The organism is Photobacterium chitinilyticum (assembly GCF_004104355.1).
In the GTDB taxonomy this organism is placed as follows: Bacteria; Pseudomonadota; Gammaproteobacteria; order Enterobacterales; family Vibrionaceae; genus Photobacterium; species Photobacterium chitinilyticum.
Genome location: NZ_RJLM01000004.1, coordinates 57,672 through 288,357, shown reverse-complemented (window position 1 = coordinate 288,357; position 230,686 = coordinate 57,672). Strand labels below are relative to the sequence as shown.

At 47.2% G+C, this 230,686-nt stretch carries 200 protein-coding genes, 3 tRNA genes, 2 pseudogenes, 1 riboswitch and 2 other annotated features (2 of these 208 only partly in view); of the genes and pseudogenes, 87 read left to right on the top strand and 118 right to left on the bottom strand.

Annotated elements, in window-relative coordinates; genetic code table 11:
- The 3 genes from rpsA to aroA all read right to left on the bottom strand — a co-directional run.
- Nucleotides 1-983 carry the 5' portion of a 30S ribosomal protein S1 gene (rpsA, locus tag EDI28_RS12350; protein ID WP_128784183.1) on the bottom strand. The gene continues 688 nt to the left of window position 1, outside the view, so the window shows 983 of its 1,671 coding nt (coding positions 1-983); it begins with the start codon at nucleotides 981-983; its stop codon lies beyond the left edge, outside the window.
- Nucleotides 984-1,082: 99 nt separating this feature from the next.
- A complete protein-coding gene (cmk, locus tag EDI28_RS12345) occupies nucleotides 1,083-1,766 on the bottom strand; it encodes a (d)CMP kinase (RefSeq protein WP_128784182.1) in 684 nt (227 codons plus the stop codon).
- Between the two features lie 261 nt (nucleotides 1,767-2,027).
- The gene (aroA, locus tag EDI28_RS12340) at nucleotides 2,028-3,308 is read right to left on the bottom strand and encodes a 3-phosphoshikimate 1-carboxyvinyltransferase (RefSeq protein ID WP_128784181.1); all 1,281 of its coding nucleotides are present in this window, start codon (nucleotides 3,306-3,308) and stop codon (nucleotides 2,028-2,030) included.
- Between the two features lie 164 nt (nucleotides 3,309-3,472).
- Here aroA and EDI28_RS12335 point away from each other — a divergent pair, with 164 nt between their 5' ends.
- Nucleotides 3,473-3,898: a nucleotide triphosphate diphosphatase NUDT15 gene (locus EDI28_RS12335; protein ID WP_128784180.1), complete on the top strand. Its 426-nt coding sequence runs from the start codon at nucleotides 3,473-3,475 to the stop codon at nucleotides 3,896-3,898.
- Nucleotides 3,899-3,965: 67 nt separating this feature from the next.
- Here the strand turns inward: EDI28_RS12335 and EDI28_RS12330 are convergent, their stop codons facing one another.
- On the bottom strand, nucleotides 3,966-4,649 hold the full coding sequence (locus EDI28_RS12330) for a hypothetical protein (protein WP_128784179.1): 684 nt from the start codon (nucleotides 4,647-4,649) through the stop codon (nucleotides 3,966-3,968).
- Nucleotides 4,650-4,862: 213 nt separating this feature from the next.
- Here EDI28_RS12330 and EDI28_RS12325 point away from each other — a divergent pair, with 213 nt between their 5' ends.
- Entirely contained in the window at nucleotides 4,863-5,384 is a 522-nt protein-coding gene (locus tag EDI28_RS12325) for a lipocalin family protein (RefSeq protein WP_164918541.1), read from the top strand.
- A 55-nt stretch (nucleotides 5,385-5,439) separates the two neighbouring features.
- On the opposite strand, the gene serC is transcribed toward EDI28_RS12325, so the two are convergent.
- Both serC and gyrA read right to left on the bottom strand, forming a co-directional pair.
- On the bottom strand, nucleotides 5,440-6,522 hold the full coding sequence (gene serC, locus EDI28_RS12320; RefSeq protein WP_128784178.1) for a 3-phosphoserine/phosphohydroxythreonine transaminase: 1,083 nt from the start codon (nucleotides 6,520-6,522) through the stop codon (nucleotides 5,440-5,442).
- 263 nt (nucleotides 6,523-6,785) lie between these two features.
- Nucleotides 6,786-9,443, bottom strand: a complete 2,658-nt coding sequence (gyrA, locus tag EDI28_RS12315; protein WP_128784177.1) for a DNA topoisomerase (ATP-hydrolyzing) subunit A — start codon at nucleotides 9,441-9,443, stop codon at nucleotides 6,786-6,788.
- Between the two features lie 432 nt (nucleotides 9,444-9,875).
- Here gyrA and EDI28_RS27550 point away from each other — a divergent pair, with 432 nt between their 5' ends.
- From EDI28_RS27550 to EDI28_RS12290, 6 genes are all read left to right on the top strand, one after another.
- Nucleotides 9,876-10,010 carry a hypothetical protein gene (locus tag EDI28_RS27550; protein WP_267900010.1) on the top strand — a complete coding sequence of 45 codons (135 nt, stop codon included), beginning with the start codon at nucleotides 9,876-9,878 and terminating at the stop codon, nucleotides 10,008-10,010.
- Between the two features lie 225 nt (nucleotides 10,011-10,235).
- Nucleotides 10,236-10,943, top strand: coding sequence for a bifunctional 2-polyprenyl-6-hydroxyphenol methylase/3-demethylubiquinol 3-O-methyltransferase UbiG (gene ubiG / locus EDI28_RS12310; protein ID WP_128784176.1), 708 nt, complete (start codon nucleotides 10,236-10,238; stop codon nucleotides 10,941-10,943).
- Nucleotides 10,944-11,163: 220 nt separating this feature from the next.
- Nucleotides 11,164-11,850 (top strand): HAD family hydrolase, encoded by a 687-nt coding sequence (locus tag EDI28_RS12305; RefSeq protein WP_128784175.1) that lies wholly within the window; start codon nucleotides 11,164-11,166, stop codon nucleotides 11,848-11,850.
- Between the two features lie 381 nt (nucleotides 11,851-12,231).
- Complete coding sequence (nrdA, locus tag EDI28_RS12300) at nucleotides 12,232-14,499, top strand: class 1a ribonucleoside-diphosphate reductase subunit alpha (RefSeq protein ID WP_128784174.1); 2,268 nt, start codon at nucleotides 12,232-12,234, stop codon at nucleotides 14,497-14,499.
- Nucleotides 14,500-14,548: 49 nt separating this feature from the next.
- Entirely contained in the window at nucleotides 14,549-15,682 is a 1,134-nt protein-coding gene (nrdB, locus tag EDI28_RS12295) for a class Ia ribonucleoside-diphosphate reductase subunit beta (RefSeq protein WP_128784334.1), read from the top strand.
- Entirely contained in the window at nucleotides 15,679-15,978 is a 300-nt protein-coding gene (locus EDI28_RS12290) for a 2Fe-2S iron-sulfur cluster-binding protein (RefSeq protein WP_128784173.1), read from the top strand. The genes nrdB and EDI28_RS12290 overlap by 4 nt, the downstream gene beginning before the upstream one ends.
- Nucleotides 15,979-16,024: 46 nt before the next feature.
- Here the strand turns inward: EDI28_RS12290 and EDI28_RS12285 are convergent, their stop codons facing one another.
- Entirely contained in the window at nucleotides 16,025-17,335 is a 1,311-nt protein-coding gene (locus EDI28_RS12285; protein WP_128784172.1) for a CinA family nicotinamide mononucleotide deamidase-related protein, read from the bottom strand.
- Between the two features lie 523 nt (nucleotides 17,336-17,858).
- Here EDI28_RS12285 and EDI28_RS12280 point away from each other — a divergent pair.
- From EDI28_RS12280 to EDI28_RS12270, 3 genes are all read left to right on the top strand, one after another.
- The gene (locus tag EDI28_RS12280; RefSeq protein WP_128784171.1) at nucleotides 17,859-19,250 is read left to right on the top strand and encodes a hypothetical protein; all 1,392 of its coding nucleotides are present in this window, start codon (nucleotides 17,859-17,861) and stop codon (nucleotides 19,248-19,250) included.
- Nucleotides 19,251-19,706: 456 nt separating this feature from the next.
- Nucleotides 19,707-19,982 carry a type II toxin-antitoxin system Phd/YefM family antitoxin gene (locus tag EDI28_RS12275; protein WP_128784170.1) on the top strand — a complete coding sequence of 92 codons (276 nt, stop codon included), beginning with the start codon at nucleotides 19,707-19,709 and terminating at the stop codon, nucleotides 19,980-19,982.
- On the top strand, nucleotides 19,960-20,313 hold the full coding sequence (locus tag EDI28_RS12270) for a type II toxin-antitoxin system RelE/ParE family toxin (protein WP_128784169.1): 354 nt from the start codon (nucleotides 19,960-19,962) through the stop codon (nucleotides 20,311-20,313). The genes EDI28_RS12275 and EDI28_RS12270 overlap by 23 nt, the downstream gene beginning before the upstream one ends.
- A 348-nt stretch (nucleotides 20,314-20,661) precedes the next feature.
- Here the strand turns inward: EDI28_RS12270 and EDI28_RS12265 are convergent, their stop codons facing one another.
- The 4 genes from EDI28_RS12265 to EDI28_RS12255 all read right to left on the bottom strand — a co-directional run bounded on the left by EDI28_RS12265 (nucleotide 20,662) and on the right by EDI28_RS12255 (nucleotide 22,460).
- Nucleotides 20,662-21,030 carry a hypothetical protein gene (locus EDI28_RS12265; protein WP_128784168.1) on the bottom strand — a complete coding sequence of 123 codons (369 nt, stop codon included), beginning with the start codon at nucleotides 21,028-21,030 and terminating at the stop codon, nucleotides 20,662-20,664.
- Nucleotides 21,031-21,353: 323 nt separating this feature from the next.
- Nucleotides 21,354-21,530, bottom strand: coding sequence for a hypothetical protein (locus EDI28_RS26950; protein WP_164918540.1), 177 nt, complete (start codon nucleotides 21,528-21,530; stop codon nucleotides 21,354-21,356).
- Between the two features lie 28 nt (nucleotides 21,531-21,558).
- Nucleotides 21,559-22,077: a hypothetical protein gene (locus EDI28_RS12260; protein WP_128784167.1), complete on the bottom strand. Its 519-nt coding sequence runs from the start codon at nucleotides 22,075-22,077 to the stop codon at nucleotides 21,559-21,561.
- Between the two features lie 32 nt (nucleotides 22,078-22,109).
- The gene (locus tag EDI28_RS12255; protein WP_128784166.1) at nucleotides 22,110-22,460 is read right to left on the bottom strand and encodes a hypothetical protein; all 351 of its coding nucleotides are present in this window, start codon (nucleotides 22,458-22,460) and stop codon (nucleotides 22,110-22,112) included.
- A 215-nt stretch (nucleotides 22,461-22,675) separates the two neighbouring features.
- Between EDI28_RS12255 and EDI28_RS12250 the strand changes: the two genes are divergently transcribed.
- Complete coding sequence (locus EDI28_RS12250; protein WP_128784165.1) at nucleotides 22,676-22,948, top strand: hypothetical protein; 273 nt, start codon at nucleotides 22,676-22,678, stop codon at nucleotides 22,946-22,948.
- Nucleotides 22,949-23,229: 281 nt separating this feature from the next.
- Here the strand turns inward: EDI28_RS12250 and EDI28_RS12245 are convergent, their stop codons facing one another.
- Nucleotides 23,230-25,377 (bottom strand): YecA family protein, encoded by a 2,148-nt coding sequence (locus tag EDI28_RS12245; RefSeq protein ID WP_128784164.1) that lies wholly within the window; start codon nucleotides 25,375-25,377, stop codon nucleotides 23,230-23,232.
- Between the two features lie 359 nt (nucleotides 25,378-25,736).
- On the opposite strand from EDI28_RS12245, the gene EDI28_RS12240 reads away from it, so the two are divergent.
- Nucleotides 25,737-26,948, top strand: a complete 1,212-nt coding sequence (locus EDI28_RS12240; RefSeq protein WP_128784163.1) for a hypothetical protein — start codon at nucleotides 25,737-25,739, stop codon at nucleotides 26,946-26,948.
- 314 nt (nucleotides 26,949-27,262) lie between these two features.
- On the opposite strand, the gene nudC is transcribed toward EDI28_RS12240, so the two are convergent.
- The 5 genes from nudC to EDI28_RS12215 are packed head-to-tail and all read right to left on the bottom strand — an operon-like array spanning nucleotide 27,263 to nucleotide 34,857.
- A complete protein-coding gene (gene nudC, locus EDI28_RS12235) occupies nucleotides 27,263-28,177 on the bottom strand; it encodes an NAD(+) diphosphatase (protein ID WP_128784162.1) in 915 nt (304 codons plus the stop codon).
- A complete protein-coding gene (locus EDI28_RS12230) occupies nucleotides 28,170-29,648 on the bottom strand; it encodes a tyrosine-type recombinase/integrase (protein WP_128784161.1) in 1,479 nt (492 codons plus the stop codon). Before EDI28_RS12230 ends, nudC begins: the two co-directional genes overlap by 8 nt.
- A 12-nt stretch (nucleotides 29,649-29,660) precedes the next feature.
- Nucleotides 29,661-30,239: a hypothetical protein gene (locus tag EDI28_RS12225; protein WP_128784160.1), complete on the bottom strand. Its 579-nt coding sequence runs from the start codon at nucleotides 30,237-30,239 to the stop codon at nucleotides 29,661-29,663.
- Nucleotides 30,239-32,614, bottom strand: coding sequence for a hypothetical protein (locus EDI28_RS12220; RefSeq protein ID WP_128784159.1), 2,376 nt, complete (start codon nucleotides 32,612-32,614; stop codon nucleotides 30,239-30,241). Before EDI28_RS12220 ends, EDI28_RS12225 begins: the two co-directional genes overlap by 1 nt.
- Nucleotides 32,599-34,857 (bottom strand): hypothetical protein, encoded by a 2,259-nt coding sequence (locus EDI28_RS12215; protein WP_128784158.1) that lies wholly within the window; start codon nucleotides 34,855-34,857, stop codon nucleotides 32,599-32,601. Before EDI28_RS12215 ends, EDI28_RS12220 begins: the two co-directional genes overlap by 16 nt.
- Nucleotides 34,858-35,637: 780 nt before the next feature.
- On the opposite strand from EDI28_RS12215, the gene tyrP reads away from it, so the two are divergent.
- The 3 genes from tyrP to EDI28_RS12200 all read left to right on the top strand — a co-directional run bounded on the left by tyrP (nucleotide 35,638) and on the right by EDI28_RS12200 (nucleotide 39,933).
- Nucleotides 35,638-36,846, top strand: coding sequence for a tyrosine transporter TyrP (gene tyrP, locus EDI28_RS12210; protein ID WP_128784157.1), 1,209 nt, complete (start codon nucleotides 35,638-35,640; stop codon nucleotides 36,844-36,846).
- A gap of 366 nt (nucleotides 36,847-37,212) precedes the next feature.
- A complete protein-coding gene (locus EDI28_RS12205; RefSeq protein ID WP_128784156.1) occupies nucleotides 37,213-39,201 on the top strand; it encodes a putative bifunctional diguanylate cyclase/phosphodiesterase in 1,989 nt (662 codons plus the stop codon).
- An 18-nt stretch (nucleotides 39,202-39,219) separates the two neighbouring features.
- Nucleotides 39,220-39,933 (top strand): sulfite exporter TauE/SafE family protein, encoded by a 714-nt coding sequence (locus EDI28_RS12200; RefSeq protein ID WP_128784155.1) that lies wholly within the window; start codon nucleotides 39,220-39,222, stop codon nucleotides 39,931-39,933.
- A gap of 25 nt (nucleotides 39,934-39,958) precedes the next feature.
- Here EDI28_RS12200 and EDI28_RS12195 read toward each other — a convergent pair whose 3' ends face one another.
- Together EDI28_RS12195 and cysB are read right to left on the bottom strand one after the other, a co-directional pair.
- Nucleotides 39,959-41,149, bottom strand: a complete 1,191-nt coding sequence (locus EDI28_RS12195; protein ID WP_128784154.1) for a methyltransferase — start codon at nucleotides 41,147-41,149, stop codon at nucleotides 39,959-39,961.
- A 130-nt stretch (nucleotides 41,150-41,279) separates the two neighbouring features.
- The gene (gene cysB, locus EDI28_RS12190) at nucleotides 41,280-42,254 is read right to left on the bottom strand and encodes an HTH-type transcriptional regulator CysB (protein WP_128784153.1); all 975 of its coding nucleotides are present in this window, start codon (nucleotides 42,252-42,254) and stop codon (nucleotides 41,280-41,282) included.
- 322 nt (nucleotides 42,255-42,576) lie between these two features.
- On the opposite strand from cysB, the gene EDI28_RS12185 reads away from it, so the two are divergent.
- Nucleotides 42,577-43,338, top strand: a complete 762-nt coding sequence (locus tag EDI28_RS12185; protein WP_128784152.1) for a DNA repair protein — start codon at nucleotides 42,577-42,579, stop codon at nucleotides 43,336-43,338.
- 77 nt (nucleotides 43,339-43,415) lie between these two features.
- Here the strand turns inward: EDI28_RS12185 and EDI28_RS12180 are convergent, their stop codons facing one another.
- The 3 genes from EDI28_RS12180 to EDI28_RS12170 are packed head-to-tail and all read right to left on the bottom strand — an operon-like array spanning nucleotide 43,416 to nucleotide 46,624.
- On the bottom strand, nucleotides 43,416-44,675 hold the full coding sequence (locus EDI28_RS12180; protein ID WP_199287421.1) for a quaternary amine ABC transporter ATP-binding protein: 1,260 nt from the start codon (nucleotides 44,673-44,675) through the stop codon (nucleotides 43,416-43,418).
- Nucleotides 44,668-45,567, bottom strand: coding sequence for an ABC transporter permease (locus EDI28_RS12175; protein WP_128784150.1), 900 nt, complete (start codon nucleotides 45,565-45,567; stop codon nucleotides 44,668-44,670). Before EDI28_RS12175 ends, EDI28_RS12180 begins: the two co-directional genes overlap by 8 nt.
- A gap of 58 nt (nucleotides 45,568-45,625) precedes the next feature.
- The gene (locus tag EDI28_RS12170) at nucleotides 45,626-46,624 is read right to left on the bottom strand and encodes an ABC transporter substrate-binding protein (RefSeq protein WP_128784149.1); all 999 of its coding nucleotides are present in this window, start codon (nucleotides 46,622-46,624) and stop codon (nucleotides 45,626-45,628) included.
- 381 nt (nucleotides 46,625-47,005) lie between these two features.
- Between EDI28_RS12170 and miaE the strand changes: the two genes are divergently transcribed.
- Nucleotides 47,006-47,791, top strand: a complete 786-nt coding sequence (gene miaE / locus EDI28_RS12165) for a tRNA isopentenyl-2-thiomethyl-A-37 hydroxylase MiaE (RefSeq protein ID WP_128784148.1) — start codon at nucleotides 47,006-47,008, stop codon at nucleotides 47,789-47,791.
- Between the two features lie 72 nt (nucleotides 47,792-47,863).
- Here the strand turns inward: miaE and topA are convergent, their stop codons facing one another.
- Entirely contained in the window at nucleotides 47,864-50,509 is a 2,646-nt protein-coding gene (topA, locus tag EDI28_RS12160; RefSeq protein WP_128784147.1) for a type I DNA topoisomerase, read from the bottom strand.
- Nucleotides 50,510-51,103: 594 nt separating this feature from the next.
- On the opposite strand from topA, the gene EDI28_RS12155 reads away from it, so the two are divergent.
- Nucleotides 51,104-51,352 carry a YciN family protein gene (locus EDI28_RS12155; RefSeq protein ID WP_128784146.1) on the top strand — a complete coding sequence of 83 codons (249 nt, stop codon included), beginning with the start codon at nucleotides 51,104-51,106 and terminating at the stop codon, nucleotides 51,350-51,352.
- A 71-nt stretch (nucleotides 51,353-51,423) separates the two neighbouring features.
- On the opposite strand, the gene EDI28_RS12150 is transcribed toward EDI28_RS12155, so the two are convergent.
- From EDI28_RS12150 to EDI28_RS12140, 3 genes are all read right to left on the bottom strand, one after another.
- Nucleotides 51,424-51,834 (bottom strand): DUF805 domain-containing protein, encoded by a 411-nt coding sequence (locus EDI28_RS12150; protein WP_128784145.1) that lies wholly within the window; start codon nucleotides 51,832-51,834, stop codon nucleotides 51,424-51,426.
- 8 nt (nucleotides 51,835-51,842) lie between these two features.
- On the bottom strand, nucleotides 51,843-52,904 hold the full coding sequence (gene sohB / locus EDI28_RS12145) for a protease SohB (RefSeq protein WP_128784144.1): 1,062 nt from the start codon (nucleotides 52,902-52,904) through the stop codon (nucleotides 51,843-51,845).
- A 241-nt stretch (nucleotides 52,905-53,145) separates the two neighbouring features.
- A complete protein-coding gene (locus EDI28_RS12140; protein WP_128784143.1) occupies nucleotides 53,146-53,427 on the bottom strand; it encodes a hypothetical protein in 282 nt (93 codons plus the stop codon).
- A gap of 172 nt (nucleotides 53,428-53,599) precedes the next feature.
- Between EDI28_RS12140 and EDI28_RS12135 the strand changes: the two genes are divergently transcribed.
- The gene (locus EDI28_RS12135) at nucleotides 53,600-54,358 is read left to right on the top strand and encodes a YciK family oxidoreductase (protein ID WP_128784142.1); all 759 of its coding nucleotides are present in this window, start codon (nucleotides 53,600-53,602) and stop codon (nucleotides 54,356-54,358) included.
- A gap of 113 nt (nucleotides 54,359-54,471) precedes the next feature.
- On the opposite strand, the gene rluB is transcribed toward EDI28_RS12135, so the two are convergent.
- The 3 genes from rluB to rnm all read right to left on the bottom strand — a co-directional run bounded on the left by rluB (nucleotide 54,472) and on the right by rnm (nucleotide 57,229).
- A complete protein-coding gene (gene rluB / locus EDI28_RS12130) occupies nucleotides 54,472-55,479 on the bottom strand; it encodes a 23S rRNA pseudouridine(2605) synthase RluB (RefSeq protein WP_128784141.1) in 1,008 nt (335 codons plus the stop codon).
- Between the two features lie 239 nt (nucleotides 55,480-55,718).
- Nucleotides 55,719-56,339, bottom strand: coding sequence for an L-threonylcarbamoyladenylate synthase (locus tag EDI28_RS12125; protein ID WP_128784140.1), 621 nt, complete (start codon nucleotides 56,337-56,339; stop codon nucleotides 55,719-55,721).
- Between the two features lie 8 nt (nucleotides 56,340-56,347).
- On the bottom strand, nucleotides 56,348-57,229 hold the full coding sequence (gene rnm, locus EDI28_RS12120) for an RNase RNM (protein WP_128784139.1): 882 nt from the start codon (nucleotides 57,227-57,229) through the stop codon (nucleotides 56,348-56,350).
- 116 nt (nucleotides 57,230-57,345) lie between these two features.
- Nucleotides 57,346-57,440, top strand: a sequence feature (Trp leader region).
- Between the two features lie 85 nt (nucleotides 57,441-57,525).
- Here rnm and EDI28_RS12115 point away from each other — a divergent pair.
- The 12 genes from EDI28_RS12115 (at nucleotide 57,526) to EDI28_RS12060 (ending at nucleotide 68,818) form a co-directional block, all read left to right on the top strand.
- Nucleotides 57,526-58,539: a bifunctional 3-deoxy-7-phosphoheptulonate synthase/chorismate mutase gene (locus EDI28_RS12115; protein ID WP_128784138.1), complete on the top strand. Its 1,014-nt coding sequence runs from the start codon at nucleotides 57,526-57,528 to the stop codon at nucleotides 58,537-58,539.
- Nucleotides 58,536-60,116: an anthranilate synthase component 1 gene (locus tag EDI28_RS12110; RefSeq protein ID WP_128784137.1), complete on the top strand. Its 1,581-nt coding sequence runs from the start codon at nucleotides 58,536-58,538 to the stop codon at nucleotides 60,114-60,116. Before EDI28_RS12115 ends, EDI28_RS12110 begins: the two co-directional genes overlap by 4 nt.
- Before the next feature lie 11 nt (nucleotides 60,117-60,127).
- Nucleotides 60,128-60,745 (top strand): aminodeoxychorismate/anthranilate synthase component II, encoded by a 618-nt coding sequence (locus EDI28_RS12105; RefSeq protein WP_128784136.1) that lies wholly within the window; start codon nucleotides 60,128-60,130, stop codon nucleotides 60,743-60,745.
- A 13-nt stretch (nucleotides 60,746-60,758) separates the two neighbouring features.
- Entirely contained in the window at nucleotides 60,759-61,769 is a 1,011-nt protein-coding gene (gene trpD, locus EDI28_RS12100) for an anthranilate phosphoribosyltransferase (RefSeq protein WP_128784135.1), read from the top strand.
- 2 nt (nucleotides 61,770-61,771) lie between these two features.
- The gene (gene trpCF / locus EDI28_RS12095) at nucleotides 61,772-63,142 is read left to right on the top strand and encodes a bifunctional indole-3-glycerol-phosphate synthase TrpC/phosphoribosylanthranilate isomerase TrpF (RefSeq protein ID WP_128784134.1); all 1,371 of its coding nucleotides are present in this window, start codon (nucleotides 61,772-61,774) and stop codon (nucleotides 63,140-63,142) included.
- 14 nt (nucleotides 63,143-63,156) lie between these two features.
- Complete coding sequence (trpB, locus tag EDI28_RS12090; protein ID WP_128784133.1) at nucleotides 63,157-64,347, top strand: tryptophan synthase subunit beta; 1,191 nt, start codon at nucleotides 63,157-63,159, stop codon at nucleotides 64,345-64,347.
- A complete protein-coding gene (gene trpA / locus EDI28_RS12085; protein ID WP_128784132.1) occupies nucleotides 64,347-65,153 on the top strand; it encodes a tryptophan synthase subunit alpha in 807 nt (268 codons plus the stop codon). Before trpB ends, trpA begins: the two co-directional genes overlap by 1 nt.
- Nucleotides 65,154-65,512: 359 nt before the next feature.
- On the top strand, nucleotides 65,513-66,769 hold the full coding sequence (locus EDI28_RS12080; protein ID WP_128784131.1) for a dicarboxylate/amino acid:cation symporter: 1,257 nt from the start codon (nucleotides 65,513-65,515) through the stop codon (nucleotides 66,767-66,769).
- Between the two features lie 261 nt (nucleotides 66,770-67,030).
- Nucleotides 67,031-67,570 carry a septation protein A gene (locus EDI28_RS12075; RefSeq protein ID WP_128784130.1) on the top strand — a complete coding sequence of 180 codons (540 nt, stop codon included), beginning with the start codon at nucleotides 67,031-67,033 and terminating at the stop codon, nucleotides 67,568-67,570.
- Nucleotides 67,571-67,585: 15 nt separating this feature from the next.
- A complete protein-coding gene (gene yciA, locus EDI28_RS12070) occupies nucleotides 67,586-67,984 on the top strand; it encodes an acyl-CoA thioester hydrolase YciA (protein WP_128784129.1) in 399 nt (132 codons plus the stop codon).
- 101 nt (nucleotides 67,985-68,085) lie between these two features.
- Complete coding sequence (locus EDI28_RS12065; RefSeq protein WP_128784128.1) at nucleotides 68,086-68,385, top strand: YciI family protein; 300 nt, start codon at nucleotides 68,086-68,088, stop codon at nucleotides 68,383-68,385.
- 46 nt (nucleotides 68,386-68,431) lie between these two features.
- Entirely contained in the window at nucleotides 68,432-68,818 is a 387-nt protein-coding gene (locus tag EDI28_RS12060; RefSeq protein WP_128784127.1) for a GspS/AspS pilotin family protein, read from the top strand.
- A 57-nt stretch (nucleotides 68,819-68,875) separates the two neighbouring features.
- Here EDI28_RS12060 and EDI28_RS12055 read toward each other — a convergent pair whose 3' ends face one another.
- The 3 genes from EDI28_RS12055 to EDI28_RS12040 all read right to left on the bottom strand — a co-directional run bounded on the left by EDI28_RS12055 (nucleotide 68,876) and on the right by EDI28_RS12040 (nucleotide 72,510).
- Nucleotides 68,876-69,814, bottom strand: a complete 939-nt coding sequence (locus EDI28_RS12055; protein ID WP_128784126.1) for a class I SAM-dependent methyltransferase — start codon at nucleotides 69,812-69,814, stop codon at nucleotides 68,876-68,878.
- A gap of 528 nt (nucleotides 69,815-70,342) precedes the next feature.
- Entirely contained in the window at nucleotides 70,343-71,029 is a 687-nt protein-coding gene (locus EDI28_RS12045; RefSeq protein ID WP_128784124.1) for a TIGR01621 family pseudouridine synthase, read from the bottom strand.
- Nucleotides 71,030-71,175: 146 nt separating this feature from the next.
- Nucleotides 71,176-72,510 carry a sodium-dependent transporter gene (locus EDI28_RS12040; RefSeq protein WP_128784123.1) on the bottom strand — a complete coding sequence of 445 codons (1,335 nt, stop codon included), beginning with the start codon at nucleotides 72,508-72,510 and terminating at the stop codon, nucleotides 71,176-71,178.
- 353 nt (nucleotides 72,511-72,863) lie between these two features.
- Between EDI28_RS12040 and cls the strand changes: the two genes are divergently transcribed.
- The 5 genes from cls to EDI28_RS12015 all read left to right on the top strand — a co-directional run bounded on the left by cls (nucleotide 72,864) and on the right by EDI28_RS12015 (nucleotide 79,050).
- Nucleotides 72,864-74,321, top strand: coding sequence for a cardiolipin synthase (cls, locus tag EDI28_RS12035; protein ID WP_128784122.1), 1,458 nt, complete (start codon nucleotides 72,864-72,866; stop codon nucleotides 74,319-74,321).
- A gap of 77 nt (nucleotides 74,322-74,398) precedes the next feature.
- Complete coding sequence (locus EDI28_RS12030; RefSeq protein ID WP_128784121.1) at nucleotides 74,399-75,238, top strand: PhnD/SsuA/transferrin family substrate-binding protein; 840 nt, start codon at nucleotides 74,399-74,401, stop codon at nucleotides 75,236-75,238.
- A 9-nt stretch (nucleotides 75,239-75,247) separates the two neighbouring features.
- Nucleotides 75,248-77,119: a response regulator gene (locus tag EDI28_RS12025; protein ID WP_128784120.1), complete on the top strand. Its 1,872-nt coding sequence runs from the start codon at nucleotides 75,248-75,250 to the stop codon at nucleotides 77,117-77,119.
- Between the two features lie 299 nt (nucleotides 77,120-77,418).
- Nucleotides 77,419-77,904 (top strand): putative pterin-binding protein, encoded by a 486-nt coding sequence (locus EDI28_RS12020; protein ID WP_233353360.1) that lies wholly within the window; start codon nucleotides 77,419-77,421, stop codon nucleotides 77,902-77,904.
- Nucleotides 77,905-77,952: 48 nt separating this feature from the next.
- Nucleotides 77,953-79,050 (top strand): GGDEF domain-containing protein, encoded by a 1,098-nt coding sequence (locus EDI28_RS12015; RefSeq protein ID WP_233353359.1) that lies wholly within the window; start codon nucleotides 77,953-77,955, stop codon nucleotides 79,048-79,050.
- Nucleotides 79,051-79,116: 66 nt separating this feature from the next.
- On the opposite strand, the gene yiaY is transcribed toward EDI28_RS12015, so the two are convergent.
- The 7 genes from yiaY to EDI28_RS26945 form a co-directional block, all read right to left on the bottom strand.
- Nucleotides 79,117-80,265 carry an L-threonine dehydrogenase gene (gene yiaY / locus EDI28_RS12010; RefSeq protein WP_128784117.1) on the bottom strand — a complete coding sequence of 383 codons (1,149 nt, stop codon included), beginning with the start codon at nucleotides 80,263-80,265 and terminating at the stop codon, nucleotides 79,117-79,119.
- 370 nt (nucleotides 80,266-80,635) lie between these two features.
- Nucleotides 80,636-82,396 (bottom strand): bifunctional protein-serine/threonine kinase/phosphatase, encoded by a 1,761-nt coding sequence (locus EDI28_RS12005; protein WP_128784116.1) that lies wholly within the window; start codon nucleotides 82,394-82,396, stop codon nucleotides 80,636-80,638.
- An 84-nt stretch (nucleotides 82,397-82,480) separates the two neighbouring features.
- Nucleotides 82,481-83,956, bottom strand: a complete 1,476-nt coding sequence (locus tag EDI28_RS12000; protein ID WP_128784115.1) for a NarK family nitrate/nitrite MFS transporter — start codon at nucleotides 83,954-83,956, stop codon at nucleotides 82,481-82,483.
- Between the two features lie 293 nt (nucleotides 83,957-84,249).
- Nucleotides 84,250-84,576 (bottom strand): nitrite reductase small subunit NirD, encoded by a 327-nt coding sequence (nirD, locus tag EDI28_RS11995; RefSeq protein ID WP_128784114.1) that lies wholly within the window; start codon nucleotides 84,574-84,576, stop codon nucleotides 84,250-84,252.
- Nucleotides 84,577-84,588: 12 nt separating this feature from the next.
- On the bottom strand, nucleotides 84,589-87,141 hold the full coding sequence (gene nirB / locus EDI28_RS11990; protein WP_128784113.1) for a nitrite reductase large subunit NirB: 2,553 nt from the start codon (nucleotides 87,139-87,141) through the stop codon (nucleotides 84,589-84,591).
- A 26-nt stretch (nucleotides 87,142-87,167) separates the two neighbouring features.
- A complete protein-coding gene (cobA, locus tag EDI28_RS11985) occupies nucleotides 87,168-87,998 on the bottom strand; it encodes a uroporphyrinogen-III C-methyltransferase (RefSeq protein ID WP_128784333.1) in 831 nt (276 codons plus the stop codon).
- 184 nt (nucleotides 87,999-88,182) lie between these two features.
- Nucleotides 88,183-88,347: a hypothetical protein gene (locus EDI28_RS26945; RefSeq protein ID WP_164918538.1), complete on the bottom strand. Its 165-nt coding sequence runs from the start codon at nucleotides 88,345-88,347 to the stop codon at nucleotides 88,183-88,185.
- A 122-nt stretch (nucleotides 88,348-88,469) separates the two neighbouring features.
- On the opposite strand from EDI28_RS26945, the gene EDI28_RS11980 reads away from it, so the two are divergent.
- Complete coding sequence (locus tag EDI28_RS11980) at nucleotides 88,470-91,196, top strand: nitrate reductase (protein WP_128784112.1); 2,727 nt, start codon at nucleotides 88,470-88,472, stop codon at nucleotides 91,194-91,196.
- Nucleotides 91,197-91,235: 39 nt separating this feature from the next.
- Here the strand turns inward: EDI28_RS11980 and EDI28_RS11975 are convergent, their stop codons facing one another.
- The 3 genes from EDI28_RS11975 to EDI28_RS11965 are packed head-to-tail and all read right to left on the bottom strand — an operon-like array spanning nucleotide 91,236 to nucleotide 93,248.
- On the bottom strand, nucleotides 91,236-92,522 hold the full coding sequence (locus tag EDI28_RS11975; RefSeq protein ID WP_128784111.1) for a hypothetical protein: 1,287 nt from the start codon (nucleotides 92,520-92,522) through the stop codon (nucleotides 91,236-91,238).
- Nucleotides 92,503-92,781, bottom strand: coding sequence for a DUF2249 domain-containing protein (locus tag EDI28_RS11970; protein ID WP_128784110.1), 279 nt, complete (start codon nucleotides 92,779-92,781; stop codon nucleotides 92,503-92,505). The genes EDI28_RS11975 and EDI28_RS11970 overlap by 20 nt, the downstream gene beginning before the upstream one ends.
- Nucleotides 92,782-92,798: 17 nt before the next feature.
- Nucleotides 92,799-93,248: a hemerythrin domain-containing protein gene (locus tag EDI28_RS11965; RefSeq protein ID WP_128784109.1), complete on the bottom strand. Its 450-nt coding sequence runs from the start codon at nucleotides 93,246-93,248 to the stop codon at nucleotides 92,799-92,801.
- Between the two features lie 276 nt (nucleotides 93,249-93,524).
- Here EDI28_RS11965 and EDI28_RS11960 point away from each other — a divergent pair, with 276 nt between their 5' ends.
- The gene (locus EDI28_RS11960) at nucleotides 93,525-94,895 is read left to right on the top strand and encodes an FAD-binding oxidoreductase (RefSeq protein ID WP_128784108.1); all 1,371 of its coding nucleotides are present in this window, start codon (nucleotides 93,525-93,527) and stop codon (nucleotides 94,893-94,895) included.
- Between the two features lie 88 nt (nucleotides 94,896-94,983).
- On the opposite strand, the gene EDI28_RS11955 is transcribed toward EDI28_RS11960, so the two are convergent.
- From EDI28_RS11955 to EDI28_RS11945, 3 genes are all read right to left on the bottom strand, one after another.
- On the bottom strand, nucleotides 94,984-96,618 hold the full coding sequence (locus EDI28_RS11955; RefSeq protein WP_128784107.1) for a methyl-accepting chemotaxis protein: 1,635 nt from the start codon (nucleotides 96,616-96,618) through the stop codon (nucleotides 94,984-94,986).
- A 506-nt stretch (nucleotides 96,619-97,124) separates the two neighbouring features.
- Nucleotides 97,125-97,215, bottom strand: a tRNA-Ser gene (locus tag EDI28_RS11950).
- Nucleotides 97,216-97,239: 24 nt separating this feature from the next.
- Nucleotides 97,240-97,327: transfer RNA gene (locus EDI28_RS11945), tRNA-Ser, on the bottom strand.
- Nucleotides 97,328-97,548: 221 nt separating this feature from the next.
- On the opposite strand from EDI28_RS11945, the gene mscM reads away from it, so the two are divergent.
- The gene (mscM, locus tag EDI28_RS11940; RefSeq protein WP_128784106.1) at nucleotides 97,549-100,845 is read left to right on the top strand and encodes a miniconductance mechanosensitive channel MscM; all 3,297 of its coding nucleotides are present in this window, start codon (nucleotides 97,549-97,551) and stop codon (nucleotides 100,843-100,845) included.
- 66 nt (nucleotides 100,846-100,911) lie between these two features.
- On the opposite strand, the gene EDI28_RS11935 is transcribed toward mscM, so the two are convergent.
- The 11 genes and pseudogenes from EDI28_RS11935 to EDI28_RS11890 all read right to left on the bottom strand — a co-directional run bounded on the left by EDI28_RS11935 (nucleotide 100,912) and on the right by EDI28_RS11890 (nucleotide 112,420).
- The gene (locus tag EDI28_RS11935) at nucleotides 100,912-101,994 is read right to left on the bottom strand and encodes a protein-glutamate methylesterase/protein-glutamine glutaminase (RefSeq protein WP_128784105.1); all 1,083 of its coding nucleotides are present in this window, start codon (nucleotides 101,992-101,994) and stop codon (nucleotides 100,912-100,914) included.
- A gap of 41 nt (nucleotides 101,995-102,035) precedes the next feature.
- Nucleotides 102,036-102,887 (bottom strand): CheR family methyltransferase, encoded by an 852-nt coding sequence (locus tag EDI28_RS11930; protein ID WP_128784104.1) that lies wholly within the window; start codon nucleotides 102,885-102,887, stop codon nucleotides 102,036-102,038.
- A 130-nt stretch (nucleotides 102,888-103,017) separates the two neighbouring features.
- Nucleotides 103,018-104,082: pseudogene (locus EDI28_RS28100) on the bottom strand (methyl-accepting chemotaxis protein); the annotation flags it as partial.
- Between the two features lie 42 nt (nucleotides 104,083-104,124).
- A pseudogene (locus EDI28_RS28095) lies at nucleotides 104,125-105,789 on the bottom strand (cache domain-containing protein); the annotation flags it as partial.
- Between the two features lie 117 nt (nucleotides 105,790-105,906).
- Nucleotides 105,907-106,437 carry a chemotaxis protein CheW gene (locus EDI28_RS11920; protein WP_128784102.1) on the bottom strand — a complete coding sequence of 177 codons (531 nt, stop codon included), beginning with the start codon at nucleotides 106,435-106,437 and terminating at the stop codon, nucleotides 105,907-105,909.
- 86 nt (nucleotides 106,438-106,523) lie between these two features.
- The gene (locus EDI28_RS11915) at nucleotides 106,524-108,731 is read right to left on the bottom strand and encodes a chemotaxis protein CheA (RefSeq protein ID WP_128784101.1); all 2,208 of its coding nucleotides are present in this window, start codon (nucleotides 108,729-108,731) and stop codon (nucleotides 106,524-106,526) included.
- Between the two features lie 38 nt (nucleotides 108,732-108,769).
- The gene (locus EDI28_RS11910) at nucleotides 108,770-109,081 is read right to left on the bottom strand and encodes an STAS domain-containing protein (protein WP_128784100.1); all 312 of its coding nucleotides are present in this window, start codon (nucleotides 109,079-109,081) and stop codon (nucleotides 108,770-108,772) included.
- 13 nt (nucleotides 109,082-109,094) lie between these two features.
- Entirely contained in the window at nucleotides 109,095-109,463 is a 369-nt protein-coding gene (locus EDI28_RS11905) for a response regulator (RefSeq protein WP_128784099.1), read from the bottom strand.
- Nucleotides 109,464-109,478: 15 nt separating this feature from the next.
- Nucleotides 109,479-110,159 carry a methyl-accepting chemotaxis protein gene (locus EDI28_RS27330; RefSeq protein WP_325062642.1) on the bottom strand — a complete coding sequence of 227 codons (681 nt, stop codon included), beginning with the start codon at nucleotides 110,157-110,159 and terminating at the stop codon, nucleotides 109,479-109,481.
- Nucleotides 110,160-110,996: 837 nt separating this feature from the next.
- Nucleotides 110,997-111,446, bottom strand: coding sequence for an L-alanine exporter AlaE (locus tag EDI28_RS11895; RefSeq protein ID WP_128784097.1), 450 nt, complete (start codon nucleotides 111,444-111,446; stop codon nucleotides 110,997-110,999).
- An 886-nt stretch (nucleotides 111,447-112,332) separates the two neighbouring features.
- Nucleotides 112,333-112,420 (bottom strand) — tRNA-Ser (locus tag EDI28_RS11890).
- A 294-nt stretch (nucleotides 112,421-112,714) separates the two neighbouring features.
- Between EDI28_RS11890 and EDI28_RS11885 the strand changes: the two genes are divergently transcribed.
- On the top strand, nucleotides 112,715-113,290 hold the full coding sequence (locus EDI28_RS11885) for a UPF0149 family protein (protein WP_128784096.1): 576 nt from the start codon (nucleotides 112,715-112,717) through the stop codon (nucleotides 113,288-113,290).
- Nucleotides 113,291-113,450: 160 nt separating this feature from the next.
- Here EDI28_RS11885 and EDI28_RS11880 read toward each other — a convergent pair whose 3' ends face one another.
- The 20 genes from EDI28_RS11880 to aspS form a co-directional block, all read right to left on the bottom strand.
- The gene (locus EDI28_RS11880) at nucleotides 113,451-114,308 is read right to left on the bottom strand and encodes a bile acid:sodium symporter family protein (RefSeq protein WP_128784095.1); all 858 of its coding nucleotides are present in this window, start codon (nucleotides 114,306-114,308) and stop codon (nucleotides 113,451-113,453) included.
- Nucleotides 114,309-114,385: 77 nt separating this feature from the next.
- Entirely contained in the window at nucleotides 114,386-115,447 is a 1,062-nt protein-coding gene (nadA, locus tag EDI28_RS11875; RefSeq protein WP_128784094.1) for a quinolinate synthase NadA, read from the bottom strand.
- Nucleotides 115,448-115,599: 152 nt separating this feature from the next.
- Nucleotides 115,600-116,355, bottom strand: coding sequence for a tol-pal system protein YbgF (gene ybgF, locus EDI28_RS11870; RefSeq protein WP_128784093.1), 756 nt, complete (start codon nucleotides 116,353-116,355; stop codon nucleotides 115,600-115,602).
- Nucleotides 116,356-116,371: 16 nt separating this feature from the next.
- Nucleotides 116,372-116,905: a peptidoglycan-associated lipoprotein Pal gene (gene pal, locus EDI28_RS11865; RefSeq protein ID WP_128784092.1), complete on the bottom strand. Its 534-nt coding sequence runs from the start codon at nucleotides 116,903-116,905 to the stop codon at nucleotides 116,372-116,374.
- 36 nt (nucleotides 116,906-116,941) lie between these two features.
- A complete protein-coding gene (gene tolB, locus EDI28_RS11860) occupies nucleotides 116,942-118,288 on the bottom strand; it encodes a Tol-Pal system beta propeller repeat protein TolB (protein WP_128784091.1) in 1,347 nt (448 codons plus the stop codon).
- A gap of 13 nt (nucleotides 118,289-118,301) precedes the next feature.
- Nucleotides 118,302-119,366: a cell envelope integrity protein TolA gene (gene tolA, locus EDI28_RS11855; protein ID WP_128784090.1), complete on the bottom strand. Its 1,065-nt coding sequence runs from the start codon at nucleotides 119,364-119,366 to the stop codon at nucleotides 118,302-118,304.
- A gap of 13 nt (nucleotides 119,367-119,379) precedes the next feature.
- Nucleotides 119,380-119,826 carry a protein TolR gene (tolR, locus tag EDI28_RS11850; protein WP_128784089.1) on the bottom strand — a complete coding sequence of 149 codons (447 nt, stop codon included), beginning with the start codon at nucleotides 119,824-119,826 and terminating at the stop codon, nucleotides 119,380-119,382.
- A gap of 6 nt (nucleotides 119,827-119,832) precedes the next feature.
- Nucleotides 119,833-120,519 carry a protein TolQ gene (gene tolQ / locus EDI28_RS11845; RefSeq protein WP_128784088.1) on the bottom strand — a complete coding sequence of 229 codons (687 nt, stop codon included), beginning with the start codon at nucleotides 120,517-120,519 and terminating at the stop codon, nucleotides 119,833-119,835.
- Nucleotides 120,516-120,923, bottom strand: a complete 408-nt coding sequence (gene ybgC / locus EDI28_RS11840) for a tol-pal system-associated acyl-CoA thioesterase (protein ID WP_128784087.1) — start codon at nucleotides 120,921-120,923, stop codon at nucleotides 120,516-120,518. The genes tolQ and ybgC overlap by 4 nt, the downstream gene beginning before the upstream one ends.
- A 311-nt stretch (nucleotides 120,924-121,234) precedes the next feature.
- Nucleotides 121,235-121,543, bottom strand: a complete 309-nt coding sequence (locus tag EDI28_RS11835; protein ID WP_128784086.1) for a cyd operon YbgE family protein — start codon at nucleotides 121,541-121,543, stop codon at nucleotides 121,235-121,237.
- Entirely contained in the window at nucleotides 121,536-121,643 is a 108-nt protein-coding gene (gene cydX / locus EDI28_RS11830; RefSeq protein WP_128784085.1) for a cytochrome bd-I oxidase subunit CydX, read from the bottom strand. Before cydX ends, EDI28_RS11835 begins: the two co-directional genes overlap by 8 nt.
- 11 nt (nucleotides 121,644-121,654) lie before the next feature.
- On the bottom strand, nucleotides 121,655-122,791 hold the full coding sequence (gene cydB, locus EDI28_RS11825) for a cytochrome d ubiquinol oxidase subunit II (protein ID WP_128784084.1): 1,137 nt from the start codon (nucleotides 122,789-122,791) through the stop codon (nucleotides 121,655-121,657).
- Nucleotides 122,792-122,807: 16 nt separating this feature from the next.
- Nucleotides 122,808-124,394 carry a cytochrome ubiquinol oxidase subunit I gene (gene cydA, locus EDI28_RS11820; RefSeq protein ID WP_128784083.1) on the bottom strand — a complete coding sequence of 529 codons (1,587 nt, stop codon included), beginning with the start codon at nucleotides 124,392-124,394 and terminating at the stop codon, nucleotides 122,808-122,810.
- 1,031 nt (nucleotides 124,395-125,425) lie between these two features.
- A complete protein-coding gene (locus EDI28_RS11815) occupies nucleotides 125,426-126,244 on the bottom strand; it encodes a MurR/RpiR family transcriptional regulator (RefSeq protein WP_128784082.1) in 819 nt (272 codons plus the stop codon).
- A 154-nt stretch (nucleotides 126,245-126,398) separates the two neighbouring features.
- A complete protein-coding gene (ruvB, locus tag EDI28_RS11810) occupies nucleotides 126,399-127,415 on the bottom strand; it encodes a Holliday junction branch migration DNA helicase RuvB (protein ID WP_128784081.1) in 1,017 nt (338 codons plus the stop codon).
- A gap of 13 nt (nucleotides 127,416-127,428) precedes the next feature.
- A complete protein-coding gene (gene ruvA / locus EDI28_RS11805) occupies nucleotides 127,429-128,049 on the bottom strand; it encodes a Holliday junction branch migration protein RuvA (RefSeq protein WP_128784080.1) in 621 nt (206 codons plus the stop codon).
- A 95-nt stretch (nucleotides 128,050-128,144) separates the two neighbouring features.
- The gene (locus tag EDI28_RS11800) at nucleotides 128,145-129,608 is read right to left on the bottom strand and encodes a methyl-accepting chemotaxis protein (protein WP_128784079.1); all 1,464 of its coding nucleotides are present in this window, start codon (nucleotides 129,606-129,608) and stop codon (nucleotides 128,145-128,147) included.
- Between the two features lie 167 nt (nucleotides 129,609-129,775).
- Nucleotides 129,776-130,297, bottom strand: a complete 522-nt coding sequence (gene ruvC, locus EDI28_RS11795; RefSeq protein WP_128784078.1) for a crossover junction endodeoxyribonuclease RuvC — start codon at nucleotides 130,295-130,297, stop codon at nucleotides 129,776-129,778.
- 52 nt (nucleotides 130,298-130,349) lie between these two features.
- Nucleotides 130,350-131,093 carry a YebC/PmpR family DNA-binding transcriptional regulator gene (locus EDI28_RS11790; protein WP_128784077.1) on the bottom strand — a complete coding sequence of 248 codons (744 nt, stop codon included), beginning with the start codon at nucleotides 131,091-131,093 and terminating at the stop codon, nucleotides 130,350-130,352.
- 94 nt (nucleotides 131,094-131,187) lie between these two features.
- Complete coding sequence (aspS, locus tag EDI28_RS11785) at nucleotides 131,188-132,984, bottom strand: aspartate--tRNA ligase (protein ID WP_128784076.1); 1,797 nt, start codon at nucleotides 132,982-132,984, stop codon at nucleotides 131,188-131,190.
- Nucleotides 132,985-133,315: 331 nt separating this feature from the next.
- Between aspS and EDI28_RS11780 the strand changes: the two genes are divergently transcribed.
- From EDI28_RS11780 to EDI28_RS11740, 9 genes are all read left to right on the top strand, one after another.
- Nucleotides 133,316-134,203 (top strand): DUF72 domain-containing protein, encoded by an 888-nt coding sequence (locus EDI28_RS11780; RefSeq protein ID WP_128784075.1) that lies wholly within the window; start codon nucleotides 133,316-133,318, stop codon nucleotides 134,201-134,203.
- 161 nt (nucleotides 134,204-134,364) lie between these two features.
- On the top strand, nucleotides 134,365-135,093 hold the full coding sequence (gene cmoA / locus EDI28_RS11775) for a carboxy-S-adenosyl-L-methionine synthase CmoA (RefSeq protein WP_128784074.1): 729 nt from the start codon (nucleotides 134,365-134,367) through the stop codon (nucleotides 135,091-135,093).
- A gap of 16 nt (nucleotides 135,094-135,109) precedes the next feature.
- Complete coding sequence (gene cmoB, locus EDI28_RS11770; protein WP_128784073.1) at nucleotides 135,110-136,084, top strand: tRNA 5-methoxyuridine(34)/uridine 5-oxyacetic acid(34) synthase CmoB; 975 nt, start codon at nucleotides 135,110-135,112, stop codon at nucleotides 136,082-136,084.
- 89 nt (nucleotides 136,085-136,173) lie between these two features.
- On the top strand, nucleotides 136,174-136,947 hold the full coding sequence (locus EDI28_RS11765) for an ATP-dependent zinc protease family protein (protein WP_128784072.1): 774 nt from the start codon (nucleotides 136,174-136,176) through the stop codon (nucleotides 136,945-136,947).
- 14 nt (nucleotides 136,948-136,961) lie between these two features.
- Nucleotides 136,962-138,467: an inactive transglutaminase family protein gene (locus EDI28_RS11760; RefSeq protein WP_128784071.1), complete on the top strand. Its 1,506-nt coding sequence runs from the start codon at nucleotides 136,962-136,964 to the stop codon at nucleotides 138,465-138,467.
- Between the two features lie 3 nt (nucleotides 138,468-138,470).
- Nucleotides 138,471-139,445 (top strand): alpha-L-glutamate ligase-like protein, encoded by a 975-nt coding sequence (locus EDI28_RS11755; RefSeq protein WP_128784070.1) that lies wholly within the window; start codon nucleotides 138,471-138,473, stop codon nucleotides 139,443-139,445.
- Between the two features lie 115 nt (nucleotides 139,446-139,560).
- Nucleotides 139,561-140,715, top strand: a complete 1,155-nt coding sequence (locus EDI28_RS11750; protein WP_128784069.1) for a MalY/PatB family protein — start codon at nucleotides 139,561-139,563, stop codon at nucleotides 140,713-140,715.
- An 83-nt stretch (nucleotides 140,716-140,798) separates the two neighbouring features.
- The gene (locus EDI28_RS11745; protein ID WP_128784068.1) at nucleotides 140,799-141,308 is read left to right on the top strand and encodes a VC2046/SO_2500 family protein; all 510 of its coding nucleotides are present in this window, start codon (nucleotides 140,799-140,801) and stop codon (nucleotides 141,306-141,308) included.
- Nucleotides 141,309-141,666: 358 nt separating this feature from the next.
- Nucleotides 141,667-142,356, top strand: coding sequence for an SDR family oxidoreductase (locus tag EDI28_RS11740; protein WP_128784067.1), 690 nt, complete (start codon nucleotides 141,667-141,669; stop codon nucleotides 142,354-142,356).
- 92 nt (nucleotides 142,357-142,448) lie between these two features.
- On the opposite strand, the gene adhE is transcribed toward EDI28_RS11740, so the two are convergent.
- Entirely contained in the window at nucleotides 142,449-145,157 is a 2,709-nt protein-coding gene (gene adhE / locus EDI28_RS11735) for a bifunctional acetaldehyde-CoA/alcohol dehydrogenase (protein ID WP_128784066.1), read from the bottom strand.
- A 724-nt stretch (nucleotides 145,158-145,881) separates the two neighbouring features.
- On the opposite strand from adhE, the gene EDI28_RS11730 reads away from it, so the two are divergent.
- Both EDI28_RS11730 and EDI28_RS11725 read left to right on the top strand, forming a co-directional pair.
- Nucleotides 145,882-146,520 (top strand): YchE family NAAT transporter, encoded by a 639-nt coding sequence (locus tag EDI28_RS11730; protein WP_128784065.1) that lies wholly within the window; start codon nucleotides 145,882-145,884, stop codon nucleotides 146,518-146,520.
- A 130-nt stretch (nucleotides 146,521-146,650) separates the two neighbouring features.
- Nucleotides 146,651-147,469: an ion transporter gene (locus EDI28_RS11725; protein ID WP_128784064.1), complete on the top strand. Its 819-nt coding sequence runs from the start codon at nucleotides 146,651-146,653 to the stop codon at nucleotides 147,467-147,469.
- 92 nt (nucleotides 147,470-147,561) lie between these two features.
- On the opposite strand, the gene glpQ is transcribed toward EDI28_RS11725, so the two are convergent.
- Nucleotides 147,562-148,647, bottom strand: a complete 1,086-nt coding sequence (gene glpQ / locus EDI28_RS11720; protein ID WP_128784063.1) for a glycerophosphodiester phosphodiesterase — start codon at nucleotides 148,645-148,647, stop codon at nucleotides 147,562-147,564.
- Between the two features lie 319 nt (nucleotides 148,648-148,966).
- Nucleotides 148,967-150,349, bottom strand: a complete 1,383-nt coding sequence (cysS, locus tag EDI28_RS11715; RefSeq protein WP_128784062.1) for a cysteine--tRNA ligase — start codon at nucleotides 150,347-150,349, stop codon at nucleotides 148,967-148,969.
- Nucleotides 150,350-150,700: 351 nt separating this feature from the next.
- Here cysS and EDI28_RS11710 point away from each other — a divergent pair, with 351 nt between their 5' ends.
- Together EDI28_RS11710 and lpxH are read left to right on the top strand one after the other, a co-directional pair.
- A complete protein-coding gene (locus EDI28_RS11710) occupies nucleotides 150,701-151,198 on the top strand; it encodes a peptidylprolyl isomerase (RefSeq protein WP_128784061.1) in 498 nt (165 codons plus the stop codon).
- Nucleotides 151,199-151,240: 42 nt separating this feature from the next.
- Nucleotides 151,241-151,966 (top strand): UDP-2,3-diacylglucosamine diphosphatase, encoded by a 726-nt coding sequence (lpxH, locus tag EDI28_RS11705; RefSeq protein WP_128784060.1) that lies wholly within the window; start codon nucleotides 151,241-151,243, stop codon nucleotides 151,964-151,966.
- Nucleotides 151,967-152,018: 52 nt separating this feature from the next.
- Here the strand turns inward: lpxH and EDI28_RS11700 are convergent, their stop codons facing one another.
- Complete coding sequence (locus EDI28_RS11700) at nucleotides 152,019-152,912, bottom strand: sulfite exporter TauE/SafE family protein (protein WP_128784059.1); 894 nt, start codon at nucleotides 152,910-152,912, stop codon at nucleotides 152,019-152,021.
- A gap of 230 nt (nucleotides 152,913-153,142) precedes the next feature.
- Here EDI28_RS11700 and EDI28_RS11695 point away from each other — a divergent pair, with 230 nt between their 5' ends.
- From EDI28_RS11695 to hisIE, 11 genes are all read left to right on the top strand, one after another.
- Complete coding sequence (locus EDI28_RS11695) at nucleotides 153,143-154,369, top strand: EAL and HDOD domain-containing protein (protein WP_128784058.1); 1,227 nt, start codon at nucleotides 153,143-153,145, stop codon at nucleotides 154,367-154,369.
- Between the two features lie 3 nt (nucleotides 154,370-154,372).
- Complete coding sequence (locus tag EDI28_RS11690) at nucleotides 154,373-154,888, top strand: YchJ family metal-binding protein (protein ID WP_128784057.1); 516 nt, start codon at nucleotides 154,373-154,375, stop codon at nucleotides 154,886-154,888.
- A gap of 211 nt (nucleotides 154,889-155,099) precedes the next feature.
- Nucleotides 155,100-155,285 carry a hypothetical protein gene (locus EDI28_RS11685; protein WP_128784056.1) on the top strand — a complete coding sequence of 62 codons (186 nt, stop codon included), beginning with the start codon at nucleotides 155,100-155,102 and terminating at the stop codon, nucleotides 155,283-155,285.
- Between the two features lie 275 nt (nucleotides 155,286-155,560).
- Nucleotides 155,561-155,698: a sequence feature (His leader region), on the top strand.
- A gap of 37 nt (nucleotides 155,699-155,735) precedes the next feature.
- Entirely contained in the window at nucleotides 155,736-156,632 is an 897-nt protein-coding gene (gene hisG / locus EDI28_RS11680; RefSeq protein ID WP_128784055.1) for an ATP phosphoribosyltransferase, read from the top strand.
- Between the two features lie 4 nt (nucleotides 156,633-156,636).
- A complete protein-coding gene (hisD, locus tag EDI28_RS11675; protein ID WP_128784054.1) occupies nucleotides 156,637-157,959 on the top strand; it encodes a histidinol dehydrogenase in 1,323 nt (440 codons plus the stop codon).
- 2 nt (nucleotides 157,960-157,961) lie between these two features.
- Nucleotides 157,962-159,014: a histidinol-phosphate transaminase gene (gene hisC, locus EDI28_RS11670; RefSeq protein WP_128784053.1), complete on the top strand. Its 1,053-nt coding sequence runs from the start codon at nucleotides 157,962-157,964 to the stop codon at nucleotides 159,012-159,014.
- A 19-nt stretch (nucleotides 159,015-159,033) separates the two neighbouring features.
- Nucleotides 159,034-160,119 (top strand): bifunctional histidinol-phosphatase/imidazoleglycerol-phosphate dehydratase HisB, encoded by a 1,086-nt coding sequence (gene hisB / locus EDI28_RS11665; RefSeq protein ID WP_128784052.1) that lies wholly within the window; start codon nucleotides 159,034-159,036, stop codon nucleotides 160,117-160,119.
- On the top strand, nucleotides 160,119-160,760 hold the full coding sequence (gene hisH / locus EDI28_RS11660; RefSeq protein ID WP_128784051.1) for an imidazole glycerol phosphate synthase subunit HisH: 642 nt from the start codon (nucleotides 160,119-160,121) through the stop codon (nucleotides 160,758-160,760). The genes hisB and hisH overlap by 1 nt, the downstream gene beginning before the upstream one ends.
- 42 nt (nucleotides 160,761-160,802) lie before the next feature.
- Nucleotides 160,803-161,537 (top strand): 1-(5-phosphoribosyl)-5-[(5-phosphoribosylamino)methylideneamino]imidazole-4-carboxamide isomerase, encoded by a 735-nt coding sequence (gene hisA / locus EDI28_RS11655; RefSeq protein WP_128784050.1) that lies wholly within the window; start codon nucleotides 160,803-160,805, stop codon nucleotides 161,535-161,537.
- Between the two features lie 18 nt (nucleotides 161,538-161,555).
- On the top strand, nucleotides 161,556-162,329 hold the full coding sequence (gene hisF, locus EDI28_RS11650) for an imidazole glycerol phosphate synthase subunit HisF (RefSeq protein WP_128784049.1): 774 nt from the start codon (nucleotides 161,556-161,558) through the stop codon (nucleotides 162,327-162,329).
- Nucleotides 162,326-162,952, top strand: coding sequence for a bifunctional phosphoribosyl-AMP cyclohydrolase/phosphoribosyl-ATP diphosphatase HisIE (gene hisIE, locus EDI28_RS11645; protein ID WP_128784048.1), 627 nt, complete (start codon nucleotides 162,326-162,328; stop codon nucleotides 162,950-162,952). Before hisF ends, hisIE begins: the two co-directional genes overlap by 4 nt.
- Nucleotides 162,953-163,073: 121 nt before the next feature.
- Here hisIE and EDI28_RS11640 read toward each other — a convergent pair whose 3' ends face one another.
- Together EDI28_RS11640 and EDI28_RS11635 are read right to left on the bottom strand one after the other, a co-directional pair.
- Nucleotides 163,074-163,652, bottom strand: coding sequence for a thymidine kinase (locus EDI28_RS11640; protein WP_128784047.1), 579 nt, complete (start codon nucleotides 163,650-163,652; stop codon nucleotides 163,074-163,076).
- A 174-nt stretch (nucleotides 163,653-163,826) separates the two neighbouring features.
- The gene (locus EDI28_RS11635) at nucleotides 163,827-165,419 is read right to left on the bottom strand and encodes a Na+/H+ antiporter NhaC family protein (protein ID WP_128784046.1); all 1,593 of its coding nucleotides are present in this window, start codon (nucleotides 165,417-165,419) and stop codon (nucleotides 163,827-163,829) included.
- A gap of 94 nt (nucleotides 165,420-165,513) precedes the next feature.
- A riboswitch (Lysine riboswitch) is annotated at nucleotides 165,514-165,697 on the bottom strand.
- A gap of 372 nt (nucleotides 165,698-166,069) precedes the next feature.
- Here EDI28_RS11635 and EDI28_RS11630 point away from each other — a divergent pair.
- Nucleotides 166,070-166,468 (top strand): H-NS family histone-like protein, encoded by a 399-nt coding sequence (locus EDI28_RS11630; protein WP_128784045.1) that lies wholly within the window; start codon nucleotides 166,070-166,072, stop codon nucleotides 166,466-166,468.
- A 415-nt stretch (nucleotides 166,469-166,883) separates the two neighbouring features.
- Here EDI28_RS11630 and EDI28_RS11625 read toward each other — a convergent pair whose 3' ends face one another.
- Nucleotides 166,884-167,855 (bottom strand): lytic murein transglycosylase, encoded by a 972-nt coding sequence (locus EDI28_RS11625; RefSeq protein WP_128784044.1) that lies wholly within the window; start codon nucleotides 167,853-167,855, stop codon nucleotides 166,884-166,886.
- Between the two features lie 9 nt (nucleotides 167,856-167,864).
- Nucleotides 167,865-168,146 carry a YcgL domain-containing protein gene (locus EDI28_RS11620; RefSeq protein ID WP_128784332.1) on the bottom strand — a complete coding sequence of 94 codons (282 nt, stop codon included), beginning with the start codon at nucleotides 168,144-168,146 and terminating at the stop codon, nucleotides 167,865-167,867.
- A 223-nt stretch (nucleotides 168,147-168,369) separates the two neighbouring features.
- On the opposite strand from EDI28_RS11620, the gene minC reads away from it, so the two are divergent.
- From minC to minE, 3 genes are read left to right on the top strand one after another with little or no spacing between them, the layout of a single operon-like run.
- Complete coding sequence (gene minC / locus EDI28_RS11615) at nucleotides 168,370-169,032, top strand: septum site-determining protein MinC (RefSeq protein ID WP_128784043.1); 663 nt, start codon at nucleotides 168,370-168,372, stop codon at nucleotides 169,030-169,032.
- 21 nt (nucleotides 169,033-169,053) lie between these two features.
- Nucleotides 169,054-169,866 (top strand): septum site-determining protein MinD, encoded by an 813-nt coding sequence (minD, locus tag EDI28_RS11610; RefSeq protein WP_128784042.1) that lies wholly within the window; start codon nucleotides 169,054-169,056, stop codon nucleotides 169,864-169,866.
- A gap of 6 nt (nucleotides 169,867-169,872) precedes the next feature.
- The gene (gene minE, locus EDI28_RS11605; RefSeq protein ID WP_128784041.1) at nucleotides 169,873-170,136 is read left to right on the top strand and encodes a cell division topological specificity factor MinE; all 264 of its coding nucleotides are present in this window, start codon (nucleotides 169,873-169,875) and stop codon (nucleotides 170,134-170,136) included.
- 73 nt (nucleotides 170,137-170,209) lie between these two features.
- Here minE and rnd read toward each other — a convergent pair whose 3' ends face one another.
- The 8 genes from rnd to EDI28_RS11565 form a co-directional block, all read right to left on the bottom strand.
- Nucleotides 170,210-171,331, bottom strand: a complete 1,122-nt coding sequence (gene rnd, locus EDI28_RS11600; RefSeq protein ID WP_128784040.1) for a ribonuclease D — start codon at nucleotides 171,329-171,331, stop codon at nucleotides 170,210-170,212.
- A 99-nt stretch (nucleotides 171,332-171,430) separates the two neighbouring features.
- On the bottom strand, nucleotides 171,431-173,116 hold the full coding sequence (gene fadD / locus EDI28_RS11595; RefSeq protein WP_128784039.1) for a long-chain-fatty-acid--CoA ligase FadD: 1,686 nt from the start codon (nucleotides 173,114-173,116) through the stop codon (nucleotides 171,431-171,433).
- A 121-nt stretch (nucleotides 173,117-173,237) separates the two neighbouring features.
- The gene (locus EDI28_RS11590) at nucleotides 173,238-174,167 is read right to left on the bottom strand and encodes an alpha/beta fold hydrolase (RefSeq protein ID WP_233353358.1); all 930 of its coding nucleotides are present in this window, start codon (nucleotides 174,165-174,167) and stop codon (nucleotides 173,238-173,240) included.
- 12 nt (nucleotides 174,168-174,179) lie between these two features.
- Complete coding sequence (locus tag EDI28_RS11585) at nucleotides 174,180-174,734, bottom strand: Slp family lipoprotein (RefSeq protein WP_128784038.1); 555 nt, start codon at nucleotides 174,732-174,734, stop codon at nucleotides 174,180-174,182.
- A 57-nt stretch (nucleotides 174,735-174,791) separates the two neighbouring features.
- Nucleotides 174,792-175,073, bottom strand: coding sequence for a hypothetical protein (locus EDI28_RS11580; RefSeq protein ID WP_128784037.1), 282 nt, complete (start codon nucleotides 175,071-175,073; stop codon nucleotides 174,792-174,794).
- 110 nt (nucleotides 175,074-175,183) lie between these two features.
- Nucleotides 175,184-175,885, bottom strand: coding sequence for a tRNA (adenosine(37)-N6)-threonylcarbamoyltransferase complex dimerization subunit type 1 TsaB (gene tsaB, locus EDI28_RS11575; RefSeq protein ID WP_128784036.1), 702 nt, complete (start codon nucleotides 175,883-175,885; stop codon nucleotides 175,184-175,186).
- Nucleotides 175,886-177,844, bottom strand: coding sequence for a DNA repair helicase YoaA (gene yoaA / locus EDI28_RS11570; protein ID WP_128784035.1), 1,959 nt, complete (start codon nucleotides 177,842-177,844; stop codon nucleotides 175,886-175,888).
- 116 nt (nucleotides 177,845-177,960) lie between these two features.
- Nucleotides 177,961-178,158: a globin family protein gene (locus EDI28_RS11565; protein WP_128784034.1), complete on the bottom strand. Its 198-nt coding sequence runs from the start codon at nucleotides 178,156-178,158 to the stop codon at nucleotides 177,961-177,963.
- Between the two features lie 236 nt (nucleotides 178,159-178,394).
- Here EDI28_RS11565 and purU point away from each other — a divergent pair, with 236 nt between their 5' ends.
- The gene (purU, locus tag EDI28_RS11560; protein WP_128784033.1) at nucleotides 178,395-179,228 is read left to right on the top strand and encodes a formyltetrahydrofolate deformylase; all 834 of its coding nucleotides are present in this window, start codon (nucleotides 178,395-178,397) and stop codon (nucleotides 179,226-179,228) included.
- Between the two features lie 62 nt (nucleotides 179,229-179,290).
- Here purU and EDI28_RS11555 read toward each other — a convergent pair whose 3' ends face one another.
- Entirely contained in the window at nucleotides 179,291-179,875 is a 585-nt protein-coding gene (locus tag EDI28_RS11555) for a VOC family protein (RefSeq protein WP_128784032.1), read from the bottom strand.
- Between the two features lie 434 nt (nucleotides 179,876-180,309).
- Between EDI28_RS11555 and argS the strand changes: the two genes are divergently transcribed.
- Complete coding sequence (gene argS, locus EDI28_RS11550) at nucleotides 180,310-182,040, top strand: arginine--tRNA ligase (RefSeq protein ID WP_128784031.1); 1,731 nt, start codon at nucleotides 180,310-180,312, stop codon at nucleotides 182,038-182,040.
- Nucleotides 182,041-182,183: 143 nt separating this feature from the next.
- Nucleotides 182,184-183,203 (top strand): GGDEF domain-containing protein, encoded by a 1,020-nt coding sequence (locus EDI28_RS11545; RefSeq protein ID WP_128784030.1) that lies wholly within the window; start codon nucleotides 182,184-182,186, stop codon nucleotides 183,201-183,203.
- Between the two features lie 86 nt (nucleotides 183,204-183,289).
- Here EDI28_RS11545 and EDI28_RS11540 read toward each other — a convergent pair whose 3' ends face one another.
- Nucleotides 183,290-183,895 (bottom strand): DUF924 family protein, encoded by a 606-nt coding sequence (locus EDI28_RS11540; RefSeq protein WP_128784029.1) that lies wholly within the window; start codon nucleotides 183,893-183,895, stop codon nucleotides 183,290-183,292.
- 241 nt (nucleotides 183,896-184,136) lie between these two features.
- On the opposite strand from EDI28_RS11540, the gene EDI28_RS11535 reads away from it, so the two are divergent.
- Entirely contained in the window at nucleotides 184,137-184,565 is a 429-nt protein-coding gene (locus tag EDI28_RS11535) for an HIT domain-containing protein (protein WP_128784028.1), read from the top strand.
- Nucleotides 184,566-184,629: 64 nt separating this feature from the next.
- On the opposite strand, the gene EDI28_RS11530 is transcribed toward EDI28_RS11535, so the two are convergent.
- The 6 genes from EDI28_RS11530 to znuA form a co-directional block, all read right to left on the bottom strand.
- Nucleotides 184,630-184,872, bottom strand: coding sequence for a FeoC-like transcriptional regulator (locus tag EDI28_RS11530; RefSeq protein ID WP_128784027.1), 243 nt, complete (start codon nucleotides 184,870-184,872; stop codon nucleotides 184,630-184,632).
- The gene (feoB, locus tag EDI28_RS11525) at nucleotides 184,869-187,145 is read right to left on the bottom strand and encodes a Fe(2+) transporter permease subunit FeoB (protein ID WP_128784026.1); all 2,277 of its coding nucleotides are present in this window, start codon (nucleotides 187,143-187,145) and stop codon (nucleotides 184,869-184,871) included. Before feoB ends, EDI28_RS11530 begins: the two co-directional genes overlap by 4 nt.
- Nucleotides 187,145-187,372 (bottom strand): FeoA family protein, encoded by a 228-nt coding sequence (locus EDI28_RS11520; protein WP_128784025.1) that lies wholly within the window; start codon nucleotides 187,370-187,372, stop codon nucleotides 187,145-187,147. The genes feoB and EDI28_RS11520 overlap by 1 nt, the downstream gene beginning before the upstream one ends.
- Before the next feature lie 243 nt (nucleotides 187,373-187,615).
- Nucleotides 187,616-191,104, bottom strand: a complete 3,489-nt coding sequence (locus tag EDI28_RS11515) for a hybrid sensor histidine kinase/response regulator (protein WP_128784024.1) — start codon at nucleotides 191,102-191,104, stop codon at nucleotides 187,616-187,618.
- Nucleotides 191,105-191,257: 153 nt separating this feature from the next.
- Nucleotides 191,258-192,613 carry a murein DD-endopeptidase MepM gene (gene mepM / locus EDI28_RS11510; RefSeq protein ID WP_128784023.1) on the bottom strand — a complete coding sequence of 452 codons (1,356 nt, stop codon included), beginning with the start codon at nucleotides 192,611-192,613 and terminating at the stop codon, nucleotides 191,258-191,260.
- A 2-nt stretch (nucleotides 192,614-192,615) separates the two neighbouring features.
- Nucleotides 192,616-193,509, bottom strand: coding sequence for a zinc ABC transporter substrate-binding protein ZnuA (znuA, locus tag EDI28_RS11505; RefSeq protein WP_128784022.1), 894 nt, complete (start codon nucleotides 193,507-193,509; stop codon nucleotides 192,616-192,618).
- Nucleotides 193,510-193,600: 91 nt separating this feature from the next.
- Between znuA and znuC the strand changes: the two genes are divergently transcribed.
- Both znuC and znuB read left to right on the top strand, forming a co-directional pair.
- A complete protein-coding gene (znuC, locus tag EDI28_RS11500) occupies nucleotides 193,601-194,377 on the top strand; it encodes a zinc ABC transporter ATP-binding protein ZnuC (RefSeq protein WP_128784021.1) in 777 nt (258 codons plus the stop codon).
- Nucleotides 194,370-195,155, top strand: coding sequence for a zinc ABC transporter permease subunit ZnuB (znuB, locus tag EDI28_RS11495; RefSeq protein WP_128784020.1), 786 nt, complete (start codon nucleotides 194,370-194,372; stop codon nucleotides 195,153-195,155). The genes znuC and znuB overlap by 8 nt, the downstream gene beginning before the upstream one ends.
- Before the next feature lie 106 nt (nucleotides 195,156-195,261).
- Here the strand turns inward: znuB and sucD are convergent, their stop codons facing one another.
- From sucD to sdhC, 8 genes are all read right to left on the bottom strand, one after another.
- Nucleotides 195,262-196,134: a succinate--CoA ligase subunit alpha gene (gene sucD, locus EDI28_RS11490; RefSeq protein WP_128784019.1), complete on the bottom strand. Its 873-nt coding sequence runs from the start codon at nucleotides 196,132-196,134 to the stop codon at nucleotides 195,262-195,264.
- Nucleotides 196,134-197,300 carry an ADP-forming succinate--CoA ligase subunit beta gene (gene sucC, locus EDI28_RS11485; RefSeq protein WP_128784018.1) on the bottom strand — a complete coding sequence of 389 codons (1,167 nt, stop codon included), beginning with the start codon at nucleotides 197,298-197,300 and terminating at the stop codon, nucleotides 196,134-196,136. The genes sucD and sucC overlap by 1 nt, the downstream gene beginning before the upstream one ends.
- Before the next feature lie 133 nt (nucleotides 197,301-197,433).
- Complete coding sequence (gene odhB, locus EDI28_RS11480) at nucleotides 197,434-198,654, bottom strand: 2-oxoglutarate dehydrogenase complex dihydrolipoyllysine-residue succinyltransferase (protein WP_128784017.1); 1,221 nt, start codon at nucleotides 198,652-198,654, stop codon at nucleotides 197,434-197,436.
- 31 nt (nucleotides 198,655-198,685) lie between these two features.
- On the bottom strand, nucleotides 198,686-201,496 hold the full coding sequence (sucA, locus tag EDI28_RS11475) for a 2-oxoglutarate dehydrogenase E1 component (RefSeq protein ID WP_128784016.1): 2,811 nt from the start codon (nucleotides 201,494-201,496) through the stop codon (nucleotides 198,686-198,688).
- A 111-nt stretch (nucleotides 201,497-201,607) separates the two neighbouring features.
- Nucleotides 201,608-202,321 (bottom strand): succinate dehydrogenase iron-sulfur subunit, encoded by a 714-nt coding sequence (locus tag EDI28_RS11470; protein WP_128784015.1) that lies wholly within the window; start codon nucleotides 202,319-202,321, stop codon nucleotides 201,608-201,610.
- Between the two features lie 15 nt (nucleotides 202,322-202,336).
- The gene (sdhA, locus tag EDI28_RS11465) at nucleotides 202,337-204,103 is read right to left on the bottom strand and encodes a succinate dehydrogenase flavoprotein subunit (protein WP_128784014.1); all 1,767 of its coding nucleotides are present in this window, start codon (nucleotides 204,101-204,103) and stop codon (nucleotides 202,337-202,339) included.
- The gene (gene sdhD / locus EDI28_RS11460) at nucleotides 204,104-204,451 is read right to left on the bottom strand and encodes a succinate dehydrogenase, hydrophobic membrane anchor protein (RefSeq protein WP_128784013.1); all 348 of its coding nucleotides are present in this window, start codon (nucleotides 204,449-204,451) and stop codon (nucleotides 204,104-204,106) included.
- Nucleotides 204,445-204,825, bottom strand: a complete 381-nt coding sequence (gene sdhC / locus EDI28_RS11455; RefSeq protein ID WP_128784012.1) for a succinate dehydrogenase cytochrome b556 subunit — start codon at nucleotides 204,823-204,825, stop codon at nucleotides 204,445-204,447. Before sdhC ends, sdhD begins: the two co-directional genes overlap by 7 nt.
- A gap of 409 nt (nucleotides 204,826-205,234) precedes the next feature.
- Between sdhC and EDI28_RS11450 the strand changes: the two genes are divergently transcribed.
- On the top strand, nucleotides 205,235-206,524 hold the full coding sequence (locus EDI28_RS11450; RefSeq protein ID WP_128784011.1) for a citrate synthase: 1,290 nt from the start codon (nucleotides 205,235-205,237) through the stop codon (nucleotides 206,522-206,524).
- Nucleotides 206,525-206,604: 80 nt separating this feature from the next.
- Here the strand turns inward: EDI28_RS11450 and EDI28_RS11445 are convergent, their stop codons facing one another.
- A complete protein-coding gene (locus EDI28_RS11445) occupies nucleotides 206,605-207,363 on the bottom strand; it encodes a Nif3-like dinuclear metal center hexameric protein (protein WP_128784010.1) in 759 nt (252 codons plus the stop codon).
- Nucleotides 207,364-207,579: 216 nt separating this feature from the next.
- Complete coding sequence (locus EDI28_RS11440) at nucleotides 207,580-207,786, bottom strand: DUF2517 family protein (protein WP_128784009.1); 207 nt, start codon at nucleotides 207,784-207,786, stop codon at nucleotides 207,580-207,582.
- 119 nt (nucleotides 207,787-207,905) lie between these two features.
- Here EDI28_RS11440 and EDI28_RS11435 point away from each other — a divergent pair, with 119 nt between their 5' ends.
- Nucleotides 207,906-208,709 carry a DUF1853 family protein gene (locus EDI28_RS11435; protein ID WP_128784008.1) on the top strand — a complete coding sequence of 268 codons (804 nt, stop codon included), beginning with the start codon at nucleotides 207,906-207,908 and terminating at the stop codon, nucleotides 208,707-208,709.
- A 62-nt stretch (nucleotides 208,710-208,771) separates the two neighbouring features.
- On the opposite strand, the gene pgm is transcribed toward EDI28_RS11435, so the two are convergent.
- A complete protein-coding gene (gene pgm, locus EDI28_RS11430; protein WP_128784007.1) occupies nucleotides 208,772-210,418 on the bottom strand; it encodes a phosphoglucomutase (alpha-D-glucose-1,6-bisphosphate-dependent) in 1,647 nt (548 codons plus the stop codon).
- Nucleotides 210,419-210,452: 34 nt separating this feature from the next.
- Nucleotides 210,453-210,995, bottom strand: coding sequence for a replication initiation negative regulator SeqA (gene seqA, locus EDI28_RS11425; RefSeq protein WP_128784330.1), 543 nt, complete (start codon nucleotides 210,993-210,995; stop codon nucleotides 210,453-210,455).
- 102 nt (nucleotides 210,996-211,097) lie between these two features.
- On the opposite strand from seqA, the gene EDI28_RS11420 reads away from it, so the two are divergent.
- The 4 genes from EDI28_RS11420 (at nucleotide 211,098) to fcrX (ending at nucleotide 213,920) form a co-directional block, all read left to right on the top strand.
- Nucleotides 211,098-211,862: an alpha/beta fold hydrolase gene (locus tag EDI28_RS11420; RefSeq protein ID WP_128784006.1), complete on the top strand. Its 765-nt coding sequence runs from the start codon at nucleotides 211,098-211,100 to the stop codon at nucleotides 211,860-211,862.
- A 107-nt stretch (nucleotides 211,863-211,969) separates the two neighbouring features.
- Nucleotides 211,970-212,191, top strand: a complete 222-nt coding sequence (locus EDI28_RS11415; protein WP_128784005.1) for a DUF2788 domain-containing protein — start codon at nucleotides 211,970-211,972, stop codon at nucleotides 212,189-212,191.
- Between the two features lie 233 nt (nucleotides 212,192-212,424).
- Nucleotides 212,425-212,952, top strand: coding sequence for a flavodoxin FldA (fldA, locus tag EDI28_RS11410; RefSeq protein WP_128784004.1), 528 nt, complete (start codon nucleotides 212,425-212,427; stop codon nucleotides 212,950-212,952).
- Between the two features lie 521 nt (nucleotides 212,953-213,473).
- A complete protein-coding gene (fcrX, locus tag EDI28_RS11405; RefSeq protein ID WP_128784003.1) occupies nucleotides 213,474-213,920 on the top strand; it encodes a ferric iron uptake transcriptional regulator FcrX in 447 nt (148 codons plus the stop codon).
- Nucleotides 213,921-214,044: 124 nt separating this feature from the next.
- Here fcrX and glnS read toward each other — a convergent pair whose 3' ends face one another.
- A complete protein-coding gene (gene glnS / locus EDI28_RS11400) occupies nucleotides 214,045-215,709 on the bottom strand; it encodes a glutamine--tRNA ligase (RefSeq protein WP_128784002.1) in 1,665 nt (554 codons plus the stop codon).
- Nucleotides 215,710-216,053: 344 nt separating this feature from the next.
- Nucleotides 216,054-217,547 carry an N-acetylglucosamine-specific PTS transporter subunit IIBC gene (gene nagE, locus EDI28_RS11395; protein WP_128784001.1) on the bottom strand — a complete coding sequence of 498 codons (1,494 nt, stop codon included), beginning with the start codon at nucleotides 217,545-217,547 and terminating at the stop codon, nucleotides 216,054-216,056.
- Between the two features lie 255 nt (nucleotides 217,548-217,802).
- On the opposite strand from nagE, the gene nagB reads away from it, so the two are divergent.
- The 5 genes from nagB (at nucleotide 217,803) to asnB (ending at nucleotide 224,760) form a co-directional block, all read left to right on the top strand.
- Complete coding sequence (gene nagB, locus EDI28_RS11390) at nucleotides 217,803-218,603, top strand: glucosamine-6-phosphate deaminase (protein WP_128784000.1); 801 nt, start codon at nucleotides 217,803-217,805, stop codon at nucleotides 218,601-218,603.
- Nucleotides 218,604-218,616: 13 nt separating this feature from the next.
- Nucleotides 218,617-219,753, top strand: a complete 1,137-nt coding sequence (gene nagA, locus EDI28_RS11385; protein WP_128783999.1) for an N-acetylglucosamine-6-phosphate deacetylase — start codon at nucleotides 218,617-218,619, stop codon at nucleotides 219,751-219,753.
- Between the two features lie 2 nt (nucleotides 219,754-219,755).
- Entirely contained in the window at nucleotides 219,756-220,970 is a 1,215-nt protein-coding gene (gene nagC / locus EDI28_RS11380; protein WP_128783998.1) for a DNA-binding transcriptional regulator NagC, read from the top strand.
- Nucleotides 220,971-221,173: 203 nt separating this feature from the next.
- Nucleotides 221,174-222,760, top strand: coding sequence for a cation:proton antiporter domain-containing protein (locus tag EDI28_RS11375; protein WP_128783997.1), 1,587 nt, complete (start codon nucleotides 221,174-221,176; stop codon nucleotides 222,758-222,760).
- 323 nt (nucleotides 222,761-223,083) lie between these two features.
- The gene (asnB, locus tag EDI28_RS11370) at nucleotides 223,084-224,760 is read left to right on the top strand and encodes an asparagine synthase B (RefSeq protein WP_128783996.1); all 1,677 of its coding nucleotides are present in this window, start codon (nucleotides 223,084-223,086) and stop codon (nucleotides 224,758-224,760) included.
- A gap of 388 nt (nucleotides 224,761-225,148) precedes the next feature.
- On the opposite strand, the gene EDI28_RS11365 is transcribed toward asnB, so the two are convergent.
- The 4 genes from EDI28_RS11365 to htpG form a co-directional block, all read right to left on the bottom strand.
- On the bottom strand, nucleotides 225,149-226,453 hold the full coding sequence (locus EDI28_RS11365) for an inosine/guanosine kinase (protein ID WP_128783995.1): 1,305 nt from the start codon (nucleotides 226,451-226,453) through the stop codon (nucleotides 225,149-225,151).
- 135 nt (nucleotides 226,454-226,588) lie between these two features.
- Nucleotides 226,589-227,563 carry a ferrochelatase gene (hemH, locus tag EDI28_RS11360; RefSeq protein WP_128783994.1) on the bottom strand — a complete coding sequence of 325 codons (975 nt, stop codon included), beginning with the start codon at nucleotides 227,561-227,563 and terminating at the stop codon, nucleotides 226,589-226,591.
- A gap of 130 nt (nucleotides 227,564-227,693) precedes the next feature.
- Complete coding sequence (gene adk, locus EDI28_RS11355) at nucleotides 227,694-228,338, bottom strand: adenylate kinase (protein WP_128783993.1); 645 nt, start codon at nucleotides 228,336-228,338, stop codon at nucleotides 227,694-227,696.
- A gap of 178 nt (nucleotides 228,339-228,516) precedes the next feature.
- Nucleotides 228,517-230,415 carry a molecular chaperone HtpG gene (htpG, locus tag EDI28_RS11350; RefSeq protein ID WP_128783992.1) on the bottom strand — a complete coding sequence of 633 codons (1,899 nt, stop codon included), beginning with the start codon at nucleotides 230,413-230,415 and terminating at the stop codon, nucleotides 228,517-228,519.
- Nucleotides 230,416-230,616: 201 nt separating this feature from the next.
- Between htpG and EDI28_RS11345 the strand changes: the two genes are divergently transcribed.
- Nucleotides 230,617-230,686 carry the start of a winged helix-turn-helix domain-containing protein gene (locus EDI28_RS11345; protein WP_128783991.1) on the top strand. 797 nt of this gene lie beyond the right edge of the window, so the window shows 70 of its 867 coding nt (coding positions 1-70); its start codon is at nucleotides 230,617-230,619; its stop codon lies beyond the right edge, outside the window.

Below are 230,686 nucleotides of genomic sequence, written 5' to 3'. Positions count from 1 at the left end.
ACTTCGTCGCCCACGTTAACAACTTTAGATGGGTGGATGTTTTTGTTAGTCCAATCCATCTCAGAAACGTGTACCAGACCTTCAACGCCTTCTTCGATTTCAACGAAGCAGCCGTAGTCAGTTAGGTTAGTTACGCGACCAGAAAGCTTAGTACCTTCTGGGTAACGCTTAGCGATTGCTACCCATGGATCTTCGCCTAGCTGCTTAAGACCTAGTGATACGCGAGTACGCTCACGGTCGAACTTAAGAACTTTAACGTTGATTTCGTCGCCAACATTAACGATTTCGCTTGGGTGCTTAACGCGTTTCCAAGCCATATCAGTGATGTGTAGAAGACCGTCAACACCGCCAAGATCAACGAATGCACCGTAGTCAGTAAGGTTCTTAACGATACCTTTAACTTCCATGCCTTCTTGTAGAGAAGCAAGTAGCTCGTCACGCTCAACGCTGTTTTCAGATTCGATAACTGCGCGGCGAGAAACAACAACGTTGTTGCGCTTCTGGTCTAGCTTGATTACTTTGAACTCTAGCTCTTTGTTTTCTAGGTGAGCAGTGTCACGAACTGGACGTACGTCAACAAGTGAACCAGGAAGGAACGCACGGATACCGTTAAGTTCAACTGTGAAGCCGCCCTTAACTTTACCGTTGATGATACCAATAACTGTTTCAGCTTCTTCGTAAGCTTTTTCAAGCTGGATCCAAGCTTCATGACGCTTAGCTTTTTCACGAGAAAGTTTAGTCTCACCGAAACCGTCTTCGATTGCGTCAAGTGCTACGTCTACTTCTGCACCAACTTCAATTTCAAGTTCGCCAGCAGCGTTCTTGAATTCTTCAACTGGGATAGAAGACTCAGACTTAAGGCCAGCATCAACAAGAACATAACCGTTCTCGATAGCTACTACAGTACCTTTAACAATCGCACCTGGGCGAGTTTCGATTTCGTTTAGAGACTCTTCAAAGAGTAAAGCAAAAGATTCAGTCATTATTTAATCTTCAATTTGATTAACAACCATGGGTATCCTACCGCATGGGGTTGGTAGTAAAGTCAGTATTCATCCGTGATACCGACGCCATCGTGCTGATTACTCAGCCGATAATTTCTGTTCAATATATACCAATGCCTGGGCCGTAACTTGCTCTATTGACATCTCAGTAGAGTCTAGCACCAAAGCATCAGCTGCGGGACGCAACGGAGCCACCGCACGGTTGCGGTCGCGATCGTCGCGTTCCTGAATTTCGCTTAAAAGGCTGCCAAAGTTAACATCTAAGCCTTTCTGTTGCAACTGATTCATGCGGCGATTTGCACGTTCTTCCGCACTGGCATCAAGGAAGATTTTCACTTCTGCACCTGGGAATACGACAGTGCCCATGTCACGGCCATCAGCCACCAGACCTGGCGTTTCGCTAAATGCGCGTTGGCGACGCAGGAGTGCTTCACGTACGCGCGGAAGGGCTGCTACTTTTGAAGCGGCCATGCCCGTTTCTTCTTTGCGAAGTTCGCCGGACACATCTTCGCCTTCTAAAATAACTTTGACCAGCTCGCCTTCGGCTTTGAACTGGACATCAAGGTGTGCTGCCAGCGGAACCAGTGCTTCTTCAGATTCAAGATCAACACCATGGTGAATCGCTGCCAGCGCCAATACGCGGTAAATCGCACCGGAATCAAGCAGCTTCCAGCCCAGTTTTTCTGCCAATAGCATACATAGCGTCCCCTTGCCGGCGCCGCTTGGCCCATCAACAGTGATAACTGGAGCATGATTAGACATAGGTTTTCTCCGAATATGTTCAAATATAGAGCTTTAATACCAAACATTTGCCCATTTATGTTTCGTATTACAGCTCTCAAACGGGGGCGTATTATACTGGAAAAAAAACGTGAGTACTATCAAATCAGATTGGTGCCAGACCGTAGCCTCCCAATCTGGCATTCCTGCAAGCAACTTAGATCCACAAACCCGCCAGAAGGCGGGTTTCGTTTTGGGAAGAAAGATTTAGCGAGTTAGCTACTTGGTTATTTGGCTACTTAACTAGCTACTTAGCTGGGCCAACTTGTCAAAGTAATCAGGGAATGTCTTCGAGGTACATTTCGGATCATTAATAGTAACGGGTGTATTGCTAAGCGCCACTAACGAGAAACACATTGCCATCCGGTGATCATCATACGTATCAATAGCGGCATGTTTTAACTGCAACGGCGGAGTGATGACAATGTAATCATCCCCTTCCTCGACCTCTGCACCGACTTTGCGCAGTTCTGTGGCCATTGCAGCCAGACGATCAGTTTCCTTGACCCGCCAGTTATAAACGTTGCGAATTGTAGTTACACCATCAGCAAACAGCGCAGCCGTTGCAATTGTCATTGCCGCATCAGGAATATGGTTGAAATCCATATCCACGGCTTTCAGCTCACCACGACGGGCAATCACATAGTGGTCGCCCCACTCTATTTCCGCCCCCATCGCTGCCAGTGCATCGGCAAACTGGACATCGCCCTGAATACTCTTCTTACCAATACCGGTCACCTTGACCTCCCCGCCTCTGATGGCTGCAGCCGCCAGAAAATAGGAAGCCGAAGATGCATCGCCTTCGACCAGAAAATCACCCGGAGCTTGGTAAGTCTGTCCAGCAGGGACAAAAAACTCTTGGTAATCACGATTTTCAACCGTTACACCGAACTGCGCCATGATATGCAGGGTGATATCGATATAAGGCTTAGAAACAAGGTCGCCTTTAATGCGGATCAGGGTATCGGCCTTGGCCATTGGAGCCGACATCAAAAAAGCGGTCAGAAACTGGCTGGAAATAGACCCATCAATTTCAACTTCCCCGCCTTGCAGCCCTGTACCCTTGATTTTCAGTGGTGGGTAGTTGTCGTTTTCGAGATAAGTAATATCGGCTCCGGCCGTTCGAAGAGCCTCGACCAAATGGCCTATCGGGCGCTCCTTCATGCGAGGCTCCCCCGTCAGAACAAACTCCCCGTCGCCAAGACACAATGCCGCGGCTAGTGGACGCATCGCCGTACCGGCATTGCCCAAAAACAGCTCCAGCACCTGCTCGGGTTTAAAAGCCCTACCAAGCCCATTGACTTCACAAACGGTTTTATCTTTCGATAGTCGGTAGCTCACACCCAGCTGTTTTAAAGCATTCAGCATGTGGCGGATATCATCACTGTCCAGCAGGTTAGAGAGTCGCGTGGTTCCTTGAGCTAACGCAGCCAATAGAAGGGCACGATTCGAAACACTCTTCGACCCCGGTAGATTTACTTCGCCATTGATCTGATTTATCGGCTGTAACGTTAAACTTTCCATCTGTTATCTCTTCAATCCTGTATTTTGGGCGTTCAAGCAGATTAGCGAATAATGCCTCAGTTCGCTAGTACTGATTCAACCCAATCAAGATCACAGAAAATGGTAAGATAAGTGGCCCTTCAAATCGAAGGCAGCCTGATTTAGTTCAAAACAAGGAGCAGAGTGTGGCAGCAGAAACACCTAAAGTTGGTATCGGAGTGATCATTGTTAACGCCAAGGGAGAAGTGCTCATTGGCAAGCGGAAAAATAGCCATGCTCCTTACTACTCGATACCCGGTGGCCATATGGAGATAGGAGAAACCTTTACCCAATGTGCTGCCCGCGAGATAGAGGAAGAGACGGGACTGCTGATACAAAACCCAAACGTTATTGCCGTCACCAACAACTTGCAAACCTACCATGAGTCAGGCAAACACTATATCAGTGTTACGTTGCTGGTTACTGAATTCAGAGGTCAAGTCGAGTTACGTGAACCCGACAAATGCGAAGGCTGGCAATGGGTTGATCCTGCGCATCTCCCTTTGCCGCATTTTGATGCCAGTGAACAGTCAATTCGCTGCTACCTGGAGAACCGCTTTTGCCTCGAATAACCTCTAGGCAAACGTAACGGTGTCATTGACACCGTTATTATACCGCTATTGAACTGGCCTCAAAAAACTAGCATTCAAACTTGAGCGAAGCATTGTCTACCCAGTCTTCGCCGAGTACATCTTTCGACAACGCTGAGATGCGTTCCATTGTAGGAAGGGACGACAGTCCGGCGAAAATAAGACCGCAGCTGTCAGCAACAAAGAAACGCTTCAAAAGGTTAGTAAGCAAAATAATATAAGCTTCTTGTTGGTCATCGAGTTTGCCCTCTAGCGACAAGGTAAGATTATCGGCGCCGGCAACGATGCATAGCTTTGCGATATCATTGAGCTCATACTCAGATGTCATTTCCAACAAAGGTAAGCGGAGGTTAAGCGTGTAATGACCACATAATTCCTTGAGTGACAGCAATTGTTCAAACATGCCCTGGCGAGTTGTCGAGCGATACAGAGCAAGAGGAAAATCAACCTCCACCTCCGAGATAACACTGTCACTAACTGCGGCTTTTGCTGGAATAGCGCTTTCGTCGAGAGTCTCTGTACCAGAAAAGTAGCTGACATCTATTCGGTGCTTAATTAGTGAATAGAAGTATGGCTTCTGCTGCTTGAAGACTAGGTAACAGGTTGCGTCTTGCAGCTGCTGAGTTGCCTTGTGCTCGCTAAACAGAGATGTCAAACATTCCTTGTCACGGCCTTGCAAACTCAGTAACTGAAAATCTGATGCTTTCTTTTGGTACACATTTGAGCTCATCATAGTTCTAGCTAATCCCTCGCAATAATTTCGTATATGATACAAGAAAATAGCCTCGAGACTGTTTCTGCTGAGGGAAACTGTGTTTATAGTGGTGATTGATTTTTGTACAATCTTTGTGATTTATATCTGATGCTGTTTGCATAAATATATATAAAATGTTGTGGGATATTTCCATCCGTCCGTAAACCTGCAAGTATTTACCGAGGTAATAAGATGAATATAACCTCCCGGTTGCTAGCTACTGTTACCCTATTCGGCCTAACTGGCTGTACCGGGATGCCGGAACAGGTAACCCCGATCAAACCATTCAGCATAGACCGTTACCTTGGTACCTGGTACGAAATTGCGCGCCTCGATCACAGCTTTGAACGAGGACTGACTAAAGTTTCTGCAACGTATAGCCTTAATAAGGATGGCTCCGTCAAGGTTATTAACCGGGGGTTCTATCAAGAGGCGAGCCAATGGAAGGAAGCTGAAGGTAAGGCTAAATTTGTCGGCCTGTCCGATACCGCCCACCTCAAAGTCTCTTTTTTCGGACCGTTCTACGGCAGTTACGTCGTTTTTCATCTTGAGCCCGACTACTCCACCGCTTTGGTTAGCGGCTATAACACAGATTATTTCTGGATTCTTTCCCGCAACAAGTCAATGCCACAAGACAAGGTGCAATACTATCTGTCGATTGCCGAACAAAAAGGCTTCGATACCAGCAAAATCATATTTCCGGGGTCGTTATAAAAAAGCCTCTCAACAGAGAGGCTTAGATTTATTGAATCAGGGCTATTGTGCGTTTCTACGTGTTTTCTTGCTCAAATTTCGTCATAAAGTCGACCAACGCCTGTACGCCTTCGAGTGGCATGGCATTATAGATAGATGCCCGCATACCGCCAACAACACGGTGCCCTTTCAACGCCTTCAAACCTGCAGCATCAGCCTGCTCTAGGAACAGTGCATCCAGTTCCGGCTTTTTCAACTGGAACGGTACATTCATCAGTGAGCGGTTCACCGGGTGTACCTCGTTGCGATAAAAGTCAGACTGATCAATGAAGCTATACAGCACCTCGGCCTTGGCTTCATTGCGCTTTTGCATCTCTTCAACACCACCAAGATCTTTTAGCCATTTAAACACTTCTCCCGCAAGATACCAGGCGAATGTCGGTGGCGTATTGAACATCGAGTCTTTATCAACCAGAACGGTGTAATCAAGAATACTCGGTAAAATTTGCTGTGCCTTGCCCAACAAATCCTCACGAACAATAACAATGGTTAATCCTGCCGGGCCAACATTTTTCTGTGCTCCAGCATAAATCACACCGTATTTTGAAACGTCAATTTTTCGAGACAAAATTGTCGAAGACATATCAGCAACGATAGGCTTGTCTGTTATAGGCAAGTCTCGAATTTCGATACCATCAATAGTTTCATTTGGACAGAAGTGCACATAGGCCGCATCATCAGACAGCTGCCACTCCGAAGCTGGTAAAATAGCTTTCTTGCCTTCCCGCTTGCAGGTAATGTCCTGCACATTTGGCTGACAATATTTTTTCGCTTCTTCTACGGCACTGTGCGCCCAATATCCACCATCCATATAATCTGCTGTTTGTGCATCACCTAGCAAATTCATCGGTACTGCAGCAAACTGGCCTCTCGCACCACCATGACAAAACAGCACATGGTAGTTATCAGGAATGGATAACAGTTCGCGCAGATTTTTCTCCGACTGTTCAGCCACCGCAATAAACTCTTTGCTTCGGTGACTAATTTCCATCACAGAGGTGCCCAGACCGCTCCAGTTAACCAGTTCTTCCTGTGCTTTCTTTAAGACATCTGCTGGGATCATTGCCGGACCAGCACAAAAATTGTAGACCTTTTCCATGATGTAAGACTCGCTCCTGCTCTGCATAGGGGAAAATATACCTATTCGTCACATATCGTTGCCCGATAGTGCACTGTGACGAAGATCAACTACTTTGTTTTTACACCTTTATGCCAGCTCTGGAAAGACCTGAAGATAACTATTTATAGAAAAAAAAGCGGTTCAAAGGTGTTCAAACAAATCATCCACATATTCATGTTTTTCAGGTATAAAAAAACGCAACCCGTAGGCTGCGTTTTTATTAGCATATCTAACTAACGATATTACTCTTCGTCAGTTGATTCACCTTGCTCTGAATCAGCATCAGACTGTTGTGTTGCTTCTGCATCACTCGTCTGCTCACCGTCAACTGCGATTTCACCATCTTCGATAGCGTCTTCATCCAGTTCAACTTCTTCCGGCTCATCGATACGCTGAAGGGCTACAACCAATTCTTCCTCAGCTGTACGGATTAGCGTAACACCCTGGGTGTTACGGCCAACACGGCTAACTTCAGCAACACGAGTTCGTACTAATGTACCACCGTTGGTGATCATCATGAACTCATCGCCTTCTTCAGCCTGTACTGCGCCAACAACTTTACCGTTACGCTCAGAGACCTTGATAGATACAACACCTTGTGTCGCACGGCTCTTCGCTGGGTATTCTTCTAATGACGTACGTTTACCGTAACCGTTTTCAGTTACTGTTAGTACATCACCTTCGTTGTGTGGAACAATCAGTGATACAACTTTGTCACCTTCAGCTAGCTTCATACCACGGACACCCGCAGCAGTTCGGCCCATACCGCGTACTTGCTCTTCTGAGAAGCGAACCACTTTACCCGCTTCAGAGAACAGCATGATCTGGTCTGCACTGTTAGTAACATCAACACCAATCAGCGAATCACCTTCACGAAGATTCACTGCAATGATACCAGCGCTACGAGGGCGGCTGAAATCTGTCAGTGGTGTCTTCTTCACGGTACCGTCGGCAGTTGCCATGAATACGAACTTGTCTTCTTCGTATTCTTTTACTGGCAAGATTGCAGTAATACGCTCATCTTCTTCCAGAGGAAGAATGTTGACGATAGGCTTACCACGAGCTGTTCGGCTCGCCAATGGCAGTTGGTACACTTTCAGCCAGTACATACGGCCACGGCTCGAGAAGCACAGGATAGTATCGTGCGTATTGGCCACCAGCAGGCGTTCAATGAAGTCTTCTTCCTTCATTCGCGTCGCGGCTTTACCTTTACCACCACGACGCTGAGCTTCGTAGTCGCTCAGGATCTGGTACTTCACGTAGCCTTCGTGAGAAAGCGTAACAACAACATCTTCCTGAGTGATCAGATCTTCAAGATCGATATCGTGGCTTGCTGCTGTAATTTCAGTACGACGCTCATCATTAAACTGCTCTTTAACTGCGTATAGCTCATCGCGAATGACTTCCATCAGGCGCTCAGAACTACCTAGAATAAGCAGTAGTTCTTCGATGATATCAAGGAGACCTTTGTATTCATCAAGGATCTTCTCATGCTCGAGACCAGTTAGACGGTGTAAACGTAGCTCAAGGATTGCTTGTGCTTGTTGTTCTGTCAGGAAGTACTGACCACCGTGAATACCGTATTCTGGCGCCAGCCAATCCGGACGCGCCGCATCAACACCAGCACGTTCTAACATTGCAGCCACATCACCTAATTGCCACGGACGAGCAAGTAGCCCTTCTCGTGCAACCTGAGGTGTCGGTGCGTTTTTAATTAATTCGATGATTTCATCAATATTAACCAACGCAATAGCTAGACCTTCAAGAATGTGTGCACGTTCGCGTGCTTTACGCAATTCGAAGATTGTACGACGCGTCACCACTTCACGGCGGTGGTTCACGAAGCACTTCAACATTTCTTTCAGGTTGAATAACTTAGGCTGACCGTGGTCTAGTGCAACCATGTTGATACCGAACGTAGTTTGTAGCTGAGTTTGCGAGTAAAGGTTATTGAGAATAACTTCACCGACAGCGTCGCGCTTACATTCGATAACAATACGCATACCATCTTTATCAGATTCGTCGCGTAATCCACTGATGCCTTCAACTTTCTTTTCTTTTACCAGCTCGGCGATCTTTTCGATCAGACGCGCTTTGTTCACCTGATATGGGATCTCGGTGACAATAATGGTTTCTTTACCATTCTTCTCAACTTCGATATCAGCTTTGGCACGCATGTAAACTTTACCGCGGCCAGTATGATAAGCATCAATGATACCTTTACGACCATTGATCAATGCGGCCGTCGGGAAGTCTGGACCAGGAATATAATCCATAAGCTGATCGATAGTGATCTCTTCATTATCGATATAGGCCAGACAACCGTTGATGACTTCACCCAGATTATGAGGTGGGATGTTAGTCGCCATACCGACGGCAATACCAGATGAACCATTCACTAGAAGATTTGGTACTCTGGTTGGCATAACCTCAGGGATCTGTTCCGTACCATCATAGTTAGGTACGTAGTCGACCGTATCCTTATCAAGGTCAGCCAATAATTCGTGGGCAATTTTTGCCATACGAATTTCGGTATAACGCATTGCCGCTGCCGAGTCACCATCAACGGAACCAAAGTTACCTTGGCCGTCAACAAGCATATAACGGAGCGAGAATGGTTGCGCCATACGTACGATCGTGTCGTATACCGCGCTATCACCGTGTGGGTGATATTTACCGATTACGTCACCAACCACACGGGCAGATTTTTTGTATGCTTTATTCCAGTCATTGCCTAGCACATTCATCGCGAATAATACGCGACGGTGCACTGGCTTAAGGCCATCACGCACATCCGGAAGAGCACGACCAACGATCACTGACATCGCATAGTCGAGGTATGAGCCTTTCAGCTCCTCTTCAATGTTTACGGGCGTGATCTCTTTTGCAAGATCGCTCATGGAGCCAATATCCCTCAGGTAATTTCTGTCGTATTTTTATACGTGCAAGGTGCGAGAATATAGCATAAATGAGCCTAGATAGGCACACCTTTCACTACTTATGTTGTGAGTAATTTAGCGGATTTACCAAAAATCAGACACCACCTTGACGCGTTTGTGGCATCAATTGAGCTTAAACGGTTATTTTTCGCTCAATTCAATAGATGCAGATTTTTTCCCGAGGAAATAAAGTGCTACCAATTGTAAAAAAGCGACCTGACCGCTTTTTATGCAACTCTGAGCACCGCCTGACTGTAAGCTGAACAATTCTCTGATCAAGGTCACTTTAATCACAAAGCTGCTGCGTAGAATTGTCTTTGCACCCAACCGTTTAGCTGTTTAAAACGGACCTTTTCACGCATATTTTTTCAATTAAAAATAAGTGAGGTCACTATGTTAGGCAAGGCTATCAACACTATCGGACTCTGCATCATTGGCGGTAAATACATTTTAATGCTAATCCTCGCTGCAATGACGGTTTTTTCAGGTTCAATCAGCCCTGAGTTGCTGGCATTTAACAATAGTTAGCAATGACTGAGTCCTGCAAACCTCATTCCCCGGACAGTTATGAAACCGTTCGGGAGGTATTCTGAAGCAGTAGTGAGTATTTCCTACTGCTTCATGCTCACGTTCCCTACAGTATTCTCGCTGGCCTCTTGCAACTATTCGACGGTTTACGTGACAAAAACTATTATTTCAGCTCTCTCGATTCCGTTATAATATCGCCACTAATATAAGGAAATGGCGATAAGAATGACCAAACAGTTAAATGTCGATCCGGCAGAAATCAGTAAGTTTGAAGAAATGGCCTCTCGCTGGTGGGATTTGGAAGGAGAGTTCAAGCCTCTTCATCAGATCAATCCACTACGCCTGAACTATGTCATTGACCATGCCGGTGGCCTGTTTGGCAAGAAAATACTCGATGTCGGTTGTGGCGGCGGTATTCTGGCCGAAAGCATGGCTGTCGAGGGCGCGGAAGTCACCGGACTCGATATGGGCAAGGAACCGCTTACCGTTGCTCGGCTACATGCGCTAGAAACCGGAACCAGGCTGGAATATGTCCAACGGACAGCAGAAGAGCATGCAGAAATGTTCCCTGAGACCTACGATGTGGTGACCTGCATGGAAATGCTTGAACATGTACCAGATCCGGCTTCAGTGATCGCATCGTGCGCCAAAATGGTTAAGCCTGGTGGCCATGTCTTTTTCTCGACTCTGAACCGCAATATCAAGTCGTATATGTTTGCAATCGTTGGCGCTGAACAACTACTGAAACTGGTTCCCAAAGGTACCCACGACCACAATAAATTCATTCGCCCGTCGGAACTCATTGCGATGATCGATCCCACCCCGCTCCAGGATCGCCACATTACAGGCTTGCACTATAACCCGCTTACCGACCATTACTGGCTAGGCAACAATGTCGACGTTAACTACATTGTTCATACCATTAAGCCATAAGCAAAGCAGAATCGGCTTCAGCTTTCCCAAGGGCGCTATCAGCGTCCTTTGTTCCTTTAGCTGCCATCCCGCCCCCTCTTTCAGCGCATCACTGAACTCTATAGCTACAATAAGAAAAATAGCTCGCAACTTTCTTCGTTACCGCCACATTTTGCGATTAGATAAGGTACGATAATCATTCAGTTTGATATTACCTCTTTATCATAAGGATATTGTCATAATGAATTTGCCTATCAGAGCCGTACTGTTTGATCTCGACGGCACTTTGCTCGACACCGCTCCCGACATGGCTGATGCCGCCAACAAAGTGCTGGCCAATTATGATCATGGCCCGCTAACTGAAGAACAAATCAGGGCAAATACCAGTTATGGTGCAAAAGGGCTGCTTACAGCAGGTTTTGGGACAGTTCCCTCCCATCTCGATGATCACCAGTTAAGAGAAGAATTTCTTGGCTACTACCAGCAAAATATCTGCAAAGGCACGTCTATTTATTGTGGGATCAATAAGTTACTTGCTTATCTGGAAAACCAACATATTCCATGGGGGATCATGACCAACAAGCCCGGCTTTCTTACCGAGCTACTGCTGCCTTTTTTCCCTGAGCTATTAAAAGCGCAAGCCATTGTGTGCGGTGACACTCTAGCACTCGCCAAACCACACCCAGAGCCTTTGCTTCATGCCAGTGAAATACTGGGAGTTTCTCATACGTCCTGCGCCTATATCGGTGATATAGAGAAAGACATGGTTGCAGCCAATGCAGCCAAGATGCATGGTTATGTCGCTAGCTGGGGATACATTGGCGAAGAGCACACTCCAAGCGCTTGGCAGGCGAAAGGTATACTTCCGACCCCAGAGACATTAATCGACATGCTGGAACAACAAAACTGCCACCAAGGCAGCGAATAAGTCATTTCTTAATCAATCAGTTCACAGCATGTTTATTAAGCCAAAACTGGTAAAAATCAAGAGAAAATTTTTTTTATCTCTGCAAATTTCACCATGGATTTTATTTGATTTTTTCTACTATATTGGCGTATCTGCCTAAGTCAGTTAGTAGGCACTAACATTTTTTTATGAGTCCCCATGTTATCCACAGGCGGTTAAAAATTACCACCTTGCAATAATGACTCTTCCTCACTATCTTGTAACCCCATAAGCTCAACACCCCAATATATAGTGTTTTGGACGCACAATAAGAAATGAACAAAGATCACAATCTTTGCTAACCTTATTGTGAAAGTTGCAAAAAACACTGTTATTCAAAAAATACTGGGAAAAAGACCAAAAATGAATCAACAGCTAACTGTAACCAAGCGTGATGGACGCAAAGAAAGTATCGATTTAGATAAAATCCACCGAGTGATTGCTTGGGCCGCCGAAGGCCTGGAGAATGTCTCCGTATCTCAAGTCGAACTAAAATCTCATATTCAGTTTTACGAAGGTATCAAGACTGAGGATATCCACGAAACCATCATCAAAGCAGCAGCTGACTTGATTTCAGAAGAAACACCAGACTATCAATACCTTGCTGCACGCCTAGCTATTTTCCATCTCCGCAAAAAAGCATATGGTCAATTCGAGCCACCTACACTTTTTGATCACGTAACTAACCTTGTTGAAAAAGGGAAGTACGATACCCATTTGCTCGAAGACTATAGCAAAGAAGAATTTGAGCTAATGGACAACTACATTGACCATTGGCGTGATATGAACTTCTCTTACGCTGCCGTTAAGCAGCTGGAAGGTAAATATCTGGTTCAGAACCGTGTATCGGGTGAAATATTTGAAAGTGCCCAGTTCCTGTACATGATGATCGCAGCTTGTCTATTCGGCAAATACCCGAAAGAAACGCGTCTTGACTACATTAAGCGTTTCTATGATGCAGTATCGATGTTTAAGATCTCGCTACCAACACCGATCATGTCAGGGGTTCGTACCCCGACACGTCAGTTCAGCTCTTGTGTTCTAATTGAATGTGATGACAGCCTGGATTCAATTAACGCAACCGCAAGCTCCATCGTACGCTATGTTTCCCAGCGTGCTGGTATCGGCATCAACGCTGGCCGTATTCGTGCCCTTGGTTCGGAGATCCGTGGTGGCGAAGCCTTCCATACCGGCTGTATCCCGTTTTATAAGTATTTCCAGACCGCGGTTAAGTGCTGCTCGCAAGGCGGTGTTCGTGGCGGTGCCGCCACTCTGTTCTACCCAATCTGGCACGGTGAAGTGGAATCACTGTTAGTACTGAAAAACAACCGTGGTGTTGAGGAAAACCGTGTCCGCCACATGGACTACGGCGTACAGATCAACAAGCTAATGTACACTCGCCTAATCAAAGGTGAAAACATCAGCCTATTCTCACCATCTGACGTATCGGGCCTGTATGATGCATTCTTTGCCAATCAGGACGAATTTGAGCGTCTATATGTGGCGTACGAGCAAGACAGCAGCATCAAGCGCAAGACCATCAAGGCAATTGAGCTATTCTCACTGCTAATGCAAGAGCGTGCATCAACTGGTCGTATCTATATTCAGAACGTCGACCATTGTAATACCCATAGTCCATTTGACCCGGCTGTTGCCCCAATCCGCCAGTCTAACCTATGTCTTGAAATTGCGCTGCCGACCAAACCTCTGAATAACGTCGAGGACGAGAACGGAGAGATTGCACTTTGTACGTTGTCTGCGTTCAATCTCGGTGCTATTGAATCGCTCGATGATCTTGAAGAGCTGGCTGAACTGACTGTTCGCGCCCTGGATGCTCTGCTTGATTACCAGGACTACCCGCTTCCTGCTGCGCGTCGTTCAACGATGAACCGCCGTACGCTGGGTGTCGGTGTAATTAACTTTGCCTACTACCTGGCGAAGCATGGAGTTCGCTACTCAGATGGCAGTGCAAACAACCTGACTCACCAGGCATTCGAAGCGATGCAGTACTACCTACTGAAGGCCTCTGTCGGTCTGGCGAAAGAGCAAGGTGCATGTCCAGCCTTTAACGAGACAACTTACGCACAGGGTATTTTGCCTATCGACACCTACAAGAAAGATGTCGATAAAGTGTGTAGCGCAGATCTGCACTACGACTGGGAAACACTACGTGAAGAGATCAAAACTCACGGCTTGCGCAATTCAACCCTATCGGCACTGATGCCGTCAGAGACCTCGTCTCAGATCTCGAATGCGACTAACGGTATTGAGCCACCACGTGGTTTCGTTTCTGTCAAAGCTTCGAAAGACGGTATCCTGAAACAGGTAGTGCCTGAATACAGCAAGTACAAAGACAACTATGAGTTGCTTTGGAATATCGGCAGCAACGACGGCTACCTGCAGCTAGTCGGCATTATGCAAAAGTTCATCGATCAGGCTATTTCAGCTAACACCAATTACGATCCGAGCAGCCAGCCGGGCGGCAAGGTACCGATGAAGCTCTTGCTAAAAGACCTACTATCAGCGTATAAACTCGGCGTGAAAACCTTGTACTACCACAATACCCGTGACGGCGCTGCTGATAGCCAGGGCGATGTTGGCGCAGACGACTGCACAAGCTGCAAAATTTAACTGAATTGAAACGATGGGAGCTGAAGCTCCCGTCGATGTTGAGGATATAATGGCGTATAGCACTTTTTGTCAAACTAACAACGATCAGCTAAAGGAACCGATGTTCTTTGGCCAGTCTGTCAACGTTGCTCGTTATGACCAACAGAAATTTGAGATTTTCGAAAAGCTGATTGAAAAGCAGCTTTCTTTCTTTTGGCGTCCGGAAGAAGTGGACGTATCGGGTGATCGCATTGATTACAACAACCTGCCCGATCACGAAAGGCATATTTTCATCAGCAACCTGAAATACCAGACACTGCTGGATTCGATTCAGGGCCGTAGCCCGAATGTCGCGTTATTGCCAATTGTTTCTATTCCAGAGCTTGAAACCTGGATTGAGACCTGGTCGTTCTCCGAAACGATCCACTCACGCTCGTACACCCACATCATCCGTAACATTGTGACCGATCCGGCGATTGTATTTGATGATATCGTTGATAACGAATACATCATTAAACGTGCTGGCGATATTTCCATGTACTACGATGACCTGATCGCGGCTACCAGCGACTATCACCGCCTAGGCAAAGGCACTCATACTGTCAACGGAAAAACCATTACGGTTAACCTGCGTGATATCAAGAAAAAACTTTATGTATGCATGATGTCAGTCAATGCCCTTGAAGCCATCCGCTTCTACGTCAGCTTTGCCTGTTCTTTCGCTTTCGCCGAACGTGAGCTGATGGAGGGTAACGCCAAGATCATCAAGCTGATTGCTCGTGACGAAGCACTGCACCTAACTGGCACCCAGCATATTCTGAACCTGCTTCGTACTGGCCAGGACGATCCTGAAATGGCTGAAATTGCCAAAGAGTGCGAGCAGGAATGCTTCGACATCTTCAAGGATGCCGCGGAACAGGAAAAAGAGTGGGCTGAATACCTGTTCAAAGACGGTTCAATGATAGGTCTGAACAAAGACATTCTTTGTCAGTATGTTGAGTACATCACCAACCTACGCATGAAGGCTGTCGGTCTAGAGCAAGCTTATCCAGGTGCAACTCAGAACCCTATCCCTTGGATCAATTCATGGTTGTCATCGGATAACGTGCAGGTTGCCCCACAAGAAGCAGAGATCAGTTCTTACCTCGTTGGCCAGATCGACAACGACGTCAGCGCCGACGATCTTGGTGACTTCGAACTATGAGTCAATTAACCATCAAGGTTAACGGACAAACGGTTCACGGCAATCGCCGTGAACCGTTACTCGTTCAGCTTGAAAAAGCCGGATTACAGCCAGAATTTCAATGCCGCAACGGAATGTGCGGTGCTTGTCGCTGCAAGCTAAAGTCTGGCGCAGTCAATCAGGGTGATACCATGGCCTTTGTTGCCCCCAATGAAGTACTGGCCTGCTGTTCCATTCCCAAAACCAATATTGCTGTCGAATTCGATTACCTACTGGCAGAAAGCCAGCAAACGAACAAAAAAACGGTTAACAGCTGAGGCTTAACAGCAAAGAATATCCCTTTCTCAACGATTACTTACCTTATTAACGTTCCGCAGGAAGAAACACATCCCCCTCTGAGACCAAAAACTCATACTGCCCTATCACTGGTTTGCCATCCAGATATCGTCTAAGCATATCGAGCATCACAGTGGCAACAACACTGCGCAGAGCATTATGATTATACTTTCGCTTGGCTTTAACTCGTTGAGCCCAGCTTCCATCAGGCGTGGACAATGCGACAGTAACGCCCTCATCATAATAAGCACCTGACATCAACGCCAACTGTACGCCTGCTTTGTCACGGGCCGCAGAAACTATCGTTATCGCCTCTTTCAGGCTGTCGTCATTACCGAGTTCAGGTGCGGGCTCTGCCAACAGCATCAAACCTTGCTCTAAAGTGCTGCGACTTTCTGAATGATCCTGTAACCAATTTGTCAGCCAGCCGCCAGTAAATTGCTCAACAACCGTCAAACGCTGCTCGGTGGCAACTAGCTGCTGGCCGACATGCTGAACAATATCTCGACCAATACTAACAACATTATCCCCGAGCAGCTCAATCATCAGCTGCTGCAGTGAAGTTGCCTGTGCCGCGTTTCTCGGCGTAAATAGTTTCACTTCAATAAACGGCAGCGAGGAGCGATATCCGACTTCAAATCCAGCGGGTAATGATACAGTTGACAACGTCTGGCCAATCCCCGACTCCGACAAGCCAAAAGTATAGAAACGGTGGCAGTCAAGCGCGTGAGCGGCGTCAAACTGCGACGTAAGGCGAGGTAAAATCTCTTCTATCGCCATCTTTTTAAACTCACTCGGCACCCCGGGAGTAAAATACACCCATGCCCTATTGAGCTTCATTGCAAAACCGCATGCAGTGCCAATAGGATTCTCTAACAGCTCAGCACCTTCGGGCAGCATAGCTTGCTTGAGGTTAGTTTTTGGCATTTCACGTCCAAACGCCTGATACTTATCTTGCATCTGCTGTACCCAGTAATCCGATTGCTCAAGACCCGAGTCAGCAGCTATCGCGGCCGCTTGCGCCGTTAAGTCATCGGTAGTCGGCCCAAGGCCACCATTAACCACCACAATATCAGCAGTCAGACTACAGTGCTCAATTTCGGCTGCCAGATCTTCCAGTTTATCGCCAACGGTGGTTCTGCGGGACAAAGGAAAACCATGCTGAAAAAACAAACGTGATAGCCATGCTGCATTAGAATCGACAATTTCCTCGATTTCGCCAAAATCTATCAAAAGGTTATCAGTTTTATCATTTCTATGAAGAGGCTTATGTACTGATAGCAACTGAACGATCAAGGGGAGATCATACCCATAGTCATCATCATTGTTACTGTTCATACGCATAATCTTCTTTATACAAAATAAAAAATACTTGTTGAGCGCGGAGCGCAAACTTAAAGCGCACTCAGAGGTAAAAGACGATTGTGGTAAAGTCGAGGGGCAGCTTGCCTGTCCCGACTTTTCCACATGAGGACTCCGTAAGAATAGACCATTATGCATTAGTTTCAATATCCTTGCTTTTCTCTAAGTACATTTGGTTACCACTTGTATATTTTTAATCGGATCTTTGATAAATGTCAGGTGGTACGAACCAAACCTAATAGCCAATCAAACAAGATAAAAAGACCGCTCTAATAGCCTTAGCACTTAATCACTGAAGGCAATGAGGTCTTCAGCGTTGCCTAATAACGCTGGCAATCAATGACTTGCAGTGTTAGCATAATGTCGTTGAAAGAATTTTAAAAAGCTCCATCAAAAAGCTCCATCAGTTCCTTTGTTCTAAGTACGTTCGTACATATTTCTCAAAACATCATGCAAACGATAGTTTGCTTTATCTTGTTGATTGAACAAAGGAAATATCATGCAGCTACATAGCGCACGCCCCCTTTTTGAAAGCAAAACTCCAGAGCATTACGTTCGATTGGGTAACGGAGAGTTTTTCCTAAAAACATCCGAGGGCAATTTCTCTTCTAATAATTTCACTAAAATGATCGTGGTTCGAGTAACTGAAGATTGTGATTGCGTATCACACTGGTGCTTGTTCGGACGCGAGAGAGCCCTTATTACAGAAGAGCTGTATCACACGCTATCAAAAACATTTTGTGCAATAGCACGTGAAGTCGTGCTTAGGGATGTTGTCTTTAAGAATGTTGAAGGCTTCGAGCTTGACCTAATGCTCGGTATTCGAGCCGAGGTGTTGTATGAACCTCAAGACGAGCTTTTACTTGATTTAACCGAGCAAAATGCAAAGTTGATATATGACGGGCTTGCGCCATACGGATTCAAACTCGTTACTAATGACGATAACTCAGAGCCAAAAGAAGGTCGCTATTGTCGTGTGCAGCGAATTGACGATGCCTTTAGTGTTGAGATTGCGGGTATATCTATTCGCATCACAGAGAGTGAAGCAACGCATCTTCTCAATCATGAGTCATGCAATGAAACAGAGGCTCTATCTGAGCTGGACGAGTTTTATTTGACTAACTACAGACTCGGATGCCCTGAAGACGCGGATGCTGGATATAGACTGTGGCGTAAATGGCATGTCTATCAAGTTGAGGGCAGTGATATTGAATTCTATGATGAGTATGACGACATTGATGGTATGTGGCTACATAGCGAGAAAGGTGATTTTCTTTACCATCCCGCACGATCTAAGGTCTTTAGTCACTCCGGTCAGTTTTTTATCGGTAATTCGTCCGAGTCAACGGAGATATCGAAGGCGCTGTACGATGTACTGAAGTCTTCAAATCGAGCTTCTTTAGCAACAGCAGAAGAAACACCTGAGTTCGGCAAAGTAGAATCATTCAGCTTGGCTTATGGCATCGATATAACAAGGGAAAGACGCATCCTAGAGGCGTTTGAGCGCCATAAGGCTAAGGCACTTAGAACAATCAGCGTTGCAGTCCCTTTCAGTCCAATAATTGACGCTAACTTGCGATGCGATGAATTAACTCGTGCGATGGCGCCACTTTTTACTAATGAACACCCACAGATGCTTAGATCTTATTCAAGAGATCTTATGCGTTACATGAAGAGGTTGGATGCAAAAGGCCGTGTTGTTGACTTGAGTAAAGAAAACATCGACTGGTATATGCAATTGTTCTTTAACGAAGTGGAAGTGGCTAATCGCAAAGGCGCCCTTGATCATCACACGCTTGTTTTCGGAACTCTACTAAAGAAGCTGCAGCTAGATCGAGAAGAACATGCTCTAAACCTGTCTCAGGTGAAGCCTCCTAGGGATGCTCGATAAATCGCCAACTAAGAAGGAAGCGCTACTAGCTCGCCACAGAGAAAGAGAGCGCCAGGGATTAATAACTAAGACGCGTCAAAGTTATTAATTACATGATAAATGGGGTGAGAGCCCCATTTTTTGAAGGCAAGGAAGCCTTCGGTGTTACCTAATAATACCTCTAAGTAACACCCTCCCCAAGTAAAGACTATGGCACTACCACGGAGTGCCACTGCCATCCAGTCAAGATAAAAAGATTGCTATAAGTACTCATTAGTAGAGCTCGAACATTAATACAGTTTTTGCAGTGGTCTAAATTGAGACTATATTCAGACTTCACATTGACTTGGTCGGCTAAAAGATGCACAATATGCCTGTCATATAATTAAACTTAACCATATTACTAAGCCCTATATTTTGTGTTTTAGTGACGGAACATCCCTAGGAGCTCCATATAGAGTAGAAATGGATAAAATTATGAAAATTCAGACTGTTAGTTATTTAAAATCAAATGCCGCAAAACTTGATCTTGAAGAGCCTATGGTTATTACTCAGAATGGAATCCCATCTTATGTGATTGAATCTTATGAAGACAGGAAGCGTCGTGATGATGCAATAGCTTTAATGAAGCTCCTTTCGTTTTCACATGAAGATAAAAAGCATGGAAAAGTAGTATCGTCGGCCTCATTTAAGAGCATGTTAGCTGAGCGTAAAAGCAAGGTGCCTCTGAATGACGAAGCTAGTAAAAATTGAGTACACTGAAACATTTGTAAAATCTGTAGAGCAAAATATCGATTATCTATCAGCATACAAACCAGAAAGTATGGTGATTGATGACATTGAATCTCTAGTCACTTTCTTTGAAGAAAGTGTTACTCAATTCCCTGAAATGTTTAAGATTTGTCATGACTTAACATTGTTAGGTGATTACCGCTTTAGAGAAGTAGTAAAGGACGGTTTTCGACTACTTTATAGTATCGAGCATGTTAGTGATGATGAGGGCATCATCACAGGTGAAGTGCTAGTTCGAACAAAGAATAGCTTGCAAGAGCAGTTATTTAACCATTGTTTGCTTCACCGTTAACTCAAAGCTCGTGTGAATAGGAAAGGTCGCCATTGGCGGCCTTTTTTGTTGAAGGCAAGGAAGCTTTCGTTCTAAGCTCGCAACATGAAAAAGACTAATAATCTGTGCACTTTCCCTGCGAAAAGTGTTGCGATTGCCAAAACTTTCGATGTAAAAAGTGTGGAAACTGAAAATTAGCCCTTACATTTCAACCTATTAGCTGCATGACTTTGAAAGCAAGGATGCTTTCAGCACTTAGCATGTAAACATAGTCAAATCCCCGACTCTTAATTCCGACATAACACTAGACTAAGAGCCGTTTTTCGACATAACAGTGGACTAAGAGGCGATTTTTGACATAACACTAGACTAAGAATGTTGTGGTGCAAGCGCCAGGCGGGCGCGCTCTGCTGCCTGCTGTGCATCTAATCTGATTGCATTGAGCTCAATAAATAGCTGCGCTTTTCCTTCTATCTCTGCGTTCAGCTCGCACAGTCTGTGCGTCACCAACTCTTCTTCATTTTCATCATCTTGTGGTAACGACAGCCTCATAGCCTCCGCAGTCATCTCAGACAACTCACATCTCAGCTCTGTTAGTTCCTCGATAGCAAATTGATTTACCCGGTTAGCCGCGGCCTGGAGCGCCTGCCAATTTTCTGCAGACGGCTCTTCTTGCACGTTATAGATAGCGTTCAACAGCTTTTGCTGATTACATAATGTCGGCGATAGCTCTGCCATAAAATCTCCAAGTATATCCATCCGGAGCCACTCATTTGACTGGGTTCTCTTTTTTTGAAATCTTATATCCCTTCGAATTTTCTTATATCTCTACACATGCAGAGCGTAAAAAGTTAAATCCAATGGTGGTAATTTAACTTTTTATAGTTCTGGATGGGTCAAATATAACTTTTTTGCAGCGGTGCTACTGACACTCCTCGACTAACAGCTTCGCTGCACAGTCGAGTTGAGCATTCTCAATTGGTAAGCATTCCTTACCAGTTGAGCGCAGTTTTGCATTCTCAACTACCAAGGAATACTCGGTAGTTGAGCGCAATTGATGCTTAATTTTTATTGCGCTGCTGATAGCGCTTAAAGCGCTCATAGTCACCTGGATAGTAGCCTTGACTACCATCACTATTGATTGGCATTTGACTGCCAGCTAGGAAGTCCTCAAAAGCTACTCTTTCTTCAGCATCCAGGTCTTCAATGGCGGGCCAACGGCGTTTTGGGCTATTCATCGTATGTACTCCTGAACGTATTTAGTTTTTAGTGCTCTGTGGTGTTAGTTACAGGTATTTCTCGATAATCAGGATTCAGCAGATGCTCAACGCATGCCGAAAAAGCCTCACTATTTCCGCTAGTTACAACATCAATCGGTTTGCCAGCATAGCGCTCTGTCTGCTCTGCTGCTTGCTTGCCCAGCTCGAGCATTTCCTCGATTGATACCCCCTTTAATGCAGCTGCGTTTGGCGCAACTCGCTTGAGCGTGATTGATTGCTCTGTGAAAAGCCAAAAGCAGATATCCCAGTCACTGCGGTCAGAGCCTAGCAGACGTGGAAGGTGGGCTTGTAGTGCCTCATAAACCTTACCTTCTTCATCAAACTGGAAGGCTGGGAATTGTAGCTGGCCGTTGAGCATGATGGAGATAATTTGGTTGAGCTCAACGGCATCGGCAAGCTCTTCTTGAGAGAGCAGGAGCTCATCAGCGCCTTTGAAATCGTGGTCGGCAATGAATTGATTTTGCCGTTTCTTGAGCTTCCGTCTCAAAGCATTCAAATGATTCATATGCGTCACCTTCATCAGCCCGTACTCTTAGTTTATTCTACTAGCAGGTCTTTGATAAAACAGCGTGCCACCCCAACGAGCACCATATCTTCTGTGACGCGACCACGATTTTCATCAGTAACAGCAAACCACTTCTCATGTCGCCAGAACAGTTGGCACGGAAACGTCTCTCCGAAATGCTCAACAAGCGCCAGGCAGGCATCATGAGGTCTTCGATCAACTTCAAAGACAGCAATATCACCTTTAGACAGATTCATTCGTACAAAGTCGTAATCGAACATCCAGACCAGCGTCGCTGACGGCTTTCTAATGATGTGCTCATGCAAGCTGTCGCCGATGTACGGCTCCTCATGGCCAGCCGCAGGGCTTGGAAAAGCTGCCATCCAATTAACTCCGGTAAGAATTTTACTCTATCAGTTGCGCATTTATATGTATGGATATACAGTATTTTAAGGTTATCTTGCATCACAGGATTTATCAAGCAGTTGATATCTCCAGAGCATTCACAAGAAGGGAGAGATAAATTATGCAGGTACTTAGCGCACGACCTTACTTTGAACACAAGACCAGGGAGGCTAATGTTTGGGTTGGAAGTGGGATGTTTTGTCTTAGGACGCTAGAGGGGAATTTTACTTCTGAAGACCACGTTCTTGTCGCTCAAATCACACAGCTTAACGGTGATGTTTGCCATTACGCGTGTTTCGAAGGTAACAAGGTGCGGATCGATGAAGAGATGTATAGCGCGCTTTCTAGGGTATTCTGTGCGGGCGAAACAACGGTGATAGATGCTTTCTTTCATCAGGCAGTTGAGGGATATTGGCTGGACATGTCGCACGGTAGTTATTCATTGACACAACCTGCCCAAGGCTGACTTAGACGGCTCCTGGCAGGTTGCATAGACTGTACTGACTCCATACCCGGTCTAGCACTCTACGATATAAGATGTGATGTAATCGGACAGTCATGGGAAGCAACTTCTAGCAAGCAACTTCTAGCTGTCACAAACACGGAATTGGACATTTCCGAGTTAGAAAATATACCACTATACTATCCATCTGAGCTAAGAGCGCATAGCAACCTTGGACATAATCCAAGAGGCAAAGATAAAAAAGACTGTGTCATGATAATCAGCTAGAAATCTGAAAGCTAAGCTTAATCAATACAGCAATGCTTAAATTTCTTACCACTCCCGCACGGACATTTGTGATTTCGCCCTACTTTAAAATCTAGTTTTTTCTTTAATGATGCCAGATTTGGTTTCGTAGAGGGCTGCAACATTTTACTTGCCTCTTCCAAACGTTCATCAAAAGCCCATTCCTTTTCAAGGTGAACTAACTCTAAAACCATCTGTGACTTTGGCTCGACAATCACTCCTAACCACTTGTTTTGTCGCTCACGATACATTCTCAGGTGCATGTATGACAGCAAGCTCTCTCTTACTGCTTCTACACTGCCTGATTTTGTATGTATGGTTAGTCCTCCATTTTCTCCCTCAAACATTACCGTAAAGTCATGACTGCGTGTATCTTGATGAGTTTCAAACGAAATCCTCGAAACACCTCCATCCAAGATATCTAAAAATTTCCCGCTAGCCTTCATCAACGCAAACGCAAAATCAGTTAGCTCATCTCGTTTTACATGCTGGAGCTTAAACAATAACTTGCTAATAAAGCCTTTAGAGTATCTTTTTAAAATCCCTTCGGGTGTTCGCGGGCCATCTAGTCCCATTCTGCGTACCATAAACGCAGCATCTAAGTCGGAAGCAATATCGTCATCCAAATGCATCATAGTGAATTCTTTGTCGAGCCAAAGATTTCTCTTTAAGTGCATAGATAAAAGAACTATCTCGGTGCTTCCAAATATGGTTTCAAAGAATGCACTTCGTCTATCAATGTAGCTGAGTAAAAACAAGGGTTGATTAAGAAACTCTGTCAATATGTCTAGAAAGAAGACATCCATAACAAAGGGAGACTTCAGAAATTCACTTTGCTCATATTTTAGATACTGGCGGCATTGAAAAGACAAGTTAGGGTAACTTTCTGATGTCAGACATACTGGATAACAAGTGGTCGGTTTGCACCCCAAATCAACCTCATTCCCATCAGCATCCTTAATAACCATTCCGTCCATTTGCAAAGCTTCTGCGCACTCTACAGCTTGGTCATAAGCATTTTGAACACCTTTAACAAAGTCATCTTTTACAAGACTTACCTTTCCTTTACGGGCTGGAATAGTCATACCTTTAGACTTTGCTTGTATCACTAAGAATTTTGTTCCGAACTTGGCGAGGATATCTACTTCACCGACCTTTTCTGATGAATTTTTGAATATGTCTAGATTTCGAAATACCCTACCTTCACCAAAGACGTCCAACAATTTTTGATACGCAAAACTCTCCGTAAACTCACCTCGATGCATAACAGCTTTATTCACGTACTTTTTATCTGAACGCATCCAAAAAATCGGGCTTTCATACATAGATTGAGCAAGAGCTGTGGGTTGAAACAGAAAGTACTTATCTTCAAACTTCGCTATCGGTTTAAAATTAACAACGTTAACATCATCAATAGCTTGTAAAGCTGAGTTATCTTCGCACCTGTCAGCCGTGAACGCACTTAGAAACGACTCTACTTTTTCAGTTGTATACTTTGTTTGTTTACTAATATTCTCAACTGACAAGGCGTTGCTGTTTAAGTAAGATTTGTAACAGATTTCACTACCATCGATATCTACCAGCTCTTGAACATTTGAATTCAATTGCGCCATTATGGCTTGATAGATATGAATCCCTTCATCCATATCAAAACCTACATTCTGGCTTAGCCAAGTCGCATCAGACTGATACCTTAACTTTGCTAATTCAGCAAACTGGAAATCAAAAGCCTGCTCGGCGGCGTAGAAGACAGATTCTCGAATAAACTCTTCTTGTGAAAAGAAGCTTTCCATATCCAACTTCATGTTTTCTTTGGTGAACATTTTTCCAAAAGCACTGCCAAAGACTTCATGCATTTCCATTAGGAGCTTTTCAGTTTCTAACGCCCATTCTTGTATCTCTAAATCGGTTAACTCTTTAGCATTAAAACCAGCTTTTTGTATCAGTCCATGCAATAAAGATAGCTCAGTACGAATAAGCCTTTCTTTACTGTAGAAGTGATTGAGGTTTTCCCCCTGTAAACCCTCTTGATAACCGAAAGTGCAGTCCCTCCGACATAAATAAGAAAAAACATGAATAAACCCATCTCGACTACAAATGCTTTCTAGCTTTTCAAATTTCTGCTGTTCTAAATGCTCAATTTTCAACGGGATGCACCTATGTAAGCCTCTGATCTAAAGTTAAAAATATCATCCTCTTAGCTTATCAACTGTGACTTGCTCCCCAATCCCCATACCCTAAAGGCATACTGGTAAGAATGATGTAGGAGTTATATGCAGCTAAATACTCCAAACACACTTTGGGGCATAAACGTGCCAGATGAAGAGGCTGGCACGAAGCTGGGCACAAACATGTTAGGTCACTTACTTTAACGTAAACGGTTCAGATAAGAAAAAGTATGTTGAAGTCTTGAACCTTTGTTAGCCGTACATTGCATGCTTAACTCTTTATTACTACACATATTTTGTGTATAAACCAAATTATATCAACCAGTAAAGTGACTCAGATGTACAACAGATTTGTAGCAAAAGAAAAAGATGTATTTGCCACTCCACTTTTTATATTATCCATTGCAATCCCTTTACTCTTAGCAATCTCTGTAGGCTTTGCGCTGTACTATAGCGAGAGTTTTGCATCTTTTCTAAGCCACATATGGGTTACAATGAAGTTACCTTTGGCAATAGCGTCCTTGTCGATACCTCTTGCAACGTGGGTAATTGCTAACCATCGCTCTGCACAAATAATTAAATCAAACAAACTACAAGAATCTAAACGGTTAGTTGAAACTTACCTTGAGCAAGAGAGCTTCTTTGAACGAGTCTATGGGCGAAAGATAACAACCGCCAAGTGGAGCTTTATCACGAAAGAAGATCTACCCGTGATACATGCTGAACTGTATGAGTTTCAAAAACTACAGGACAAAGGTGAGATTAAAATTCGAGATAACGTCACTGAAGATGTTAACGCGTACTTTTATGGTACTAGTCGAGTTTTCTGGGAATATTACGAACAATTTGTCAAAGAAAAAGAGAACGATAATAACGAGTTTTTACTAGAGTCTTTCACTATCCAATTGTATGAGTATTTGCACTATCAATTAGCCCACTTTTCTCGCGTGTTTGGAACTCAAAGTGTAGATGTAAACGGCACATGTTTGAGCACCTATATTTCTGCGTACTTTGAGGTTTACCAATTATGTAATGATTTGAATATCGCTACAGATGACGTTAACGACGACACAATTCGAGACGACTATGAAACATTTACTGCTGTCGCTAACCTAATTTCAGATAACTTTGGATTACGATTAGAAAGTGCAACTTTGGGTAGACTCAAAGAAGATATTGAAGTTAAAAGAATGCTTAAATTTGCAACAGCAGAGCCACATACTCAAACAATTAACCGCCTTATACATGAGTGGTCAGAAAAGTTTGCAGAGAACTTCGAGCACATCAAATTGCTCGCTGTAGAGGGCAAGTATTTGTCTTTTAAGTTGTTCACAGAAGATCATAAAGATTTCATTTTAATGAGCTTCATGGAAACAGAAGAGCAGGAGTACTTTGGCGAAATTCAATTTACCAAAGGAAAAGATAAAGAGTTCATGCCGATCTACAAACACGAAACGGGCATCACTGTACACAAAGATGCAACCAGTGCCGAGAAGAAAATGACTGATATCATTACATTTATTACTCAGTACTCACCAGCTCCAGTATAGTTAAGTGTACGGCTGACGTCTCTATATTAATCAGCCGCTTACAGGCGTCATCTAGAAGTTAGATTGCAGCATATTCGTTATTTCTACACGTAACTCACAATAGCGCTTACTGAATCTTGACGTATGGTACGGATAACTTTTGGTAGGGGAAAAGAGATTAACAGGATCTTTATGAGTTATTGCCCTAAATGATTTAGGGGCAAAAGCTTGATAGAGTTACGATGGCACCTGTCAGCTTAGCTCACGCTCTGATTCCCAAACTAACAGATTGAGCCTCATCTATTCCACATAGAGCCGGCCGGTTCATTTAAAACTTATGCTTGATTGAGCCATTGCTCCATCAAAAAGCGAGAAATCGAATCCTTACGAGGTAACTTGTAACCATCAACGCCATCACTATATTCAGCAAATCGTACGAGTTCGTCACGTGAGAACCATTTTGCTGACTCTATTTCATCTTCATCTACACTAATTTGCTCCGTCTCAGCAATAGCTGAAAAGCCAAGCATCAAACTAGATGGGAACAACCAAGGCTGTGAAGCTATATACTTAACATCACCGACTATTATTCCGGATTCTTCAAACACTTCACGCCTGACTGTTTGTTCAAGCGTTTCACCTTGGTCAACATAACCAGCTAGGCAGGAATAAACACCCTTTACCCAGCTTTTCTGTCGTCCAAGTAATATTCGCTCTAGCCCGTCTTCAAATTGCTTTGTTACCGTCATAATGACCGCAGCATCGGTACGAGGGAAAGATTGGTGCCCGCATTTTTCATTTGAACACACAAGCGAGTGTCCACCTTCTATGGAGCGTGTATGTTGCCCACAGCGGCCACAAAAACGATTATTCTTATGCCAGTGACATAATCCCCGGCTCAACATCAGAAAAGAGGCTGTGTCGTTATCTAGGTGCGAGGCTATCTGCCTAAGCTCATTCCACTTGCCTTGGTTCAATAGATGGCTATCTAGCTCCATGCCCGTAACATCGATGGCGAACATAGGCTGGCTGGATTGCACGCCAAGAAAGACCATTTCCGAGTCTTCTAACGCAGAAGAAACGATTTGTTCATAGCTGAAGATAATCGGCCGGTATGAGTCTCCACATACTAGGTTCTTGTCATCACAAAGGATAAGAAAACCAGCATTTAGCTTTTGCTCTTTGACCCAGGCACTGTCTTTTCGTTGAGAGGAGCATCTATCAAGTGTCATCGCAGAGAATCTAAGCATGGGTTACTTGCTCCTCCTCACTATCTTCATTCGCATTGTTTTCTTCATCATTTTCTTTATTAATCTTGATGGCGAGGTCAATGTCCATTTCAAAGGCATCGATGAGTGAGCGCATTTTTTCGATAATTTCGGTCGCGGTGACCCTGGAATTCTTCAAGTCAGTCTGCATGGTCTCAAGCTCATCTTTAACCAAACCGACTGCTGATTTCAACGAGATCGCATTGTATGTTTGTCTCACACCAGCCAAATCTGAGAAGGCGAGGTTTATGTATGTGTTTAAAGAGTATGGCTGTGTATGACCAGACCATTGTTGCAATTTCATTTTAAATTGCTCGGTATTTAACAATGCCCTATTGAATTCATCCTTATTCTTAAACTTGTGCTCTAGGATGATTTGCTTTAATCGCTCCGTCAGATAAGCATGTCGTATCAGGTGTGCAAAGCACTCATCTGTGATGCCTGCGGCATGCTTATACTTGTTAAAGTATGTGCTGATGGTATCCGATTTAAGAGCTTTTCCAGTCCGAACATTGATAAAGACAAACCCATGGTCATTTTCTTTACCGATTGTCCCTTTAATGATTTTACGTCGGACTTTAGTAATATACTCTTTCAAGTTATGCAAAAATGTTACTGGCACAGGGACTTGGCGCGTATGGTCATCCTTCCGTTTAAGCGTGGTAAACTGCAAATTAACAGTATCACTTTTGCTGCTCTTGGCCTTTCTAAGCGCCTCCCTGACATCGTCAACGTGCAGTAACATGACCTCGGTACGTCTTGCGCCAGTCTGCTCTAATGACTGATATATCATAGTGTCACGTGATTTAACGTAAGGGTTTTTATTTTTGTCAATCTGCTTCTTGATGGCGGCGGCAGCAGAGTCCGCAATAGGCAGCCGCTTATTCGCTGAGTCACCCTTTGGAATTGAGCCGTGGGTATAATGAAACGTTATCCTAGGCTTTTTCATCCCCTCAACAAATGTTTTGACTTCCTTCTTTTCAACCTTGATGGCATGAAAGTCCTGATCACCAATCAAGGCTTCGTCGCCATGAAAATCAGCCACAGACCTTAGAAAATCAATACAGGTGTGTGCAATCAATCTGACTTGATTAATGCCCCTCACTCGCTTGCCAAACTTGTTGGTCTCATGGTGAATAAATTGAATAAAATCTCCAAATCGATCATCATTTAACGCAGTGAACGCCCATTCCCTGCTATAACAGTAGCGGATCAGGTGCGATATATGTGAAGCGTAGGTTTTCGGCGTTCCACCGTCTTCCGTCCTTTGCGACAATGAGCGGCTCCATAACCCCAACATATAAACATTGGCTTCTGTGCAAGGAACACCATCAGGATATTTGATAAAAGGTAGCTTTTTCGCCTTTTTTGTATGGAGATTATTTTTTCGCTCCGGCGAATAGGCTGTCCACATTTCAAACTCAGACTGAATACAATTATAGAGCTTGGCCATCAGACAACACCTTTAAAGTTCTTTATTGTTGATAAGGATGACGTTATTAGACATCTCCTTTAAAAGGTGTTTGTTGTTGATAAAGCTGACCTTCGCGCTGATTTTTTTGCGTTGCTCGACCCAATCAGCCTGTAATTGCTGACTTCCAGATCTCTCGGCATAGTTACTTGCTGTGTCCTTGATGTCCGTTAATAGGCCTGTCATCATGACGTTGTGAATCTTAAGCATTTCAATCTCTTGCTTTAATTCTTTCACTTGCAGCTTTAAGCCCGCTTTTGTTTCTGGATTGGGCCTTTCTTTTTTGCCTATTGCTTTGTTTAATGCTTTTAGTGCATTTATTCTTCGTTGATCGAGTCCAGCGTAGCCATCTTCCAGTACCAGGTCAGCATTTGATTCTTGTGTGTTCTTCGCGCAAGGCACAATGCATTTGCTAGTGTCTTCATACTTTGCAAAGGCCCCCTGGCTCTTTAAGACATCACGCAGTGACTCATCTGCAACAAAATCAGCAGGTGTTTGAATAATCTCACGCAGAAACTTATCTGCAGCCAGTACCGATTGCTGGTTTATTTCCTTTAGGGTCATTTCTGTCATCAGAATTCCTCTTTAACACGTAAGATCATCTTGTAGTCGGTAATGGTATTGCCGGCTTCGTCTTTGACAGTAAAAAATTCCGGCTCTAAATCGATGGTTCCATCTAATAGCAACTTGGTAATATCCTTTTCAAAATCAATTGAATCCTTTTCAAACTGTTCCCGAATCAGCTCTAGTGGGGGGGAAAGATGAGCATCATCTTCATCACAGTCTTCATAGTCAGACAAAACCTCGCGATAGCCTTTAAGCTTCAGGTAATCCACACCGTACCGCTCTTTCAATATGGGGGCTAACTTATCGATATTTTCGATGCCATGCTTAGACATCCCTTCGCGAATACACCGAGCTTTAATACCAGCTAGAACCTCGCCCTGGAGGCCTTCCGTCACGTAGTGATATAAGTGCTCTGAATCCGTATGGCCGAGGAAGTGACGGAGGGTATCCAAACTATTGGTGCCATTCCTCCAGAAGAACACCATGGCGAAAAAGCGCCGCAGTTGGTGTTGCCGAATATAGTAGCGACGTTCATCGTCTTCGGCATACTGCACAGTAGGCGATTCAATGTAATCGCAAAAGGCATCAAGGTGGACGTTATAAGACGCCGCTTTAATGGGTTTTAGTGTTATATTTTTTTGGTCAACAAAAGGAAACAGCGTCGAATTTTTCTGGGTGATTAACTTATCTTCAATCAATTTTTCATTGAATGCCTCAAGCTTGTATAACAGGCTCGCCACGCCACGAAGGATGGGTCTTGAAAGGGTTTCCCGTAGAGCTTTATCACCGCCAACCCCTGATTTCCTATTGTCAAAAATCAGCTCAAACTCCACCTTCTCAGAAGATTCTAAATTAGGATCTACCCCTGATGGCAAAAGGCAATCTGTCGGATGTAAATCTATCAACTCACCAGCACGTCTTGCCATTGTTGCACCAGTGATTACCTGAATGGCCCCCATAAGTACATGGTACAAATCTACAAAACCACGGTTTTGTCTGCGCAACTCAAATCGGTCAGGGGCATTTGGCTTTATACACCACTGGCAGACGCCTAATTCGATCAACTCAGGTGAAACATGCTCCAAGAATTCCTTTCCCTTGTAGTCAGCAACTGAGTACGTATATCCCCCTGTTACCGTTTTATTTCTTTTATTCTCACTTGGCACATGCTTCAAGACCTGATACATGGAGTCAAGAATGACATCGGCGTACTCAATACAGAATTCAAAAGCATTGCGCATAGCTGAAAACACAACATCAGCAGGTAGCGTGGTGAAACGACCGGTGCTACGCACAATAACCAATTCATTAATAGTTTTGACTTCGATGTTATCGAAAGTCTTATCAGGACAAAGGCTTGTACCGACAGCATCAATAGCCGCTAATCCTCTAAAATCAGTAAGAAGTGGGCTTAAAGCTGCTTCACCGACACCACTATTTTTATTATCACTTACGGGTACAGGCCTGTATTCTGTCGAATTTTCGTCAGGTTTTATCGCTAATGTCTTAATCGAGAATGGCTTTGATGATTCTCCATAGAGAGTTTGCTCTTTGAAAAAAATATCTAAGAAATAACGAGCGTTAACTTTTGGAGATACCTGTCTGCTTACTAAATATGCCCCCTCTCCATACAAAAAACAGCACGCCTTAACTATCTGACCTTCAGTCAGAAGGAGCTCATTTTCATCATCATATATAGGCCGCGTTACGTAAGGAAACTGCTCGGCAAAAGCTTTGGCGGCAGTATCAGACACGGTTTCAATTTTTTCCAGGAGATATTCGCGAACTATTTTATGATAACGATAGAGCCGAGATGTTCCCCCTTCAACGTACTGTACGAGCAGGTCTTGAACAAAATCGCTGTCGACTGCCAGCATATGTCGCTCGGCAAGATTGATATCTGCAGCGCGGAGCAATATCGCATCAATTAATGTTAATCGATATCTAATCTGCCTATAGGTGGTATTTGATTTTAACAATCTACCACCGTTTAACAACGGGTTTCCTGCCTGCACAAGCCAGTGCTTAAATGCATTGAGTAGCGGCCTGTGCTTGATTGACACTAATGATTTTTTATCATTTAACGGCACATTAAAATCAATTGTGAGCAGCTTATTTGTACCCACCTGAATCTTCCAGATATCATGCTCAAATTCAGTACCGTCGACAAGCCAATCCGGATGGAGTTCATCGTAGCCAAACACGGACTGAACAGCGGTAGCTGCCTTGGATGTAAATGCCAATTGTTCGTTTAATGGCATACTTGCAATCAACTGAACAAATCCCGCAGACTCCTCTTTAGTGAAATTCGCCATGTGCTTTTCACCAGAAAGAATCTGTGCTTTCAGCTTTGTGTTATCAACAATTAAACTGACTGACATAGGATTGCCCCTTCGATAAGCTCATTATTTAATGGGTTATTTGCTGCCACACGGTACATCTCGGCGATATCATTACTGATCATTTCAGCATTGCCAGGGCTGTTGACTTCGCGGTTTTTAAGCGCCACGGAAATGTGTGACAAGACAAATTTCGCTGCCTCATACCAGTTCTTAGCAAACTGAGTCGTCTTCGTTTCACTCGGTGCATTATCAACGATAGTGACTAGCGCCATGAAGAGTTGCAACAGGGAGGTAGATACTAGAAAAATGGCCTCGTCAAACTGACAGACTTCGTCATTAGCAATGTCCTTTGCCTTCTTTTTACCCGTCCGAATATGCTCAGGTAGCTCACCCAAGCCATGTTTTTCCAAAAAGCTGTTCAGCTCGTCAGGGTGAATATCAATTGCCTTATGTAGGTAGCGTGAGTCCTTCATGGCTTCATATACAATCGCGTTTTGGAACTGACGAATCCAGCGGTTGGTGAAGTAGTCCCAAAGCGGTTTCGGCAGATAGTGACTAATCAATGATGGGACATATTTTTCATGCCCCAAGGCTTCTGCCATTGCGTGAACACTACCAGTTTCTAGGTAAACACGAACTCCCACAGCTGAGCGCATTCGGGAATGTGTTAGGTGTTTGGCAATACTGACAGCTTCCGTTTCTGCCTTATGTTTTGAAGGTTCAGCCAACTTCTTGCCTAGCTCTTTAGTAGGACGACTATTTGCTGTGTAGGTCTGCGCCTTGCTGGCAATGGTTTCAGCCGAAATCAGCATTTTTCTAAAACCGTCATTCGATTCTTGTTGAAGCTGAGTTCTCAGTTGCTGTGTCAGTTCAAGGTATTCTTCTATCAGCTTCTTCGACTCGACTGTAAGCATCACTTCTTGCTGAGCATTTTCTTTCCCTTTGCGCTCTTTTTTACTTAGCGCAATCCAAACACCCTTAACTTCCTTAAAGCCATGAAAATCACCTTTGTCATCATACAAATCCCACTTTGCAAGCCAAGAGGGGGTAATACTTGGATGTATCTCGATAAGTAAGTAGCAAAACGCCTGCATGACGGTAATTGTTGGAAGCGCCAATAGGGTTGTTAGATTTTTGACATTTTTTGCCCCTAATAGCCACTGATTGTATCTATCTTGGTATCTGAAACCGCATTGCCTGAAAGTGGCGCAAACATTTTCATCTCTGGTCATGTCAAGCGGGTTTTTAAAACTCTGCTTCACTAGGGGCCTCACCTGCCCCTGTTCGGCAAGCGTCTTAAAATCCTCATGGTTTTTCATCGTCTCATCCCATATTTTGCGACAATGAAATGTGACATGATTGATATCGGCTTTTATTGACTCAAAGATAAGCTCTTTTGCTTTTGTATCGCTATAGGAGAGCGGAATAGGGGTGATCAGTTTATTATTAAACGCGTTACCGTCCTTACCCTTCCGCTCTTTTGTTTTAGATGTCACCTGCTTTCCCGATGTTTTGAACTCAGGTGCAAGCAATTCAATACGAGGTTTCCCAACAATGCCTTTCTTAACAAACACCTCTTTGAAAACAGTGATCGCGGATTGCCAATTGACATGAAATGTTTTTAGGCAGTGTTCAGACTGCACTGCGTCATTCAGGCAAAGTGAATAAATACAACTTATCGTCTTGTTGATTTTTTTGGATGACATTACATCATGAAAGGTATGACTATCACAGGCAATAACAGGGAGCTTTTTAATGATAAGGCCAAGGCTCTTCAGGCATGCTTTGAGAGAATTGCAGGCCTCTTTTACGGCAAAGCTTTTCACTGATTCATGAATTTGAGAAATGTGCATTTCATCATAAGTTAAATATATCGAAGTTAGATCAAAAAACGCCGTTTTGCCATCTTTAGCCTCTACAAACCACCCCTCATAGAAACGCCTTACCTGTTCATCAACATTGAAGTTTTTCTTGTAGTAATCAACTGCAAGCTGTGCATCATCCGACAATTTCAAGTTTGAAATTTTGAACGACAGGTTACAACAAGGAAGTCGCATTACTAACCGTGCTAGCTGGTATTTGTTAGTTACTGAGCCGTCGATTTCTGTATAGATAAAGCCAACGAACCCCGTCAGCACATGCTCAGTGAATTTTGCGTCATTTGTACTGATGAACTTAAATTTTGTGGAGGTCATATGCAGAAATGCATTTAACAGAGCAGCAAGTTTTGAGGCCCTATCTTTTTGGGAAGGTGCATTGGTTGAACGTAACAAATCGTTCAACGCTGGCTCCAAGTGATCTAAGGGGTGATTTTGAAGAAACTGGGGTTTAATCACTCTCTCCTCCTATGCAACAAAAAGAGTACTGTTTATGGGTACAGTACTCTTACATATTGATAGTTGTCAATTATTTTTACGACGGGTTGGGAGTGTATTTTTAGCTTTAAACGCAGGCTGAATGGGGTGTTATGCTATAAGTTGATAAAAAGTGTAATTGGGGAAATAACGATATCCCCATGCAGCACCTCTTCTCCAGTACTGATCATTGTTACTCGCAACATGCTTTCCCTCTTTCTTGTCATCATGATCTGGTTCTAATACACCTTATACCAATTTCGTCTCTGCATTGCACAAATATGAAGCCAATTTGATACCGCGCGTATCAAACTCTTTCGAAAGCCCAAAGAAAGTCAAGTACATACCTCCCCGCCCCGATTACGCGTAAATAAAACCTTACACCAGAAAACATCATAGTTGACAGTCACTATCACTACCTTTAAGGTAACAACCAGTTTCCACCAGCATCAAGCCTGAAATGCCTGGGCTTAAACACTGCAAAAAAGGTAAGAACCGTGAATAAATGCTTCACCCACACCGACTATCGATAGCCACAATGGCACGATCAGGTGTAAAGAATAGTTACCACCCGGTAATCAACACTCATCTCGATTTCGCCATTGTGGCTATTTCCTTTACCGGGAGATAAGACCGCAGGTAGGCGCATATCATACAGCCACCTTCTCCCACACTAACTAATAACTGACAACTGGGAGCTTCGACTCAATGACCATGAACAAAACGCTCGGCAGCACACTGATTATCGCCGGAACGACCATTGGTGCCGGTATGCTGGCTCTACCCCTTGCCTCCGCAGGCCTAGGCTTCGCTACTGCAACACTGGCGATGCTTGGTATCTGGGCACTCATGATTTACACCGCACTATTAATGCTGGAAGTCCATCAGCACGCCGATCAAAATGCAACACTGCATACCTTGGCGCATCAGTTACTGGGAAGAAAAGGTCAAATCATCGCCAGCTTCGCGATGATGTTTTTGTTCTATTCTCTCTGTGCCGCCTACATCGCGGGGGGGGGAGCCCAGCTCAATGACAAGCTGAACAACTGGATGGGAATGAACGTCAGCCCGCAAACCGGTACTATTGTTTTTACTCTGCTTATTGCTTCAGTCGTTTCTGTAGGCACTCACTCAGTCGACATAGTCAACCGTATTCTCTTTGCCTTAAAAATCATTGCCCTTGCAACGATGCTGTTCCTGCTGGCGCCACATGTAAAAGGCGTACACCTCGTTGACATGCCAGTACAAAAAGGTTTGCTGCTTTCTGCCCTGCCAGTCATTTTTACCTCTTTCGGCTTTCACGGCAGTATTCCATCAATCGTCCGCTACGTCGGCCTAGACATGAAAGCCCTAAGAAAGATCATGATCATTGGCTCAGCAACGCCTTTGATGATCTACGTATTATGGCAAGTTGCCAGCCAAGGTGTATTAAGCCAGCCTGATCTCATGGCAAGTACAACACTTGGCTCTTTCATCGCCACCTTGAGCGCAATGCTACACAATCCAATGGTAAGCCAATCTGTTTCTATCTTTGCCGACCTGGCACTCGCCACCTCGTTTCTGGGTGTCAGCCTGGGGTTGTTTGATTTTCTGTCTGATAGCCTCAACCGTGGCAACCAAGTCAAAGGGCGTATCCAGACAGCAATGATAACGTTCCTTCCGCCTCTTGGTTTCGCCCTTTTCTACCCGCAAGGATTCATTATGGCACTGGGTTTTGCCGCTATTGCACTTGTGATCCTGGCTATTTTCCTGCCTGTTGCCATGGTCAAAGCCCAGCGCAAACAGCGCCCTGGTAACGACAATGACTATAAAGTGCGTGGCGGCTCCCCCGCTTTGGTTCTTGTTACCGGCATAGGCATCATGATTATCTCGGCCCAATTTTTACAAATGGCAGGCATCATTCCTGCGGTAGGTTAATTAGGTGATTGTTTAATTGGGTAATTGTCTTGCAGCAAAGAGGTGGTTTTCATTTTCTTTGCTGCTTTTCAAGTATCCAAGTCTCATTTTTTATATTTCGGGCATGAGACCAATATACATTAGTACTCATGTCATTCTTCCTAGTCGAAATCGCTTATAACTGCATTATAAATTCTCTAATTATAATAACTAGTTAGCAGCAATTTATACCGCATTCAAAGTGATTCATCCTGAGCAGCTTTCTCAACAACTACTTATCCATATTGGTATTAGCCTCACATTTTTTTAGCACAGATATATTTTTATGAACCTATTTTTAAGATAACCTATTAATAATATTCAATATAATAATGTCCCGTATTGGTAATGAACCATACCTTTTCGCTTTTTGAACATCTTCAGTCCGCTATCTGGATATTCGATATTCAACAAAAAAAAATCATCTGGGCCAACAAAGCCTCACTCCCGTTGTGGGAAGCTGCAACCTTAGATGAACTGACATCCAGAGATCTGGGTGCTGATATGTCACAGGCCGTTAATGCCACTCTTGAGGGCTACCAGCAGCATTTTGCCATCGGCGAAGCTATCAAGACCTGGTGGTACTTTTCCCCAAACAATATTATGAAGAAGGCACTCTGCCATTTTTCAGGCTTTCCTCTTGTCGATGGCAGAACTGCAATGCTGGTTGAAGTGATTGCCGAGGAGTCGAGCTTACGCCGCGAACTTGCCTTTTCCGGCTGCTCAAACCTGGCGCTGCTATTCTCTGCAGATGGCGAGCTCATCAGCTCCAACAACGCTTTCAACCACTCTTTCGGGTTTCAGCTCCATGATTTAGCCAACTTTTTTGGTGATATCAGCCTTGCCAAGGATTGGATAACCGAGGCTCGCAAGCACGGTACCGTCCGTCACAAAAAACTTTGCTGGACAGGAAGAAGCCACCATTGGTTCGATATTGATGGCAAATGGCTTCAAGACAAGGGGCAGCTTTTACTTAGCTTGGTAAATATCAGCGTGGAGAAAGAACAGCTCCATAAAGCGAAATATAATGCCGAGCATGATTATCTCACCGGATTGCTCAACCGCCGTGGGATCACGAATGCCATCATAGAAAACCAACATAGCCAACAACCATACTGCCTGTTCTTTCTGGATGTCGACGGTTTTAAGCTGGTCAATGATACATATGGGCATGCTATCGGCGATAAGCTACTGCGGGCAATTGCCATCAGGCTACAAGAATCCGTTAAATTCAAAGGACTGCTGGCACGATTTGGTGGCGATGAATTCATTATTCAAGTTGAGCAACGCCACTTTGAAGAAACAACCCGGTTTGCCAAACAGATTATTACCACCCTAAATAGGCCTTTTCATCTAAAGGAAGTCGGGGAGCTATCAATCGGCTGCAGCATCGGTACTGCTAACTTCCCAGAGGATGCCAACGATATCGAAACGCTGGTAACCCAGGCTGATATGGCGATGCACCGGGCAAAATTACGCGGACGCAATCGCAGCCACCATTTCTCACCGGATATGGCAGATGCACTCTATCGTAAAATGACATTGCGCCATCACCTGACGCTGGCCTTGGAAGCAAATTCCTTCGAATTGTACTATCAGCCCATCGTTGATTTGAATAACCATAAACTCAAAGGCTTCGAAGCCCTCATTCGCTGGCATGATGAAGAGCTCGGCCAAGTTTCGCCAACAGAATTTATTCCGCTGGCGGAGGAAACAGGGCAGATTGTTCCACTCGGAAAGTGGATTCTGAAAACTGCCTGTCAGCAATTGGCGTCATGGCACAATAAATACGATCATACGTTTATTATGAGCGTCAATTTGTCGCGCGCACAGTTGCAAACTAGCCTTGCCCCCATGATTGAAACACTCATTCGTCAGTATAATATTAACCCTGCCCAGCTCGCACTTGAACTGACAGAATCCGCCATGCTGCAGGAATATGACGAGGCCAAGCAGTGCCTTGAAGATCTGGCTACGCTGGGGCTTGAACTGTACCTTGATGATTTTGGTACGGGTTATTCATCCCTGTCCCAGCTGCAGGATCTCCCCATCAGTACCGTTAAACTTGATCAAAGCTTCGTTCAGGGTGAGCACAAAGGCAGTCAGGCAATCATCGAAGCGACCCGGGCGATTTGTGAAAAGCTTGATCTTAAAGTAGTCGCTGAAGGGGTAGAGACCATCAGCCAACTCAAGTACCTACAAAACTGTAAATATGACTTCTGCCAAGGGTTCTACTTGGGGAAACCTATGCCGCCCAACGAAATTGAAGAGCGAAACTTCAGCCTGCTCAATGCCATACCAGATAGAAACACGCAAATGATAACGATAAGCCGCTAAAATAGTGATGATTTTGAAATGGATCTAGGGATATTACTCGCAATGACGCTGATTTTTGTCGGCTCATTTGTTCAAAGTTCAATAGGGTTTGGGTTGGCAATTGTTACCGCCCCAATCCTATTTCAAATATCACCTGATTACGTTCCGGCGCCGATCACTGTTGTCGCCCTGTTTCTTTCCTTGATCAATGCCAGCCATCATCGAGCCACCATTTCGTTGGGCGGTTTATGGATGGCATTTTTAGGCCGTGTACCCGGCTCTGTTGCGGGTGCATTCCTTTTGTATTGGGTCGATGCGAGCCAACTATCGCTCTGGTTAGGTGTATTGGTGATCTTGGCGGTGTTCGTTAGCTTGCTCCCTTTCCGTATCCAACCAAACCCAAAGAGAATGATGGTTGCAGGTTTTTTTTCCGGCTTCTTTGGCACCAGCTCCGGAATAGGCGGGCCACCGATGGCACTGTTGTTGCAGCATCAAGAAGGAAACCTAATCAGAGCCAACCTGTCTGCTTTTTTTGTTGTGAGCAGCTTGCTATCTTTGATAGTACAAGTGCCGATTGGCTATATGACGTTACACCATTTTTACTTATCGCTGCCCTTGCTTCCGGCTTCATATCTTGGTTATAAGGTCGCGATGCGCTATATAAACCACATCCCCAAGGAAACAATCCGTCTGGCTTCGTTGGCGATTTGTTTTGCTTCCGGGATAACGGCAATTGTCACTGCATTACGTTGAGGCAACGAAGAAGAAATACGCGAAGTTATTTCCGCTCTGCGTGGATCAAAATATTTCGCGGCGTGATTGGCTTAGGGCAGAAAGTGCCCACGGAGACCTGGTACCCGAACTCTTCCATATAACAGGCCCGATCATACACCAACCACATTTCCATCGGGCGTCTGAATAACTGGCGTATCAGCTCCATTCGCTCCACAAGGGAAAAGCGCTTCTCTCCCCGCTGCTGCCAATATGGGTAATCAATCCCTTCCGGCAAAATCATCCCTTTCTTGTCAGCCGCCCAGCGGCAGAAATCAGCGAAACCTTCATTCAACTGTGCTTTCTGGACATTTGGTACTGGCATGTATTCATCGCTACCGCGTACAAACCGTTGCAGGCTGTCAAAGCCAAGGCGAAAACTGACCTCAACAAACCGCTGCCGACGCACCCGTTGGCCAGCGGTCACCGTTTCCTGAAGCGGCAATCGCAGATCGTGCCTGCTCAAAGTCAACCTACTTTGCTGGCCAAGCCGCGATAATGGCTGGTAGCACTTTTCGCGAATCAAATGATAACAACACGGCGAAATACTCACGGCCTTTCCCTGCTTAGCCGCAACACGCTGCAGCAACGACACATGGAGATCACCGCAGGCATGGAGGGCAACCGCATGTTGCTGCGGGCTGATATGTTGCTCACAGGCCGGATCAAAGGCATCACCATGGACAAAATCAATGGGAAGCTGAAGACGGCGAGCAGCGGCCTCACCCTCTTCACATAGTGTTTTCTGCCACTCGAGGCTTGTTACAGGCGTCGCATGACTTGCCGCCAGCACCCGCCCTAGATGCCCTTTACCGGCACACCACTCGAGCCACGGCAATTTCAAGACAGGAACAACCTGATTAAATGCGGTGATTTGTTGCCATTTGCGCCCGGGAATACCAACGTCGAGCCCTTTGGGTAAGAGTCTCTGGTGAAGGAAATAGGGTTCAAGTTGTGATAGTTGATACAGCTCAGTGGCATCCGGGATCCATGCAGCTATCACCTGAGCCAGTGCCTCGCCATGTTCGATAAAGTGTGTAATCGCCTCGTCGTCCAGCGACAGCAGCCACTGACAAAGCTCAGGATGACTTTGCTCCCAGATAAGCTGATTGGAGGAAAACGGCATAAATTGCCAAAATTCGCGGTTGGTTGTCAATAACGCGTCAAGGCGGCGAAACAACGGGGAATACCCAGTCATGAAACGACTACTCTTCAAACAAAAGGATGATCAGCCCGACATTTTATACTAGTTACCTTGGTATCACTCATTGTTTTGCTCTAAAAGAAAAGGCTGCATAAATGCAGCCTTTAAAACGCTTTGAAATATATTACTTAACCGGTAAATCCATACTCGAAAACATTGCTTCAATTTCAGCATTCGTTTTCAGCGCAACGGCCTGATCAACCACATTCCTAGTCAGGTGTGGGGCAAACCGCTCCATAAAGTCATACATATATGTACGCAGGAAGGTGCCCTTTTTAAAACCAATCTTGGTGGTACTGGCTTCGAAGATATGGCTGGCGTCTATCGCGACCAGGTCCTCGTCGGTTGCCGGATCCATCGCCATGCTGGCGATCACACCAACACCAATCCCCAAACGTACATAGGTTTTTATCACATCTGCGTCTGTTGCAGTAAATACAATTCTCGGTGTCAGCCCTGAGCGATTAAAAGCGCTGTCTAGTTCAGAGCGGCCGGTAAAACCAAAGACATAAGTCACCAGAGAATAGGCAGCCAAGTCATGAATGGTAATTTCCGATTTCTTGGCCAACGGGTGATCAGCTCGTACCACGATCGAGCGATTCCAGTGGTAACAAGGCAGCATGATCATATCTTGGTATAAATGCAAAGCTTCGGTTGCAATGGCAAAATCTGTCGTACCCTTGGCAACGGCTTCAGCAATCTGAGAGGGGGTACCCTGATGCATATGTAACGAAACTTTAGGGTATCTTGCCGTAAATCCCTGAATAACTGGAGGCAGTGCGTAGCGAGCTTGAGTATGCGTTGTCGCAATATTCAACGTCCCGATTTCCGGATGGGTATGCTCACCGGCCACCGACTTGATACTTTCGACACGCGATAGGATGTCACGCGAGATTCGAACAATATCTTGACCCGCCGGTGTCACTTTGGTCAGATGCTTGCCGCTACGTTCAAAAATTTGGATCCCCAGCTCATCTTCCAGCAATCGAACCTGCTTACTGATGCCAGGTTGAGAAGTGTATAAGCTCTCTGCTGTAGAAGAAACATTAAGGTTATGATTTACAACCTCAACAATATATCTTAACTGTTGTAATTTCATGGTACCGCCCAACTTATAGTCCGTTACATCATATCAGTGCAACCATGTATTTCATCATGTTATATATCGAATTACCTCATTTTCATAGCATTTCTTTACGATTTTACCGCCTGTGAACATGGTTTTTGTTCGATAAAAACCAAGACGGCAATACGATTAGGTGAGATGTGATATCTGAGCATTCTCAGCAAAGAATAAAACGGCATATTTATCCTAATAATAGCCGACAAGTGTATCAAAATTCACTGTCGTGCTATGCCGTAATTGCCAGATAGTGTATCTTATAGAGCTCGACCAAACGCACGGAAGATAGACGTATCTTATGAGTATACCTTTAATGATTGGCCTCATTTCTTTGTTGCTGATACTGATTGTTGGGTACAACATCATTATTCAGTACCGCCAACGCCTAGAAAGCGCAAAGCACCAAGAGCTGGCCAAATTCATTGCAATCATTGATGCTACTGAAGATCTTATCGGTAACGCTCACCATTTGCCATACAGCAAAGAGCTTCTGGTGTGCCTGAATCAACGAATTTTACATGCGCTCGAAAGCATGAGCGAAGCTGATCCTGCGGATAGAAACTTACCTGCGCGGATCAAAAATGTTGCCGACCAAATTCGCCAACTTCAACAGAACTACTCCAATGCTGATGTTGCCGCATTTAAAGTCCCTAGCACCGATAAACAAGCGATTGGTATGCTGCAACTAGTGAAACGACTAAAAACGGTCATTAAAAGCGAGCACAGCAAAGGTCGATTTGCTACTCAATCCTTCGTTGCGGAAAATGCTCGTCTAGAAGGTATCCAGCTTCGCATCAATATTGAAAATGTCATTAAGCGTGCCAACGATGCCCGGATGAAACGCCAGCTCGGTACTGCCAAGCAGCTGCTTAGGAAAGGGATCGATGTGCTTGCCAGCAAAAATGACAACTATGCCAACCAAACGCGTGAAAAGTTGCAAATGATGCTTGGCGAAATTGATAACAGTCAGAGCCAAAACCACGAACAAGAGCGTCAGCAAATCATCGAAAAAGAACAAGATGATCTGGATGTATTGTTCCAGCCTAAGCGCAAGTGGTAGCACTACACCGGTTAATACCCCACATAACAAGGCCGCATTCATGCGGCCTTGTTTTTTCTACCACTAAAGACAACGCATTAAGCGGCAAGTGATTTACTCGCCTTCAACTTTTTTACCTTTTCATCATCCTCTTCCGTACCCGCCTGATCACTGAGCACTTCCGCCAGTGTTGAACGTGACAACCGTCCTTCAACGTCACCATCGGCATTGATAACTGGCAATGGGTGTTCGCTATCCAGCGTCTCGGGAATCACGGCTTCGAGCAAGGAATCCGTATGAACGGCAGGCACATTGTCCAGCAACGACGGGTCAATCGCTTTGTCATACTCTGACGACTCAACCCCCTCAAGCGTTTCCTGGGTGATCACACCCTGATATCCCTCTTCATTAATGTAATAACCATAATCGTCTTTGGACTTACGCATCTCGGTTAGCGCCTCGCCAATCGTCTCGGCAGAGATACGGAAGACCTGAGGCTTCATCACAGTCTCGACGGTCAGCGCACGGGCACGGTTAACATCCTTCACAAAGGCTTCAACGTAATCATCGGCAGGGTTAAGCAGGATATCAACCGGCTCCCCCTGCTGTACCAGCACCCCATCTCGCAAGATCGCAATGCGATCACCAAGGCGCAGTGCCTCATCCAAGTCATGAGTAATAAAAACAATTGTTTTATGCAGTTTTTCTTGCAGTTCGATTAACTGATCCTGCATCTCACTGCGGATTAAGGGGTCAAGCGCGGAAAAGGCCTCGTCCATCAGCAGTATCTCAGCATCGGTACACAAGGCTCTAGCAAGACCTACTCGTTGCTGCTGGCCACCAGACAAGCTAGCCGGAAAATGCTTTTCATAGCCGGTCAGTCCAACCGTTTCTAGCCAGTATCTGGCCTGCTTTTCTCGCTCGTGTTTCGCAAGCCCCTGGATCTGTAGACCGTAGCCAATGTTATCCAGAACGGTTCGATGCGGCATGAGCCCAAAGCGCTGAAATACCATCGACATCTTGTGGCGACGAAATTGCTGCAACGCCTCTTTATCAAAGGACATAACATCGCTGCCCTCAACTTCTATCATTCCCTCGGTAGGATCAATCAGACGATTGAAATGGCGGATCAAGGTCGATTTCCCCGAGCCCGATAACCCCATCACAACAAAGATTTCCCCCGGGTAGATATCTATATTAATGTCGTTAAGGCCAACGGTATGTCCTGTTTCGGCCAAGATATCATCCTTTGACTGTCCGTCTTTCACCTGCTGCAATACTTTACCAGCATTAGGGCCAAATACTTTGTAGAGATTTTTTACCCGTATTAACGGGGTCGTACCCTCTTTGCTAGCCATGATCATGACCTCCTAAATGCTGCTGAGTACGCTTGGCATAACTTTGCGTTACTCGGTCGAAGATAATCGCCAGCGCCACTATCGCCAGGCCATTGAGCAGGCCTAATGTGAAATACTGGTTGGTAATGGACTTCAAGACTGGCTGTCCTAAGCCTTTTACGCCAATCATCGATGCGATAACCACCATTGCCAGTGCCATCATGATGGTCTGGTTGATCCCTGCCATAATATTTGGCAGCGCCAATGGTAGCTGGACCCCCAATAACCGTTGGGTCGGACTGGCACCATAGGCTGTTGCAGCTTCCAGCACCTCTTTATCAACCAACCGGATCCCCAGGTTGGTCAGCCGGATAACAGGCGGAATGGCATAGATCACAACCGCAATCACACCGGGAATTTTGCCGATACCAAGCAACATCACCACCGGTATCAAATAAACAAATGCAGGCATTGTCTGCATCACATCAAGCATCGGGGTCACTATCGACTGTACCCGGTTCGATCTCGCCATCGCGATACCTATCGGTACCCCTAGCCCTATGGCGACCAGAGTCGACACCAGAATAATGCTCATGGTCCGCATGGTGTTCTCCCACATCCCAAAAACACCAATCAGAACAAAGGCCACAATGACACCGACAGTCAGCTTCCATGACCGGCTAGCAACATAAGCCAGCGCAGCAAGAACGCCAATCACCAGCCACCAAGGCGAGCCCAGCAATAATTTTTCAAAACCAATAAGAAAAGACAGCAGAGGATCGAAGAACGCTTCAATATTATCGCCATATTCACGGGAGAATGCTCGATAAGCGCCATCCAGCGTTTTGCGAATTTCCAGCAGCTGGTAACGATCGAGCTGCGGGAATTCAGTTAACCAAGATTGATCAGACATAACAACTTTTGATCCGGTAGACTACAAAAAGCCCGGTCAACTACCGGGCATATACCCACTAAAGCTCCGACAGAGCCTGCTTCACTTTCTTCGCGACATCAGGGCTGACCCACTGAGTCCACGTTGATTCGTACTCGGTCAAAAAGTGCTCCATCGTGATCTCGCCGTCTGCCTGATAGTCCTCCATCCAGGCCAGCAAGCTATTCATCTGCTGGTTGCCAAAAGAGCGCGACGACAAATACTCCAGCGCCTCGGGAGCCCGCTTGGCAAAAGTTTCGGTAACCACCGTATCGACTGGCGATGGCGGATACATGGTTGGTTTCGGATCCAGGCACTCCTCCTTGGTAATACAGGCGCGGTAATGGTCTTCATCAAGGCCGCTGCCAAAATCAACTTTCACCATTTTGTATTTACCCAACACTGCTGTTGGTGCCCAGTAATAGCCAAACCAAGGTTCTTTGCGCTCATAGGCTTTGGCAATGGCCCCAGATAAGCCCGCACCCGACCCCGGATCGATTAACTCAAAGCCTGCCTTATCCAACTCCATGGCATTAAAGAGGTTACCGGCTGTAATTTGACAGTTCCAACCAGCCGGACAACCCATAAATGCTGATTTTTCAGGATCTTCAGGGTGCTCAAATAACTGTCGATTCGCCTTGATACCGGCAATGGTCGCCAAGCTCGGATCTTTTTCGACCAAATAGGCGGGAACCCAGAAGCCTTCTTCACCGCCTTCCGACAAGGTTGCCCCTGCATAGCGTAAACGCCCTTCTTTAACACCACGATCCAACGCGGTCTTCATCGAGTTGCTCCACAACTCCGGCGCAATATCGGGTTCGCCTTTCTCGATCATAGAGGTACCTGTCGGCATCGTATCGCCCGGTACCAGCTCAGCATCACAATCAAAACCATGTTGAAGAATAAACTTATCAACATTGGCAATCAGCGTTGCGGAATTCCAATTCATATCCGCAATGGTAACTTTGCCACACTCTTCCGCCGAGACGTTAAATGAGGCTGTAGCAAGCAAAACGGATGTTGCGAGAAGCTTTCGCATAACAATGTCCTTATTTCAATTTCTGATCCTTCAGCTTTCTGAAAGCATGAGATTACAACAATGATGCAACATACAAGTTGTTAGTATACTAAGTAATTAGCGTTCATAAAGTAAAGCAACTATGCACAACGGCAGTGATTAACGTTATAAAACCCAATAAAATTAGTTAGTGCTGTAACCAATAACGCATATTCAAAGAACTCAAACAACTGCCACTCTATTAACATCTAGTCTAAAATACCGTCTTTAGCTAGCATTCCAGTACTCTGCTCCAAGACTATTGAACTCCGGGCCAAGGCTTTGATTTGTTATACTCCTCTACACAAAGGGGCTAATTTCAGCTCCAACAACTATAAACTCAGAGACTCAGCAGTAATTCCCATGAACGACACTCAGCGCATGATTGACGAGCTATTATCGCCAATCAAAACATTTCTCCAGTGCGACACGCCCGATAGCTGGATTGAAGAAGCCAAAAAACCTGAAAACCTAACGACTCTCCTTGTCGACCACTGCAACTGTGAACTCAAGGCGAGCCAGACGGCAATGTGGCTCATACGAAAACACGCAGTAGATGCCGACAGCGGTAAAGTTCTGCTGGCGTGGTCTAAGCCCTATGAAGACTTTGTCTATGGCAAAGTTCACAGCACAGAGGCTTTTCACGGCAAGAAAAACGGCCTGTCAGCCCCTCTTGTTCCAAAAACGAATTTCGTTCATGGGCAAGAGCTTATCGACAAGATGGTTCGGTTAATCAAGGAGGAGTTTCACCATTTCGAGCAGGTCTTGGAGATCATAGAACAGCGTGACATCCCCTACAGCAACTTGTGCGCCGGACGTTATGCCAAAGGGCTAATGAAGGCAGTCCGAACCCATGAACCCGCAACCTTGATCGATAAACTGATTGTCGGAGCCTATATCGAAGCCCGCTCCTGTGAACGGTTCGCCAAGCTTGCACCGTATTTGGATGAGGAACTGAAGAAGTTCTATATATCGCTATTGCGTTCCGAGGCACGCCACTATCAAGATTACCTGATTCTGGCAGAGCAAATTGCTGGAGAAGACATCACCGAACGGGTGAAGGTGATTGGTACCAGAGAGGCGGAGCTTATTAATAGCCATGATGATAGCTTCCGTTTCCATAGCGGAGTGCCAACCTTTTCCGCCTAAAGCCCCTCCCTCTTAAAAAGGGGAGGAACCCCAAAAGCTTTTCATAAAAAAACCGCCTTTCGGCGGTTTTTATTATTTCTCGGCTTTTTCTTTCTTCGGCTTCTTACGCTTGTCGGTAATTTCCCACTTACCGTCAATGAAGAGACCGGTCCAGCCTGATGGCTTGCCTTCGATTTCCGAACGGATGTAATTCTCTTTAGTCTTGCGGCTAAAACGAACGACTGTCGGACGACCATCCGGATCTTCGGTTGGCGCATCGGCCAAATATGTAAACTTCGGTGACAGGCGATCCTTAAATCGGGCTAACTCTTCCACCAACGGTGCACGAGTCTCACGTGATTTAGGGAAAGTACTTGCTGCCATAAACAGGCCAGAGGCACCGTCACGCAGAACGAAGTAAGCATCCGGATCCTGACTACACGGTAGTTCCGGTAAATGGACAGGATCTTCCTTCGGTGGTGCAACCTCACCATTTTTCAGGATCTTTCGTGTGTTCTTACACTCTTCGCTGGTACAGCCCATGTACTTACCGAAGCGACCGTTCTTCAGCTCCATATCCGAGCCACATTTGTCACATTCGATAACCGGGCCTTCATAGCCCTTCAGCTTGAACTCGCCTTTCTCGACAATATAGCCGTCACAGCCAGGGTTGTTACCACAGACGTGCAGCTTGCGCTCCTGATCAATCAGGTAGGCATCCATCGCAGTATCACACTTAGGACAGCGCTTCTTGGCACGCAGTGCTGCTGTTTCAACGTCTTCTTCAAGAACGTTAACAATGCCTTCTTCATCACCAAGATTGATTGTTGTCTTACAGCGTTCTTTCGGCGGCAGGGCATAACCAGAACAACCAAGGAACACGCCAGTTGACGCGGTGCGAATCCCCATCGGGCGCTCACATGTCGGGCACTTGATATCGGTCAGGACGATGTTGTTCGGCTTCATGCCGCCTTCATCTTCTTCACGCTCGGCTTTTTCGAGCTCTGAGGTAAAGTCGCTGAAAAAATGATCCAGTACGCCTTTCCAGTTCGCCTCGCCTTCCGCAATCTTATCCAGATTGCCTTCCATACGCGCGGTGAAATCATAGTCCATCAGATCAGAGAAGCTCTCATCCAAACGGTCAGAAACAATTTCACCCATTTTCTCGGCATAGAACCGGCGCTGATCAACACGGACATAACCACGATCCTGGATCGTCGAAATGATTGACGCATAGGTTGAAGGTCGGCCAATGCCTTTCTTCTCTAGCTCTTTAACCAATGCAGCCTCTGTAAAGCGCGCTGGCGGCTTAGTGAAGTGCTGCTTAGGCTCTAGCTCTTCAAGCGTCAGTAAATCGCCTACGTGGACCATAGGCAGCGTTGTATCTTCTGTTTTGCCGGATGGACGCTGAACATGGGTCCAACCCGCAAAACGCATCGTGCGACCTTTGGCTTTCAGCGTAAAATCACCAGCCTGAACGGTAATTGTGCTCGAATCATATTTCGCTGGTACCATCTGACAGGCAACAAACTGGCGCCAAATAAGATCATATAGCTTAATCGCATCCTGCTCCATGCCTTCCAGGTTTTCTGCTTTCACATCAACACTAGATGGGCGGATCGCTTCGTGCGCTTCCTGAGCATTGCCTTTGCTACCGTAAACATTCGGCTTCGCCGGCAAATAGTTCTCGCCGTACTCGCTACCAATAAAATCACGGGCAGACTCAACAGCTTCCTTCGACAAGTTTGTCGAGTCGGTACGCATATAGGTAATGTAGCCAGCCTCATACAAACGCTGTGCCAGACCCATCGTACGTTTTACACCGTAACCCAAACGGGTACTTGCAGCCTGCTGCAACGTCGAGGTGATATAAGGTGCCGACGGCTTGCTGCTGGTCGGGCGATCTTCACGATCGATAACCTTGTAGGCCGCTTTTTCCAACAGCGACTTGGCCGCCATGGTATCGGCTTCATTTTCAGGACGGAATGCTTTACCCGCCTGCTGGGCAACCATCAGACGCAGTGCATCATTGCCTACCGTCTGGGTATTGGCATGAATATCCCAGAACTCTTCCGGCGTAAATGCCTTGATTTCACGCTCACGCTCGACAATCAGTTTTACCGCAACTGACTGGACACGACCGGCAGAAAGGCCACGAGCAACCTTTTTCCACAGCAGCGGCGACACCATAAAGCCAACGACACGGTCTAGGAAACGTCTCGCCTGCTGGGCGTTCACACCATCAATGTTCAGCTCACCAGGCTGTTCGAACGCCTGCTGAATTGCATTTTTGGTGATCTCATTAAAAACCACTCGCTTATAACGTTCATCATCACCACCGATGATCTCACGAAGGTGCCACGCAATAGCTTCTCCCTCGCGGTCCAAATCGGTCGCCAGATAAACAAAGTCGGCGTCTTCGGCCAGCTTCTGTAATTCGTTAACGACTTTTTCTTTGCCCGGTAGCACTTCGTACTGCGCTTCCCAATCGTTATATGGGTTAACCCCCATCTTTCCGATCAGCGCCTTACGCTCTTTTTCTTTCTTGATACGGGCCTTCTCTTCAACGCTCAACCCCTTTGTCGAGGTAGGAGCGGCTTTTTTGCCCGTACTACGTGCACCCGTTGGTAAATCACGGACGTGACCCACACTTGACTTTACAATGAAGTCCTTACCCAAGTACTTATTTATAGTTTTCGCCTTGGCTGGGGACTCCACGATAACGAGAGATTTACCCATAATGACTCTATTACGTCCTCGTGCTCGCAAAACTTTCAATATAAAACAAATAGTTGCATGCTAATCATCACAATGAGGCACGGCAACACTAATAAACCAAACTGATTAAGTAACTAATCACTAGAGGCATTCTCAATACGCTAAGAAAAACGCTCGGGATAAGTAGTTACTTAATGTAATTGGTATTTACATATTGGGCTACAATCCTAGAAGGTCAACTGCTTTTTGATGAAAATGGACTGTTTGCTCGTCCCTTCCCCACATGTTAACACCACGTTAAAGCAAATTTTTCGCCTCTATATTACTGCAATCCAACCTCTCTTTAGACTTTATTTATGACCGTAAAGTGGCTGAGGGCGCTAATCATTACCACCTCATCTCGTCTTTGACTATTAAAACCCATAAATTTTTGCCATCGCTCACATAAATTGGTCGAATTTGCACCTCAGCCAGACACTCTTTAACCAATTTGAGAATAATTCACTACCCCGGCAAAGGTTTGTTTTATCGTGTTAACTTCAATACACTGAGGGCCCTCTATAGCACCGCGGTAAACACCAGCAGCTATCATTCTATGATCCAAGAGATAACAGCATGAGCAATAAACAAAACATTTCTTCCGAAGACTTACTGATGATTGCGAACCAGCTCATTCAGGACCATGACGCCTATCTAGATGGCATGCGAGCCACTTCCGTTGAAGAAAAAGACGATGTGCTGGTGTTCAAGGGGGAATACTTCTTGGATGATAGCGGCCTGCCGACAGAAAAAACCACAGCTGTTTTTAATATGTTCAAGTTTCTTGCCCATAAGCTGTCCCCTGAGTTCACGCTAAAAGGCTAACGGCTCATACCGAATAAAGCAGCCCCGCAGTGGCGGGGCTGTGAAACATAGTGGCAAACAGCTATCAGATATCAGATATCAATCGTCATGGTGTCTTTATTAACATCACTATCATCGGCAGGTGGCTCATCACGCTTTTTCGGATCAGCACCGAACTGATTCGGTCCCTTTGTTCCATCCAAAACGCCTAACTCAACAATGACGAATATTGGTCCGATAATCGGCAAAAATGTCACGATCACCCACCAACCGCTTTTATTTCGGTCATGAAGCCGCTTCACATTCAGTGCCGCAGAAGCCCAAAATGCAAAGCCGAAGATCACCAGCGACAATACTTGCAATACAGCGTTATCAGCGGCATTTCTCGGATCGGTATAAATAAACACCGGCAGCAATACCAGCAGAACCGGCAAACTATACAGCCAGTAATCACGGCGTCGCATACGCCCCTTAAAGGAAAAAAATGCCCATATCTGATTCATCTGAAAACCTATACGATTGGTCGCTGACCGCGACTGATCCACTTCAGCAACAGATTATCGGCAGCTTCACCTGTAGCGCCCGCTAGCTTTTCTGCCAGCTTCTTGCGCTGGACATAGCGGACTCCCAGTACCTCGCGATCTTTGCAGGCATGAGTAATAAAATCATCACTGGTGCCAATCTCGTCCACCAAGCCAAGCTCATGGGCCTGCTTGCCAAACCAGTGCTCGCCTGTTGCCACTTTCTCCAAATCAAGCTCCGGACGGTGATCCTCGATGAAGTTCTTAAACAGATCGTGCGTTTCTTCTATTTCAACCTGGAATTTTTCACGCGCTTTGTCGGTATTTTCACCGAACATAGTCAACGTGCGCTTGAACTCACCCGCAGTGATCTGTTCAAACTCAATATCATTTTTCTTCAATAGCTTGTTGAAATTCGGCAACTGGGCAATGACCCCGATAGAGCCAACAACCGCAAACGGAGCCGAGATAATCTTATCGGCCACACAGGCCATCATATAGCCGCCGCTTGCAGCAACCTTGTCAACTGAAATAGTCAGTTTGATACCCGCAGATTTCAGGCGATCAAGCTGAGAAGACGCCAGGCCATAACCGTGGACCATCCCCCCCCCGGTCTCAAGGCGAAGCAACACTTCGTCACCTTCCATCGCAACTGCCAACACAGCTGTTACCTCTTCGCGCAGTGCCGAGACTTCGCGTGCATCAATGCTGCCATGGAAATCGAGGACAAATAGACGGGGCTCTCGGACGTGAGAAAGATCGCCGGCTTTCGCCGCTTTTTTAATCTCGCTCTGACGCTCTTTGTTTTTCTCTTTTTCTGCCTTCTTTTCCGCCTTTTCACGGGCTTTAAGCAATGGCTTGTCAAACAAATGTGACTCTAACTGATGTACGGTATTTTTGTACTGCTCAGTGAGATCAGTAACTTCCAATTCACCTTTTTGCGTCCCATGGCGACCACTCAATCCTTTAGCTAATACAAGAATACTGACAATCGCAATCACCACCGTGGCGATTTTGGCTAGGAATAGCCCATAATCAAACAAAAAATCCAATGTTGAGTCCTCATTTTTGGCATTTTAACCATTGCCACAAGGGACAATGATTCGCTTATATTTTGCATCTTCTTAGAGATATGGGCAGCGTAGGCATTCCACAAGTCTGTTAACTTACCAATAGGCTTACGATGCTTGTCTTCTTCGAGCACAAGAGCAATTACAATTATCGACAGTATCAACGATAAAATACAAAGTACATTTCAAGCTTTGATTCTACGCCCCCACCCAAAGGCTATATTCAAGAAGAAATTCTGTTGTTACGAACCAGAGCCCTACGTATGTTTTTACACATCTTTCCGAATTTCGACAGTTCATCGAATGTGGGTGGCAATCCACGCTTAATCTGGTGTTCCCAGTAAGATAAGTCAGAGTCGACAAGTTCCATCAGTTTTTTGGGACAACCAATACAACTGTTATCAGGGCCACACGTAAAAGTATCTTCTTGGTATAGCGGGAAGTCCTGCTTGACTGCATCAATAATTTGCTGCATGGCCGTAATTCTATCTGGCTTCTTGCTCACGAACTAAGCTCCTAAAGAAGTACAAGCGGGCATTATAGATTCTATTAAAATTAATGCCACACCGAGAAAGAGTAGTTCGGCTTGGCTAACTGTAGGAATGTTCATTGAAACGAGCATCTTGAGGTTGCTTGGGTATAATAGAAAAACTAAAAAACAAATAAGGAAGTTACACGTGGAATATCAAACCGCTGCAGATTCTCTCAAAGATCGTGTCATTTTGGTGACAGGCGCTGGTGAGGGTATTGGCCGCCAAGCAGCCATCAGCTATGCAGCTCACGGTGCAACTGTTATTTTGCTTGGCCGAACAGTTGCTAAGCTCGAAGCCGTTTACGATGAAATTGAAGCGCTGGACTATGCGCAGCCTGCGATTATTCCTCTAGATCTACAAGGGGCGACCAAGCAGAACTATGAGGACATGGTCGAGACCATCGAAGGCCAGTTCGGCCGCCTTGACGGTGTACTGCACAATGCCGGTCTGCTGGGCGTAATGAGTCCGTTCGATCAACTCGGCGAAGATACCTTTGACGATGTCATGCAGGTCAATGTCAAGGCACAATTTTTGATGACCCAGGCGCTGATGCCCCTGGTCAAGAAAGCCGAAGACGGCCGCATTATCTTTACCTCGTCGACCGTGGGTCACGAAGGCCGTGCCTTCTGGGGAGCCTACTCAATCTCCAAGTTTGCAACCGAAGGCATGATGCAGGTGCTGGCTGACGAGATGAGCAACACCAATGTCCGCGTTAACGCCATCAACCCGGGCGGTACCCGCACCGCTATGCGCGCCAAAGCCTACCCAGCCGAAGATAGTTCGCGGCTGAAAACACCGGCAGACATTATGCCGCTGTATCTGTACCTGATGGGTCCTGAAAGCAAGGAGGTTAACGGCCTGTGCCTTGATGCCCAGCCGAAGCGCAAGCCAGGGGCAGCTTAACCCCACCCTAACCCCACCCTTCAAAAAGGGAGGGGGTGGTTACAATGCTTGACGTAAGTAGCCAGATATAAAAAAAGCAGCCATTGGCTGCTTTTTTAAATTCTACACACTGCTTATTTGCGCGTACGCGGCTTGGCAGGCTTGTTCTTCAGCGGATTACGGCGGTTTGCCGCATTGCCTGAAGGTTTACGTCGGCCTTGCGGCGCTGCTTCTGCATCTTTGTTGCGAGAAGAAGAACGGCGGTTATCCTGGCGACCACGACGACCACGAGGCGAGTCATCATTCACACGCTCTTCGTGACGACGAACAGCACGACGGATCTGACGAACCCCTTTCTTGCGCTTTTGGCCTTCAACCGTCAGCATGGTGTTTTCTTCTGGCTTCAGCTCTACCATTTCACGCAGGTAGTTAACTTCTTTCAGCTCAAGCTCATTCCATCCGCCACGCGGCATATCCTTGGTCAGGAAAATGTCACCGTAACGGACACGCTTCAGACGGCTAACCGTTACACCCTGAGAATCCCAAAGACGGCGAACCTCACGGTTACGGCCTTCGGTCAGCATAACGTAAAACGTATGGTTCATCCCTTCACCACCGGCATAAACTACGTCTTCAAAGCGGGCCATACCGTCTTCAAGCTTCACGCCTTTAACAAGGTTTTTCACCATCTGCTCGTTGACGTCACCGAATACACGCACCATGTATTCACGCTCAACACGATGACTTGGGTGCATTAATCGATTAGCAAGCTCACCATCAGTAGTGAATAGCAGCAAACCTGAGGTATTCGCATCAAGACGACCAACGGAAACCCAACGCCCTGTCTCCAAACGCGGCAGGCGGTCAAAAACAGTACGACGACCTTCAGGGTCATGACGTGTACATAGCTCACCCTCAGGCTTGTTATACGCAAGCACACGACACACTTCTTCAGAAGGTGCGAGTAGACTGATTTTATGCCCGTCTATACGAACAATGGAATCATGATCGTCTTCAAGACGATCGCCCAGCTTCGCGACATTGCCATCAATGCTCACACGACCATTTTGAATCATTAATTCAAGCTCGCGACGAGAACCATGGCCAGAACGAGCTAGCACCTTCTGTAATTTTTCACTCATTGGATAAACCTTTGTCGCCTTCACAGGCGTCGAAACATCATCAAATATACTAACAGCACAAATTTCTGCCTATTTGGCGAACAAGTTGCCGCTGTTTGGTATCACGCCTTAAGCCCTCTCAAAGCGACCGCGAATTATGCCAAAAGCTTGATGCAGATACCACCTAAAAGACGGATTAGATGGCTATCCGCATCGACTTCGCTCCCACCAGCAAGAGCAAATAAGAAACTTAGCACCTATTATTCAAACGGGGATGGATCCCCAGCACCGACACGGGCCACTTCCATTTCATCATTACTGAAATCAATAACAGTGGTCGGCTGCTCGCCCAAATAGCCACCATTGATAATCAAATCAACAGCATGCTCCAGCTTATCGCGGATCTCGTCCGGATCAGACTCAGCGACATCGCTATCAGGCAAGATCAACGATGTCGACATCATAGGCTCACCCAGCGCATCCAACAGCGCCAGAGCGATAGCATTATCAGGCACACGAATACCGATAGTCTTACGTTTCGGGTTCATCAGACGACGCGGTACTTCCTTCGTCCCCTTAAAGATAAACGTATAGGCACCAGGCGTATTGTTACGTAATAGGCGAAATGCCGTGTTATCGACACGGGCATACAACGATAGCTCGGACAAGTCTCGGCACAACAGGGTGAAATTGTGTTTATCGTTAAGACGGCGGATCTGACAGATACGCTCTAGCGCCTGCTTGTTTTCCAACTGACAGCCCAGGGCATAACCTGAATCGGTCGGATAGACAATCACCCCGCCATTTCGAATCATTGCCACCGCCTGATTAATTAATCGGACTTGTGGTGTTTCAGGGTGAACATAAAAAAATTGGCTCATTCTTCCTCCTATGATGATTCCGTACTGTGCGGAACCTCCTCATCAACTCGCTTCTTTTCAACTTTCCAGTCTTGCCAGACCTCAGTCACACCTTTTGGCAACCAGAGGTTACGTCCAAGTTCGGTCCACGGAGAGGCATAATGAAAATCGGAACCTTGTGAAGCGAGCAAATTATACTCAATCGAATAATCAGCAAGTGTTCTGCGCTCCTGCTGGGCTTGCTGAGGCTGTGCAACTTCCATTGCATCCCCGTTGGCTTCGACGAACGCCGTCAATAGACGCTTCTGCCATTTCGCCGTCATGTTGTAGCGACCGGGGTGGGCCAGCACGGCCTGGCCCCCGGCGGCATGAATCGCCCCGACCGCATCGGCAATCGAACACCAGCTTGGCGGTACGTAGCCCGGATTATTACGGGTCAGAAACTTTTTGAACACTGCCTGCATCGTTTTGGCATAGCCCTGCTCCACTATCCACTGGGCAAAATGAGATCGAGTTAACGTCGCATCCCCGGCAATAGCCTTCGCGCCTTCGAGTGCTCCCGGCATGCGGTTCTTCTCCAACCGCGCCGCAATTAGTGCCGCTCGCACCTCACGACGTTCAGCTTGCTCGGCAATCAATGTCGTCATTGCAGGATGGTCAGGATCAATATTCAAACCGACAATGTGAATATCAAAATTTCGCCAAAGTGTCGATATTTCAATACCTTTGATGAGAGTTAAGGGCAAATTTTCTGCATCGATTGCCTGCTGCGCCGATTCTAGGCCAGCCACGGTATCGTGATCTGTGATCGCAAGCACATCAACGCGTCGTTCTACCGCTCTTTTTACCAATACTTCTGGCGATAAACGGCCATCCGATGCCGTGGTATGGCTATGTAAATCAAACAACATAATTTATTTTCTTGACTTTATTTTCATGAACTAGTTTACTAGTACGCAGTTACCCAGTAATAGAATTACAGGATATTTACATGTTACAGCAAATTAATCATCAGCTCCGCGCTTTCTTTTCTTGGTGGTGGCACTTCTCTCTACGGGTGGTGTGATTTGCTGTGCCTTAAGGCCAAACAGACACAAGCCCGCTTACTGCGGGCTTTTTTGTACCCCAAATTGACGAATACGACACTCAGCATGATGCGCCTCTACCGATAGTTTGCAAGCGCGTTACAAATTAAAGAGATAGCGAAATGATTATTGTACTAAAACCCAATGCAACCGAAGAACAAGCCAAAGAGATCCTGAGCCGTATCGATAATGCCGGCCTGAAACCACTCTACATGCCGGGCGTCGAGCGCATCGTATTGGGAGCATTGGGAGACGAGCGCGTACTGCAGCAGCTACACCTTGATGCCTATCCATATGTCGAAAATGTTAAACCTATCCTAACCAAGTACAAAATGGTCAACCGCGAGGTGCAGGCACACGACACCGTTGTTCGTTTCGGTAATGCCGCAGTCGGCGGCGACAAATTTGCTGTCATTGCAGGCCCTTGCTCGGTTGAATCTGAAGAGCAGCTAATGGCCGTCGCCGAGGTTGTGAAAAAGCATGGTGCTGTCGCCCTTCGCGGCGGAGCCTACAAGCCCCGCACCAGTCCGTATGATTTTCAGGGCATGGGAATAGAAGGGTTGAAACTACTTCACAAGGCCAATCAGCAACTTGGTCTTCCGACAGTATCAGAAGTCATGGAAGTCGGTCAGGTTGATTCAATGTGTGAATATGTTGACTGCCTACAGATTGGTGCCCGCAATATGCAAAACTACGCGTTGTTAAAAGCTGTGGGTGAAAGTAAAAAACCGGTCTTGCTCAAACGCGGACTTTCCGCCACTATCGAAGAGCTGTTATTAGCAGCGGAATACATCTATGACGCAGGAAATCCGAACATTATTCTGTGTGAGCGTGGCATCCGCACCTATGAAACAGCGACAAGGAATACGTTGGACCTCAATGCCGTCGCCTACCTGAAGCAACGTACCCACCTGCCTGTGGTGGTGGACCCTAGCCATGGTACTGGTGTTCGCGAGCTGGTGATCCCGCTTTCCCGGGCAGCAGCCGCTGTTGGCGCTGATGGCATTATTGTCGAATCACACTTAAATCCGTGTGAGGCCTTATCCGACGGCCACCAGGCGCTGACAGGTCCAATGTTTGAACAGTTAATGCAAGAGTTGAAACCGTTTGTAGAAGCGGCAGGGAGAACGCTGTGAATACGACCCCTCTAGGTACCGGCGAGCTAGAGCTACTTAGCCTCGGCGTACCCTATGTGGCGGATCCGACGGAGTTGTATTACTCCGTCTGTGGCGACCGTCCACATAATTTATTGCTGGAGTCGGCCGAAATCGACTCCAAGCAGGATTTGAAAAGCCTGATGCTTGTTGACGCTGCGGTACGTATTGTATGCCGCGGCAAGCAAGTCCGGCTTGAAGCATTAACAGACAACGGACTCAATGTCCTGCAGACCATTGAGCAGGCACTGGCTGCTGATATTCAGAGTCAGCGTGAAAGCCACTGCCTGATCCTCGATTTCCCGAGTGCCGAGCGCGCACTGGATGAAGACAGCCGCCTGCGTCAGACCTCATCGTTTGATGCACTGCGAATGATCCAGCATGCCTTTGATACCTCGGGCCACCCGCGTGAAGCCCTGTTTCTGGGCGGCCTGTTTGCCTATGATGTCGTCGCCGGTTTCGAACCGCTGCCGGACGTCACCGAGGACAACAAGTGTCCGGACTACCTATTCTATATTGCCGAAACCTTGCTGGTTATCGACCACCAGCGTCGTCGGGGCAAGTTGCAGGCAACGCTGTTTGGCGGGGATGAGTATACTTCTAGTTATTTTGAGCTGAGCCGTCGGCTGCAACATATCAAGGAAGCCTGTCTGGAGCCGAAGCCGCTCCCCGGTGCCGAGTTTCTTGAACAGTGCGAGCCTGTTGCAAGCATTAGCGATGAGGCATTTTGCCAAACCGTACTCGACCTAAAACAGCATGTTATTAACGGTGATGTCTTCCAGGTGGTTCCGTCCCGCCAGTTCACGTTGCCATGCCCGTCACCGCTGGTTGCCTATAAAGAACTGAAAATTGGTAACCCAAGCCCTTACATGTTCTATCTGCAAGATGCTGACTTCACTCTGTTTGGTGCCTCTCCGGAGAGCGCGCTGAAATATTGCACCGAAAGCAATCAGGTGGAAATTTACCCTATTGCCGGAACCCGTCACCGCGGCAAAAACCCTGACGGTTCTATCAACCTGGATCTCGATGGCCGTATTGAGCTTGAACTGCGCAGTGACATGAAAGAGAACGCCGAGCACATGATGCTGGTCGATCTGGCCCGTAATGATGTTGCTCGGATCAGCGAGCCCGGCAGCCGCTATGTCGCCGATTTACTTCAGGTAGACCGCTACAGCCATGTCATGCACCTTGTCTCCCGCGTTGTCGGTCAGCTACGTGGCGACCTCGATGCCCTGCATGCCTACCAGGCCTGCATGAATATGGGGACACTCACCGGGGCTCCTAAAATTCGTGCCATGCAGCTGATCCGTGACGTCGAGCAACGCCGTCGAGGCAGCTACGGTGGCGCGGTTGGCTACCTGACAGGCCATGGCGATATGGATACTTGTATTGTAATCCGCTCAGCCTATGTCGAGGATGGTATTGCCAGTGTGCAAGCCGGTGCCGGCGTGGTTTATGACTCGGTGCCACAGGCCGAAGCGGATGAAACCCGTGGTAAGGCACAGGCGGTCATCGCTGCCATTCGCAAGGCACACAGTGCCCCAACCCGGTCAGCATAAGGAGCAAAAACATGACAAGTGCAGAAATCGTATTGCTAGATAATTTTGACTCCTTTACCTACAACTTGGTCGATCAGTTCCGTTCGCTGGGTTACCCAGTCACCATTTACCGTAATAGCCTGAGCGCCGATCAGATGGAACAGGCTCTGGCAGAGAAAAACAATCCGGTACTGGTGCTATCTCCCGGTCCCGGCGCACCAGCAGATGCAGGCTGCATGCCTGAGCTTATCAAGCGGGTTCGCGGCAAAGTACCGATGATTGGTATCTGTCTCGGCCACCAGGCCATTGTCGAAGCCTATGGCGGCAAGGTTGAAGGTGCCGGTGATATTGTCCATGGTAAATCAGCCATGATGAGCCACAGTGCCCATACTGTATTTGGCGAGTTGCCAAGTCCGCTTTCCATTGCCCGCTACCACTCTTTGGTCGCGACGGAAGTGCCTGACAGCCTGACAACTGTCGCCGATGTCGATGGCTTAGTGATGGCAGTAACCAACGACCAAGATCGCGTGTGCGGCTACCAGTTCCACCCTGAGTCGATTCTAACTACACAAGGGGCTCAACTGCTCACCAATACACTGAACTGGGTAATGTCAAAACCGAACAGCCAGAACGAGCGCGCAAAGGTTTAGGGAGAAAGAGACCATGGACGCAAACATTTATACTATTGCCAACAAATTATATGACCAGCAGGCCCTGAGCCAAGAAGAGAGCCAGACGCTGTTTGATGCCATCATCAAAGGCGAGGTCGATCCTATTCTGCTATCGGCAGTACTGACAGCACTGAAAATCAAAGGGGAAACCCCGGCTGAAATCGCTGGCGCCGCCAGTGCCTTGCTGGCTAATGCCAAGCCGTTCCCGAGTCCGGACTATGATTTTGCCGATATCGTCGGAACCGGTGGTGACGGTGCCAATACGATCAATATCTCGACCACGGCCGCTTTTGTTGCCGCAGCCTGTGGCGTAAAAGTCGCCAAGCACGGCAACCGCGGTGTTTCAAGCAAGTCGGGCTCATCCGACCTGCTCGACAAATTTGGCATCAATCTGGCGATGACAGCCGACAATGCCCGTGGCGCACTAGACGAACTGGGAGTTTGCTTCTTGTTTGCACCGGAATACCACGGCGGTGTCCGCCATGCGATGCCAGTTCGCCAGACATTAAAAACCCGAACAATCTTCAATGTCCTTGGGCCGTTGATTAACCCGGCTCGGCCGAATATCGAGCTAATGGGCATTTATGACAAGGCGTTGGTACGGCCAATTGCCGAGACCATCGCGACTATGGGCATGAAACGCGCAGCCGTAGTTCACGGTAGCGGTCTGGATGAAGTGGCCATCCACGGTGAGACCACCGTTGCTGAAATCATCAATGGCGAGATCAAAGAATATACCCTTACCCCGGCTGACTTTGGTCTGAAAACCTACCCGCTTGAAGCAATCAAGGGCGGCGAGCCGGAAGAAAACCGAGCCATTATTACCAATATCCTGACCGGTAAAGGTACCGAGGCCCAACAAGGTGCAGTCGCTGTCAACGTTGCCATGCTACTGCGTCTGTTCGGTAACGAAGACTTGAAGGCCAACACTCAACAAGCCATTGACGTCATGCAGTCTGGCAAAGCATTTGAGCTGGTTGAAAAACTGGCAGCACGAGGTTAACCATGGAAACAGTATTAGCGAAAATTGTGGCTGATAAGCGCCTGTGGGTTGAAGCGCGCAAGCAGAAGCAGCCCCTTGACGAGTTCATTGACGGGCTGATCCCGAGTGACCGTAGCTTTTATGATGCGCTTTCTGGTGATCAGACGGCTTTCATCCTTGAGTGTAAAAAAGCCTCGCCATCAAAAGGCCTGATCCGCCAAGACTTCAACCTTGATCATATTGCCAAGGTCTACAATGGCCATGCCAGTGCGATCTCGGTACTGACAGACGAGAAATACTTCCAGGGCAATTTTGATTTTCTGCCTCTGGTACGCAATCAGGTCAAACAGCCGGTATTGTGCAAAGACTTCATGATCGACATCTACCAGGTGTATCTGGCGCGCCATTACAGTGCCGATGCCATTTTATTGATGCTATCGGTCCTCGGTGACAACGAATACCGTGAGCTTGCCGCCGTCGCCGAAAAGCTGAATCTCGGTATTCTAACCGAGGTCAGCAACGAGCAGGAGCTGGATCGTGCCATCGCACTGAAGGCCAAGGTGGTCGGGATCAATAACCGCAACCTGCGCGATTTAAGCATAGACCTCAACCGCACCAAAGAACTGGCTCCGCGTCTGCCGCAAGACACCATTGTGATTTCAGAGTCGGGGATCTACAACCACCAGCAAATCCGTGAGCTTACCGCCTATGCCAACGGCTTTTTGATCGGCAGCTCGCTGATGGCCGAGGACAACCTGGAATTGGCTGTACGTCGTGTCCTGCTTGGAGAGAACAAGGTATGCGGCCTAACCCGGGCCGATGATGCCAACGCCGCCTATCAAAGCGGTGCGGTATACGGCGGACTCATCTTTGTTTCCACTTCACCGCGACAGGTCGATATCGAGCAGGCGCGAATGGTAATGAGCGGTGCACCGCTAAAATATGTCGGTGTATTTCGCAACGCCGATCCCGATGCAGTCGGCAAGGCCGCTAAAGCCCTGTCACTGTCGGCAGTTCAGCTGCACGGCGAAGAAACACCGGACTATATACAGGGTCTCAAGGCTCACCTTCCTAAAGACTGCGAGATTTGGAAGGCACATGGGATCACGACAACTGTCCCGGACTTCGCCCGATGGCCAGTCGACAAGCACCTTCTCGACAGTAAAGTCGGCCAACAGTCAGGGGGAACAGGTATTGCTTTTGACTGGAGCCTGCTCAGTGATACCGACAAGCAAAACATCATGCTGGCTGGTGGCCTGACCCCCGAGAATGCCTGCGAGGCAGCCAAACTAGGCTGCAAAGGACTGGATTTAAACTCCGGTGTTGAAAGCACCCCGGGCAAAAAAGATCAAACAAAATTGAATGCGGCCTTTGCCGCAATCAGAAAGTATTAAGGATTAGAAAAATTATGAGCAAACTAGACGCCTACTTCGGTGAATTCGGTGGACAATACGTACCCCAGATTTTGGTACCCGCACTTGACCAGCTGGAAGCTGCTTTTATCGAAGCCCAGCAAGACCCTGGCTTTCAAAAAGAATTTATTACCCTGCTAAAAGAGTATGCTGGCCGCCCGACGGCATTGACGCTATGCCAGAACCTTACCAAAGGCACCAAAACCAAACTCTACCTCAAGCGTGAGGACTTACTACACGGTGGTGCACACAAAACCAATCAGGTGCTGGGTCAGGCTCTGCTGGCTAAACGAATGGGCAAAAGTGAAATCATTGCCGAAACAGGTGCTGGCCAGCACGGTGTTGCTACAGCACTGGCCTGTGCCCTTCTCGGATTAAAGTGCCGCGTTTATATGGGTGCCAAGGACGTAGAACGCCAGAGCCCGAACGTATTTCGAATGAAGCTGATGGGTGCGGAAGTGATTCCGGTTCACTCCGGATCCGCCACCCTAAAAGATGCCTGCAACGAGGCGATGCGCGACTGGTCAGCAACATATGATAAAGCCCACTACCTATTAGGAACTGCGGCAGGTCCTCATCCGTTCCCGACGATTGTCCGTGAGTTCCAGCATATTATTGGCGAAGAAACCAAGGCACAAATCCTGGAAAAAGAAGGTCGCCTTCCTGACGCCGTCATCGCCTGTGTCGGTGGTGGCTCCAACGCCATCGGTATGTTTGCCGATTTTATCGAGGATAAGGAAGTGGGCCTTATTGGTGTCGAGCCGGCAGGTAAGGGTCTTGATACCAATATGCACGGCGCGCCGCTCAAACACGGCAAGCTGGGTATTTTCTTCGGAATGAAAGCCCCGCTGATGCAGGACGAACACGGTCAGGTCGAAGAATCCTATTCGGTCTCTGCCGGTCTGGACTTCCCGTCTGTCGGCCCGCAGCATGCTCACCTAAACGCGACTGGCCGCGCCGTCTACGGCTCCGTTACTGACGACGAGGCACTGGACGCATTCCAGTCACTGGCACGCAACGAAGGAATTATTCCGGCACTGGAGTCTGCCCACGCACTGGCCTACGCCCTTCAGATGATTGAACAAGAACCAGAGAAAGAACAAATACTGGTCGTTAACCTATCCGGTCGCGGCGATAAAGACATTTTCACTGTACACGATATTCTAGAAGCAAAAGGAGCGCTGTAATGGATCGTTATCAAGCACAATTTGACCGCCTGGCGGCAAAAAACGAAGGCGCGTTTGTTCCTTTTGTCACTATCGGAGATCCCAACCCCGAGCAATCGTTGAAAATCATCGACACCTTGGTGGCGTCTGGTGCCGATGCACTAGAGCTGGGGATTCCGTTCTCAGATCCACTGGCAGACGGCCCGACAATCCAGGGGGCAACCATTCGAGCACTGGAGTCCGGCACGACGCCGGCAATCTGCTTTGAGCTGCTGGGTAAGATCCGAGCCAAATACCCGGAGCTGCCAATTGGCCTGTTGATGTATGCCAACCTTGTATTTGGCGCAGGTATCGAAAACTTCTACCAGAAATGTGCAGAAGCTGGGGTCGATTCAGTATTGATTGCCGATGTGCCTGTCAAGGAATCAGCTGAGTTCCGTGCCGCCGCAGAAAAATATGGGATCCACCCAATTTTCATCGCACCACCAAACGCCGATGAAACAACACTGAAAACAGTCTCAGAATACAGCGGTGGCTATACCTACCTCCTATCGCGTGCCGGCGTTACCGGAGCCGAAACCAAGGCTGGGATGCCAATCAATCACCTGTTGGAAAGCCTCAAAACACACAACGCGCCACCGGCATTGCTTGGCTTTGGGATTTCAGAACCAGCCCAGGTAAAAGAAGCCATTGAAGCCGGAGCCGCCGGTGCAATATCAGGCTCTGCCGTGGTGAAAGTTATCGAGCAGAACCTAGGGAACAATGATGAAATGCTACGCCAGATGGGCCAGTTCATCAGTAATATGAAAACGGCAACACGTTTGTGATAATCACACCAACAAAACAATAACCTTTCAAAGCCGCACCCTCTGCGGCTTTTTCACCCCAACACAACGATTTATGGCCAATATTCGGCCATTATTCACCCTATAAACAAAGCTAAACCCGTATTAGATCAAAGATCTTAGCCTCTACCCGCCTTACAGTAGCCAAGTTGTTAAGGGTAACACTTTTGTCATCAGGCATATTTACACCCTATAACAGCAAAGCAAAATATCGAAAACAATGATTGATAAATACAAAAATTGTGTGTAAAAACACAACCGCAAAATAAAGGGTTAACATTTAAAACAATCACAACACTTAACCCTAATCAAAATTAACAAACACAACAGAGGTACCAAAGGTGTTAAAAGAAAAAGGATTATTAGGCAATATCGGCGTCCAAGTCGTCATTGCCATGTGTGTGGGCACACTCGTTGGCGCGATGATGGGGCACTCAGCCAGCATGTTTGCACCGCTTGGTAGCATTTTTATCCACTTGATCAAAATGCTTGTTATCCCATTGGTGGCAGTCGCTATCATTTCAGGTGCAGCCGGACTTGGAAGCAGCCACTCAGCAGGTAAAGTTGGTTTTGCCACTCTGGGTTTCTTCGGCTTTACATCAGCCGTTGCTGTTGCACTTGCCCTATTCATGGGCGAAGTCTTTCAACCGGGAATGGGGGTAGACCTAACAGGTGTTGAAGGCTTGTTCTCAAACGTCTATGCCGATAAAGGCGATCTGCCATCCTTCTGGGCCACCGTGTTGGGGATGATCCCGACTAACGTATTCCAGTCACTCAATGAAGCGAATATTCTACAAATTCTTGTGTTCTGCCTTTTCTTTGGTATCGCTTTATCCAAGCTGGAAAAAGATCGTCGAGATCCACTCATCAATGGTGTAAACGCAATTGTTGATGCCATGGTTTGGATGATCAATGTCGTCATGAAAATTGCACCACTTGGTGTTTTCGGCCTGATGGCAGATGCCGTTGGCACCTTTGGCTTTAGCGCCCTGATGGTCGTATTCAAGCTATTTCTTGTCTACGTCGGTGCCATCCTGATTTACGGTTTCGTCTTCTACCCGCTGATGATCAAGGTATTCAGCAAGACATCGCCGGTGAAGTTCCTGTCGGTAATGAAAAAGCCACAGGCAGTTGCCCTATCAACAGCCTCTTCCATGGCAACACTGCCAGTTACCATGGAGGCCTGTGAAGAAGAGCTAGGTGTTAAAAACTCTACAGCATCGTTTGTACTGCCGCTGGGTGCCACCATCAACATGAGTGGTAACGCGATTTACTATGGTCTGGTTGCTATCTTCTTCGCTCAGATGTTCAATATTGATCTGGGAATGAGCGCATATCTAGCCATTATCGTTACCTCGACCCTGGGTGCGGTTGGCCAGGCCGGTGTTCCGGGACCATCATTCCTTGTTGTAGCCGTACTGCTGTCAGCAGGGATCCCGATTGAAGGTCTGCCGCTGCTGTTCGCCCTTGACCGTATTTTCGATATGATCCGAACTGCGCTGAATATCACCGGTGATGCTGCCTGCGCTGTCATTATCAATGATATGGTAAGTAAAGATCCGAGCCACGCTGCGGAAGAGAAAGTACAGAACGCTTAATTGCTTCAACTTATCTCGACGGAACAAAACAGTACCGTGTTAGAGGCCGCTGACAAATTGTCGGCGGCCTTTTACTATTCAGAACGAGGTGATTACACAAGTACACTAAGCAAGGACAATAATACCAACCTGGATAAGTTACTGAGCATATACTTATCCAGATTGGTATTAGGTATACTAGTAGCAAGCAACAAATATCCAACGATATACGTTCATTCCGCTGAGCCCCATGAGGCTTGGCAACAATAAGGCTGCTATTGAATGAAACAACTGATCGACTTTATCCCGCTGATCGTCTTCTTTATCTTGTATAAAACACATGATATCTACGTCGCTACGGGTGCTTTGATAGCTGCTACAGCAGTGCAGCTTGTATTGACTTGGTTCCTGTACAAGAAAGTAGAGAAAATGCAGCTCATTACTTTCATAATGGTCGCTGTATTTGGCGGGCTAACGCTATTTCTCCACGATGACAACTTCATCAAGTGGAAAGTTACTATTATCTATACCCTGTTTGCCGGAGGCTTGGCCGTCAGCCAGTATCTTGGCAAACCGCTGATCAAGGGGATGCTCAGTAATGAAATCAATCTTCCGGAGCTGATCTGGAAACAGATTAATGTTGCCTGGATGCTGTTTTTTATTATTTGCGCCATTATCAACGTCTACGTAGCCTTCCGGCTGCCGCTTGATGTGTGGGTTAATTTTAAAGTCTTTGGGTTATTAGCCCTAACTTTGATTTTTACCCTTGCCACCGGTGGATATATTTACCACCATATGCCGAAAGAAACCGATACTGAATAGTTGTAAAATCGAACCATGACCACAGAAAATAACATCCCTCGCGGACAGCTGCTGCTCCGCACCCTAGCTATGCCTGCAGACACCAATGCCAATGGCGATATTTTTGGCGGCTGGATTATGTCTCAGCTGGATCTGGCCGGTGCTATTCTGGCCAAAGAAATTTCAGGCGGACGCGTTGTCACCGTCTCTGTCGATAGTATTGCCTTTAAGGCCCCAGTCAGTGTCGGCGACGTCGTATGCTGCTACGGCGAATGCAGCCGCATTGGCAACACATCAATGAGCATTGCTCTGGAAGTCTGGGTAAAGCCTGTTGCTCTCGAGAGCATCGGCGATCGCTACCGTGTCTGTGAAGCTACCTTTAATTATGTGGCTATCAACAGTGAAGGTCGCCCGCGTCCGATACGAAAAGCGTAAAGCTTTCCTCACAATTAGCCCTAACCTCTGGTTGGGGCTTTTTTTTTGCTTTAAGATAACGCTCAGTATCAATTAACTTAGTCACAGGGAGAATTCAGCGAATGTGGTATGTTATTTTTTCTCAGGATGTTGAAAACAGCTTAGAGCGTCGCCTGAGTGTTCGCGAAAAACATCTAGCCCGCCTGAAAGAGCTACAAGAGCAGGGCCGGCTATTAGTTGCAGGTCCAATGCCAGCGATCGACAGCGACAACCCGGGAGAAGCAGGTTTCACTGGCTCAACAGTCATTGCAGAGTTCAACTCTTTGGCTGATGCCAAGACTTGGGCTGATGCCGATCCGTACATCGAAGCTGGTGTATATGACAATGTCACTGTTAAGCCATTTAAGAAAGTTCTACCCTAATTGGCAAAGGCGCTACACACAGCAATAAACCGAGATTATTTATCTGATGTTTAAAAAAACGTTTGTATGCATCGCATTACTCGCTCTGGCGGGCTGCGCATCGAACCAGGATGATGCGGCTAAAGCGTTGGCCAAAAGTCGTGCGTCGCTTATCAACAACAAAGCGCCCTATGACAAGATCGGTGAATACCAGATCATGAAAGCACAGGCACGGGAAAAAACAGTCGAAATCACGATCTTGTATGGTGGTGGCGGCAAAATCCCACCTTCGCAGGCAGTCAAAAATGCAGCCGTTAATTACTGCAGCAGTGAAGAGCTCACCCCTTTATTTAGCGAAGGCGTAAGCTATAAAATAATGGTCATGGATATGCGTGGCCGTACTATGGCAGAGCAACCAGTCTATACCGAGTACTGCAAAGGCTTAGCAAAGTAATTTCTGTCTCAAAAAACAATACCGCCAAGTAGACGCATCTGGCGGTATTTTTCATTCTTAGTTCCGGTCAAACACCAATACTTTCAACCCGCCCTCAGGATCAATGTCTTTAAATTCCGGCGGGTTTTCCAAACGTTCGGTAAACATCAGCTCTGGAGCTTCGGTCGCCATCCCATCAATTAAAAACTGAGACGAAACTGACGGATCGTTAACACATGCGACTACCTTGCCGGCTTCTGTTAGCAGATCAGGCAAGCGACGAAGGATCTTCTGGTAATCCTTGGTCAGGGCGAAGCTACCTTTTTGAAACGACGGCGGATCGATAATGATCAAGTCATACGGCCCCAGCTTACGGACTTTACCCCATGACTTAAAAAGCTCGTGGCCAAGGAAACTGACTTTCTTCAAATCATGTTTGTTCAGATGGTGATTATCGCGACCACGACTCAATGCCGCTTTCGCCATATCCAGGTTAACCACATGCTCTGCCCCACCCTCGATCGCAGCCACGGAAAAACCACAAGTATAAGCAAACAGGTTAAGCACCCGTTTACCCGCAGCATGATGCATTACCCAGTCACGGCCATTACGCATATCAAGAAATAGACCATTGTTTTGTTTACGGCCTAAATCCAACTTAAAAATCAGGCCATTCTCGACAACATCCTGATAATCTCCACTTTCACCCCAGAGGATCTCCATTGGCGATCCTAGTCGGTCTCTATGCTGTAGCAAAAGCGATGACGCGCCACTTTGCTGCCAAATTTCAGAGGTGCATAACCCCGTCAGTATTTTGTGCAACTCATTAAGGAATGACTCGGATGGCTCTTTAAATAAAGAAACTAATACCTGGCCACTCAACCAATCAACAGTGAGCTGCTCTAACCCCTGCCAACAGCGTCCTCGGCCATGGAATAAACGACGAACTTCTGTCGGCGGCGACGTCAGTTCATTAAGCAGGTGTTGTTCTAAGGTAGGTAGCGCAGTTGTTTCCATAACTCTACAGTCTTGATCGAAATAAGGGCGCTATTCTAATACCAATGCCTTGTGCCATTCCAGACAATTATCGACAGCAAAACTTACCTGCATTGGAAGACAATAGCAAACGGCATTCAATGGGGCTTCAGGCGACTAATTTAATATTTTCATCAGGGAGGCGGTGGCTGGCGAGGGTAACATATTCTGCGGTGATACGGACTTGTCTTTGGTGTTTAACGCGGGATTTGAACTTTTGACGATTACGACGAAATGACGCTAGTCCCCAAAATAGAGATTGGTTCTTTTTCTTCTTCAGTCGCATACGAAGCGACATGGAACGGGTATGGCGCATTGTAATCCTCAATCTAGGCGTTTCCTAGGCAGGTATTATATGTGATCTTTATCAACAGTTTAATTGCGTTTGCTCAATTAACAGTCAGTTAGTAAATATAATTTATGTTTTTACCAGTTCTGTGTAAAAAAAGGGCTTTAAGACCTATTTTTAACGGTCTATTTTAATAAACATGGTGACTTGATAACCAATTGTTACTTTTTACTCGGTAATTTTGGCCAAGCCAGTGTCCATGGGGACAGCCATTCTGTCAGCGCTACTTGCACTTCAGCGGTCTTCCACAGTTCCCCTTGATCCGGTAGACAAATAAACTGACGCCATTCCCCCTGATAGGGAAAGCGCAACGCGAATGCATGAAGATAGCCACGGTCAGCGGTTTCACAGCCGTATATTGCATCTCCGGTGATCCCGGATCCGACGCTGCGCAGTGCTACACGAATTTGGTGGGTCTTGCCTGTGTGGGGTTTACATAAAAACAGACGACGCCCGTCACCACCTGCGGTAGAGAAGAACTGGGTCACCGCCGGATTATCTTTGCTGCTTTCAAGCTTCCAGCTGCTACGGCGAGAGCGGGACATATCGCCGATCACCACACCCTGCTTTTTCTTAGGTTTTTTTGTCCCAATGGCCAAATAAAACTTTTCGACCTCGCGGCGGGCAAAGTTCACCGAAAGCTCGGAAGCCGCCTGGTGATGTCGGCCCAGTAACAACAGGCCAGATGTCATCTTATCTAGACGATGAATAAGGTACAGCTTCTCATCGCCAGTCTGCTTGGCGACGGCTGTCAGCAACGGCTGTTCATTGTCATCTTTATGAACACTCACATCCGGGTGTTTATTGATGACCAAAAAATCAGGATGTTGATAAACCAGAGTGAACATAGCCAGATACCATTGAGCAGACGAAAATCGAGACGCGGAGTATATACCGTTTGCATTTAATACCAAATGCCAAAGACACAAAAGCCGCTCGGGTGAGCGGCTTTATTCAGTGATTATAACCGTAACGGGTTACACCAGCTTGGAAATTAGGCGAAGAACACCCACAGCATCATCAGCGGACAGACAACACGCACATACCAAGGCCAGATTTTCCAGAACAGCCCTTGCTCTAGTTCAGGATAGCCTTCTTTAATTTCCTGCAGTACTTTGTCACGCTTCCATACCCAGCCAACAAGCAGGGCAAACAGCATACCTAGAATAGGCTGGGCATATTCAGTCGTAATTGAAATGACCAGGCCGAACATGTCGCCAAAGTTGAAAACGATAATACCAGAGAACAAAGTAATCAGGCCACCAATCCACCATACCGCAACTTTTCGATCTTGATTCAGCTCTTCTGTCGCACAGGCAACCGGTACTTCCAGCATCGAGATGGAAGAAGTCAGCGCCGCAATCACCATCAAGACGAAAAACAGTACGCCAATAAACAGGCCTGCTGAACCCATGGTATCGAACATAGCTGGTAATACACTAAAGACCAGTGTATCAGACGACAATAACGCACCACTATCACTGTAGATCTCAACACCATTGTGCTGAGCAACAAACATCGCAGGCAGAATAAGCAGGCCGGCAACAAAGGCAACGGAGGTATCTAGCAGTGCAACTTGGGCGGCGGTTTTCGGCAGGTTCACATCTTTTTTGATGTACGAACCGTAAACCATCATCGAACAGACGCCCAGCGACAACGAGAAGAATGCCTGTCCCATTGCACTCACTACCAAGCCTGGGCTGAAGTGAGAAAAGTCCGGAACGAGGTACATCTTGAGACCATCGATGGCACCATCCTGAGTCAGGATGTAGGCAACCATCACCACGAACAATACCAGCAGAACTGGCATCAATCGGGTCGACCAGCGTTCGATACCATTTGCTACCCCGTTACGTACCACGAGAATAGTCAACACCATAAAGAAGACCATCAGTACCAAGTTACGGGAAGCACTGAAGGATTCTAGCCAGTTAGCCGCCGATGCCAGGCCAATAGCCTCGAGGATTGGACCAACGAGGAAACCAAATAGCCAACCAGCAACAATTGCGTAGAAGCTGAGGATCATCGATACCGCAATCATCCCGGCCACCCCAAGCAATGTTGCAATCCCACGCTGCTGAGGCCACACCGAACGCAGCGACTTAATTGGGTTCGCGCTGCCGTATCGGCCAATCGTTAATTCTGCAACAAGTAGTGGATACGCCAGCGCAAACACCATCAGCAGATAAACCATAAGAAATACAGCACCACCGTTGCTTGCTGCCTGAGTCGGGAAGCCCCAAATGTTCCCTAAGCCAACAGCAGAACCCGCTGCTGCCAAAATAAAACCTATCCGTGAGCTAAACTGCGCTCTTGATCCACTTGCCATACGACTCTCTACACTAGTTGAAATTATTGTACCGCTCTTTCCATGTGTTCCCATTTCGGGTGTAAAGTTTTATGTACACTTAAAAGAGTATTAATCACACCGTCAACATTGGCAAGTAAAACAGTTTGGGAATACAATGTGAAGCCCGCAGCTCTATTTTTTGATTTAATGCTAGTATTTCTCTAAGAAACGCGTTTTTCCGCACATAAATTAACCACCCCATACTATTTTGTTTCACCATTGTTAAAAGTATTGGCGGATATTTCTGTCGGCAAGATAACGTTGGTATTCCGCCCGTTTCAATGCAGAATAGAGGATATATAACTCTTTCTTAAATCAGATAAGCCATTCACATGGAACAGTTTTATCAAGTACTCGCTTGGGTCAGCATCTTCTTTTACTGGCTAATTATTGCTGGCGTAACAATGCGCGTTGTATTTAAGCGCCGGGTTGTAGGTGTTTCACTGGCATGGCTGATGATCATCTATATCATCCCTATTGGCGGTGTTTTTGCTTATCTACTCGTAGGCGAGCTCAACCTAGGGAAAAAGCGTGCAATGCGGGCGTTGGAAATGTTCCAACCATTTGCCGACTGGTTCCAGCGCCTGAATGACTGCCCCGGCCACCAGCCTCAGCATATGAGCCACCATGCCCGGCCTATCAGTGACTTATGTGAAAACCGTCTGGGGATCCCTGCTCTTTGCGGCAATTCGCTTTCTTTACAGGACTCCCCGCACAAAATCCTCCACTCGCTAATCGAAGATATTCACCAAGCACAGGATACAATTCACCTCGAATTTTATATCTGGCACCCGGGAGGACTAGCCAACGAAGTGGCCAGCGCACTGATTATGGCGGCAAAACGCGGGGTCACCGTCAAGGTAATGCTGGATGCGGCGGGTAGCATGCGTTTTTTCCGCTCGTATTGGCCGAGATTAATGCGTCATGCCGGCATAGAGATCACCGAGGCGCTAGCTGTAACACCGCTGCGTATGTTCCTGCGGCGTCTTGATCTTCGCCAGCACCGAAAAATTGTTGTGATTGACAACTGCATCGCCTATACAGGATCGATGAACCTGGTCGATCCCGAACACTTCAAAACCAAAGCGGGAGTTGGCCAGTGGATCGATGTCATGGTGCGGGTGACGGGACCTACTGTGGCAGTACTGAACTGCATTCAGGCCTGGGATTGGGAAGTCGAAACTGGCGAACGCTACCTGCCACAGCTGCCGGCATGCAAGTTACCCTCTCCAGCAGACAGTTCTGACATGATCCAGGTGATCCCTTCAGGTCCCGGCATGCCCGATGAAATTATTCACCAGGTGCTACTTCTGAGTATTTACCAGGCGCAGAAAAGCATAGTTATCACCACCCCATACTTCGTCCCGAGCGAGAACCTGCTCCATGCACTAGAAAGTGCAGCTGAACGTGGCGTAAGCGTTCATATCGTCATTCCTGATAAAAATGACTCGATCATGGTTGAGTGGGCCAGCCGCTCTTTCTTTACCGAGCTATTAACTGCCGGAGTCAATATTCACCGTTTTCATGGCGGGTTGCTTCACACCAAATCGGTTGTTATCGATAACAATCACTGCCTCATTGGCACCGTAAACCTCGACATGCGTAGTTTATGGCTCAACTTTGAGGTCACGCTGGCGGTAGATAACCCCGAATTTACCCAGCAACTCAGCTGGCTACAGCAAGAATACATTAACGACTCAGCCCACATCGCACTTAGCGAATGGGAGAAACGCCCTGTTACCAACAAACTTATTGAACAGTTTTTTTATATGTTCAGCCCATTACTATAAAAAGCTGGCTTTCCCATCAGCACAACATGGCCCACTTATTGCTCTAATTAAGCTACGGTCCTTTAATGGGAGCAGCCATGAAAAATATCAATTATTTCATTATTCCATTAGCTTTTATTAGCTTGCCAGCCCTGTCCGATATCCAACTAACCTTTGGTGTGTACACATCAGACAAGGCAACCGCCATGGTGAAACAATTTCGCCCAGTTCTTGATGCGCTTGAAACACAAATGACTGCAAAATTGGGTGAGCCTGTGCAAATTAAGATGCAAATTTCAAAAAATTACCAACAAGGGTTAACCAACCTCGTCGAAGGCCATGTCGACTTTTCTCGCTTTGGTCCGAGCTCTTACATTCTAGCTAAGCAAAAGAATCCAGCAATTAAGATCTTAGCCGTCGAAAGTAACAAGGGCGGAAAGAGCTTTAACGGCGTAATCTGCGTACACCAGGATAGCAATATTCAATCTGTCAAAGGGTTAGCCGGAAAATCGTTTGCATTTGGCGACGAAAACTCAACCATTGGCCGTTACTTGTCGCAAAGCTACCTTGCCGACCATAACATGACAGCTCAGGCCTTAGATTCATTTGAATACCTGGGGCGCCACGATAAAGTTGGAGCAGCGGTGGCATCTGAGCAATATGATGCAGGCGCGCTGAAAGAAAGTACCTACAAAAAGTTAGTCGGAAAAGGAGCTCCTCTTCGGGTCATTGCAAGTTTCAAGAACGTCACCAAACCGTGGATTGCCAGCTCTTTGCTAAAACCGAAGGTGGCAACTAGCTTAAAGGAAAGCCTAATTGAACTTAAGGATCCGAAGGCATTAGCAGCCATCAAAAAAGACGGGTTCCTGCCCGGTAGCGACAGCGACTATGAAAGAATTCGTATCGCGATGGCCGATAACCGTTTCTTCGAAAGATAGGTTTCCTCTATGGCTGCTTATACTAAATCACTCTCTCTATGGCTAAAGTATTTATTCATGATCACGCTCATCACTGTCGTGATCAGTTTTACTGCGGGTGAAATTGTCAGAGTCTTCGAGAGGAACTATCTAGAAAAAAAAGTTGATAGGCAACTGCAGAGCTACTTTCAGGCATTATCATCTACAACCATTGAGGATGTTCTGACAGAAGACATACCGCACCTCGAAACAATACTGGAACAGGCGACAGCGCATAACCCAGAACTCATCTATGTGCTCATCAGCAATGAAGCCGACGTACAATTAGCAAGTTCAGGACAAGAACCCAGTAACGATAGTACGTTAACCGCACAGTACCATCATACCATTACATTTGAGGGTGAAGTCTTTGGCTCTATGACCCTTGCCTTAAATAAAAAAGTACTCTTGAATGAAATCAATCAACACGTCGACCAAATACGCTATTTTTCTGCCGCATCGTTACTATTACTAGGCTGCTTCAGCTACTTCCTAACTCAATATCTACTGCTTTCGCCGCTTAATAGAATCAATAGAAAATTATTGTCTATTAATGAACTTTCTCTACCGGCCAACCCAGAACCAGAACCAGATAACTTATCTGAATTAGCGCGACTCAATAGATCAGTCAATATGCTACAAGAAGTCTTGTTGGCTCAAAAAGAAAAAGAACGCCGACTGGAAATAGCTAAAAAGCATGCAGAAGAAGCAAACAAGAGCAAAACAGAATTCATAGCCACTATGAGCCATGAAATCCGGACTCCAATGAATATCATTCTAGGCTCGCTTGATATTCTAAAAGATGAACCTCTATCAAATGCAGCCAACCAATTAACCGACACAGCGCAAAATGCAGCGAAACTGTTGCTAAGCCAGCTAAATGACATACTCGATTACTCAAGGCTAGACGCAAACAAAGTTACACTTACTAACAGTACCTTCTCACCGACGATGACAGCAAAAAAAGTCATTGCTATATTTTCAGCGCAGGCAGCACAAAAAAACATCGTCCTGACTTTTAATTCAGACATCTCTAGCCAAACATTATTCATCGGAGACGAGGGAAAAATCTCGCAAATATTAACAAACTTGATTGGGAATGCGGTTAAATTCACTGAAAACGGCACTATTTCTCTCAATATAATTAACCAAAAGAATCATGACGCCACTGACATTACTTTTACATTAAAAGACAGTGGTATAGGTATAGCAAAAGGAAAAATCGATACCATTCTCGTCCCATTTGTACAAAGTGATCCTTCATTTTCCAGACGCTATGGCGGTGCGGGAATGGGGCTTGCGATCAGCAACAAACTACTCGCCATGATGGGAGGGAAGCTAAATATACAAAGTACGTTAGGTGAAGGATCCGTATTTTCATTCCAGTTGAGACTAAAACCTGACCGTATCAACCGGGAGCATAGTGCTCTGTCCTCTACTTCTCCTACCGCGCAGCAACAGACATTACCCATATTACTGGTCGAAGATAGCCCATCCAATCAGCTGATTGCCAAAACAATGCTGGCTAAGTACGGTTTTCAGGTCAATACCGCAAACAATGGTCTTGAGGCAGTCAAAGCGATAAAGAGCAACAAATTCTTCTTGGTCTTAATGGACTTGCAAATGCCTAAAATGAACGGACTTGATGCATGCAGCGAAATACGCAAACTGACTAATGCCAAGAAATATGTGCCGATCGTTGCTATGACAGCCAATGTCAGCGACACAGACAGGCAACGGTGCTTATCTGTAGGCATGGATGATTTTATCGCCAAGCCGATCAATAAACATAAGATGCTTCAGGTTATCTGCTACTGGCTTGGACGCAGCCATCTAGATACCAATCCTTATCGACGTTTATAATAACCCGGTATCAGTTCATGTATTCGAGTGATGGCCCTGCGTCGTTTCGATGAAGAACCTCAATGCGAACATTTTGACACGAAATCGATTACATTAAGGAAGGTTTAGTTAGAATGTCAAAAAACTGACGTGTTTGATCACATTATAACATTCACGTTGTTTATCGAATCCAGACTACAATATACAAAACATGTACATAAAGTACTAATTTGTTTCAGTGACTCAAGTGGCTCCCGTATTTCTGCCACTCGGTACTGTATTTACCGATAGCCACACGAGGTATCAGGATGTCCATCAGGTTGTCAAAGACTGTAATTAGCGTATTGTTCTTTTTGCTGAGTAGTGTTATTTCCCTATCAGCTCTAGCCTATGAAACGACGCTAACCATTGAAGGTCAGGATACATCTGGGCAACACATCGCCGTCACTCTGACCAGAGCCCAACTTGAACAACTGCCACAAACGACCCTTACTACCCATCTTCCCTGGGTAAAAGGGCAAGCTGAGTTCAAAGGAGTCAAGCTGACCACTTTGCTTGACTCCTTCAAAATCAAGCCCTCGCAAATCACGATGAGTGCCCTGAATGACTACTCAGCTTCAGCAAGCTGGCAACACATTGAGAAATATGAGCCGATTATTGCTATTGAAAAAAATAACCAGTATCTAAAAATTCGCGACTACGGCCCCTACTGGCTGGTATTTTCTATCGACCAATACCCAGAACTTAGCCAGCGTAAAAATCTGGCCAAAATGGTCTGGCAATTGGAAACTATAAAAGCGGAATAAGCTATGGTTCGAAGCAGTACAACCACCACAAAAAGAAAATGGATCAAGATGATGCTATACATCATCACCCCATTATTGATATTCAGTACGCTGGTTGCTGTAAACCATCTGAAAAATAACTCAGAGATTGTCTCAAAAAGCCAAAATGAAGCGATCTGGTTTGTGCTCCAGCTAACAAAGGAATATTCCGAGTTTGTCTACCAGCTGCAGAATTACCAATTTGAAAACAGCAGTCATGACGAAATGATGATCCAGTATGAAATTCTCTGGAGTCGTTTCAATACCATCGTAAACAACAGCCAAATTATGCATTTTGACCAATTCAAAGGGGCTGTAGATGAAATCAATAGCCACTTTGAGCGGGTGAAAATGCTTGAGTATCGCCTGCTCTCCCTCTCATCACCGCAAGAGACACAACCTGTGTTGCAGCTGTTCAGGCAAGACTACGAAAACCTGATGGTATTTCTGAACTACAAATTCCGGCTGTCTAGCGGCGATTTAGGCGATCGCATTACAGCGATCTCTGAAGTTGAGACGGTTATTCGCTATCTGCTGATCACAACGTTGCTAATGGGAGCTCTAATGGCCTATCTCCTATTGCGAGAATCCCACTCACATCATGCCCTCGCGATGAAAGACTCACTAACAGGTATTAACAACCGATTATGGCTTAACCAAAAACTGCGTGAACTTGAGCTCAACAATACCTCGTTTTACTTTTACCTTATTGATTTAGATGAATTTAAGGAAATTAATGACACTATGGGCCATCATGCAGGTGATGAGTTGCTAATCGAGGTTGCCCGTCGGCTGTCTAACTTAAGCTGCAAAGATTACTGTGCGGCGCGGATGGGAGGTGATGAATTTGCAATTATTGAACTTTGCCAACCAACAGGTGATGTCAATTCGTGCATCAGTGACCAGCTAACGGGGGTTTTTAACCGACCTGCGATGTTTGCTGGTTCATTTCATCCAATCTCCGCCAGTATCGGCGTAAGTCAGTTCCCCAAAGCAGCCAAGTCTGTTTCTGAAGTGCTAAAACAGGCAGATTTCGCCATGTACGAAGTCAAGCAGCAAGGAAAAGATGGCCTATTGCATTATCGTTCGCTTTCTTCGTTAGCGGAGAATCAACGAGTCATAAGTTAAAACCAACAAAAAAGCGGTCAGAAGACCGCTTTTTTCATTGGAAAGAATGAGATTCTACCAACTAGCTTACATTGCTGCAGCGTAGATACCTGAAATCTCTTCGTGCGTTGCTTGTTTAGGGTTAGTGAAACCACAAGCATCTTTCAGCGCGTTATCAGCCAACACTGAGATATCTTGATCTTTCGCGCCTAGATCTTTAAGACCAGCTGGAATGCCAACATCTTGAGACAGTACTTGAATCGCGTCCAGTGCTGCTTCTGCACCCTGCTCTGCTGTCATACCTTCAACATTCACACCCATTGCCTTGGCAACATCTGCTAGACGTGCAGGACAAACCTGCGCGTTATAGCGCTGTACGTGTGGAAGCAATACGGCATTACAAACACCGTGCGGAAGGTCGTAGAAACCACCTAGCTGGTGTGCCATTGCATGTACATAACCTAGAGAGGCATTGTTGAATGCCATACCCGCCATGAACTGTGCATATGCCATTTGCTCACGCGCTTCTAGGTTCTGACCGTCGTTAACAGCTGTACGTAGATGCGCCTGGATCAATTCAATCGCTTTAATTGCTACAGCATCAGTAATTGGTGTTGCCGCTGTTGAAACATACGCTTCGATAGCGTGAGTCAATGCGTCCATACCGGTTGCAGCTGTTAGCGATGCAGGCTTGGCAAGCATTAACTTAGGATCGTTAACAGACATCAATGGAGTTGTGTTCTTGTCAACGATCGCCATTTTAATGTGACGAGCTTCGTCTGTAATGATGCAAAAACGCGTCATTTCAGAAGCGGTACCAGCCGTAGTATTGATAGCAACTAGTGGCAACTGAGGCTTCGCTGACTGATCAACACCTTCATAGTCAGCAATCTTGCCGCCATTAGAAGCAACAAGTGCAATACCCTTTGCACAGTCGTGTGGTGAACCGCCGCCAAGAGAGATAACAAAGTCACACTCATTCGCTTTCAGCAGTTCAAGACCAGCTTCAACATTACCAATTGTTGGGTTTGGTTGTGTCCCGTCAAAAACAACAGATTCTACGCCACGCTCAGAAAGTAGATCTGCGACCTGCTTAACCATACCAATTTGGCTTAGAATTTTATCGGTAACGATCAACGCTTTTTTAAAACCTTGTTCTTTAACTGCATCTGCAGCATCAGTCAGGCAGCCTGCACCCATTAAGTTTACTGTAGGGATAAAAAATGCACTGCTCATGTTAATTCTCCATAATTATCAAATACTAATTACTTTAACCGACTAAACCGTCTATTTATTGCGGGCTAACAGGTTACCTGTAATGAGTATCGCGCATACCCCATTCGGGCTAGGCATACATATCTAACACTGCCAAAACGTGCAACAAATTGATCTCGGACAAGTTATGAAAAATAGTGAGTAACTGGCGTTTATTTTTTTGAATTTGATCACTTTTCCGATATAAAATAGCGTCTTATTGTTTACCCATGGAAACATTCTCTTTCGCGTAGTCATATATAGGGTCATGAAAATGGGAAGCTACGCACACAAAAAAGCGCTGAAACATGTCAGCGCTTTCATTGCTGTTATATTGAAGCGTTACTAATATCTAGCCGATAGTAATGATGTATGTTTCGACACAAACGATGATCCCCAGTACCAGCACCATTAGCTTCCAAAACTGCAGTGGATTGCGCCGAATTAACGGGGACTCTTTCAGTTCTCTAAGTATTTTCTGGTCTGGTGTCGATAAATCCTGAATAAATTCAGATATCACTTGATAGCGAGTTTTAGGGGAAGGGTGACAAACTTTTTTTAGTACGAGATCTAACCAGGCAGGTAAATCCTGTCTGTTTTTTAGCACCGAAATATAATCGTAGCGCCGAGATTGCTTATCATCAAAAATTTGTTGATATGGCATTTTATATGGCATCTTCCCCGTCAGCATTTCATAGACAATAACGCCGACAGAAAATAAGTCAGAATATGCCGTTGCTTTTTCACCAGCTAAATACTCAGGTGCAATATAATCTGTCGCCCCAACAGGAACCTCCTCCGGTATAACGCCGGAAACTTCATCAAACCCTTCCGCCTGGGCCGTGCCGAAATCAATAAAAACAGCCTTGCCATTATCAGTTAACATAATGTTTTCTGGTTTCAAATCACGATGAACAATCCCCATCCGCTGAAAGAATCGAATGGGCTTAATTAATTCAGCTGCAATTTCACGGACTTTCTCCAAACTAGGCTTAGGATTATCAATCATCCACTGCCTAAGTGTTTTACCTTCAACATAATCACAGACATGATATAGAAAGGGGGATGCCTCAGCATAACGATGTATTTTCATTATCGCACTATGGCTGATCTGCCTGCCAACCCAACCTTCTCGAATAAATCCCTGCAGGTATACCAAATCATCTGAAAAGTTTGGTGATGGTGCCTTCAGCACATAGCACTTTTCATCAAAATGACTTTTGGCCAAGTAGACATGACTTCGCGTTCCGCTATGAAGTACCCTGATGATTTCGTATTGGTCGATCGTATTCCCTTCAGCCAAAATCGGGGGAATGACCCTTTGGGTCAATTGCCTGGCAGTCTCTTGAAGATTTTCTTGCGGCAGGAAATCTATTTTAACCAGTAAGCAGGTCAGGTTGTCATCACTGCCGTTTTTCCTGGCGTACTGCACAATCAAATGTGCCAGCTCTTCCGCTGCCAGTTCCATTCTCGACAAAAGCCCTTCGAACTCTCGCTTTGTCAGCCAGTCATGAAGGCCATCTGTCGTGAGCACCAATACATCATCCACCTCGACAGACTCTTGTTTGTAATCCACATCAAGCCGGCTATCCATTCCCAGGGCACGGGTTAGAAAATGACTCTTACCTCCTTGTTTACGACTGTGATCCTGAGTGAGCTGGGTGAGCTTTCCGCGCCGGTAACGATAAATTCGACTGTCACCAACATGGATCAGATGTGCCGTATTGGATTTGACGATAACACTGCTGAACGTACTCACTAATCCGTTATGCCGCAGCTCACTTTGCTGACCATGATGATATAACCAGCTATTCAGGCTGGTTAACACTTTAGCTGCGGCTTTTTTTACCCCCCAGCTATCTGGCGTACTGTAATAGTCATCAATGAACTGAGTAACGCTGGTATGGCTTGCCTGCTGCCCGTTATCACTGCAGCTGACACCATCAGCAATACAAGCCACTACCCCTTTATACTTCATCACGCTTTTCCGCGAGGAGTGCTTCACAGCAAAAGCATCTTGGTTGACATCCCTGCATCCCGCACTGGAAAAACCACCCACCGAGACTTGCAGGCTTTCAGTCGTGACTTCTGCTACATCCGTAATTACTGCCATCGGTTTTTCCCTGTATATTTCCCTGTCCCAGTTTGATGATGCGGCCACCCCGTTTTGCCGGGCGGCCTATTGTCCACACCTCAACTAGCTTTTCGCCACATCAATCATCGTCACGCTGCCATCATCATTCACTTCTGCTATCTGACCGGATGGCTCTTCCATCATCAACAACGTGACAAAACCGAGCACTGCCGTAGCCGCTATCACATAGAAGAAGGTACTGTAGTCCACCAGAGACAGAATGGTCAGGTAACAGACAGCACCGACGTTACCGTAGGCACCTGTCATACCGGCTATCTGCCCAGTCATGCGACGTTTAATCAAAGGAACCGTCGCAAAAACCGCTCCTTCGCCAGCCTGAACAAAAAACGAGCATGCCATTGCCGCAGCCACAGCCAGCCATACCGGCCAGCTCGAATCCACTTGTCCCATAAGGAAATAACCGGCAGCTAAGCCAGCAGTCAGAATCAACAATGTCGGCTTGCGGCCAAATCGATCAGAAATCCAGCCACCGCCAGGACGAGACATCAAATTCATAAACGCATAGGCCGATGCCACCATTCCCGCAATTACCGGTGTCAGTTCAAAGGTGTCAGAAAAAAAGAGCGGCAACATTGACACGACAGCCAGCTCTGAGCCAAAAGTCGCAAAGTAAAGCACATTCAAGACCGCAACCTGCTTAAACTTATATTGGTGAATTTCAGGAACAGGCTCTTTGAATATCGTCTTATTCACTTTCCAGACCTGGCTCACCTCATAGCAATAAATAGCCACAAGCATGACATACATGCCAGTAACCATAGCGGAACTGAGCATGGATACACCACTTGGCGACAGTTTCCAGGCCAGCAGTGCCAATGCACCGTACATTGGCAGTTTCATCAGCAGTAACAAATAAAAGTCGCCTTTTGAGGTTACTTCCATTGCTCCCAAATTCTTTGGCTTGAAGTAGGTTGCTCCCTTCGGCGTATCAGCCACATTGACATAGAAGAAATAGGAGAAAATCAAACTCATTGCACCTGTGATCGCCATTGCATAGCGCCAGCCATCTTCACCACCGAACATCACAGCCACAGTCGGCAACGTAAAGGCAGCAGCTGCAGATCCAAAGTTACCCCAGCCACCGTATATCCCCTCAGCGGTTCCTAGCTCATTATGCGGAAACCATTCCGAAACCAACCGGATGCCGACCACAAAGCCAGCCCCGATAAACCCTAATGCGAAACGGGCTATAGCCGCTTGAACAAAGGTCTCTGCAAAGGCAAACGCAAAACAAGGAATTGAGCAGATAGCCAATAAAGCCGAGTAGACTACCCGAGGGCCGTATTTATCGGTCAGCATGCCAATAATAACCCGTGCCGGGATCGTAAAGGCAACATTCAGTATCAACAGGGTCTTAACCTCTGCGGTCGTCAGGCCAAGTGATTCTTTCACCGCCTGAAGCAAGGGTGCAAAGTTAAACCACACCATAAATGTAATAAAAAAGGCAAACCAGCTGTAATGAAGGATTTTCATTTTGCCAGTCATGGAGAATATGTTGAACTTACCTGTATCTGTCATTGTTTAATTCCCTTATTGACTCTCTGGTAAGTTATCTGCAGTTATCATGCCATCCATACAAAACCTTTAAAAACAACAAAATAAAACCAAAAACTAAGGAAAAATTACTTTTGACACACTCTATTCCTTTAAATAGTGCATGCTTGCACCATCTAGCTACAAATAATCTCATTTTAATATGGTTTTATTGTTTCCCAATTCGCTACAACCCAGTAAAAATAACGCCAACAATCAATAAAACTGAAAATGGAGCCATCAGGCTCCATTTCTATTTATCTCATCCAAAATAGCGACTAAATCTGTAGCTGAATTTCGCCTTGTGCCACTCGGACCGGATACGTTTTCAGACTATACTCAGGATCTTCAAGGCACTCACCAGTCGTTAAGCTAAAATGCTGTTTATACAGCGGAGAAGCCACCACCACATCGCCGTCGACACAACCGATGATCCCCCTGGATATCACGTTGGCCTCACCAATAGGATCGTAGTTTGACAAAGCGTAGACTGACTGGCTCCTACCACAGTAAAAAACAGCCACTTGCTCCTTGTCTATCAATGCACACACTCCAGTATTTTTTACCAAGTCGCTTTGCTTACAGATAGTTTGCCACTGTTCCATAACTAACCGCTCCTATTCCGTTACATCTACAATTTCAATTCGTTCAGACTTAAACCTTGGCCGGCGCTGCCCTCTCTCCGTCACATAACTCAGTTTGCCGTCTGGCTCGGAGCTATTCACAAAATGCTGAAAACGCTTCAATTTCTCCGGTGAAGCCAGCGTCGTCTTCCACTCACATTGATATTGGCTGAGGTTATGCGCCATCTCGCTTTCCAACTCGTTGGCGATGTCTAACTTATCTTCAATAACCACTTTTTGCAGGTATTTCAGGCCCCCTTCGAGATTTTCGAGCCATACCGACGTGCGCTGAAGACGATCGGCAGTTCGGATGTAGAACATCAATATGCGATCGATATAGGCTATCAGCGTTTTGTCATCTAAATCAGCAGCAAACAAATCAGCATGACGCGGACGCATACCGCCATTACCGCATACATAGAGGTTCCAACCGTTCTCTGTTGCAATCACCCCAATGTCTTTTGACTGCGCTTCGGCGCACTCACGGGTACAACCTGATACCGCAAACTTCAGCTTATGGGGCGCACGTAATCCCTTGTAGCGATCCTCCAAATCTATCGCAAACCCAACGCTGTCCTTCACACCATACCGACACCAGGTACTCCCGACGCACGACTTGACCGTCCGCACCGATTTACCGTAGGCATGGCCGGTTTCAAAACCAGCATCAATAAGCTGTTGCCAAATAACAGGCAGCTCGTGTAGCTGTGCCCCGAAGAGGTCCACTCGCTGTCCGCCAGTGATCTTGGTATAGAGGTTAAACGCCTTGGCAACCTCCCCCAGAACAATCAGTTTGTCCGGGGTGATCTCGCCACCCGCCACTCGGGGTACGACCGAGTAAGTGCCGTCTTTTTGCATATTGCCGAGGAAAATATCATTGGTGTCCTGCAGGCCAATATGCTGCTCCTCCAGAACATAGTCATTCCAGAAAGAGGCCAATATAGAGCCCACCGTCGGCTTGCAGACATCGCAACCCAAGCCCTGACCGTAATCATCCAATAATCGATCAAAGCTCTTGATTTGCTTAACCCGAACAATATCTGCCAGCTCCTGACGCGAATAGGCAAAGTGCTCGCAAAGATGGTTATTAACCTCAAATCCCAGGCTGGCAAGCTCAGCATCAAGCACCTGCTTGGCCAGTGCCGAACACCCGCCACAACCCGTCGATGCCTTGGTGCTTCCCTTTAGGTTAGCCATATCAGTACACCCGGCCGCTACCGCCTGTTTGATATCAGCCTTGGTGACATCAAAGCAGGAACAGATCTGGGCACTATCCGGCAGAGCATCCACGCCCATTGCATTGCCAACACCGTCTTCACCAACCGTTGGCAACAACAGCACGGCGGGATTTTCCGGCAGTGGCATGTCATTGAGCTTCATTTGCAGCAAGTTACTGTATGCGTCCACCTCGCCGACCAACACAGCACCGAGGATTTTCTGGCCGTCCTGAGAAACAATCAGCCGCTTGTAGACCTGCTCAATCTCGTCGTTAAAAGTATAGGACTGCGCGCCCGGCGTATTACCGTGGGCATCACCGATACTGGCCACATCAACACCTAGAAGTTTTAATTTAGTGCTCATATCAGCACCGGTGAAAACCCTCTGACTACCACTCTCCTGTTCATCACACAGTTGCGAAGCGACAACCTTCGCCATCTGATAACCCGGAGCGACCAAACCAAAAATCCGTCCTTGCCACAGAGCACATTCACCAATAGCATAAATATCAGCAGCGCTGGTCTGGCAGCTATCATCAATGACGATACCTCCACGCTCACCAAGCTCCAGTCCCCCCTGGCGAGCCAGCTCGTCTTGCGGTCGGATCCCTGCCGAAAACACAATCATATCTGTCTCGAGATAGCTACCATCAGCAAAGTTCATCCGGTAGCGGCAGGTCTCGCCGGCAACAATTTCCGAGGTGGCTTTTTCAGTGTGTACCTCGACCCCCAGCTCCGTAATTTTTCGTTCAAGCAGTTTTCCGCCCCCGTTATCAAGCTGTACCGCCATTAGTCTCGGCGCGAACTCAACAACATGGGTCTTAAGTCCTATGCTTTGCAACGCATTGGCGGCCTCCAGCCCCAGCAACCCACCACCGACAACCACACCCACCTCACTTTGCTGACCGGATGTTTCAATGGCCTCTAAATCTTCAATGGTTCGATACACATGGCAATGCGGCTGGTCATTCCCGGGGATCGGCGGGACAAACGGGTATGACCCCGTTGCCAGTACCAGCTTGTCATAACTTTCCACCCTACCGCTGGCTGTTATCACCTGACGCTCAGTACTATCTATGGCTGTCACTTTTTCATTCAGGACATAACTGACACCGTGATCCTGATAATAGTTCTCATCCGTCAGTGCCAACTCTTGAGCCGTTGTCCCGGAAAAATATTTACTGAGCTGCACCCGGTCATAGGCAAGTCTTGGCTCTTCGGAGAAGGTGATAACCTCAAACTGTTCGTTCTCGTCACGTTGCACCAGATCATCAATAAACTTATGGCCAACCATTCCATTGCCAACTACCACAATACGCTGCTTACTCATATAACATCCTCACTGTTTCTAATTCTTTAAGCTGACAATCTGCTCGCCTGCTGGCTGGCCATTGCTGTGAACCACTGCAGTTGCTCGGCCAATGCCACCACCTTGCCGACCACTATCAATGCCGGCGATTTCACTTGCTGCTTCAAGACCAATCCTTCCAGCTGATGCAGCTCACCACAGATCACCCGTTGCTGCGGACAGCAGCCATTTTCTATCAGCGCAACAGGCGTATGAGCGCACAGGCCTGCCTGGGTTAGGCCATTTGAAATCATCCCGGCTTTGGTCAGTCCCATATAAAACACCAAGGTATGGTCAAGCTGGGCCAGCGACTGCCAGCAGATATTCAGATCTTTCTCGGCATGAGCCGTCACAAATGTACATCCCTGCGACAGGCCACGGTGGGTAAGCGGGATCCCGGCATAACTCGTACATCCTGCTGCCGCAGTAATACCGGGGACCAGATCCACTTCAACTCCTGCCTGCCGAAGTTCCAGCATTTCTTCGCCGCCGCGGCCGAACACAAAGGCATCCCCACCTTTCAGGCGACAGATATTTAATCCTTGCTTCGCTTTGGTGACCAACAGTTCATTAATATCCTGCTGGGGAACACTGTGATGATCTTTCGCTTTGCCGACATAAACCGTCGGTGTTGAAGGGGGGAATAGCTGGCAAATCTCCTTGCTTACCAAACGGTCATACACAATCACATCAGCCTGCTGGATCACCCGCAATGCTTTGACTGTCAGTAAATCAGGATCACCGGGACCTGCTCCAACCAGGCTCACACGGCCAGATTGCTTGGGTTCATTGACGGCTACAGAAGTGAAAGTAACAATCTCTGTCGTCTTATTGGCAATCGTTGGTATTTGTGACATCTCTCATCCTTACGTACCTTCCGTGTACGCCTTTATTTGCTCTGTTATCGTCAGAGCAAGGAAAGTGCCACTGCTGCTCCCTCTATGAGGACAAATTCAATATCCGAATGATTTATATAATAAAAAAGCCAACAATCAGAACGTTTCGACGTCGAGAACAATGAATTCACATAGTGACCACTCTGGTGTTTCGCACATTTTTAGTGCACCACACACCAGAATAATGCATCGCCACCTCACAATTATCGATATCAAACACCACACCAAATACTACTTTAGAGGTATAAATAGAGACATATTCCAGCCAGATGGCTGATTTCCATCTAATCATTCTTTATTTCCCTTTTTCTCCGCTTATAGAAACGAAACTGGCTTAGTTATTGCCTTATTCATAAGTAGAAAGACATGAGTAGATAGAAATAACGACAGCTTACTGGGCTCAGGAGGGATGCTTTGGGCACGACAAATAGCAATAGATGGATAAAGAGTACCTGCGCATATTGCGGTGTAGGTTGTGGCATAGAGGCAAAACCAACACCTGACGGACGACTCGAAGTCCGCGGTGATACTGATCACCCAGCCAATTATGGTCGGCTCTGCTCCAAAGGGTTGGCACTGGGTGATACTGTCACCCATCAGGGACGCCTGCTGATGCCGTCAATTAACGGAAATGACTGCCACTGGGATCAGGCTCTGAGTTATGTCGCCGATCAGTTTGGTGCAATCATCCGCGAGCATGGCGCGGAGGCAGTGGCTTTTTATGTCTCCGGCCAACTGCTAACTGAAGATTACTATGTTGCCAACAAACTGATGAAAGGCTTCATCGGTGGCAGCAATATTGATACGAATTCGCGCCTCTGCATGTCATCGAGTGTTGCCGGACACAAGCGGGCCTTTGGTGCTGACTGTGTTCCCGGGTGCTATCAGGATCTGGACATGGCCGATATGATTGTTCTCACCGGATCCAACCTTGCATGGTGTCATCCGGTGCTGTTTCAGCGAATTAAGAGCGCAAAAACCGAACGGCCGGATCTAAAGGTTATCGTCATCGACCCCCGCACCACCAGCAGTTGCGAAATCGCCGATCTTCACCTTGCGATTCATCCAGGCAGCGATGTCGCACTGTTCAACGGCCTGCTGGCATATCTTGCCAAGCATGGAAAGCTCGATCATGACTACATTGCAGATCATACCGAAGGGTTTGATCTCGCATTAGCCAGTGCCTGCCATGATACCGATAATGACGCCGATAATGCCGAGATACTCTCACGCATTACCGGATTATCAGTACAACAGCTCACGGCCTTTTATCAGAGCTTTGCCAATACCGAGAAGGTAGTCACCGTCTACTCGCAAGGCGTTAACCAGTCGGTACACGGCAGTGATAAAGTAAACAGCCTGCTCAACTGCCACCTGGCAACCGGACGTATCGGCAAAACAGGAAGCGGCCCCTTTTCAGTCACCGGTCAACCCAATGCCATGGGGGGACGAGAGGTCGGCGGGCTCGCCAACACCCTGGCTGCTCATATGGAGTTTGGCAACGATGAACACCACCAACTAATCAGCGAGTTCTGGCAAACCAATACCCTATCGGACACACCGGGCCTAAAGGCTATCGACATGTTTGATGCCATCGACAGCGGCAAGATCAAAGCAGTCTGGGTGATGGCCACTAACCCTGCAGTTAGCCTGCCTGATAGCGACAAGATCAACCGGGCACTGCAAAAATGCCCGCTGGTGGTAGTGTCGGACTGTATCGCCGATACCGACACCACCCGTCATGCCAATGTGTTACTCCCTGCACAAGGCTGGAGTGAAAAGTCCGGTACGGTCACCAACTCGGAGCGTCGTATCTCCCGTCAGCGACGGCTATTGCCAACTCCCGGAGAAGGGAAACCCGACTGGTGGATCATCTGCGAAGTCGCAAAAAAAATGGGGTTTGGCGATGCATTCCGCTATCACCATGAAGCCGAGATCTTCTTAGAGTACAGCAAGATGACAGGGCTGGGGAACCATGCTACGACTCGACGCCCTCTTGATCTTTCCGGGCTGTCTGATTTAACGACCGAGCAATACCAACAGCTCAGCCCACAGCAATGGCCTATCACAAAGCAGACTACACAGAGTCACCACAAAGAACTGCAGCAGACACGGAACCAGCACCAACGCCTGTTCTCAGACGGCGTTTTTGCTACCCCTTCAGGCAAAGCCCAGTTTATTGCGGTTCGATATCAACCGCCAGCAAGTCAAACAAGTCATGCCTATCCGCTGGTGCTCAATACCGGACGTATTCGCGATCAGTGGCACACCATGACCAGAACGGGCCTCTCTGCGCGGCTTAGCGAGCACAGTCCGGAACCTTATGTATCGATACATCCCGAAGACGCCAAACGTAATAATCTCGACGATAACCTAATTGCAGTGATTACCAGTCAATATGGACAAGCAGCCGTCAGGGTCAATATCACCACAGACGTGAAGCCAGGAGAGTTATTTATCCCAATCCACTGGAACAACACCACATCCAGTGCAGGTAAAGTTTGCAGCCTGATCAATCCGGATACCGACACGCTGTCGGGCCAGCCGGAATTTAAGTTCACACCCGTATCTGTCGCGCCACAAGCCTACCAAAGCGAGGCGATGTTGTTATCCAGTAGCCCCCAAGATATGGCTGAGTTTGACTACTGGGTCCGGCAGAAAGTCAGCAACGGATATTTATACCGTATCGCCAGCACGTTGCCACCAGAGCAATTGATGCCGAACCTAGCCCGGTATTGTCAGTATGAAAATGGCCGAGAGCTCAGCTTTAATAGCGCAGAAAGCGGACTTTACCGCTATGCCAATATTCAGCAGCAACGTCTGCGAAGCTGCTACCTGATAGCAACGAACCTGCAGCAACAAGATGTCACTTGGCTAAATCAATTACTGGTCGAACCCATTGATGTAACCACAGAGCGTAGTCTCATTTCGGGACGAGCAGAAGGCAGATTGGCTGCAGGAAAAACGATATGTGCCTGTAAGCAAGTGGGGAAAAATACAATTTGCCAGGCAATAAAGGCGCATGACTTAACATCAGTAACAGAGATCAGTGCCTCTACGCAAGCCGGGACAGGATGCGGAAGTTGCGTATCAGAAATCCAACACCTGTTAGATGAACAGATGCTGGTTTCGTCAGGTTAATTTAAGATTCAACCGTACCAGCCAGCCCAAAAGAGGAACTTAACTCGCAAGCATTTGCTTACGGACGTTATAGAACATACTGCTGGCAGTAAGGATATTATAGCCAATCCACAACCAATTTAGCAGCATCACCAGACCGATACTGGCCGTTGCAGGCGGGTAACAAAGTGAAACAACGATACTCACCATGCCAAGCAGATATAACCAAAACTGGATTTTCATCTGCTTCCGGCTGATCAGACTGTAATGATCAGGCAATAGCATCATCGCATTTGGGTTAGCCATGGCAATAGGCTGAAGGTGCAAGCTGATCAAGAACGGAACTATCTTCAGCAACATTCCCTGGATCACACCAAGAACAAACCCCATGCCGATCGTAAGTGCAATAAATACTTCTGCCTTTCCCTGCAACGGGAGCGGTATTATCGGCATGGCAATCATCAACAGACAACCAAGGATCAGGCAGGAATACGCCCATTGCCAGTAACTGACCACAACATCAGGAAGTTTACGTTTCCGAGCTCGAAGCCGACTCAACCCAATAATTGAATACAAGATACCGACACCGGCAATCAGCGCGCTGCTGAAATAAAAACTAACCTGAACCAGAGTTGCCACAACGATAGAAACTAAGCCGATAACCAGCATTACAGGCAAAGCAATACGCCAATAGCGGGGAAATTCAGGCGTGACATGAAACATCGGGATCACCTGAAAGCTGACGGCCATGATCAGCAGCAACACCCAGCCAAAGATGCCAGTGCCCGCATGAAGGTGGGTCAGATTTTTGCCCGGGACCGGATAATACCCCCAAAGATAACCCGCCAGCAGCAGCAATCCCGCCAGTAATACAAAGCCTAAAGCAATAGCAGCCAACATAATGGGCATACGCGTCTGTTGACCGGCCGCCTTAAAGATCAACACCCTCAGCAATGAAACAATAAAGTAACCAAGACTCAGCGCTAATAATAGGAAACTCCCGCCAAAGGTTGGCCAACCAAAAAAGCCGGCGCTTAAGGCTAACGTTCCGAAAATTAGGCCCGCCTGCATCAAGATCAAAGGCAAAGGTGGAATTTTAATCGGGGCCCCACATAAAACAGGCATGATTTGGAATAGCGAGCCGATCATTATCATTGCCATCATTCCGATCGCAACAAGATGAGTGATCGCCAAGGAAGCCGGCATCCAGCGTCCCAGCCATATATAGTCACCCTGCCAAATCAGCAACAGTGAAACTACCACAGCAAAAAACGGTGCTGTCAGGTAAAAACGCAGTGGCACATCCAGCCGCGGGATCTCGTCGAAGTTAAGTCCAGTCAGTCTCATCGAAGTGTCTCATCAAGCTGTCATAAGCCTGCTTATCGCCTTGACGCCAAACCCAAATATAGTGCTTGCCTGCACTCACTTCGGAATGACGATAATCAAATTGCTGTTGGGCAAGAATGGCAAACAGAGGAACGGGTTTACGCCTGTGCTCAACGTGCAGCAGCTGGCCTGGCTGCAAGGTGGTGAGCGTCTGGCAGATCTTATGCATAGGCTGAGGAGGCTCAAGATCACTGACATCCAAAGTGACTATAGAATCCATAAAATCTGCTTCCTCAGTTACGATAAGGTGGCGTTTGGCTTTGCTTCCATTTGAGCAACAATATCCTGTCCGTTTGCCAAGTGGGCATCCGACATAGGATAAAGGATCTGTTCTTCTTTCATATTATGCTGTTGGATAAGTAGCATTGTGCTTTCCACAATCCCCATTGCGCGTTCTGTGGCCTGCTCGCTAATGGCTTGCTGCATCTGACTGAAAAGGGCTCGAACCTGGGCGTGCTCTTGGCGCATCACCATCGTCGGGCCAGAAGTCATCCCCGTTTTGGCTTCAAACTCAGGGAACAAGATTTCTTCTTCCAAGTCAAAATGATGCAAGGTTTCAGCTTCGAAGCGACTCCACGCATGGCTAAATTCGGTCCAGTTACCTTCAGCTAGAGGGCCTTCTGCCTCAACTAGCAGGTGATCACAACTTCTGTGATGTTGAGTCATATAAGTATTGATGTGAGCCATATGCACCTCGCGTCGTAATGGTATAGAACTACAAAAAGTAGTGTTTTAACTTATAGGCGATCCTACACCACAAAAGGTGTATATTAAAGTCATCTTTTATGGTGGCGTTATACAAGGTTGATCAATATCAGTATTGGCTTGAGGTTGTGGGCTCATCTAGTCGTTCTGGCAGCTAGACAGTTGATTCTCCGTCTCAGAAGCAATTTCTCCGAATAATGCTACAGTTTTGACTGATGTAGACAATAGTGTGGCAACACCAGAAGGGAAGAAGTCAACATGAATCACCTCAACGAACAGCTCAGCAATCTAGTCCAAGGCCGGGTGATCGTCCCCGGCGATCCCAGCTACGATGAAACCCGACAGATCTGGAACGCAATGATTGATCGCCGCCCGGCAGTTATCGTCGAGTGTGCCAATGCATCGGATGTACCTGTGGCCCTCACCTATGCTCGGGACAACAACCTAGAGATAACAGTCCGCGGCGCCGGCCATAACATTGCCGGAAGCGCCATTTGCGACAATGGCCTGATGATCGACTTCTCAAAGATGAACCATGTCCGGGTCGATCCTGAGAAACGGCGAGCCTATGTCGAACCCGGCACAACCCTGGGTGATTTTGACGCCGCAGTGCAACAGCATGGCCTAGCGACTCCTGTTGGTATCAACTCCACCACAGGCATTGCAGGGCTCACCCTCGGCGGCGGATTTGGCTGGCTGACTCGCAAATATGGCATGACCATCGACAACCTGATCTCGGCACAGGTAGTCACCGCCGACGGAAGCCAGTTAACCGCTTCCGAAACCGAAAACCCTGATCTGTTCTGGGCCATTCGCGGTGGCGGTGGCAATTTTGGGGTGATTACAGAATTTGAGTTCCGGCTCCATCCCGTCGGCCCTGAGATCCTCGCAGGTCTTATGGTATTTCCTTTCGAGCAGGCCAAACAGGTTCTGACTCAGTATCGCAAGTTTACCAAAAGTGCTCCCGAAGATTTGAACGTCTGGGTAGTGATGCGCCAGGCTCCGCCCTTGCCTTTCCTGCCCGAGGCAGTCCACGGCAAAGAAGTGATTGTTCTAGCAATTTTTTACGTTGGTGATATCAAGGAAGGGGAAAAGCTGATCGCTCCCCTGCGTGATTTTGGCAATGCTCACGGCGAACACATAGGTGCCCAGCCCTATTCCGACTGGCAACAGGCCTTCGACCCCCTGCTAACAGCAGGACAGCGCAACTACTGGAAATCACACAACTTCAGTGAATTATGCGACGATGCGCTGGATCAATTGATCAACTTCGCAGGCAAGCTGCCAACCTCGCAATGCGAGATCTTCATCGGCCAGCTAGCAGGTGCATCGAACAGAGTACCAGCCAGTGCTATGGCCTACAGCAGCCGCGATGCCAAGTTTGTTCTCAACGTTCATGCCCGCTGGGAACATCAGTCAGAAGATGAAAAGGCGATTAGCTGGGCCCGAGCATTTTTCAAAGCCACCACCCCGTTCGCCTCTTCTGGCGCCTATGTCAACTTCATGACCGCCGAGGAAGGCGATCGCGTATCAGCCGCCTACGATACCAACTACCAACGCCTGGTAGAGATCAAACGACAATACGATCCCGACAACCTCTTCCACCTGAACCAAAACATTAAGCCATAAGCGAACCGAGACAAAAAAGCCCCGCCATTTCTGCCAAAAAGCATAATCCGGGGCTTTACCACTCTCACAAGAGAGACTTAAAACATCATTAAGACACGCGGAATCGGCTCATCATAGACTGTAAATTGGCAGCTAATTGACTTAACTCAACACTTGCCTTCGCTGTTTGATTTGCACCAACAGCCACCTCAGTTGATGACTGGTGGATACTTTCAATATTGCGGCCTAGTTCTTCCGTTACCGAGTCCTGCTCACTGCACGCACTGGCAATCTGATGGCTCATATCAGCAATTTGTGCAACCGTCTGTTCGATAGTCTGAATCGTTTCACCAGTAGTGTAACTTTGAGTAACGCACTCCTGGATCATGCTGCAACTTCCACTCGTAGCTTCTTTAGCCTCGCTAGCACTCTGTTGCAGTTTATCAATGATGGCCACTATTTCACTCGTCGAATCTTGGGTACGCCCAGCCAAAGTACGAACCTCATCAGCCACAACAGCAAAGCCTCGCCCTTGTTCTCCTGCACGCGCAGCCTCAATGGCCGCATTCAGTGCCAACAGATTTGTTTGTTCAGCAATACCGCGGATAACGTCAACGACCATGCTGATATTAGTTGACTCTTTTTCAAGTTGATCAACCAATACACCAGCATTCTCGATCTCCTGCGAGACTTGCAAAATCGATTTTATATTTTGCTGTACATCTTTACTGCCTAACTTGGCTTCATCGTTCGCCGATGTTGCAGAGACAGATGCCACTTCAGTATTACTAGCAACATCAGCAACGGTCGCTTTCATCTGATCCATCGCAGTCGCAACCATAGTGATTTCATCTTGCTGTTGCTTCATCCCTTGCGAAGACTGTTCTGAAACAGCACTCACTTCCTCAACGGCCGTACTCAACTGGGTAACCGCTGCAACAATTTCCTCCACAAGTCCTCGTAAGTTATCCTGCATCTTGACACAGGAATCAGCCAGCATCCCCAGTTCATCATTGCCAATTTCATCTCGCTTCAAGTAGTGCGTTAAATTACCCGATGCAATTTCACCAGAAAGCGTCATCACCAAGTTAAGAGGCAAACAGATCTGTCGGGTCAGGAACACGTTCATTATTGCCATAAAAATCAACAAACCAAAAATACAAGAGAAAGTCAGAGTAATAACACGAGCTATACTTGCAAGCATGTCGGTGCGATTATTCGCCACAAAATCAAGATTAAGGTCTCGCAAGCCATCAAGAGCAATCATCAACTCATTAAACTGACTATATGTATTAATCAGTACTTTTTCAGCTTTAACAAAGTCATTGATTTCGACAGCTGACTCAAAAACATTAATGGCATCAGCATAGCGCCCCCAGGCATTACTAACCCGCATAAAAATTTGACGCTCGTGATCAGATGCTACCGTGGCTTCATAACTATCCAACATTCCTTCAATACGCTGACTATCCCTCTGAGTCCGTTGAAGAGTGCTTTTCATTTCTGCGACGTCATTACGATGTGTCAATGTAAAAAACTGAGTCGTTCGATTACTCGCTACTTCATACTTCAACGCTTCAACCGACAATACACTAGGTAGCGTCGAATCCGTAAAGTTAACGGTTCCCTCACGAACCAATTTCAGCTCACTCATCAAAAACACACCGAATGCAATAATAATTAGAGCAATGGCGGCAAAAACAACCGCAATTTTCTTTCCTACAGATAAGTTTTTATAAATCATTATTAAAGTTTAACCTTCTATATTTATTGTTGTGAGTTTATTAAAATAGAAGTGAGGATACTTCAGTACCAGAACAGATAAAGCCTACTGTAAAAGTTGAAATGATAGAACATACGTACAATAAGAGAACTGTACGAACATCACCCGCAACGAATTAAAGGTTTAACAAACATTTATAAAGAATAGAAAAATATAACAGCCATTAAATAATGAGCTCATACTTGTTATATATAATAATAATCCCGTTATAATTAACCTATAACGCGTTCTTATCAAGAATACGCATTAATAATAACGTCTATTATAAAAAACAAGCATTAACAGAATGTGTCGCTATTCATAATTCTTCTATTTATATAAATAGAAAACTTCATTTCGAAATTTCAGTAGAAAACAAATATTGTTACTCAAAAAGTTCAGGCTATTGCCTTGGGCACCATCACACTCAATTTTCATAAACGATGAAAAACGAAAAAAGGCTCGCATTTCTGCGAGCCTTTCGAATGTGGCGGAGAGATAGGGATTTGAACCCTAGATACGCTACAAACGTATGCCGGTTTTCAAGACCGGTGCTTTCAACCACTCAGCCATCTCTCCAAATTTTTTCACCTTAAAAGATGATGGCGGTGAGGGAGGGATTCGAACCCTCGATACGTTGCCGTATACACACTTTCCAGGCGTGCTCCTTCAGCCACTCGGACACCTCACCACATTGTTGTTCGACGCTGTGCGTCTCAACGGCGGCTAATGTAATGGCTGAACGCGTTAGGGTCAAGTAATTTTATTGAAATTATTCACGACTGATGATGAATAGTCCGAATCGTACCATTCTTGGCCCAATCGATTGTTTTTATTCACTGCTACACTTCAAAGAATCACATTAGAGCAGCGTCCTGCTTTGCTGTTTCTCACCAACAACAGGGATCAGTGATGAGAATATGGCTTTCACTCCTACTTTTGCTACTCATTTTCACGACGGGGAGAGCCATCGGAGCCTCTGAAGAGAATGAGTCTCGACGGCTGCTACTTGATAAAAAAATAGACGCGCTTCAGCAGCAAAGCCAAACCCCCGAGGTTATCAAGGCACTTGATTCCTTCACTCTGGCAAAAAACCAGTTAGAAAAAACGGTTGAATTTCACCGACAAACCCGACAATACCGTGAGTTGGTCACCAATTTTAGTGAACAGACTGAAGATCTTGCTGCTCAAATCACCGCTTTTTCGTCTACCGAATTTCCAGACTTCACCGACTGGAAGCAAGACGAACTGACGCTAGAGATAGCTGAGCAAGATAATAGACTTGAACAGCTCGAGCAAACACGCAGTAATAATAAAAACGACCTACAAGCTATCGAGCAAGGTATCGATGAATTCTCTTACCTGTCTGAACAGTTGCGGGGAAAGGTCAAAAAAACGGAAAACCTGCTCAAACATGAGCAGCAGCAAACGGATAATGATGATGCACTTCTAATCTTGGAGATCGCCCATCAGTATTATGTCAGCCAGCTATACACACTCGAGGCCAAGCAGCTCAGTGCGGGAAACCGACGAACCCTGGCCAAACAGCGTATCCAGCTCAGCAACCTTGAGATCGAGGCTCGTCAGGCCTACCGCAACAACCTGCAGCGAAAACTTAGCCGTGTTATGCGGGTCAATCCCCCCCAATCCACCAAAAGTAACGAGGAGTTACCGCAAGAGCTTGACGACCAACCTAAGTCCCTAAAACGTCTGCTGCAAGAAAACAAGCGCTATACCAGCGTTCTTGCCAATCTCTCTGACAAAGCCGAACAGGTGCAACAGCAACAACAAACAGTCACCGAACAAACAGACATCGTGAACAAGACGGCTGATGACCTAGAAACGATGGCTGAATGGTTAAAGCTCAGCCCAGCCTTTAGCGAAAACCTCCAAACCCGGATAAATCGGCTACCGGCCAATCCACCAATCGAGGCACTCGATAAGGACATAGCCCAGAACCAAATTAAGAAATACGAATACAAGCAGCAGTATGATTCGCTAAAAGAACTAGCCCAACGACCGCGGACCAAGGCGTTAACACCCGAGCAACAAAAAAAAGAACAGGAACTCATCGAATCTAACCTCACCCTACTGGATAGGTTACTCGACAATTCTGATACCCTTATTTATCAGCAGGCGACATTAAAAGTCGCCTACGAAAATCTCAATACCAACCTGAACGACTTGAAAAGTCAGGCTACCAAGCGGCTATTCTGGGCGCCAAACGCCAACCCATTCAGCTTCGGTCTTATCGCTAATACCTGGGAAAAACTAAAATGGTTTTTCTCGCCTTTTCAGTGGGTCAATCTGATAAAAATTCCTGCTGTTGTAGACACTGCCACACTAATTTTCGTGATGAGTTTTCTTGCCATCATCATCATTTTACTCATCTGGGCAAGGAAACACTGGAAAAAATACCTCATGACCACCAGCCAGATGATTGGTAAGGTGACACAAGATAAATTTCGTTTCAGTACTTTCAACGTCTGCGCTTCTTTCATACTTGCCTGGCCATTTCCTTTTATCGTTGGCCTCATTGGCGTCTTGCTCAGTGCCGCCTGGCAATACCCGTTTGTACACCATCTAGGCCAAGCACTAGCCGTCCCCATGGCGCTGGCCGTATTTTGCTTCATGCGAGAGCTTGTCCGAACCAATGGCCTGTTCATCAGCCACTTTGACTGGGATCCTGATTTGGTTCACCACTCTTTCGCCCACTATCGGCAACTGTTGTGGATCTACCTGCCGATGATGGTGGTACAGGATTTTGCCAACCTCTACAGCGATATTGATGTCAGTGCCACTCTCGGCCGACTTGCCTTTATCATCAGCAATCTGGCTGTGAGCTTCTTCCTATGGCGGCTATATCACGAAAAGATTCCCATGACCTATGGTGATATACCTGAGGGCAAAGCACACATTGGCCACAACCTATTTTGGTGGACGTTAATCATCATGCCCCAGGCTCTCAACTACACAGCGCTTAAAGGCTACCTGACCTCGTCACAATCCGTTATGGAGAAACTGGAGGTCTCAGCAGTTCTGGGGGTTATCACCCTACTTATTTACTACCTGACAAAACGCCTGATGCTACTGCAAAAAAGGCGTCTGGCCTTTGACCGAGCCAAAGCCAAACGACAAGAGATTCTGGCTCAACGATTAGCAGAAATGGAAGAAGAGAAAGAAGATAGCTTCAGCAGAAGCGAGATGCAGATTGAGATCGAAGAACCCGAAGTCGATTTAGAAAAAATCAGTGCTCAATCGCTGCGCCTACTGCGTTCGCTACTGTTACTGATCTATCTCTCCATTGTGGCAGTTGTCTGGTCAGATTTTTATCAGGCAATTACCTTTCTTGAAGATGTGACTCTGTGGGACGTTACCAATACGATTGATGGTATCGATGAGCTCAGTGCTATCTCACTGAAAAGCCTATTGCTTGCTATCTTAGCCTTCTGGCTTACCGCCATTATCGCCCGTGACATGCCGGGCGCGATGGAGCTGCTGGTTCTGCAACATTTAGCTCTCTCTCCGGGTACAGGCTACGCCATTACCTCATTAACACGCTATATCGCGATATTTCTGGGGATCATCATTGGCTCGGGGCTGATTGGCTTTGACTGGTCAAAAATGCAATGGCTGGTTGCCGCTCTCGGGGTAGGGCTGGGCTTTGGCATGCAGGAGATCTTTGCCAACTTCATTTCAGGGCTCATAATCTTATTCGAAAAACCGATCCGTATCGGTGATACCGTCACTATCCGCCAGTTAACCGGTGTAGTGGCAGTCATCAAAACACGGGCTACAACAATTGTGGACTGGGACCGCAAGGAAGTCATAGTGCCAAACAAGGCATTCGTCACCGAGCAGTTTATTAACTGGTCGCTATCCGATCCTATTACCCGAGTAACGATTTCTATCAGCGTCAAATACCTTGCTGACAGCGAACTTGTGACCAAGCTACTATTCGAAGCGGCAGAAGAATGCGAACTGGTATTGGATAACCCGGCTCCCGAGGTCTTTTTCCTGACCCTGACCGCCGATAGCCAAAACTTTGAAGTCCGGGCCTATGCGGCAGAAACTGCCCACCGACTGAGTTTAACCCATGACCTACACAACCGGATAAAAACCAAGTTTATCCGGCACAATATCAGCATTGCCCATCCACAGCTGGAAGTCACGATCAAGGACAAACAGGCCCATCCACTCTGCCGTTAACATCTCGACAGACAATACTCTGCCCAGCCAGTAGACAAACACTGTGGCGAATAACAGGCATTCTATCTACTGACTGTAGTCAAGGATTGCCTGCGGGATCTCGACCAGCGGTAAACTACGTTCAACCGCCCCCCGGTTAACGGCTTCCTTAGGCATACCGTATACCACACAGCTTGCCTCATCTTGTGCCAACGTATGCGCACCGGCCTGCCGCATCTCCAGCATACCCTTAACGCCATCATCTCCCATACCCGTCATAATGATCCCCAACGCATTGGCACTCGCCGATTGGGCCACCGAGCGAAACAGCACATCGACCGAAGGACGGTGACGACTGACTAACGGACCATCAATCACCTCGACATAGTATTGTGCCCCGCTCCGCTTAAGCAGCATGTGCTTCCCTCCGGGGGCAATCAAAGCCTGGCCAGGCAGTACACGCATTCGGTGTTTGGCTTCTTTAACGTTGATCTCGCATAAACTGTTCAGCCGATCTGAAAAGGCAGCGGTAAATTTCTCTGGCATATGCTGCACAACAACAATGCCCGGCGACAACCGAGGCAAGGCCTTCAATACGATTTCAAGTGCCTGGGTGCCCCCCGTCGACGTACCGATTGCAACAATTTGCTCTGTCGTTTTCAGGCTTGAGGTCTTTCCGCCAGCGATTACACTGTCTGCTGTCAACTTAGGCTGAACTTTTAAGTTTGAAGCTTTAACGGAAGCGGACTGAAGAGGCTTTAAATTCGCCTTGCTGGCTGCCTTGACGGCACCAATCAGCACCTTGGCAGAATCGTGTAGGAAGCCTTTTAATCCGACCTTTGGCTTGGTAATGATCTCAACCGCACCGGCCGAGATCGCCTGAATGGTGGTTTCCGCCCCTTTCTCCGTTAAAGTAGAGCAAATCACCACAGGTGTAGGCCGTTCAGCCATTATTTTCTTTAGAAATGAAATCCCGTCCATTCTAGGCATTTCAATATCGAGCACAATGACATCAGGCCACTGCATCCGCATCCTTGTCATCGCAAATAGAGGATCGGCAACAGCGCCACAAACCTCAATTTCGCTGTCGGTTTTCAATACAGAAGATACGACTTGGCGGACAACGGCCGAATCATCGACCACCATGACCTTTATTTTTTTTCTTTCCATATCACCTACCTAAAAATGCCGAATCCTTGATGCAATTGCCATCATACCTTTTGATAAATACTGGGCTTTATCAGACGCAGCTGATCACTGATCCCAGTAATTGTTTCGGAATGACCAACAATCAAATAACCACCGGGTTTGAGCTTCTCCAATATTCGCAACACAACATCACGCTTAGTTTCCGCCGAGAAATAGATAAGAACATTACGAAGCAAGATCAAATCGAACAACCCGATGCTTGGCAACGACATATTTAGGTTAATTTGTTTGAAACAAACATGCTGGCGCAACTGGTTGTTGATTAACAATGTGCCCTGCTGGGAACGAACACCTTTCAGGCAATATTGCTGCAAGTATCGAATCGGAATTTCAGCCTGTCGCGAGTTTAAATAGAGACCGCTACGCGCTTGGCCCAATACATTGGAATTGATATCAGAACCCAGCACCGTCCAATCCGCCGTTTCGCCGAAATGGCTTGCCAGTAGCATAGCCAAACTATACGGCTCTTCTCCTGTTGAACAGACAGCACTCCAACACCGAAGTGGCACCGTCGAGGTTCTATTATCCAGTATCTGCCTCTTGATGAAGCCAAAATGGCGGGGTTCTCTGAAAAAATGTGTCTCATTGGTCGTTAGGTGATCAACCACAATTTGCAGCTCGCCCACCGGGGGCTCGTTCATTAATAGCTGATAGTAGTCAGCAAAACTCGTCAAGGAGAAATGCCGCAGTCGACCGGCCAATCTCACGGCAACCAAGTTCTTCTTGTGTTCACTAAGGGTAATACCGGCAAGATCGTAGATTAGCTGCTGAAACCGGGCAAACTCCCAATCTGTAATGGCACTCTGGTGGAATAAATCACCAGATAGTTTCTGGACTGCATGCCTACACTCCATCGCGTCCTCCCTTTTGCCATCACAAGAATCAGTGATCCCTTGCTCAGTAAGCGCCTTGTTGCCAGTTAGAACCAGCAACCAAGCGCTCGTTGATTGTCCGAAGGGGGCCATTAAGTAAGCCAACTTCGAACTAAAAGGCCTCAAAGTCCTCTTCTATCAGCTCCTGATGCTTATTTTCCGGCTTTCTCGCAAATTTCTTAGGAGGCAAGGCTGACGATGGTCTCGTATGGTTGCTGGTAACATTCAACTTCTGATTCTCTAGACCATAGGCAGGCAAATCGTTGATTTTAAAGAAGCTCATCAACTGCTGTAGCTGCTCGGCCTGGGCACTCATTTCTTCAGCCGTCGATGCCAGCTCTTCAGAAGCCGAGGCATTCTGCTGGGTGACTTGGTCCATCTGCCCCATCGCAACACTAATCTGAGTCACACCGCTAGCCTGCTCATCCGAGGTAGCGGCGATCTCCTGTACCAGCTCCGCGGTTTTGGTAATACTGGGCACAATTTCGTCAAGCAAATGTCCCGCTTGTTCGGCAACCTGCACACTATTCCCAGCCTGATTGCTGATCTCCTGTGCGGCAACCTGGCTACGCTCAGCCAGCTTGCGTACTTCCGCCGCAACCACGGCAAAGCCTTTACCATGCTCACCGGCCCTTGCAGCCTCAATCGCAGCATTGAGTGCCAACAGATTGGTTTGATAGGCAATGTCTTCGATAATACTGATTTTTTCAGCAATTTCCTTCATCGCAATAACAGTTTCACTTACTGCTCGTCCCCCCTCGACTGCCTGGCTTGATGCTTTGGTTGCCCGGTCATCGGTTATCTTGGCGTTCTCGGCATTTTGCTGCACAGATGCGGCAATCTGCTCCTGGGAAGCACTGGTCTCCTCGACACTCGCCGCCTGCTCACTCGCAGCCTGGCTTAGAGACTGCGCTGTGGCACTTATCTCTTCTGAAGCACTGGCCAAACCATTGGCATTGCTGTTTACATCCCCCACAATCTGGCGCAGCTGATTACTCATATGCCCCATTCTACGCAGCAACTGACCGGTTTCATCTTTGCTGCTTGTCTCGATTTTGCTGTTCAGATCGCCAGTAGCCATTGCCTCGGCAACCTGCAACGCTGTTGCCAACGGACGGGTAATGGTAGAGGCAACGACCATAGCCACCAACACAATCAGCACCACAGCAGCACCAATTACCAAACCAACAATCATGAGCAGGTTAGTTATCGGCTCATTGACCTCGGCTTCATCCACTTCGGCCAACAAGGCCCAGTGAGTATCACCGACATCAACTCGGGTATAAGCCGACAATACCGTGTTCCCGTTATAATCCTTGACTCGATTGATTCCGGTTTCCCCTCCCAAGGCAGCACTCGTGGCCTGGGTATCGACACCATTTCGCTCTACTGTACCGGCAAAAGAGGCCATCACCGAGCGCCCTTCCTGGTCAAGGAACGAGTCAGACCGCATCCGCTTATCCATCCCGACCAGATAAGTCTCACCCGTTTCCCCCATTCCGCTTCGTTGCTGCATAATTGAGTTGATTGCCTCCAGCGGTAACTGAATGGCCACTACCAGCTCAATCTCTCCGTTCTCAATCAGCGGCTGGGCAATGAATGCGGCAGGTTCGCCATTACTCGGGGCGTAGGGGGCAAAGTCGACCAAACCATACTGTCGAGTCTGTAGCACCTGGCGTACCAGCTGACCTAAATTTGAGTCTGCGTATTTTCCATCAACGATATTACTTTGGTAATCAGGCTCATGGCTCACGCTGTAGAACACATCACCTTTGGGGTGGATAAGGAAAAGATCATAGTAACCATACTTCTGGCTATAGTTTGCAAGAAAGTCAGTTGTTTCCCCCGGCTTTATACTGATGAAAGCTTCTTCAAGATCAATGGCCGAAACCAATGCCCAGTTCAGTCCATAAATGTCTAACGGAGAAGCCGATATCAACATAAGCCTTCCGCTCTGATCCGCATAAATTCCTTCCGCTATCTTGCCGGCCAGTACCTCTTCAACAAACGGTTCGCTGGCGGGCATACCAATCAAGCGCTCAGCTCCGTCAGAGCTGACAAAGTTGCTGCGTAGCGTGGTACTTCCTGCTTGCTTGCCAACCAGGTAAGTCTCTACCGTCTCGCCAAGGTTGTCAGCGCGCAGCATAATGGCATCAATATCCTCAGTCGGGATCTGCATGATAAGTACACCCACAAGCTCATCATTCTTGATGACTGGCGCACCGATAAATGCCGATTGCTGGTTGTTAGATGGCGCATAGGGCGAGAAGTCTTCAATAGCGACGGCAGACTGCGCCTTGCTAAACACCCGGCCAATGCCACTATCGCGCAGAGTACCTGTTTTAATATTTTGCCCGAGATCCGATTCCTGGGAGACCGAGTAAACAATTTCACCATCTACATTGACCAGGAACATGTCATAGAAACCGTAGTGCTCTTTATAGCGACTCAGCCACGCTCCATATTGAGTATTCACAACCTGCCAGGGTTCATCACCGGCTTGCAGTCCAGCATTTCGATAGGCATTATCAAACCCTGATAATGCCTCGAAAACAGTGTCATTTTCGGCAAGAATAACAATATCGTCCTGCAGTTCGCGAAAATGTCCTTCTATCTGGGCCCGCTTACTTCCTTTTGCCGCATGAAGTTTATTCAGCGTATTGGTGCGTAGCGTATCGACAGTATCGACAAGCACACCTAAATCGCTCTGGCGCTCTGCAAAATAATCTTCAAGCTGGGACTTTTTCACTTCACGCATAGCAATAAGCTGATGGTTGGACTCTGTGGTCAACGCATCCGCAGCCGCTTTTACAGCAATAAACACAACGATAGCCAATGGGATCAGACTGACCAGCAAAAACAAGCTGATCAACTTAGGTCTCATCCTGATGTCACTAAAACGAAGCATAACGCCTCCCTGGATTCTTATTCCGGTTATTATTCATTCAAAAGTACCTGTTTTTACAGCCTGTTTTTGCCAACAGCTGCAGCATCAGGATGGCTATTCTTGTAACGCCTCAAGCGAAGACAACTCATCGACTGACAGCACCCGGCCGACATTTAGCAACACGATAAATTCATCATTCACTTTTCCCATCCCTTCGATAAAATCTGTCCGGAGCCTAGCCCCAAAACTGGGCGCGGGCTCAATATCTGCCAGAGGAATATCAAGAACTTCGCTTACTGCATCGACAACCACTCCGATTTCAATGCGTTCGCCTTCGCTTTCCACCTCGACAATCACGATGCAGCTCCGCTTGGTCACTAACGTAGTTGGCCAGCCAAAGCGCAAGGCCAAATCAATAATGGGTACAACGTTGCCCCGAACATTGATCACGCCGCGGACGAACTCAGGCACCATAGGCACCACGGTCAGCTGGCCATACTCGATGATTTCCTTAATCGGACGGATATTGATGCCAAACAGCTCCTCTCGAAGTAAGAACGTCAAAAACTGCTGTTGCTCCAATGTCGTGTCCACACCTTTGTCCTCTTGGCTTCTGGGCGTTGCCAGAGTTAAACTTTGCGTCATTACGCCCCCCTTAGTGCGCTGCATCCGGGCCATATTCCCATTTATCCGTACCTTTATAAGTACTTCGGCTTACCGTACTCCTAGGCCTATGGCACCACCTCTTCACACCCGACATGACAAGGTGATCGACGCGTTTCTGCCTCTCTAATCAAGGCAGGGACATCGAGGATCATCGCCACTTCTCCACTCCCTAAAATGGTTGAGCCACTGATCCCGCTAAGGTGCGAGAATATTTTGCTCAACGGTTTAATCACGGTTTGCAGCTCGCCCTGCAACTGGTCAACAACAAATCCCGCTTTTTGCTCACCGCTTTGTACCACGACAATATTTCGCTGCTTAACGTCAATATGGCTCTCTTTAAACTGTTGCCTCAGGTTGATAAAGGGCAAAATTTCCCCCCGAAGATTGACGTAATTGCCATTTTTACTGTGCTGTTCGTTGTACTCGATACACTCAATAACAGCATCAAGAGGGATAACATAGCTGGAGGCCCCCACGCCGACGGCAAAACCGTCAATAATAGAGAGCGTCAAAGGAAGACGCAGACGTAGCAAAGAGCCTTCACCCACTTCGCTTTCTACTTCGATACTGCCTTGTAGTGCTTCTATATTTCGCTTAACCACATCCATACCGACTCCTCTTCCCGAGAGGTCACTTACTGTCGTTTTGGTAGTTAAACCGGCCTCTAGAATCAGCCTCAGTATTTCTTTCTCACTCAGTGTTTGCTCTGCACTAATCAATTCGCTCTCGATAGCTTTGGTTCGAACCTTGGCCGGATCAATACCTCCACCGTCATCACAAACTTCAATCACTATACTGCCCGAATCGTAATATGCTCGTAAGGTAATCGTACCTGCTGCAGGTTTACCTTTTCCGATCCTGTCCTCTTTGGCTTCAATGCCGTGATCTATGGCATTTCTGACCAGGTGCATCAACGGGTCACTGATTTTTTCGACTACGCCCTTATCAAGTTCGGTCTCCCCACCTTCAATCTTCAGTCGGATATCTTTGTCTAAGTCTCGGCTGATTTCCCTTACCACACGATGAAAGCGCTTAAACGTCTCATCTATCGGTATCATTCTCAGGTGCAGCGACAAGCCTCTTATCTCTTCCACCAGCAAAGAAACGGCCGCACTTGATTCAACCAATTCCGGATCACCATTTTGCTTCGCAAGCAAACTCGTATTGGCGCCGGCAATAACCAGCTCGCCCACCAGGTTAATCAGCTGATCTAGCTTATGGGCATCAACCCGCAGGCTGCGACTTTCCTGGCGCTTATGCTCTAGCACGTTTGCCGATATATTTTTTGGTGCTATCGCCTGAGACGATAAATCCGGCTCATTATCCGGAATATTGCTAGCCGATAGCTCTGAGTCGAGTAGTTTTGGTTCGGCAACAGGAAGTACAAGCTGGTTTAGCGGTTGGGGCGGATCTAATACATGTGCTAACTCATCTTGCGTCAGCGCACCACAGCGTACCAACACCGAGCCTAATTCGGAAGATTCTTGTTCTAAGTCATTAATTAACAATACATATTCATGAAGATCGCTATGAGGGGGGATAATATGAATTTGGCACTCGTCAGCAACAAACTCAAATACTGACATCAAGGTTGCCTGATCAGCATCACTGTCCAGCTGCAGTTCCAGGCCAAGATAGCAGGACTCGGGATCCATAATGGTACTGCCGGGTAAACTGAAGAGGGAAACAAGTTCGACAATATCTCCTAAAGAGCTGAGGTAACGTAGAAATGACAGAGGGTCCATTCCATTTCTCAGTACATTTTCTCCAAATCGCAGAGAAATGTGCCAGTAGGCATTAACAGCAACGCGGCCACTCACGCCCTGAACAAGTGTCGTATTGTCTTCTGTATCTTGCTCCAATGGCGGCAACACTGTCGAACCAGCCAGCTGAACCAATAATCCCTGGCCTTGCTGTACCAGTTCCTGACTGCTTGATGCATCATCAATATTAAGCTGCTCAATCAAGCTTTCAATATGATCACGACAATCCAGAAGCGTCAGGATCAGGTCGTCATCACAAGCGCGCTCACCGGATCTGACCTGGGCCAGCACGTTTTCTACCGTATGGGTAAAGGAAACAATCGCGTCATAACCATCATCGCCAAACAACCCGGCAGATCCCTTGATAGTGTGCGCGGCCCGAAATACCAGATTGAGCATCTCAGCATTTTCGGGGGCAGCTTTTAACTGGTTTAATGCCGATTCCATCTCCTGGAGCAAATCCAGACTCTCGTCGATAAACATTTCTCGGATATGTTCCATCTCTTCCATTTTCCCTCCTAGACCATGGAACAATGAAAATTGGCCTGTTACACAGGCTGCATGCCAAACGCCGCTTCAAGTCGCAATAAAGTGATGGATTCCATAACAGCAGCGCTGGTACCGGTAATAGCAAACGTCTTACCTGTTATCGCGGCGTCTTGCTGACACAGCCATAAAAGCTGCAATCCGGCGGTATCTAGCTCACTCACTTCCGAAAGATCCATTGATAATGATTGAGCATCGCGTAAATAAGCCAATAAGCGCGGCTTTAGCTCCGCAGCCGTATAAATTGACATTTCACCGCTAAGGCTTAGCTTGCACTCCGACCCTGCCTGCTCCTGCGTAATAGTGATGTCCATAAGCAGCTCCCACTCACGGTAAAATCAGCTTGGCGACGGCATCTAGCAACTGAGAAGGCTGGAACGGCTTAACAACCCAGGCTTTGGCTCCCGCCGCCCTGCCTTCCTGCTTTTTGTTATCCTGTGATTCCGTTGTCAGTATGATGATGGGGGTAAATTTATATCGCGGCATCTTCTTCACCTCTTTCACGAAAGTGATCCCATCCATCCTCGGCATATTGATGTCAGTAATGATCAAGTTCAGCTTCTGACCATCGAGTTTATCGATGCCATCAATGCCATCCTTTGCTTCAATCACCTCATAGCCAGCACCTCTGAGGGCAATCCCAACGACCTGACGAATCGGCGCCGAATCATCCAAAATCAAAATTGTCTTAGCCATAGAACTCTCCGGGGGTTAAAAGAAAGTGATCTCGCTATCTTGTGAAGACATGGTATTCGCCTCGTCTTTTTCATGATTGAGGTGCTGTTCCTGAGCGACATAGTCGCGCTTCATTTCATTGAGCCAGTTGGTGACATCAAGTCGGTGTGCTTCGTCATCATTATGCTGCTCGGACTCATAATCGGTGATCTCAGCCTGCAGCTTGTCCAGGTTCATCTCTACTTGGGTAATAATTTGACTGGCACGATCCTGGAACTGCAGCGAAACAATAACACCGGAAATTTCCTGCTGAATATCCATGTTTTTATCTTGAAGCAATGAGGTCGAGTTACTCAACTCGGAAGCGAGTTGTTTGAAATTAGCCAGAATAGATTCGATATTGGTTTCTGAAGCCGCCTCGGCCTGAGCATCTTGCCGGGCGCTCTGTTCGGCAATGTTCACGGTATCGGCCATGGCCTGATTTATCAGCAAAACCTTGTCACGGATATGTTTGCCCGTTTCTCCCGAAAGCTGTGACAGCTTGCGTACCTCGCCTGCTACAACGGCAAACCCGCGTCCCTGATCGCCCGCTCTTGCCGCCTCTATGGCTGCATTCAGAGCCAACAAGTTAGTTTGCTCGGCAATCTTGGCAACATCGAGAGCCATACTGTCGAGTTCTTCGGTATAACTCGCCAGATGACGAACCTGGGCCAACATTTCCTCTTTGGCCTGCATCGTTGAGCGAAGCAGATCAATAACCTGATCCAGCTGCCGTTCACTGTCATTGAGAACCGCAAGCACCCCGCTTTCACTATTCTCGCTCCCACCGCCCGCGACATGCTGGGACTCTGTGACAGCCAGATCCAGTTCGTTGATAATTTCTGTAAAACGTTCTGACAACGCCGTAATTTCAGTTTCTGTCTGCAACCTTACGGTACAAAGCTGCCTCTGCCAGATTGGCAATATTTGCAAACACAGCTCAACCAGCTGTTTAAGCTCTTTTTGCGCATGCTGCTGTTTATAAAGTAACTCACTATTTTGCAGGTTCCGTACTTCTGCCATTGTCTCGTCATGGCCCGACTGCAGAAAACAGGCGGCCAGATAGCCACTGACGACGAATGCACCACCAATAACACAAGAAACAGGGCTGGCATGACCAAGCCAAACCGTTCCAATTGCCGCAAAAATGGTAAGTCCTACAGGTATCCAGAAAAAACAGCTTTTTTTCATAGAGTTCCACTGCCAATTTCAGTAAATAAAACACCCTTAATGGGATACTGAAGTATAGGCATACAAACTTGTGGAATATCGGAAGATTAGTGCAGGTGAATACGATATAACTCAAAACCTTGACGAAGTTCAAATATTGATAGCTATCAATTAGTTCCGCTAGAAATGAGGCAACATCAGTATAAATGACCATGAAAAAGAAACAGAAAAACAAAGAACGGAATGTATCTCTAGTTGCATATGATGCTGACTAACAATTTCTGCTGCACAAATACCAAAAAAGCTCCCATAGGAGCTTTTTTCGTTCAGTGTCATCATTGACAGTTATGCTTGTTGGTAATAGCCCGGCACGCGGAACATACGACGACAACTATCTAGGAATAGGCCGTAAACCACACCAAGCGCACCTGAAATAACGGCATTACTGGTAACAGCTGTGATTATCTGATCAACATCCGCACCGACAACCCACAAAATAGCGGCATAGACCGGTGACTGAAACAAGACAAAGGCAACCATATCGGACAGACCTTTCATCCAGTTGGCCGGTGACAAACGGTGGCCACTGCGAATCACAAAATCACGGAAGACACCATATGGCCAGGCAATGGCAATATTGACCGGAATTGATAACGTTCGCGATGCTAAAGACTGTTCAAATGTCATCCCCGACACGAACACCTCAATCAACATGCCGGTAATAAAACTGAAAACCACCATAGCAAAGGTGTCAGCCGCCGCATTTCGCACATTGAATTGACCTTTAACAGACATACCGCAAACTCCTATAAATAGTAAATAAGGCCACAATAAACAGATTAATCAGACTCTTTAACTGGATAAATAAATAACAACCAGTCGATTTGCGTATTAGAACAGGTTTTAAGTAGAATTAAACACCAAAGTTATATTTAATTGGTAAACTTACAGCTACTTTTGCCATACAAATTGGCACAAATAACCACGTAAGCGGCACTGCCGTGCTGCACGTTAAGTTTCGGCATAAAACTAATAGAAAATACTCAGTTAACTTTGCTTATATGGCAATTAACAGGGTAGTTAAGCGATACAACCAAGCAACTAGCATTAGTAGTCAGTTAAACACTTAAAAAATTCAAGGACAGAAAATGAATAGCAAAAACCACCCTCAATACACAACTGTAAACAACTGATTAATAACGTAAAAATAAACACAAACAGTCTAAATGCGTATATATAAGGACTAGAAAAACACAATAAAAAACCACTATTAACCGAAATTTTACGGACTATTAAACACATTTAACCTTGTAAGAATACATTTCTCGCTTCTTGCGATCATAGTTGCTGTTATCACGCAGGATCTGATATACATTCGAATCAATGTTCAGTTCATTTTCATGATATTCCTAGCCGAAACATCCACAAAACCCCAAATTAACCCAGTTTTAACACTGAAAGTTAACTACAATAATGAGTTATTATTTCAGCAATAGGGCGTAATTAAGACATTACGATAATAAGATCGAACAAAGAGTACGATTTGTTGATGACAGACTTGTAAGTAGTAAATTAATTAGTGATCGATGAGAAAACAAAGAGAGCAAGCAGGTAAAATAAATTAGCAGGGGATTTTCTTTAAGATAGCAAAAAGCCGCCCATCAGGCGGCTTTTCTATATATGGCGGTGAGGGAGGGATTCGAACCCTCGATACGTTGCCGTATACACACTTTCCAGGCGTGCTCCTTCAGCCACTCGGACACCTCACCAAATTGTTGTTGAGTTATAAAACTTATAGCAAGAAGCTAATTTCTCAACGGAGCGCTACTATAGTGCCCTGACAGCACAAGGTCAATAAAAATCAAGAAATCCCCCAATAGAAGTATATTATTACAACGATATAGGCACTTGCCTCGATAAAAGCACCGGTGAAGCTGTGCAGAAGTACCTAGGCTGCTACAATAGCCCACCTAGCAACTATTCTATCTATTTCTGTTAACACTTTATGCCAAATACAATAATTGGCATAAAGGAAAGACACATTACTAAACTGAGATTGTACTATGTCTGCTCCTCTAAGTGAGTTACTGCAAAACCCACAACTAGCCGAACAGCTCTTGTCTGAAGCTCAAACTCGCGGCTTTGTCACCGCAATGGCGGCAGCCCCGCACCTGATTGATCCGTCCGAGTGGCTAGCCTTTCTCTGGGGCGGTGATGAAACCTCCCCGTTTGAAAGCCATCAAGAGCTTGAGACCTACGCCAACGCAATCGTCAATATGTGGAATCAAAGCCGAGAAGAATTGCTGACAGGACAATGGCAATGGCCTGAAGGCTGTGAGCTTGACGACAAAGAGCTGGTTTCTGATGCAACCCGAGAGCTTGCTGAGGGTATACTACAAGGCTGGCAGCTTGCTCGTGACGATTGGGATACGATCATGCCGGAAGGCAGCGAGGACAATGCATTACTCGGTGGTGTTTTGCTGTGTTTCAGCCTGCTTTACGATCCTGAAAATGCCATGGAAGCCCTATCCCAGGAAGGCGCTGACGGCCTGGCACAGTTCGAAGAAATCTTTACCTCCGTTCCGACCATGCTATGTGGCCTGACACTGCGCGGACACGCTCTGGCACAAGAACAATAATCCTAAAAGCAGTATTGAGACTTTAGTACTGGGCAAGATCCTGAATAATGACGAGATGCAGCAACTACTGCATCTCTTTCTTTCTACCGATGTTACCGGCTATCCATCAAGCCAATCATCTCTAAACACTTGCACTTCTGAAGACCGTCACCTCTGAATGCTAACAAGCTCTGGCCAGTTTTCGCCGCTGGAAGAAGTAGATCATCACAAAAGCCGGTAAGTTCATGAGCACCCCATACAATAACGGTGTCAATGCCAACTCTGGTCTTTGCAGCTGTACCACGGCAACAAAAATAGCAGTACCTGCATTTTGGACCCCCACTTCAATTGCCATCGTTTTTACCAGCACCTTATCACCACGAAACATTTTTGCTGCAGAAGCCCCCAGCAGCATTCCTGCTACGCACAAACTGACAGCAGCCACCGATGCGACAGAAAAAAGCTGGTGAAACACCCCGGTATTGGCAGCAAGCGTTACCATCACAGTAAGAAACAGCGCACCGAGTGCCGAACGGTTGGCAAACGGAGAAAAACGCTCAAACCACTCCCCTGTCGCCCAATGCCTAGTGGCCATTCCCAATAGCACCGGGACCAATGTTACCGCCGTAAGCTGTAAGATAGCGGTCTTTAGTGGGAATATAAGCTGCGTGTCCGGCACAACCAAAGCCAGCATAACCGGCAGGCTAAGCGGAATAATCAGGCTGCTTATTGCCGTCATCGTGATTGAGAGTGCCGAGTCCCCCCCACTCATATGGGTAATCGCATTAGAGGAGGCTCCACCCGGTGCCAACGCCAATAGCCATAAACCAATTGCCACAGGCTCCGGCAGAGCAAACAGCCGAATCATCGCAAATGCCAGCAGCGGCAAGCCAAGCAATTGAATACTCAAGCCGAGCAACACCCGCCCCGGATATTGTCCGACCCGCTTAAAGTCAGCGGTCGACAGCGTTAGCCCTACACAATACATCATCCATGCGAGTGCAATCGGCAATGCCACGGTTAACATCGTATGGCTCATTTTTTCAATCCTCGCACCAATCAACAAAAAATGGCGACCATAAGGCCGCCATTTGTACTCTTAAAGATACCGCAATATTATGCGTTACCTTTCACTTTCAATTGCAATTCTGCCGCGAAATCGAGCATACGATTCAGTGGGATAAGCGATTTTTCACGCAATGACTCATCCACAAAAATCTCATGCAGTTCGCCACCTTCACGCAGCCCCTGTTCAATGGCCTGAAGGCCATTCATTGCCATCCACGGGCAATGCGCACAGCTGCGGCAAGTAGCGCCTGCACCAGCGGTCGGCGCTTCGATCAGCTCCTTCTCCGGAACCATTTGCTGCATCTTGAAGAAAATGCCCTTATCGGTCGCGACAATCAGCTGTTTATTCGGCAGCGTCTTCGCCGCTTTGATCAGCTGGCTGGTCGAGCCAACGGCGTCTGCCAGTGCCACAACCGCAGCTGGCGACTCGGGGTGAACAAGAATAGCTGCATCAGGGTACAAGTTCTTCATATCACGAAGCGCCTTGGCCGAGAACTCATCATGAACGACACATTCGCCCTGCCACAATAGCATTTCAGCGCCTGTCTGCTTCTGAATATACGAACCAAGATGACGGTCTGGGCCCCAAATAATATCTGTACCCTCGCTATCAAGGTGCTCTACAATTTCCAACGCAATACTGGATGTCACCACCCAGTCAGCACGAGCCTTCACCGCTGCAGACGTGTTGGCATACACAACAACAGTATGATCAGGATGAGCGTCGCAAAACTCGGTAAACTTGTCCGCCGGACAACCTAAGTCCAGAGAGCACTCGGCCTCCAGAGTAGGCATCAGCACACGCTTTTCCGGTGTCAGGATTTTTGCCGACTCACCCATGAAACGAACGCCACAAATCACGAGGGTTTTCGCTGGATGCTGGTTACCGAACTTGGCCATTTCCAATGAGTCACCGACAAACCCGCCGGTCTCTTCAGCCAACGCCTGGATCTCAGGATCGGTGTAGTAGTGGGCAACCAAAACCGCATCTTTTTCCTTCAACAGGGCTTTGATTTTTTCTTTGTATGACTGCTGCTCTTCAACAGTCAACGGCATTGGCTTAGGTGGAAACGGGTAAACCATTTCAGAGGGATCAAATGTCAGGCTCATTTCTCAATTGCTCATCAGCTCGTCCTTACTAATCCGAGCATTATACACCGCAAACATTGAAATAATCACCTTTCTGGCAACCGCACTGTTATTGATTCGTTAAAGAATTAAAAAAGGCCAGTAAAAACTGGCCTTTATCAATTACAGTCGCGTTATTTGGCAAGAGCTTTGAGGTTTTTCTCTGCCTGACGTGAACTTGTCGAGTCAGGATAAAGCTCAATCACCTTCTGATAAAACGTCTTGGCTTCATCAAGCTTTTTACTGCGCTCGGCAATCACACCTAGCTTCAGCATGGCATCTGAACGCTTGTTAGAGTCGCTAAAGCCGACAACAGCAGTAAACTGTTCACCAGCTTCTGCAAGTTGGCTCTGAATAAAATACAGCTGGCCTAGCCAGTAGTGGGCATTCGGCTTATACACAGATTCAGGGTAAGTCGACAAAAATCCCTGAAACGCCTTAACTGCACCTGGATAGTCCTTTTCCTTCCGGATCAGGTCAACGGCTGATTCATACGCTTCGTTTTCACTAACGTTACTGGTATATGTTTCAGTAGAAGCCGGATCTGATTTCGATGTATCGTCGACTTCTTTCTGAGGCTGGCGGCTCAATGCATCAACCTCGCGGTACAGTTCTCGCTGTCGCTCCAGCATCTGACCGAGATCATAGCTGTTGCGCTCGACAAGACCGCGCAGTTCATCCATCTCTGATGCAAGCTGATCCAGCTGACGCTGCATATCAAGTTGCACCTGGTTTCGCGCCTCAATCATACGCTCCAAACGAGCAAGGCTATCATTACCCTGCGCACTGCTACCGTTTAGGTCGGAAACAGGAGCAGGTGCGGCGACCACCTGGGTCGCCGCACCAACCAGCAACGTAAACGCGAGGCTACGCATTTTGTTACTGTTCATTGTGTTTACCTATAAATTAGTAAACTAGAACCGAACGACGGTTCTTAGCATAGTCAGCATCGGAGTGGCCTAAAACCAGAGGTTTTTCCTCACCGTAACTAACAATTGAAATCTGGCTTGCAGATACGCCTAGTGCCTGAAGGTACTTAGCTACCGCACTTGCACGACGCTCACCTAGAGCAATGTTGTACTCAGGTGTACCACGCTCATCGGCGTGACCTTCAACAATCACTTTAACTGTTGTGTTATCACGCAGGTAATCAGCGTGTGCAGTCAGCATATCTTGGTAGTCAGCCTGAATTTCAGCATTGTCAAACTTGAAGTATACAGTTTGCTCCTGACGTAGCTGCTGGCTGCGTAGCTCCTGCTCAGACAGCGCTGCAGAACCTGACTCTACTGGTGTTGCAACTGTTGTTTGCTCAGTAGCAGTTGTACCTGTAGTTGATTCAGATGCCGCCGAGCTATCAGTGCTTTCTGTTGAACTACATGCAGCAAGAGTGATCATTGGCAGCGCAATTGCCAGCCCCTTTAAAACTTTGTTCAGTTGCATTATTTTTTCCTTTTATATTGCTAATTACGGTGAACGTTAAAGGAACGGTCCCCAAGATGGAGCCCGAACTCGCCCATTCGTCGCAGGTAGTCGTGCCTTAAAGCGCCCGTCAATCGACACTAACGACAGCTCGTTGGATTTATCGTTAACTGAGCTGTAAATCACCATGCCGCCATTCGGTGCAATACTTGGCGACTCATCCAAAAATGTCTTCGTTAAAATTTGAAGCGCACCGGTTTTTAGATCTTGCTTGGCAATGTTATACCCAGAGTCTGATCTGTGTACCATTACCAGGAACCGTCCATCTGGCGTCAATTGACCACCCAGGTTCTGACTTCCCTGCCAAGTTAGGCGTTCGGTCGAACCGTCTGCTAAATTTACTCGATATATCTGGGGTTTACCACCTCTGTCTGAGGTAAAGATCATAGACTGACCATTTGGATCCCAAAATGCCTCGGTATTATTGGCCCGACCACGGGTAACTTGGGTCATTTTCTTGGTTTCCAGATCCAAAATATAGATCTGCAGGCTGCCGCTTTTTGACAGCACCATGGCTAATTTTTTGCCGTCTGGCGAAAAGCGCGGCGAACCGTTATGGCGCGGGAATGACGCAACCATTTCACGGCTCCCCTTGTAAATGTCCATAACGAAAATCTGCGCCTGCTTGTTTTCAAAGCTAACATAGGCGAGCTTGCTACCGTCCGGTGACCATGACGGTGACATCAGAGGCTGCTTCGACTTCAATGCTAATTGTTCATTATAACCATCATAATCGGCAACGCGCAGCTGGTACTTATACTTGGCCTTATCATCAATCACCACATAGGCAATCCGAGTCATAAATGCGCCTTTCTCACCCGTCAATGCTTCATAGACATAGTCAGACATAGCATGAGCATACATACGTAAATTGCTCTCTTTCACAACCGCAGCTCTTGTGAACAACACATGATCTTTGGTTAACACCAACTTACCATTGTCAAGGCCACGGCTCTCACCACTAGTAAGCTGACCACGCACCACGTCTACCAGTTGGAATTTGATCTCATACTTACCCTCCGCATTTAGCTTTACCTTACCCGTTACTAACGCATCAACTCCCAGAGCAGTCCAAGCGTTATAATCAATCTCTTCATCACTATATGGCGTCTGCGGCATTTTGCTTGTCGCCACCGGGCTAAATTTACCACTACGGCGCAAATCGGACGCAATCACTGCGGAAAGGTCAGTCGGCATTTTACCTTCGCCTTCCCACTGAAACGGCACCACACCAATCGGGCGGGCTGAATCAATACCTTCAGTAATGACCAGTTCCAATTCAGCTTGTGCGATTTGGCTAAAACTCAGAAGAGCAATACACAAGCCCATTATCCAACGTTTCATAACAACTCCTTCATCATTGCGGGCTTACTGTTAATCTAATACTACGAAGGTTCTCAATTACTGCCGAGTCTTCCGGCATCGGGAACTGACTCACTTTTACCACTGCAGCTTTGGCTGCACGGCACAGCGCTGCATCGCCACCATCATTCGACGCATCAAGTACCAGGCCATTCGTGGATAAACGCATACGAATTACACACTCTTTACCAATGAAAACCTGATCAACCAGCAAGTTCTGCTGGATCATCTGAGTATAGATGGCAGCGTAACGCTGGGTCTCATCGGCAACGAACTGACCGCGAGCACCGCCACGCTGTTCGGTTTCCGCTTCCAGCCCCGCAAACAGGTCATTGAGCGCAGCTTCCTGCTGGCGCTGCTTCTCTCGAGCTTCGGCAGCTTTACGTTCCGCTTCCTTACGGGCCGCTTCTGCCTTGCGAGCGGCGGCTTCAGCTTTCTTCCTCGCTGCTACTTTCGCCTTACGATCTTCTTCCGCCTTTCTAGCCGCTTCTTCGGCTTTTTTCTTCGCCGCAAGTTTTGCCTGACGCTCCTCTTCCGCTTTACGCGCAGCCACTTCAGCCTGGCGCTTTTGCTCTTCGGCTTTACGTTTCGCTTCTTCGGCCTTACGCTGCTGGGCTAACTGTTTCTTGCGCTCGGCTTCAGCTTTCGCTGCTTTCTCGCGAGAAATGCGTGCCGCTTCATCAGCCTTACGCTGCTCGGCGGCAACCCGCTTACGTTCAGCTTCTGCTATACGCGCATCTTTTTCCGCCTTGAGCTTATCGGCTTTCAGCTGACGCAACTTGTTCTCTTCAGCCTGTCGCTGCTGTTCAAGTGCTGCAGCCTGTTGCTCAAGTCGCTTCAGGCGATCTTGCTCTGCTTTCTTCGCCGCTTCACGTTGCTGACGGATCTGCTTGGCTTGCTGATTGACCAACGCCGGGTCGACGACAACAGCCTTGATCGTATTGCCTGACATTTTCGGCTTGTCCATGGAGAAATCCGTTCCCCACAACAGCGCCGCTAACAATAAACCGTGAAGAAGTAACGATATAATGACGGCAGCGCTATAATTATTATTTTTCATCCTGCTAGCCTGCCTACTTCTCTAAAGGTTCGGTCATCAGACCCACAGAACCCACTCCAGCCTGATTCAATGCATCCAGCGTCTCGATAATGAAAGAGTAAGGAGCCCGACCATCACCTCCAACCAAGACTGTCGACTTAGGGTTTAGTTGTAGTTCGGCCCTAACGCGAGTAAGCAAATCATTTAGCCTAAGGCCACGAAGCATCTCACCATTATCGACACTCAGGCCCAGGTTACCATTTTGGTCGACTTCAACGATGATCGGAGCACTGCTATTTTCATCACCGACCAGTTCAGCGGCAGTTTTGGCCGTCTGGGTTGACGGTAGTTCAACGTCAACTCCCTGAGTCACAAAAGGTGCCGTTACCATAAAGATAATCAACAGCACCAACATGACATCGATATAGGGTACAACGTTAATTTCCGCCGTCATTTTGCGCTTTTTCGGTTGATAAGCCATCGCTTATTACTCCTGCGCAGCGGCAAATGCCTGACGGTGTAGAATACTAGAAAACTCTTCCATGAAAGTGGCGTAAGTATGCTCTAGTTTCGACACTTGGTTAGTCAGCTTGTTATAGAACATAACGGCAGGGATCGCGGCAAACAGACCCATCGCAGTTGCAACCAGTGCCTCGGCAATACCCGGTGCAACCATCGCCAACGTGGCCTGTTTTACTGCACCCAACGCGATAAAGGCGTGCATAATCCCCCATACCGTACCGAACAGGCCGATATACGGGCTGATAGAACCAACGGTAGCCAGAAACGGCAGGTTGGTTTCCATCTCATCGACTTCGCGGGATAGCGCGACTCGCATCGCTCGCCCCGTCCCTTCCATCACCGCTTCCGGCACTTTGCCATTGCTACGATGCAGGCGGGCGAATTCTTTAAAACCGGCATGGAAAATTTGCTCAGAGCCTGTCAGGCTATCTTTTCTTGCCTGTACTTCCTGGTAAAGCTGAGACAAGTCAATGCCTGACCAGAAACGATCTTCAAACCGCTCGGCTTTTGAAGCTGCATTCGACAATACCGAGGAGCGTTTGATGATCATCGCCCAAGACATGACAGACATACCTAATAGAATAAGCATCACGATCTTAACAAGCAGGCTTGCCTGTAAAAAAAGATCTAAAATCGATAGTTCAGCAGTCACTTAGATATCTCCGACTTAATATTTTCTGGGATCTGAATAGGTTTCATGGTTTCAGGATGCACACAGGCTACCTGAACCATCGCTTTGCACAAGGTTTGGCCGGCATTGTTAACTAAAACCTGACAAAATTCGATTGAAGCTCTGCGTATTTTTTCCGGCCATGTTCTTACCACCAGCCGATCATCAAGCTTTGCCCCATTTAGATAGTCAATCTCGATATGGCGCACCACAAAGCTAACATTCTGTGCAAATAATGCCTGTAAACTGACATCATGGCTGCGGAAGAGTTCAGTTCTAGCCCGCTCAAAAAATTTTAAGTAGTTGGCATGGTAAACAATCCCACCTACATCGGTATCTTCGTAATAAATAGTGATTGGCCACTCAAAGGCATTTTCTTCGGTCATCAGGTTTCCATGCAATCACACTGCAGCCAATACCCATCAGGTACTCGCCCAGTTTTCAATTAGTCGCTTACTATACCGAAGTTGCACGGCTTTATGAAACGCCACATTTACTAACGCCCACAAAACCTATGATTTTTTGACAGGCTTGTCATTTCGTTGCCATGAACAATGAATAAATAATGTCGCTATATTCACTTTCCCGCTTCACCAAAGGCCGAGTCAGCTGCTTTATGCATAAAAAAACAGCCCATTACACATTTGTAATGGGCTGTTTCATATTGTTATTTTGTCTGTCTCGTATTCAACAGTTGCTATGATGAGAACAAACGCAACCACATGATATAAGACAAAATCGGCAATGCAAGATACGGGGTAAAGAACACCTGCCAGTACCAGTGAAGTGGTACAAAGCCAACACCGTAGATCATTGCAGTACATGTTACCCATATCAGGGCCGGTGAAATTACCGGTCCAAATCCACCAATCGCCTGGGCAAAGATCATTGGCTCCCATATCAGCAGTCCTGCCGCCGATAGCGCCAGTACCATGGCTAACAGGCGTAGCAACCCGTTATCCAGCACCTGGTGAGCACACTTCACCCAGTGATTGATCTTACTCACCTTTCTCATCCATATTTTCGGTTGTTTCAAGCCACAGGGCGTTGATAATACCGAAAGAGCAGGCTAGCAGAACACCGAGAATCCAAGCGAAATACCACATAGTCTGTCTCCTTAGTACAGTGAGGTTTTGTTGTCTTCGATAAACTTGTTATCAAGACGGCCAAACATTTTGTAGTAACACCATGTGGTGTATCCAAGAATAATTGGAACCATCACAAACGCTACACCTGTCATGATATTCAACGTGAACTCACTTGACGTGGAATCCCACATCGTCAGGCTATGACCAGGAACTAGGCTTGAAGGCATAATGAACGGGAACAACGCAAAACCGAATGTCAGGATAATACCTGCCATTGTCAGGCTTGATGTCAAAAATGCAAAGCCAGCCCGGTTAGCACGAGAGGCAATAACCGTTAGCAATGGCATCACGACCGCGATGATTGGTGCAGCCCACAGTAATGCGTATGCATCAAAGTTTGCGAACAATGCTCCTGTTTCACGCATGACTTCTTTGGCTAACGGATTAGATGGGCCGTTAGTGATAATTTCAGAAGTAATTACATAGCCTTCGATGCTTTGCGCCCATACACCGGCAATAACAAAACATACCGCTGTAATCAGAGCCGTTACTGGTGCCACATTGCGTGCACGAGTGTGCAGATCGCCTGTCGTTTTCATCTGCAGATAAGTCGCCCCCTGAGTGACAATCATCATCAGGCTAACAATACCGCATAGCAGTGCGAACGGATTCAACAGGCCAAAGAACGAACCTTTATACGTAGGGATCAGCAGGTCATTCAGCTCAAAAGGAACGCCTTGCAGCAAGTTACCGAAAGCAACACCGAAAATCACTGGCGGCACGAAACTACCAACAAAGATCGCTTTGTCCCATGCATCACGCCATTTAGGCGATTCAATCTTCGAACGGTAGTCAAAACCTAGCGGGCGTAACCATAGTGCTGCTAGCGTAAGTACCATTGCGAAGTAGAAACCAGAAAACGCAGTCGCGTAAACAAGTGGCCAGGCTGCAAACAGGGCACCACCCGCAGTGATAAGCCAAACTTGGTTACCATCCCAGTGCGGTGCAATTGAGTTAATCATTACTCGGCGCTCTGTATCCGTCTTGCCTATAACATTAGACAGGATACCTACACCCATATCGAAACCATCTGTTACTGCGAAACCGATGCAAAGTACACCAATTAGCAACCACCAGATGAATCGCAATACTTCATATTCAAACATTGCTTACTCTCCCTGACTACGCTTCAACCTGACGCGATACCACATTCTGTGGTGCATCATTTTGTTCAAAGTGATAACGACCTGTCTTCAAGCTACTTGGACCTTTACGTGCGAACTTAATCATCAGGTACATTTCAGCAATCAGGAATACAGTGTATAGCGCAATCATCGACAGCATTGTTGTGATAATTGCGGATGGTTCCAGGTTAGATACCGCCATTGATACAGGTAGAATCTCACCGACAGCCCATGGTTGACGGCCATACTCGGCAACGAACCAACCCGCTTCAATCGCAATCCATGGCAGTGGAAGACCATATAATGCAGCGCGTAATACCCATTTCTTATCCGTGATCTTATGACGACACGTCTGGATAAATGCCGCACCTATAATGCCCAGCATGAGGAAGCCAGAAGCCACCATGATGCGGAAGCTAAAGAATAGCGGCCAAACGGTAGGGATTGAATCATCAACCGCTTGGGCAATATGTTCAGGTGTAGCATCAACAACGTTATCGGTATACGGCTTAAGTAGGAAGCCATAACCAAGGTCGTGTTTCACTTCATCAAAGGCAGCAACATTTTCAGGTGAACGATCACCACTACGTAGTTTTTCTAGCAACCCGTAAGCTACCATACCGTTACGGATACGCACTTCGTGTTCATCTTTTAAATCACGCAAACCAGTAACTTCAGTGTCAAAAGACCGCGTGGCGATAACACCCATTACATAAGGGATTTTAATCGCAAAATCTGTTTCCATGGTTTCTTGGTTTGGCAAACCGAATACAGTGAACGCTGCTGGTGCTTCTTCCGTGTGCCATTCAGCTTCAATTGCTGCAAGCTTGGTTTTCTGCACATCACCCAACTCGTAGCCTGATTCATCACCCAGTACGATAACCGACAAGATTGATGCCATACCGAAAGAAGCGGCAATGGCAAAAGAGCGACGGGCAAACGGAATATCACGACCTTTCAGCATATAGTAAGCACTGATACCCATAATGAACATCGCACCACAAACATAGCCAGAAGCCACTGTGTGTACAAATTTCACCTGCGCTACAGGGTTGAAGATAACTTCAGCAAAGCTCACCATTTCCATCCGCATCGTTTCGAAATTGAACTCTGCGCCTACTGGGTTTTGCATCCAGCCATTTGCGATAAGAATCCAAAGTGCAGAGAAATTAGATGCGATAGCCACCAGCCACGTAACAGCGAGGTGCTGACGCTTAGATAGACGATCCCAGCCAAAGAAAAAGAGGCCAACTAAAGTAGATTCAAGGAAGAATGCCATCAAAGCTTCGATTGCAAGCGGAGCACCGAAGATGTCGCCGACATAGTGAGAATAGTAAGCCCAGTTTGTACCAAACTGGAACTCCATGGTTAGGCCGGTAGCCACACCAAGAGCGAAATTTATACCAAAAAGCTTACCCCAGAACTTAGTCATGTCCTTGTAGATTTGCTTTCCGGTCATTACGTAAACCGACTCCATGATGGCAAGCAGGAACGCCATACCAAGAGTCAATGGGACGAACAAAAAGTGATACATCGCAGTTAATGCGAACTGTAACCTCGAAAGTTCGACGATATCAGTGAACATTGAGAACTCCTTTTTTCGCCAGGCTGACTGACGACAGTACTACACATGTGTACCAATGGTTGGGCTAGCAAAATGTAGCTTACAAACCGCTTATTAAGTCACCTTCCTGGTAGCCATTTGTTTTAATAATCAACGGCTTCCTTTCTGTGTTACAGGCATGTGCCAAATTAGTTAGTTTGTTGTTAAGCCACAGCTAATAAAGTCATTGCTAATATTACTGGTATTCTTCACCCTGCTCAATCTATTTATCGCACAATTTGCTTTGATAAATATCAAGAAACATCGCTCAAATTTTACGCGCAATGTTTTTAATTGATGTAGATCAACTTAAACCAGAACGAGTTAAAAACGCCTGTGAACAGGAAAAAACACGATCTTTCATACTAAAAACACCCAGTTAATACATAGTCACAATCTACTTTAAATCGTCACATTCACTACGTTAATGAGTTAGAAAAAACAGGCCTATTAACTTCATAGTGATAGCAAGCAATACTGCTAAATCGCTATTAAAGCTAAAAAACATTCGATTAAAAGGGGAAAAAACAAAACATAATCATTAGTAAAACTAATGCCAAAATGGAATTTATTTCGCTTTTGCCTGACAAATAAATATCTATAATCAGCGTCAGAAACAGATTAAGCCGCCCAGACAGTAAAAGATGTCTTTTAGGTGGGTTGTAAGCTGTTTCCCTGTCAGATTTATTTTAGATTGAGGAAGTAGTTATGGCTCGTATTATTGAAAAAGTGATTGCCCTTTACCAACCAAGCTTTGCTGAATTGTACAAAAACAATCACTAAAATGTGCTAAAAACACCCCATTAATCGACGTTAAGTAACTTTGCCAATATTGAAGCGCTCATCATCATTGTTTGATATGTCAATGTTATGTAAACGGAACAGGAAAAAGTTAAACGATTAATATGCTCTGGGAATAGCAAAAACAAAAAACGAGGCCTTCGCGCCTCGTTTTTTACTACATTTGCTTATGTGGTTTTAACGCCTCTATTGCTGCAATCAGCAATCTCATTTCATGCTTCCACCAGCAAGGTGTAGATTAAATCCAGCACAAATAGCTGAGATATCTTAGCTCCAATGGACTCCTCCTGTAATTTACCCTGATGCTTTCCGTTCACCAGCACCCAATCGGCATACTGGCTAATGGTTGAACACGGGTTGTGCGTTAGTGCAACCGTCTTAGCTCCCGACGCTCTCGCCAACTGAAGTGCTTTTGCTGTCTCGGCCGAGCTACCCGAATAACTGATACCAATGGCCAGATCACCAGGTTGCAATAGCGCTGCCTTCATATACATAAAATGATTGCTGGTCAGGGCATCCACATTATAGCCAATCCGCATAAACTTATTCTTGGCATCTTCAGCAGTGATTCCCGAGGAACCAACACCAAAAAAATAAACGCCTCGTGATGAGCGGATCTGCTCTGCCACTATCTCTAGTGTTTCAAAATTAAGTAAATTAAGCGTTTCCGCTAGTACGCTGTTTATTGTATTTTGCAGCTTCTTCCCTATCTGCTCGGCGTCATCTTCGGGCGTAACATCTGTATCGAGTATGGATTTCTGGTTCTGGTTCAGAAAGGAGAGTTCAATCGCCAGCTCCATCTTAAAATCCTGAAAACCCTTGAATCCAAGCGTACGACAAAATCGAATAATCGTTGCCTCACCAACATTGGCCGTGCGTGACAACTCGGCGATAGACAACTTGGTGACTTCTGCAGGGCTGGCCAGGACAAAGTCAGAGATGCGTCTTGCGGACGGAGTCAGACTTTCATGCAGGCTCCCCATCATATCAAGCACTTTCCCTGATCTTGTCGGAATATGTTTCGTAACCATCCTTCTACCTCTGGCTATCGGATAACGCTGGTTTATTTGGAGAAATTCTCCCATGAACTTCTTTTCGTGTGGAATATTACTCCATAGGCTGAATAAAAAAAACGAGGCCAGATTGGCCTCGTTTTTATATATACAACCAAGCAACATGGCATGCTTAACGTGCTTCGGGCAAATCCAAGCCAAAATGCAAGTAGGCACGATGGGTGGCAATACGTCCCCGAGGGGTCCGTTGCAAAAATCCTTGCTGGATCAGATACGGCTCAAGCACATCTTCTATGGTGTCTTTTTCTTCGCCAATCGCGGCAGCCAGGTTATCCAGTCCAACTGGGCCGCCCATGAACTTATCGATAATTGCCATCAACAGCTTGCGGTCCATATAGTCAAAGCCACTGCTATCGACATCCAGCATATCCAATGCCTTGGCTGCGATGTCCGGGCATATATGACCATTCCCTTTGACCTCGGCATAGTCACGAACACGGCGTAACAAGCGGTTGGCTATACGTGGCGTACCGCGGGCGCGCATCGCCATCTCCATCGCACCAGCTTCTTCCATCGACAGACCTAGGCAACTCGCACTGCGTCGAACGATGTCTTTCAGATCGTCAACCTTATAATACTCAAGGCGCTGGGTGATGCCGAAACGGTCGCGCAGCGGCGAGGTCAGTGAACCTGCTCGTGTGGTGGCCCCTATCAAAGTAAACGGCGGCAAATCAATTTTAATTGAGCGTGCCGCCGGTCCTTCACCAATCATGATATCCAGCTGGTAGTCCTCCATCGCCGGATACAGGACTTCTTCCACCTGTGGACTCAAACGGTGGATCTCATCAATGAAAAGTACATCGTTTTCTTCAAGGTTAGTCAGCAATGCCGCCAGGTCGCCGGCCTTTTCCAATACTGGACCGGAGGTCGTACGGATGCTCACCCCCATCTCGTTGGCAACAATATTTGCCAACGTGGTTTTACCCAGGCCTGGAGGGCCAAAAATTAATAAATGATCCAGGGCTTCGTCACGCAGCCTGGCCGCTTTGATAAAGATTTCCATCTGATCACGAACATGATCCTGGCCTTGGTAATCATCCAGTAACTTGGGGCGAATAGCGCGATCGATGATGTCATCTTCGCGACTTACCGGAAAATCATTTGATACGAGTCGGTCTGCTTCAATCATGGGAGATCACACCTTAAACCATCGAACGCAGTGCATCGCGGATCATCGCTTCACTGGTCATATCCGGCTGTGCTATCTGAGAGATCACTTTCGATGCCTGCTGAGGCTTATAGCCCAGCGCAATCAACGCACTGACTGCCTCGTCTTCGGCGCATGCGGCTGAATGGTTCTCAGCCGGCACATTCGATGCGGCAGCATCTGATGCCGGAGTAAAGAGATCACCTTCGCCCCAGCCTTTCAGGCGGTCTTTCATTTCGACCACCAGGCGTTCAGCTGTTTTCTTACCCACACCCGGGATCTTCACCAAGGTCGTGATATCTTCATTTTCGACACTCAGAACAAACTGGCCGGCCGTCATCGCCGACAAAATTGCCAACCCCAGCTTTGGCCCGACACCGTTGGCTTTTATGACCTCGCGAAATAATTCGCGCTCACTTTTTTTGTTAAAACCATACAGTAGCTGGGCATCTTCACGGACGATAAAGTGAGTAGAGATCACCGCTTCCTGGCCAACTTCCGGTAGCTCATAAAAACAACTCATCGGCATCTGCACTTCATAGCCAATGCCGCCGACCTCAAGCAAAACTTCAGGCGGTTGTTTTTCTAAAATGGTTCCACGTAGTCGGCCAATCACAGCAACATCTCTTTATTGATTCAGAAAATAGGCTTTAGGATAGTAAAGAGCTGGATATATATCCAGCTCTTTTTTAGGTTATCTCGATGGGGATATCAGTGTGAATGCGCCTTGGCAGATACCACGGCATTAAGGCTGTCTGCCAGTGCCTTGAGGGTTTCAACCTGCTCGGCCAACTGGGCTCCCTGAGTTGCTACCGAATCAGAAACTTGGTTAGTCTCCACGACTCCATTTGCCACTTCGCGACTGGCTGTGCTGAGCTCTTTCAGAGCATGGACCTGATTGCCCATGATTCCCGCCAACTGTTTTACGTCGCCAGAAATACTGCTGACCTGCTCAATGATCCCCGACAGCACTGCCGCACTGGCCTCAATAACCGCCTGGCCATGCTGTACCTCTTGCCGGCTTTTATCCAACAGAGCACGGATTTCCACTGCCGAGCTATTACTTTTGGACGACAGTTCACGAACCTGATCCGCGACCACGGCGAAACCCCGCCCCTGATCACCAGCCCGTGCCGCTTCAATCGCGGCATTAAGTGCCAGCAAGTTGGTCTGCTCAGCCACTGAGGTAATTAAATCTGCCACCGTCATGATCTCTGCGTTACTGCTGAGTATTTGGGCTATCGCCTCGGTAGACGCACTCAGCGAGGCAGAGCTCTCCTCCGCCTGAGCACGGATAGTTTCACTTCGGGTTTTCAGCTCGCTCACAAACCGATCTGACTCATCGATCCCTGATGTCATCTCTACCAGCTGCTGGCTCATCTGCTCTGCTGCACTGGCCTGAGTCTCACAATTTAGGTTCAAATCGGTTACTTGTTGGTGCAAGCTGGTCGATTGTAACTCTAGCTGTTCGGCGACTTGGCCGAGTTGCCCGGCATTATCATTGGCCTGTTCAAGCACAGCTGATAGCTGCTGTTCACCCTGCTGGGCCTGCTCGGCAAGCTGCTGGCTCGATTGCTGTGCCTGTTCAGAAGTTTGAATTGCCGACTGTCGCTGCCTAACGGTATAAGCCTGCGCAATGCCAATAACGACCAGCGGCAATAGCATGCCTGACCACACTTCTGCAGCGGCAGCTGAACCGGTGAGTTCCAACTGCGGGAATGGGTAACCGGAGAGGTGCAGGTTGATCATCCAGGCAGAAGCAATAACCACAAAGAGACTCCACAGCGCGGCCATAAGCGGCTTGGCGGCAAGAAAACAAGCTATGATCAGTAGCGGCATCCAAAATGACTGCGTCGATACCACAATGCCGCCACTCTGATAAACGATATTTATTGCATGAGCAACCATGCCGAAGAAACCGATGTTCAACGCCAGATCCGGGGAACGAACCAAACGCAAAATAACCCCGGCCATGAGCTCGCAACCGATGAGCAAAGCCGAGGTCATCACTAGCAGAGAGTGATCATGATTAAACCATTTGATTAAGCTGTAACACCCAACAAAAAAGGACAGCAGGGTGAAGAATAGAAGAGTATCGACATAGCGGGCATGTTCTCCCTGCCAGCTATGCGAAGACGGCAAAAACAAGGTTCGCCATATCGCCAGTGGGGTCATTTATCATATCCTTATCAAGAGTGTCATCGCTTATATGACCTCTGATCAATATATGCCACTAAACAATACATTAACAAAAGAAAAAAGCAGCCAATGGCTGCTTTTTTGATCAACGTATCACTATGCAACCATAGGCGCATAATTATAAAACATTGTAACATCGGACATTATCGATAACGTCCACGACGTGCGCCTCTTGCCTGGCCAGCCATCGCTATCAATGTCTTATGCGTATGGGCATGGCAAATCGCCACGGCCAACGCATCGGCGGCATCCGCCTGAGGCTTGCCCGGCAGTTTCAATACCGAGCACACCATGTGCTGCACCTGAGCCTTATCGGCACCACCGCTGCCTACAACCGCCTGTTTGATCAGCCTTGCTGCATACTCGCTCACAGGCAAGTCTGCATTCACGGCAGCAACAATGGCACTACCGCGTGCCTGGCCTAGCTTGAGCGCCGAACTGGCGTTCTTACCCATGAAGACTTCTTCAATAGCAAAAAAATCAGGCTGGAACTGGGTGATAACTTCTGAGACACCGGCATAAATCTGTTTTAACCGGCCGGGGATATCGTCGACAGAGGTACGAATGCACCCGCTGCCGAGATACTCGAGGTTTCTCCCAACTTGCCGAATCACACCATAACCGGTGATCCGCGAGCCGGGGTCAATCCCTAAAATGACTGACATTCAGTCATACTCCTTTGCAAGGAAGCTGCGCATGCATCGAGCTCTTATAAGCTTATAGCTGAGCGGCAACCTCATCAGAGATGTCACCGTTATGGTAGACTTCCTGAACATCATCAAGATCTTCTAGCGCATCAATCAGGCGCAGTAGCTTAGGGGCGGTACCTGCATCAAGATCCGCTTTGGTTGAAGGAACCAAAGTCACTTCTGCATTCGCAGCGTCAAAGCCAGCTGCATCCAACGCATCCTTCACCGAACCAAAATCAGCAGGTGTGGTGTACACGTCGATTGAACCATCATCATTGGTTTCAACGTCGTCAGCACCGCCTTCTAGCGCCGCTTCCATGATGCTGTCTTCATCCAGTCCCGGTGCGTAAGAAATCACACCTTTTTTGTCGAAAAGGTAACTTACGCTACCGTCTGTTCCCAGGTTGCCACCAGCCTTGCTAAATGCGTGACGCACACCAGAGACAGTACGATTACGGTTGTCTGTCATACACTCAACCATAACAGCCGTACCTGCCGGACCGTAACCTTCGTAGATAACAGTTTCAACGCCTTCGTCGCCTTCACCACCCGCACCGCGGCTAACTGCACGGTTGATGGTGTCGCGCGTCATGTTATTTGACAGCGCTTTATCAACCGCTGCACGCAAGCGAGGGTTGTTTTCAGGCTCTGCGCCGCCTTCTTTGGCAGCAACGACAATTTCACGAATCAGCTTGGTAAAAATCTTACCTCGCTTAGAATCCTGTGCTGCTTTACGGTGTTTGATATTGGCGAATTTACTATGGCCTGCCATGATCTACTCCGAATTCTAATACGCCTTAAGGCGTGAGTTTCACAAATAAAAAAGCTGATCAAACCTATAGCGGTCTGATCAGCTAATGCTGCGATTAAGCTTCGTCAGCTTGTTCTTTCTTATCTTCTTTTTGAGCAATCGCAACAGCGATAGATAACTCTTCAAGCGATGCCGGGTTTGCAAGGCTTGGTGCATTCGTCAACAGGCAAGAAGCCGCTGTTGTTTTAGGGAATGCAATAACGTCACGAATGTTGTCTGTTCCACACAGCAGCATCACCAAACGGTCAAGACCGAATGCCAGGCCAGCGTGCGGTGGCGTACCGTACTTCAATGCTTCAAGTAGGAAACCGAATTTCGCTTTTTGCTCGTCTTCCTCAATACCCAAAATACTAAATACTGCTGTTTGCATTTCTGCATTGTGAATACGAACAGAACCACCACCAACTTCATAGCCGTTGATAACCATATCGTATGCATTGGAGTTCGCCGCTGCAGGATTAGCTGCTAGCTCTTCAGCTGACACACCAAGTGGTGATGTGAATGGGTGGTGCATTGCATGAAGGTTGCCTTCGTCGTCTTCTTCGAACATCGGGAAGTCGATAACCCAAAGCGGTTTCCAAGCAGACATGTCTGTCAGTTCTAGATCTTCACCCAGCTTCAGACGCAGTGCTCCCATCGCTTCAGTTACCACGCGCTTGCTGTCAGCACCGAATAGGATGATATCGCCAGTTTCCGCCTGAGTGCGATCTAGGATAGCCGCAACAACATCTTCGTTCAGGAACTTAGCAACCGGAGACTGAACACCTTCAAGGCCCGCAGCACGGTCATTAACCTTCATCCATGCAAGGCCTTTCGCACCGTAGATACCGACGAACTTGGTGTATTCATCAATTTGCTTACGAGACAGTGAAGCACCGCCCGGAACGCGAATAACCGCTACGCGACCTTTTTCGTCGTTTGCAGGGCCAGAGAACACTTTGAATTCAACATCTTTCAGGATGTCAGCAACGTCAACTAGCTCTAGCGGGTTACGAAGGTCAGGCTTGTCCGAGCCAAAACGACGCATCGCTTCTTCGAACTGCATAATTGGGAATGCACCAAGATCAACGTTCAGTAGCTCTTTCCACATTTCGGTGATCATTGTTTCAGTCACGCCACGAACCTGCTCAGCAGACATGAATGACGTTTCGATATCGATCTGGGTGAATTCAGGCTGACGGTCAGCACGTAGATCTTCATCACGGAAACATTTTACAATCTGGTAGTAACGATCAAAGCCAGACATCATCAGCAGCTGCTTAAATAGCTGCGGTGATTGTGGTAGCGCATAGAAGCTACCTTTATGTACACGGCTTGGTACCAAGTAATCACGAGCACCTTCTGGTGTTGCTTTAGTCAGTACCGGCGTTTCGATGTCCAGGAACGCATTATCATCAAGGAAACGACGAACAAAGCTTGAAGCTTTAGCACGCAGCTTGATACGGTCACTCATTTCAGGGCGACGCAGGTCCAGGTAACGGAACTTCAGACGTTGTTCTTCAGTGTTGTTCTGGTTGAAGTCAAGTGGTAGCACGTCAGAACGGTTGATAATTTCTAGGCCTGTTGCCAAAATTTCAACTTCGCCGGTTGCCATGTCTTTGTTTACTTGGCTTTCTGGACGAGCACGTACTTCACCCGTTAGGCGAATACAGAATTCATTGCGCAGTTGGTTCGCCACTTCGAATACATCTTTCATATCCGGATCAACGACTACCTGAACAATACCTTCACGATCTCGCATATCAACGAAAATTAGACCGCCTAAATCACGGCGACGGTTTACCCAGCCGCATAACTCTACAGTTTGCCCTGCTAGGGACTTGTTCAGGTGACCACAATATTGGGTGCGCATAAGAAATTCCCGATCTGTTTACTTACTTTCCTGCGGGTGAACTAGACTTGCTAATCACTTTCCTTCACAGGTTGATTCAATCCCGGCCCAAATTGCTCAATCTTTATCCAAAATAGAGGATTAACACTGGCCGAGAGACAAAAATAACGAGGTATTATAAAGCAAAAACGTTAATGTAGGAAAAATCGCGACCTGAAATCAAGCAAAAATCCTCTATTCTTTTGCAACGAGGATTGACCTGTCGCAAACAAACTATTCACAATGGGCCATTTACGCGTTTTATTGCGAATAAACCGCCGCTTCAATTTCAATCAGATACATGAGTTTGATTATGCCGATACCTCCTGCCCGACCATTACTGCTTGGCCTTGCGATGTGGTCACACAATCACTGGCAGCAAAGTCTGTATGGAACCGGCTGCAAAACAGGAGATCGTCTCGCCCGCTACGCAGAGGTGTTTGATACCGTCGAGGGCAACACAACCTTCTACGCCCCCCCGGCGATTACGACAGTCAAAAAATGGCACCAAGCAACACCGGATGATTTTCGTTTTACGTTCAAACTGCCGGCCACTATCACCCACCAAAACCAATTGATGCATTGCGATCAGTTATTGGCTGACTTCTTTACGGTTATGAGCCCGCTGGAGCTGAAAACCGGTCTCTGGAAAATCCAGCTTCCCGCCCACTTCGGCCCGCAGGCATTACCGGCCCTTGAAAAGTTCCTCCGCAAGCTACCCGCCCACCTTACCTTCGGGGTCGAAGTCCGCCATCCGGCTTTCTTTGCCAAGGGTGAGGAAGAAAAAGCGCTGAACCGGCTGCTTGTCGACCAGCAGGCCAATCGCATTATTATGGATAGTCGTCCGGTATTTGCCGCCCCGCCGACCTCCGAGGCGGTGATTGACGCCCACCAAAAAAAACCGCACGTACCCGTTCATGCCATTGCGACAGCCAACAATCCAATGATCCGCTTCATCGGTCATCCTGATGATCTCAGTAATGATGCTTTCTTTGCCAACTGGCTAAAACGCCTGCCGTCATGGCTGGCTGATGGCAAACAGCCATACCTGTTTATTCATACGCCTGATAACAATCAGGCCCCCGAGCTGGCAATACGCCTTTACCGACAATTACAGCAACAAGTCTCTCTGTCACCTCAGCTACCAGATATCAGGCTTCCCCCTGAAGCAGAGGCTAGCCCGCAATTCGACTTGCTCTAGCCAAGGCTCTGTCTCCCACAACAGGCAATATAACTAATCACAAATCACTAAAGACAAATGGCCGCATTTTCTCTACAATACGCGGCCTTTCAGAGGTGATGGACCGCCTGATATGAATCCAGGGATCCCTGTTCTTTAAACATGTTAAGAGGTTCGTGAGAATGGCAGGCCAAGACAATATTTTTGCTGCGCCAATTGAAAAGCTCGGTGATTTCACTTTTGATGAACGCGTTGCCGAAGTTTTTCCGGATATGATCCAACGCTCAGTACCGGGCTACAGCAATATTATTTCTGCAATAGGTATGCTGGCCGAGCGCTTTGCCAAACCACACTCCAAAGTCTATGATCTGGGCTGTTCTTTGGGTGCGGCTACCCTATCGATGCGTCGACATATCAATCAGGAAGGTTGCGAAATCATCGCGATTGATAACTCGGCAGCAATGGTTGAACGTTGCCGCCTGCATATCGACGCTTACCGTTCTGATACACCAGTTTCGGTAATTGAAGCCGATATCCGCGATATTGATATTCACGATGCCTCCGTTGTGGTTCTGAATTTCACCCTGCAGTTTCTAATACCGGAAGACCGTCAGGCCCTGCTGGAAAAGATATTTGCAGGCCTTCGTCCTGGCGGTATTTTGATCCTGTCTGAAAAGTATATTTTTGACGATGAGCGTTCCCACGAATTGCTGATCGACCTCCACCACGATTTCAAACGTGCCAATGGCTACAGCGAGCTGGAAATCAGTCAAAAGCGCAGCGCCATTGAAAATGTCATGCGCCCTGACAGCATCGACACTCATAAACAACGCTTTGCCGATATCGGTTTCAGCAGCTCTGAAGTCTGGTTCCAATGCTTCAACTTCGGCTCAATGTTCGCCATCAAATAAGGTACTTCGTTCCACTATGTTTAGTTTTTCTGAGTTCTATCAACTCATTGCCCAACACGAAACTCTGCGTCCCTGGCTAAATACACTGCCTAAACAGCTAAGTGACTGGGAAGCTGCCGAGCATGGCGACATGGGTCGCTGGATGCGAGCCCTGCAAAAATTCCCGACAGCCAAACCGGATATCATCGATATTAAAAACGAAGTCAGTGTCCGCTATGAGGACGGTATTGCCAATGGCGAGCAAAAGCGTCTGGAAAGCCTGCTTCGTCTGCTTCACCCATGGCGCAAAGGGCCGTACAACATGCACGGCATCCATATTGATACCGAGTGGCGCTCTGACTGGAAGTGGGATCGCGTTCTGCCGCATATCTCGCCACTAAAAGGCCGTTCTGTGCTCGATGTGGGCTGCGGTAATGGTTATCACATGTGGCGGATGCTAGGAGAAGGTGCAAAGCTAACAGTAGGCATTGATCCGTCTAGCCTGTTCCTGATCCAATTCGAAGCCATTCGTCGTCTGATGGGCCAGGATAGTCGTGCTTTCCTGCTGCCGCTAGGTATAGAACAACTACCAGAACTGAAAGCCTTTGACACCGTATTTAGCATGGGCGTGCTATACCACCGCCGATCTCCGCTGGATCATATCATCCAGCTAAAAAATCAGTTGCGCAAAGATGGTGAAGTCATTCTTGAAACACTGGTTATCGACGGTGATGAAAACGACGTGTTGGTCCCGACTGGCCGCTACGCGCAAATGCACAACGTCTACTTCTTCCCGTCGGCAAAGGCGCTGAAAGTTTGGATGGAAAAATGCGGCTTTGTGGATGTTCGGATTGTCGACGAAAGTATCACAACGACCGACGAGCAGCGATCGACTGACTGGATGACCAATAATTCACTCCCTGAATACTTGGACCCGCAAAATCCAAATAAAACGATAGAAGGTTACCCCGCCCCAAGACGCGCCGTCATGGTGGCAAGAAATCCTGACTAACTATTGACAAGGGATGCTATTCGCATCCCTTTTTGTACGTTAAACTATGGCCGCCTATAGAAAAATAAGAAGTACTTCTAGGAGACATAATGCTTCGCCGCTGTGTGCCATTACTCACTTTTGCTATGCTTTCCGGTTGCACTCTTACGCAGTCAACCAATCATGAAAAAACGATGAATGCCATCAACACGATGGAAGAACGCGTTAATTACCAATTTGCGACAATGATTCAGCAAATAGATGAACAAAATGAATATATTGCTAATCTAGAAAAAGAGCTATCATCAATTTCGGAAGAACTGTCACACCCTCCGATGCTGGTTACTGCGGCGACAGCGAAATCTGCTGAAGATGGAGAGAAAGCCGTTACAGTTATCGAGCCAGCCATTGACACCAAAGTGGCTCATGGCAAAGTAATTTTGGGCGAAGAGGAATGGGTTTGGCTAGACTCAATACAGTCATTCTTCAAAGCCAGAATCGATACTGGTGCGACGACATCATCCCTCAATGCAGTCGATATTCAGATCTTCGAACGTGATGGAAAAGAGTGGGCTCGTTTCAATCTCAACCATACTTTCGATGGAAACGAAGAAAAAGCTGAAATTGTCGAAGCCCCCGTTGTTCGCTGGGTAAAAGTGCGTCAGTCGACCTCGGAACAATCAGAACGCCGGCCGGTTATAGAAGCTTGGGTTAAGCTAGGGCTGCTGCACGAAAAAGCCCAGTTTACCCTTGCCGACCGGAGCCAAATGACCTATCCAATATTGTTAGGTCGCGAGTTCTTCAAAGATATAGCCCTGGTTGATGTCGGGAAAAAATTTGTTCAGGGAATGAACGAGCAAGAAGTTCAAACCATTAATAATTAATCGATGAGGATGTCATGACGTCAAGAATCCCGTTTTATTTCTTAATCACCTTGCTCGTCATTGCCGGGGCTGCTCTCAGCATGTACCGACATGATGTCTACGGCGTGCCGTGGACGCCAGGTGAAGAGCGCGCGTTATGGGAGCTGGAAGCACGTATCGAATTCGATGCCATCGGCGATCCAGTCAAAGTCTCGATGGCAGCGCCTGAAACACAGCAGGGCTTTACCCTCATCGACGAAAGCACATCATCTCCGGGCTACGGAGTCGCACTCATTGACACCGACATGGGCCGCCGGGCGGAATGGTCGATCCGCGAAGCCACGGGCAAACAAATTCTCTACTATAAAACCCAAATGCTGGTTGATCAGCAGGCAAGCTATTCCCCCGAGCCTCCCAAAGGATCTACCGTCTCTGTCAGCCTGGATAACCCGCAGCAAACGGCCGCGACGGCACTGATCACTCAGGCACGCAATCTTTCTGCCGACAATATCACGCTGGCCCGAGAACTCATCAAGCAGTTCAATGACAAATCAAACCAGAATGCCTCACTGCTGCTCAATAGCCTGAGTCGCGAACAGGCCATTATTAACCTGCTGTCGCTGGAAAATATCCATGCACGTATCGTGGGTGGCCTACAACTTGAAGACGGCCGACGCCGCCAGAGCATCAACCCGATGGTAGAGGTCTGGGACGGTGTTAAATGGCAACTGTTTGATATCCAGACAGGTCAGGAAGGCAAGCCTGATGACATTCTGGTCTGGAACCAACAGGGGCATTCCCTGCTCGATGTCATAGGCGGACGCAATTCCAATATTAGCTTTTCGATCATCGCACAGGACATTACGCCACAACAGGCCACCCGGGAGAAAGTACAGTCCGAAGACCTGCTGAACTTCTCAATCCACAGCCTGCCCGTTGAGGAACAGGCAATGTTCAAGACCATCATGCTGGTTCCTATCGGTGCCCTTGTCGTGGTCTTCCTGCGGATTATCGTTGGCTTGAAAACCTCAGGAACCTTCATGCCCGTGCTGATTGCGGTAGCCTTTGTGCAAACCCAGCTAGTCACCGGTATTCTAGGCTTCTTACTGATTGTCGGTACCGGTCTGGTTATTCGTAGCTACCTGTCGAGGCTCAATCTGTTGCTCGTTGCCCGGATATCCGCCGTGATCATCACCGTGATAATGATCATTTCTGTCTTTACCGTGGTGGCATTCAAGATTGGCTTGGTTGAAGGTCTTTCAATCACCTTCTTCCCAATGATTATCTTGTCATGGACAATAGAGCGTATGTCTATCCTGTGGGAGGAAGAAGGTGCCAAGGAAGTACTGATCCAGGGGGGGGGCTCGCTGCTTACCGCCGTTCTGGTCTACCTGGCGATGACCAACGGCCTGGTTCGCCATCTGACGTTTAACTTTATTGGTATCCAGCTGGTTATTCTGGCACTGATCCTAATGCTGGGTAACTACACAGGCTACCGCCTGAGTGAGCTTCGTCGCTTTAAACCACTCGCGGAGAGCTAATCTATGTCACTGTTTTCTCAGTTTACCTCTCCGTTCAAGCTACGCGAGCGCGGCATTATGGGGATGAACCAACGCAACCATAGCTATATTGGTCGCTACAATGACCGTAGCCTTTACCCGCTGGTTGACGACAAGCTGAAAACAAAGAAAATCGCCCAGCGTGCAGGAGCAACAGTTCCCGAATTGATTGGCGTGATTGACAGCCAGGTGTATGTCAAAACAATTCATAACATGGTCAAGAACTGGCCGGGTTTTGTCATAAAACCGGCTCAAGGCTCAGGTGGCAAGGGGATCTTGGTTGTCGTCAAGCACAAAGACGGGGTCTACATCAAGCCGTCAGGTGCCGAGATCAACAAACAGGATGTCGAGCGTCATATCACGAACACTCTTGCCGGGCTTTTCTCTCTCGGCGGCAAGAATGACGTGGCCATGGTAGAGAATCTGATTCAGTTTGATGACGTATTTGATGGCTTCAGCTACGAAGGGGTGCCAGACGTTAGGGTTATCGTTTTTAAAGGCTACCCGGTAATGGCCATGATGCGCTGTTCAACCGCGGCCTCAGACGGTAAGGCTAACCTCCACCAGGGAGCAGTAGGCGTCGGGATTGATATCGCCACCGGTAAGGCAGTTCGAGCGGTACAGTTCGACCAACCCGTTGAACGCCACCCTGACACCGGCAAGCTGCTGAGCGAGCTTGCTGTTCCCAACTGGCACAAGTTGCTGACACTCGCCGCCAGTGCCTGGGAAATGGCAGGACTCGGATACATGGGAACCGACATGGTACTGGATAAAATACAAGGGCCAATGGTACTTGAACTGAATGCGCGCCCTGGGCTGGCAATTCAAACCGCCAACGGCTGCGGATTGCTGCCTCGTTTGCATCATATCGAGAACCTCGGCACGCCGAATACCCCGCCGTCACCGGCAGAGCGGGTCGCCTATGCCGCCGAACAGTTTGGCGCCAAGTCCTTGTTCTAAACTAAGCCTGGAGCGTCAATAACTAAGCCCTGATTTTACCGTCAGGGCTTTTTTACATCTGAAACGGAGTTCATTAAGATGTAATAAAGCCGACAGCCCTCTGAATGGAATCAGTATGACTCATTACTCCCCTTTCCAGCTTTTCGAACAACCGGTTGACCGTACCAGTAGCAACAGCATTAAATGGAGCAAATACAAAGACCGAGACATCCTGCCAATGTGGGTCGCCGACAGTGACTTTCGAGTACCGGATGCCATTACCGAGGCTCTGCACCGACATGTTGATCACGGCATTTTTGGTTATGGCCATCCCCCTGCGCGTCTTACCGAACTGCTGATCGAGCGAATGAAACTTCGCTATGACTGGACCATCGAACCTAAATGGATTGTTTACCTGCCGGGCCTCGTCTGCGGGCTAAATCTGGCTGTCAGATCGCTGACCGAAGACCACCAGGGAGTGATCAGTCCCAAGCCTATTTACCCGCCGTTTATGTCTTCCGTTAAACTGGCCCGGCGTTCACTGTCCGTGTCGCCGGTTACCCTGCAAAATAACCGCTGGCTAATGGATTTAGCGCAGACAGAAGTCCTGCCGGAATCGAAATTATTACTGTTTTGCAACCCTCTTAATCCCGGTGGCACGGTTTACCACAGGGACGAGCTGTTAGCACTGGCAGACTTTACCGAGCACCATGACCTCTATGTCTGCTCAGATGAAATTCACTGTGATTTAATTCTCGACAAGGCAGCGAAACATATCCCCTTTGCCAGCCTCAATAAAAATGCGGCCCAACGCTCCGTTACGCTTATTGCGCCGAGCAAAACATTTAACATCGCCGGTCTGGGTGCCTCAATGGCAATCATTCCAAACCCGATCCTGCGCAGGCGATTTATCAAGACTAAAGCCGGTATTGTCCCGGATGTTAATGTGTTGGCATACACTGCAGCACAGGCTGCTTACGAAAGCTGCCAGCCATGGCTAGAACACCAGCTTGATTTTCTTCGCCAGCACAGAGAAAAGCTAGAGCAGGAAATTAATGCCCTGCCATTTCTAAAACTGCACCATATCGAAGCTACATATCTGGCTTGGATTGATGCCTCGGCACTGCCAGTTACCAGCCCCTTCAAATTCTTCGAGCAGGCCGGAGTCGGCCTCTCACCGGGAGCAGACTTTGGCAATTCCCGCTTTGTGCGGCTCAATTTTGCCTGTTGTAGCAAAACCTTGGACGAGGGACTAAGAAGAATGCGTGCTGCCATCGAAAGCCTAACCTAAGCGAGGTGAAAATACTGCTAAAGTTCTGACGGTAAAACCCGATAAAGGAGTATCACAAACCGGGAACCTCTTTTTCTCAGATAATGCAGATCCATACCTTAGACAAAGCACAACTCATTAATGAAGTGCAGCTCGGCAGTAACCTCAACCATGCGGTTGAAGGCGGACGCCGTGCTGACTTTGCATTAATGCTCGCGATGCTGTCTCCGGATCATCTTGAGACCGTCCCGGTTGATGCGCCTCCCAAATCGGGTAAAACCGAAACGGAGCTGCGGACATACTTTGAATTGCAGGATCCGAAGCCACTGAGTACCACCGAACACTGTTACGTTAACGGAGCAGCTCAGGCCAATGCATTTCATAACAGCGGCCTTTCTGATGTTCGTCTGCTCCATGAGTTACAGCCTACCGCGCTCAACTTCCCTCCGCAGGGCACGAAAGGACTGCCGGAAGACATATACCACAACCTCTCAGGCCATGAACGTCGGATGCTGCCGCCCAAGGAAAATGCGGCAATTAAAGCCTCTCCGCAGAATTTATACCTGTCGCTGATCCACGCCAAACGCTTTGCTGAAATGTACCACACCGCCTAGCTTACAATCTAATTCCGCGTAGCTCACAGTATTCGTTATTTCGTGACAACCATCATAGCTTTGTTATTTCCAAGCAGCACACTGCTCACAATTCACTAACATTTAGTGGCAGCTTGAGGCAATTTGGGCGCTTTTTCACAGTTAATCCCAGCTCAAGGCTTCAATATAGAATTACCTTTTTCGTTTACTTGATGATCGATTTATCGGCTCGGTGCGTAACTTTGAGATTGAATACATTTGGCAAAAAATCATTCCAATACCAAACGAAGCCAAGTGGTGACACCTTTACTTTCAGAGTGCCCAGAAACTGCCATCATGGCAGCGCACCATCCGGTACAAACGGGGGAAAGAACGAGTCATGAATATCGCGCAATCTGTCATTGTAATTACTGCCGCTGGCAGCCCGATGGGCAAAGCGATTTCACTCCACTTCGCATCGCTCGGGGCAAAGTTGGCCTTGGTTGATATCGAAGCTGACCGCTTGCAGCAAACACAACAAGCCTGCCTTGCCGCGGGAGGGAATTCTCATCCCTTCTTGTTGGAAAAACAAAATGAAGCGTCCATAGCAAGTTTAATCAATGATGTTCACCTGTACTTTGGGTCAATTGATGTCTTGGTAAACTATTGGCTGGGCTCGGATCTACCAATGTTATTCAGTCCGGCTTCCGTCGATCAGTTCTGTCGCTCCATGTCAGAAGGAGCAACCCCCTTCTTTATTTTCGGCAAACAAGCCGCCAACTACATGCGGGAACATCATTGCGAAGGTGTCATCGTTAACCTGGCTGCCAACCTAATCAATACCCACCAGCCCATCAATAATGGATCAAAGGCCATGATCTCGGGCTTGACTCAAAGTTGGGCCAAAGAACTGGCCGAGTTTAACATTCGGGTAGGTGGCGTCGTTCCGTTGAGCTTTGCGAATGATTGTACCCCTCCATCAAGCAACTTACTTAGCCAACCTCTGCAATATGAAATTGTCAGAAGCGCAGAATATATTGTCGCCAATGATTATTTCAACGGACGGATGATAGAGGCGGAAGTGGGATAAGGTCTAGCATACTCGAAGCTTGTTACTTGCCACTGATCTAAAAAAGCCCGCCAAGGTGGCGGGCTTAAAAATGCGCTAGCTATAACAGATGATTATGCTTCTGTTTTTTCTTTCTTAGCTTTCGCTTTAGCTGGCTTTTCAGCAACTGGCGCGTTCTTTTCAGACTTCTTGATTACAGTTGTACCTTCGAAAGTCTCGCCTTCTACGTATGCTTTACCGTAGTAAGACGCTGTCAGTACATCTTTCAGCTCGCTGATCAGTGGGTAGCGTGGGTTCGCACCAGTACACTGGTCATCGAACGCATCAACAGATAGCGTGTCAATCTGTGCGAAGAAGTCAGACTCTGGAACACCAGCAGCTTGGATAGATAGTGGAATATCCAAATCACCTTTCAGCTCTTCTAGCCAAGTAAGCAGACGCTCAATTTTCTGAGCTGTACGGTCACCGGCTTGAGACAGACCCAAGTGGTCAGCAACTTCTGCATAACGACGACGTGCCTGTGGGCGGTCATACTGAGAGAATGCAGTTTGCTTAGTTGGGTTATCGTTAGCGTTAAAACGTACCACGTCAGAGATAAGCAATGCGTTAGCAAGACCGTGTGGTAAGTGGAATGCGTTACCGATCTTGTGCGCCATTGAGTGACAAACACCCAGGAATGCGTTAGCAAACGCGATACCCGCGATAGTTGCCGCATTGTGTACTTTCTCACGAGCGATTGGGTCGTTAGCACCGTTTGCGTAGCTTGATGGCAGGTACTCTTTTAGCATCTTAAGTGCTTGAAGTGCTTGACCATCTGAGTATTCGTTAGCAAGAACAGAAACGTATGCTTCAAGTGCGTGAGTTACTGCATCGTAACCGCCAAATGCAGTTAGCGACTTAGGCATGTTCATCACCAGGTTAGCATCAACGATAGCCATTTGCGGCGTTAGCTCGTAGTCAGCCAGTGGGTATTTAGCGCCAGTTTTGTCGTCAGTAACAACCGCGAAAGGTGTAACTTCAGAACCCGTACCTGATGTAGTTGTGATACATACAAGCTCAGCTTTCTTACCCATTTTAGGGAACTTGTAGATACGCTTACGGATATCCATAAAGCGCATTGCCAAGTCAGCAAACTCTGTTTCTGGGTGCTCGTACATAACCCACATGATTTTCGCAGCATCCATTGGTGAACCACCACCAAGAGCAAGGATAACGTCAGGCTGGAAGCTCTTCATTGCTTCAGCGCCTTTTTCAACAATAGATAGCGTTGGATCCGCTTCTACGTCGAAGAAAGTTTGAACTTCGATACCTTGTGCTTTAAGTAGTGCTACGATTTCATCTGCGTAACCGTTGTTAAATAGGAAACGGTCAGTTACTAGGAATGCACGTTTTTTACCTTCTAGGTCGCCTAAAGCGATTGGAAGGCTACCACGGCGGAAGTAGATTGATTTAGGTAGTTTGTGCCACAACATATTTTCAGCTCGCTTCGCTACTGTCTTCTTGTTGATAAGGTGCTTAGGACCTACGTTCTCAGAGATAGAGTTACCACCCCATGAACCACAACCAAGAGTTAGAGAAGGCGCTACGTTGAAGTTGTAAAGGTCACCGATACCACCGTGAGTAGTTGGGATATTTACAAGAATACGTGCAGTTTTTAGTTTGTCGCCGAAGTAACGAATACGGTCAGCGTTAACGTCTTGGTTAGTGTATAGACCAGATGTGTGACCGATACCGCCAAGCTCAACCATTTTAACCGCTTGCTCTACAGCGTTTTCAAAAGAAGACGCGCGGAACATACCTAGTGTAGGAGACAGTTTTTCATGTGCGAATTCATCTTCAACACATACTTCTTCGCCTTCACCGATAAGAATTTTAGTATCAGCTGGTACCTGAACGCCTGCCATTTCAGCAATCTTAGTTGCTGGCTGACCAACGATGTCTGCGTTTAGGTTGCCATTAATAAGCAGCACTTTACGTACTTTTTCAGCTTCAGATTTAGTCAGTACGTAACCGTTGTGAGAAGCAAAGCGCTCTTTCACTTCGTCATATACTTCATCCATAACGATAACTGCCTGCTCAGAAGCACACACTACACCGTTATCGAATGTTTTAGACATAAGTACAGATGCTACCGCACGTTTAACGTCTGCAGTTTCATCGATAACAACTGGAACGTTACCCGCACCAACACCGATTGCAGGTTTACCTGAAGAGTAAGCTGCTTTAACCATACCTGGACCACCAGTCGCAAGGATAAGGTTGATATCATCATGCTTCATTAGTGCATTTGAAAGCTCAACTGAAGGCTGGTCAATCCAACCAATGATGTCTTTTGGTGCGCCAGCAGCGATTGCAGCATCAAGAACTAGCTTCGCAGCGTCATTTGTTGAGTTCTTAGCACGTGGGTGTGGCGAGAAGATAATCGCGTTACGTGTTTTAAGAGAGATAAGAGATTTGAAGATTGCAGTAGATGTTGGGTTCGTTGTTGGAACGATACCACAAATGATACCTACTGGTTCTGCGATAGTCATGGTGCCGAACTCTTCGTTCTCATCCAAAATACCGCAAGTTGGTTCGTCTTTGTATTTGTTGTAGATAAATTCTGAAGCGAAGTGGTTTTTGATAACCTTATCTTCAACAATACCCATACCAGATTCAGCTACAGCTTGTTGAGCTAGAGGGATACGCGCGTTGTTCGCGGCAAGAGAGGCAGCACGGAAGATCTTGTCAACTTGCTCCTGAGAGAAAGTCGCAAACTCTTTCTGAGCAGCTTTGACGCGGGCAACCATTGCATCTAGTTCAGCCATATTTGTTACAGGCATAGTTAACTCCTAACTTAATATTAAAAACTATTTAGTAAGAATACGTCTTTATTCCCTATTGGATATCGGTAATGAACACCCTGTTCTTTACAACCCGACAACACACATACTTAGTAAATTGCTTTCAAAACTGATTATATTATTTCATAGCCTGAAAAAAATTGATTTAGATCACTTGTAACCCTATAGGAGTACTTTTTGTCAAAACTCGAGCTGCATCGCATTAAATCAACAGCTTAAAAGCTTGTTTTGTGAGCTCCGCGCTTGCAAGTCAAGCAATTGCGACCGTAAAACAATATTTCAGGGAACGAACATTACGTAACAAACATACATAATTAGCTATATTTGATGGCATATGAGACATGATTCGCAAATTTACCGGAATAAAATCAACGCAGTTACATCCCGTGTGGCACACCGAACACCCATAAAGAGTAATGCAAAACACCTTTGTTTTACAGCGGTATAACACATAATTTACCGATAATTATTAATAAGGTTAGAGATAACTATTTTTAATTGGTGCAGCGTTACGCTTTAGCTTAAAGTAGCGCCAAATAACAGGAAGCTGTCTAAAAGGTCAATAGTATGATCTGTAAGCAGTAATGTTCTCGCAATGCTACAACTATCATATTGCAGTCATTACTCATTGATGCTGTATAGCAACCTGTTAAAGAGGAGGAAGTTAGCTTCTTATTTTTTACGTTTGTTAGATGATCCCGCAATGCAAACAATCGAAATCGCCATTTTCTTACAATTTTTCGTTGGTCTAATCGCCGCCGTCAACCCTATCGGCATTATGCCTATCTTTGTTTCTCTGACCGCTCATATGAACGCCGAAGAGAGAAATAGAACGGCCTATACCGCGAGCCTTGCTGTCAGTGTTATTCTGACTGTATCGCTGCTAGCGGGTCAGTTTTTATTAGATATGTTCAGCATTTCGCTCGATTCGTTTCGAGTCGCTGGTGGTTTGCTGTTACTGACTATCGCCTTCTCGATGATGAGCGGTAAACTAGGTGAAGATAAACAGAACAAACAAGAAAAATCAGAATCCATTAGCCGTGAGCAGATAGGTGTCGTTCCGCTGGCAATGCCACTCATGGCCGGACCGGGTGCTATTAGTTCGACTATTGTTTATAGCTCGCGCTATCCTGGAGTAGCCAGCACACTGGGTATTGCCGCAACGATTGTAGCCTTTGCTTTTTGCTGTTGGATGCTATTTCGTGCCGCGCCGATCATTGTTCGATTTCTTGGTCAAACCGGCATCAACGTCATCACCCGTATTATGGGCCTGATCCTGGCAGCCCTCGGGATAGAGTTTATTGCCAACGGCCTGCGCGCGTTATTTCCGGGCCTGGCCTAACTCTTCGCCCGACACTCTCACAAGAGTCCCTCTTCATCTCATTATGAGGAGGGCCCCTTGCCGACAGCTGGTAACCCCTCCAATTGTTCATTATCCTATCTAGTAATACTTCTATTTATTTCAGAATTTTATGGTTACGCTCAATACACGGCAGAAGTTCTATCAGGTCATTTTTGGCACTCAGACCAAAGCTGGGCAATATTTCGATATCGTCCTGATAGTTGCTATCTTGTGCTCTGAACTAGTCCTCATACTCTCGTCTGTTGAAGGTGTCGCAACTGAGTTTTCTCACCTTCTTTTTGTCATGGAGTGGTTATTTACCCTGCTCTTTACTGTCGAGTATATCGCCCGACTTTACTGCTCCCCGCGACCGTGGGCCTATGCCAGAAGCTTCTATGGTGTTATCGATCTTATCGCGATATTGCCAAGCTATATCGCCTTCCTGTTCCCGGGCTCTAACTATCTATTAATCGTCAGGCTTATTCGGGTCATGCGCATATTCCGTATATTAAAGCTGGCTCGATTTCTTAAAGATTCCAATATATTGCTGCGATCCTTATTGATGGCACAGCGAAAAATCCTCGTCTTCTTTAGCACAGTCGTAATTCTGGTCACCGTACTGGGTGCATTGCTTTATGCCATCGAAGGGCCAGATAACGGCTTCACCAGTATCCCAGCAAGTATCTACTGGGCAATCGTAACCATTACGACTGTCGGCTATGGAGATATCGTACCGCAGACCAATCTCGGCAAGACACTAGCCGCATTTACTATGCTGCTAGGCTACTCCATATTGGCAATCCCGACAGGCATTATTACGGCGGAGCTCAGCCAGGAAATGAAAACACAGCGCGACCTTGTTCGCTGTATGAACTGCTCCACCAGCGGCCACGAAGATGATGCGAATTATTGTAAGAAATGTGGTACAGAGTTGCCGGAGAAGTTTTAAGTACTTGCCTTTGACAGCGATCATAAGAAAAAAGCGGCACAATTCATTGTGCCGCTTCACCTAGTCAACCGGCGCTATTGCCAGTCATTATTTTATTGTTTTTTTTCAGCAGACAGAAAGCCAACCGCACGATCCGGGAAATCCGTAAACACCCCATCAACGTTGGCGGTATTGTAGAAAATATCCAACATATCGTTAAAATCATTCGCATAGGCCGGAATGCGACCAGTGTCGGCGCGGAAAGTATAAGGATGAACCTGCATACCTTCCTGGTGAGCGGCCTTCACCAAGCCGGTAAGCTTGATATTACCCTTGGTCGACTGATCAGAAACGACCATTGGTTTCCAGGGACCGACGCCATCAGCATATTTGGCGACTTTTTCCATCCCGCCCTTGGCAAACATCCAGTCATAGTTATAAGGCTGGGCCTGACCTTTGCTGTCATACACCATGGTTTCATTCCAGTCGGTGTAGGCCAATAGCTGCACTAACTTAACGTCCATCCCCATTGCAGGCATTAGCTCTTCATGGATACGCTTGAGCTCATTAAAGTCAAACGTCTGCAGAAAGACATTGCTGTCTTTGCTGATGTAGCCATAACCTTTAAGTACTTTCAGCACAGCTTTACTGATATCTTTGCCTTCATGGCGATGGAACCATGGCGCTTTGATTTCAGGGTAAATACCAATGTCATAACCCAGAGATTTATTCAGCCCCTGGATCATCTCAATCTCTTCTTCGAAGGTAGGCACTTTAAAGTCAGACTGCCACATCGGATAACGCTCAGGGAACCCCTGAACCTGCTTGCCGTCTTTGATATTAAAGCCTTCGGTTACGCTTAGCTGCTTAATTTCGGCCAGAGTAAAATCAATCGCATAATAACGGCTATCATCACGGGCTCGCTCAGGAAAAACCTTCGCCACATTTGTGACGCGATCCAGGTAATGATCATGTAAGACCACTAACCGGTCATCTTTGGTCATCACCACATCCTGCTCAATGAAGTCAGGTTTCATCGCATAAGCCATTGCTTTGGCTGGCAAGGTATGTTCAGGCAAGTATCCTGAGGCACCACGGTGGGCAACAACAATCTTATCGGAATCTTGAGCTGATTGAGCGAAAAGGGGTGAAGCAAGCAAGGTGCTACCAATCGCAGCGGCAAGCCATAATTTTTTCATTATTATCGTCCTTAACAATCGATACATTTCATTGGGGAAAGAAAGCATCATTGGGTTATTCAACCAAAGCATAGTAATCAGAATTGAATCATCATTTTAGACCTATTGCTCTAAACGTGATCGAAAACAATCGATTTGGAACATTTTATTTTCGAATGGTGACACCAGATCAAATTTAATTGTTCGGCTGAAAACCAATTGGGTGTCACATGCCTGAAGTGTATTGCCCCGTTATTTCACTATTGTTACGCCACCGATCGCGAGGGATAAAAAAACCGGAGCCAATGGCTCCGGTTGATGTTGTTGCTAAAAGCGATTTTTACTTACGTCGCCAAGTCGTACCCTGCGGGCCGTCTTCAAGAATAATATCCATCGCCAGCAGCTTGTCACGAGCCGCATCAGCTGCAGCCCAGTCTTTCGCTGCTCGGGCATCCAGTCGCTGCTGGATAAGCGCTTCGATTTCAGCAACATCATCGCTTTCACCGGCACCACCTTGCAGGAAGGCCTCCGGTTCCTGGCCCAACAAACCAAGAATGTCTGCCAACTCACGCATGCGGGCACCCAACGCCGAAGCCGCAGCTACGTCATCAGACTTCAGACGGTTGATTTCTCTCGCCATGTCAAACAGCACGGAATACGCTTCTGGCGTATTAAAGTCATCATCCATCGACTCTTTGAATCGCGTGACAAACTCATCACCACCAGCGGCAGGGACTTGCACATCCAAACCACGCAGTGATGTATACAGACGCTCAAGGGCAGAACGCGCCTGCTTCAGGTTATCTTCGCTGTAGTTCAGCTGGCTACGGTAGTGACCAGACATCAAGAAATACCGTACGGTTTCAGCATCGAAGTAACCCAGTACATCGCGAATGGTAAAGAAGTTACCCAAAGACTTGGACATCTTCTCGCGATCAACCATTACCATGCCACTATGCATCCAGGTGTTCACATACTGTGAACCCGTTGCACAGCATGACTGGGCAATTTCATTTTCATGGTGCGGGAACTGCAGATCAGAACCGCCGCCGTGGATATCAAAATGATCACCAAGGATCGCCGAGTTCATTGCCGAACATTCGATGTGCCAGCCCGGACGGCCAGCACCCCATGGCGATTCCCACGTCGGCTCACCTGGCTTTGACATTTTCCACAGCACGAAATCCAGCGGACTGCGCTTAGCCGTTTCGATATCAACACGAGCACCTGCCTGTAGCTGCTCAAGATCCTGTTTCGACAGCTTGCCATATTCATCAAACTTGCTGACTTCAAACATTACGTCGCCATTATCGGCAACATAGGCAAATCCGCGCTCGATCAGGCGCTCACACATCGCAATAATTTCAGCAATGTAAGCCGTTGCGCGCGGTTCAATGTCCGGACGCTTCATGCCTAGCGCATCAAAATCGTTGTGCATTTCACCAATCAAACGTTCAGTCAACGAATCACAGCTTTCGCCATTCTCTGCCGCTCGTTTAATGATCTTGTCATCGATATCGGTGATATTACGAACAAAGGTCAGATCATAACCTGAATAGCGCAGGTAACGCGAAATCACATCGAACGACACGAAAGTACGGCCATGACCGATGTGACACAAATCGTAAATGGTAACCCCACAGACGTACATGCCTACTTTACCAGGCTGGATGGGTGTAAATTCCTCTTTCTGTCTAGTGAGCGAGTTATAGATCTTTAACATGTCTCGTAGTTACTCATTTTATGGGGTTACTTTAAGAGGAGTAATTACACCTCTTATGGCAAATGAAGGCAAGGAAAAATGCGCTAAGAAGGTGGTTTATACCTGCTTGGGAGATAAAACACTCACTGTGTCGAAAAGCGCTGAACAGAGCGATAATTGAATTCCCGTTTTCAGTTCTGTTCACCTATAGTTATACCAAAGTGTTTACTTATTGGTTTGGCATAGAATTCGGTGAAATAGTCACCTTATTTCACCTTAGACAGAGAATGATGAGAGATCATGTTGACGCCTTTCCTTAGTAATATAAAATCCCTCATTTAAAGCAATAAACATCCATTAAAGGACAAGCTCATGGTAACGCTTCACACTACTTTTGGTGACATCAAGATTCAGCTAAACACAGAAAAAGCGCCTGAAACGTGTGCAAACTTCCTGCAATACTGCCGTGACGGTTTCTACAACGATACACTTTTCCACCGTGTTATCGATGGCTTCATGATCCAGGGCGGCGGCATGTCTTCTGGTATGGAAGAAAAAGAAACCCGCGCGCCAATCAAAAATGAAGCGAGCAACGGCCTAAGCAACAAAGTAGGTACGTTGGCAATGGCACGTACTATGGAGCCGCATTCAGCCAGCTCACAGTTCTTCATCAACGTTAACGACAACAAATTCCTGGATTTCAAATCAGAGACACCTGATGGCTGGGGCTATTGTGTATTTGCAGAAGTTGTTGAAGGTATGGACGTTGTAAACAAGATCAAAGCAGTTTCTACCGGTAACTGGGGCTATGTTCACCAGGACGTACCAGTTGAAGAAGTTGCTATCAACAGCGTAACTATCGAAGAGTAATCAATACTCTCAGGGCGGTCTTATTGCCGCCCTCCCTTCCTTATGACAATACTGTTTATTTCTGATCTGCACCTCAGTGCCGAACGTACCGATATCACCGACTGTTTTCTTACTTTCATGAAAGAGGAAACAAAGGGGATCGACGCACTGTATGTATTGGGCGACTTATTCGAAATGTGGATAGGTGACGATGACAACTCTCCCTTCCACCAGCAAATCAAGTCTGCCTTTAAGCAACTGACTGATTCTGGTGTTCCCTGCTACTTCATTCACGGGAACCGTGACTTTTTGGTCGGAAAGCGATTTAGTCTGGAAACCGGTGTGCAGCTGTTGCCGGAACATACCGTGATTGATCTTTATGGCAAGCCGACATTGCTCCTGCATGGCGATACCTTGTGCACACTGGATGATGACTACCAGCGTTATCGAAAGAAAGTGCATAACCGATTTATTCAATGGCTTTTCTTCCGCTTACCGTTGTCCTACCGCCAGAAAATCGGTAACAAACTGCGTAGTAACAGCAGCATGACCAACGAGGCAAAGCAACAAGATATCATGGATGTCACGCCGGAGGAGGTAGAGAAGGTGATGGCAGACTATCAGGTTCTGGCAATGATTCATGGCCATACACACCGCCCTGATGTCCACAGCTTAACGGTCGACAGCCAGCCCGCGCTACGGACAGTACTCGGTGACTGGTACGATCATGGTTCGGTGCTGGTCTGCACGCCCGATGGCTGCCAGCTGGAAACGCGAGATTTTTCCTAAATGGCTCACTACTAAAAAGGTACGCCATAGCGTACCTTTCCTTTTCCTAAACTCACAATGGCGATTGAACTGAGTTCAACTTTGCACGCTCACCCGACCAAGAACGGTACATCGACAGTGAGGTATAAAGCACTACACCGATCACCAGCCAGGTTAATAACTGAAGATCTAACGACTTGACCAGATAAGCCGCAATGACAACGCCTATCGGCCCTGTGATTGCAACAATCATAGCCGCCCGGCTGTTAATACGGTTCATCCGGATAAAACTACCAGCCGAGAAGAAAGTCAAGAAGGCACAGGAACACATCATGATCGGAAATGCTGCAAGCGGATGCATACCAAGCAGGTACACCATTGTCATACAGGGAGCATACAGGCCAATCCCAACAGTCATCAAAGCACCAAACAGGAAATTGCCGACAATCGCAACACCCAGTTTCCAGCCACTAAGCCCCAGCGCCAATCCGCCAAGAGGAAACAGCTCTAACTGGCCCGCTAGCATCAGGCTGGCAACCACCAATAATGCCCCGCTCATCGCCAGCCGGATCAACTGCCGATCCCAGCCGGATACAAGTCGAGCACCAAGTGTCGCACCCAAACAGGCAGCCAGAACCAAACTCACCATTGTCACTTCGTCGACATCAACCGCCGTCAGAAAGATCAACGACTGAGCGACAGTAGCCACTACCGCCTGGCAGTTCAACGTGCCTGGCAGCAGCTTGTCATCAACCAGCTTAAACTGCTTATATCCGGCCGTTTTAATTGCAAAGCTGCCAACCCCGAGGGTATCGCAAAAATTGGCAAAACCACCAATAAGGCCAATCGGAAAAATCTTCGTGTGCGCTTCCTGCGTTCGATTCTTGCGCCATGCATTTAGTAACATGACAACAAAAACACCTCCACCTACAAGCAATCCAGCTTGTATGACTGTAAACACCGTCATATTGTGCACAAAGTTTAATAAAAGGGGCTATATTGTTGATCAACTTAGTGAATGATTCTATGTTGTCGGTCACAGTCATGATTTGCTATTAGTATCACTATGTGAAACCATAAATATTCGTAGTATTTAGTCTGTAAAGCGGCCTTGATATAAACGCGGTTACGCCCCTTTATCGCGACTGCCACCAGACAAATTATCACCCATAATATTAATAAATAACATCATAATTCATGCACTCATATCTTGCTCGACAACCTGTTTTAAACAGAGACAAAGCAACCGTTGGCTACGAGTTGCTGTTTCGTGATGGACCGAATAATTGCTTCCCTGATGTTGGTGATGAACATGCAACGAACCGTCTGTTAGCCGATAATTTCTTTACATCTGGAGCAATAGAAGCAACGGGGGGTAAAAAAGCCTTCGTCAATTTTCCCTATAACAGCCTCATTCAGCGCACACCGCTGATGTTTCCCAAAAAAAGCTTCATTATTGAGATCCTGGAAACCTGCGATCCAAGTGACGAATTGCTAGAAGCCGTTATCGAGCTCAAAGAAAAAGGGTATACCCTTGCCCTTGATGATTTTATTCCGAGTGCAGCGTGGAACCGTTTCCTGCCGCATATCCATATCATCAAATTTGATATTCGCACGGTACCTATTGCGAAGGCCCGCTTCTTCATGCGCCACCATAAAGACAAAGTGAACAAAATCCTGTTTCTGGCCGAAAAAGTCGAAACCCATGATGAGTTCACCGAAGCCTATGATGCTGGTTTTGACCTTTTCCAGGGTTTTTTCTTCAGCCAGCCGGAAATGATGCAGCGCAAAACGCTAACGCCGTGTGCATTGACCACTCTGCGCCTTTACAAGGAAATTACCCTGCCCGACGTGGATTTTAATACCGTCGAAAGTATCATTGCCACCGATGTCTCGCTGTCTTACAAACTGCTGCGTCACGTCAACAACATGAGATACTCTCAGGCAAAGCCCATTTCCTCATTCAAGCAAGCGCTGGTCTATCTCGGTGAGGAACGCCTGAAACGGTTTGTCACCTTCGTTGCCACCGCCCATGCAACTGAGAAAAAACCGCAGTCACTCTACAGCCTGTCGCTGCAAAGAGCACACTTCTGCGAACGTTTGAGTAACCTGGCCGCAACGGAAATAATCGGTAACCAGGCCTTTTTAACCGGATTATTCTCACTACTAGACTCCTTACTCGACCAACCGATTGAAGATGTGATCACCCTTCTTCCCCTCAGTAAAGAAGTCCAGAAGGCACTGGTACACCAAACTGGCCCACTAGGCAGTATTCTCAAATTAATCATGGCATACGATAAAGCACAGTGGGAAGACGTCAGCGAACTAAGCAAACAGCTCGGCCTTCATGAATCAGACATTGCAGATCTCTATATGGAGTCTTTAAAATGGGCCTCTTATTTTGAAAAAACAGCGACAGACTGACTTATGTCTACCCTAGCCCAACTATGCCCGTGCGGCAGCCAGAAAGTACTGACAGCCTGCTGCCAGCCAATTCATCAACAGCCGTCACGTGCCCGGCACCCAGAACAGCTAATGCGAGCCCGATACAGCGCCCATGTTCTGGGCCTTGTTGATTTTGTTGTTGCGACCTACCATCCAAGTTGCGAGGCCGAACAGTACCGTGAAGCCATCGCCGAATCAGTGCATTCCAACTGGCTTGAGCTTGAAGTCATCGACAGTAAAATCGCCGACAGCGGCGAAGGTTTTGTCGAGTTCAAAGCGCATTACCAAGAGGGTGATGAAACATTTTACTTATCTGAAAAATCGCGCTTTCTGCTCGAGTCTATCGGCGATGAAACTCAGTGGTTTTATATTGATGGCGAGTACCCTCTGCCGCCCGAAGAGCCGGAATCTCCGACACCGGCAAGTAGCACCAAAGTCAGCCGAAACGATCCATGTCCTTGCGGCAGTGGGAAAAAATTCAAAAAATGCTGTGGCTAACCATCCCTTATCTGTAACGAGGCCCGCTCAAGCGGGCTTCAGTTTTCCTGCCATCATTTCCTACTCTATACTCGTTACATTTCATTCCTCCATATTTTGACCCACTTCACATCCTGTCTAACAAAGCAGACAACATGAACAAAAAACACTCAACCCATCGCTTTCATTGTCGATAAATTGACCACAACCCTTTATGTAACGAGACAATGACATGATCAATCCAAATAACAATCTGCCGTTGACCGCTCATAAACAACTGAAGAAGGTTACTCAGGCATCATTAATTGATGAACGAAAACAAAAAGTTGAAGCCAAAAGCGATGACAGCAAGAAAGATCCCTCCAAAGAGCAATCCAAAAAACGTCCCCCCAAAGGCTTACTTGATATTTATGTCTAGCGATTGTCGTATTTTGACAGGAAAACTTGCAAGATAATGCTATCTAGATGTTAAGCAATTATTTTTACATCAAAAAAAACCAGGGCTATCTGCTTGGCAAACCAGCTGGCCCTAAGCCATTTGTACATATTTTATTTACCCAATAATAATTAATTAATATTTCGTTAAAAATCCTATTGCAAAATCAAATCAGCTTGGTTAGTGTGAATGACAAGCAATGAGTTAATAACGATTTAAACAGAGTACATAATTATGCGTATCCCAATGGTAAACATTCATCACCATCATCATCCTGACTAGTCTTTCGGGAGGATACGCCTCACTCTGGAAGACAGACAAAAACTCTTCCAGCGGTCAATAGAAATTACAGAATTCAGACCCTCGGAAGCCCAAACTTCCGAGGGTTTTTTCGTTTTCAGGCTACAAATAATCGAAACAGGGAATACAACGATGCAGACTCAACGACTACGAATTGCAATTCAAAAGAAAGGACGCCTGAGCAAGGAGTGCCAGGATCTATTCAAACGCTGCGGCATTAAGTTCAACCTGATGGGTGAGCGCCTTGTCGTCCACGCAGAAAATATGCCTATCGACCTTTTGCTGGTACGCGACGATGACATCCCGGGTTTGATCATGGATGGTGTGGTCGATTTAGGGGTAATCGGTGAAAACGAACTAGAAGAGGTCGGCCTTGAGCGTGCAGCCCTTAACGAACCTTGTGAATATACCAAGTTGCGTCGTCTTGATTTTGGCGACTGTCGCCTATCCATTGCCGTTGACAAAGATGAACAATACAACGGCCCGCAGGATCTGCACGGCAAACGTATTGCAACTACCTACCCTCAGCTTGTTAAACGTTATATGGACGAGCAAGGCGTTGAATTCAGCCCATGTATGCTGAATGGCTCTGTCGAAGTCGCCCCCCGAGCAGGCCTTGCAGATGCTATCTGCGATCTGGTATCGACCGGCGCCACTCTCGAAGCAAATGGCCTAAAAGAAGCCGAGGTGATCCTACGTTCCAAGGCGGTGCTTATCCAGCGTACCGGAGAATTTGGCAAAGACAAGCAGTCCCTTATCGAACGTATCCTGACCCGTATGCAGGGTGTCATCCAGGCCAAAGAATCAAAATACATCATGCTCCATGCTCCGACAGAATGTCTGGATCAAATCAAAGCATTGCTCCCGGGCGCCGAGGATCCAACAGTCTTGCCGCTTGCAGCTGATAAAAGTCGCGTAGCCGTCCATCTTGTCAGTTCTGAAAACCTGTTCTGGGAAACCATGGAACAGCTAAAAGAGCTTGGTGCTAGTTCAATCCTAGTACTGCCCATTGAAAAGATGATGGAGTAACCCCATGAAAACGGTTGTGTGGCAATCTTTAAGCGATAACCAGCAGGAATCTTTGCTCCAGCGTCCGGCAATCACCGAAGGAGCCAACATCACGGCAATCGTATCTGACGTGATTGCTGATGTCCGCCAGCGTGGTGACGACGCGCTTTTAGATCTGACCGAAAAGTTTGACAACATTCGTCCGGAAACAATTAAAGTCGGCCCGGACGAAGTCGACGCCGCAGCAGCTCGCCTAAGCGGTAAGATGAAGCAGGCACTCCAACAGGCCTATGACAACATTGCAACCTTTCACAAGGCGCAGGAGCAAAAAACGCTGCGGGTTGAGACCCAGCCAGGCGTGGTGTGTGAACAAGTCACACGACCAATTAACTCAGTTGGCCTTTATATTCCAGGAGGCAGTGCCCCGTTGCCTTCCACCGTTCTAATGCTTGGAGTCCCAGCGCAGATTGCCGGTTGTCGTCAAGCCGTCTTGTGTTCGCCGCCGCCGATTGCCGATGAAATTCTTTATGTCGCCAAGCTATGCGGTATTACAGACATTTACAATGCCGGTGGAGCGCAGGCCGTTGCTGCCATGGCCTACGGCACGGAATCAGTGGCCAAGGTAGACAAAATTTTCGGCCCGGGTAATGCCTTTGTCACCGAAGCCAAACGCCAAGTCAGCAACGACTTCCGCGGCTCGGCCATCGATATGCCAGCCGGCCCTTCCGAGGTATTGGTTATAGCCGATACCACGGCCGATCCGGATTTTATTGCGGCCGATCTGCTAAGTCAGGCCGAGCACGGACCGGATTCTCAGGTTGTGCTGGTTACCCCGGAACCCAGTATTGCCGATCGCGTTGCTGACGCTATCCAGAGACAACTGGCAGAACTGCCTCGGGCTGACATTGCTCGTCAGGCACTCGGGTCGAGCTTGCTGATTGTGGCCGATAGCCTAACCCAGTGTATCTCTATCTCGAATCACTATGGACCTGAACACCTGATAGTCCAAACTCGAAATCCACGCAAACTGGTGCCACTGTTAGATAATGCAGGCTCGATCTTCCTGGGGGACTGGTCGCCAGAGTCTGTCGGCGACTACGCATCCGGCACTAACCACGTATTGCCGACCTACGGCTATACTCGAACCTACTCCAGCTTAGGCTTGGCTGATTTTACCAAGCGGATGACGGTGCAAGAACTAAGTGCCGATGGGCTTCAGCAGTTAGCGCCGACAGTTGTCACTATCGCCGAGGCAGAAGGTCTTGATGCCCACAAGCGCGCCGTGACTATTCGGATGGACAAATTGCAGGCTCGACAGGCCGCACTGACGGCAACAAAGGAGGCCTAGTCATGACCGTTTCAAAGCTAGCGCGAAAAACAGTCCGCGAGTTGACCCCCTATCAGTCAGCTCGTCGTCTCGGGGGCAGTGGTGATATCTGGCTCAATGCCAATGAATCCCCTTTCGCCAATGAATATAACATCAAGTGTAACCGCCTTAACCGCTACAGTACCTGCCAGCCGGAAGAGCTGATCCAGGCCTATGCCGACTATGCTAACGTGAAAAAAGAGCAGGTGCTCACTTCCCGCGGGGCGGATGAGGGTATAGAGCTCCTGATCCGTACCTTCTGCGAACCGAACCAAGACAGTATCCTGTACTGTCCGCCAACATACGGTATGTATGCGATCAGTGCAGAAACGTTTGATATCAATACCAAAACGGTACCACTGACAGCAGAGTGGCAGTTGGATATAGCAACCATTAGAGATAATCTCGACACCGTAAAACTGATCTTTGTCTGCAGCCCAAACAACCCGACTGGCAATTTGATCAACCGCCAAGATATTGAGGCCCTGCTCGATATGGCGACGGGCAAAGCGCTCGTTGTTGTCGACGAAGCCTATATCGACTTCTGCCCGGAAGCTTCTACGGTCGACCTGCTCGGCCAGTACCCGAATCTGGTTATTCTGCGAACGCTATCAAAAGCTTTTGCCTTGGCCGGGCTCAGGTGTGGGTTCACTCTGGCAAACCCAGAAATCATTGAACTACTGCTCAAGGTTATCGCCCCCTACCCGGTTCCGGTACCAGTGACAGATATTGCCGTTCAGGCCCTCTCGCCTGCCGGGTTGGCAAAAACCAAGTTTCAGGTTCTCGATCTCAGTGCAAATCGCGCCTATCTTCAGGCCGGGCTGGGTATGCTGGACGGTGTTACTGTCTATGATGGCTACGGCAACTACCTGCTGGTGAAATTTCCGGATGCAGACGCCCTGTTTGGCTCATTATGGGAGCATGGCATTATCTTGCGACGTTCCCCGATAGAAAACTGTATTCGCATCAGTATCGGCAACCGCGATGAATGTGAAAAAACCCTGGCGTTTATCCGCGAACAACTGAACCAGAATTAAGCATTAAAGGAAGAGCACTGTGAGCAAGGAAAAGATTTTATTTATTGACCGTGACGGCACCCTGATTGTTGAGCCCCCTGTTGATTTTCAAGTTGATCGGCTGGATAAACTGAAGCTTGAACCTTTCGTGATCCCGGCACTGCTTCAGTTGCAGGATGCTGGGTACAAACTCGTGATGGTAACGAATCAGGACGGCCTGGGAACAGATAGCTACCCCCAGCAAGATTTTGATGCTCCACACAACATGATGATGGAGATCTTCGAGTCACAGGGCGTGAAATTTGACGATGTCCTTATCTGCCCGCACTTCGATGAAGACAACTGCAGTTGCCGCAAGCCCAAGCTTGGTCTCGTAAAAGGCTACCTGCAACAGGGTCGAGTCGATTTCGCCACCTCGGCTGTTATTGGCGATCGTCAAACCGATCTTCAGTTGGCTGAAAATATGGCGATTCGCGGGATCCAGTATCATCCGCAGCCTGACGACGAGAGCAGCATGAACTGGCAACAGATCGTTAAAGATCTCACCACCAGCCCAAGGATCGCAGAGGTAGTGCGCACGACCAAAGAGACTGACATCCGGGTGAAAGTTAACCTTGATGAAGCTGGCGGCAACAAAATCGAAACTGGCCTTGGTTTTTTCGACCACATGCTGGATCAAATTGCCACCCACGGTGGTTTCCGCATGGAACTTAGCGTCAAAGGGGATTTGCACATTGACGACCACCACAGTATAGAAGATACCGCACTGGCGCTCGGCCAGGCACTTAAGAATGCCTTGGGAGAGAAGCGCGGTATCGGGCGTTTCGGTTTCAGTCTGCCAATGGACGAATGTCTGGCCCAGTGTGCCCTGGATCTATCCGGCCGCCCTTACCTGAAGTTCGATGCCAAGTTCGGTCGCGAGCAAGTCGGCGACCTTTCGACCGAAATGGTCTCGCACTTCTTCCGCTCGCTTACCGATACTCTGGCCTGCACCCTGCACCTGTCTTCAACAGGCGACAATGACCACCACATTGTCGAAAGCCTATTCAAGGCCTTTGGCCGTACGCTACGTCAGGCTATCCGCGTTGAAGGTACCGAGCTACCAAGCAGTAAAGGAGTACTGTAATGGCAAGCGAAAACCAAAAAGTCGTCATTATCGATACTGGCTGTGCCAATGTCTCTTCGGTGCGATTTGCCATCGAGCGCCTGGGTTATACCGTTAGTGTCAGCAAGGAGCCAAGCATTGTACTGGCTGCCGACAAGCTGTTTTTACCCGGTGTCGGTACTGCAAGCGAGGCAATGAAAAACCTCCGAGAGCGTGACTTGGTCGAACTTATCAAGCAAGTCGACAAGCCGTTGTTGGGAATCTGCCTCGGAATGCAACTACTGGGCGAGTTATCAGAAGAACAAGGCCAGAGTGGTACCGAGCTTGTACCTTGCCTTGGCCTGTGTGATGCCCCTATCAAGAAACTGGAAACCGGTTCTCTGCCGCTGCCGCATATGGGCTGGAATACCGTCACACCGGCCGAAGGACATCCGCTGTTTAACGATATCCCGGCGGGTAGCTACTTCTATTTCGTTCACAGTTATGCCATGCCGGTTTCCACCAAGTGTGCTGAGCAAGGCGGCTATACCATCGCCCGCTGTGAATATGGGCAACCATTTACCGCAGCTGTCCAGAGCGGTAATTATTACGGGGTGCAGTTTCACCCTGAACGATCCAGCAAAGCCGGCGCCCAACTTATCAAAAACTTTTTAGAGATGTGACTTGTTAATTCAGTGAGCTGAAACACATCAAAAGGACTTAGGATGATTATTCCCGCACTCGATTTAATTAACGGCCAGGTTGTTCGCCTTTTTCAGGGCGATTACGGCCAAGTCACAGAATACAAAGTCGATCCCGCAGAGCAATTTAAACGCTACAACCAGGCAGGTGCAGATTGGCTTCACCTGGTTGACCTAACCGGAGCCAAAGACACATCTGCACGCCAGCTGGGTCTGATCAGTCGGCTACTTGCCAGCACTCCCGCCAACATACAGATTGGCGGCGGTGTCCGAACCGAAAAAGACGTTGCTGACTTATTGGCAGCAGGTGCCCAGCGCGTGGTTATTGGCTCAACGGCCGTGAAGCAGCCCGGGCTGGTGAAAGGCTGGATGGAAAAATACGGCCCGGAACATATCGTCCTGGCCCTCGACGTCAACATAGACAAGGACGGAAACCGCAATGTTGCCATTTCAGGCTGGCAGGAAGATTCCGGTGTCAGCATAGAGGCACTGCTGAATGACTTTCTGACCGTTGGCTTGAAACATGTCCTCTGTACCGATATCTCCCGTGACGGCACATTGGCAGGATCCAATGTTGAATTATATGTCGACCTATGTGCCCAGTATCCGCAAGTACAGTTTCAATCTTCGGGTGGTATTGGCGGCCTGAAAGATATTGAAGCCCTAAAGGGGAGCGGCGTGGCAGGTGTTATTGTCGGCCGGGCTCTGCTCGACGGAAAATTCAGCGCTGAAGAAGCCTTTCAGTGCTGGAATAGCTAACAAGCAAGGAGTAACAGCATGCTAGCAAGACGAATCGTTCCTTGTTTAGATGTCCGTGACGGACAGGTCGTAAAAGGTGTTCAGTTCCGCAATCACGAAATCATCGGTGATATTGTGCCTCTGGCCAAGCGCTATGCCGAAGAGGGTGCCGATGAGCTGGTGTTCTACGATATCACAGCCTCAAGCGATGGCCGTGTCGTTGATAAAAGCTGGGTTGCCCGAGTAGCAGAAGTGATCGATATTCCATTTTGCGTCGCCGGAGGTATTAAGTCTGCTGAAGATGCTAGCCGGATCCTGCAGTTTGGTGCCGACAAAGTCTCTATCAACTCACCAGCACTGGCCAACCCGGCGCTGATCACCGACCTTGCCGATAAGTTTGGTGTGCAATGTATTGTCGTCGGTATCGATTCCTACTTCGATGCCGATACCGGTAAATATCAGGTGTATCAGTTTACCGGTGATGAGACACGTACCAAAGCAACCCAGTGGGAAACCCGTGACTGGGTACAAGAGGTGCAGCGACGTGGTGCCGGTGAGATAGTGCTCAATATGATGAATCAGGACGGTGTACGAAACGGTTATGATCTGACTCAGCTAAACATGGTACGCGAAGTCTGCCATGTGCCATTGATTGCTTCTGGCGGTGCAGGTGAAATGGTGCATTTCGCTGATGCTTTCAACAGAGCCAATGTAGACGGTGCCCTCGCCGCTTCTGTCTTCCACAAGCAAATCATCAATATCGGCAAGCTTAAGCAGTATTTGAAACAACAGGACGTGGAGATCCGACTATGAGCCTAGCAACGAATATAAATTGGGAAAAAGTAGACGGATTGGTGCCGGCCATCGTTCAGGACAATACCAGCGGCCAAGTGCTGATGCTGGGATATATGAATGACGAGGCACTTAATAAAACCCTGGAAACTAAGCAGGTAACGTTTTGGTCGCGAACCAAAAACCGCCTGTGGACCAAAGGGGAAACCTCTGGCAACGTACTTCAGCTCAAGAGTATCAAGCTAGATTGCGATCAAGATACGTTGCTGGTAAAGGTAAACCCGGTAGGTCCTACTTGCCACCTGGGCACAGCAACCTGTTTTGATAGCGATAGCACAATCGAAGGACAGGATGAGCAGCCTGCCTTGGTGTTCCTTCATCAACTTGAGCAGATCCTGGCTGCTCGTAAAGATGCCAATCCAGAATCCTCTTACACTGCCAGCCTCTATGCCCGTGGTACCAAGCGTATTTCGCAAAAAGTGGGCGAAGAAGGTGTTGAAGTCGCGCTTGCGGCAACGTCGGGTGACAAGAAGGAGTTAGTCTGTGAATCTGCGGATTTGATCTATCACTTGATTGTATTGCTTCAGGATCAGGGCTTATCCCTGTCAGATGTCACAGCCAAGCTTCAAGAGCGTCATAAATAGCCCGGAAATATCGCCAAGATAAGTAACGGCTCTAAATGCAGCAAAGCCTGAGTGAAATCACTCAGGCTTTTTATTTCGAGTTAACTCGTTATTTCATGGCTTCTGCCTACTCAGACTGATATTAACAGCCTAGAGCTTCTTTATAATGCTTGCGGCAAACAGAGACGTAGCGATCATTACCGCCAATTTCCACCTGATCGCCATCAGCAATAGCACGGCCAGTCTCATCTTGACGGATCACCATATTGGCTTTACGGCCACAATGGCAAATTGTTTTCAGCTCAACCAATTTGTCCGCCCATGACAGCAGGTACTTGCTTCCCTCGAACAACTCACCACGAAAATCACTGCGAAGACCATAGCACAACACTGGGATATGCATTTTATCAACCACTTCCGTCAGCTGATAAACCTGCTCTTTGGTTAAGAACTGACATTCATCAATCAGTACGCAATCAATTTTACCGGTTGCATACATATCCTGAAGTTTACGATACAGGTCATCTTTCGCATTAAATAGCTCAGCGTCTTCTTGTAGACCTATACGTGAACTCACCTTTCCTTTGCCATATCGGTTATCGATAGAAGCGGTAAAAATTACCGGTGTCATACCACGCTCACGATAATTGAAAGATGACTGTAGTAACGTCGTCGACTTACCCGCATTCATTGCCGAGTAATAGAAATACATCTGGGCCATAAGGCTCCCCGTCCAAGCGCAAAAAAACTGCCGAAATGCTACAGAAAATGGCTCTGAATTGAAAGTATCAGGGTCAATCAAAAGATAACAAATGCGTACCCAAGCGGAATAAAAAAGCCTGCAATCATATTGCAGGCTTTCAATTAAATCAGAATCAATATTCTATTAGCTTTTCTACTTCGCAGCTAACTCTGTCGGGCGACGAGACAACCACATCAGCAGCAGGCAGACCAGAATAAAGGTGATCGTCGCAGCCATAAACGCCACAGCCATTGAGCTAGTCAGGCCAAGCACCAAGAAGCCGACTGTCGATACAAACGCCACAGCCACTGCGTATGGCAGCTGGGTAGCAACGTGGTCGATATGGTGACAGCGTGCACCGGTCGAAGACAGAATAGTGGTATCCGAGATCGGGGAACAGTGATCACCAAACACCGAGCCTGCCAATACAGCACCCAGCATTGGTAGCATCAGAGAAATTTCGGTAGCCGCCGCCAAATCACCAGCGATAGGCAGCATGATACCAAATGTGCCCCAAGACGTACCGGTCGAGAATGCCATCAGACCTGCCAGCAAGAACAAGATTGCCGGAAGTAGCATCGGGTTGATATTGCCCTGCACCAGCGTCGACAGGTATTTACCCGTTGCCATATCGCTGATCACACTACCGATACTCCATGCAAACAGTAAAATAAGGATGGCACCAAACATCGACTTCGCGCCAATCCACAGCGTGTTTGCAACATCTGCCATCGGTAGGCGTTGGCGCAACACCGGCACAATCGCAGCCAGCAAGCCGACAATACCGCCGTATACCAGTGACATACCTACATCGGTATTCTCGAACGCGCCTAAAATATTGAACGCAATACCATCGGCAGCCAAAACTTGGTAACCGGTGAAGAGCATAAAGAAGAAAGTCGAGAAAATCAGCGCGACAATCGGCATGATCAAATCAAACACGCGGCCATTTTCGCTCTCTTCTATTTCCAGCTCATCGTTAAGATCTTTTGCCTGGCTGTCATCGCCACCTTCATCAAAACCGTGGCCATGACTAGCCTGCAGCTCATGCTTCTTCATTGCACCAATATCTAACTGGAACCAAGCAACAACAAACACCATTAATAAAGCAAAGACAGCGTAGAAGTTCATTGGTGCAAGCTGAACAAATGCACTTAACGCTGAATATTCCGTTATGCCATGCGATACCAAAATACCGCCAATAAGCGTAATAATATAAGCCCCCCAGCTTGAAGCTGGCATCAACACACACATCGGGGCTGCAGTCGAATCGAGAATATAGGCAAGTTTAGCGCGGGAAACATAAAAACGGTCGGTAACCGGACGAGAAATAGATCCCACAGCCAAGCTATTAAAATAGTCATCAACAAAGATAAACACGCCCAAGAAAGCAGCCAATAACTTGGCACCTCGCTTACTCTTTATTTTTGTTTGCGCCCATTCAGCGAAAGCACGGGTACCGCCAGACAGGGTTAACAATGCCGTCATCATTCCCAACAAAACAAGGAAAGCGACAATGCTCATATTCCAGCTATTGATCGCACCATCATCAATGAAAAGACCTTTCACTGTACTGCCGATATATTCCGCAGTCGCACCGAAGGAAAAATCTGTCAGTAACAATGAGCCAAGAAGGACTCCGACGCCTAATGAAACCAATACGCGGCGGGTTAGAATTGCCAAGCCTAATGCCACTAATGGCGGCAAAAGCGAAATGGACGAATGGGAAAAATCTACAATGTTCATGATCTCTACTACAACCAATCTGGTTGGAGATCTACTGCTGAACACGACAATGTCGCGAGGAAAGAGCATAAGAAAAGGATGTTACCTATTCCGACCCCACAGTAGCGCTCCATAGTTAATGTAATTATATACTATGGCAGTGTTGCCCCTATTCGGTAACAACCCCAGCAAGAAGGCATGATGGCCTTATCTTACTTCGGCATTGGCTCCTTTTGCAGATCATCAAAGGAATCACCCTCCAACCTGCTACTTATAGACAATGCGCCTCTACCCTTAGTCAAGGAATGACTAATTCTACGGAATAGCGATGCATTTGCAACAAGTTACGATGAAAAAATTAACACGAATAGTGAATAATCTTGCTCATTCGTTGAAAAAACAACCAAATAATAACTATCTATCCCCCCTTCAATATGAAATAGAACGCACTTAATTAATCAGTCTGATTCCGCAACACCACGATTAATTGCACTAACTGCATGGATTCGCCGTTATTACAAATGAGATTCTTTGAAGCAAATTAGAAAAAAAATAATTATCGAGTAGATATTTTATTTGGCATCAGGGTATTAAAAGTATTATTATTGCAATTATTGATTTGTGACTGCTATTATTATTTAAAATAGTTTTAGGCCAACAGGAAATTAAAAATGTCTGATGCAATGAAAGCGCTGTTAAACCTTCGTAGTCTTCGCGCACTTTCTCGTGAATATACTCTAGAACAACTACAAGAAGCTCTTGAGAAACTACAAACTGTCGTTAGTGAACGTGAAGAAGCAGAAGCTGAAGAGCGTGCTAAAGAAAACGAACGTAACGAGAAACTGGCTCAGTACCGTGAAATGCTTCTAGCTGACGGCATCGACCCAGAAGAATTACTAGCAACTCTAGGCAAAGCACCTAAAGCAAAACGAGCTGCTCGTCCTGCTAAATATAAATTCATCGATGAAAATGGCGAAGAAAAAACTTGGACTGGCCAAGGCCGTACTCCAAGTGCCCTGAAAAAAGCGCTTGATGATGGCAAAGCTCTAGAAGAGTTTGAAATCGAATAATTGCTGAATATAAGCTGAACAAAAGCCCGGTAATATTACCGGGCTTTTTTATACCTTTTAGCTCCCAGATGCAAAGGCCATTCAGTAAATAAATGATCAGCTCAATATATCCATACCGCCTCAAAGTCTTCGTTCAGCAAAAATTACTTAGCGATAAACCTAAGTGCCATATCATGATATAACGATTGAAATTAGTACTTGCTAACAAACATCGAAGCCAAGCACAGCTGGCCTTAAAGGCAATTCCAAGCCCAGACCACTTCAAATAAAAGCCATTCCTATCGCTATTTTCTTGGGCTTAGCCCACTGGCACCATTTTAACCCAGTGCCTCTAGGAGTAAGGATTTCAGAGTTCAACAAGATCTAGAAAGATAAAAAAACCAGACACGATGTCTGGTTTTTTTTCATTTGTTCCTTATCGAATTTTATCAGCCAAATGGCTAACAGCAAGGGCGAAATAATGCGACCGATTCCACTTTAACAGTGTCTGATAATTACCATATATCAAGTATGCCCTGCCGTGATTATCATCCGGTTGAATAAGCCAGGCTTTAATATCTACCTTGGGTAATGATTGCCCATTTAATCTTCTAATACCTAACTGTTGCCATTCAGCCAAAGAGCGGCCTTTATCCTTTTCAATACCCAATAGTGATTCATTTATACTACTCGGTATTTTTACCTGCCGTCCCCAGGTATATTTATCATCCCACCCTGACTTATTCAGATAATTGGCTGCCGAGGCAAAGACATCAACCTCAGTGTTCCAAATATCAATACGACCATCATTATTACCGTCGACTGCATAGGCTAAGAATGAGGTCGGCATAAACTGAGGCTGCCCCATCGCTCCGGCCCAAGAACCTTTCATCTTGCTTGGGGTGATATGACCAGCATTCAAAATTTCTAATGCCGCCATTACTTGATTACGGAAAAAAGCCTCTCGGCGCCCTTCATAAGCTAATGTCGACAATGCTTCAATCACATTATAATTTCCCGTTAAGCGCCCAAAATTACTTTCAACACCCCATAAAGCAACAATAAACCGTGGCTGAACACCCAGTTGCTTACCAATTTCATCCAGAGCCTCTTTATGCTTCCGGTATAATTGGTTTGCTTGCTCTACTTTCCAATCAGGAACCGCTCTTGGGATATATTCATCTAGGGTCAGTTTTTTTTCAGGCTGATTTTTATCAGCCTTAACTGCACGTTCGGTAAATTCAATACCGTCAAAGGCAGAGTTGATTATCGACTCTGAAATTCCATTTTCCCGTGCTTCTGCTTTCAGCCCGAGTACATATTCGTCAAACCCAGCATCGGCAGCCAACACCGACGATGAGATCCCTAAACCTATGGCCACCAGGACCGACATCAATCTCTTACGCATAGTTACCCTTTATGCATTTCTTTCGGCTTTCTCAGCCTTATACTCTTCAAGCAAATTCGTTACTGGTGGTGGTACCTGCAGGTAATAGCCAATTGTACCCAGAGCTTCTTTTACCTTCCCCACATCAGCCAGTGCTAATTTACGTCCATTATCAAGGTTTAGTACCATCACAAACTGAGGAGTACCAAACGTTGCCATTAGACTCTCAGGAACCTCTGAAAAGTCATCTTTCGTATTGATATATAGATATGTATTTTCTTTTTTAGAGCTTTTGTAAATTGCACAAAACATCAAAAATAGCCTGTTAGTTAAAGCTTTCATCTAATTCAGACCGCAATTTTGCGAAATCATTCCCACAGATAGCCAGCATAGAGCGATGCAGATGGGATGCTTGTCTGAATTTCCAACGCTAACGCAAGGATAGCTTGCTGATATACCCTTGGGAATATAACATGCAAGTATCTATGTGATAACGTACCCTAACGGCTAATTAAGCGACAGTCATTGAATGAGTATGGCAAAAACAGCAGAACTTAAAGGGAGCTCTTTCACGCTCTCGGCCCTGCATCTAGTTGACGGGGACATCGAAAAGGCGACCGACTTCTTAAAAGAGAAAGTCAATCAGGCGCCAAATTTTTTCGCCGCTGCGCCTGTTGTAATCGACATCAGCCAAGCTGGCGATAGCATCGATTTCAACACGTTAAAATCAGAAGTACAAAATGCAGGAATGATCCCTGTCGGGATCAGTGGCTGTAAAAATACTCACCTTCAAACTCAGGCAAAGCGTGCCGGGTTTGCTATCATGAATGCAGCACGGCAAAACAAAGCGGCTGAGACCGCGATGGAACCAACCAAGATCATCCGCACGCCAGTCCGCTCAGGCCAGCAAATCTATGCGAAAAACTGTGATCTTGTGATAATGAATCATGTCAGTGCCGGCGCGGAAATTATTGCTGATGGCTGCATCCATATATATGGCACAATGCGTGGCCGAGCGATTGCCGGAGCCAGTGGCCAGCAGCAAGCACGAATTTTTTGTCAGAATTTGCAATCTGAACTAATTTCCATTGCCGGAAACTACTGGCTAAGTGATAAAATCGAAGCTGAGTTCTGGGGTAAAGGTGTCGTTATCTCACTTGCTGAAAATAATTTAAACATAGAGCATTTGGCTTTATAACGTTTGATAAGGAATTAATAGATGGCACGTATTATCGTTGTTACCTCGGGGAAAGGTGGCGTTGGTAAAACAACCTCCAGTGCAGCTATCGCATCAGGCCTTGCCTTAAGCGGCAAGAAAACTGCAGTCATTGATTTTGATATCGGCCTGCGTAACCTTGACCTGATCATGGGTTGTGAGCGCCGTGTCGTATATGATTTTGTTAATGTGATTAACGGTGAAGCCAACCTGAATCAGGCTCTGATCAAAGACAAGCGCGTTGATAACTTATTCGTGCTTCCAGCATCACAAACACGTGACAAAGATGCCCTCAGCCAAGAAGGTGTTGAACGTGTTCTGAATGATCTTACTGATATGGGCTTTGACTTTATCATCTGCGATTCACCAGCAGGCATTGAAACGGGCGCCCAAATGGCCCTTTACTTTGCCGACGAAGCTATTGTAACAACTAACCCGGAAGTCTCTTCAGTACGAGACTCTGACCGTATTTTGGGTATTCTCGACTCGAAGTCACGCCGGGCAGAACAAACCCTAGAGCCAGTTAAAACGCATTTGCTGCTTACCCGCTACAACCCGGCTCGTGTTACCTTGGGTGAAATGCTGAGCGTCGGAGATGTGGAAGAAATCCTACATATTCCGCTACTAGGTGTCATCCCCGAAAGCCAGGCAGTTCTGAATGCTTCAAATAAGGGTGAACCTGTTATTTTTGACAAGGATTCTGATGCAGGAACAGCCTATGAAGATACTGTTGGCCGCCTGCTGGGCGAAGATCGCCCGTTCCGTTTCTTAGAGGAAGAGAAAAAAGGCTTCCTTAAACGCTTATTTGGAGGCTAAATCACTATGGCTTTGCTAGAGTTCTTCCGCCCTAAGAAACCAACGACAGCGAGTGTAGCAAAGGAAAGGCTACAGATTATCGTTGCCGAAAGGCGTACTGCCAACCAAAGCACGCCTAGCTATCTGCCGCAGCTAAAGCAAGACATTCTTGATGTGATCCGCAAATACGTCGAGATCACCCCGGAACAAGTCAGTGTCAACCTAGATCAGAAAGAGGAAGACTTGTCTGTTCTAGAACTCAATGTCACACTGCCGGATGAAGACAAGTAACTTTTTGTGTCAAAAGAAAAGCCCCGGCAAATGCGCCGGGGCTTTTTTATCGTTTATGTCAGACTAAAATAAGTTACCTATCCAACAAAGGTAATACACGCTCTTCAAATAGACCCTTACGCCAGTTCTTCAGCATATCAGGTAAATCATCTGCAGGCCTTTGCTTGTTCCAGGCCCACGAGATCAGCTGATTAATCTGCTTTTTGGAGGCCAAAAACTCCGGTGCGAGACCCGTTTCTTTTTCAACCTTGCCAATCTCATCTTTTATCCGCTTCACCAACTGTTTATAGCCGGTCAAATCGACAAGACGGACAATTTTTTCCGGATACTGCTGGGGAGAGATATCATCAGCGTCATAAACTATTTTCAATAAACGATTTGCATGGCGCTGGATTTCCATACTATCGAAGCCTTCTTTAGCCATTACTGCCTTGGATCTAATGTCATAGCGAGCCAGTTTCCACAGGTGCAGCTCTTTCACGATAAAATTCAAGGCCAAATCTCGCTTGCGAGCTTCAAGCAGTCGCCACTTGGCGACTTTCTGCAAGACAGCTAGCTGTTTGGGCTCAAGTTGCCAGGCATTTTTAATGTCGAGATACACTTTTTCAGGATCAACGGGCTTTATACGCCGAACCATGAGCGAAGCGCATTCCTGTTTCAAGGCTTCCAACCAGTCTTTTTCTTCAACCTGCGCCAACAGTTTCTGATACAGCGGCAACAGATAAAAAACATCCGCGGCAGCATAATCGAGCTGTTTATCTGTCAGCGGACGAGCCATCCAGTTTGTACGAGCTTCGCCTTTATCCAGCTCTACCCCCAGAAAATCTTTAACCAGAGTTCCGAAACCAGCTGAAACACCATAGCCAAGAAACGATGCCATAACTTGGGTATCGATCATTGGAACGGGCAAGCACCCGGCATAATGCTGGAACACTTCCAGATCTTCTCCACAGGCATGCAGTACCTTGATAACTGCCTGATCGCGAAGCAGCGCCCATAACGGCTCTAAATCTTCAATTTCCAGAGGATCAATCAAAGCCAGGCTGTCCCCATCAAACAGCTGGATCAAGCCAAGCTTAGGATAAAGTGTGCGGGTGCGGACAAATTCCGTATCAAGCATTACAGCCGCCTGGTTGCGGGCATGCTCACATACTACTTCCAGCCGTTCAGTTGTTGTTATGATTTCAAAATTCACAGCAAACCTTTAATTTTCATCGACTATAACTAACCGAAAGAAAGTGCCGGCATGATAGCCGGCACTCGAAATACACTCATTGTAACCTGAATTTACAGGTTATGCTTCTTGTGCCTGCTTGTCAGACTCTTCTCGCAAGGCACGGCGCAAAATTTTACCGACATTGGTTTTTGGCAATTCGTCACGGAACTCAACAACCTTGGGCACTTTATAGCCAGTCAGGTGCTCGCGACAATGCATCAGCAGCTCGTCTCGTGTCAGGCTCGGATCTCGCTTGACCACGCAAACTTTCACCACCTCACCCGACACTTCGTGTGGCAGGCCGATCGCAGCAACTTCCAACACCTTGGCATTCAACGCGACAACGTCTTCAATTTCATTCGGATAGACATTAAAACCCGACACCAAGATCATATCTTTCTTACGATCAACAATATGCAAAAAGCCATCTTCATCAAAACGGACAATATCACCGGTTGATAACCAACCATCTTCATTGAGCACTTCCTTGGTCGCTTCCGGCCTTTGCCAGTAACCCTGCATCACCTGAGGGCCACGCACTTGCAGCTCACCAGTCTGATCATTCGCGACAACATTGCCTTCATCATCCACCATACGTACTTCCGTTGAAGGAACAGGCAGGCCGATGGAACCATTATAATCAACTAGATCATACGGATAGGCCGCCACCAACGGTGAACACTCCGTTAACCCATAGCCTTCTAGCAGATAATTACTGGTGATCTGCTTCCACTTTTCAGCCACAGCACGCTGCACGGCCATCCCTCCGCCGACCGACAGACGTAAATTACTGAAGTCCAGTTCATGGAAATCTTCGTTATTCACAAGGGCATTAAACAGGGTATTAACCCCGGTAATTGCGGTAAACGGATAACGTTGTAGCTCTTTGACAAAAGTCGGAATATCACGCGGGTTGGTAATCAGCAGGTTTCGCCCACCCATTTCAATAAATAGCAGACAGTTAACCGTCAATGCAAAAACGTGATAAAGCGGCAATGCCGTAACAATCAGCTCACGTCCTTCGGTCAGTACCGGCCCATAGGCACCTTTCGCCTGCATAACATTGGCCAACATATTGCGATGGCTCAGCATTGCCCCTTTGGCTACGCCGGTTGTCCCGCCAGTGTATTGCAGAAAGGCAGTATCCTCACCGGACATAAACGGTTTGACATACTGCATCCGACGCCCTTTGCTCAGCGCCGCACGCATAGATGTTGCATGAGGAAGATGGTACTTTGGCACCATCTTTTTAATATACTTCACGACAAAGTTAACTAGCGTGCCTTTCGGTCGGGAAAGCTGATCCCCAAGCCGAGTTAATACAACATGCTGGACACTAGTGTTCTTTACGACTGATTCTAGGGTGTGTGCAAAGTTGGAAACAATAACAATCGCTTTTGAACCCGAATCGTTTAGCTGATGCTCTAGCTCTCGCGGGGTATACAGCGGGTTGATGTTAACCACGACACAACCAGCACGAAGAATACCAAACAGGGCAATAGGGTATTGCAGCAAGTTCGGCATCATGACGGCAACTCGATCACCTTTTTTTAGCTTGAGATCATTTTGCAAGTAAGCAGCAAAAGCACGGCTGCGCTCTTCCAACTTGCGGAAGGTCATGACCTGTCCCATGTTGATAAATGCTGTCTGATCTGCAAACTTCTGTACAGACTGCTCAAACATATCAACCAGAGACAGGTATGAATCCGGATTAATTTCTGCCGGTACATCTTCCGGATAGCGGTTAAGCCAAACCTTATCCACTTTGCACTCTCCTTCTTTTATCTGGCGCTAGCGCCCAAAACTTGCTGTAAGGGGGAATGATTCAAACAACCGCTTGTTATCACCACCACAGCATAATTAACAAAAAACCAACAACAACCAATTAGGCCAGCTGGCTAAAATTTGATGTGAATCGCACAATATGCTCACAAACAGCCCGCGGACTTTCAATATGACAGTGATGACCACCATCAACTTCAACCTGGGAGCCGTGCTGCAACCAATGCCTTCCGGCCTCCGGCTGCTTGAGTGCTGTAAATCCGCTCCGGCCAAGAATCGACAAGACCGGACACTGAATTTGAGACATTAGCACCTTCGCATGTCCTTCCGCCATACGGTACAAAGAATCACAGCGTAGTCTATTATCATGCCGCCAGTACCAGTTCGAACCGTCCTGATATGTCGCGCGCTCGACCAAGGGGGCAAGTTGCTCTGCCGACAACTGATTAACTGTACAACGCAGCTTCAGGGCTTCCTGAAAAGACGACATCCCCCGGCCCCTTCCCCACAGTTCAGTCCGGCGACGATAACGCTGCCGGCTGGCAATGCCGTCACGAAGACGTTGTACCATGTGGTCCGGAGACTCATGGAGCGGAGACATCCCTTCAATTAACACCACCCCAGCCACATCGGCCGGAAAAACCGCCGCATAGCAACTGGCGACCAATGCACCCAATGAGTGCCCGACCAGATAGACTTCTCGATCTGGCAGTAATGCCATCAGCTGTTTTAAATCATCAAGATAATCGAAAAAGTAATAGTAGTTATCCTTACCCCGAGGCTGAGAATGACCATGACCGGGCCAGTCGATCGCGATCAGATGAAACTTGTCGGCCAACGTCACGAACAAAGGGGCAAAGCTGGCGGCATTATCCTGCCAGCCATGCAAAAATAACAAAATCGGCTTTTGATCACATGGGTAAGACAACGGCGATGAAGGCGAAACAATCTCGCCCTGGATCTGAAATGAACACAAACCAGCCAGCGTTAACTCTGCCAGCTGGAAGCGTGTATTAAACATTACACTCGACACAACATTCTCAATCTACTTGGTCACCCGTTGCGTAACTTCTCCGCGAGTAAACCCCACGCCATAACTCATAAACGAGCACCGGGTTCCAATACAATCATGGTAACGGGCAAAGTCGTCAATCCGGATTTCCTGTTTAACCTGCCACAACTGCTGCCCCGAAATGTTGACGACAGGAAATTGATACTCAAACTCCCCCACCGTTCCTTGTTCTTGGCCATTGACTCGGCCAACAACGGTTAACAGTCTGCCTGGGCGATATTCCAGAGGTTCGAAAAAACCATCCGCATAGCCAACAAAACGCCCCTGCGGCTTGGCATCGAGCTTAGGTCTACCGTCACTAGTCAGCGGCAGGCTGACAACCTCAATTCGGGTTCGTTGTTTTTCATTATCAATTGCTGCAATGATGCCACCCAGCCGAACTTCCTGATCCCGAGCCATTGCAGGATTATCGCGAATCAACTGGAAGTCGGTAATTGGGCTTTCTGATTGAGTGTGCAGGCTTTCGGGCACGCTGGCGCAGCCTACCATAAAGACCATTAACAGCCCAAGAAATAGCACTCTAAACATCAGATACTCCTAGACAAATGCTCATAATCCACCCAGCTTACCGGATAGCGGAACACACTAAACGTATACATCTACCCCAACCAGCGAAGACAACGCATCCTTATGATTTTGATACATCACCCCCATATAGGAATCTAGCGCCTGACGGTGCTTCCCCTCAGGCTCGTCATACTGAATTCTGGAGTGGGCATCTTGAATAAGTTCCGGATCACGAACAGATTTTGCTACCGCTTTTGCAACAACTGTCTGCTCTGCAGCAACAGGCGCCTGTGCCGGTTTGTTGACCCGGGGCTTGTGCGGTGACTGTATTGATGTTGGTAAACGTTGGATTGAAACCATAATGCAATACCTATCAGGAGGAAAAGCGGAGAGTTCTAGATCCTAGAGCTGACAGTTTGCGCCCCTCCGACTAAGATAGCCGCACGGCGCAAACTCGCTAATCCTGAAGTTTATTCACGGCCAGGCAGCTTCTTCCAGGTTACCGTATCACGCAAGTAAACTGGGCTGGCATGCTCTGCTGAAACCGCCTCATCTCGAGCCAAAGCAAATTTAGCCAAGTGGACCATATCCTGGGAGTCGGGATATAAAACAGTCCCTTTTTCCATTTGGACCTTCAGCTGAGCGAGAGGTTCAGCATAGCTTTCCCAACCTGTACCGGCTGTTAGCCAAATACCGTTATCAGCGCTGAACTGCTCAACAAGCCCTTCAGGTCGGATAACCAATTCACTGTCGATCACACGCCAGTCGCCATCAGTCTGGCGCTGATACTGCCCCCAGTAAATCTCGCCCATTCGAGCATCAATTGCAGTCAAAACCTGCTCGGATTGATGTGCTCGGTAGGTCCCCTGAGCCATTGCGGCCAGTGTGGATATACCCAGCATCGGCAGGTCAGCACCAAATGCCAACCCTTGGGCGATACCAATACCTATACGAACGCCGGTAAAGCTTCCCGGTCCACGGCCAAAAGCCAGTGCATCTAATTGGCCGAGCTTCAGGCCACCTTCGGCCAGGACGATATCTACCATCGGCAGAATTTTAGTCGTATGCTCACGCGGCGCATACTCGCAACGTGAAATAACATCATCGCCTATCATTAAGGCAACAGAACAATTTTCGGTGGCAGTATCGACTGCAAGAATTTTGGTGCTCATTCAAGCCTCTGAATGCTGATCGTCACACTGAACAGTACACTCGTTACCATTCACTGCAGACAAAAACTGCCCGACACCATTAACATCCCGCGTACGTGGGATTGATGGCAGGCTTCTTAAAAATACCGCGCCATACGGACGCGTTACCAAGCGATTATCACAAATGACCAGAACGCCCTTATCCTGCTTATCACGAATAAGACGCCCAACGCCCTGTTTCAGGGTGATCACTGCATCGGGTATTTGAACTTGCGAAAAGGGATCCCCGCCACGCAGGCGACAATCTTCAATTCGCGCTTTCAGCAACGGATCATCCGGTGCTGTAAAAGGCAATTTGTCAATGATAACACAGCTAAGGGCTTGTCCTCTAACATCGACACCTTCCCAAAATGCGCCTGTGGCAATCAAGAGCGCATTGCCACGCTCCAGATACTCTGCCAGTAACTTTTGCTTGGTGGTCTCACCTTGTACCAATACCGGCAAATCCAGTACCGAACGAAACCCTTCCGCCAACTCGCGGACCATTTGGTGCGAGGTACAAAGGAAAAAACAACGTCCGTTGTTGCCAGTTATGACCGGTGCCAGCATTTCTACCAGCCTATCGGCAATACCAAAGCTATTTGGCTCGGGAAGAAAACGAGGCACACACAGCAAGGCCTGTTGCTGATAGTCAAACGGGCTTTCCAGTGCGAACTGTTGCTTGGGCGCTAACCCAAGGCGGTGGCTGAAATGGCTAAAATCATCATCAACGGCCAAGGTGGCAGACGTAAATATCCAGGCTCCCGGCTGCAACTGCATTTGTTCGTGGAACTTCTCCGCCACCGATAGTGGTGTGATATTCAGACTAAAATGGCGCGGGGTACATTCATACCAATAGGAATAGCCGGTAATCGAGGTATCGGAAAGCCTTGCCAGTTTTGCTTTCAGCAGCGTGGCCCGTTCAAAAGCCGTGTCTAGTAATTGGCTTCTTCCCAAAGCGAGCTTAAGCACCTCATGAGTTAGATCAAGTGCATCGTTTAATCGGGTCAGCTCACGCTGGATCGCCGGGCTGGTTATGGCTTCTCGCCAATTGCCCCGAAAGCCGGGGTCACCTAGCACAATCCGCAAATCAGATGCAGCCTGAGCCAGTCGATCGGCCGTTTTTTGCAACTGACGCATATCTTTCGCTTCTGTGCGGTAACCAATTTCGACATCCTTGGCCAACTCCTGAACCTGACGGCTGGTCAGGCTCTGACCAAAATATTGGCTGGCAATATCTGGCATTTGGTGAGCCTCATCGAAAATAAAGACTTCCGCTTCAGGGATCAACTCACCAAACCCTGTTTCCTTGATCGCCAAATCAGCTAAAAACAGGTGATGGTTCACCACCACCACATCAGCTTCCATCGCCTTACGCCGGGCTTTAACCACAAAACAATCTTCGTAAGACGGACATTCACGGCCAATGCAGTTATCATTGTTTGAGGTGATCATCGGGATCACCGGACTGTCTTCGGCAACGGTTTCGCACTCGCCAAGATCACCTGTATGGGTCGTTGATGACCAACTGCGGACTTTAACCAGCTGACTCAGTAGCGTCGGATCGACATGGGTACCATGGCTTTCGGTGATCTGGCGACTCAAACGATCGAGGCACAGGTAGTTAGCCCGTCCTTTTAACAGAGCAACCCGTCCGGTAAAACCCAGGGCATCGGCCATTAAAGGCAAATCCCGGTGAAAAAGCTGCTCCTGCAGGTTCTTCGAGCCGGTACTAATAATCGTTTTTTTACCGCGAACCAACGCCGGCACAAGGTAAGCAAATGTCTTGCCGGTTCCCGTTCCCGCCTCGACCACGAGCTGAGTCTGTTCACAAATTGCGTCATCTACAGCCTTAGCCATATCAATCTGCGGCTGGCGAGCCTGGAAACCGGGTATGGCTTTGTCGAGTGCGCCTCCGGAGGCGAAAAACTTGGCAATCATTCCAACGAGCTTATTGGTTATATATACAGTAAAAGGCCGTCCATTATGCCAAGTTTGCCAGCCTGCGACTACGGTTATTTATACCCAGGGTGCCGATGAGTTAGACAAGCACATCTCTAGTTACAACATATGCAACTAAACATATTTAATTGGGGCGCAGTAACAATATCTGCTTTGGTCGAGCCGACAATTTCCATCAGCTCTTGCTGCTCTTTTTCTGCCACATCGTGCTTATCCAGCACGCTCTTAAGCAACACCTCCATCCGCGGCCAATCTTTCTCTGTAATATTCAGGCGGGCATGGGCATCCTTCATTGTCAGCGTAGGCTAATCCAATACCGAGTACCGGTATGGCGAATAAGACAGCCATAAAAAAATATCTGCCGTTGTGACAACATATCTCCTCCTCGGTGATGAAGATCATTAGTTATGATTTCTATACGTATGGCAACTATCACAAGTACTAATCTGAATATTTGTTTTGACCCTGAAATAAATACGCGGTAAATAAAAGGGAATGGAAATATAAATATTGTAGTTCAAGGACGCACATGGAAACGAAAACCCTTCTCACCGATTGCCCAGATGCAATGGGTTTAATATCGAAAATCACCAACATCTGTTACAAGCACCAGCTCAACATTGTTCACAATAATGAATTTGTTGATCACTCCCATAGCCAGTTCTTCATGCGAACAGAGCTGGAAGGTGTTTTTAACGACGAAACCTTCCTTTTTGATCTAGATCGAGCCCTGCCAGAAGGCAGTTACCGCCGTCTGGTCAGCTCAGCCCGCAAGCGCATCGTGATTATGGTCACCAAAGAAGCACACTGTCTGGGGGATATTCTAGTCAAGGCCTTTGATGGCACATTGGATGTTGAGATTGCGGCTGTTGTGGGAAATTACGATACATTGGCGGGTTTGACCGAGAAATTTGATATCCCGTTCCACCATGTCTGCCACGAAGGGCTGAGCCGTGAAACGCACGAAGAGAAACTGCTTGAAGCCGTCCAGCAATACAGCCCTGATTATGTCGTGCTGGCCAAGTATATGCGGATCCTGACACCGAACTTTGTCGCCCAGTTTCCGCACCAGATCATCAATATCCACCACAGCTTTCTGCCGGCCTTTATCGGTGCCAAACCGTACCTGCAGGCGTTTGAACGCGGGGTGAAAATCATCGGAGCTACTGCCCACTTTGTCACCAACGATTTAGATGAAGGCCCGATCATTACCCAAAACGTCATCAATGTAGACCATAACTTCAGCGCAGGCGATATGGCTCGCTCTGGTCGCGATGTCGAAAAATCAGTACTAAGCAAGGCGCTGGGACTGGTGCTCGATGACAAGGTATTTGTGCATGGGAACAGAACCGTAATACTTTAGCGAAAATACGAGTACCGAGTTGCGAGCTTCTATAAACTCGCAACTCATAACTCGCAGCTGAGTTACCCTTCCTCGCTCTCAATCACATCTTTTAGCGAACACGGATGCAGCTTGATACACACCCCAGCCTTTTTAAAAGCATATGTAGGATTTGGCAGTCGTTCTTTTTCTCCCGATGGCGAGCTGGCTTTCACCTTAATGCCTTTATCTGCCAATTTTTCCCAAGGCAGAAGCGGAAATTTCTCATCCAACAGCGCCTTGAGCTCCTCGGTATCCTTCGCTTTAGCCGGAATGACAAACTCAAGATGCTCCCAGCCTTGCTGAGGGTATGACTTACTGCCCGGATACGGCAATTCCAGCGCCTCTATACTCCAACGGCCAACCTGAAGCGACTTATTAAAGCCGATGACAATAATCGGGCGACCATTGATCTCATTGTTTGACCATTCCTCGCCATACGCAAGCCAGGCTTTGTGCAATTCCTTGGCCACTTCAAGATCATTTACCCGTAATGCAATATGATCAGCCTGGTAGTCCGACAGAGAAATATTCATCTCTTGCGCCAGCGCCTCAATGCGTTCTACAAACGCAGGTAACTCTGCCAGCATTTGCTCGGGATGGAGACCTATATCAGTTAGCTTCTGCATGTTTTTTCTCCAGTTATTACAGTATCGGGAAACGAACGCATAATTATCCATAATTTAAGGATTATAGAAACCCAGCCAAAGGTGACGACAGGCCTTGTTGCTGCTTGATTTGTGCATAATTTTCACGTTCTACCCATAACGAAAAAAAAATCGCAAACAATGCCTTTTTCGGGTTGCCAAAACACCTAACTTTGTGGGTATTATTAAGGCAATGCAATGTACGTATTCAAGATATCACCTCTTACTCTAAAGAGTGTCCCGTCAAAAATACTCACGTGATCCCAAACAGCATTAATTATGCTGCAATTAATGTGGCCAGCTTACGTGACTATTTTTGACGGTTTGGCTTATAACAGCTCTTGAAGACCGTGACGTTTTTGCCTCGCTAATACAACTTTGCTATTAGCGTACCAAATGATTTAAAGGATAAGCGCGTGAACATTCAAGCACTAATTAACGATAAAGTATCTCTGGCCTTAGAAACCGCTGGCGCACCCGCAGGTAGCCCAGCAGCCGTTCGCCAGTCTGCAAAAGCACAGTTTGGTGACTACCAGGCTAACGGTGTCATGGGCGTTGCAAAAAAACTCGGCACCAACCCTCGCGAGTTCGCACAAAAAGTTATCGACGTACTGGATCTTGACGGTATTGCTGAAAAAGTCGAAATCGCAGGCCCAGGCTTCATTAACATTTTCCTAAACAAATCTTGGCTTGCCGCCCGTGCTGAGGAAGCACTGGCAGACAAGCGTCTGGGTGTCACTGCTGAAGCGCAGAAAAATATCGTTGTTGACTACTCGGCGCCTAACGTTGCCAAAGAAATGCACGTTGGTCACCTGCGTTCAACAATCATCGGCGATGCCGTTGTTCGTACGCTTGAGTTCCTAGGTCACAACGTTATCCGTGCCAACCACATTGGTGACTGGGGAACACAGTTCGGTATGCTAATCGCAAACCTGGAGCGAGTTCAAAAAGAGTCAGGCGAAGTTTCTATGGAGCTGTCTGATCTTGAAGCATTCTACCGCGAATCAAAAAAAATGTACGACGAGGACGAAGAGTTCGCAAAACGTGCACGTAACTATGTAGTTAAACTACAGAGCGGTGACGAATACTGTGCGGAAATGTGGAAGAAACTGGTTGACGTGACAATGGTTCAAAACCAGCAGAACTATGATCGCCTGAACGTATCACTCTCTCGCGACAACGTGATGGGTGAGTCCATGTATAACGATATGCTCCCAGGTATCGTTGCAGACCTTAAAGAAAAAGGCCTGGCAGTGGAAGATGACGGTGCACAGGTTGTCTTCCTTGATGAATACAAGAACAAAGACGGCGAGCCTATGGGTGTTATCATCCAGAAGCGCGATGGCGGTTTCCTATACACCACAACCGATATCGCTTGTGCTAAATACCGTTTCGAGCAGCTAAACGCAGATCGCGTACTTTACTTCATCGATTCACGTCAACACCAGCACCTGATGCAGGCATGGACAATTGTTCGCAAGGCGGGCTATGTGCCAGAAGACGTAACGCTAGAGCACCACGCATTCGGCATGATGCTTGGCAAAGACGGCCGTCCGTTCAAAACCCGTGCTGGCGGTACTGTTCGTCTTGCTGATCTGCTTGATGAAGCAGAAGAGCGTGCGACAAAGCTGATCGAAGATAAAAACCCAGATCTTGAAACGGCTGAAAAAGAAAACATCGCCAAGACTGTTGCAATGGCAGCGGTTAAATACGCGGATCTTTCTAAACACCGTACCACTGACTACATCTTTGACTGGGACAACATGCTGGCATTCGAAGGTAACACGGCACCATACATGCAGTATGCGTACACCCGTGTGGCTTCTATCTTCAAGCGCGCCAATGTTGAGCTTGCCGACCTGACTCATCCTGTCGTGATCAATGAAGAAAAAGAGCAAACTTTGCTTTCTGCTCTACTTCAGTTCGAAGAAGCAGTCCTAACGGTTGCTCGCGAAGGTCACCCGCATGTAATGTGTAGCTACCTATTTGATCTTGCAGGTAAATTCTCTAGCTTCTACGAAGCCTGCCCGATCCTCAATGCAGAAGAAGAAGTGAAGCAAAGCCGTCTGAAGCTGGCATTGCTAACAGCAAACACCATCAAGCAAGGTCTTGACCTGCTAGGTATCGAAACACTCGAACGTATGTAATTTTTTGCTATTTCATTCAAAGAAATAACGAATTACAGACTAATAATTCGAAGCCTTCTAGGGTATCCTTAGAAGGCTTTTTTATGCGACCAACACCGTAATCAGTTTGCTTTTGTATTTGCGACAAAAATGGAATTCAAAGTATGAGCAAAGACAGCTTTGTGGAATCGACGGAAACGTTGAAAAAAACGGTTCCCTTGATGATCAAACACAAAGTACCAACCACACCGACCAACTATGCACTCTGGTATACCTATGCGTCTCAGCAGCAACCACTACTTAACCAAGCTGTTGACCAAGGAATCGAAGCTTTAGGGCATTGTACTCCCACGCTATGCGACAACCTGTACCAGCAGCTACTAGCCAGCGAAACCGACAAAGACATGAAACAGCTCAAGCAGAGCCTGACGGCAATGATGCAGGAGCTATCCCACACCATGTCAGACACGCTGTCGAATGCCGAAACCTTCCAGGGCGCATTGAGCCATACCTTCAGCAAACTGGAATCAGCCGAGCGAGAAGGCCTCTCATTAGAAGATACCATGACATTGGTGCGCGAGTTAATCCGTGAATCCCGTCAGATCCAACTATCTACCGGTACCTTTAAGGGCCAGCTTAGCAATGCCCAGCAAGAAATTACTGCCCTGCGCGAAGCATTGAGCGAAAGCCAAAAAGAGGCGAATGAAGATGCCTTGACCCGTCTTAATAACCGAAGGGCATTTGAGCGGGATATCCAAAGTTATACTGATAACAATATTCCTTTCAGCCTTATCATGATGGATATCGACAAGTTCAAGGATTTTAATGACACCTTCGGCCACTTACTCGGTGATCAGGTACTCAAAATCGTGGCCCGCCGGCTCCTTGAATGCAGCCGAGACTATGCGCAGTCTTATCGCTTTGGCGGCGAGGAATTTATTATTATTTTGCCGCATAAAACACTGTCTTCGACTCGACAGCAGGCGGAAACGATCCGCCGGGCAATAGAAAAAATCTCGGTCCTGGATAAAAAATCAGGCCAGCGTATCAATTCTGTCACCGCCTCGTTTGGCATTGCTACCAAGCAGGAAGACGAAACCTCGGCAGACGTTATTGCACGCGCAGATAGCCACCTGAACCAAGCCAAGCAACTGGGACGAAACAGGGTGCTTCCTGTCAATTAATCCCTTCACGCTATCGCTAGTTACTTTTACTACGCCTCCAATGCCCTATCAGATACACAGGTGGCGATGACTAGCTTGGCATGAATTCACTGTCCGAAGCGCTGGCCTCCGCCATGCAACCAATCCAGCTCCTCTTGGGTCGATAAACGCCCGTGAACAGCGTTACGATGAGGAAAACGGCCAAAGCGCTGAACCACATCATGATGGCTGACGGCATACTGATAGAATCCTTCAAAAACCATTGCATGAGCGGGTGACACCGACTGCCGGAGCCGATCAAAGCGGAAGACACACTCTTCCTGATCTTCAACTGTTTCAGAATGTTCTAGCGGCAAGTAAAAAAAGACGCGTTCAATTGCGCTTAGCTCTTCGTCATGGTTATTCGCCAGGCCCCGTTTGCAAATTGCCAGGGCTAACGAGTCATAGCGAAATGCCGCACTCAAACCTCGGTATATATTACGGGTAAACTGATCCAACAAGATAATCAGAGCCAGTGCTCCTTTAGGCTCTTTTGCCCAATAACCCAACTCCCCTAGCCCTGCCTGACTAACCAGCGGCTGAAAGCGTTCTGCGATGAGCTTATCCGTTTCTTCCCCTCCCTGAAACCACAGTGCATTTCGGTCGGTAACAGGTACTTCTTCACCAAGCTCACCAAACCAAAAATCCAAGACTTCCTGATATTCCGCAGCCATACTTTTACCCCCAAACGGTTATCGCAAGCTCAACATGTTCGCAAATACCACAATTAGCCACTGATTCCATCAATCTGCGGCTATCAAGACTGGCCTTTATTTCGATTGGTATTACCATGATATGACTAGATAAAAGACGGCTTATCCTTCTGTGGTATTATCAGCATACAGTAGCCCCCACGGATAATGATGAGCAATGTTCCAGCATGTGAGCCGCCCAAAACATTTAAGGAATACGACAATGCATTTTACACTCCATCCGCGACTGGCAGCAGATACTACAATTTTAGGTGACCTGCCATTATGCCGAGTATTACTGTCGAAAGAAGCACTAGGTCCGTGGCTTATTCTGGTACCGCGCAAGGAAGGTATCACTGAAATTCATCACCTGCCCCAAGCAGACCAGTTTGAGCTGATACGTGAATCAAGTGCCGTTGCCAGCCTGTTGGAAACCGACTATCAAGCCGATAAAATCAACGTCGGTGCACTGGGTAACCTTGTTCCCCAGTTACATATCCACCATATTGCGAGGTTTCAGTCTGATATAGCCTGGCCCGGTCCGGTATGGGGAAATACGAACGGAACGCAGCGAGCAGAAGAGATCCAGCAAGCCCTGGCAGAAGAACTGCGCGACGAACTGGCCAATATTGAAGGGTTCAAGGGCATCTAGCCCAGAGCTTACATCGGATTCAAAGCAGAAAAAAGGCAACCCTCGGGCTGCCTTTTAAATTTTATCAGCGTACTACAGTTACTGACAGTTCATCGGCCTTTAGGCTACGATACCAGACATCCTCAGCATTCTGGCAGCATAAATCACTACCACAACCAATAAGTTCTTTGTTGATTGCTCCTTTGCGAATCCAGACATCCAGCATGGTATCAACACCGTCTTCACTCATCCCGAAATGGTTCGCCAGATCCTTTCTGCTAGATCGGCCATGCTGCTCAATGTACAGTTTCAGCTGCTGAAGGATCACAGTGCCAACACCTCTTCCGGTTGTTTCTGTCCCTGACGTTTGAAGACAATATACAAACCCACATTAATCAGAGCAAACAAGCCAATCCACAGCATACTGGTGACTGGGTGCTCTGCAAAATGTGCTACCTGATACACCACGGTTGCAAATGTATAAGCAAGCAACATAGTCCAGCCAGCAATGAAGATTGAGAACTTCTGACCAAACTCACGAACATATGCCCCCATCGCCGCAGCACATGGCGTGTACAGCAAGATGAAGATCAAGTAGGCCATTGCGGCAGCCGAGCTAACAAAGTGAGCCTGAATATTCCCAAAGACTGATGCTTCAACTTCCTGCTCTTCGGCAGCAGTATCAAGATCAGACAGCTCACCGACTTCGATCCCCAGCGGGTCTGAGTAACTGAGGTCAGCTAAATTAGCCGGGATGGTTGCAACGGCTTCTTGCAGACTCGCCAGCAAATCATACTCGCCGCCTTCTTCCCCTTCAGATGGAGCGTAAAGGCTATTTAACGTCCCCACAACCGCTTCTTTGGCAAAAATCCCGGTGATAATACCCACTGTTGCAGGCCAGTTATCCTCTTTCACTCCGATAGGTGCAAGTAAAGGCGTCACCACCTGGGCGGCTTGGGACAATACAGAATTTTCAGTATCCTCGTTACCAAACGAGCCATCAGCACCCAGTGAGTTAAAGAAGCTCAAACAAGCAACAACCACAACAATCGTCTTACCGGCACCCAGTACAAACTTCTTCAGCTTCTGCCATGTTTTGATGCCCACATTACGCATCGTCGGCAATTCATAGTCAGGCATTTCCATAATGAAACTGTCACTCGTCCCCGGGTACAAAGTGTTGCGCAGGATCATTCCGGTCATTACCGCGGCAAAAATGCCGAGTAGGTACAAACCAAAAACAACGTTCTGGCCGCTTTCAGGAAAAAATGCCGCCGCAAACAGCGCATATACTGGCAGGCGTGCACCGCATGACATAAACGGTGCCATTGCTGCAGCCAGTTTACGCTCACGCTCTTGCTCCAGGGTACGGGTAGCCATGATAGACGGCACGTTACAACCGAAGCCCAGTACCAATGGAACAAATGCTTTACCCGGAAGGCCGACCTTCTGCATAACTTTATCCAGAACAAAAGCGGCACGGGCCATATAGCCAGAGCTTTCCAGAACAGCAAGGAACAGGTATAGACAAGCAATAACTGGGATAAACGTAGCCACGGTCTGGATACCGCCACCGATACCATCGGCAATAATTGTTACCAGCCAAACCGGTAGATGATCATCGAGCAGGTAATGGCCGCCATCCACTAACAGAGCGCCGGCACTGATATCAAAGAAATCAATGAATGAACTACCGATATTGATGGAGAACATGAACATCAGGTACATCACGATGAAGAAGAACGGAATCCCAAAAGCGCGATGCAACAATACTCGGTCAATACTGTCACTCAGGCTACGGCTTAGCTTTCCTTCCTGACGACGAACCTTCTGGCATAGCTGGTGAAGGTGGGTATAACGCACATCGGCAACCTGAATATCCGGGTCAATTTCAACCATCAGCTTATTACGGATATTGCATGCCTTATTTTTTTCGTGTTCAGACAATCCATTGATAACTAAAGTATCATTTTCTAACACACGAATCGCTTGGGCGCGAACATTCAATGTCTCACTGCTAAACATCGATTCTAGTTCACCAATAGCAGCTTCAAACGGGTCGCCATAGTGCAAAGCGATATCATTGATAGCAATACCTTGGGCCAGCATTTTATGCAGCTGAACCTTGAATTCTTGTACCTGCTTGATGTTGTTCGCCGACAGGGATACCACCGGACAGCCCAGCACTTTTTCCAGTGCTTTAATATCCAGCAGCTGACGCTGACGTTGCAGTACATCCATTTTATTCAGTACAACAATCATCGGGCGACCAAGCTCGCGGAGCTGCAAGGTCATATACAAACTACGCTCCAGGCAGGACGCATCAACAACATTGATAATTACATCTGCAGGCATCGTCAAAATGGCGCGAGAGGCTATGGCCTCGTCTAGGCTGTTGGCATCATTGGCACTGTCTAGATTATAAATCCCCGGTAAATCCGTTAGGGCAAAGCCATCACCGGCGCACTGGTAGTTACCGGTTTTCTTTTCGACCGTAACACCCGCCCAGTTACCGACTTGCTGCTTGGCACCAGTCAACCCGTTAAATAGTGTCGTCTTGCCGCTGTTAGGGTTGCCGACAGTTAGAATATTATATTGCATTAGCGTATCTCCACCTCAATATTGGCTGCAATCTGCTTGCGCAACGCAATATCAACACCACGGACACGCACCTGTAACGGATCACCCAACGGCGCCAAACGAACAACCGTCACCTGAGTTTCAGGTAACAACCCCATAACCATTAACTTCTTTCTCGTTGCTGAAGGAAGCTCAGACAAGCTGGTTACTACTCCATTGGCCCCGCACGATAATTCAGACAGTTTCATCTTACCAACACCTTAATAAGAATTATTTTTATTCCTAATAGCAATACTACAGGTTGAAACACATTGCGCATTGTCTTAAATCAAAAACCCTCATATTGGTATGCTTATTAGGTTTATTTATTACTGAGTCAGAAAATCCCGAAATTACTCGATATTCCCTTTCGATAAAAAGTCTTGAGGTTGTTAAAAAAAGACGTAAATTACCAACAAAACACCAACAACCAAGCGTTACAAGATGTTTTTTTAAGCTTTTGCTACTTCGCCTTTACCGCAATTAGTCTGACGAAGTTGAGGACGCTCATCATGTAGCAGTAACTGGATATGGTTGAGCACCGTATCTGGCTCAAAAGGCTTGGTGAGCACAGAATCGATATCTGCAGCAACATGGCCTTGACTGCTGTTTTCTATCATCAAAACAAACACAGCATGGCACTCTCTTGGTTCTTCTTGTAGTCGTTCACGAACTTGAAGCCCATCAAGGCCTGGCAGCATCAAGTCACACAATATGATATCAGGCTGATTTTCTTTGGCTAAAATCACAGCCTCATAACCATCGCATGCAGTGATCAAAGGATAATTCTGTAACAAAGCCCCCAGACACGATACTACCTCCTCATCAATTGAGGCAACTAGCAGCTTAGGCAGATCTTCCGGTGTCACTATTCTTGTTTTGCCTTCGCCCGCCAAGGTTCTCACACAGCCCTCGCGATATAGCGGTAAATAAAGAATGAACTCACTTCCAATACCTTGGTAACTAACCACTGATATTTCACCAGCATAGACTTCAACAAGCTGCTTGACGGTACTAAGTCCTAAGCCAAACCCCGCTTCCGGATTAAAGTCACCACCTTCTTTGAAATAACTGTTAAAGATATTCTTTCTGACATCTTCCGGCATCCCTTTACCGGTGTCGCTCACCGACACCACCAACTGATGATTTAAGTCTTTAACCGTGACATTGATACATCCCTGCCGAGACGTAAATTTAAGAGCATTAGACAGTAAGTTACCAACCATAATTTCAAGGTGATAAGGGGCAACGAGAACACTCAATCCGCCGGTATCATCTTCCAGGCAAAGGGTAATATCTTTTTGATCGGCCTCCAGTTGCCAGCTCATACAACAAGCCTGAATAATCGGGCTTACCCGCTGCTCGCAGGGCTTGTCCGGTTCAAGAAAAGCCTGGGCATCCCGGGTCAACAGCTGTTCAACTAGATGTAATGACCGTTCAACATTATTAGCAACCAACTGAAGTTGCTCTGTTTCTCCGCCCTTGCTCGATACCTGCATCTTCTTTAGCGGCCCAAGGATCAGTGACAGGGGGATGCGTAGTTCATGGTATAGCTGAGCCATGAATTTTTGCCGCATATGCAATATTCGCTGCAAATGTTTATTGCTGGCATACAACTGCTTTTTATTGAGTTCAATTCTGGCCGTTTGACGAAACACAGATTGCTTAAGAGATAGGTTTTGACGTTGGTAGACGCGAGCTCGCCACACAATCAGTGAGAGAAGAAAAGTAACAAACAGAACAACAGGCAACGATGTCGACCAGTGAGGTAAAAGCCATAAGTTTGAGACTCGAAATGCGTAGCTGCTCTCTGGCTGTCCTTGCAAATTAACGTCATCAAACTGCAGCTCTAGCTGGTACTCTCCGGGGGCAAGGTTATCTAAGTACAAAATTGGGCTACTGAGCGGATTCCAGCCTTCTTTACTATGCCCCTTCAAACGATATTGCACCTTGGCCAGACCTGAGAACGGCAGCACACCAACATTAAAGCTCACAGATGATCCATACGGTACAGACAATAGCTGCGCATTAGCACCAGCAACGCGCTCTAACCGATTATCAACCTGAATATCACCGACCACAATTGAAAACATTTGAGTATCAGAAGTAAGCAGTATCTTTGGATCTATCTCCAGTAGCCCTTTCCGGCCACTGAGCAATAATTTTCCCGATTTTAATATCTCACAGACAGGTGAAAAGGGTTCATTTTCAAACCCTCCAACCAGCGGTGGCAGATGCAGTTTCATCTTTGCGGAAAGAGAGTAATAGGAAAGCCCCCGACTTGTTGCTACCCAGCTCCCTCCATTATCACCAACAACGCAATACGGCTTGGCATACGCACCATTAAGGGCAACTGATTTCAACTGAAGCGAGGTTAATTTCGGTGAATATTGAAGACCGTGGGAATTCACAACCCACAACTGGCCTAATATATCTTCAAATATATCAATAACACCGCCCTGATGAGCGGTTTCATCAACAATGTTCAACAGACCGGCACTAAATCTGTATAAACCATAGTCAGTTCCCACCCAAACTTGATGATGGCTATCCTCAAACAAGATCGTCACTGATTCACTACCATGCGGAGCCTGAAACCAATGACTACCAAATGCATTAAGCTCTTCCGTATCAGGCCAGTACCGATAGAGGTGAGATTGCATACCAATCCAAACTGAGTTGTAACGATCAATCATCAAACTGGTAATAGGCTGATTTTGAAACCAGGCGGGTAGCCTTTGAGCCAACCACTCGCTGCTTTCCAAGGAGTACGCCTTCAAACCGGAGTCAGTTGCCAGCCAGAATGTACCCTCTTTATAGACAAAATGGTTGACCCCGCCTGTTACAGGCAAACGTCTGACAATATTAAGATTATCTTCAAACTCTATCAGCCCGTCGTCTGTGGCCAGCCAGATGCTTCCACCATCAAGCTGCTGAAGTTGGTTGATTTGGCTGGGCGGGATCAGACCTGTGTCTTGATTATAAGGAACCTGTCTCAATGCGGCCGTAGAGGTGGGCAAATAGTTAATACCGCTATTGGTTGCTATCCACAATCCATCTTTCTCATCACGTAACAGGGCCATAATGCGATTGCCATTAATAGAGTACTCACCATCGGCATCAGCGCTATAGTGAGTCACTTTTAGTAACTGCTTATCAATATGGTTAAGTCCTCGCGGGGTCCCTATCCACATACCTGATTCAGTTTCAGCAATAGCGGAAACTGATGAATTATTCCTCAGTGTATTTTGAGCAGGAACAAAAACACGTTCGCGGCGAGATAGATACAGCCCGTTCAAGGTGCCAAACCATAACTGGTGTTGACTGTCTTCAAATACTGTCGTTACTTTCTGACCTGGATACAGGAGGAGCTCTATAAACTGGCGATTTCTAAATTCATAAACGCCCTGCTCCCCTGCAACGAAAATCGAACCTCCAGCACCATATAGCCCTGTTATGGAGAACGATTTCGGAAAAGGAAAAAACTCCGGCTGTTGTTGCCTATCTATTACCGCATATAGTCCCCGGCTATTTGCAAACCAGATTTCTTGTCCCTGGCTTTCTACAAACTGAAAAGGCGTCGAGCTCATATCCAATCGGTGCAGCTCAGTTGTTGTAGGCAAGTAACAGTAAGCCAAGCCATCTTTTACAAGCCAAAGCTCCTGTTCGAGCATCACGGCGTCTGTCACACCAGTAATCGTTTCGCCAGCCTCATCGACAGCATTGTTTAACCTACTGCCATCATAAAAAATCAATGATCCCTGAACATCAACAAACCACAGCCCACTGTTTGTGTTGCGAATGATTTTTTCAGCCGCCACGAAGCTTCCGCGTTCCTGATGGGGGAGCGGGTAAAAAGCATGATTGGCGTCTGCTGTTGCAATACTGCAGCTAAACAGCACCGACAGGCAAAACAATAAAATAAGAAGGGCTTTATTCATAAAAGATCAGGAACTATTAAAAGACTCTTATCCCTGTAACAACTTACGGCAACGTAACAGGACATTATGCAGTATGTTGCCCTTTAGTGTAATGGTGATTTTATAAAATGAGCGATGAGACATAAAAAAAGCGCACCTTAGTGCGCTTTCTTATCAACCTGGCATTACAGCTAGTAATTTCTGCCTCTCATCGCTTGCAAGCTGGACAAAGCGACCACGTTGCTTCGATGAAATGGGTTCGGCCTGCGGCAGGGGAACCTTCATAGCGTTCACCGCACGATTCTTTTTGATTAGCTCGTAATGGAGGTGCGGTCCTGTCGAACGCCCTGTATTACCACTAAGCGCAATACGCTGCCCCATCGTGACCTTGTCACCCACCTTCACAAATAATTTATGTAAATGCAGGTACCGAGTCATGTATTCACGGCCGTGCTTAATTACCACATAGTTACCAGCCAACGGGTGTTTTCTCGCTTTAACGACGACGCCATCACCGGCCGCAACCACCGTTGTGCCAATTGGGGTGGCAAAATCAGTGCCATTGTGTGGCGAGATACGTCCTGTCACAGGATGCTTCCGGCGTGGGTTAAATGAGGAGCTGATACGATAGCGTTTTGCTAAAGGGATCCGGCGCAATGCACGGTTCAAGCTTTTTCCTTCAGCATCATAAAACTGGCCGTCGTCGTGGCGCATCACAAAGACTTCACGACTGCCGCTCAGGTAATACAAGGATTTGACATTGCCACGAGTCACTGCTTTGCCCTCAATGAACTCTCGCTCGACCGAGACGGCAAAACGATCGCCTTTACGTGCCTCTCTGCCAAAATCAAAACGCCATTGCAGGGCCTGAACTACCGTTTGAATCTGGTTTGGGGATAGGCCTGCTGTACGGGCAGACTGATAAAAACTGCCGGAGATCCGTCCGGTCAGCATTACAGGTTTAATTTCGCCGTTCTCTTCCAGCTGCTTAAACTTGTAGCCTTGATCCGTCAACGTATAAACGTCAGTCATTTTGGCACTGCGCTTAACGCTGAACTCTTTTACCCGTCCCTCCTCAGTAACTGACCATTCAATCATCTGGCCAACACCAAGGTTTTGGATCGACTTATTCACTTTTATCAGACGATACATATCTGCAATAGGCAGTGCATACTGCGAAAAAATCACGCCTAATGTCTCGCCAGACGTCACCTTATGGGTGTGGGCAACATCAGCGACTTCTTCGAGCTGTTGCTCTAATTCATCCTTCGGTGCTGAAAATTCCGGATCCTGGGGATCAAGAACCGCTCCCATCGGTTCGCTATTTTGCTCAGATAAGACATCGAGCTCTTCAACCGGAAGCTCGACATCAATCCGTTGGTTGGATTGGTATGAGACAGCCTGCTTAAGTGGCGATGAAGGCTGCCATAACAAGGCAGCCACGACGAGCAATGAGGTTGAGGCTAAAGCAATACGATGCTGGCGAGATAGCTGTTTAATTGTAAAGGCCGCAACCTTGAATATTTTCATTATTATTTAAGACACTTGGTAAAACTTTGCCCCAATTCTTGCAAAAATCGGACATAACCTCCCTTTTCCTCAGCAATTTCCGTTGCCATTGGATCAAGGGTTCCAATATTGACTTCTGTACCACTAACCACACTTTTTACTACCGCCGGAGAGAACTGAGGCTCGCTGAATACGCATTGCGCCTGCTTGTCCTGTAATGAGCGGCGGATAGAAACTAATGTTTTCGCACCCGGGCGACGATCGGGATCAACAGTAAAATGCCCGAGATTATTTAGACCAAACTGTTCTTCAAAATAGCCATAGCCGTCATGAAAAACATAGTAGCCGCGATCGGCTAATGGTTTCAGTTCTATGTTCAACTCATCGATGGCCTGTTCCACCTCAGAAACGAACATCGAAAGATTATCTTCATATTTATTTTTATGCAATGGATCAAACTTGATAAGCGCCTCAGAAATCACGTTCGCTGCCTGAATTGCTTGCTTCGGTCCAAGCCATAGGTGTGGATCTACGCCATCGTGACTATGGCTGTGATCATCATGATCAATTTCAACGCCCTCTTCATAATGACGAAGATCAATTGTATGTTGTTCTGTCAGTGCCAAGCTGTTGCCTTTCGCCTCTAGTACTTTGGACAGGAACATTTCCAGCTCAGGGCCGACCCACACAACCAGATCCGCATCTCTGAGTTTTTTCACATCCGATGGACGCAGTGCGTAATCATGGGGGGATGTTCCTGCTGGCAATAAAGTTTCGCTGTTCGCAGCGCCAGCAGTTAGCTCCTGTACGATCAGGTTCAGGGGCTTAACTGTTGTCACAACTTTAAACTCACCGGCTGAAAGGTATGACGAGAACAGTAGTGCAACAGAGCAAAAGCAAGGTAACAATCGGCGCATAATGTTTTCCGAAATAATTATTGATTACAAACAAGTATGAAATGTTATATTATAACATCTCACTTTGGCAAATACCTTGAAGCACTTTTTTATGACAACCTTAGTTGAATTACAGACTGTTACCGTGACTTTCTCGGAACGGCACGTGCTTGACCAAGTTTCAATCAAACTTGAACGGGGCCAAATCACAACATTGATTGGCCCAAATGGTGCAGGCAAATCAACCTTGGTGAAAGTCATCACTGGTTTGCGCAAACCTACTGCAGGAAAGGTCATCCGTCAGAAAGGACTCCGGATAGGCTATGTGCCACAAAAACTAGAGTTAAATTCATCGCTGCCTCTCAGCGTTGATCGCTTTATGCGACTGGCGGGCCGCTATAGCAATGCCGACAGACTAGAAGCACTGAAGCTAGTTAGCGGAGTTCACTTGCACCACAGCAATATGCATTCCCTCTCTGGCGGTGAAATGCAGCGTGTGCTATTGGCTCGGGCCCTGCTTCAGCGCCCGGATCTCCTAGTACTTGATGAGCCTGTACAAGGTGTGGACGTCAACGGTCAACTAGAGCTATACAGCCTGATCCAATCACTACGGGACAAGCTCAACTGTGCCATATTGATGGTTTCACACGACTTGCATCTGGTTATGGCAAAGACAGACAACGTGATCTGCCTGCACCACCATGTCTGCTGCTCTGGAGCCCCTGAAGCGATCACCAGCCACCCGTCATATGTTGCTCTGTTCGGTACTCAGCAAAGCGAACAGCTGGCACTCTACCACCATCATCACAATCATGAACATGATCTTGCCGGCAGTCCGGTAGGCCCGTGTCAGCACCACCACGCGCAACAAGAGAACCACAATGCTTGATTTTATTCTACCGGCACTGATTGCAGGCATCGGCATTGCCGCCTTGGCCGGGCCGCTGGGCTCCTTCGTCGTCTGGCGTAAAATGGCCTATTTTGGCGATACACTTTCCCATGCATCTTTGCTGGGCATCGCCCTTGGCTTCCTGTTCAATATCAATCTAAACTTGGCTCTGGTGATCTGCTGCCTGGCACTCGCCGTGATCCTCGTTAGCCTGCAGAAACAGAAATATGTCGCTACCGATACCCTGCTGGGTATCCTCGCCCACAGTGCCTTGTCGCTTGGTTTGGTCGCAGTCAGTTTTCTAGACCATGTTCGGATAGATTTGATGGCCTATCTATTTGGCGATTTGCTGGCGGTGACGACCACCGATTTATTATGGATCTATGGCGGCGGCATTATTGTCATGGCCATGCTCATCACCTTATGGCGCCCGCTGTTGTCGATGACAATTAACGAAGAGTTAGCTCAGGTTGAAGGCGTTAATGTCGATCTGATGCGACTGCTGCTGATGTTGATGGTCGGTCTGGTTATCGCCGTCGCAATGAAGTTTGTCGGTGCCCTGATCATCACTTCACTACTCATTATTCCGGCAGCGACAGCTCGACGTTTTTCCCATAGCCCGGAACTAATGGCCGGACTGGCATCCGTTATTGGCTCCGTTGCCGTCGTGCTCGGTCTGGCCATGTCTTGGCATTATGATACGCCAGCGGGTCCTTCCGTTGTGGTCGCTGCCGCAGCCATGTTTATGCTCAGCCAGTTTAAGCGTACTGAGGCCTAAGCCTAACGAAGCCTGCCCTACGGCCCTTGATGCTTGGGTGGGAGGGTTGATACCAAATAAAAAAACCCGCCAGATAGCGGGTTTTCAAATCTTTCACAATGCTGAATTACCAGCCAGTGACTTCGCGCAGTGCCTTGCCGATATCAGCCAGGCTCTTCACTGTTTTAACTCCTGCAGATTCAAGTGCCTGGAACTTATCATCAGCGGTCCCTTTACCACCAGAGATAATTGCTCCAGCGTGCCCCATACGCTTACCCGGAGGCGCTGTAACACCTGCGATGTAAGAAACCACCGGCTTTGAGACATTCTCTTTGATATACGCAGCAGCTTCTTCTTCTGCTGTACCACCGATTTCGCCAATCATCACAATTGCTTCAGTCGCAGGATCTTTCTCGAACATCTCCAAGACATCGATAAAGTTTGCGCCAGGAATTGGGTCACCACCGATACCAACGCATGTTGACTGGCCGAAACCTTCATCGGTAGTCTGCTTGACCGCTTCATAAGTCAGCGTACCTGAACGCGAAACGATACCAACTTTACCTGCTTTATGGATATGACCAGGCATGATACCGATCTTACACTCATCAGGAGTGATAACACCCGGACAGTTAGGACCAATCATACGCACGCCAGCCTCATCAAGACGTACTTTAACATCTAGCATATCAAGCGTAGGGATACCTTCGGTGATTGTAACAATCAGCTCGATACCCGCATCAATTGCTTCGAGGATTGCATCTTTACAGAAAGGTGCAGGAACATAGATAACGGTTGCCGTTGCACCTGTCGCTTCAACAGCGTCACGTACAGTGTTGAATACAGGTAAACCAAGATGAGTTGTTCCGCCTTTACCCGGAGATACACCGCCAACCATCTGTGTTCCGTACTCAATGGCTTGCTCAGAGTGGAAAGTCCCCTGACCGCCAGTGAATCCCTGACAAATTACCTTGGTATCTTTATTAATTAGAACTGACATTATTTACCCTCCGCTGCAGCAACTACTTTTTCAGCTGCTTCAGTTAGGGAAGTCGCAGCAATAATATTCAGACCACTCTTGGCCAGTGTTTCTGCACCCAGTACGGCGTTATTACCTTCAAGGCGAACAACAACCGGTACTTCGACACCGACTTCTTCAACAGCACCGATAATGCCCTCAGCAATAAGGTCACAACGAACAATGCCACCGAAGATATTTACCAGTACAGCTTTCACGTTGCTGTCAGACAGGATGATCTTGAATGCTTCGGTTACACGCTCTTTCGTCGCACCGCCGCCAACATCAAGGAAGTTTGCAGGCTGGCCACCGTGCAAGTTAACGATATCCATCGTCCCCATCGCCAGGCCGGCACCGTTAACCATACAGCCAATGCTACCGTCTAGCGCGACGTAGTTCAGCTCCCACTGCGCCGCATGGGCTTCACGCTCATCTTCTTGTGAAGGATCATGCATTTCGCGAAGCTTTGGCTGGCGGTACATAGCATTTGAGTCGATGTTAATTTTACCATCAAGACAAAGTAGGTTGTCGTCGCCAGTGATTACCAACGGATTGATTTCAAGCAGTGCCAGATCATAGTCAGCAAACATATTGCCAAGACCGAGGAAAATTTTAGTGAACTGCTTAATTTGGTCTCCTTTAAGACCAAGCTTGAATGCTAGCTCGCGACCTTGGTATGGCTGAGGGCCAACCAACGGATCAATCGCAGCTTTGTGGATAAGCTCCGGTGTTTCTTCCGCAACCTTTTCAATTTCCACACCACCTTCAGTTGATGCCATGAAAACAATGCGGCGAGTACCGCGGTCAACAACAGCGCCCAGGTAGAGCTCGTTGGCGATATCTGATGCTTCTTCAACCAGGATTTTTGTTACTGGCTGGCCATTGGCATCTGTCTGGTAAGTCACCAGGTTTTTACCTAGCCACTTCTGTGCGAATTCTTTGATGCCGTCTTTGGTATCATGCAGTTCAACGCCACCCGCTTTACCGCGGCCACCAGCGTGAACCTGACACTTTACAACCCACTTGCCGCCACTGATCTTTCCTGCAGCTTCAGCGGCCTCTTGTGGCGTATCGCAAGCGTAACCTTCTGGAACTGGCAGACCGTACTCAGCAAATAGCTGTTTCGCCTGGTATTCATGCAGATTCATGATGTTCTATCCGTTTTCATATCCCTTCGGGACTTGTTATATCCATCTGAAATACTCTCGGGTATTTCTTCGTTATCGATACCTAAAGCCTGATTCAGCCGGACGTTGAGCCTGCCCGGCTTAACTTTAGGTATTAAACGTCCAGTAGCAGACGTGTTGGGTCTTCTAGTAGTTCTTTAATCGTTACCAGATAACCAACAGACTCACGACCATCAACAAGACGGTGGTCATAAGACAGTGCCAGGTACATCATTGGTAAGATTTCAACCTTGCCGTCAACGGCCATTGGACGGTCAGCAATTTTATGCATGCCCAAGATAGCTGATTGCGGCGGGTTAATAATTGGTGTCGACATCAATGAACCAAAGACACCGCCGTTAGTGATGGTAAAATTACCACCAATCAGCTCGTCAACGGTTAACTTACCGTCACGGCCCTTGATAGCGAGTTCACGGATACCTTTCTCGATTTCAGCCAAGCTAAGCTTGTCACAGTCACGAAGAACTGGCGTTACCAGACCTCGTGGTGTCGAGACAGCAATACTCACATCGAAGAAATTGTGGTAGACGATGTCGTCACCGTCAATCGACGCGTTCACCTCAGGATAACGCTTCAGCGCTTCAACCACGGCTTTGACGTAGAAAGACATAAAGCCCAGACGAATGCCATGACGCTCTTCGAAAATGTCTTTATATTGCTTACGAAGGTCCATGATTGGTTTCATGTTCACTTCGTTAAAGGTTGTCAGCATTGCTGTACTGTTTTTCGCCTCCAGCAAACGCTCGGCCACACGCTTGCGCAAACGTGTCATCGGTACGCGTTTTTCACTACGATGGGCAAGTGGAGCTTCAATCTTCGCTTCAACCACAGGAATCGCAGCAACAGGTGCCTGGGCTTTGCCTTCTTTGACAAACGCTTCAACATCTTCACGAGTGATGCGGCCACCAACGCCGGTGCCTTTTACATCAGAAGCCCGAATACTGTGCTCGCCGAGCAAGCGACGTACAGCTGGGCTCAGTGCTTCGCTGCTTTCTTCTGAAAGCGACGCCGTATTGCGTTTATTTGGTGACGCTTCTGCTTCAGCTGGCACATCCGCAGTCGGCTCACCGGCCACAGCACCCGCTTTAATTTTACCAATCAATTGCTTAGATAAAACAGTAGTACCATCTTCTTCAATGATTGCTTCTAAAATACCATCTTCCGGTGCAGGAACTTCCAGCACCACTTTGTCTGTTTCGATATCAACCAGAACTTCATCACGTGTAACGGCATCACCCGGCTGTTTGTGCCAAGTTGCCACTGTCGCATCTGCAACTGATTCAGGTAAATCAGGAACCAGAATTTCGATTGTCATATCGGCTTTGTCCTTTTTGTTCCAGTTCTTATTAATCTATTGTAAGCGCAGTTTCGATTAGCGCTTTCTGTTGTTTCAAGTGAACCGACATGTAACCTACAGCCGGTGAAGCAGATGCTGGGCGACCTGCATAATTCAGCTCGGCACCTTTCGGTATTGCAGAGCGGAAGTTGTGCTGGCTAGAATACCAAGCGCCTTGGTTTTGCGGCTCTTCCTGACACCAAATAAAGTTGTCAACGTGCGGGTAATCAGCCAGAGCGGCTTCTACATCTTCTTTCGGGAATGGGTAGAGCTGTTCGATACGAACAATGGCCACATCTGTCTGCTCGTTTTTACGACGCTGTTCTAGAATATCGTAGTAAACCTTACCGGAACAGAACACCACACGCTTAACTTGCTTCGGATCCAAATCATCAACTTCTGGAATAGCCGGCTGGAAATTACCACTCGCCAAATCATCCATCGTCGAGACACACAGCGGATGACGCAACAGAGATTTCGGTGACATTACAATCAGCGGACGACGCATCGGACGAAGCACCTGGCGGCGGAGCATATGATAGATCTGAGCCGGCGTAGACGGAATAATGACCTGCATATTCTGTTCAGCACAAAGCTGCAGATAACGTTCCAGACGAGCAGAAGAGTGCTCAGGCCCTTGTCCCTCGTAACCATGTGGTAGCAGCATTGTCAGGCCACACATACGGCCCCACTTTTGCTCACCGGAACTGATGAACTGGTCAATCACCACCTGGGCACCGTTGGCAAAATCACCAAACTGCGCTTCCCAAATCGTCAGACCACCAGGTTCAGCCGTCGCATAACCGTATTCAAATGCCAGTACAGCGGCTTCTGACAGCACCGAGTCAAAGACTTGGAATGTACCTTGCTTGTCATGGATATTGGCAAGCGGAACGTAAGTACTGGCATCACCTTGATTGTGCAGCACCGCGTGGCGATGGAAGAATGTACCACGGCCTGAATCCTGTCCAGTAAAACGAATCCGGTTACCATCGTCAACCAAGGTAGCATAAGCCAATGTTTCAGCCATTCCCCAGTCGACCATTTTGTCACCCGCAATCATTGCCTGGCGGTCGTTGTACAGCTTCTGTACCCGACTTTGCAGCTTATGACTCTCAGGGAACTGACAAACACGCTGGGCAAGATCATTCAGACGAGAAGGCTCGATGGTATTAGGCCATTCAACCGTCCAGTCGTGTCCGAGATACGGTGACCAGTCGACAGAATGGAGCTTCATCGGGCGCCACTCTTTCACGACACACTCACCACGATCGAGCGCATCACGATATTCGTTGATCAAAGACGTCGCAGTCTCTAAGTCAACCGTCTCGTTATCGGTCAGTGCATCAGCATAAATCTTACGTGGTGTCGGATGTTTTTTGATTTTCTGATACATCAACGGCTGAGTTGCATTCGGCTCGTCAGCTTCGTTGTGACCATGGCGGCGATAACACACCAAATCAATGACAACATCACGCTTAAAGGCATTTCTGAAATCCAGGGCTATGCGAGTAACAAACGCTACCGCTTCAGGATCATCAGCATTGACATGGAAAATAGGGGCCTGGACCATCTTTGCGATATCGGTACAGTACTGCGTTGAGCGGGTATCGTTCGGGTTAGACGTTGTGAAGCCAATCTGGTTGTTCACGACAATACGAACCGTACCACCAACACGGTAGCCACGTGACTGAGACATATTGAATGTTTCAGCGACCACGCCCTGACCGGCAATTGCAGAGTCCCCGTGAATAGTAATAGGTAGAACTTGTGAGCCATCTTTATCGCCAAGGCGATCCTGACGAGCTCGCACAGAACCCACAACCACAGGGTTAACAATTTCAAGGTGTGATGGGTTAAATGCCAACACTAAATGTACATCACCACCCGGTGTTGCGAAGTCAGCAGAGAAGCCCTGATGATATTTCACATCACCGGTTCCCCAAGATTCACCATGCTTGCCCGCAAACTCATCAAACAAGTCCTGCGGTTTTTTACCCAACACATTAACCAGCATGTTCAGGCGGCCACGGTGTGCCATACCCACGACAACTTCGCGGGCACCGTTTGTTCCGGCATAGCGGATCAGCTCTTTCATCATAGGAATAAGCGCATCACCGCCCTCTAGTGAGAAACGCTTGGCACCCGGGAATTTAGCCCCCAAGTAACGTTCCAAACCTTCGGCTGCTGTTAGCTCATCGAGGAAAGTCAGTTTTTCATCTGTCGAGAATGCGCCTTGACCAACCACTGATTCCAAACGGTGCTGAAGCCAGCGCTTTTCGTCAGTATTGGTAATATGCATGTACTCAGCACCAATCGAACCACAATAGGTTTTTTTCAGCGCATCATAGATTTCAGAAAGCTTCATCGTCTCTTTGCCAACCGCAAAAGAACCGACATTGAAGGTTTCATTAAAATCATCTGCTGTCAGGTTATGGAATTCAGGTTCGAGATCAGGCACTCGATCCTGCTGCCATAGCCCTAACGGATCTAAGTTTGCATGCTGATGGCCACGGAAACGGTATGCGTTGATAAGCTGCAATACCTTAACCTGTTTCGCATCAACATCTGGATCGCTGACGGTAGCACTTAGATGGGTTGTCTCTTTAGCCAGACGTCGGAAATAATCACGAACACGCGAGTGCGGTTGCTCAACAGCAGCTTCACTCACAATAGGCAAATCACTAAATACGTGCCGCCATTTTTCATCGACTAATTCTGGGTCGCTAAGATACAACTCGTAGAGGTCTTCTACATAAGTTGCATTGGCGCCAGCCAGGTGTGAAGACTCAAGCCAAGCCTTCATAACGCCGTTCTGCATTGTTTTCCCTTAACCACTAGTTATCGCCATTTGCGCCGGTCTCAAGGCCGGGCTTTAAAGCTGGCTTCCGATAGCGAGTCAGGAAGCCAGCATATCGATAATTCGACTTAATTATACCGCGCGTTTTAGCAACATTGATTTAATGTGGCCAATCGCTTTCGTTGGATTTAATCCCTTAGGACAAACATTTACACAGTTCATGATGCCATGGCAACGAAAAACACTAAAAGCGTCGTCAAGATCTGATAATCGTTCATCTGTTGCAGTATCACGGCTGTCAATTAGCCAACGATATGCAGCCAGTAGACCTGCTGGTCCGATAAACTTATCTGGATTCCACCAGAACGATGGGCATGATGTCGAGCAGCACGCACACATAATACAGTCGTATAAACCATCGAGATGGGCACGGTCTTCAGGTGACTGAAGGTTTTCACGAGCAGGCGGCAAAGCACCGTCATCAATCAGGAATGGCTTCACCTTCGCATAGTTGGTGTAGAACTGTTCCATATCGATGATGAGGTCGCGAATCACAGGCAGACCAGGCAACGGACGAATCACGATCGTTGTTTCGCCAGTTAACGCAGAGAGCGGAGTAATACATGCCAGGCCGTTGGTACCATTCATGTTTACGCCATCTGAGCCACATACGCCTTCACGGCAAGAGCGGCGGAAAGCCAGCGTTGGATCTTGCTCTTTAAGCAAGATTAATGCATCCAAAACCATCATGTCTGAACCTTCAGGCACTTCAAGGATATAACCCTTCATGTGTGGCGCATTGTCGACATCTGGATTGTAACGATAAATTGAAAAATTCAGTTTCATTTTCTTCCCTCCCCCTTAGTAAGTACGCGCTTTCGGTGGGAACGCTTCACGACTCGTTGGCTCCATATTTACAGCACGCTTCGACATTTCCTCTGTCTCAGGGTTGTAAATTGAATGGCATAACCAATTTTGATCATCGCGCTCAGGGAAGTCGAAACGGGCATGGGCACCGCGACTTTCTGTACGGAAGTTTGCAGCAACGGCAGTTGCGTATGCAGTTTCCATCAGGTTATCAAGTTCTAGGCATTCAATACGCTGAGTATTGAACTCTGTCGAGGTATCATCTAGTCGCGCTTCTTTCAAACGCTCACGGATTACCTTAAGTTCTTCCAAACCTGTCGCCATCGCATCACCTTCACGGAATACCGAGAAGTTGTTTTGCATACAAGACTGGAGATCTTTACGAATCTGCACGGGATCCTCACCTTTCTGGGTGTTGTTCCAGCGGTTGACGCGCTCAAGAGATGCCTCGATATCAGACTCAGTTGCCGGACGAGCTTCAGCTTGAGCTGCCAAGGTTTCGCCAAGATGCAGACCCGTCGCTCGGCCAAAGACCACCAGATCAAGCAGTGAGTTACCGCCCAGGCGGTTTGCACCGTGGACAGAAACAGAAGCAATTTCGCCACAGGCAAACAAGCCTTGTACTTCTTCGTCCAAACCTGCACTGTTTTGTTTAATGGCCTGGCCGGAAACCTGTGTAGGAACACCACCCATCATGTAATGACAGGTCGGGATAACAGGAATAGGCTCTTTGACAGGGTCGATATGGGCAAAGGTACGGGACAGTTCACAGATACCCGGCAGGCGTGACTCAAGTACGTCTTTACCCAAGTGATCCAGTTTCAGTTTAATGTGCGGCCCCCATGGACCATCGCAGCCACGTCCCTCACGAATTTCAACCATCATCGAACGGGCGACAACATCTCGGCCGGCCAAATCTTTGGCATTTGGCGCATAGCGCTCCATGAAGCGCTCACCGTCTTTGTTCAGCAGGTAACCACCTTCACCACGGCAGCCTTCTGTTACCAGCACACCGGCACCAGCAATCCCCGTAGGGTGGAATTGCCACATTTCGATGTCTTGCATTGGAACGCCGGCACGAAGTGCCATACCGACACCATCACCGGTATTAATAAATGCGTTGGTTGTCGACGCATAGATTCGGCCTGCACCGCCTGTCGCCAGGATTGTTGCCTTCGACTTGAAGTAGCAAATCTCGCCGGTTTCCATGCAAAGAGCTGTACAACCGAGGATTGCACCATCTTGATTCTTCACTAAATCAAGCGCGTACCACTCAGAGAAAATGGTCGTCTTATGCTTGATATTCTGTTGATACAACGTATGCAAAAGGGCGTGACCGGTACGGTCAGCCGCGGCGGCTGTACGCGCCGCTTGTTCGCCGCCAAATGCTTTGGACTGGCCGCCAAAAGGACGCTGGTAAATCGTACCGTCTTCGAAACGTGAAAATGGAAGCCCCATTTTTTCTAGTTCGATAACAGATTTAGGACCGTTCTTACACATGTATTCAATAGCATTCTGATCACCGATGTAATCAGAACCCTTAACTGTGTCATACATATGCCACTGCCAGTCATCCGGGTGTGAATTACCAAGAGCAACGGTAATTCCCCCCTGCGCAGACACAGTATGTGAACGGGTAGGGAAAACTTTAGACAACAAAGCACAACTAAGGCCTTGTTCAGAAATTTGTAGTGCGGCACGCATACCTGCACCACCAGCACCGATTACTACGGCGTCAAACTCACGAACTGCAATGCTCACTTACGCACCCCACACAATGAAGAAACCTGAAAACAGGTAGACAAAAAGTACAGCTACAACACCAAACTGGATGCCTGCTCGTAGGGCGGCAGGTTTAATATAATCTGTTAATACTTGCCATAGGCCAATCCAGGCGTGGATCAGAATTGATAGCAGCGCCAGCATAGTAAAGACCTTGGTGCTCAGCTTGCCAAAAAAAGCAGTCCAGGTTTCATAGCTGAGATCCGGGCCAAAGGCGAAGAATCCGACCATATAAATGGTGTAAAGGGTTAGGATGATTGCAGTTGCGCGAATCAGAATAAAATCGTGTATACCATTACGGCCGATTGTCGAAACATTGTTTACCATACTAGGCCTCCAGCGAAGATAGCTAGAACCGCTACAATTGCGAAGCTCACTTTCGTGCTTGCGATGCCGGATTCCATTTCTTCAAAATATCCCATGTCCATCATTAAGTGACGCACGCCCAACACAATGTGATAAAACAATGCAGTCAGCACGCCCCACAGAACAAATTTCACAAAAAAGCTGTCAACTATGTTGGCAGCGCTTGTGAAACCTTCTGGGGAGGAAAGGGAAAGGCCTAATAACCAAAGTAGGATTGCAACAGAAACAAAGGTGATCACGCCTGATACACGGTGTAGGATCGACGCAATCGCCGTCAGAGGAAAGCGAATCGTCTGTAGGTCGAGGTTGACAGGTCTTGGCTTATTTACTTTCACGGTGTTTGCCCACTCAGCTCCAATGAAGCATTTTATTTTTATAGAACTCTCCGATCCGCTTAAGCCAGATAAATAAGCGCAACATTCTCATAACCTTTGGTTGCAATTATGTTTTAACGGAAACCCAAAACAAAATTAAACCTAAGTGACTAATATTGTTGATAACTTAAGCTTTCGTTCCTGGCGGCCGCAGAACCAGAGACCTGCGGCGAGTATACGCCTCGTAACAACCAATTACAAACCCCGTTACATGACCTCTAACACGGTTTGGGAATTTTGCACGCTTTTACTCAAAGTTATTAACAAGCGCACACAAACAGGCACAAAAATTGACAAATGCCGTCTCAATCGGTACAACAAATGCACATCCGCTTTGGATTAGGATTATAAAAAAGCAAAGGAGATTGTTATGGCAGACAAGAAAGCTACTCTTCACATCGAAGGGGAAGCACCAGTCGAACTGCCGATTATCGGGGGCACACAAGGGCCTGATGTAATTGATGTGCGCAAACTTGGCGCTAACGGTTACTTCACATTCGACCCTGGTTTTCTAGCCACTGCATCATGTGAATCTCAAATTACATACATTGACGGCGATAAAGGCGTGCTGCTTCACCGCGGTTACCCTATCGACCAATTAGCGAATAATGCTGATTATTTAGAAGTTTGTTATATTCTTTTGTACGGCGAAGTCCCTACGCGAGAACAGTACGAAACATTCCGTACAACTGTTACTCGCCATACTATGGTCCACGAGCAGATTGCCAGCTTCTTCCACGGCTTCCGTCGTGATGCTCACCCAATGGCAGTTATGTGTGGCGTGGTAGGTGCGCTTGCAGCGTTTTACCACGATTCTCTGGATATCAATAATGATACCCACCGTGAGATTACGGCATTCCGCCTGTTGTCTAAAATGCCGACACTGGCCTCAATGTGTTACAAATACTCAATTGGCCAACCGTTCATCTTCCCACGCAATGATCTTGATTATGCAGAAAACTTCCTGCATATGATGTTTGCAACACCATGTGAAGAATACGAAGTAAGTCCTGTCGTGGCACGCGCAATGGATAAGATCTTTACCCTTCACGCTGACCATGAGCAAAATGCATCAACATCAACAGTTCGCTTGGCAGGCTCTTCAGGCGCAAACCCATTTGCCTGTATTGCCGCTGGTATCGCTTCACTTTGGGGACCCGCTCACGGTGGAGCCAACGAAGCATGCCTGAGAATGCTGGAAGAAATCGGTAGTGTCGATAAGATCCCGGAATTTGTCGAACGAGCAAAAGACAAGGATGACCCATTCCGTCTGATGGGCTTTGGTCATCGTGTTTACAAGAACTACGATCCTCGTGCAACGGTAATGCGCGAAGCATGCCATGAAGTACTGGAAGAGCTTAACATCCAGGATCCATTGCTTGATGTTGCGATGGAGCTTGAGCGTATTGCCCTTTCTGACGAGTACTTCATCGATAAGAAACTGTACCCGAATGTTGACTTCTATTCAGGTATCATTCTGAAGGCGATCGGTATTCCGATTTCTATGTTCACAGTGATCTTTGCCATGTCACGTACTATCGGCTGGATTGCACACTGGAACGAAATGCACAACGATCCGGGTAACCGAATCGGACGTCCGCGTCAGCTATATACCGGTTATAACCAACGAGAGTTCAGCCCGATCCACGAGCGCGAATAAACGTTTAGGTTCTAGGCTCTAGCTAAAAGAAAAAAGGTTGAGCAGCGATGCTCAACCTTTTACTTTATGAAGAATAATGATCACACAGGGTTATCGATATCAATGAACGTGACGTCCAAGGCATGTTCTTCGACCAGCCACTCTCCCAATGATTTTATCCCGTACCGCTCAGTGGCATGATGGCCGGCACTGAAATAGTGGATCCCCAATTCTCTGGCCGTATGAACGGTCCGCTCTGAAATTTCACCAGAGATAAAAGCATCCAATCCCTTATGGGCAGCCAGCTCAATGAAATCCTGTCCACCGCCGGTACACCAACCAATCGTCTTGATCTCGGCCGGTGCATTATCACCAATGTGAAGCGGCTCGCGATGAAGCGCAATCGACAGACGTGACGCCAACTCCTCCCCCGTAAGCGGTTGATCAAACTGACCAAATACTGAAACCGACAAGGGGTTCCCCTCTTCCATTCCGCCCAATACTTCAATATCAAGCAGCTCGGCCAGCTTGGCATTGTTGCCAAGTTCCGGGTGAACATCTAGCGGTAAATGATAGGCATAAAGGTTAATACCTTTTTCGATCAATGCTTTGATACGGCGGAATTTCATACCGCGGATTTCAGCAGGCTCGCCTTTCCAAAAAAAACCGTGATGAACGAGGATTGCATCGGCTTTTTCTTCAATGGCGCGATCAATCAGAGCCTGACACGCCGTTACCCCCGTAATCACTCTTTTGACTTCTGATTTACCCTCAACCTGCAAACCATTGGGGCAGTAATCTTTGATCAGGTGCGGGCTCAGCAGCTTATTCAGCACAGCTTCCAATTTGATGTTGTTCATTATCGCTTCCTTTTGTCAGTTAGCGTTATTCTATACGACAGAATATGAATTCACATCTAATCAGCGTATTACAGGAAGTCGTGGCTAACAGTTTCTCCTGATTCCAAGAGCTTCGCTCCTATCAATATTTCCCTAGACAATTGGCCCCACCGAGTGAGAATAAAAAAGCTGCATAAATGCAGCTTTTTCAATATTCTGGTAGTAGATAAACAGGCCCTAATATAAATCATGAGGACCATGTTCGACTTCTTCCAGCCACACAGGTTTCGTACTGATCTTTAACCAATACCGGTGTAGATAGCTATAGAAGCGAGAGCGTTTATCAACAGGTAAAAAAATCATAACTGGGAAGGTCAAAACGCCGACAAGCACGACTAGCACCCGGCGTAAAAAAATGCGGACTAACGAAAATGACTTGTACATAGGGCCCTCACCAACTGGTCTAACCTGTATATACAATAATCGAAAAGGCATCGGCACAATGCATCACAACGCACACTTTTTAGCCAAATCTAGGATTAGAGAACTAAATAAGACACGACATGTCAAACACTTACACTGACGCAACAAAACAGGAACAATTTCAGAACGATATCAATACTGTTCTCAATTGTCCGTCACTCACCTGCAGCTCTCCTTCTATCGCAGATGATAATTGGCTGTCTGAATTCAGGACTCACGCAACCATGCCGCCTTATACCCATTACCAAGGCAACCGTCGGCTTGGATTTTATTATCAATGGCTATGGCAACAACTGATTGATGCGCACCCTCATTACCTATTGGTTGCAGAAGAAGTTCAACTCAAATGGAACAAGCAAACGCTCGGTGCCATCGACTTCCTAGTAAAAAATACGCTCACAAATCAACTCGAACACTGGGAAGTTGCCATCAAGTTCTATCTCGCCTATCAAAATGGCTGGCCCGGTCCTAATGCCAATGACAACCTCGACAAAAAAACAACTCGAATGCTAGAGCATCAGTTGACCCTAAGTGATCACCAGGCCTTCAAACAGCAACTTTTACCCCGGTACGGACAACCTGTCGTTAAACGCCTGATCATGCAGGGCCGCTTATTCTTTCCTCACGACGCAATAGCGGCAGGCTCAGGTATTGCCATCAACCCTAATGCTCTATCAGGGATCTGGTGTTATCAGTCGAAGGCTCTGGATTTAAAGCTTAAGCAACTAAGTAAAGAGCAATGGATCTGCCCTCCCCGCTACCAGGATCTCGGCAAAGACCTTGATATCAGCCAGCTCTCAATCCCGACGCAGGCTGTCAGCCCTGATAACAAGGTTTGGTTTGTAGTACCCGATCATTGGCCAACCCACAACAGGGATCGTTGATAACTTTTCTTCAGGTATAAAAAAACGCCCTCGAAAGGGCGCTTTTGGCAAATCAATGCAGCTTATAGACCAGCATCGGCAAAGACTTTGCTGACAATTTCCTGCGCTTCTTGCTCGATAAGGGCTAGATGCTCCTTACCTTTAAAGCTTTCGCAGTAAATCTTGTAAATATCTTCGGTACCAGACGGACGAGCAGCAAACCAACCGTTTTCAGTTGTCACTTTCAGGCCGCCGATTGCCGCACCGTTACCTGGCGCATGAGTCAGACGGGCGGTGATTACATCACCAGCTAATGTCTCGGCAGCGACCATTTCTGGAGATAGCTTGCTGAGTATCGCTTTTTGCTCACCGTTAGCAACTGCCTGCAAGCGATTGTATTGCGAAGCGCCATGCTTAGCAGCCAGCTCCTCGTAATACTGCTGCGGGTTCTTGCCTGTAACTGCCGTAATTTCAGCGGCCAACAGACATAGCAGGATGCCGTCTTTGTCGGTAGACCATGGCGTACCGTCCATGCGCAGGAATGATGCACCTGCACTTTCCTCACCGCCGAAGCCTAGCTTGCCTGAATACAAACCATCGACGAACCATTTGAAGCCAACAGGCACTTCGCACAGTTCACGGCCCAAATCAGCCACAACGCGGTCAATCAGTGCGCTGGATACCAGCGTTTTTCCTACGGCAACGTCCTGCCCCCAGTCTGGGCGATGACGGTAGAGATAGTCGATACATACCGCAAGGAAGTGATTCGGATTCATCAGACCGGCCGGTGTCACAATACCGTGGCGGTCATAGTCTGGGTCGTTACCGAACGCCAGATCATAGCTGTCTTTGTGAGCCAGCAAGCCAGCCATCGCGTAAGGCGACGAACAGTCCATACGAACCACACCGTCTTTGTCCAGCGACATAAAACGGAAAGACGGGTCAATAGACTCATCGACCAACGTCAGATCCAGCCCGTAGTGGCTCGCTATTTGGCGCCAGTACTCGATACCCGATCCACCGAGCGGATCGACACCCAGCTTCAGGTTTGCTTTCTGAATCGCAGCCATATCGATAACATTCACTAAATCATCGACATACGGTGCAACTAGCTCTTTATCAACCACTGATTCGCTGGCAAATGCTTGCTGAACCGACACACGCTTAACGTCCACCATACCATTGGCGATAATTTCGTTGGCGCGTTTTTCGATAGCGGTTGTCAACTCACCCTCAGCAGGGCCACCATGGACGGGGTTGTACTTAATACCACCATCTTGAGGCGGGTTATGAGACGGAGTGATAACAATACCATCGGCCTTATCGGCATTGGCTTTGTTATGGCACAGAATAGCATGGGAAACACCCGGGGTCGGGGTATAGCCACGTCCTTCCTGAATTACAACTTTCACATTGTTCGCCACCAGCACTTCAAGGGTTGAAGTGAATGCCGGCTCAGACAAAGCGTGGGTATCTTTGCCAAGAAACAGCGGGCCTGTTACACCATTTGCAGCACGCACTTCAGCTACCGCCTGGGCAATTGCCCAGATATGGTGCTGGTTGAACGTACCTTTATCAGCCGTACCACGATGACCAGAAGTACCAAAGGCGACTTGCTGCTGTGGTTCAGAAACACTCGGCTCGATCAGAAAATAGTTTGCCACTAACGCTGGGATGTTGTGCATATCTTCTTGCTGGGCACGTTGCCCGGCACGAGGATGGATTGCCATTAACTTATCCTTGTAAAAAAAGGCCTAAAGCCAGTTAAATTTCACCGCAAACTTTATCGACGATATCCGCACCGAAGTTCATTTTGCCCATCAACTGCTCAACCATCTGACGTTTGCGATCAGTATTCGTATTCGTAATTACCCAAAATGGCGTTTCGGGGATTGCTTTCGGCTTGGTCGTTTTACCACTCGCCAAGAGTATCTCTTCGCTCTCGGCAAAATACACACGTGTACGACCTTTGATTGCCGCAGCTTCTGTAAAGCCTTTCGGATCGATACGATAAAGCGAGGACAGGATCATCATGAAGCGGCCGATGGCTTTTTCTTGGACGGCGAATTCATCTGAAATCAACAACGATCGCATCTCTTTCACACGATCCATTTTCGCTACGTTACCCGCGTCTTTACTCACCACGATACCTTTTGGACGAACTGGCATAACAACCTCAGGTTGCTGTGCTGTCTGATCAGGTACCATTAGCAGGCGGCGCAAAATGTCGGATGCACTCTCGCCAATATGCTGTGTTTGGCTGGCGATATAACGATATAGCTCTTCGTCTACCTCAATACTCTTCATCGTAGTGTTCATTATCGTTCCGTTTGAAAATCACGGTGAGATTATAACGTGATCCGAGGTTATACTCTACGATAAAGCGTTATCAACAAGAGAAAATAGTCAGTGAATCTTCATTACCAAGTGGACGGACAAGGTGAGGCTATCATTTTGATCCACGGCCTTTTTGGCAGTGCCGACAATCTGGGGTTGCTCGCCAGAGCCTTGAAAGAAAAATACAAAGTGATCAGTATTGATCTTCGTAACCACGGCAAATCCCCCCATTCAGAGACATTCACCTACCGGGAAATGGCAACCGACGTCCTCGCGGTCATCGATCAATGTGATATTGAGCACTTCTCGCTCATTGGCCATTCAATGGGCGGAAAAGTTGCCATGGCAATGACTGAGTTGGCCGCACCTCGACTTAATCATCTGATCGTGCTGGATATGGCACCAGTGCACTACCATGTACACCGCCACCAAAATGTGTTTACCGGCCTTCAAGAAGTATCAAAACACACTGTCAACAAACGCAGTGAAGCCGAAACTTACCTGGCTAAGCATATCCTTGAGCCGGGGGTCAGACAGTTTTTGCTCAAGTCATATGCCAAGACAGACAATGGTTACAATTGGCGCTTTAATGTCGATGGCCTAATTGCCAACTATGAGACCATCATGGGCTGGCAAGATGTTCCCGAGTTCACAGGCAAAACCCTGTTCGTCAAAGGCCAGGATTCTGAGTATATTCTGCCTGAGCACAGAGAATCCATCGCGAAGCAATTCCCTTTGGCCAAGGCCCATATGGTTGCAAAAACCGGCCACTGGCTGCATGCCGAAAAACCAGACACAGTAAATCGTATTATTCTGAATTTCTTACAATCGATTTAGTGGATAGGCCGATGAAAAATCAACGGTCCCGATACCGTTAACAGGCGCCTATTGTCTGTGTTATAGTGCGCGCCTAGCTCGGCTTCGACTGCTGCAGGGAGACAGAGATGTTATATGAGCACATGGATCTGCTTGAATCGATTGGGCTGGACTTACTGTTTGCCGCGATTTTTTTCTTTATTGGCATGGCCATAAAAGATGTTCTGAAGCAGGGCAATGTGCCACCATTTGGACGCAAGATTGTCTGGCTGGTCCTGTTTTTGGGATGCGCCGGTTTTGTAACCAAGGGCCTTATCCAGCTCAGTTGGGAAGGTGCAGGCCTCGGCTAATATTGGGCACCTGACATCAGCGGGCCGAGCACGAAAAGCCGAATCATGACATCGGTTAAGCTCAAATTAAGAGCAAATGATGTTCAGTGAACAGTTTCGAGCTATGACAGTGATGAAATTCATAGCTCCAACTGCTGATCATTGGAATTCAGGGCCAATGCCCTGATAAGATTTATGTATATCGTTATCATCAGCGATAACGGTCAACAACTAATATACGGGTAATCTCTACTATGGCGAGTGTAGGACTCTTCTTTGGTAGCGACACTGGTAACACAGAAGCTGTCGCTAAAATGATCCAAAAACAACTAGGCAAAAAGCTGGTTGAAGTAAAAGATATCGCTAAAAGCAGCAAAGAAGATATCGATAATTTTGATCTGCTTCTTTTGGGTATCCCTACCTGGTACTACGGCGAAGCACAATGTGACTGGGATGATTTCTTTCCTGAACTGGAGAGTATCGACTTCTCGACCAAGCTTGTTGCTATTTTCGGCTGTGGTGACCAAGAAGATTATGCTGAATACTTCTGTGATGCGATGGGTACGATTCGTGAAATCGTAGAAGGACGTGGTGCAACAATCGTCGGCCACTTCTCGACTGAAGGTTTCGAATTTGAAGCATCAAAAGCACTTGTTGACGACAACCATTTTGTCGGCCTATGCGTTGATGAAGATCGCCAGCCGGAACTGACCGGCGAGCGCGTAGAAAAGTGGGTCAACCAAATCTACGACGAGATGTGTCTGGCCGAACTGGCTGACTAATACTCTCCGTCATCGAAAACGCGCCTCAAGGCGCGTTTTTTTGAATTATAGAACATCCGTCTGAACTGAGAGACGGCCTCTCCCCGCACATTATTTACGTTGACTGCGAATTCCGAAAAGTATTTTTCTCCTGACATTATTGCATGCCTATCTCCCGCCCCGTATTGAGTACGATTAGCATTTTTATTCCATCATCTTAACTTCAAACTAATTTTACCCGATGGTAGCCACCGGAAATATGAAAAATCAGGATCCCCGCGCCCCAGAACAGGGGCCCATGATCAAGGCAAACGTCACAATACCCGACTAAGAAAACGGTTTCACTGCCCGCCATCCCTGTTGACTGGTACAATGAGTGCGATGTACATTTTCTCAACAACTCTGCAAAGTAAAGAAAAGTTACATATCAGGTAGATTCATCGCTTTTTAAGGTTTATTGTTACCTTGTCGTCACTTATAATGAATAGATATGAGAAAGACTACCGCATCATGTTGTTGCGGCTAGCCAATAGGAAACTCGGATGTCAGATAATAATCACGCGCTTAAACAAGCAGGCTTAAAAGTTACGCTTCCGCGTCTTAAGATTCTGGAAGTACTACAACAGCCTGACTGTCAACACATTAGTGCTGAAGACTTGTATAAGAAACTAATCGATATTGGTGAAGAGATTGGCCTGGCAACGGTTTACCGCGTACTGAACCAATTTGATGATGCTGGTATCGTAACCCGTCACCACTTTGAGGGTGGCAAGTCAGTTTTTGAACTGGCAACTCAGCACCATCACGATCACTTGGTTTGCCTTGATTGTGGAAAAGTCATTGAGTTTTCAGATGAAGTGATAGAGCAGCGCCAGAAAGAGATCGCAGCCAGTTTCAATGTTCGTCTGACAAACCATAGCCTATACCTCTATGGACACTGCAAAGAAGGTGACTGCAGTGAAAACCCAGATCTGCATGATCGTAAATAATAAAAAACGTTAAGCCTTCACGTTTAACAAATTCTCGCTTAGTCTCTCGACACTAAGCAAAAAAACCAGCCGATTGGCTGGTTTTTTGTTGACGATATAAACCAACCGAGGCTGGCTTTCGGCATTAGTCGCCGATTTTCGCCCAAGTATCACGAAGCCCAACCGTACGATTGAAGACCAAGCTGTCTGTCGTAGAGTCTTTGCTGTCCGCACAGAAATAGCCCATGCGCTCAAACTGGAATGCCTTCTCAGCTTCCGCTTCAACCAAAGACGGCTCAACAACACCCTGCATGGTAGTCAGTGACTCTGGGTTGATTACCGATACAAAGTCATCTGCCGCACCAGGATTAGGAACCGTGAACAGACGATCGTACAGGCGAATTTCTGCAGGAATACCCACCTGAGCAGATACCCAGTGGATTACACCTTTCACCTTACGGCCGTCAGCCGGGTTCTGGCCCAGCGTCTCGTTATCGTAAGAACAGAAGATAGTTGTAATATTTCCTTCTTCGTCTTTCTCGATACGTTCAGCCTTAATGACATACGCGCCGCGCAGACGTACTTCTTTGCCCAGTACCAGGCGCTTGTACTTCTTGTTGGCTTCTTCGCGGAAATCTTCACGCTCGATGAACAATTCACGAGTAAAAGGTACTTCTCGTGTACCCATCTCAGGCTTGTTCGGGTGATTAGCCACATTCAAGATTTCAGCTTCACCGTCAAAGTTCTCAATAACAACTTTGACTGGATCCAATACAGCCATCGCACGTGGTGCATTTTCATTTAGATCGTCACGAATACAGGATTCCAGCGAGCTCATTTCGATGGTGTTGTCTTGCTTGGTAACACCAATACGCTTACAGAACTCGCGGATAGAAGCAGACGTGAAACCACGACGGCGTAGCCCTGAAATAGTCGGCATACGAGGGTCATTCCAACCAGAAACCAGATTCTCAGTAACCAGTTGGTTCAGCTTACGCTTCGACATAACTGTGTATTCAAGGTTTAGGCGACTAAACTCGTACTGATGCGGTTGGCAGTCAATCGTGATGTTCTCCAGTACCCAGTCATACAGACGGCGGTTGTCCATAAACTCCAGAGTACAGATCGAGTGAGTAATGCCTTCTAGCGCATCAGAAATACAGTGCGTAAAGTCATACATTGGGTAGATACACCACTTGTCACCTGTCTGGTGGTGAGTGGCGAAACGCACACGATAGATAACTGGATCACGCATAACCATAAATGGTGACGCCATGTCGATCTTAGCACGAAGGCACATCTTGCCCTCTTCCACTTCGCCGTTCTTCATCTTATCGAACAGCGCGAGGTTCTCTTCAACGCTACGATCACGGTACGGGCTGTGTTTTCCGGGCTCGGTCAGCGTGCCACGGTACTCACGCATTTGCTCTGGACTTAGCTCATCAACATACGCTAAGCCTTTAGTAATTAATTCAATAGCAAACCCGTATAGATTGTCGAAGTAGTTTGATGAGTAGCAAATCTCACCGCTCCACTCGAAGCCCAACCAGTTAACATCATTCTTAATAGACTCAACGTATTCGATGTCTTCTTTCTCAGGGTTTGTATCGTCGAAACGTAAGTTACATTGACCCTGATAGTCCTGAGCAATACCGAAGTTCAAACAAATTGATTTAGCATGACCGATATGCAGATAGCCATTCGGCTCCGGCGGGAATCGGGTATGTACGCTTGTATGTTTGCCACTTGCTAAATCCGCATCAATAATTTGGCGGATAAAGTTAGTTGGACGAGCTTCAGATTCACTCATCAATTACACCTCGTGTGCTTACAGGATTTTGGAACTCTCTATGATCCATAAATATGGTGCACGACTCAACAAATAGTATGCATTGTTTGTCGATATGTATAAAAAAACCCCGCTATCGCAGGGCAATATAAGCATACGGCACCCAAATGGAGCACCAACAACAACATTCCACTCAGGAAACCGGGCAAAGCCAAGCAAAACAATGTAAATATAGCTCGAGCCAAAACGGTTAATTCAATACCGGTAACTGACCACACCCGTAATTATTCGACCTAGAGAATGAAACCGGCCTCGCATTAGAGGCCGGTTGTGTTGCTAATATCTAGAACCTAAAGATTAGGTTATTAAGGCAGTTTTACAGAAGAGAGGTCTTCTGATACTGGGATTTTTTTCATTTCGCCAGCCACAATTTCAGCTAGTGGACCAAGAATAACCTGTAGGTTGTTTGAGCCAAGCTTAACGACACCCATTGCACCAAGAGCTTTCAGCGTCTTCTCATTAGCCAGGCTGCTGTCTTTTAGAGTAAGACGAAGGCGCGTGATACATGCATCGATATTTTCAAGGTTGCCATGACCGCCAAGCGCTTTCAGGTACTGTTTAGCTAATTCGCCAGTTTCTGCGGAACCAACAGCTACCGAACCTTCCTCTTCATCGTCATCTTCACGACCTGGTGTTTTCAGGTTGAACTTGATGATAACTGTACGGAAGATGGCATAGTAAAGACCGAAGAATACCAGGCCTTGTACAATCAGCATGTACCAGTTAACAGCAAGAGGGTTACGAGTCGATAGAACCATATCGACAAGGCCAGCTGAGAAACCAAAACCCGCAATCCACTGCATTGACGCTGCAATGTATACAGACAGGCCAGCAAGCGCTGCGTGAACAACATATAGCGCAGGCGCAAGGAACATAAAGGCAAATTCAAGCGGCTCGGTAACACCTGTAAAGAATGATGCGAAACCGGCAGCAATCATGATTGATGCGACTTTTTCTTTGTTCTTGGCTTTAGAGGTATGGTACATCGCAAGCGCAGCACCTGGCAGACCAAACATCATGATAGGGAAGAAACCAGCCTGGTACATACCGGTAACGCCTGGAGTTGCAACACCTTCAGCAATTGACTTCGCGCCACCAAGGAAGTTGGGAATATCGTTGATACCGGCAACATCGAACCAAAATACTGAGTTCAGTGCGTGGTGTAGGCCAACAGGAATGAGTAGACGGTTGAAGAATGCGTAAATACCAGCACCCACTTCACCCATGCCCTGAATACCTTCGCCGAAGTTCACAAGACCACCGTAAACGGCAGGCCAGATGTACATCAGTATGAAAGCAATAAAGATACCAGCGAAAGACGTCAGGATAGGAACCAGACGCTTACCCGAGAAGAATGCCAGGGCTTTGTGAAGTTCTACAGCAGAGAAGCGATTATAGATTTCAGCAGATACGATACCAACGAGGATACCGACAAATTGGTTATTAATCTTCGCGAACGCTGCAGGTACTGCGCTTGGGTCAATACCTTGAATTTGTGCGACAGCCCCAGGAGACAGCAGCGTTGTAACAACTAAAAAGCCAACAAAACCTGAAAGTGCTGCTGCACCATCTTTGTCTTTAGACATACCATACGCAACACCAATTGCGAACAGTACAGACATGTTATCGATAATAGCGGCACCAGCCTTGATTAGGAAGGCTGCCAGTGCACTGTTTGCACCCCAACCGTTCGGATCAATCCAGTAACCAATACCCATTAATATTGCTGCGGCAGGTAGAGTGGCAACAGGTACCATCAATGCCTTGCCTACTTTCTGAAAATATCCAAGAATATTCACCCTTAGTTCCCCCTATGGTTTTCTTAGATGCGAGCCAGATAACTTTTTTTAGTTACCCGATTAAGTCATTTGCAGTGTAAGAGATTAATTTCGCCCCGCAAATTAAAACCTCATCAATTGTGATCTTTATCACCTGATTTGCTAACAATAGAGCGATTTTGCTAGCCCGATCATAAAACTTATTTTATTATCCAAAACAAAGGCCATATGCCGTTAAGATTTAATCGTATTATCTACTAGGAATGAGGTATCACTGTGAGACTAATCCCGCTGAATAAAGCTAAAGATGTAGGTTTGTGGTCCGCTCGCTATATTGCTGATTCTATTAACAAATTTCAGCCTACAGCCGACCGTCCTTTTGTGTTAGGTTTACCAACAGGTGGCACTCCGCTAGCAACATACAAACGTTTGATCGAGCTTTATGAAGCTGGAGAAGTAAGTTTCAAACATGTTGTCACCTTCAACATGGATGAGTATATCGGTATCTCTGCGGATCACCCAGAGTCATACCGTAGCTTCATGTACAACAATCTCTTTCAATACATTGATATTCAAGAAGAAAATATCAATCTTTTAAACGGTAACACTGACGATCACGATGCTGAATGCCAGCGTTATGAGGACAAGATCAAATCTTACGGCAAGATTAACCTATTCATGGGCGGCGTAGGCAATGATGGACACATTGCTTTCAACGAACCGGCTTCTTCGCTGGCATCACGTACCCGCATCAAAACACTGACGGAAGACACACGTATTGCCAACTCCCGTTTCTTTGACGGTGATATGAGCCAAGTGCCGAAGTACGCACTAACAATTGGTGTCGGAACGTTGCTGGATTCGAAAGAAATCATGATTCTGGTCACCGGCCATAACAAAGCACAGGCACTACAAGCCGCTGTTGAAGGCTCAGTCAACCATTTGTGGACAGTCTCCGCTCTTCAGCTACACCCTAAATCACTGATTGTTTGTGACGAGCCTTCAACGCAAGAGCTGAAGGTCAAAACAGTTAAGTACTTCCAGGAACTGGAAGCTAAAAACATTAAAAACCTTTAACAAGGAGTTGTTCATGTACGCGCTTACCAATTGCCGTATTTTTACCGGTAGCGATGTGCTGAGTAACCACGCCGTCATTATCGACGGCGTGAACATTCACGCTGTTTGCCCTGCTGCCGAATTACCACAAGGTATTGAAACTATTGATCTGAATGGAGCCAACCTGACTCCAGGCTTCATCGATCTGCAACTTAACGGTTGCGGTGGGGTGATGCTCAATAATGAAATCAATGCCGATACCATCCACATCATGCACCGCGCCAACCTAAAGTCAGGTTGTACAAGTTTCTTGCCGACGCTTATTACGTCGTCGGACGAAGATATAAAGACAGTGATTGCCGCGGCTCGCGAATATCACGCTAAATATCAGAATCACTCGCTAGGCCTGCACCTGGAAGGTCCGTATCTGAACGTAATGAAAAAAGGGATTCACAGCGTTGATCATATCCGTCGCTCAGACGATGCTATGATCCAGACAATCTGTGACAATGCCGATATAGTGGCCAAAGTGACATTGGCACCGGAGCGGAACTCGCATGAGCACATCAAACAACTGGCCGATGCGGGTATCGTGGTTTCAGCCGGGCACACCAATGCAACTTACGTCGAGGCACGCAAAGGTTTCCAGGCAGGAATCAGTTTCGCCACCCACTTGTTCAATGCAATGACTCCAATTGCAGGCCGAGAGCCAGGCATGGTTGGTGCAATCTACGATACTCCCGAGGTCTATACCGGCGTTATTGCCGACGGCTTCCACGTCGATTATGCCAATATTCGCATGGCTCACAGGATGAAAGGCGATAAACTTGTTTTGGTCACCGATGCAACTGCACCTGCAGGAGCTGACATTGATCACTTTATTTTTGTCGGTAAGAAAGTATATTATCGTGATGGCAAGTGTGTTGATGAAAATGGCACACTTGGTGGTTCGGCGCTAACAATGATTGAAGCAGTTCAAAACAGTGTCGAACATGCAGGTATCGCCCTGGACGAAGCGATCCGTATGGCTACTCTTTATCCGGCACGCGCAATTGGTGCAGAAAAGACACTGGGTGCCATCAAAAAAGACATGGTTGCGAACCTGGCTATTTTTGATCGTGAGTACAAAGTTCGGGCGACTGTTGTTAACGGTGAATACGAGCAGAACTAAATATGACAGGCGGACAAATTGGTAATGTAGATCTGGTAAAACAGCTTAACAGTGCAGCTGTTTACAGACTCATAGACTTGCAAGGCCCTATATCACGTATCCAGGTTGCAGACGTAAGTCAGCTTGCTCCTGCAAGCGTTACTAAAATCACCCGCCAATTGCTTGAGCGCGGCCTAATTAAAGAGGTCGCGCAACAAGCTTCCACCGGTGGTCGACGTGCCATATCGCTGACAACAGAGTCAGCCCCTTTTCATTCGATTGCGATCCGCCTCGGACGTAACTACATCGAGTTAACCATTTATGATTTAAGCGGCAAGCACATTGCCAGCGCAGCACATCAGTTTAACTACGCGACCCAACAAGAGCTTACTGATGGTCTACTTGGCCATATCCGTCAGTTCATTGCAGACAACCAGAATGTTATGCGTGAGCTGGTTGCCTTCGGTATCACCCTGCCAGGTCTGATAGATCCGGAAAACGGCATTATCGAATATATGCCGCATATTGAAATTGATAACTTCCCACTCTCGGAGATCATCAGCGAAAAGTTTGGAGTTTCCTGCTTTGTCGGTAACGATATCCGCGGCCTGGCACTGGCCGAGCACTATTTTGGAGCCAGTCAGGATTGCAAAGACTCGATTCTGGTCAGTGTCCACCATGGTACTGGTGCCGGGATCATCGTGAACGGTCAGGTATTTCTTGGCTTTAACCGCAACGTCGGCGAAATTGGCCATATCCAGATCGATCCACTGGGGGATAAATGCCAATGCGGTAACTTCGGTTGCCTAGAAACGGTTGCTGCCGATCCTGCAATCATCAAACAGGTACAGACGCTATTGGCTCAGGGTTACCAAAGTAGCTTGCAGGAACTGGAAGAAGTCACCATGCCAGCCATCTGCGAAGCGGCCAATAAAGGTGACGAACTGGCCAGCCAGGCTCTGATCAAAGTCGGTAACCAGTTAGGCAAGGCACTGGCAATGACCATTAACTTATTCAACCCGCAAAAAATAGTGATTGCCGGCAATATCATCCAAGCAAAGGATGTCATTTTCCCAGCCATTCGCCGCTGCATTGAAACTCAGTCATTGTCTACGTTCCATAAAGATCTTCCGATTGTTGAATCAGAGCTATACAGCCAACCGACTATTGGCGCTTTCTCAATGATCAAGCGCGCCATGCTAAATGGTGTACTCCTCCAGCGTATGCTTGAAGATTAAGATCTAACGCAAAGCGAAGAACGACAAGCGTCGCTTGTTTATTCGCCACTCGAATATAGGGGCATGTACCGGACAGGTACATGCCCCTTGTGTTATATTGCGCACAAAAATTAAGACCCCATAATGCATCAATCATCGTTAGTCTATTGGTTATATAGATAGCCCCACTGGGATCACAACAAGAAAGGATCGTTAGTCTCAACATGGAACTCATTTTTATTATTGCCGCCTTCCTGGCTGGCTTTATCGCCTTAAGGTGCAAGCTTCCACCACTGGTGGGCTTTCTTGTTGCGGGCTTTGCCCTTAATAGTGCCGGTTACCAATCAACAGAAACCCTTAATGTACTCGCCGATCTCGGGGTGACTCTACTGCTATTCTCGATTGGCCTTAAGCTCGATGTGAAAACCCTGCTCACCAAAGAGATCTGGGGAGGGGCAACGCTACATAACCTGCTATCAACGGGTCTATTCACCCTTGCCCTGCTAGCCCTGAAACAACTTGGCCTAGGTATGCTCAGCGAGCTCGATATCATGCAGCTCGGCCTTCTTGCCTTCGCCCTCTCATTTTCAAGCACTGTTTTTGCGATCAAGGCACTACAGGAAAAAGGCGAACTCAATGCAACCTACGGTACGCTGGCGATAGGTATACTGGTCATGCAAGATATCTTTGCGGTTATCTTCCTGACGGTCTCCACCGGAAAAATTCCAGAGATCACTGCGCTGGTCTTGTTTGCCCTGCCCCTACTTCGACCGTCGCTGTTTAAAATTCTCGATAAAGCGGGCCACGGGGAAATGCTGGTCTTATACGGGATCTTTCTTGCGTTAGTCGCCGGCGCTGGGCTATTTGAGGCTGTCGGGATGAAAGCCGATCTTGGTGCGCTAATTCTGGGCATGATGCTGGCCGCCCACCCCAAAGCCTCTGAATTATCAAAATCTCTGTTCAACTTAAAAGAGCTATTGCTGGTCTGCTTCTTTCTCAATATTGGCCTGTCCGAGGAACCGACCCTCGACGGCTTCCTGATGGCAATATTGTTACTGCTACTGTTGCCGATAAAAGGAATTCTCTACTACATAATCTTTAACCTATTCCGTTATCGGGTCCGGACTTCGCTACTCGGCACCCTCACCTTGTTCAACTACAGTGAGTTTGGGCTGATTGTTGGCGGGCTTGCTTACAGTATGGGGATACTACCGGGAAACTTTCTGGTTGCTATCGCCATTGCCGTATCACTTTCTTTCCTTATCGCAGCACCCTTGAATAACATCGGCCACCGACTATACAAAGATGCTTCAAAATGGCTGAAGGAGTTTGAGCCAGATGAACTTAATTCGAGCGATAAATTGATTGATCTCGGTAACAAGAAAATCATGATTCTGGGTATGGGCCGTATTGGCTCAGGTGCCTACGATGAATTAGTGGAACGCTACGGCGAACAGGTCATCGGAGTTGAAACTCGCGAAGAATCAGTTCAAGTCCACCAGGCTGCTGGCCGCAATGTAATTCACGGCGACGCCACTGACTCAGATTTCTGGGCCCGTGCCATCTCCCGCCATAGCACCGAGTTAATTTTGCTGGCCATGCCGCATAGCCAGGCTAACAGTTTTGCCCTAGAACAAATTCGCGAACGTAATTATGAAGGGAAAATTGCCGCTATCGCCAAATATAATGAAGATGAAGCACTTCTCAATGAGCTGGGAGTCGATGCGGCATTCAATATCTACAACGAGGCAGGAAGCGGTTTTGCCCGTCATGTTTGCGAACACCTGTCGCCTGACATAAAACCTCTATAGCCACTTTCACTTCATCAATATTTAAACGGCAGCCTCGGCTGCCGTTTACTTTTCCGATTAAAAAACCGGCCAGCATTGAAATATATTCAGAAAAAACCAATTAAACCGAATAACATTCACCGACAAGCCTTTTCTTCAATTGAATTGAGATTAATAGTTGCATTTCATTACTGAATACGCAATTTTAACAATTAAGAACGGGAGGCGTTAGCAGCAAGGAGTAAGAATTGAATGCCTAGACTAGGAACTAGGCACTCAATTCTTACTCCCCCTCCCAAACAATTATGGATAGCTACAAGCAATTTGAAGTTGGAGTCAAAAGTATGTGTTCAGTATTCGGTATCTTAGACATTAAAAGTGATGCAGCAGCATTACGCGAAACAGCGCTGGAAATGTCCAAGAAAATGCGCCATCGCGGTCCTGACTGGTCAGGTATCTATTCTTCGGAAAAAGCTATTCTAGTGCACGAGCGCTTGGCTATTGTTGACCTCAATAGCGGTGAGCAACCTCTATACAACGAAGATAAAACACATGCACTTGCGGTTAACGGTGAGATATACAACCACAAAGAATTGCAGGCTGAATTTGCACCCGACTACCCTTTCCAAACGGAATCTGACTGTGAAATTATTCTGGCACTTTACAAAGAAAAAGGACCAGAACTGCTTGATTACCTCAACGGTATCTTTGGCTTCATCCTGTATGACGAACAAGAAGATGCCTACCTAATCGGCCGTGACCACATTGGTATTATTCCGCTATACCATGGCCACGACGAACACGGTAACTACTATGTCGCTTCCGAAATGAAGTCACTGGTACCAGTTTGTAAAACCATCAGCGAATTCCCTCCAGGCCACTTCCTGTGGAGCAAGAAAGGCGAGCCAGTTCGTTATTACAAACGCGACTGGATGGAATTTGACACTGTTGCCGAGGCAGAGACCGATAAAGTCGCACTGTCAGATGCACTAGAAAGTGCCGTCAAACGACAGCTAATGACAGATGTTCCATACGGTGTGCTGTTATCCGGCGGCCTGGACTCATCAGTAATCTCCGCTATCACCAAAAAATTCGCTGCTCGTCGTATCGAAGATGACGAACAATCTCAGGCATGGTGGCCGACACTACACTCATTCGCTATCGGCCTTGAAGGTGCTCCCGATCTGAAAGCTGCGAAAGTGGTAGCTGATAGCATTGGTACCGTTCACCATGAACTGACCTATACGGTACAAGAAGGCCTAGATGCAATTCGTGATGTGATTTACCACATCGAAACCTATGACGTCACTACCATTCGTGCATCGACCCCAATGTACCTGATGTCACGTAAGATCCGCGCGATGGGGATCAAAATGGTACTTTCAGGCGAAGGGGCGGATGAAGTCTTCGGTGGTTACCTTTACTTCCACAAAGCACCAAACGCGAAAGAGTTCCACGAGGAAACCGTTCGCAAACTACTGGCCCTGAACATGTTCGACTGTGCCCGAGCCAACAAATCCATGGCAGCCTGGGGGATCGAAGCACGTGTTCCTTTCCTCGACAAAGAGTTTTTGGAAGTGGCAATGCGCCTGAACCCAGAAGACAAGATGTGTGGTAACGGTAAAATGGAGAAACACATCCTCCGTGAGTGTTTTGGCCATTACCTGCCAGAATCTGTCGCATGGCGCCAGAAAGAACAGTTCTCTGATGGCGTAGGTTACAGCTGGATTGACTCTCTGAGAGAGCTCGCCGACGCCAAAGTGACCGAGCAACAACTTGAAACTGCGAAGTTCCGCTTCCCGTATAACACGCCAACTACCAAAGAAGGCTATATGTACCGCGAGATCTTCGAAGAGCTATTCCCGCTGGAAGATGCCGCGAAATGTGTCCCAGGAGGCCCGTCAATCGCTTGTTCAAGTGCCAAAGCTATTGAGTGGGACGAGAGCTTCAAAAACAGTGCAGACCCATCAGGCCGAGCTGTTGCCGCCGTTCACAATGAAGCTTATGAACAAAAAGCTTAACGGCCCAGTTATCATCTAAATACTGAAACGAGAGCCATGAGCTCTCGTTTTTTGTTATTGCGCTATCACTCTGCGAGCAAAGCCCTTGCTCCTCCTCTTTTCAAGGGGAGGCAGGGAAGGGTTAATTTCACCAAACCTCACCGCAACAACCCCTCCAGAGAAGCAACCCCATCTAACTTCCCCTTCTATCAACTTCCTCGCTCTCCCAGCCATCATCGAACAAGGGGAAGAACTGGTTCAGCACTAACACTCTGCGAGCAAAGCCTTTGCTCCTCCCCTTTTCAAGGGGAGGCTGGGAGGGGGTATCAAGCTCCTAAAAACAAAAAAACCGCCTTCCGGCGGTTTTTATTATTCTCGATACTCGGTTCTTACGCCTCGCCCCTAGGGCTTAACGTTCCCAGTATGCTTCTTCCAGGCTAACTTCACGCTCTGGCAGACCACGAGACAGACGTGGCGAATGCTGGGCCAGTACTTCATAACTCACACGGTTTGAATATAGGCAAACTTGGGAGAACGACGAATAAGTCAGGAAGTTATGCTGGTGCTTGCTCGACTTCGGTACATTCTCTCTGTGGTAGCGATTGGCCGACATATCGTGCAGTAGTGCAGACAGTGCGCCGTCACCGGCACCATTGGTGTTCTTGATGCGCTCTGGACCACCCATGTACGGAGCAATGTGAGAATACACTTTCAGCGGATTCTCACAATCATTTTTCAGCATTGGACGACTAAACTCATAGCGATTGAATTCAGGGATATCACCCGGCAATAATGGCAGGCTCGTTTCACGCTTAGCTTCATCTTCGGTATAACCGGCCGTATACAAACCAACAGGACCTGCAGTGCACAGAACCAAATCTACCCATTCCAGGGTTTTTTCGGATGCAACTAGCGGATCCGCCTCTCCAGTTAATGCTTCGGCTTCATCTTCGTTCATCGCAACAACAGTCACATGATCACGTAGGAAGTCACGCCACCACTGCGGATCGTCTTCAATAACGAATTTGGTTCCCAATGTTAGTACCACAGGCACATCGTGCTTTTTCGCATACTCAATGGCACGCATCGTTGCTTCCGGCATCGGATCGCCTTCTTTGCAGCGCACCAAGTAGGCAGTCAGCACCAAGGCCGATGCACCCTTGAATACCGTTTCAGGTATGCTGCTCGGATCCAGCTGGTTCATTCGACCTTCATTGATGGCAAACGTACGCTCGCCTTCTTTCGAGATCAACGCGAAACAACGACCAATAGGACCATGTACAGGCTGAAGGTGGTTCATATCCATACGGCTTGAGGTATTGCAAAGATAACGGTATGCATAGCTACCTATTTCGATATCTTTGCTCATAACACCAAGCAATACTGATTTGTCGTCAGCCAGTACAGAGTAATTGTGCAGGGTATTGCCAATCGTGCCACCAGCAAACTCATGGCTGATCAGATCATTTTCTTTCAGCTCTTGATACAGCGCTTCTGCTTTTTCATCAGAAATGACTAGCGAGTGGCCTTTACTTAGCTCATAGCGTTCCAGGAATTCATCATCGACACACGCTTCAATATCCACCAGAGTCTGGTCGATCCCCACTACATGGGTTCGCGCAAGGCGCTTTTCTTGTTTGGCTTGACTGAGAAGAGGATCGCGCGCATGTACAGGGAAGTAATGCTTTGATTTTCGTTGGCCTGGAAATTTCATGTCAATGAGCTGTTTGGTTGAGAAATTTTTGCGGATTCTATCACAGAATATAGAACAGAAAAGGAAAAGCTCTCACAGTTTTTGAGAGCTCATGCTTTTTAATAGGAAAGTTTTAGGTACAACCTTTACATCATTTTACCAGTTCTGGCTGTACTGCCTGACAATCTGGGCCATCATTTCAATATGTGCAGGGTTGTCGTTAAGACATGGGATCAAATTGAACTGCTCTCCTCCGGCCTCGATAAATGTTTCTTTACACTGCTCGGCGATTTCTTCCAGCGTTTCAAGGCAATCGACTGAGAAAGCCGGACACATCACATCCAGCCGCTTCACGCCTTTTTTAGCCAGCTCCACGATAGTTTGTTCAGTATAAGGTTTTAGCCACTCTTCTCGGCCAAAGATTGACTGGTAGCTCATGCTCATCTGCTCACGTGGAATACCGAGCTTCTCAGCTAACAGCGCAGTCGTGCCGTTACAATGCAGCGGATATGGGTCACCATTATCTGCATAACGTTTGGGAATACCATGATAAGAGCATAAGAGGTAATCCGATTTGCCATGTGTATCCCAAAAATCTGTTACCGACTCGGCCAGCGCAGCAATGTATTGCGGATGCTCAAAATAGTGATTAACAAAGCGTAATTCGGGAATTTCGGCCTGTGATCTAAGCACCTTCGCCACTTTATCGAAAACTGCAGCTGTAGTCGTTCGCGAATATTGCGGATAGAGCGGCAAAACCAGCACTTTGCTGCAGCCTTGCTGCTTCAGGCTATCCAGGCCGGATTCAATAGACGGGTTACCATATGTCATACCCAGCTCGACAGGCACATTCAGCATATCTGCCAGTCGCTGCTGCTGACGGCGAGAATACACCATCAACGGAGACCCCTCTTCCATCCAGACCGACTGGTACAGCTTGGCGACTTTGGGAGAGCGAACAGGCAGGATCACACCATGAAGAATTGGACACCATAACCAGCGGGTCATATCAACGACTCGTTGATCATGCAAAAACTCAGATAAAAAGCGTCTTACAGCAGCAGGCGAGGCCTCATCCGGAGTCCCTAAATTAACCAGCAATACACCATATTTATTATTTTTTTCGCTCATACTTTCCTTCGCGTTTCTGTCATATCCTGACTGTTCACAACTTTAGCAGCTTTCAAAAATCATGCCTATAAAAAACGGGTTAGCTCGAAAGCTAACCCGTCTGATATGCTTTGTTCTGTACGAGGTGCGATTAAGCGAGTGCTTTTTCCAACTCTGCACTTACTGCTGCAACAGGCTGAGTACCGTCAAATTTAAGGTACTTAGTATTGCCGGCTTCAGCTTCTTTACCGTAGTAAGCGATCAGCGGTGCTGTCTGCTCATGGTAAACACCCAGGCGAGCACGTACTGTCTCTTCTTTGTCGTCATCACGAACAACAAGATCTTCACCTGTTACGTCATCTTTACCTTCAACCTTTGGCGGGTTGTAAATAGCGTGGTAAGTACGACCAGAAGCCAGGTGAGCACGACGGCCAGCCATACGCTCTACGATTACATCGTCAGCAACGTCAAATTCAATTACGTAATCAACAGCTACGCCAACTTCTTTCAGGCCGTCAGCCTGAGGAATTGTGCGCGGGAAGCCGTCTAGCAGGAAGCCTTTTGCACAATCGTCTTCAGCAATACGCTCTTTAACCAGACCTAGGATGATATCGTCAGACACCAACTGTCCAGCGTCAATTACTGATTTCGCTTGTTTACCTAGCTCAGTACCAGCTTTGATCGCCGCACGTAGCATGTCACCTGTAGAAATTTGAGGAATACCAAATTTCTCCATGATGAATTGTGCCTGTGTACCTTTACCTGCACCTGGAGCGCCCAGAAGAATGATGCGCATCTTGATCCCCTTTAAATAAAATGGAGTTTTGCAAAAAAAAAGAAAAATACACTGATTAGCCTGCAGTCGCAAGCCCGGCACTATGGCCGAGCCTGGATTACATGCGTTATCAGAATACTATTTGAAGCTGATAAAAGAATCGATTAGACATTAGTCAAACCGATTTCTACCGGCAAATTTATGCTAGCAATTTATTAACAGCAGCCAAAAACTGTGACGGATCTTCCATCGAACCACGTTCCGCCAGCATCGCCTGACCTAGCAGCATTTCGACCCAACGGCCGAACGCTTCCTCATCAGGTTCATCGGCCATCTTATTGACCAAGGCGTGATCCGGATTAAGCTCGAGAATATACATCACTTCAGGTGCATCATGACCAGCAGCTGCCAGTAGTTTGGCCATTTGCGTGCCCATCTCATTTTCATCAGTGACCACAACAGCGGGCGTATCCTGTAATTTGAATGTCGTACGGACATCCTTCACACGATCGCCAAGGTAGGATTTCGTACGCTCAACCACTGACTTGAACGCTTCTTCCGTTTCTTTGTGCTTCTCTTTCTCTTCCTCGTTTTCAAACTTGGAAAGATCCAGATCCGCTTTGGTGATCGCCTGGAATTGCTTGCCGTCAAACTCTTGCAGATGCCCCATCAACCACTCATCGATACGGTCATGCATCAAAATAACTTCAAGGCCTTTGGTACGGAACTGCTCAAGATGCGGGCTGTTCTTCGCGGCACTGAAACTATCGGCAGTCAGGAAGTAAATCTTATCCTGGCCTTCTTTCATACGTTCAACGTAATCAGCCAGCGAAACAGTCTGTTCTGCCGTTTCGTTATGTGTTGAGCTAAAACGCAGCAGGTTCGCGACTTTCTCGCGATTAGCAAAATCTTCGGCTGGCCCCTCTTTTAGCGCTTGGCCAAACTCATTCCACAGCGTCTGATACTTCTCTGCATCATTTTTCGCCATGCGCTCCATCATCGTTAGCGCACGCTTGGTGCACGCCTTGCGCAGCGCCTGAGTCACCTTGTTGTCCTGCAGGATTTCACGCGATACGTTCAATGGCAGATCATTCGAGTCAATCAGGCCACGCATAAAGCGCAGGTAAGAAGGCATAAACTGCTGGGCATCGTCCATAATAAAGACACGCTGAACATACAGTTTCAGGCCGTGCTTGCTATCACGGTTATTCATATCCCATGGTGCTTTCGCCGGAATATAAAGCAGGCTGGTGTAGTCCTGATTGCCTTCAACACGGTTATGGCTCCATGCCAGCGGCTCAGCAAAGTCATGGGAAACGTGGTTATAGAATTCTTTATATTCTTCGTCACTGATCTCAGATTTATTACGCGTCCAAAGTGCCTGAGCCTTGTTGACCTGCTCCCACTTCGTGCCAGTATCCTTGCCTTCCTCGTCACGCTCTGTGGTCATAATATGGACAGGAATACCGATATGATCCGAGTACTTACCAATAATGTCACGCAGACGGTGCTCGCTCAGAAATTCTTTTTCATCCTCACGTAAGTGCAGGATAATTTCGGTACCACGGCTCGCTTTTTCAATATCTTCTACTGAATAATCGCCTTCACCACCAGAATGCCAACGTACTGCCTGATCGACAGCGGCACCTGCTGCACGAGTATTAACCGTAACCGAATCAGCCACAATAAACGAAGAATAAAAACCGACACCAAATTGGCCAATCAACTGGGAATCTTTTGACTGATCGTCGCTAAGCTTGGCAAAAAAATCTTTGGTTCCTGATTTCGCAATTGTACCCAGATGTTCAATAACATCGTCACGGGTCATCCCAATACCGTTATCATTAATGGTCAGGGTACCGGCATCAGCGTTAAATGACAGCTTTACGCCCAAATCGGCATCATTCTCATATAAATCAGGCTGCGACAGCGCGCGGAAACGTAACTTATCAGCCGCATCAGAGGCATTAGAAATCAACTCACGTAAAAAAATCTCTTTGTTCGAATACAGTGAGTGGATCATCAGATGTAACAGTTGCTTCACTTCCGATTGGAAGCCACGTGTTTCCTTATTTTTATGGGGATTTTGCTCGCTCATTTTAACTCCGTAACTAGTCGTATTACGTAATCCATAACAGTTAATTACATACATATGGTCAAAGTACGGGTTTTCAACCTAAAATACCGCTTTTATATTATTTATATATTTTCAGCCTGTTCTTTTATATTTTTTACATTCAGACATGATTCAGGGAAATCATGCTATATAAACAGCTAAACTGTACCCTTGGTGCTAAAAATGAATAAAACATCAAATAAATATTTGATTGGTCAGAGATTCCTCTTTGACCCCTATGACAATAGCTTGA

Bases quoted from the DNA above. Each gene is read 5' to 3' on its own strand.
- EDI28_RS11970 (WP_128784110.1), bottom strand. From the start codon at position 92,781: ATGGATTCTATAGTCACTTTGGATGTCAGTGATCTTGAGCCTCCTCAG.
- EDI28_RS11365 (WP_128783995.1), bottom strand. From the start codon at position 226,453: ATGAAATTTCCAGGCCAACGAAAATCAAAGCATTACTTCCCTGTACAT.
- miaE (WP_128784148.1), top strand. From the start codon at position 47,006: ATGAACGACACTCAGCGCATGATTGACGAGCTATTATCGCCAATCAAA.
- EDI28_RS12040 (WP_128784123.1), bottom strand. From the start codon at position 72,510: ATGGCAAGTGGATCAAGAGCGCAGTTTAGCTCACGGATAGGTTTTATT.
- EDI28_RS11690 (WP_128784057.1), top strand. From the start codon at position 154,373: ATGTCTACCCTAGCCCAACTATGCCCGTGCGGCAGCCAGAAAGTACTG.
- EDI28_RS11515 (WP_128784024.1), bottom strand. From the start codon at position 191,104: ATGAATAAAGCCCTTCTTATTTTATTGTTTTGCCTGTCGGTGCTGTTT.
- mepM (WP_128784023.1), bottom strand. From the start codon at position 192,613: ATGAAAATATTCAAGGTTGCGGCCTTTACAATTAAACAGCTATCTCGC.
- lpxH (WP_128784060.1), top strand. From the start codon at position 151,241: ATGACAATACTGTTTATTTCTGATCTGCACCTCAGTGCCGAACGTACC.
- minD (WP_128784042.1), top strand. From the start codon at position 169,054: ATGGCACGTATTATCGTTGTTACCTCGGGGAAAGGTGGCGTTGGTAAA.
- purU (WP_128784033.1), top strand. From the start codon at position 178,395: ATGGAAACGAAAACCCTTCTCACCGATTGCCCAGATGCAATGGGTTTA.
- EDI28_RS11435 (WP_128784008.1), top strand. From the start codon at position 207,906: ATGTCAAACACTTACACTGACGCAACAAAACAGGAACAATTTCAGAAC.
- EDI28_RS12030 (WP_128784121.1), top strand. From the start codon at position 74,399: ATGAAAAATATCAATTATTTCATTATTCCATTAGCTTTTATTAGCTTG.
- EDI28_RS11915 (WP_128784101.1), bottom strand. From the start codon at position 108,731: ATGGAAGAGATGGAACATATCCGAGAAATGTTTATCGACGAGAGTCTG.
- yciA (WP_128784129.1), top strand. From the start codon at position 67,586: ATGACCACAGAAAATAACATCCCTCGCGGACAGCTGCTGCTCCGCACC.
- ubiG (WP_128784176.1), top strand. From the start codon at position 10,236: ATGACCAAACAGTTAAATGTCGATCCGGCAGAAATCAGTAAGTTTGAA.
- EDI28_RS11635 (WP_128784046.1), bottom strand. From the start codon at position 165,419: ATGAACATTGTAGATTTTTCCCATTCGTCCATTTCGCTTTTGCCGCCA.
- hisA (WP_128784050.1), top strand. From the start codon at position 160,803: ATGATTATTCCCGCACTCGATTTAATTAACGGCCAGGTTGTTCGCCTT.
- hisIE (WP_128784048.1), top strand. From the start codon at position 162,326: ATGAGCCTAGCAACGAATATAAATTGGGAAAAAGTAGACGGATTGGTG.
- EDI28_RS12025 (WP_128784120.1), top strand. From the start codon at position 75,248: ATGGCTGCTTATACTAAATCACTCTCTCTATGGCTAAAGTATTTATTC.
- EDI28_RS12270 (WP_128784169.1), top strand. From the start codon at position 19,960: ATGACGAAGCTAGTAAAAATTGAGTACACTGAAACATTTGTAAAATCT.
- EDI28_RS12265 (WP_128784168.1), bottom strand. From the start codon at position 21,030: ATGGCAGAGCTATCGCCGACATTATGTAATCAGCAAAAGCTGTTGAAC.
- odhB (WP_128784017.1), bottom strand. From the start codon at position 198,654: ATGACAATCGAAATTCTGGTTCCTGATTTACCTGAATCAGTTGCAGAT.
- glnS (WP_128784002.1), bottom strand. From the start codon at position 215,709: ATGAGTGAATCTGAAGCTCGTCCAACTAACTTTATCCGCCAAATTATT.
- aroA (WP_128784181.1), bottom strand. From the start codon at position 3,308: ATGGAAAGTTTAACGTTACAGCCGATAAATCAGATCAATGGCGAAGTA.
- EDI28_RS11740 (WP_128784067.1), top strand. From the start codon at position 141,667: ATGAATATCGCGCAATCTGTCATTGTAATTACTGCCGCTGGCAGCCCG.
- EDI28_RS12280 (WP_128784171.1), top strand. From the start codon at position 17,859: ATGCAGCTACATAGCGCACGCCCCCTTTTTGAAAGCAAAACTCCAGAG.
- EDI28_RS11745 (WP_128784068.1), top strand. From the start codon at position 140,799: ATGCAGATCCATACCTTAGACAAAGCACAACTCATTAATGAAGTGCAG.
- fcrX (WP_128784003.1), top strand. From the start codon at position 213,474: ATGTCAGATAATAATCACGCGCTTAAACAAGCAGGCTTAAAAGTTACG.
- EDI28_RS11800 (WP_128784079.1), bottom strand. From the start codon at position 129,608: ATGACCCCACTGGCGATATGGCGAACCTTGTTTTTGCCGTCTTCGCAT.
- pgm (WP_128784007.1), bottom strand. From the start codon at position 210,418: ATGGCAATCCATCCTCGTGCCGGGCAACGTGCCCAGCAAGAAGATATG.
- trpD (WP_128784135.1), top strand. From the start codon at position 60,759: ATGGACGCAAACATTTATACTATTGCCAACAAATTATATGACCAGCAG.
- EDI28_RS12225 (WP_128784160.1), bottom strand. From the start codon at position 30,239: ATGACAGAAATGACCCTAAAGGAAATAAACCAGCAATCGGTACTGGCT.
- EDI28_RS12275 (WP_128784170.1), top strand. From the start codon at position 19,707: ATGAAAATTCAGACTGTTAGTTATTTAAAATCAAATGCCGCAAAACTT.
- EDI28_RS11930 (WP_128784104.1), bottom strand. From the start codon at position 102,887: ATGGAGTGTAGGCATGCAGTCCAGAAACTATCTGGTGATTTATTCCAC.
- EDI28_RS11765 (WP_128784072.1), top strand. From the start codon at position 136,174: ATGCTTCGCCGCTGTGTGCCATTACTCACTTTTGCTATGCTTTCCGGT.
- sdhD (WP_128784013.1), bottom strand. From the start codon at position 204,451: ATGGTAAACAATGTTTCGACAATCGGCCGTAATGGTATACACGATTTT.
- adhE (WP_128784066.1), bottom strand. From the start codon at position 145,157: ATGCCTGTAACAAATATGGCTGAACTAGATGCAATGGTTGCCCGCGTC.
- nrdB (WP_128784334.1), top strand. From the start codon at position 14,549: ATGGCGTATAGCACTTTTTGTCAAACTAACAACGATCAGCTAAAGGAA.
- cysS (WP_128784062.1), bottom strand. From the start codon at position 150,349: ATGTTAAAGATCTATAACTCGCTCACTAGACAGAAAGAGGAATTTACA.
- yoaA (WP_128784035.1), bottom strand. From the start codon at position 177,844: ATGATTGCCAAGTTTTTCGCCTCCGGAGGCGCACTCGACAAAGCCATA.
- EDI28_RS12060 (WP_128784127.1), top strand. From the start codon at position 68,432: ATGTTTAAAAAAACGTTTGTATGCATCGCATTACTCGCTCTGGCGGGC.
- EDI28_RS12255 (WP_128784166.1), bottom strand. From the start codon at position 22,460: ATGGCAGCTTTTCCAAGCCCTGCGGCTGGCCATGAGGAGCCGTACATC.
- EDI28_RS12185 (WP_128784152.1), top strand. From the start codon at position 42,577: ATGAGTATACCTTTAATGATTGGCCTCATTTCTTTGTTGCTGATACTG.
- mscM (WP_128784106.1), top strand. From the start codon at position 97,549: ATGAGAATATGGCTTTCACTCCTACTTTTGCTACTCATTTTCACGACG.
- znuB (WP_128784020.1), top strand. From the start codon at position 194,370: ATGCTTGATTTTATTCTACCGGCACTGATTGCAGGCATCGGCATTGCC.
- znuC (WP_128784021.1), top strand. From the start codon at position 193,601: ATGACAACCTTAGTTGAATTACAGACTGTTACCGTGACTTTCTCGGAA.
- EDI28_RS12205 (WP_128784156.1), top strand. From the start codon at position 37,213: ATGAACCATACCTTTTCGCTTTTTGAACATCTTCAGTCCGCTATCTGG.
- feoB (WP_128784026.1), bottom strand. From the start codon at position 187,145: ATGCAATATAATATTCTAACTGTCGGCAACCCTAACAGCGGCAAGACG.
- EDI28_RS11540 (WP_128784029.1), bottom strand. From the start codon at position 183,895: ATGGCTGCGGAATATCAGGAAGTCTTGGATTTTTGGTTTGGTGAGCTT.
- ruvB (WP_128784081.1), bottom strand. From the start codon at position 127,415: ATGATTGAAGCAGACCGACTCGTATCAAATGATTTTCCGGTAAGTCGC.
- cydX (WP_128784085.1), bottom strand. From the start codon at position 121,643: ATGTGGTATTTCGCTTGGATTCTCGGTGTTCTGCTAGCCTGCTCTTTC.
- EDI28_RS11440 (WP_128784009.1), bottom strand. From the start codon at position 207,786: ATGTACAAGTCATTTTCGTTAGTCCGCATTTTTTTACGCCGGGTGCTA.
- hemH (WP_128783994.1), bottom strand. From the start codon at position 227,563: ATGAGCGAAAAAAATAATAAATATGGTGTATTGCTGGTTAATTTAGGG.
- EDI28_RS12200 (WP_128784155.1), top strand. From the start codon at position 39,220: ATGGATCTAGGGATATTACTCGCAATGACGCTGATTTTTGTCGGCTCA.
- EDI28_RS11470 (WP_128784015.1), bottom strand. From the start codon at position 202,321: ATGAAACTGAATTTTTCAATTTATCGTTACAATCCAGATGTCGACAAT.
- nagC (WP_128783998.1), top strand. From the start codon at position 219,756: ATGACAGGCGGACAAATTGGTAATGTAGATCTGGTAAAACAGCTTAAC.
- EDI28_RS11935 (WP_128784105.1), bottom strand. From the start codon at position 101,994: ATGGAAAGAAAAAAAATAAAGGTCATGGTGGTCGATGATTCGGCCGTT.
- EDI28_RS11755 (WP_128784070.1), top strand. From the start codon at position 138,471: ATGTCACTGTTTTCTCAGTTTACCTCTCCGTTCAAGCTACGCGAGCGC.
- EDI28_RS11955 (WP_128784107.1), bottom strand. From the start codon at position 96,618: ATGATTTATAAAAACTTATCTGTAGGAAAGAAAATTGCGGTTGTTTTT.
- EDI28_RS12180 (WP_199287421.1), bottom strand. From the start codon at position 44,675: ATGGCTAGCAAAGAGGGTACGACCCCGTTAATACGGGTAAAAAATCTC.
- nadA (WP_128784094.1), bottom strand. From the start codon at position 115,447: ATGAGCCTGACATTTGATCCCTCTGAAATGGTTTACCCGTTTCCACCT.
- EDI28_RS12065 (WP_128784128.1), top strand. From the start codon at position 68,086: ATGTGGTATGTTATTTTTTCTCAGGATGTTGAAAACAGCTTAGAGCGT.
- topA (WP_128784147.1), bottom strand. From the start codon at position 50,509: ATGGGTAAATCTCTCGTTATCGTGGAGTCCCCAGCCAAGGCGAAAACT.
- tsaB (WP_128784036.1), bottom strand. From the start codon at position 175,885: ATGAGCACCAAAATTCTTGCAGTCGATACTGCCACCGAAAATTGTTCT.
- EDI28_RS12195 (WP_128784154.1), bottom strand. From the start codon at position 41,149: ATGACTGGGTATTCCCCGTTGTTTCGCCGCCTTGACGCGTTATTGACA.
- EDI28_RS11880 (WP_128784095.1), bottom strand. From the start codon at position 114,308: ATGAGCCATACGATGTTAACCGTGGCATTGCCGATTGCACTCGCATGG.
- EDI28_RS11780 (WP_128784075.1), top strand. From the start codon at position 133,316: ATGCCGATACCTCCTGCCCGACCATTACTGCTTGGCCTTGCGATGTGG.
- EDI28_RS12075 (WP_128784130.1), top strand. From the start codon at position 67,031: ATGAAACAACTGATCGACTTTATCCCGCTGATCGTCTTCTTTATCTTG.
- hisC (WP_128784053.1), top strand. From the start codon at position 157,962: ATGACCGTTTCAAAGCTAGCGCGAAAAACAGTCCGCGAGTTGACCCCC.
- EDI28_RS11895 (WP_128784097.1), bottom strand. From the start codon at position 111,446: ATGTCTGTTAAAGGTCAATTCAATGTGCGAAATGCGGCGGCTGACACC.
- EDI28_RS11375 (WP_128783997.1), top strand. From the start codon at position 221,174: ATGGAACTCATTTTTATTATTGCCGCCTTCCTGGCTGGCTTTATCGCC.
- nirB (WP_128784113.1), bottom strand. From the start codon at position 87,141: ATGAGTAAGCAGCGTATTGTGGTAGTTGGCAATGGAATGGTTGGCCAT.
- trpCF (WP_128784134.1), top strand. From the start codon at position 61,772: ATGGAAACAGTATTAGCGAAAATTGTGGCTGATAAGCGCCTGTGGGTT.
- tolR (WP_128784089.1), bottom strand. From the start codon at position 119,826: ATGGCTTATCAACCGAAAAAGCGCAAAATGACGGCGGAAATTAACGTT.
- EDI28_RS11725 (WP_128784064.1), top strand. From the start codon at position 146,651: ATGGTTACGCTCAATACACGGCAGAAGTTCTATCAGGTCATTTTTGGC.
- ybgF (WP_128784093.1), bottom strand. From the start codon at position 116,355: ATGAACAGTAACAAAATGCGTAGCCTCGCGTTTACGTTGCTGGTTGGT.
- EDI28_RS11885 (WP_128784096.1), top strand. From the start codon at position 112,715: ATGTCTGCTCCTCTAAGTGAGTTACTGCAAAACCCACAACTAGCCGAA.
- glpQ (WP_128784063.1), bottom strand. From the start codon at position 148,647: ATGAAAAAATTATGGCTTGCCGCTGCGATTGGTAGCACCTTGCTTGCT.
- nagA (WP_128783999.1), top strand. From the start codon at position 218,617: ATGTACGCGCTTACCAATTGCCGTATTTTTACCGGTAGCGATGTGCTG.
- EDI28_RS11750 (WP_128784069.1), top strand. From the start codon at position 139,561: ATGACTCATTACTCCCCTTTCCAGCTTTTCGAACAACCGGTTGACCGT.
- pal (WP_128784092.1), bottom strand. From the start codon at position 116,905: ATGCAACTGAACAAAGTTTTAAAGGGGCTGGCAATTGCGCTGCCAATG.
- gyrA (WP_128784177.1), bottom strand. From the start codon at position 9,443: ATGAGCGATCTTGCAAAAGAGATCACGCCCGTAAACATTGAAGAGGAG.
- cmoB (WP_128784073.1), top strand. From the start codon at position 135,110: ATGTTTAGTTTTTCTGAGTTCTATCAACTCATTGCCCAACACGAAACT.
- serC (WP_128784178.1), bottom strand. From the start codon at position 6,522: ATGGAAAAGGTCTACAATTTTTGTGCTGGTCCGGCAATGATCCCAGCA.
- fldA (WP_128784004.1), top strand. From the start codon at position 212,425: ATGGCGAGTGTAGGACTCTTCTTTGGTAGCGACACTGGTAACACAGAA.
- nudC (WP_128784162.1), bottom strand. From the start codon at position 28,177: ATGCTTAGATTCTCTGCGATGACACTTGATAGATGCTCCTCTCAACGA.
- EDI28_RS11555 (WP_128784032.1), bottom strand. From the start codon at position 179,875: ATGCAGAAGCTAACTGATATAGGTCTCCATCCCGAGCAAATGCTGGCA.
- EDI28_RS12005 (WP_128784116.1), bottom strand. From the start codon at position 82,396: ATGGCAGTAATTACGGATGTAGCAGAAGTCACGACTGAAAGCCTGCAA.
- EDI28_RS12240 (WP_128784163.1), top strand. From the start codon at position 25,737: ATGTACAACAGATTTGTAGCAAAAGAAAAAGATGTATTTGCCACTCCA.
- cysB (WP_128784153.1), bottom strand. From the start codon at position 42,254: ATGAAATTACAACAGTTAAGATATATTGTTGAGGTTGTAAATCATAAC.
- tolA (WP_128784090.1), bottom strand. From the start codon at position 119,366: ATGAAAAATAATAATTATAGCGCTGCCGTCATTATATCGTTACTTCTT.
- EDI28_RS11790 (WP_128784077.1), bottom strand. From the start codon at position 131,093: ATGGCAGGCCATAGTAAATTCGCCAATATCAAACACCGTAAAGCAGCA.
- EDI28_RS12325 (WP_164918541.1), top strand. From the start codon at position 4,863: ATGAATATAACCTCCCGGTTGCTAGCTACTGTTACCCTATTCGGCCTA.
- cydA (WP_128784083.1), bottom strand. From the start codon at position 124,394: ATGTTCACTGATATCGTCGAACTTTCGAGGTTACAGTTCGCATTAACT.
- EDI28_RS11625 (WP_128784044.1), bottom strand. From the start codon at position 167,855: ATGCGTAAGAGATTGATGTCGGTCCTGGTGGCCATAGGTTTAGGGATC.
- EDI28_RS12045 (WP_128784124.1), bottom strand. From the start codon at position 71,029: ATGTTCACTCTGGTTTATCAACATCCTGATTTTTTGGTCATCAATAAA.
- EDI28_RS11910 (WP_128784100.1), bottom strand. From the start codon at position 109,081: ATGGACATCACTATTACGCAGGAGCAGGCAGGGTCGGAGTGCAAGCTA.
- EDI28_RS26950 (WP_164918540.1), bottom strand. From the start codon at position 21,530: ATGAATAGCCCAAAACGCCGTTGGCCCGCCATTGAAGACCTGGATGCT.
- EDI28_RS11585 (WP_128784038.1), bottom strand. From the start codon at position 174,734: ATGTTTAGAGTGCTATTTCTTGGGCTGTTAATGGTCTTTATGGTAGGC.
- EDI28_RS11445 (WP_128784010.1), bottom strand. From the start codon at position 207,363: ATGAACAACATCAAATTGGAAGCTGTGCTGAATAAGCTGCTGAGCCCG.
- sucD (WP_128784019.1), bottom strand. From the start codon at position 196,134: ATGTCAGTTCTAATTAATAAAGATACCAAGGTAATTTGTCAGGGATTC.
- EDI28_RS12150 (WP_128784145.1), bottom strand. From the start codon at position 51,834: ATGAATCAGATATGGGCATTTTTTTCCTTTAAGGGGCGTATGCGACGC.
- asnB (WP_128783996.1), top strand. From the start codon at position 223,084: ATGTGTTCAGTATTCGGTATCTTAGACATTAAAAGTGATGCAGCAGCA.
- hisG (WP_128784055.1), top strand. From the start codon at position 155,736: ATGCAGACTCAACGACTACGAATTGCAATTCAAAAGAAAGGACGCCTG.
- minC (WP_128784043.1), top strand. From the start codon at position 168,370: ATGGCAAAAACAGCAGAACTTAAAGGGAGCTCTTTCACGCTCTCGGCC.
- cmk (WP_128784182.1), bottom strand. From the start codon at position 1,766: ATGTCTAATCATGCTCCAGTTATCACTGTTGATGGGCCAAGCGGCGCC.
- EDI28_RS11960 (WP_128784108.1), top strand. From the start codon at position 93,525: ATGAATCACCTCAACGAACAGCTCAGCAATCTAGTCCAAGGCCGGGTG.
- EDI28_RS12260 (WP_128784167.1), bottom strand. From the start codon at position 22,077: ATGAATCATTTGAATGCTTTGAGACGGAAGCTCAAGAAACGGCAAAAT.
- EDI28_RS12305 (WP_128784175.1), top strand. From the start codon at position 11,164: ATGAATTTGCCTATCAGAGCCGTACTGTTTGATCTCGACGGCACTTTG.
- minE (WP_128784041.1), top strand. From the start codon at position 169,873: ATGGCTTTGCTAGAGTTCTTCCGCCCTAAGAAACCAACGACAGCGAGT.
- sucC (WP_128784018.1), bottom strand. From the start codon at position 197,300: ATGAATCTGCATGAATACCAGGCGAAACAGCTATTTGCTGAGTACGGT.
- EDI28_RS11415 (WP_128784005.1), top strand. From the start codon at position 211,970: ATGTTATATGAGCACATGGATCTGCTTGAATCGATTGGGCTGGACTTA.
- yiaY (WP_128784117.1), bottom strand. From the start codon at position 80,265: ATGAGCAGTGCATTTTTTATCCCTACAGTAAACTTAATGGGTGCAGGC.
- EDI28_RS11700 (WP_128784059.1), bottom strand. From the start codon at position 152,912: ATGACGGTGTTTACAGTCATACAAGCTGGATTGCTTGTAGGTGGAGGT.
- EDI28_RS11730 (WP_128784065.1), top strand. From the start codon at position 145,882: ATGCAAACAATCGAAATCGCCATTTTCTTACAATTTTTCGTTGGTCTA.
- EDI28_RS11760 (WP_128784071.1), top strand. From the start codon at position 136,962: ATGACGTCAAGAATCCCGTTTTATTTCTTAATCACCTTGCTCGTCATT.
- EDI28_RS11640 (WP_128784047.1), bottom strand. From the start codon at position 163,652: ATGGCCCAGATGTATTTCTATTACTCGGCAATGAATGCGGGTAAGTCG.
- EDI28_RS11580 (WP_128784037.1), bottom strand. From the start codon at position 175,073: ATGGTTTCAATCCAACGTTTACCAACATCAATACAGTCACCGCACAAG.
- EDI28_RS12015 (WP_233353359.1), top strand. From the start codon at position 77,953: ATGATGCTATACATCATCACCCCATTATTGATATTCAGTACGCTGGTT.
- EDI28_RS12220 (WP_128784159.1), bottom strand. From the start codon at position 32,614: ATGTCAGTCAGTTTAATTGTTGATAACACAAAGCTGAAAGCACAGATT.
- hisF (WP_128784049.1), top strand. From the start codon at position 161,556: ATGCTAGCAAGACGAATCGTTCCTTGTTTAGATGTCCGTGACGGACAG.
- EDI28_RS26945 (WP_164918538.1), bottom strand. From the start codon at position 88,347: ATGATTAGATGGAAATCAGCCATCTGGCTGGAATATGTCTCTATTTAT.
- EDI28_RS11535 (WP_128784028.1), top strand. From the start codon at position 184,137: ATGCATTTTACACTCCATCCGCGACTGGCAGCAGATACTACAATTTTA.
- EDI28_RS11920 (WP_128784102.1), bottom strand. From the start codon at position 106,437: ATGACGCAAAGTTTAACTCTGGCAACGCCCAGAAGCCAAGAGGACAAA.
- tyrP (WP_128784157.1), top strand. From the start codon at position 35,638: ATGACCATGAACAAAACGCTCGGCAGCACACTGATTATCGCCGGAACG.
- EDI28_RS12125 (WP_128784140.1), bottom strand. From the start codon at position 56,339: ATGAGCCAATTTTTTTATGTTCACCCTGAAACACCACAAGTCCGATTA.
- sucA (WP_128784016.1), bottom strand. From the start codon at position 201,496: ATGCAGAACGGCGTTATGAAGGCTTGGCTTGAGTCTTCACACCTGGCT.
- EDI28_RS11520 (WP_128784025.1), bottom strand. From the start codon at position 187,372: ATGAAACTGTCTGAATTATCGTGCGGGGCCAATGGAGTAGTAACCAGC.
- EDI28_RS11710 (WP_128784061.1), top strand. From the start codon at position 150,701: ATGGTAACGCTTCACACTACTTTTGGTGACATCAAGATTCAGCTAAAC.
- EDI28_RS12105 (WP_128784136.1), top strand. From the start codon at position 60,128: ATGACAAGTGCAGAAATCGTATTGCTAGATAATTTTGACTCCTTTACC.
- EDI28_RS11815 (WP_128784082.1), bottom strand. From the start codon at position 126,244: ATGGTTACGAAACATATTCCGACAAGATCAGGGAAAGTGCTTGATATG.
- rluB (WP_128784141.1), bottom strand. From the start codon at position 55,479: ATGAGTGAAAAATTACAGAAGGTGCTAGCTCGTTCTGGCCATGGTTCT.
- htpG (WP_128783992.1), bottom strand. From the start codon at position 230,415: ATGAGCGAGCAAAATCCCCATAAAAATAAGGAAACACGTGGCTTCCAA.
- EDI28_RS12230 (WP_128784161.1), bottom strand. From the start codon at position 29,648: ATGGCCAAGCTCTATAATTGTATTCAGTCTGAGTTTGAAATGTGGACA.
- EDI28_RS27550 (WP_267900010.1), top strand. From the start codon at position 9,876: ATGTTAGGCAAGGCTATCAACACTATCGGACTCTGCATCATTGGCGGT.
- trpB (WP_128784133.1), top strand. From the start codon at position 63,157: ATGAGCAAACTAGACGCCTACTTCGGTGAATTCGGTGGACAATACGTA.
- EDI28_RS11685 (WP_128784056.1), top strand. From the start codon at position 155,100: ATGATCAATCCAAATAACAATCTGCCGTTGACCGCTCATAAACAACTG.
- EDI28_RS11905 (WP_128784099.1), bottom strand. From the start codon at position 109,463: ATGGCTAAGACAATTTTGATTTTGGATGATTCGGCGCCGATTCGTCAG.
- trpA (WP_128784132.1), top strand. From the start codon at position 64,347: ATGGATCGTTATCAAGCACAATTTGACCGCCTGGCGGCAAAAAACGAA.
- znuA (WP_128784022.1), bottom strand. From the start codon at position 193,509: ATGCGCCGATTGTTACCTTGCTTTTGCTCTGTTGCACTACTGTTCTCG.
- EDI28_RS12330 (WP_128784179.1), bottom strand. From the start codon at position 4,649: ATGATGAGCTCAAATGTGTACCAAAAGAAAGCATCAGATTTTCAGTTA.
- EDI28_RS11695 (WP_128784058.1), top strand. From the start codon at position 153,143: ATGCACTCATATCTTGCTCGACAACCTGTTTTAAACAGAGACAAAGCA.
- EDI28_RS12155 (WP_128784146.1), top strand. From the start codon at position 51,104: ATGAGCAATAAACAAAACATTTCTTCCGAAGACTTACTGATGATTGCG.
- EDI28_RS11620 (WP_128784332.1), bottom strand. From the start codon at position 168,146: ATGTTTTGTGCAATTTACAAAAGCTCTAAAAAAGAAAATACATATCTA.
- EDI28_RS11975 (WP_128784111.1), bottom strand. From the start codon at position 92,522: ATGAGACTGACTGGACTTAACTTCGACGAGATCCCGCGGCTGGATGTG.
- ybgC (WP_128784087.1), bottom strand. From the start codon at position 120,923: ATGACCGAAGAAAATGCCTTTGAGTGGCCAATCACTATTTATTACGAA.
- EDI28_RS12055 (WP_128784126.1), bottom strand. From the start codon at position 69,814: ATGGAAACAACTGCGCTACCTACCTTAGAACAACACCTGCTTAATGAA.
- EDI28_RS11565 (WP_128784034.1), bottom strand. From the start codon at position 178,158: ATGAAGGATGCCCATGCCCGCCTGAATATTACAGAGAAAGATTGGCCG.
- EDI28_RS12175 (WP_128784150.1), bottom strand. From the start codon at position 45,567: ATGTCTGATCAATCTTGGTTAACTGAATTCCCGCAGCTCGATCGTTAC.
- hisD (WP_128784054.1), top strand. From the start codon at position 156,637: ATGAAAACGGTTGTGTGGCAATCTTTAAGCGATAACCAGCAGGAATCT.
- EDI28_RS12290 (WP_128784173.1), top strand. From the start codon at position 15,679: ATGAGTCAATTAACCATCAAGGTTAACGGACAAACGGTTCACGGCAAT.
- rnm (WP_128784139.1), bottom strand. From the start codon at position 57,229: ATGTTGTTTGATTTACATAGCCATACCACGGCATCGGATGGCCGTTTA.
- cydB (WP_128784084.1), bottom strand. From the start codon at position 122,791: ATGTTTGAATATGAAGTATTGCGATTCATCTGGTGGTTGCTAATTGGT.
- tolB (WP_128784091.1), bottom strand. From the start codon at position 118,288: ATGAAACGTTGGATAATGGGCTTGTGTATTGCTCTTCTGAGTTTTAGC.
- EDI28_RS12000 (WP_128784115.1), bottom strand. From the start codon at position 83,956: ATGACAGATACAGGTAAGTTCAACATATTCTCCATGACTGGCAAAATG.
- EDI28_RS12115 (WP_128784138.1), top strand. From the start codon at position 57,526: ATGATTATTGTACTAAAACCCAATGCAACCGAAGAACAAGCCAAAGAG.
- cmoA (WP_128784074.1), top strand. From the start codon at position 134,365: ATGGCAGGCCAAGACAATATTTTTGCTGCGCCAATTGAAAAGCTCGGT.
- aspS (WP_128784076.1), bottom strand. From the start codon at position 132,984: ATGCGCACCCAATATTGTGGTCACCTGAACAAGTCCCTAGCAGGGCAA.
- EDI28_RS11630 (WP_128784045.1), top strand. From the start codon at position 166,070: ATGTCTGATGCAATGAAAGCGCTGTTAAACCTTCGTAGTCTTCGCGCA.
- nrdA (WP_128784174.1), top strand. From the start codon at position 12,232: ATGAATCAACAGCTAACTGTAACCAAGCGTGATGGACGCAAAGAAAGT.
- EDI28_RS11450 (WP_128784011.1), top strand. From the start codon at position 205,235: ATGGCAGACAAGAAAGCTACTCTTCACATCGAAGGGGAAGCACCAGTC.
- EDI28_RS12170 (WP_128784149.1), bottom strand. From the start codon at position 46,624: ATGCGAAAGCTTCTCGCAACATCCGTTTTGCTTGCTACAGCCTCATTT.
- cls (WP_128784122.1), top strand. From the start codon at position 72,864: ATGGAACAGTTTTATCAAGTACTCGCTTGGGTCAGCATCTTCTTTTAC.
- EDI28_RS12250 (WP_128784165.1), top strand. From the start codon at position 22,676: ATGTTTTGTCTTAGGACGCTAGAGGGGAATTTTACTTCTGAAGACCAC.
- adk (WP_128783993.1), bottom strand. From the start codon at position 228,338: ATGCGCATCATTCTTCTGGGCGCTCCAGGTGCAGGTAAAGGTACACAG.
- seqA (WP_128784330.1), bottom strand. From the start codon at position 210,995: ATGAAGAGTATTGAGGTAGACGAAGAGCTATATCGTTATATCGCCAGC.
- EDI28_RS27330 (WP_325062642.1), bottom strand. From the start codon at position 110,159: ATGTTGGCCCAGGTTCGTCATCTGGCGAGTTATACCGAAGAACTCGAC.
- ruvC (WP_128784078.1), bottom strand. From the start codon at position 130,297: ATGTCAGTCATTTTAGGGATTGACCCCGGCTCGCGGATCACCGGTTAT.
- EDI28_RS11965 (WP_128784109.1), bottom strand. From the start codon at position 93,248: ATGGCTCACATCAATACTTATATGACTCAACATCACAGAAGTTGTGAT.
- EDI28_RS12285 (WP_128784172.1), bottom strand. From the start codon at position 17,335: ATGAACAGTAACAATGATGATGACTATGGGTATGATCTCCCCTTGATC.
- nirD (WP_128784114.1), bottom strand. From the start codon at position 84,576: ATGGAACAGTGGCAAACTATCTGTAAGCAAAGCGACTTGGTAAAAAAT.
- EDI28_RS11545 (WP_128784030.1), top strand. From the start codon at position 182,184: ATGAGCAAAGACAGCTTTGTGGAATCGACGGAAACGTTGAAAAAAACG.
- hisH (WP_128784051.1), top strand. From the start codon at position 160,119: ATGGCAAGCGAAAACCAAAAAGTCGTCATTATCGATACTGGCTGTGCC.